The organism is Amphritea opalescens (genome assembly GCF_003957515.1).
GTDB classification, from domain to species: domain Bacteria; phylum Pseudomonadota; class Gammaproteobacteria; order Pseudomonadales; family Balneatricaceae; genus Amphritea; species Amphritea opalescens.
The window spans coordinates 1-230,686 of record NZ_RQXW01000005.1 but is presented as its reverse complement, the minus strand read 5'-3'; the positions used below and the strand labels follow the sequence as shown (position 1 = coordinate 230,686).

At 48.9% G+C, this 230,686-nt stretch carries 210 protein-coding genes, 1 tRNA gene and 1 other RNA gene (1 of these 212 cut by a window edge); 102 read left to right on the top strand and 110 right to left on the bottom strand.

Annotated elements, in window-relative coordinates; translation table 11 throughout:
- The 3 genes in view from wrbA to EH243_RS07650 are tightly spaced (at most 31 nt apart) and all read left to right on the top strand, a layout consistent with a single transcriptional unit that may run on beyond the window.
- Positions 1-596: the 3' portion of an NAD(P)H:quinone oxidoreductase gene (gene wrbA / locus EH243_RS07660; RefSeq protein ID WP_126158060.1), read on the top strand. Its footprint begins 1 nt before the window's first position; the window shows 596 of its 597 coding nt (coding positions 2-597); its start codon straddles the left edge of the window (only 2 of its three bases are visible, at positions 1-2); it ends in the stop codon at positions 594-596.
- A gap of 15 nt (positions 597-611) precedes the next feature.
- Positions 612-992 (top strand): DUF2069 domain-containing protein, encoded by a 381-nt coding sequence (locus EH243_RS07655; RefSeq protein WP_126158059.1) that lies wholly within the window; start codon positions 612-614, stop codon positions 990-992.
- Between the two features lie 31 nt (positions 993-1,023).
- Complete coding sequence (locus tag EH243_RS07650; RefSeq protein ID WP_241235018.1) at positions 1,024-2,724, top strand: SufS family cysteine desulfurase; 1,701 nt, start codon at positions 1,024-1,026, stop codon at positions 2,722-2,724.
- Between the two features lie 61 nt (positions 2,725-2,785).
- Here EH243_RS07650 and EH243_RS07645 read toward each other — a convergent pair whose 3' ends face one another.
- From EH243_RS07645 to EH243_RS07610, 8 genes are all read right to left on the bottom strand, one after another.
- Positions 2,786-4,102 carry a sensor domain-containing diguanylate cyclase gene (locus EH243_RS07645; RefSeq protein ID WP_126158058.1) on the bottom strand — a complete coding sequence of 439 codons (1,317 nt, stop codon included), beginning with the start codon at positions 4,100-4,102 and terminating at the stop codon, positions 2,786-2,788.
- Positions 4,103-4,189: 87 nt separating this feature from the next.
- The gene (gene tcdA / locus EH243_RS07640) at positions 4,190-4,990 is read right to left on the bottom strand and encodes a tRNA cyclic N6-threonylcarbamoyladenosine(37) synthase TcdA (protein ID WP_126158057.1); all 801 of its coding nucleotides are present in this window, start codon (positions 4,988-4,990) and stop codon (positions 4,190-4,192) included.
- Between the two features lie 14 nt (positions 4,991-5,004).
- The gene (locus EH243_RS07635) at positions 5,005-5,220 is read right to left on the bottom strand and encodes a hypothetical protein (RefSeq protein WP_126158056.1); all 216 of its coding nucleotides are present in this window, start codon (positions 5,218-5,220) and stop codon (positions 5,005-5,007) included.
- A gap of 56 nt (positions 5,221-5,276) precedes the next feature.
- Positions 5,277-5,969: a TIGR01621 family pseudouridine synthase gene (locus tag EH243_RS07630; protein ID WP_126158055.1), complete on the bottom strand. Its 693-nt coding sequence runs from the start codon at positions 5,967-5,969 to the stop codon at positions 5,277-5,279.
- Positions 5,970-5,985: 16 nt separating this feature from the next.
- Entirely contained in the window at positions 5,986-6,222 is a 237-nt protein-coding gene (locus EH243_RS07625; protein ID WP_126158054.1) for an RNA-binding protein, read from the bottom strand.
- Between the two features lie 17 nt (positions 6,223-6,239).
- The gene (hda, locus tag EH243_RS07620; RefSeq protein ID WP_126158053.1) at positions 6,240-6,944 is read right to left on the bottom strand and encodes a DnaA regulatory inactivator Hda; all 705 of its coding nucleotides are present in this window, start codon (positions 6,942-6,944) and stop codon (positions 6,240-6,242) included.
- Positions 6,945-7,126: 182 nt separating this feature from the next.
- Positions 7,127-8,179: an AI-2E family transporter gene (locus tag EH243_RS07615; protein WP_126158052.1), complete on the bottom strand. Its 1,053-nt coding sequence runs from the start codon at positions 8,177-8,179 to the stop codon at positions 7,127-7,129.
- A 67-nt stretch (positions 8,180-8,246) separates the two neighbouring features.
- A complete protein-coding gene (locus EH243_RS07610; protein ID WP_126158051.1) occupies positions 8,247-9,323 on the bottom strand; it encodes a DUF2066 domain-containing protein in 1,077 nt (358 codons plus the stop codon).
- 173 nt (positions 9,324-9,496) lie between these two features.
- Here EH243_RS07610 and purM point away from each other — a divergent pair, with 173 nt between their 5' ends.
- From purM to EH243_RS07585, 5 genes are read left to right on the top strand one after another with little or no spacing between them, the layout of a single operon-like run.
- Complete coding sequence (purM, locus tag EH243_RS07605; RefSeq protein WP_126158050.1) at positions 9,497-10,555, top strand: phosphoribosylformylglycinamidine cyclo-ligase; 1,059 nt, start codon at positions 9,497-9,499, stop codon at positions 10,553-10,555.
- Positions 10,556-10,557: 2 nt separating this feature from the next.
- Entirely contained in the window at positions 10,558-11,211 is a 654-nt protein-coding gene (purN, locus tag EH243_RS07600; RefSeq protein WP_126158049.1) for a phosphoribosylglycinamide formyltransferase, read from the top strand.
- Between the two features lie 3 nt (positions 11,212-11,214).
- The gene (locus EH243_RS07595; protein WP_126158048.1) at positions 11,215-11,919 is read left to right on the top strand and encodes a DUF3108 domain-containing protein; all 705 of its coding nucleotides are present in this window, start codon (positions 11,215-11,217) and stop codon (positions 11,917-11,919) included.
- Positions 11,919-12,185: a YfcL family protein gene (locus EH243_RS07590; RefSeq protein WP_126158047.1), complete on the top strand. Its 267-nt coding sequence runs from the start codon at positions 11,919-11,921 to the stop codon at positions 12,183-12,185. Before EH243_RS07595 ends, EH243_RS07590 begins: the two co-directional genes overlap by 1 nt.
- Positions 12,182-12,577, top strand: coding sequence for an immunity 22 family protein (locus EH243_RS07585; protein WP_126158046.1), 396 nt, complete (start codon positions 12,182-12,184; stop codon positions 12,575-12,577). The genes EH243_RS07590 and EH243_RS07585 overlap by 4 nt, the downstream gene beginning before the upstream one ends.
- Positions 12,578-12,682: 105 nt before the next feature.
- On the opposite strand, the gene EH243_RS07580 is transcribed toward EH243_RS07585, so the two are convergent.
- Entirely contained in the window at positions 12,683-12,988 is a 306-nt protein-coding gene (locus EH243_RS07580) for an MGMT family protein (protein WP_126158045.1), read from the bottom strand.
- A gap of 433 nt (positions 12,989-13,421) precedes the next feature.
- Here EH243_RS07580 and EH243_RS07575 point away from each other — a divergent pair, with 433 nt between their 5' ends.
- The 4 genes from EH243_RS07575 (at position 13,422) to nhaA (ending at position 18,225) form a co-directional block, all read left to right on the top strand.
- A complete protein-coding gene (locus tag EH243_RS07575) occupies positions 13,422-14,078 on the top strand; it encodes a DUF3047 domain-containing protein (protein ID WP_126158044.1) in 657 nt (218 codons plus the stop codon).
- 107 nt (positions 14,079-14,185) lie between these two features.
- Positions 14,186-15,937 (top strand): DEAD/DEAH box helicase, encoded by a 1,752-nt coding sequence (locus tag EH243_RS07570; protein ID WP_126158043.1) that lies wholly within the window; start codon positions 14,186-14,188, stop codon positions 15,935-15,937.
- Between the two features lie 417 nt (positions 15,938-16,354).
- On the top strand, positions 16,355-16,741 hold the full coding sequence (locus tag EH243_RS07565; protein WP_126158042.1) for a hypothetical protein: 387 nt from the start codon (positions 16,355-16,357) through the stop codon (positions 16,739-16,741).
- A 95-nt stretch (positions 16,742-16,836) separates the two neighbouring features.
- Complete coding sequence (gene nhaA / locus EH243_RS07560) at positions 16,837-18,225, top strand: Na+/H+ antiporter NhaA (protein WP_126158041.1); 1,389 nt, start codon at positions 16,837-16,839, stop codon at positions 18,223-18,225.
- A gap of 168 nt (positions 18,226-18,393) precedes the next feature.
- Here nhaA and EH243_RS07555 read toward each other — a convergent pair whose 3' ends face one another.
- From EH243_RS07555 to sdhC, 11 genes are all read right to left on the bottom strand, one after another.
- Positions 18,394-18,912, bottom strand: coding sequence for an MOSC domain-containing protein (locus EH243_RS07555; RefSeq protein ID WP_126158040.1), 519 nt, complete (start codon positions 18,910-18,912; stop codon positions 18,394-18,396).
- A gap of 5 nt (positions 18,913-18,917) precedes the next feature.
- Positions 18,918-19,196, bottom strand: coding sequence for an HlyU family transcriptional regulator (locus tag EH243_RS07550; protein WP_126158039.1), 279 nt, complete (start codon positions 19,194-19,196; stop codon positions 18,918-18,920).
- A 153-nt stretch (positions 19,197-19,349) separates the two neighbouring features.
- A complete protein-coding gene (sucD, locus tag EH243_RS07545) occupies positions 19,350-20,225 on the bottom strand; it encodes a succinate--CoA ligase subunit alpha (protein WP_126158038.1) in 876 nt (291 codons plus the stop codon).
- A gap of 2 nt (positions 20,226-20,227) precedes the next feature.
- Positions 20,228-21,394 carry an ADP-forming succinate--CoA ligase subunit beta gene (gene sucC / locus EH243_RS07540; protein ID WP_126158037.1) on the bottom strand — a complete coding sequence of 389 codons (1,167 nt, stop codon included), beginning with the start codon at positions 21,392-21,394 and terminating at the stop codon, positions 20,228-20,230.
- Between the two features lie 162 nt (positions 21,395-21,556).
- Complete coding sequence (lpdA, locus tag EH243_RS07535; protein ID WP_126158036.1) at positions 21,557-22,990, bottom strand: dihydrolipoyl dehydrogenase; 1,434 nt, start codon at positions 22,988-22,990, stop codon at positions 21,557-21,559.
- A gap of 40 nt (positions 22,991-23,030) precedes the next feature.
- Complete coding sequence (gene odhB, locus EH243_RS07530; protein WP_126158035.1) at positions 23,031-24,239, bottom strand: 2-oxoglutarate dehydrogenase complex dihydrolipoyllysine-residue succinyltransferase; 1,209 nt, start codon at positions 24,237-24,239, stop codon at positions 23,031-23,033.
- Positions 24,240-24,287: 48 nt separating this feature from the next.
- The gene (locus EH243_RS07525; RefSeq protein WP_126158034.1) at positions 24,288-27,119 is read right to left on the bottom strand and encodes a 2-oxoglutarate dehydrogenase E1 component; all 2,832 of its coding nucleotides are present in this window, start codon (positions 27,117-27,119) and stop codon (positions 24,288-24,290) included.
- 293 nt (positions 27,120-27,412) lie between these two features.
- Entirely contained in the window at positions 27,413-28,117 is a 705-nt protein-coding gene (locus tag EH243_RS07520) for a succinate dehydrogenase iron-sulfur subunit (protein WP_126158033.1), read from the bottom strand.
- A gap of 12 nt (positions 28,118-28,129) precedes the next feature.
- Complete coding sequence (gene sdhA / locus EH243_RS07515; RefSeq protein ID WP_126158032.1) at positions 28,130-29,905, bottom strand: succinate dehydrogenase flavoprotein subunit; 1,776 nt, start codon at positions 29,903-29,905, stop codon at positions 28,130-28,132.
- 1 nt (position 29,906) lies between these two features.
- Complete coding sequence (gene sdhD, locus EH243_RS07510; protein WP_126158031.1) at positions 29,907-30,254, bottom strand: succinate dehydrogenase, hydrophobic membrane anchor protein; 348 nt, start codon at positions 30,252-30,254, stop codon at positions 29,907-29,909.
- Positions 30,248-30,625, bottom strand: a complete 378-nt coding sequence (gene sdhC, locus EH243_RS07505; protein ID WP_126158030.1) for a succinate dehydrogenase, cytochrome b556 subunit — start codon at positions 30,623-30,625, stop codon at positions 30,248-30,250. The genes sdhD and sdhC overlap by 7 nt, the downstream gene beginning before the upstream one ends.
- Positions 30,626-31,140: 515 nt before the next feature.
- Between sdhC and gltA the strand changes: the two genes are divergently transcribed.
- On the top strand, positions 31,141-32,421 hold the full coding sequence (gltA, locus tag EH243_RS07500) for a citrate synthase (protein WP_126158029.1): 1,281 nt from the start codon (positions 31,141-31,143) through the stop codon (positions 32,419-32,421).
- 326 nt (positions 32,422-32,747) lie between these two features.
- On the opposite strand, the gene EH243_RS07495 is transcribed toward gltA, so the two are convergent.
- On the bottom strand, positions 32,748-33,956 hold the full coding sequence (locus EH243_RS07495) for an ammonium transporter (protein ID WP_126158028.1): 1,209 nt from the start codon (positions 33,954-33,956) through the stop codon (positions 32,748-32,750).
- A gap of 298 nt (positions 33,957-34,254) precedes the next feature.
- Positions 34,255-36,498, bottom strand: coding sequence for a bifunctional 23S rRNA (guanine(2069)-N(7))-methyltransferase RlmK/23S rRNA (guanine(2445)-N(2))-methyltransferase RlmL (gene rlmKL / locus EH243_RS07490; RefSeq protein ID WP_126158027.1), 2,244 nt, complete (start codon positions 36,496-36,498; stop codon positions 34,255-34,257).
- Between the two features lie 411 nt (positions 36,499-36,909).
- On the opposite strand from rlmKL, the gene rmf reads away from it, so the two are divergent.
- On the top strand, positions 36,910-37,116 hold the full coding sequence (rmf, locus tag EH243_RS07485; RefSeq protein ID WP_126158026.1) for a ribosome modulation factor: 207 nt from the start codon (positions 36,910-36,912) through the stop codon (positions 37,114-37,116).
- A 151-nt stretch (positions 37,117-37,267) separates the two neighbouring features.
- Here the strand turns inward: rmf and EH243_RS07480 are convergent, their stop codons facing one another.
- Entirely contained in the window at positions 37,268-38,299 is a 1,032-nt protein-coding gene (locus EH243_RS07480) for a quinone-dependent dihydroorotate dehydrogenase (protein ID WP_126158025.1), read from the bottom strand.
- 64 nt (positions 38,300-38,363) lie between these two features.
- Positions 38,364-38,582, bottom strand: coding sequence for a DUF2835 domain-containing protein (locus EH243_RS07475; RefSeq protein WP_126158024.1), 219 nt, complete (start codon positions 38,580-38,582; stop codon positions 38,364-38,366).
- Positions 38,583-38,946: 364 nt separating this feature from the next.
- Here EH243_RS07475 and EH243_RS07470 point away from each other — a divergent pair, with 364 nt between their 5' ends.
- The gene (locus EH243_RS07470; RefSeq protein ID WP_126158023.1) at positions 38,947-40,617 is read left to right on the top strand and encodes a BatD family protein; all 1,671 of its coding nucleotides are present in this window, start codon (positions 38,947-38,949) and stop codon (positions 40,615-40,617) included.
- Between the two features lie 32 nt (positions 40,618-40,649).
- On the opposite strand, the gene EH243_RS07465 is transcribed toward EH243_RS07470, so the two are convergent.
- Positions 40,650-41,555: a TIGR01777 family oxidoreductase gene (locus tag EH243_RS07465; RefSeq protein ID WP_126158022.1), complete on the bottom strand. Its 906-nt coding sequence runs from the start codon at positions 41,553-41,555 to the stop codon at positions 40,650-40,652.
- Positions 41,556-41,635: 80 nt separating this feature from the next.
- On the opposite strand from EH243_RS07465, the gene EH243_RS07460 reads away from it, so the two are divergent.
- The gene (locus tag EH243_RS07460; RefSeq protein ID WP_126158021.1) at positions 41,636-42,247 is read left to right on the top strand and encodes a riboflavin synthase subunit alpha; all 612 of its coding nucleotides are present in this window, start codon (positions 41,636-41,638) and stop codon (positions 42,245-42,247) included.
- Positions 42,248-42,464: 217 nt separating this feature from the next.
- A complete protein-coding gene (locus tag EH243_RS07455) occupies positions 42,465-43,367 on the top strand; it encodes a DMT family transporter (protein WP_126158020.1) in 903 nt (300 codons plus the stop codon).
- Positions 43,368-43,383: 16 nt separating this feature from the next.
- Here the strand turns inward: EH243_RS07455 and EH243_RS07450 are convergent, their stop codons facing one another.
- From EH243_RS07450 to EH243_RS07380, 15 genes are all read right to left on the bottom strand, one after another.
- Positions 43,384-44,688, bottom strand: coding sequence for a DUF58 domain-containing protein (locus tag EH243_RS07450; RefSeq protein ID WP_126158019.1), 1,305 nt, complete (start codon positions 44,686-44,688; stop codon positions 43,384-43,386).
- Positions 44,685-45,668, bottom strand: a complete 984-nt coding sequence (locus EH243_RS07445) for an AAA family ATPase (RefSeq protein ID WP_126158018.1) — start codon at positions 45,666-45,668, stop codon at positions 44,685-44,687. The genes EH243_RS07450 and EH243_RS07445 overlap by 4 nt, the downstream gene beginning before the upstream one ends.
- Positions 45,665-46,885, bottom strand: coding sequence for a DUF4350 domain-containing protein (locus EH243_RS07440; RefSeq protein ID WP_164549067.1), 1,221 nt, complete (start codon positions 46,883-46,885; stop codon positions 45,665-45,667). Before EH243_RS07440 ends, EH243_RS07445 begins: the two co-directional genes overlap by 4 nt.
- Positions 46,872-48,386 (bottom strand): DUF4129 domain-containing protein, encoded by a 1,515-nt coding sequence (locus EH243_RS07435; RefSeq protein ID WP_164549066.1) that lies wholly within the window; start codon positions 48,384-48,386, stop codon positions 46,872-46,874. Before EH243_RS07435 ends, EH243_RS07440 begins: the two co-directional genes overlap by 14 nt.
- Positions 48,373-49,356, bottom strand: coding sequence for a stage II sporulation protein M (locus EH243_RS07430; RefSeq protein WP_126158015.1), 984 nt, complete (start codon positions 49,354-49,356; stop codon positions 48,373-48,375). Before EH243_RS07430 ends, EH243_RS07435 begins: the two co-directional genes overlap by 14 nt.
- Positions 49,353-50,057 (bottom strand): RDD family protein, encoded by a 705-nt coding sequence (locus EH243_RS07425; protein ID WP_126158014.1) that lies wholly within the window; start codon positions 50,055-50,057, stop codon positions 49,353-49,355. The genes EH243_RS07430 and EH243_RS07425 overlap by 4 nt, the downstream gene beginning before the upstream one ends.
- Before the next feature lie 12 nt (positions 50,058-50,069).
- A complete protein-coding gene (locus tag EH243_RS18580; protein WP_206441547.1) occupies positions 50,070-51,335 on the bottom strand; it encodes a BPSS1780 family membrane protein in 1,266 nt (421 codons plus the stop codon).
- Between the two features lie 202 nt (positions 51,336-51,537).
- Positions 51,538-51,966: a hypothetical protein gene (locus tag EH243_RS07415; RefSeq protein ID WP_241235017.1), complete on the bottom strand. Its 429-nt coding sequence runs from the start codon at positions 51,964-51,966 to the stop codon at positions 51,538-51,540.
- Positions 51,953-52,552 carry a hypothetical protein gene (locus EH243_RS07410; RefSeq protein WP_126158013.1) on the bottom strand — a complete coding sequence of 200 codons (600 nt, stop codon included), beginning with the start codon at positions 52,550-52,552 and terminating at the stop codon, positions 51,953-51,955. Before EH243_RS07410 ends, EH243_RS07415 begins: the two co-directional genes overlap by 14 nt.
- Positions 52,553-52,928: 376 nt before the next feature.
- Entirely contained in the window at positions 52,929-54,110 is a 1,182-nt protein-coding gene (locus EH243_RS07405) for a thiolase family protein (RefSeq protein ID WP_126158012.1), read from the bottom strand.
- Between the two features lie 132 nt (positions 54,111-54,242).
- Positions 54,243-55,169, bottom strand: a complete 927-nt coding sequence (locus EH243_RS07400; protein WP_126158011.1) for a branched-chain amino acid ABC transporter permease — start codon at positions 55,167-55,169, stop codon at positions 54,243-54,245.
- 9 nt (positions 55,170-55,178) lie between these two features.
- On the bottom strand, positions 55,179-56,066 hold the full coding sequence (locus EH243_RS07395) for a branched-chain amino acid ABC transporter permease (protein ID WP_126158010.1): 888 nt from the start codon (positions 56,064-56,066) through the stop codon (positions 55,179-55,181).
- A gap of 151 nt (positions 56,067-56,217) precedes the next feature.
- Positions 56,218-57,420: an ABC transporter substrate-binding protein gene (locus tag EH243_RS07390; RefSeq protein WP_126158009.1), complete on the bottom strand. Its 1,203-nt coding sequence runs from the start codon at positions 57,418-57,420 to the stop codon at positions 56,218-56,220.
- 78 nt (positions 57,421-57,498) lie between these two features.
- On the bottom strand, positions 57,499-58,209 hold the full coding sequence (locus EH243_RS07385; RefSeq protein ID WP_126158008.1) for an ABC transporter ATP-binding protein: 711 nt from the start codon (positions 58,207-58,209) through the stop codon (positions 57,499-57,501).
- The gene (locus EH243_RS07380; protein ID WP_126158007.1) at positions 58,206-59,033 is read right to left on the bottom strand and encodes an ABC transporter ATP-binding protein; all 828 of its coding nucleotides are present in this window, start codon (positions 59,031-59,033) and stop codon (positions 58,206-58,208) included. The genes EH243_RS07385 and EH243_RS07380 overlap by 4 nt, the downstream gene beginning before the upstream one ends.
- 298 nt (positions 59,034-59,331) lie before the next feature.
- Here EH243_RS07380 and EH243_RS07375 point away from each other — a divergent pair, with 298 nt between their 5' ends.
- The 12 genes from EH243_RS07375 to EH243_RS07320 all read left to right on the top strand — a co-directional run bounded on the left by EH243_RS07375 (position 59,332) and on the right by EH243_RS07320 (position 72,901).
- Positions 59,332-59,751, top strand: a complete 420-nt coding sequence (locus EH243_RS07375; RefSeq protein ID WP_126158006.1) for a MerR family transcriptional regulator — start codon at positions 59,332-59,334, stop codon at positions 59,749-59,751.
- Positions 59,752-59,886: 135 nt separating this feature from the next.
- On the top strand, positions 59,887-61,053 hold the full coding sequence (locus tag EH243_RS07370) for an isovaleryl-CoA dehydrogenase (RefSeq protein WP_126158005.1): 1,167 nt from the start codon (positions 59,887-59,889) through the stop codon (positions 61,051-61,053).
- Between the two features lie 121 nt (positions 61,054-61,174).
- Complete coding sequence (locus tag EH243_RS07365; RefSeq protein WP_126158004.1) at positions 61,175-62,782, top strand: carboxyl transferase domain-containing protein; 1,608 nt, start codon at positions 61,175-61,177, stop codon at positions 62,780-62,782.
- A 13-nt stretch (positions 62,783-62,795) separates the two neighbouring features.
- Positions 62,796-63,599 (top strand): enoyl-CoA hydratase/isomerase family protein, encoded by an 804-nt coding sequence (locus tag EH243_RS07360; protein ID WP_126158003.1) that lies wholly within the window; start codon positions 62,796-62,798, stop codon positions 63,597-63,599.
- 5 nt (positions 63,600-63,604) lie between these two features.
- Positions 63,605-65,611 carry an acetyl/propionyl/methylcrotonyl-CoA carboxylase subunit alpha gene (locus EH243_RS07355; protein ID WP_126158002.1) on the top strand — a complete coding sequence of 669 codons (2,007 nt, stop codon included), beginning with the start codon at positions 63,605-63,607 and terminating at the stop codon, positions 65,609-65,611.
- A gap of 2 nt (positions 65,612-65,613) precedes the next feature.
- A complete protein-coding gene (locus EH243_RS07350) occupies positions 65,614-66,522 on the top strand; it encodes a hydroxymethylglutaryl-CoA lyase (protein WP_126158001.1) in 909 nt (302 codons plus the stop codon).
- Positions 66,523-66,677: 155 nt separating this feature from the next.
- Positions 66,678-67,256, top strand: a complete 579-nt coding sequence (locus tag EH243_RS07345) for a peroxidase-related enzyme (RefSeq protein WP_126158000.1) — start codon at positions 66,678-66,680, stop codon at positions 67,254-67,256.
- Positions 67,257-67,343: 87 nt separating this feature from the next.
- The gene (locus tag EH243_RS07340; protein WP_126157999.1) at positions 67,344-69,035 is read left to right on the top strand and encodes an AMP-binding protein; all 1,692 of its coding nucleotides are present in this window, start codon (positions 67,344-67,346) and stop codon (positions 69,033-69,035) included.
- A gap of 108 nt (positions 69,036-69,143) precedes the next feature.
- A complete protein-coding gene (locus EH243_RS07335; protein WP_126157998.1) occupies positions 69,144-69,965 on the top strand; it encodes a class I SAM-dependent methyltransferase in 822 nt (273 codons plus the stop codon).
- Positions 69,966-70,041: 76 nt separating this feature from the next.
- Complete coding sequence (locus EH243_RS07330; RefSeq protein ID WP_126157997.1) at positions 70,042-71,472, top strand: DEAD/DEAH box helicase; 1,431 nt, start codon at positions 70,042-70,044, stop codon at positions 71,470-71,472.
- A gap of 88 nt (positions 71,473-71,560) precedes the next feature.
- The gene (locus EH243_RS07325) at positions 71,561-72,499 is read left to right on the top strand and encodes a ketopantoate reductase family protein (RefSeq protein ID WP_126157996.1); all 939 of its coding nucleotides are present in this window, start codon (positions 71,561-71,563) and stop codon (positions 72,497-72,499) included.
- A gap of 48 nt (positions 72,500-72,547) precedes the next feature.
- Positions 72,548-72,901: a HopJ type III effector protein gene (locus EH243_RS07320; RefSeq protein WP_126157995.1), complete on the top strand. Its 354-nt coding sequence runs from the start codon at positions 72,548-72,550 to the stop codon at positions 72,899-72,901.
- Between the two features lie 904 nt (positions 72,902-73,805).
- Here the strand turns inward: EH243_RS07320 and EH243_RS07315 are convergent.
- From EH243_RS07315 to EH243_RS07295, 5 genes are all read right to left on the bottom strand, one after another.
- A complete protein-coding gene (locus EH243_RS07315) occupies positions 73,806-74,606 on the bottom strand; it encodes a sulfite exporter TauE/SafE family protein (protein ID WP_126157994.1) in 801 nt (266 codons plus the stop codon).
- 67 nt (positions 74,607-74,673) lie between these two features.
- Positions 74,674-76,236, bottom strand: a complete 1,563-nt coding sequence (locus EH243_RS07310) for a SulP family inorganic anion transporter (protein ID WP_126157993.1) — start codon at positions 76,234-76,236, stop codon at positions 74,674-74,676.
- A gap of 90 nt (positions 76,237-76,326) precedes the next feature.
- Positions 76,327-76,938 carry a nucleoside deaminase gene (locus tag EH243_RS07305; RefSeq protein ID WP_126157992.1) on the bottom strand — a complete coding sequence of 204 codons (612 nt, stop codon included), beginning with the start codon at positions 76,936-76,938 and terminating at the stop codon, positions 76,327-76,329.
- Positions 76,939-77,022: 84 nt separating this feature from the next.
- Positions 77,023-78,093: a DNA polymerase IV gene (gene dinB / locus EH243_RS07300; RefSeq protein ID WP_277600701.1), complete on the bottom strand. Its 1,071-nt coding sequence runs from the start codon at positions 78,091-78,093 to the stop codon at positions 77,023-77,025.
- A 74-nt stretch (positions 78,094-78,167) separates the two neighbouring features.
- On the bottom strand, positions 78,168-78,455 hold the full coding sequence (locus EH243_RS07295) for a helix-turn-helix domain-containing protein (RefSeq protein ID WP_126157991.1): 288 nt from the start codon (positions 78,453-78,455) through the stop codon (positions 78,168-78,170).
- Between the two features lie 574 nt (positions 78,456-79,029).
- Here EH243_RS07295 and olsF point away from each other — a divergent pair.
- From olsF to EH243_RS07280, 3 genes are all read left to right on the top strand, one after another.
- Complete coding sequence (gene olsF, locus EH243_RS07290) at positions 79,030-80,745, top strand: bifunctional ornithine lipid synthase OlsF (protein WP_126157990.1); 1,716 nt, start codon at positions 79,030-79,032, stop codon at positions 80,743-80,745.
- A gap of 106 nt (positions 80,746-80,851) precedes the next feature.
- A complete protein-coding gene (locus EH243_RS07285) occupies positions 80,852-81,550 on the top strand; it encodes a VWA domain-containing protein (RefSeq protein WP_126157989.1) in 699 nt (232 codons plus the stop codon).
- 11 nt (positions 81,551-81,561) lie between these two features.
- The gene (locus EH243_RS07280) at positions 81,562-82,269 is read left to right on the top strand and encodes a DnaJ domain-containing protein (RefSeq protein ID WP_126157988.1); all 708 of its coding nucleotides are present in this window, start codon (positions 81,562-81,564) and stop codon (positions 82,267-82,269) included.
- 13 nt (positions 82,270-82,282) lie between these two features.
- On the opposite strand, the gene EH243_RS07275 is transcribed toward EH243_RS07280, so the two are convergent.
- Entirely contained in the window at positions 82,283-83,608 is a 1,326-nt protein-coding gene (locus EH243_RS07275) for a hypothetical protein (RefSeq protein ID WP_126157987.1), read from the bottom strand.
- A gap of 143 nt (positions 83,609-83,751) precedes the next feature.
- Here EH243_RS07275 and EH243_RS07270 point away from each other — a divergent pair, with 143 nt between their 5' ends.
- The 5 genes from EH243_RS07270 (at position 83,752) to EH243_RS07250 (ending at position 88,572) form a co-directional block, all read left to right on the top strand.
- Positions 83,752-84,636: a fumarylacetoacetate hydrolase family protein gene (locus EH243_RS07270; protein ID WP_126157986.1), complete on the top strand. Its 885-nt coding sequence runs from the start codon at positions 83,752-83,754 to the stop codon at positions 84,634-84,636.
- A gap of 219 nt (positions 84,637-84,855) precedes the next feature.
- Positions 84,856-85,224 carry an EF-hand domain-containing protein gene (locus tag EH243_RS07265; protein WP_126158118.1) on the top strand — a complete coding sequence of 123 codons (369 nt, stop codon included), beginning with the start codon at positions 84,856-84,858 and terminating at the stop codon, positions 85,222-85,224.
- Positions 85,225-85,303: 79 nt separating this feature from the next.
- The gene (locus EH243_RS07260) at positions 85,304-86,683 is read left to right on the top strand and encodes a HAMP domain-containing sensor histidine kinase (RefSeq protein WP_126157985.1); all 1,380 of its coding nucleotides are present in this window, start codon (positions 85,304-85,306) and stop codon (positions 86,681-86,683) included.
- On the top strand, positions 86,676-87,176 hold the full coding sequence (locus EH243_RS07255; RefSeq protein WP_126157984.1) for a hypothetical protein: 501 nt from the start codon (positions 86,676-86,678) through the stop codon (positions 87,174-87,176). Before EH243_RS07260 ends, EH243_RS07255 begins: the two co-directional genes overlap by 8 nt.
- Positions 87,177-87,198: 22 nt before the next feature.
- Positions 87,199-88,572, top strand: a complete 1,374-nt coding sequence (locus EH243_RS07250) for a sigma 54-interacting transcriptional regulator (RefSeq protein ID WP_126157983.1) — start codon at positions 87,199-87,201, stop codon at positions 88,570-88,572.
- A gap of 128 nt (positions 88,573-88,700) precedes the next feature.
- On the opposite strand, the gene EH243_RS07245 is transcribed toward EH243_RS07250, so the two are convergent.
- The 3 genes from EH243_RS07245 to EH243_RS07235 form a co-directional block, all read right to left on the bottom strand.
- The gene (locus EH243_RS07245; RefSeq protein ID WP_126157982.1) at positions 88,701-89,054 is read right to left on the bottom strand and encodes a YkgJ family cysteine cluster protein; all 354 of its coding nucleotides are present in this window, start codon (positions 89,052-89,054) and stop codon (positions 88,701-88,703) included.
- 67 nt (positions 89,055-89,121) lie between these two features.
- On the bottom strand, positions 89,122-89,595 hold the full coding sequence (gene ybaK, locus EH243_RS07240) for a Cys-tRNA(Pro) deacylase (protein WP_126157981.1): 474 nt from the start codon (positions 89,593-89,595) through the stop codon (positions 89,122-89,124).
- A 90-nt stretch (positions 89,596-89,685) separates the two neighbouring features.
- A complete protein-coding gene (locus EH243_RS07235; RefSeq protein WP_126157980.1) occupies positions 89,686-89,907 on the bottom strand; it encodes a DUF3820 family protein in 222 nt (73 codons plus the stop codon).
- A gap of 195 nt (positions 89,908-90,102) precedes the next feature.
- On the opposite strand from EH243_RS07235, the gene EH243_RS07230 reads away from it, so the two are divergent.
- On the top strand, positions 90,103-90,933 hold the full coding sequence (locus tag EH243_RS07230; RefSeq protein ID WP_164549065.1) for an MOSC domain-containing protein: 831 nt from the start codon (positions 90,103-90,105) through the stop codon (positions 90,931-90,933).
- Between the two features lie 5 nt (positions 90,934-90,938).
- Here the strand turns inward: EH243_RS07230 and EH243_RS07225 are convergent, their stop codons facing one another.
- Positions 90,939-92,930 carry a tRNA(Met) cytidine acetyltransferase TmcA gene (locus EH243_RS07225; protein ID WP_126157978.1) on the bottom strand — a complete coding sequence of 664 codons (1,992 nt, stop codon included), beginning with the start codon at positions 92,928-92,930 and terminating at the stop codon, positions 90,939-90,941.
- 144 nt (positions 92,931-93,074) lie between these two features.
- On the opposite strand from EH243_RS07225, the gene EH243_RS07220 reads away from it, so the two are divergent.
- Positions 93,075-94,496: an FGGY family carbohydrate kinase gene (locus EH243_RS07220; RefSeq protein WP_126157977.1), complete on the top strand. Its 1,422-nt coding sequence runs from the start codon at positions 93,075-93,077 to the stop codon at positions 94,494-94,496.
- Positions 94,497-94,672: 176 nt separating this feature from the next.
- Here the strand turns inward: EH243_RS07220 and EH243_RS07215 are convergent, their stop codons facing one another.
- Together EH243_RS07215 and EH243_RS07210 are read right to left on the bottom strand one after the other, a co-directional pair.
- Positions 94,673-95,629 (bottom strand): GGDEF domain-containing protein, encoded by a 957-nt coding sequence (locus tag EH243_RS07215; RefSeq protein WP_126157976.1) that lies wholly within the window; start codon positions 95,627-95,629, stop codon positions 94,673-94,675.
- A 69-nt stretch (positions 95,630-95,698) separates the two neighbouring features.
- Positions 95,699-96,304: a DUF924 family protein gene (locus tag EH243_RS07210; protein WP_126157975.1), complete on the bottom strand. Its 606-nt coding sequence runs from the start codon at positions 96,302-96,304 to the stop codon at positions 95,699-95,701.
- A 404-nt stretch (positions 96,305-96,708) separates the two neighbouring features.
- On the opposite strand from EH243_RS07210, the gene EH243_RS07205 reads away from it, so the two are divergent.
- Both EH243_RS07205 and EH243_RS07200 read left to right on the top strand, forming a co-directional pair.
- A complete protein-coding gene (locus tag EH243_RS07205; protein ID WP_126157974.1) occupies positions 96,709-97,473 on the top strand; it encodes a hypothetical protein in 765 nt (254 codons plus the stop codon).
- A 12-nt stretch (positions 97,474-97,485) separates the two neighbouring features.
- Positions 97,486-98,103, top strand: coding sequence for a glutathione S-transferase family protein (locus EH243_RS07200; protein ID WP_126157973.1), 618 nt, complete (start codon positions 97,486-97,488; stop codon positions 98,101-98,103).
- 67 nt (positions 98,104-98,170) lie between these two features.
- Here EH243_RS07200 and EH243_RS07195 read toward each other — a convergent pair whose 3' ends face one another.
- Both EH243_RS07195 and EH243_RS07190 read right to left on the bottom strand, forming a co-directional pair.
- On the bottom strand, positions 98,171-99,010 hold the full coding sequence (locus tag EH243_RS07195; RefSeq protein ID WP_126157972.1) for a hypothetical protein: 840 nt from the start codon (positions 99,008-99,010) through the stop codon (positions 98,171-98,173).
- A 71-nt stretch (positions 99,011-99,081) separates the two neighbouring features.
- Positions 99,082-99,858, bottom strand: coding sequence for a TOBE domain-containing protein (locus EH243_RS07190; RefSeq protein WP_126157971.1), 777 nt, complete (start codon positions 99,856-99,858; stop codon positions 99,082-99,084).
- Between the two features lie 152 nt (positions 99,859-100,010).
- Here EH243_RS07190 and modA point away from each other — a divergent pair, with 152 nt between their 5' ends.
- From modA to hpf, 4 genes are all read left to right on the top strand, one after another.
- Positions 100,011-100,772 carry a molybdate ABC transporter substrate-binding protein gene (modA, locus tag EH243_RS07185; protein ID WP_126157970.1) on the top strand — a complete coding sequence of 254 codons (762 nt, stop codon included), beginning with the start codon at positions 100,011-100,013 and terminating at the stop codon, positions 100,770-100,772.
- On the top strand, positions 100,762-101,448 hold the full coding sequence (modB, locus tag EH243_RS07180) for a molybdate ABC transporter permease subunit (protein ID WP_126157969.1): 687 nt from the start codon (positions 100,762-100,764) through the stop codon (positions 101,446-101,448). The genes modA and modB overlap by 11 nt, the downstream gene beginning before the upstream one ends.
- On the top strand, positions 101,445-102,566 hold the full coding sequence (gene modC, locus EH243_RS07175) for a molybdenum ABC transporter ATP-binding protein ModC (protein ID WP_126157968.1): 1,122 nt from the start codon (positions 101,445-101,447) through the stop codon (positions 102,564-102,566). The genes modB and modC overlap by 4 nt, the downstream gene beginning before the upstream one ends.
- 211 nt (positions 102,567-102,777) lie before the next feature.
- A complete protein-coding gene (gene hpf, locus EH243_RS07170) occupies positions 102,778-103,125 on the top strand; it encodes a ribosome hibernation-promoting factor, HPF/YfiA family (RefSeq protein ID WP_126157967.1) in 348 nt (115 codons plus the stop codon).
- Positions 103,126-103,429: 304 nt separating this feature from the next.
- Here the strand turns inward: hpf and EH243_RS07165 are convergent, their stop codons facing one another.
- On the bottom strand, positions 103,430-103,948 hold the full coding sequence (locus EH243_RS07165; protein ID WP_126157966.1) for an SH3 domain-containing protein: 519 nt from the start codon (positions 103,946-103,948) through the stop codon (positions 103,430-103,432).
- 210 nt (positions 103,949-104,158) lie between these two features.
- Here EH243_RS07165 and EH243_RS07160 point away from each other — a divergent pair, with 210 nt between their 5' ends.
- The 8 genes from EH243_RS07160 (at position 104,159) to EH243_RS07125 (ending at position 110,687) form a co-directional block, all read left to right on the top strand.
- Positions 104,159-105,367, top strand: a complete 1,209-nt coding sequence (locus tag EH243_RS07160) for an EAL and HDOD domain-containing protein (RefSeq protein ID WP_126157965.1) — start codon at positions 104,159-104,161, stop codon at positions 105,365-105,367.
- A 133-nt stretch (positions 105,368-105,500) separates the two neighbouring features.
- A complete protein-coding gene (locus EH243_RS07155; RefSeq protein WP_126157964.1) occupies positions 105,501-105,698 on the top strand; it encodes a hypothetical protein in 198 nt (65 codons plus the stop codon).
- A gap of 285 nt (positions 105,699-105,983) precedes the next feature.
- Positions 105,984-106,772 carry a putative hydro-lyase gene (locus tag EH243_RS07150; protein WP_126157963.1) on the top strand — a complete coding sequence of 263 codons (789 nt, stop codon included), beginning with the start codon at positions 105,984-105,986 and terminating at the stop codon, positions 106,770-106,772.
- Positions 106,773-106,786: 14 nt separating this feature from the next.
- Complete coding sequence (locus EH243_RS07145) at positions 106,787-107,521, top strand: 5-oxoprolinase subunit PxpA (RefSeq protein ID WP_126157962.1); 735 nt, start codon at positions 106,787-106,789, stop codon at positions 107,519-107,521.
- Positions 107,522-107,538: 17 nt separating this feature from the next.
- A complete protein-coding gene (gene pxpB / locus EH243_RS07140; protein WP_126158117.1) occupies positions 107,539-108,228 on the top strand; it encodes a 5-oxoprolinase subunit PxpB in 690 nt (229 codons plus the stop codon).
- Positions 108,225-109,163 carry a 5-oxoprolinase subunit C family protein gene (locus EH243_RS07135; RefSeq protein WP_126157961.1) on the top strand — a complete coding sequence of 313 codons (939 nt, stop codon included), beginning with the start codon at positions 108,225-108,227 and terminating at the stop codon, positions 109,161-109,163. The genes pxpB and EH243_RS07135 overlap by 4 nt, the downstream gene beginning before the upstream one ends.
- 87 nt (positions 109,164-109,250) lie before the next feature.
- Complete coding sequence (locus EH243_RS07130; RefSeq protein WP_126157960.1) at positions 109,251-110,105, top strand: DUF4392 domain-containing protein; 855 nt, start codon at positions 109,251-109,253, stop codon at positions 110,103-110,105.
- 297 nt (positions 110,106-110,402) lie between these two features.
- Positions 110,403-110,687 (top strand): hypothetical protein, encoded by a 285-nt coding sequence (locus EH243_RS07125; RefSeq protein ID WP_126157959.1) that lies wholly within the window; start codon positions 110,403-110,405, stop codon positions 110,685-110,687.
- A 251-nt stretch (positions 110,688-110,938) separates the two neighbouring features.
- Here EH243_RS07125 and EH243_RS07120 read toward each other — a convergent pair whose 3' ends face one another.
- Entirely contained in the window at positions 110,939-111,994 is a 1,056-nt protein-coding gene (locus tag EH243_RS07120; RefSeq protein ID WP_126157958.1) for a PLP-dependent cysteine synthase family protein, read from the bottom strand.
- Positions 111,995-112,134: 140 nt separating this feature from the next.
- On the opposite strand from EH243_RS07120, the gene EH243_RS07115 reads away from it, so the two are divergent.
- From EH243_RS07115 to EH243_RS07100, 4 genes are all read left to right on the top strand, one after another.
- Positions 112,135-112,596, top strand: a complete 462-nt coding sequence (locus EH243_RS07115) for an Lrp/AsnC family transcriptional regulator (protein ID WP_126157957.1) — start codon at positions 112,135-112,137, stop codon at positions 112,594-112,596.
- Between the two features lie 72 nt (positions 112,597-112,668).
- Positions 112,669-113,553, top strand: coding sequence for a LysR family transcriptional regulator (locus EH243_RS07110; protein ID WP_126157956.1), 885 nt, complete (start codon positions 112,669-112,671; stop codon positions 113,551-113,553).
- A gap of 391 nt (positions 113,554-113,944) precedes the next feature.
- A complete protein-coding gene (locus EH243_RS07105; protein ID WP_126157955.1) occupies positions 113,945-114,808 on the top strand; it encodes an aminotransferase class IV in 864 nt (287 codons plus the stop codon).
- Between the two features lie 417 nt (positions 114,809-115,225).
- Positions 115,226-115,726: a YbhB/YbcL family Raf kinase inhibitor-like protein gene (locus EH243_RS07100; RefSeq protein ID WP_126157954.1), complete on the top strand. Its 501-nt coding sequence runs from the start codon at positions 115,226-115,228 to the stop codon at positions 115,724-115,726.
- A 221-nt stretch (positions 115,727-115,947) separates the two neighbouring features.
- Here the strand turns inward: EH243_RS07100 and EH243_RS07095 are convergent, their stop codons facing one another.
- The 7 genes from EH243_RS07095 to EH243_RS07065 all read right to left on the bottom strand — a co-directional run bounded on the left by EH243_RS07095 (position 115,948) and on the right by EH243_RS07065 (position 124,181).
- A complete protein-coding gene (locus EH243_RS07095; protein ID WP_126157953.1) occupies positions 115,948-117,654 on the bottom strand; it encodes a sensor domain-containing diguanylate cyclase in 1,707 nt (568 codons plus the stop codon).
- A 214-nt stretch (positions 117,655-117,868) separates the two neighbouring features.
- A complete protein-coding gene (locus tag EH243_RS07090) occupies positions 117,869-119,590 on the bottom strand; it encodes a sensor domain-containing diguanylate cyclase (RefSeq protein WP_126157952.1) in 1,722 nt (573 codons plus the stop codon).
- Between the two features lie 150 nt (positions 119,591-119,740).
- Positions 119,741-120,259, bottom strand: a complete 519-nt coding sequence (locus EH243_RS07085) for an AAA family ATPase (protein ID WP_126157951.1) — start codon at positions 120,257-120,259, stop codon at positions 119,741-119,743.
- Positions 120,260-120,261: 2 nt separating this feature from the next.
- Entirely contained in the window at positions 120,262-120,915 is a 654-nt protein-coding gene (gene pnuC / locus EH243_RS07080) for a nicotinamide riboside transporter PnuC (RefSeq protein ID WP_126157950.1), read from the bottom strand.
- Positions 120,916-121,168: 253 nt separating this feature from the next.
- A complete protein-coding gene (locus tag EH243_RS07075) occupies positions 121,169-122,221 on the bottom strand; it encodes an alkene reductase (protein ID WP_126157949.1) in 1,053 nt (350 codons plus the stop codon).
- Between the two features lie 24 nt (positions 122,222-122,245).
- Positions 122,246-122,551 carry an ArsR/SmtB family transcription factor gene (locus EH243_RS07070; RefSeq protein WP_126157948.1) on the bottom strand — a complete coding sequence of 102 codons (306 nt, stop codon included), beginning with the start codon at positions 122,549-122,551 and terminating at the stop codon, positions 122,246-122,248.
- Positions 122,552-123,230: 679 nt separating this feature from the next.
- A complete protein-coding gene (locus EH243_RS07065) occupies positions 123,231-124,181 on the bottom strand; it encodes a restriction endonuclease (RefSeq protein ID WP_126157947.1) in 951 nt (316 codons plus the stop codon).
- 749 nt (positions 124,182-124,930) lie between these two features.
- Between EH243_RS07065 and EH243_RS07060 the strand changes: the two genes are divergently transcribed.
- The 8 genes from EH243_RS07060 to EH243_RS07025 all read left to right on the top strand — a co-directional run bounded on the left by EH243_RS07060 (position 124,931) and on the right by EH243_RS07025 (position 131,650).
- A complete protein-coding gene (locus EH243_RS07060; RefSeq protein WP_126157946.1) occupies positions 124,931-125,950 on the top strand; it encodes an ABC transporter substrate-binding protein in 1,020 nt (339 codons plus the stop codon).
- A gap of 9 nt (positions 125,951-125,959) precedes the next feature.
- Positions 125,960-126,742, top strand: a complete 783-nt coding sequence (locus EH243_RS07055; protein ID WP_126157945.1) for an ABC transporter permease — start codon at positions 125,960-125,962, stop codon at positions 126,740-126,742.
- Complete coding sequence (locus EH243_RS07050) at positions 126,727-127,458, top strand: ABC transporter ATP-binding protein (RefSeq protein WP_126157944.1); 732 nt, start codon at positions 126,727-126,729, stop codon at positions 127,456-127,458. Before EH243_RS07055 ends, EH243_RS07050 begins: the two co-directional genes overlap by 16 nt.
- Positions 127,459-127,489: 31 nt before the next feature.
- Entirely contained in the window at positions 127,490-127,792 is a 303-nt protein-coding gene (locus EH243_RS07045; protein WP_126157943.1) for a DsrE family protein, read from the top strand.
- 275 nt (positions 127,793-128,067) lie between these two features.
- Entirely contained in the window at positions 128,068-128,772 is a 705-nt protein-coding gene (locus EH243_RS07040; protein WP_126157942.1) for a P-loop NTPase family protein, read from the top strand.
- Between the two features lie 195 nt (positions 128,773-128,967).
- Entirely contained in the window at positions 128,968-130,185 is a 1,218-nt protein-coding gene (locus EH243_RS07035) for a DEAD/DEAH box helicase (protein ID WP_126157941.1), read from the top strand.
- Between the two features lie 11 nt (positions 130,186-130,196).
- A complete protein-coding gene (locus EH243_RS07030; RefSeq protein ID WP_126157940.1) occupies positions 130,197-131,114 on the top strand; it encodes a glutaminase in 918 nt (305 codons plus the stop codon).
- Between the two features lie 23 nt (positions 131,115-131,137).
- The gene (locus EH243_RS07025; RefSeq protein WP_126157939.1) at positions 131,138-131,650 is read left to right on the top strand and encodes an RNA methyltransferase; all 513 of its coding nucleotides are present in this window, start codon (positions 131,138-131,140) and stop codon (positions 131,648-131,650) included.
- Between the two features lie 588 nt (positions 131,651-132,238).
- Here EH243_RS07025 and EH243_RS07020 read toward each other — a convergent pair.
- From EH243_RS07020 to tauA, 3 genes are all read right to left on the bottom strand, one after another.
- Complete coding sequence (locus EH243_RS07020) at positions 132,239-133,144, bottom strand: ABC transporter permease subunit (RefSeq protein ID WP_126157938.1); 906 nt, start codon at positions 133,142-133,144, stop codon at positions 132,239-132,241.
- Entirely contained in the window at positions 133,144-133,992 is an 849-nt protein-coding gene (locus tag EH243_RS07015; protein WP_126157937.1) for a taurine ABC transporter ATP-binding protein, read from the bottom strand. Before EH243_RS07015 ends, EH243_RS07020 begins: the two co-directional genes overlap by 1 nt.
- 100 nt (positions 133,993-134,092) lie before the next feature.
- Entirely contained in the window at positions 134,093-135,121 is a 1,029-nt protein-coding gene (gene tauA, locus EH243_RS07010; RefSeq protein WP_126157936.1) for a taurine ABC transporter substrate-binding protein, read from the bottom strand.
- Positions 135,122-135,286: 165 nt separating this feature from the next.
- Here tauA and pdxR point away from each other — a divergent pair, with 165 nt between their 5' ends.
- The 7 genes from pdxR to EH243_RS06975 all read left to right on the top strand — a co-directional run bounded on the left by pdxR (position 135,287) and on the right by EH243_RS06975 (position 142,778).
- Complete coding sequence (pdxR, locus tag EH243_RS07005; protein WP_126157935.1) at positions 135,287-136,756, top strand: MocR-like pyridoxine biosynthesis transcription factor PdxR; 1,470 nt, start codon at positions 135,287-135,289, stop codon at positions 136,754-136,756.
- A gap of 126 nt (positions 136,757-136,882) precedes the next feature.
- Positions 136,883-137,620: a sulfite exporter TauE/SafE family protein gene (locus EH243_RS07000; RefSeq protein ID WP_126157934.1), complete on the top strand. Its 738-nt coding sequence runs from the start codon at positions 136,883-136,885 to the stop codon at positions 137,618-137,620.
- Between the two features lie 10 nt (positions 137,621-137,630).
- Entirely contained in the window at positions 137,631-138,392 is a 762-nt protein-coding gene (locus tag EH243_RS06995; RefSeq protein ID WP_126157933.1) for an SDR family NAD(P)-dependent oxidoreductase, read from the top strand.
- Positions 138,393-138,418: 26 nt separating this feature from the next.
- On the top strand, positions 138,419-139,804 hold the full coding sequence (locus EH243_RS06990; protein WP_126157932.1) for an aminotransferase family protein: 1,386 nt from the start codon (positions 138,419-138,421) through the stop codon (positions 139,802-139,804).
- Positions 139,805-139,919: 115 nt separating this feature from the next.
- Positions 139,920-141,251 (top strand): tetratricopeptide repeat protein, encoded by a 1,332-nt coding sequence (locus EH243_RS06985; RefSeq protein WP_126157931.1) that lies wholly within the window; start codon positions 139,920-139,922, stop codon positions 141,249-141,251.
- Between the two features lie 321 nt (positions 141,252-141,572).
- Complete coding sequence (locus EH243_RS06980; protein ID WP_126157930.1) at positions 141,573-142,046, top strand: c-type cytochrome; 474 nt, start codon at positions 141,573-141,575, stop codon at positions 142,044-142,046.
- Between the two features lie 78 nt (positions 142,047-142,124).
- A complete protein-coding gene (locus EH243_RS06975) occupies positions 142,125-142,778 on the top strand; it encodes a cytochrome b/b6 domain-containing protein (RefSeq protein WP_126157929.1) in 654 nt (217 codons plus the stop codon).
- 98 nt (positions 142,779-142,876) lie between these two features.
- Here EH243_RS06975 and EH243_RS06970 read toward each other — a convergent pair whose 3' ends face one another.
- Complete coding sequence (locus tag EH243_RS06970) at positions 142,877-143,752, bottom strand: AEC family transporter (protein ID WP_126157928.1); 876 nt, start codon at positions 143,750-143,752, stop codon at positions 142,877-142,879.
- Positions 143,753-144,055: 303 nt separating this feature from the next.
- Here EH243_RS06970 and EH243_RS06960 point away from each other — a divergent pair, with 303 nt between their 5' ends.
- Positions 144,056-145,009 (top strand): DUF7450 family protein, encoded by a 954-nt coding sequence (locus EH243_RS06960; protein ID WP_126157926.1) that lies wholly within the window; start codon positions 144,056-144,058, stop codon positions 145,007-145,009.
- Positions 145,010-145,329: 320 nt separating this feature from the next.
- On the opposite strand, the gene EH243_RS06955 is transcribed toward EH243_RS06960, so the two are convergent.
- The 8 genes from EH243_RS06955 to EH243_RS06920 all read right to left on the bottom strand — a co-directional run bounded on the left by EH243_RS06955 (position 145,330) and on the right by EH243_RS06920 (position 153,770).
- Positions 145,330-145,983 carry a peroxiredoxin gene (locus tag EH243_RS06955; RefSeq protein WP_126157925.1) on the bottom strand — a complete coding sequence of 218 codons (654 nt, stop codon included), beginning with the start codon at positions 145,981-145,983 and terminating at the stop codon, positions 145,330-145,332.
- Positions 145,984-146,153: 170 nt separating this feature from the next.
- A complete protein-coding gene (locus tag EH243_RS06950; RefSeq protein WP_126157924.1) occupies positions 146,154-147,854 on the bottom strand; it encodes a SulP family inorganic anion transporter in 1,701 nt (566 codons plus the stop codon).
- Between the two features lie 103 nt (positions 147,855-147,957).
- The gene (locus EH243_RS06945) at positions 147,958-148,380 is read right to left on the bottom strand and encodes a protein tyrosine phosphatase family protein (RefSeq protein ID WP_126157923.1); all 423 of its coding nucleotides are present in this window, start codon (positions 148,378-148,380) and stop codon (positions 147,958-147,960) included.
- 13 nt (positions 148,381-148,393) lie between these two features.
- Positions 148,394-149,284, bottom strand: a complete 891-nt coding sequence (locus EH243_RS06940; protein ID WP_126157922.1) for an MBL fold metallo-hydrolase — start codon at positions 149,282-149,284, stop codon at positions 148,394-148,396.
- Between the two features lie 118 nt (positions 149,285-149,402).
- A complete protein-coding gene (locus tag EH243_RS06935; RefSeq protein WP_126157921.1) occupies positions 149,403-150,608 on the bottom strand; it encodes a TsoY family (seleno)protein in 1,206 nt (401 codons plus the stop codon).
- Positions 150,609-151,235: 627 nt separating this feature from the next.
- Complete coding sequence (locus EH243_RS06930; protein ID WP_126157920.1) at positions 151,236-151,862, bottom strand: LysE family translocator; 627 nt, start codon at positions 151,860-151,862, stop codon at positions 151,236-151,238.
- 125 nt (positions 151,863-151,987) lie between these two features.
- Entirely contained in the window at positions 151,988-152,797 is an 810-nt protein-coding gene (locus EH243_RS06925; protein ID WP_126157919.1) for an HNH endonuclease, read from the bottom strand.
- Between the two features lie 109 nt (positions 152,798-152,906).
- Complete coding sequence (locus EH243_RS06920) at positions 152,907-153,770, bottom strand: hypothetical protein (RefSeq protein WP_126157918.1); 864 nt, start codon at positions 153,768-153,770, stop codon at positions 152,907-152,909.
- A gap of 495 nt (positions 153,771-154,265) precedes the next feature.
- Here EH243_RS06920 and EH243_RS06915 point away from each other — a divergent pair, with 495 nt between their 5' ends.
- The gene (locus EH243_RS06915) at positions 154,266-154,607 is read left to right on the top strand and encodes a hypothetical protein (RefSeq protein ID WP_126157917.1); all 342 of its coding nucleotides are present in this window, start codon (positions 154,266-154,268) and stop codon (positions 154,605-154,607) included.
- Between the two features lie 431 nt (positions 154,608-155,038).
- Here EH243_RS06915 and EH243_RS06910 read toward each other — a convergent pair.
- The 9 genes from EH243_RS06910 to EH243_RS06870 all read right to left on the bottom strand — a co-directional run bounded on the left by EH243_RS06910 (position 155,039) and on the right by EH243_RS06870 (position 159,982).
- Positions 155,039-155,168: non-coding RNA, RtT sRNA (locus EH243_RS06910), on the bottom strand.
- A gap of 30 nt (positions 155,169-155,198) precedes the next feature.
- Positions 155,199-155,275, bottom strand: a tRNA-Val gene (locus tag EH243_RS06905).
- Between the two features lie 140 nt (positions 155,276-155,415).
- Positions 155,416-156,174, bottom strand: coding sequence for a heme ABC transporter ATP-binding protein (locus EH243_RS06900; protein ID WP_126157916.1), 759 nt, complete (start codon positions 156,172-156,174; stop codon positions 155,416-155,418).
- A 2-nt stretch (positions 156,175-156,176) separates the two neighbouring features.
- Positions 156,177-157,199: a FecCD family ABC transporter permease gene (locus EH243_RS06895; protein WP_126157915.1), complete on the bottom strand. Its 1,023-nt coding sequence runs from the start codon at positions 157,197-157,199 to the stop codon at positions 156,177-156,179.
- Positions 157,199-158,035, bottom strand: a complete 837-nt coding sequence (locus EH243_RS06890) for a heme/hemin ABC transporter substrate-binding protein (RefSeq protein ID WP_164549064.1) — start codon at positions 158,033-158,035, stop codon at positions 157,199-157,201. Before EH243_RS06890 ends, EH243_RS06895 begins: the two co-directional genes overlap by 1 nt.
- Before the next feature lie 59 nt (positions 158,036-158,094).
- Entirely contained in the window at positions 158,095-158,514 is a 420-nt protein-coding gene (locus EH243_RS06885) for an ExbD/TolR family protein (protein WP_126157913.1), read from the bottom strand.
- On the bottom strand, positions 158,511-159,062 hold the full coding sequence (locus tag EH243_RS06880; protein ID WP_126157912.1) for a MotA/TolQ/ExbB proton channel family protein: 552 nt from the start codon (positions 159,060-159,062) through the stop codon (positions 158,511-158,513). The genes EH243_RS06885 and EH243_RS06880 overlap by 4 nt, the downstream gene beginning before the upstream one ends.
- Before the next feature lie 27 nt (positions 159,063-159,089).
- Positions 159,090-159,236 (bottom strand): energy transducer TonB, encoded by a 147-nt coding sequence (locus tag EH243_RS18870; protein WP_420897531.1) that lies wholly within the window; start codon positions 159,234-159,236, stop codon positions 159,090-159,092.
- Complete coding sequence (locus tag EH243_RS06870) at positions 159,209-159,982, bottom strand: hypothetical protein (protein WP_126157911.1); 774 nt, start codon at positions 159,980-159,982, stop codon at positions 159,209-159,211. Before EH243_RS06870 ends, EH243_RS18870 begins: the two co-directional genes overlap by 28 nt.
- Before the next feature lie 293 nt (positions 159,983-160,275).
- On the opposite strand from EH243_RS06870, the gene EH243_RS06865 reads away from it, so the two are divergent.
- From EH243_RS06865 to EH243_RS06855, 3 genes are all read left to right on the top strand, one after another.
- Positions 160,276-162,240, top strand: a complete 1,965-nt coding sequence (locus EH243_RS06865; protein ID WP_126157910.1) for a TonB-dependent hemoglobin/transferrin/lactoferrin family receptor — start codon at positions 160,276-160,278, stop codon at positions 162,238-162,240.
- A gap of 74 nt (positions 162,241-162,314) precedes the next feature.
- Positions 162,315-162,722: a heme utilization cystosolic carrier protein HutX gene (hutX, locus tag EH243_RS06860; protein WP_126157909.1), complete on the top strand. Its 408-nt coding sequence runs from the start codon at positions 162,315-162,317 to the stop codon at positions 162,720-162,722.
- Positions 162,723-162,730: 8 nt separating this feature from the next.
- Positions 162,731-163,255 carry a HugZ family pyridoxamine 5'-phosphate oxidase gene (locus tag EH243_RS06855; RefSeq protein ID WP_126157908.1) on the top strand — a complete coding sequence of 175 codons (525 nt, stop codon included), beginning with the start codon at positions 162,731-162,733 and terminating at the stop codon, positions 163,253-163,255.
- Positions 163,256-163,333: 78 nt separating this feature from the next.
- Here the strand turns inward: EH243_RS06855 and EH243_RS06850 are convergent, their stop codons facing one another.
- Positions 163,334-163,663, bottom strand: a complete 330-nt coding sequence (locus tag EH243_RS06850) for a sensor histidine kinase (protein ID WP_126157907.1) — start codon at positions 163,661-163,663, stop codon at positions 163,334-163,336.
- Between the two features lie 63 nt (positions 163,664-163,726).
- Here EH243_RS06850 and EH243_RS06845 point away from each other — a divergent pair, with 63 nt between their 5' ends.
- Positions 163,727-164,278, top strand: coding sequence for a sensor histidine kinase (locus tag EH243_RS06845; protein WP_241235015.1), 552 nt, complete (start codon positions 163,727-163,729; stop codon positions 164,276-164,278).
- 235 nt (positions 164,279-164,513) lie between these two features.
- Positions 164,514-165,638, top strand: a complete 1,125-nt coding sequence (ald, locus tag EH243_RS06840) for an alanine dehydrogenase (RefSeq protein WP_126157905.1) — start codon at positions 164,514-164,516, stop codon at positions 165,636-165,638.
- Between the two features lie 680 nt (positions 165,639-166,318).
- Here ald and uvrB read toward each other — a convergent pair.
- Positions 166,319-168,331 (bottom strand): excinuclease ABC subunit UvrB, encoded by a 2,013-nt coding sequence (gene uvrB / locus EH243_RS06835; RefSeq protein WP_126157904.1) that lies wholly within the window; start codon positions 168,329-168,331, stop codon positions 166,319-166,321.
- A 261-nt stretch (positions 168,332-168,592) separates the two neighbouring features.
- Between uvrB and EH243_RS06830 the strand changes: the two genes are divergently transcribed.
- The 5 genes from EH243_RS06830 (at position 168,593) to EH243_RS06810 (ending at position 176,046) form a co-directional block, all read left to right on the top strand.
- Positions 168,593-169,774, top strand: a complete 1,182-nt coding sequence (locus EH243_RS06830) for a pyridoxal phosphate-dependent aminotransferase (RefSeq protein ID WP_126157903.1) — start codon at positions 168,593-168,595, stop codon at positions 169,772-169,774.
- A 203-nt stretch (positions 169,775-169,977) separates the two neighbouring features.
- Positions 169,978-170,592 (top strand): TetR/AcrR family transcriptional regulator, encoded by a 615-nt coding sequence (locus tag EH243_RS06825; RefSeq protein ID WP_126157902.1) that lies wholly within the window; start codon positions 169,978-169,980, stop codon positions 170,590-170,592.
- Positions 170,593-170,597: 5 nt separating this feature from the next.
- Positions 170,598-171,662: an efflux RND transporter periplasmic adaptor subunit gene (locus tag EH243_RS06820; protein WP_241235014.1), complete on the top strand. Its 1,065-nt coding sequence runs from the start codon at positions 170,598-170,600 to the stop codon at positions 171,660-171,662.
- Positions 171,663-171,664: 2 nt separating this feature from the next.
- Positions 171,665-174,739, top strand: a complete 3,075-nt coding sequence (locus EH243_RS06815) for an efflux RND transporter permease subunit (RefSeq protein WP_126157900.1) — start codon at positions 171,665-171,667, stop codon at positions 174,737-174,739.
- Positions 174,736-176,046: a TolC family outer membrane protein gene (locus EH243_RS06810; RefSeq protein ID WP_241235013.1), complete on the top strand. Its 1,311-nt coding sequence runs from the start codon at positions 174,736-174,738 to the stop codon at positions 176,044-176,046. Before EH243_RS06815 ends, EH243_RS06810 begins: the two co-directional genes overlap by 4 nt.
- Before the next feature lie 183 nt (positions 176,047-176,229).
- On the opposite strand, the gene EH243_RS06805 is transcribed toward EH243_RS06810, so the two are convergent.
- Positions 176,230-177,030, bottom strand: a complete 801-nt coding sequence (locus EH243_RS06805; RefSeq protein ID WP_126157899.1) for an ABC transporter substrate-binding protein — start codon at positions 177,028-177,030, stop codon at positions 176,230-176,232.
- 109 nt (positions 177,031-177,139) lie between these two features.
- Here EH243_RS06805 and EH243_RS06800 point away from each other — a divergent pair, with 109 nt between their 5' ends.
- Positions 177,140-180,166 carry an EAL domain-containing protein gene (locus EH243_RS06800; protein ID WP_126157898.1) on the top strand — a complete coding sequence of 1,009 codons (3,027 nt, stop codon included), beginning with the start codon at positions 177,140-177,142 and terminating at the stop codon, positions 180,164-180,166.
- 75 nt (positions 180,167-180,241) lie between these two features.
- On the opposite strand, the gene mgtE is transcribed toward EH243_RS06800, so the two are convergent.
- The 6 genes from mgtE to ectA all read right to left on the bottom strand — a co-directional run bounded on the left by mgtE (position 180,242) and on the right by ectA (position 186,625).
- Complete coding sequence (gene mgtE / locus EH243_RS06795; RefSeq protein ID WP_126157897.1) at positions 180,242-181,591, bottom strand: magnesium transporter; 1,350 nt, start codon at positions 181,589-181,591, stop codon at positions 180,242-180,244.
- Positions 181,592-181,751: 160 nt separating this feature from the next.
- Positions 181,752-183,209 (bottom strand): aspartate kinase, encoded by a 1,458-nt coding sequence (locus EH243_RS06790; RefSeq protein WP_126157896.1) that lies wholly within the window; start codon positions 183,207-183,209, stop codon positions 181,752-181,754.
- Positions 183,210-183,285: 76 nt separating this feature from the next.
- Complete coding sequence (gene thpD / locus EH243_RS06785; protein ID WP_126157895.1) at positions 183,286-184,209, bottom strand: ectoine hydroxylase; 924 nt, start codon at positions 184,207-184,209, stop codon at positions 183,286-183,288.
- Positions 184,206-184,610 (bottom strand): ectoine synthase, encoded by a 405-nt coding sequence (locus tag EH243_RS06780; protein ID WP_126157894.1) that lies wholly within the window; start codon positions 184,608-184,610, stop codon positions 184,206-184,208. The genes thpD and EH243_RS06780 overlap by 4 nt, the downstream gene beginning before the upstream one ends.
- A 145-nt stretch (positions 184,611-184,755) precedes the next feature.
- Positions 184,756-186,063 (bottom strand): diaminobutyrate--2-oxoglutarate transaminase, encoded by a 1,308-nt coding sequence (gene ectB / locus EH243_RS06775; protein WP_126157893.1) that lies wholly within the window; start codon positions 186,061-186,063, stop codon positions 184,756-184,758.
- Between the two features lie 67 nt (positions 186,064-186,130).
- Entirely contained in the window at positions 186,131-186,625 is a 495-nt protein-coding gene (gene ectA / locus EH243_RS06770; RefSeq protein WP_126157892.1) for a diaminobutyrate acetyltransferase, read from the bottom strand.
- A gap of 289 nt (positions 186,626-186,914) precedes the next feature.
- On the opposite strand from ectA, the gene EH243_RS06765 reads away from it, so the two are divergent.
- Positions 186,915-187,409: a MarR family winged helix-turn-helix transcriptional regulator gene (locus EH243_RS06765; protein WP_126157891.1), complete on the top strand. Its 495-nt coding sequence runs from the start codon at positions 186,915-186,917 to the stop codon at positions 187,407-187,409.
- A 42-nt stretch (positions 187,410-187,451) separates the two neighbouring features.
- Here the strand turns inward: EH243_RS06765 and EH243_RS06760 are convergent, their stop codons facing one another.
- From EH243_RS06760 to apbC, 4 genes are all read right to left on the bottom strand, one after another.
- Positions 187,452-188,252: a hypothetical protein gene (locus EH243_RS06760; protein ID WP_126157890.1), complete on the bottom strand. Its 801-nt coding sequence runs from the start codon at positions 188,250-188,252 to the stop codon at positions 187,452-187,454.
- A gap of 362 nt (positions 188,253-188,614) precedes the next feature.
- Complete coding sequence (locus tag EH243_RS06755; RefSeq protein WP_126157889.1) at positions 188,615-189,256, bottom strand: hypothetical protein; 642 nt, start codon at positions 189,254-189,256, stop codon at positions 188,615-188,617.
- Positions 189,253-189,819 carry a dCTP deaminase gene (dcd, locus tag EH243_RS06750; RefSeq protein ID WP_126157888.1) on the bottom strand — a complete coding sequence of 189 codons (567 nt, stop codon included), beginning with the start codon at positions 189,817-189,819 and terminating at the stop codon, positions 189,253-189,255. The genes EH243_RS06755 and dcd overlap by 4 nt, the downstream gene beginning before the upstream one ends.
- Before the next feature lie 131 nt (positions 189,820-189,950).
- On the bottom strand, positions 189,951-190,763 hold the full coding sequence (gene apbC, locus EH243_RS06745; protein ID WP_126157887.1) for an iron-sulfur cluster carrier protein ApbC: 813 nt from the start codon (positions 190,761-190,763) through the stop codon (positions 189,951-189,953).
- Positions 190,764-191,186: 423 nt separating this feature from the next.
- Between apbC and EH243_RS06740 the strand changes: the two genes are divergently transcribed.
- On the top strand, positions 191,187-192,971 hold the full coding sequence (locus tag EH243_RS06740; protein ID WP_241235012.1) for a sensor domain-containing diguanylate cyclase: 1,785 nt from the start codon (positions 191,187-191,189) through the stop codon (positions 192,969-192,971).
- Between the two features lie 174 nt (positions 192,972-193,145).
- Here EH243_RS06740 and EH243_RS06735 read toward each other — a convergent pair whose 3' ends face one another.
- From EH243_RS06735 to EH243_RS06725, 3 genes are all read right to left on the bottom strand, one after another.
- The gene (locus tag EH243_RS06735; RefSeq protein WP_126157885.1) at positions 193,146-196,604 is read right to left on the bottom strand and encodes an acyl-[ACP]--phospholipid O-acyltransferase; all 3,459 of its coding nucleotides are present in this window, start codon (positions 196,602-196,604) and stop codon (positions 193,146-193,148) included.
- A 212-nt stretch (positions 196,605-196,816) separates the two neighbouring features.
- Positions 196,817-197,911, bottom strand: a complete 1,095-nt coding sequence (trmA, locus tag EH243_RS06730) for a tRNA (uridine(54)-C5)-methyltransferase TrmA (protein ID WP_126157884.1) — start codon at positions 197,909-197,911, stop codon at positions 196,817-196,819.
- Between the two features lie 81 nt (positions 197,912-197,992).
- The gene (locus EH243_RS06725) at positions 197,993-199,243 is read right to left on the bottom strand and encodes an HDOD domain-containing protein (RefSeq protein ID WP_126157883.1); all 1,251 of its coding nucleotides are present in this window, start codon (positions 199,241-199,243) and stop codon (positions 197,993-197,995) included.
- A 305-nt stretch (positions 199,244-199,548) separates the two neighbouring features.
- On the opposite strand from EH243_RS06725, the gene metG reads away from it, so the two are divergent.
- From metG to EH243_RS06685, 8 genes are all read left to right on the top strand, one after another.
- Positions 199,549-201,594 (top strand): methionine--tRNA ligase, encoded by a 2,046-nt coding sequence (metG, locus tag EH243_RS06720; RefSeq protein WP_126157882.1) that lies wholly within the window; start codon positions 199,549-199,551, stop codon positions 201,592-201,594.
- Positions 201,595-201,672: 78 nt separating this feature from the next.
- Positions 201,673-202,137: a CYTH domain-containing protein gene (locus tag EH243_RS06715; protein ID WP_126157881.1), complete on the top strand. Its 465-nt coding sequence runs from the start codon at positions 201,673-201,675 to the stop codon at positions 202,135-202,137.
- An 18-nt stretch (positions 202,138-202,155) separates the two neighbouring features.
- Positions 202,156-203,139 carry a serine/threonine protein kinase gene (locus tag EH243_RS06710; RefSeq protein WP_126157880.1) on the top strand — a complete coding sequence of 328 codons (984 nt, stop codon included), beginning with the start codon at positions 202,156-202,158 and terminating at the stop codon, positions 203,137-203,139.
- 332 nt (positions 203,140-203,471) lie between these two features.
- A complete protein-coding gene (locus EH243_RS06705) occupies positions 203,472-203,828 on the top strand; it encodes a DMT family transporter (protein ID WP_126157879.1) in 357 nt (118 codons plus the stop codon).
- Entirely contained in the window at positions 203,809-204,756 is a 948-nt protein-coding gene (locus EH243_RS06700) for a 2-hydroxyacid dehydrogenase (protein ID WP_126157878.1), read from the top strand. The genes EH243_RS06705 and EH243_RS06700 overlap by 20 nt, the downstream gene beginning before the upstream one ends.
- 49 nt (positions 204,757-204,805) lie before the next feature.
- Positions 204,806-205,552, top strand: coding sequence for a class II aldolase/adducin family protein (locus tag EH243_RS06695; protein WP_126157877.1), 747 nt, complete (start codon positions 204,806-204,808; stop codon positions 205,550-205,552).
- 88 nt (positions 205,553-205,640) lie between these two features.
- Complete coding sequence (locus EH243_RS06690) at positions 205,641-206,534, top strand: NAD(P)-dependent oxidoreductase (RefSeq protein WP_126157876.1); 894 nt, start codon at positions 205,641-205,643, stop codon at positions 206,532-206,534.
- Between the two features lie 142 nt (positions 206,535-206,676).
- A complete protein-coding gene (locus EH243_RS06685) occupies positions 206,677-207,576 on the top strand; it encodes a LysR family transcriptional regulator (RefSeq protein ID WP_126157875.1) in 900 nt (299 codons plus the stop codon).
- Positions 207,577-207,597: 21 nt separating this feature from the next.
- On the opposite strand, the gene EH243_RS06680 is transcribed toward EH243_RS06685, so the two are convergent.
- The gene (locus EH243_RS06680) at positions 207,598-208,683 is read right to left on the bottom strand and encodes a mandelate racemase/muconate lactonizing enzyme family protein (protein WP_126157874.1); all 1,086 of its coding nucleotides are present in this window, start codon (positions 208,681-208,683) and stop codon (positions 207,598-207,600) included.
- 438 nt (positions 208,684-209,121) lie between these two features.
- Between EH243_RS06680 and EH243_RS06675 the strand changes: the two genes are divergently transcribed.
- From EH243_RS06675 to EH243_RS06665, 3 genes are all read left to right on the top strand, one after another.
- A complete protein-coding gene (locus EH243_RS06675) occupies positions 209,122-210,093 on the top strand; it encodes a glycine betaine ABC transporter substrate-binding protein (RefSeq protein ID WP_126157873.1) in 972 nt (323 codons plus the stop codon).
- Between the two features lie 152 nt (positions 210,094-210,245).
- Complete coding sequence (locus EH243_RS06670; RefSeq protein ID WP_126157872.1) at positions 210,246-211,283, top strand: ABC transporter permease; 1,038 nt, start codon at positions 210,246-210,248, stop codon at positions 211,281-211,283.
- An 11-nt stretch (positions 211,284-211,294) separates the two neighbouring features.
- Complete coding sequence (locus EH243_RS06665) at positions 211,295-212,350, top strand: quaternary amine ABC transporter ATP-binding protein (RefSeq protein WP_126157871.1); 1,056 nt, start codon at positions 211,295-211,297, stop codon at positions 212,348-212,350.
- 48 nt (positions 212,351-212,398) lie between these two features.
- Here the strand turns inward: EH243_RS06665 and EH243_RS06660 are convergent, their stop codons facing one another.
- Positions 212,399-213,265: a LysR family transcriptional regulator gene (locus EH243_RS06660; protein ID WP_126157870.1), complete on the bottom strand. Its 867-nt coding sequence runs from the start codon at positions 213,263-213,265 to the stop codon at positions 212,399-212,401.
- Between the two features lie 166 nt (positions 213,266-213,431).
- Positions 213,432-213,989 (bottom strand): DUF1285 domain-containing protein, encoded by a 558-nt coding sequence (locus EH243_RS06655; RefSeq protein ID WP_126157869.1) that lies wholly within the window; start codon positions 213,987-213,989, stop codon positions 213,432-213,434.
- A 242-nt stretch (positions 213,990-214,231) separates the two neighbouring features.
- Here EH243_RS06655 and EH243_RS06650 point away from each other — a divergent pair, with 242 nt between their 5' ends.
- Positions 214,232-215,188 carry a methylenetetrahydrofolate reductase gene (locus EH243_RS06650; RefSeq protein ID WP_126157868.1) on the top strand — a complete coding sequence of 319 codons (957 nt, stop codon included), beginning with the start codon at positions 214,232-214,234 and terminating at the stop codon, positions 215,186-215,188.
- 91 nt (positions 215,189-215,279) lie between these two features.
- Here EH243_RS06650 and EH243_RS06645 read toward each other — a convergent pair whose 3' ends face one another.
- The 3 genes from EH243_RS06645 to EH243_RS06635 form a co-directional block, all read right to left on the bottom strand.
- Complete coding sequence (locus EH243_RS06645; RefSeq protein ID WP_277600703.1) at positions 215,280-216,017, bottom strand: aspartyl protease family protein; 738 nt, start codon at positions 216,015-216,017, stop codon at positions 215,280-215,282.
- Positions 216,018-216,220: 203 nt separating this feature from the next.
- The gene (locus tag EH243_RS06640; RefSeq protein ID WP_126157866.1) at positions 216,221-216,586 is read right to left on the bottom strand and encodes a translation initiation factor Sui1; all 366 of its coding nucleotides are present in this window, start codon (positions 216,584-216,586) and stop codon (positions 216,221-216,223) included.
- A 39-nt stretch (positions 216,587-216,625) separates the two neighbouring features.
- On the bottom strand, positions 216,626-217,945 hold the full coding sequence (locus tag EH243_RS06635; RefSeq protein ID WP_126157865.1) for a deoxyguanosinetriphosphate triphosphohydrolase: 1,320 nt from the start codon (positions 217,943-217,945) through the stop codon (positions 216,626-216,628).
- A 504-nt stretch (positions 217,946-218,449) separates the two neighbouring features.
- On the opposite strand from EH243_RS06635, the gene EH243_RS06630 reads away from it, so the two are divergent.
- From EH243_RS06630 to EH243_RS06620, 3 genes are all read left to right on the top strand, one after another.
- Entirely contained in the window at positions 218,450-218,926 is a 477-nt protein-coding gene (locus EH243_RS06630; protein ID WP_126157864.1) for a hypothetical protein, read from the top strand.
- Positions 218,926-219,531 (top strand): SCO family protein, encoded by a 606-nt coding sequence (locus EH243_RS06625; protein ID WP_126157863.1) that lies wholly within the window; start codon positions 218,926-218,928, stop codon positions 219,529-219,531. The genes EH243_RS06630 and EH243_RS06625 overlap by 1 nt, the downstream gene beginning before the upstream one ends.
- Positions 219,532-219,622: 91 nt before the next feature.
- The gene (locus tag EH243_RS06620) at positions 219,623-220,099 is read left to right on the top strand and encodes a copper chaperone PCu(A)C (RefSeq protein ID WP_126157862.1); all 477 of its coding nucleotides are present in this window, start codon (positions 219,623-219,625) and stop codon (positions 220,097-220,099) included.
- A gap of 88 nt (positions 220,100-220,187) precedes the next feature.
- On the opposite strand, the gene EH243_RS06615 is transcribed toward EH243_RS06620, so the two are convergent.
- The 4 genes from EH243_RS06615 to EH243_RS06600 all read right to left on the bottom strand — a co-directional run.
- Positions 220,188-221,345, bottom strand: a complete 1,158-nt coding sequence (locus tag EH243_RS06615) for a beta-barrel domain-containing protein (RefSeq protein ID WP_126157861.1) — start codon at positions 221,343-221,345, stop codon at positions 220,188-220,190.
- A 1-nt stretch (position 221,346) separates the two neighbouring features.
- The gene (locus EH243_RS06610) at positions 221,347-223,512 is read right to left on the bottom strand and encodes a type I secretion system permease/ATPase (protein ID WP_126157860.1); all 2,166 of its coding nucleotides are present in this window, start codon (positions 223,510-223,512) and stop codon (positions 221,347-221,349) included.
- Positions 223,512-224,696 (bottom strand): TolC family protein, encoded by a 1,185-nt coding sequence (locus EH243_RS06605; protein WP_164549061.1) that lies wholly within the window; start codon positions 224,694-224,696, stop codon positions 223,512-223,514. Before EH243_RS06605 ends, EH243_RS06610 begins: the two co-directional genes overlap by 1 nt.
- 82 nt (positions 224,697-224,778) lie before the next feature.
- The coding region (locus tag EH243_RS06600) for an Ig-like domain-containing protein (RefSeq protein WP_241235011.1) at positions 224,779-230,686 on the bottom strand (5,908 nt) is incomplete at its 5' end.

The window sequence follows — 230,686 nt, the reverse complement described above, 5'->3', positions numbered from 1 at the left end:
TGTCTAACCCTTACGTTCTGGTACTCTACTACAGCCGCCAAGGTGCTACCCGCACCATGGCGGGCTTGATAGCGAAGGGCATCGAACAGAGCGGTATAGAAGCTCGCATACGTACCGTCCCAGCTATTTCAGCAAACTGTGAAGCAACCGAGGACAGCATCCCCGAGCATGGCGATCTGTATTGCACCGCCGAGGATCTAGCGTATTGCAGCGGCCTCGCACTCGGCAGCCCTACTCGCTTTGGCAATATGGCTGCACCGCTCAAGTACTTTATTGATTCCACCAGCAACCTCTGGCTCAACGGATCACTAATCGATAAGCCTGCGGCGGTTTTCAGCTCTAGCTCCAGCTTGCATGGCGGCCAAGAAACTACCCTACTGAGCATGATGTTACCCTTAATGCATCATGGCATGGTGATCTGCGGCTTACCCTACAGCGAAGCCGGACTCATCAGCACCACCAGCGGTGGCACCCCTTATGGCGTGACTCATCTGGCCGGACAGCAGAGTGATCGTCCGGTCGATGATACCGAGACCGCGCTCTGTCTGGCCCAGGGCAAACGGCTCGGGCGATTGGCGCTTCAGTTATCAGCTTAATATTCAGGATTAAAGATGCAGGAAACTCTCGTAAAAAAAGTGGCGATTAGCCGCGCCGTCACCCTTATCAGTTATTTTGGCTTGATTCTGCTGCTCACCGCTTGGCACCTGATCATCTCACCACCTGAAAATGCCAATCCCTACAGTATTTGGGCCTTCCAGACGGTACCGCTATTACTGTTTTATCCGGCTATTATTAAAAAGCATCTACGTGGCCATATCTGGCTATGTTTCTTCATCACTGTCTATTTTATGCATTCAGTGACCATCGCCATGTCGGCACATAGCAGCGCCATTCTCGGCCTAGCCGAAACACTGCTGGTCGCGGCACTGTTTATTGGCGCGATGATGTTTGCCCGCTGGCAGAGCCAGTTAAACAAACAGTTGAACGAATAATCCTGAAGAAAACCGTTAACGGGAAGTCCGCGTGGATCTCAAGTCAATCAGAAAGCAGTTTCCAGCCCTGCAACAGCAGATGAATAACCAGCCGCTGGTGTATCTGGATAATGCCGCCACCAGCCAAAAGCCGGAAACGGTGATCCGCGCGGTAGAACAGTTCTATCGTCAGCAAAATGCCAATGTTCACCGAGGGGCTTACCAACTCAGTGAGCAGGCAACCCGGGCATTCGAAACCGCTCGCACCACCGTCAAAGATTTTATCAATGCGGACAGCGAACAGGAGATCATCTGGACCCGCGGCACCACGGAGGGCATCAATCTTATCGCCCAAAGCTATGCTCGCCCCAGACTACAACCGGGTGATGAGATCCTGCTAACGGAACTTGAACATCACGCGAATATTGTTCCTTGGCAGATCGTTGCGGAACAAACCGGCGCACAGATCCGCGTAGTGCCGATCCTTGAAAATGGCGACCTTAACCTGCAACGTTTCGGCGAACTGCTCAATGACAATACCCGCATCCTCAGCTTAACCCATATCTCTAACGCCTTGGGCACCATCAATCCGGTCGCGGGGCTGATTCGCCAAGCCAAAGAGCAAGGCGCCATCGTGGTGATCGACGGCGCCCAAGCGGTATCCCACCTAGAGATCGATGTACAACGGCTCGGCTGTGATTTTTATCTATTTTCCGGTCACAAGCTGTTCGCCCCAACCGGCATCGGCGTACTCTATGGACGTAAAGCACTGTTAGAGGCCATGCCGCCTTGGCAAGCCGGTGGTGAGATGATCCGCAAGGTGTCTTTTTCAGGCACTGAATACAACGACCTGCCCTTCAAGTTTGAAGCGGGCACGCCCAATATTAGTGGCGCACTGGGGTTAGCGGAGGCGATTCGCTTTCTCAACAGCTTGGATCGCAAAGCCTTAGCCCGACATGAACGCGCCCTCATGAGCAAGGCAATTGAGCTATGCTCGGCGATTCCTGGCTTCACCCGCATCGGCCAACCCACCGCTGGTGCATCGATTCTATCCTTTCAGCTAACGAGCCATCATCAGCAGGATGTTGGCCTCATGTTAGATCAGCAAGGCATTGCGGTACGCACTGGACATCACTGCGCCATGCCGTTGATGGAAACACTAGGGCTTCCTGGCACCATCCGCGCCTCATTCGCGTTTTACAACAGTATCGAGGATGTTGAACGCTTTGCGGCCGCCTTGAGTGTTATTGCCCAAGGCGGCTCATTTTCGGCGGCTGACACCGTGCCGTCACAGTCAGTTTTTGATAGCTCCCCTTTTGGCCGAGAGATCAAAGACCGAGACATACTCACTCAACTGACGCCGCTGAAAAACTGGAACGATCGTTATCGCCAGATCATGCTATTAGGCAAACGCTTACCCTCATTCACCGCAGCGATGAAGGCCGATACACAGCGTATTAACGGCTGCGAAAGTGATGCTTGGCTCGTGGCCAAAGGTGATGATAACGGCGCCCTGTGGTTTGCCGCCGACTCGGATGCTCGGGTTATTCGCGGCTTGATCGCCCTAGTCCTCGCGGCACTCAACGGCCGCCAGCCACAACAGATTCTAGATTTTGATATGGATGGCTACTTTGAACAGCTACAACTGAGCCGACATCTGAGTCCGTCCAGAGGCAATGGTTTAAAGGCGATTATTGAGACGGTCAGAAAGAGTGCCAGTGAGGCGCTGCGTCACGCCGATCAACCCCGTTAGCAGATATAGCTGACAGGATAACAGCCTACTCTGTCAGCTAGGCAGCCAACAGAAGGCGGCTTTAGATATCCACTTCAGGGCTGATCATAATCAGATCACGACCGTCACCCTTCGCTTGATAGAGCGCATCGTCGGCACACTTAATCAAACCATCCAGTATGGACGAATGGGCCGGGTAACAAGAGATACCGGCACTAAAGGTGTAAGCAACCTCGCATACACCTTCCTCCAATACCGCAGGATAGCGTTTTAACTCTTTTTTCAACTGTGTGATCAAGCGTACCGCACTACTGATATCCGTATTCGGCAGCAACAAGAGAAACTCTTCACCACCCCAACGCATTAGGGAGTCTGAACGGCGCAGGGTGCCATTGAGCAGTGAAACAAAATGTTTCAGCACCGCATCACCCACCAAATGACCAAAGGTATCATTAATATTCTTAAAGTGATCAAGGTCGATCAGACAGATGGTCAATTCCTGATGATAACGTTCGGCATAACTCAGCTGTTTAGCAAAATGGATATAACCGGCACGCCGATTCAATAGGCCGGTCAGGTGATCATAACTGGCTTGCGATCTCAGCATCTCTTCTAACTGCTTACTGCGAGTAATATCGTGACACATGCCCACAACCCGCAAGGCTTGGCCATTTTCATCACGCTGACATACCCGCCCGCGATCCCTTACCCAGATATACCCACCATCCCGTTTTTTGAGCTGATATTCCGCCTCATAGTGATCGGTCTCACCAGCAACATGGGCCTTCAATACGCCTATCACCCGCTCCCGGTCGGTTTCATGCACCGCCTCTACCCAGGTTGAGACAACAGGCTCCATCTCTTCTGGCAGATAACCTAGCAGGTGTTTTAACTGAGGCGAGAAAAATACCTCATCAGTGACGGTATTCCAATCCCACATACCATCCGCCGCCTCATTCAAGGCGTAAGTTAAACGGGCATCTCGGGTACGAAACGCTTCCCGCTGGGACGAGGTACGATCGAGATTTCGAGCAACCGAAAGAAATAGCTTTTGGCCCTCAAATTCAATGACAGAGGTGTAAACTTCGACGGGGAAGTAAGTGCCATTATGATGATAATGACGACCGATAAAGGTAAAGGCTTGAGGGTGTGACGAAAAAATTAGCTCGGCGATCTGCGCCCAGTGCTCTTCATTTTCGACGCCTTGCTGTAGGGAGATAACGCTATGTTGTAGTAATTGCTCATGACTCATCCCCAAATCTTTAGAGGCACAGGCATTTGCATCGAGAATAGCTGAGCTGTGCGGATCTATCACATAGATAGCATCACTACAGCCTTCAAAAATAGCTTTATAGAATCCTTCCGGAAAGCATCGCGACATAATTAGCCAAATATCCATTTACGAGTCGATACAGTGTGACCTGCAATGCCGAAAGATCAACCAACAAAAGACACACCCATCGACATAAACAGCATAATAACACGATTACAGCACATTTTTTGCCCGCGCTGCTCTTTCAAGCATTTTTTTCAAGACCCGTGATACGGCCACAAAACCGAAGGTCGCGGTGACGCAGGTTGATGCACCAAAACCACCGCTACAATCTAAACGGGTATTGCCATCGGCCACTGTTTTCATTTGACACACACTACCGTCAGGCTGCGGATAGACCAGTTGCTCGGTAGAGTAGACACAGTCAACGGCAAACCGACGACCACTTTTACTGAAATTATAGTAACGCCGTAATAACGAACGAGTCTTCGCCGCCAACGGATCATGGTGGGTTTTACTTAAATCAGCAATATTGATCTGCGTTGGATCGGTTTGCCCTCCCGCGCCACCCACGGTGATCACCGGAATTTTACGGCGTTTACAGTGGGCAATCAGCGCCGCTTTCTCTTTTACGCTGTCGATACAGTCGATCACATAATCAAACTGCTCACCGATTAACTCAGGGATATTCTCTAACGTAATGAAATCATCCACGATCTCAACGCGGCACTCAGGGTTAATGAGCCGAATTCGCTCGGCCATCGCCTCGGTTTTAGGCTCACCGATAGTGGTGTTTAAGGTATGGATCTGACGATTCGTATTCGTGATACAGATATCATCTAGATCGATCAGCGTGATCTGCCCAATCGCTGAACGGGCCAAGGCTTCCGCCGCCCAGGAGCCCACACCACCGATACCGATGACGCAGATATTAGCCTTGCGAAATAACTCGACGCCGGCCACGCCATAGAGACGCTGAGTGCCGCCAAATCGTTGATTAAAGGTATCTGACATAAATAAAATCGTCCCTAAAAGTCATCTTCTGTCAATTCAGTCAGCACCGCATGGCCACACCCCAGACAATCTCCCTCAACAAACACAATGCCCTTAAGCAGATATTCGCGGGGATTGATCATACCCAGATTCACTTCCTGACAATGATCACACCAGGTTTGTTGCAGAAAGGCCTGCTGCTCTTCCTCGCTACGGACATTAAAATCCCGCTCAATTCGTTCATCTTGCATCTAATACTCTTAACTTAAAATAATGGTTACCATCGCTCACAAAGTCCGACGGCTTTTTATGATGTGCCTGGCCAGGCGAGATTGGCCGGTGGTTTCCATTGCGCTAGCTGCTGCTTTACCGATGTTTGCAGAAACAGCGAACCGATCGTTGGATCACACAGGTATTCACAACGCTCACCCTGCCAATCAAAGGCGATACCCCAAGCATGCAGATAGCCCCGATCGACGGCAGCGGCAGCAGCGCCGTGATAACGTTGATCACCCACAATTGCCGAACCGATACTTTTCAATGCCACGCGCAGCTGATGGGTTTTACCGGTTAAGGGTCGCAACAAAAACAACCGCAACCCAGGCTCCGGCGAACAACTAAAGAAACGGGTCACCGCAGGATTCTTCTGCCCCGTCGTCAATTTCCAACTGCCCCGACGGCTACGTTCCATATCTCCTTTAATCAGCCCCTGCTTTTTACGGGGCTTCTGATCAGAGAGGGCGATATAGTATTTTTCGACGGTTTTAGCCTGAAACTGGCGTGACAAAATCGAGGCGGCTTCAGCATGGCACGCTAGAATCAACAGCCCCGAGGTCATCTTATCTAATCGGTGAACCAGATAAAGCGGACCACACTTCAGATCTTCCGAAATCTGCTGCAACAACCCAGTCTCAGCCTGATCGCGATGCACAGAGACACCTGGGGCTTTATTAATAATCAGATAATCAGGGGTTTGTTCAAGCAGAGAGTAAGCAGACATTAGTGTGGTGTCCACATCAGAATAGTGACACAAAGGCCCGTAGCGAGTGACCATGCCAAAAGAGTCCGTTTAAGTGACGGGTAACCCAGTGGGCTTCGGCGTTCGTCCCCTCAACGGTCACTATGGCGACGGTCTGCTCAGGTAGATCACCTGGGATCAGATCCAATTCATCAACTTCGGTATAGTGCGCCAAAAGCGCTTGAAGCTCACTTTCAGTCACATCAGACGAAAAACCTGCCAGAATAATTTTCATAGTTACCCATCATAAGATCAGAGGCCAAGAACCTGCTTAACAAAGGGAATGGTCACTTTGCGTTTGGCGCTCAATGAAGCTGAATCAAGTCGATCTAACAGCTTAAACAGATCTGACATACTACGACTGGCCCGGTGGATAAGAAACCACGCAACCTCTTCACTGATCGTAAAACCACGCCCGCGGGCGCGTAATTGCAGGGCTTTCACCTTGCCATCATCATCAAGATTATGTACCTGAAACACCATCCCCCAGCTCAGGCGGGATGCTAGATCGGGAAGATTAAGATTTAACTGTCGCGGGGCGCGATCACCCGCCACCAGCAAACGATTGTTCTCAGCACGAATACGGTTGAAGAAGTGAAACACGCCCTCTTCCCAAGCTTTATTGCCCGCGATAATCTGAATATGGTCAATACAGACCAAATCTAGATGCTCCATCCCCTCAAGTATGCCCGGCCCCATATCCATTAACTCATCCAATGGCAGATACACCGCGGTGCGTCCAACGGGATCAGAGGCATGACAAACCGCCTGTAACAGGTGAGAGCAACCGCTATCGCTGTTACCCCAGATATAAAGATACTGCTCCCCTTCTCCTCGGGCAGCCTGATCTAGGGTACTGCAAAGCAATTCATTCCCCTGACAAAGGAAATTTTCAAATCGGGCATCATCCCTTAAGGTGATTCCTAGAGGGATCTGAAACGGCTCAGGACTACTCATCTATATCAATATTTATTGGCCGGCAGTTAGCTACAGGGCCTTTCTCACGTTTAAAATTGTGGGTTTCCCAAGCTGTATCGCAGCAACACATTTTATACCTATCATTGCTAGCAGCTTAGTATTCTGTGCTCATTAGGGCAGAGCGCTAAACCTCAAATCTCGTTGTTCAATCCATCAACCGCTCAACAGTCATAAAGTTTACTACTTTTATAACCTTGATGCAGGTGACGAAGGAGCACCATAATAACCGCCGCAACGGGAAGTGCAATCAAAATCCCAACAAAACCGAATAGCTGGCCGCCGGCCATAATGGCAAAAATAACAGCGACGGGATGTAAGCCAATACGATCGCCTACCAACAGGGGCGTCAGGACCATACCTTCCAATGCTTGACCGATGGCAAACACCACACCGACCCAAGCAAGCATAGTCAAATCATTAAACTGCAACATCGCCGCAACACCTGCGGCAACGATACCCACAATAAACCCCATATAAGGCACAATACTGGCCAAACCGGCCAACATGCCCACGAGCAAAGCCAGGTCTAATCCGACCGTCCAAAGCCCCAGCGAGTAGATAATCCCAAGCGCCAGCATGACTAACAACTGCCCTTTAATAAAAGCACCCAGCACTTCATCACACTCATTCGCCCAAAGCGTGACCTTTTTTTCTAAATTACGCGGTAATAGGTAGCCAATTTTACCCATCATGACATCCCAGTCACGCAGCAAATAAAACATAACCACGGGAATCAATACTAAATTCGCTACCCAAGCGGCCAGCGCCAAACCCGACTCACCGACGCTACTAAAGATATTTTTCACCAAACTACCGGTCTGCTGCCAGTGCCCGCTCATCAGTGCCTGCACACTCTGAAGATCGAAGCCCTCCAATGAAATACCCGTATTCGATTCCAACCAAGGTATCCAGACGGTCTGTATCATGGCGAAGACCTGCGGCACCAGCTTAATCATCACCTGCAACTGATAGCCCAACTTGGGCAGCAACCAGATCACCAATAACAGCAACACCGTGGTCATCACCAAAAACACAACAACCACCGATAACGTACGACTCAGCCCTCGTGCTTCGAGCCTATCAGCCATAGGGTCAGCTAAATAAGCTAACAAGGCCGCCACCACAAAGGGCGATAAGATAGGTTGCAATAAATAAAGTAGCAGGGCTACCACCACCGCAAGGATGAGAAAAAACCAACGTTGTGAATCACTCATATACAGTCCCTTTCAAACCCAACGAAGAATTGACACCCTATTGAGAGGCGAGCAACCCTATTGATCACTATTCCTGCCAGCGATAAGAATAAACCGTTTCAGCACCGCCGGCATTTAGCCTTGGCGCCGGTGACATCCGTGGATTCAAGCGAACCGCTTGATCCAACGCCTGCACACCGCCCTGAATTTCAACCCGCAATAATACTCGATCAGCCTCGATAGCACTGACTCGCACCGCATCAACCGGCTGCAACGTCGCTAGATAGTCTGACAATTGCAGATAATCGCTGACACCACCTATATTAGTGACCTCAAGCAGCAAACCCGTTTCTATATAATTAAACTGAGCCGTGCCTAGCGAGCCGAGAACCGTATCCGCCGACTCGTTAATAACCTGTTGCAGCTGCTCCGATAGCGCACCGCTAGGCTTCATTGCGTGAGCGTTTCCCTGCTGTAACAACAACCATTCGGTTTGCCAGCCACCGCTACTGCTTTGTATCAATCGACCAAGCAAAATCGCATCCGGTTGATAACGCTGTGACGCCTGCTGCACCGGCTCACGAAAAAAGCCCCACAAATCACTCACATCCAAAGCGGTTTGATCATTCAAATCCAGCAGGGGCACATCCAGAGGCACTCCACGCACTTGAGCTTGGGCGACCAACTCTGCATATATTTGACTTTCCGGCGCCACATAATCTCGAGCCGTATTACCGCGCTGTTGTGCTAACCACACCAGCAATGCTGGACGCGCATGACCAACCGCCTTTAGCCCCGCTTGTTGCAACAACCGTTTAATCAGCACCGGATCAAACTCCAGCAATAGCCGTTGCCCCAACACTTCACGCCCATCGCCAGCGGATATCGGCGTTTGAGTTGCCTGATAGCTAAATTGGTTCAACCAAGCCGAGGGTTGTTGCAAAGCCTTCATTACCGACGGCTTATTAATCACGTTGCTGCGCCCAGACACCTTAATCAATACCGCTTGCAAGCCCTGCGTCAGTTGCTCATTCGAGGGCTCGGGCAACTGTTCAGGCACTAACATTTCAGTGCTGTACAGCCCGTTCACCATAGCCGCCTGACTGAGAGAGCATAGGCTGACTAACATCATCACCAATAGGCTGTTATAAAGCTTGCGTATCATGATTGTGGTTAAACTCCGTTTTCCTGCCTAGCCGCCATGAATGGCAGCCTAAAAAAAGTGACTTTTTAAGCGGCATAAACTTTAACACACAATAGCCCCCTCACCATCAACCTGATAGAATACGCGTCAAATTTTTTCAATCAGTAATCAGCCCGAACAGGTTCATACAAACTATGTCTGCAACTGACCATAACACTCCTATCAGCTACAAAGACGCCGGTGTCGATATCGATGCCGGAAACGCACTGGTTGATCGTATCAAAGGCGTTGCAAAACGCACCGCCCGTCCCGAAGTTATGGGTGGCCTAGGCGGCTTCGGTGCCCTATGCGAAATCCCAGAAGGTTACAAAAAACCTGTTCTGGTATCCGGTACCGACGGTGTAGGCACTAAGTTGCGCCTAGCTATGGAGCTGAAAAAACACGATACCATCGGCATCGATCTCGTCGCCATGTGCGTCAACGATCTCATCGTTGCGGGTGCTGAACCTCTGTTCTTCCTTGATTACTATGCCACCGGCAAACTAAACATCGATATCGCAGCGGATGTTGTTACCGGTATTGGCGCAGGTTGTGAGTTAGCCGGTGCGGCGCTAGTCGGCGGCGAAACCGCTGAAATGCCCGGCATGTATGAGGGTGAAGATTACGACTTAGCCGGCTTCTGTGTTGGCGTTGTCGAAAAAGATGACATTATTGACGGCTCTAAGGTCAGTGTCGGCGACAAACTCATCGCCCTGCCTTCCTCCGGCCCACACTCTAACGGCTATTCGCTGATCCGCAAGATCATCGAAGTCCGAGGCGCTGATCTGAGCGGTACTGTCGATGGCAAACCATTGACCGAAGCGCTGCTAGAACCCACCCGCATCTATGTTAAACCCGTTCTAGAGCTGATCAAAAACAGCCAAGTGAATGCACTATCCCATATTACCGGTGGTGGCTTGCTGGAAAACATTCCACGTGTATTGCCAAAAAATGCTAAAGCGATCATTGATATCAATAGCTGGCAGATGCCTGAAGTCTTCCGTTGGATTCAAAAGCTAGGCAATGTTGATGCCCGTGAGATGTACCGCACCCTTAACTGCGGTATCGGCATGGTTATCTGCGTACCGGCTGACACCGCCGACAACGCGCTGAAAATCCTGACCGATGCCGGCGAAGCACCGTTTATCGTGGGTGAAATTGCCTCCGCTATCGACGGCGAAGAACAGGTAGATTTACAGGGCTTGGAGGCCTAATAATGGCTGAAAAAAGCATTGTTGTTTTGATCTCCGGCAGTGGTTCAAACCTGCAGGCGATCATCGATGCGATTGCGAGCGGCCAGATTAATGGCCGCATCGCTGCAGTACTCAGCAATAAAACAGGTGTCTTTGGCCTAGAGCGTGCCCGCGCAGCCGGTATTCCCCAAATCGTTATCAACCATAATGATTATGACAGCCGGGAACACTTCGATACAGCCATGATCGAGGCTATCGATACCTACACCCCAGACTTAATCGTACTGGCAGGCTTTATGCGCATCCTCTCCGCCGAGTTTGTGCGCCACTATCAAGGTCGGATGCTTAACATTCATCCCTCTTTACTGCCCAAGTACAAAGGACTTCATACACATCAGCGGGCACTCGATGCCGGTGATGCCCAGCACGGCTGTACGGTGCACTTTGTCACCGAAGAGCTCGATGGCGGCCCCTTAGCCATTCAAGCACCGCTGGATATCCTCCCAACGGATAATGCTGACAGCTTGCAACAGCGCATTCACCACGCTGAACACAACATTTATCCGCTAGCGGTTGAATGGTTTTGTGCAGATCGCCTAGCACTCTCGGTTTCAGGCTCGGTTCAGCTCGACGGCTCTATCCTGCAACCTGAAGGATATCAATTCATTCAGGAGTAACCGATGCGACTTAGCACCCTACTTATCTCGACACTTTTGCTAGCTTGTACATTACCAACACAGGCTTCTGAGATACTCAAACCCTACAAAGCGATTTATAAAGCACAGTGGGATGTAGGCATCTCATTTGGCGGCGATGCCATCAGTGAATTAACACGTACTGGCGATCGCTGGAAACGCTCCCTTCGCGCCACTGCACTGATCGCCAAAGTCGACGAATTCACCGAGTTTACGCTTCAGGGGCAAAACGTTCTGCCACAACATTATGAATATCATCGCAAGGTGATCGGTAATAATAAAAATGCAGTACTGCAATTCAACTGGAACACCGGCAGCGTACTCAACGACATCGCCAAAAAGCCCTGGACCATGGACATCCTCCCTGGCACACAGGACAAACTCAGCTATCAGATACAGATGCGCCTCGATCTTGCGGCTGGTAAAACAGAGCTGTCCTACCAAGTCGCCGACGGCGGAAAAACCAAAACCTATCCGTTTATTATTGTCGGCAAAGAAAACGTCACAACCGGCATCGGCTCCTTTGAGGCGATCAAAATTCAACGAGACCGAGGCCCCGACAGCAACCGCGAAACCTTCCTGTGGTGCGCGCCAGAGCTCGGCTATATGGTTGTAAAACTGCAACAGGTCGAAAAGAGCGGCAAAAAATACAGCTTACTCATCGACAAACTGGAATTTATGGAACCCTGATGACCGCATACGAACAACAGGCTGAATCAATGTACAACCAGCTGATCGCAATGGAAACCGACGCCGAACCCAATCAGCTGTTTCTTTGTAGCTATCTACTGGGGCACATCAGCCTCGTAAGTGCTGAGCAAGGCGACACCGCACTGCAGTTCAGACAACAACTGGAACACAGTTTAGAATCCGCTTTTAAAGTAGACCAACTCAGCGAGCAGGATATCAACGATATTCGCTCACTCTGGCAGCAACTCAGTGAGACAGCGGCATGAATTTTGAAAAAGAAGGCATTGTGTCAGTCTGGTATTCAACCACCGACTATTCCAGCATTCCTGACAGCTATTTCGAAGAGGATGAACAGGGGCTGGACCGCTGGGCGAAAAACTTTGAAATTACCGAATATAACCCTGAAAACATGGAAACCAACGGTTGCGAGCAAGGCTTAGCCCCAATCCGCGACATTGTCGCTCCCTGCTCTTGGTCATACTCCTATGGCGAAGCCATCATTAAAAAGATTGAGAAGCTCGGTGATAAACAGGCCAGCTGGTTAATACTGGTGTTTGATTTTGAGTATCGCGCCAAAAAGACCCACATCTTTGAAGATGAGTATGTCCATTTTGTCGGCTGCTTTCCCTATGATATGGAAGCAGGCAACCTAGAATAACTGCCGCCCCCATCAACAAAGAGCGACAAATCAAGGATCAGGGCGACCAGAAAGCGGGCCCCTGATCCTGACCTCAAGCACAAGTCCAAACCCAAGCCAATTCAGTCATAAACGAAACTTTGCCAGACTTATTCGGCCATTCATCACCGCAATGTCTTCCTCCTGTAACAACGCGACCTGCCTTAAATAGCCATCACTCCCAACAGGCAAAGAGATTCTCCCGCTGGCATTAACCACCCGAAACCAGGGTAACTTAGTGTCACGAGGCAACTGACTAAGACATCGACCAACCATTCGAGCCGCCCCAGGCAGCCCCGCCAGATGAGCCACCTGCCCATAGGTCGCCACCTTCCCTTGCGGAATCGAAGCAATGACCTGCCAAATCACTTCATAGGCTGGATTCTGTGTCACATTACCCCCTAAATTAAAGCTAAAATCATCGAAAAGACACACATAGAGTGATATTCGGCACCCACATACCGACACCCATATAACCGACAACCGCACAGGCAGAAGCCTGAGCCCAGCTGCTTATCATAAGATACCTGAAGGTGACACGCAGCAAAAAATCCGCAGAAAAGCCAGAAGAACAGCTAGAAGAAAAAAAGGAGCCTGGAATAACCCAGACTCCTTAAAGAGCAAAATAAAAACGATGATGAGTTGCCATCTAGGGGAATAGACCAACAACTCTTCTGCTCGTCGTGACAGACCAATGCAAACCTTCGACTGGATATGAATAGCAACCCGTCGTTAATTTTTCAGAGCCTAACCAGAAGGGGAAATAGGCACTAAACTCTGATACATTGGCCCTAAACACCTCTTTAGCATAGACGAAAGCCATACAATGAAACAGAAATTGTCCATTTTTTACTCAACAGTCTATGCATTTTGTCTATTACTACTACTATCAACAACCAGTCGAGCCTCAACATCACTCATTCCTGACGTTGATCAGCAAGGCATTAAGCAGTGGGAAAGCGAAAATTTTGTCGATGAAACCCAATACCGCATCATCAACGAAGCCAATAACGAGATATTAGAAGCACGCGCCGTTGGCTCAGCATCTGGGCTCTTTTACAAAAAGAAACTCCCCATCAACGCCGACACACGGCTCGGCTGGCGCTGGAAAGTCAGTACCATCTGGCCCGGGGCGATTGAAACCAGCAAAGCAGGCGATGACTTCCCCGTTCGCATATACATCGTTGTCTCTGACGGCCCTTTTTTCTGGCAAAAGCGCACCTTGGTATATGTCTGGTCAAACAATACAGCGATCGATACCCGCTGGGACAATCCCTTCACCAGCAGAGCGAAAATGTGGGCTGTCGATAGTGGCATCGATTTAATCGGCCAGTGGACCCAACACAACCGCACCATACAGGCCGACCTGAAAACCGCTTTTGGCACAACTTACTCAGAGATCGAAGCCGTTGCGATTATGACGGATAGCGATAATGGGGGCGCCAGCTTCCTCAGCTGGTACGACGACATACAACTTAACTGAGCAAACACAGCCACTCTGAACCCCCACAATAAAAAAACGGGCATTTATTTAACAACAAGCGTATAATACTGCGTTTTACAATTCCATTCCTTCCGGTACCTTCAAATATGTCAGACACACAAGTCGCATTCAGCGACCTTGATCTCCCCTCTTCCGTTCTTAAATCCATCACAGAGCTTGGCTATGAAACACCATCACCAATTCAAGCAGCTTGTATCCCGTTATTGTTGAACGGGCAGGATGTTCTGGGGATGGCACAAACAGGTACCGGTAAAACCGCTGCTTTTGCTTTACCTCTGTTGAGCCGTATCGACCTGAAACTGAACAAGCCTCAGGTTTTGGTACTCGCTCCGACGCGCGAACTCGCCGTTCAGGTAGCTGAAGCGTTTCAAGCTTATGCACGTCACGTACCCGGCTTTCACGTATTGCCAATCTACGGCGGCCAAAGCTATACCCTGCAGTTAAAACAACTGCGTCGTGGCCCACATGTCGTTGTAGGCACACCGGGTCGCGTCATGGACCACTTGAACCGTGGCACACTAAAGCTTGACGAACTCAAAGCAATGGTGCTTGACGAAGCCGACGAAATGCTACGTATGGGCTTCATCGATGATGTTGAAACCATCATGGCTAAAACGCCAGCCGAACGTCAGACTGCCCTGTTCTCTGCTACCATGCCTGAGCAGATCCGTCGGATCACTAAGCGTTATATGCGCGATCCGCAAGAGGTCAAGATTGCCTCTAAAACATCCACCATGGAAAACATCGACCAGCGCTGCTGGATCGTTTCTGGTGTAAACAAGCTTGACGCGTTGGTGCGTATTCTGGAAACAGAAGATTGTGGCGGCATCATCATCTTTGCCCGCACCAAAACGGCCACCACAGAAATTGCTGAAAAACTTGAAGCCCGTGGCTATTCTGCCGCAGCACTTAACGGCGACATGAACCAGCAACTACGTGAACGCACCGTACAACGCCTGAAAGACGCCAAACTTGATATTGTTGTTGCAACCGATGTTGCCGCACGGGGTCTTGATGTTGAGCGTGTCGGTATGGTTATCAACTATGATATCCCTTATGACACCGAAGCTTACGTTCACCGTATCGGCCGTACCGGTCGTGCAGGACGTGATGGCAAGGCGATTCTATTTGTTGCACCACGCGAACGTCGCCTGCTGAAACAGATCGAACAAGCAACACGCCAGCCAATCAAGCAGATGGACCTTCCTTCACGGGATATGGTACAGAGCAAACGTCTTGAATCTTTCCGCGAACAGATCACGACTATCTTCAATGACGAAGATATGAGCACTTACCGCGAACTGATTGACCAGCTAGCTACTGAAACTAAACTCGAAACCCTCGATTTAGCGTCAGCACTGCTATTTATGGCGCAGAAAGAGAAACCATTGATTCTGCCTCCTGAGCCAGAACCCCGTGCCCGCCGCGAACGCGATAACGATCGTGACCGCGATGGTGATAAAGGCGCTAAACGCGAACGCATTAACTATGCAGATCTCGACGTGTACCGCCTTGAAGTCGGCCGTAACGACGGCATCCAGGTTAAAAACATCGTCGGTGCTATCGCCAACGAAGCCGATATTAACAGCCGTCATATCGGTGATATCCGCTTATTTGATGATTACAGTACCGTACAACTGCCGAAAGGAATGCCTACTGAGGTTCTACAGCAGCTGAAGGGTGTCTTTATCTGTCGTAAGAAGATCGATATCAGCCTGATGGAAGGTGAAATTGCTCGCCCAGCCCCACGCAAACCTCGGGGTGAATTCAAAGGCAAAGGCCGCGGCACAAACGACCGTGGTGCGCCGCGCAAGCCGCGTCCAAGTCGTGATAGCTAAGCGCACTTAAGCAGCATCATAAGAGAGAGCCTTCCGGCTCTCTTTTTTTGTCTAAAATAAAGGCATTCAGCACCAATATGAGGCTGATCAGCACAACAACAAGACGTCACCAAGGTATTGAAGTGTAACCAATAACAATCAAGTCAAGCATCCGCCATCTAACGCATGATTCAGTTGCAACAGCGCGCCACCCTCTGCTAATCTCTAGCTTAATAAAGCACAATAATCGATTATCAATCATGCGACAGACACAGGAAATTCAACTATCCGTATCAACCAACAGGGCAACAAACGCGGTCATGTCATCTTCCCTACCACACATCTGTGCTCTAATGCTTTTTACACTCAAAAGCTGACGCACCAACTTTCACCCCTAGGCAATCCCGAACAGACAATTGTAATTTAAGGAAACCCATCATGAAAAAAACTATGACTTTCGTTTTCGCAATGACCTTTATGACTGTTCCCACTGCGTTTGCCGAGCAACATAACCACGACATCTCTGCAGAATACATTGCAGGCTTTCTCGCCGGCGCCAACTTAACCGATGGTGCGATTATTAAAAATATCAACTCAGGCAATGAAAGCGATTTTATACAGCGCGCCTACCGCACACGTTTGGGCAAGAAACACCCCGACTCGCAAGCGACCTATCTCGCAGGCTTTTGTCTCCCTAAAGACATCGATGACGAAACCGTCGTTAGCAATGTCAGCGAAGCCTTAGAAAGCAGAACCTATCCCGAAACGATGCAGCGCGACGCGATTGTCTATAACACCATTAAATCACTCTACCCTTGCGAGTAATCGCTTCACACCCATCCATAGATAGAACAACAGATTACTTATGTTTATGATAGCAACACGATTCAATAGCCGATTACAGAAATCAGGAGTCACCAATGAGACGTAAAAGTAAGGCTGCAGGTAAAGTGTATACCGCACCCTGGGAAAAAGCTTTCGCGACTATTCTGACCCCTCTCGAGGAGTTTATTCATCGCCAAACAACCAGTGGTATCTTGCTGATGCTGTTTGCGGTGGTCGCACTTATTATTGCCAACACACAACTCAATGAGAGTTACCATCACATACTGCAAACCCACTTCGTTATCGGCTTCGAAGGCTTCCAACTATCCAAAACACTGCACCACTGGATCAATGATGGTTTGATGGCCCTGTTCTTTCTCGTCGTGGGCCTCGAGCTTAAGCGGGAACTACTGGTGGGCGAACTGGCTAATGTTAAGCAAGCCTCCCTGCCCATCATTGCCGCCGTCGGCGGTATGCTCATGCCCGCGCTGATCTACGCGGCTATCAATCCTGAAGGTCATACCCTGGACGGCTGGGGCATCCCTATGGCGACCGATATCGCCTTCGCCCTTGGCGCGTTAGCACTGCTTGGCAACCGCATACCACAAAACCTGCTGATGTTTCTGGTGGCCCTAGCGATTGTCGATGACCTTGGTGCTGTGGTGGTGATTGCTGTCTTTTATACTGAGACAATCAACCTATCGGCACTACTGACCGCTGGTTTTACGATCTTGATCTTGATTGGCCTCAACCTCGGAGGCGTCAGGCGTATCATGCCTTACTCCCTGATTGGCGTTATTCTCTGGATCGCAATGCTAAAAAGCGGCGTACACGCGACGCTTGCCGGTGTCTTACTCGCCTTTACCATCCCGATGAAACCTAAGTATGATCCGAAACGCTTTCTCACTCTCGTCAACGAGAGTGCCGCTCATATTAAAAGCATCTTTGGACAAAACGATAACATCATCCTCAATGACGCATTAAGATCACGCGTTCGCGCGCTTGGCCAAGGGGTATACAAAGTTCAAGCACCCGCCCAGGTACTCGAACATAAGCTTCACCTACCCTCGGCTTACCTGATTATTCCTATCTTTGCCTTAGCCAATGCGGGCGTACCCATTAACTGGGCTGAATTTGGCGAAGTGATCTCACATCCGGTGACTGTCGGTATCGGCGCGGGTCTCATCTTTGGTAAATTGATCGGTATTGCGGGCTTTACTTGGCTGGCGGTTAAATTCGGTGTGAGTTCATTGCCTAAAGGTTTAAATTTCAACCATATTATCGGCGTCGCCTTTATGGGTGGTATCGGTTTTACCATGTCGATATTTATCGCAGAGCTAGGCTTTGCCCAATACCCATCCGATCTATTAATGGCAAAAACCGGCATCCTGTTTGCTTCACTGATCTCCGGCCTCATCGGCTTTGCCTGGCTTTACTTTAAAACCATAAAACCTGCAAAAACCGAGGATACTGAGCAACACTAAGGCGCTTTATCAACGAGCCTCAACAGGGCCAATACCTGCTTGAGGCTCATTATCTGCATGACCGCCAACTCGCTTATTACTGCCCCTTCACCTCATCAAAGCAAAGCTCTGCCCATCAACGATTATCGACTTAGTCGCTCTCTTGACGACTAAAGAGTAAGCCTTAAGTTAATACACCGACAAGCCGCTCTCAGTAACCTCTAACGGTATTAACGGATCACCTAGCTGCACAGGTCCTGATTGCAGAATGCGCGCACAGAGCCCGCCATAGCCTAACATCGCGGCTGCACCGCCCTGCCCTAGCGCTTGATTCATCCGCACACAGGGGTGACATAATGCCGTTGCTTCGAATATCGCACCACCAATACTAAATGTTTGATGCCGCAGCGCATTGAGATTGATACCACTGACAACCATATTACGTCGTAGCAAACTTGGATCTATCTGCCTGATACCCGTATAGGTTTCAATCAAACCGATGAACTCACTGGAGATCAGTGTGACCTGCCGCGCAGAACCTGGCGTTTTGGCACACCGATGATCACCTTCAAGACCTAAACCTGCAAGCGCCTGTGCAGCGTCAACCACAAGCATCGTCTGCTTACGCCCCGGCCGTAGGCCGATCCATTCAAGCCTGCCAGGTTTAAGATCTTTTCCATAGCGAGCAAACAGCTGTTTTTGCGTCATGGCGACTAAAAGATCCCATCACCCTGCTGATCAATCATCTGTTTCGCTTTACGCACCATCTCTGCAGCACAGCTATCACTCGAGGGCAGCATATCAGCCCGAATAAACCGATGGCTCTGCTCACCCTTACTGATTACCCCATTAACACGATAGCCGCCATCTTCCTGCACAGGCGCCGGCGTAATCGTGAAGCCTTGATACTCTTCTGATGGCAACTCTTGAGGCTCTTCCGGCTTTTTATCCGCCGCACCAAAAACCGATTTGATAGTAGAAAACAGACTCATAACAACTCCTTTAATAGATCAAACCAGAATACCTGCAGATAAGAATCAAACGCAATCAACAGGCACAAAAAAACCGCCAATAGGCGGTTTTTCTAACATCGAGTCGTTAACAAGTAGCCAAGCACTCATAACAACTCGAAAAACGCTGTGCGTTTATTTCCAGCCAGTTACTTCACGCAGACCGTCAGCGATCTGAGCAAGGGAACGAACGGTTTTAACACCAGCAGCTTCCAGAGCAGCAAACTTCTCGTCTGCTGTACCTTTACCACCAGAGATGATCGCGCCAGCATGACCCATACGCTTACCAGCAGGTGCAGTAACACCAGCGATGTAAGAAACAACAGGCTTAGTTACGTTAGCTTTGATGTAAGCTGCCGCTTCTTCTTCAGCAGAACCACCGATCTCACCGATCATAACAATCGCTTCAGTCTGTGGATCGTTCTGGAACAGTTCCAGAATATCGATGAAGTTAGAGCCTGGGATTGGGTCACCACCAATACCGACACAGGTAGACTGACCGAAGCCAGCATCTGTAGTCTGCTTAACCGCTTCATAAGTCAGGGTACCGGAACGTGAAACGATTCCGACCTTACCTGGCAGATGAATGTGGCCTGGCATGATACCAATCTTACACTCTCCCGGCGTGATAACACCCGGGCAGTTTGGTCCGATCAGACGAACACCTAGATTGTCACATACCACTTTACATTCCAGCATATCAAGAACTGGGATGTGCTCAGTGATACAAACGATCAGCTTGATGCCGCTGTTAGCCGCTTCAAGGATAGAATCCTTACAGAAAGCAGCAGGTACGTAGATAACAGACGCTTCAGCACCCGTTACTTCAACCGCTTCGGCAACCGTATTAAATACAGGCAGACCTAAATGCTCAGTACCGCCTTTACCCGGTGTAACACCACCGACCATTTTAGTACCGTAAGCAATCGCTTGTTCAGAGTGGAAGGTACCCTGACCACCAGTGAAACCTTGACAGATTACTTTGGTGTCTTTATTAATCAGAACGGACATTGTTATTTACCCTCCGCTGCTTTAACGGCTTGCTCAGCGGCATCTGTCAGGCTAGTCGCGGCAATGATAGCCAGACCAGACTCAGACAGTAGCTTAGAACCAAGCTCTGCATTGTTACCTTCCAGACGTACAACTACTGGTACTTTTACGCCTACTTCCTTCACTGCGCCGATAATACCTTCAGCAATCAGATCGCAACGTACGATACCGCCAAAGATGTTAACCAGAACGGCTTTAACCTTAGAATCTTCAAGAATAATCTTGAAAGCTTCGGTAACACGCTCTTTAGTTGCGCCGCCACCAACGTCCAGGAAGTTAGCCGGAAATCCGCCGAACAAAGAAACGATATCCATCGTACCCATTGCCAAGCCAGCACCGTTAACCATACAACCGATGGTACCATCCAGCGCTACGTAGTTAAGTTCCCACTGAGCCGCGCGTGCTTCACGCTCGTCTTCTTGTGAAGGATCTTGCATCGCTTGCAGATCTTTATGACGGTAAACAGAGTTACCATCAATCGCTACTTTAGCATCCAAGCAGTGCAGGTTGCCTTCGGTAGTAATAACCAGCGGGTTGATTTCAAGCAGAGCCAGATCTTTCTCTTTGAACATCTTAGCCAGGCCCAGGAAAATCTGGGTAAACTGCTTAATCTGAACACCTTCAAGACCCAGTTTGAATGCCAATTCACGCGCCTGGTATGGCTGTGCACCGGTCACTGGATCAATCGTGGCTTTAAGGATTTTATCTGGTGTTTCTTCCGCAACCTTCTCGATCTCAACACCACCTTCAGTTGAGGCCATGAAGACGATACGACGAGATGAACGATCAACAACCGCACCCAGATACAGCTCATTAGCAATATCAGTGCAGTCTTCAACCAGAATTTTGGAAACAGGCTGACCATTAGCGTCAGTTTGGTAGGTTACCAGGTTTTTACCCAGCCACTTAGCAGCGAATTCTTGTGCTTCAGCAGGAGAGTTGATCAGCTTTACGCCGCCAGCCTTACCGCGGCCACCTGCGTGAACCTGCGTTTTAACTACCCACTTATCACCGCCAATTTTCTCAGCAGCTGCCGCAGCAGCTTCTGGAGTATCTACCGCGATTCCTTTTGAAACCGGCAGACCATATTCGGCAAACAGCTGTTTACCTTGGTACTCATGAAGATTCATGCTCTAATCCGTCGTCTATTTCACACTTATCTAGGAACCTGCCAAAAGATAGGAGAGTGTATCTTTTCGCAGCCCAATTGTATCAGGTGATGAAAAACCCACCTTCGACAATAATCGGCCGGGAAGAACCCGGCCGAAATTTAAAATCTTATTGTACAGCTATTAACGCTTTTTGCGATTAGCCATATGGATAGCATGACCATCAACAGCCAAGGCTGCTTCATGAATCGCTTCCGATACCGTTGGGTGCGCAAAAACAGTTAACTGTAAGTCTTCAGCAGTTGAACCGAATTCCATCGCAATCGCCGCTTGGGCAATCAACTCAGACGCCATACCACCGACGATATGCACACCCAGAATACGATCGGTTGCTTCATCGGCAATCATCTTCACGAAACCATCGGTATCATCGGCAGCCATCGCACGACCAGAAGCAGCAAATGGGAATTTACCCACTTTAATGGCAACGCCAGCCGCTTTAAGTTCTTGCTCAGTCTTACCAACCCACGCCAGTTCAGGGTGAGTGTAGATGATGCTAGGAATAACATCGTAATTCATCTGCGCATGATGTCCGGCGATAATATCTGCCACCATGATGCCTTCTTCAGATGCTTTATGGGCCAACATAGGGCCACGTACAGAGTCACCAACCGCATATACACCCGGTGCTTCGGTACGGCACTGACCATCAACGAAAATAAAGCCGCGCTCATCCAGCTTAACGCCAGAATCATCTGCTAGCAGACCTTTAGTCAATGGACGACGGCCAACAGCAACGATCAGCTTATCAACAACCAGCTCTTTCTCGCCTTCAGCATCGGTATACTTCAGGGTAACTTCTTGGCCATTGACCTCAGTACCAGTACAGCGTGCGCCCAGCTTGATATCTAGATTCTGCTTCTTGAAGACTTTCGCGGCTTCTTTCGCAACGTCTTTATCAGCCATTCCCAGGAATTCATCCATCGCTTCGAGTACGGTCACTTCAGTACCCAGACGCGCCCAGACAGAACCCATCTCAAGACCGATAACACCCGCACCGATCACACCCAAACGCTTAGGTGTTTCGTCGATGTTCAACGCACCAACGTTATCCAGGATCAGACCTTCCGTCAGCGGTGCTGGCGGAATTTCTACAGGGACAGAACCGGATGCCAAAATAACGTTTTCAGCCGCATAAACGGTCTCAACGCCATCAGCTGCAGTTACCTGAACCTGTTTATTGGCTAGCAACTTACCCATACCCTGGATAACAGTCACACCGTTTGCCTTAAACAAACCGGAAACACCCATGGTCAGGTTGCTAACGATTTTATTCTTACGGGCAACCATTTTCTTAACATCCATGGTGATATCACCCGTTTGGATGCCATGCACGTCCGCGTGCTGAGTCTTATGGAACTGGTGTGTTGACTCAAGCAATGCTTTAGAAGGGATACAACCCACGTTGAGACAAGTACCTCCTAATACTGGAGCCCCTTTGTCATCAATCCATTTTTCAACACATGCAGTTTTCAAACCTAATTGTGCAGCACGGATAGCAGCTACATATCCGCCAGGGCCTGCACCAATAACAATTACGTCAAATTTATCAGACATCTCTTTCCTACCTATCGATTCGTTCTATTAATGGACTAGATTAAACTTCCAACAACATACGTGCTGGATCTTCTAGAAGGTCTTTAATAGTCACGAGAAATTGTACTGCTTCCTTACCATCAATCATACGATGGTCGTAAGACAGCGCCAGATACATCATAGGTAGAATTTCAACCTGTCCATTAACCGCCATTGGACGATCTTGGATTTTGTGCATACCCATGATAGCTGTTTGTGGTGGATTCAAGATTGGAGTCGACATAAGCGAACCAAATACACCACCATTAGTAATAGTGAATGTACCGCCCTGCATATCATCAAGACCCAACTTGCCATCACGACCACGTTTACCAAAATCGGCAATCGTTGATTCAACATCGGCCAGTGTCATCGCATCAGTATCACGCAGAACCGGTACCATCAAACCACGCTCAGTCGATACCGCAACACCGATATCTTGATAACCGTGATATACCATGTCGTTACCATCGATCGATGCGTTAACGGCAGGGAAACGTTTCAGCGCTTCAGTCGCAGCTTTAACGAAGAAAGACATAAAGCCTAAACGAGTACCGTTATGGGTCTTCTCGAACAGATCTTTGTACTGTTTACGCAGTTCCATGATCGGCTTCATGTTCACTTCGTTGTAAGTTGTCAGCATCGCAGCGCTTTGCTGCGCTTCAACCAAACGCTTGGCGATAGTCGCACGCAGACGTGTCATTGGAACACGCTTCTCGACTCGCTCACCGCTAACGATATTCAATGCGGCTGCATTATCAACTTTAACCGGTGCAGCAGGTGCGGCAGCAGGTTTAGTTTTCAGGAAGTTAACCACATCTTCCTTAGTGATACCGCCATTTTTGCCAGTACCTGGGATCTGGTTTGCATCCAGACCATTTTCTTCGATCAGTTTGCGTGCGGCTGGACCGACTTTTTCAGCATCCGTCGAAGCAGAAGCATCCGCAGAGGCTGCAGGTGCTTCAGCGGCCGCTGGTGCAGCAGACGCCGCAGCACCCGCTTCAAAAATAGCCAGTACTTCTTCACTCAGTACCGTATCGCCTTCACCTTTAAGGATCTCTTTAAGCACACCATCTGTTGGTGCGACGACTTCCAATACAACTTTATCGGTTTCAATATCAACGATCAGCTCATCGGTGGCACAAGCCTCACCTGGTTGTTTGTGCCAGGTCGCTACAGTACCGTCGGCTACGGATTCAGGGAAGGTCGGCGTTTTGATTTCGATTGACATGTCTTTTCCTTTCTCAGTGCTACATAACAGGCTTTTTTGTCTGGCCTGTTAGCCATTGATTGCTTCGTTAACCAGTTTTTCCTGCTGTTCAAGGTGTACAGAAATGTAACCTACGGCAGGAGCTGCGGCATGTGGACGACCCACACCTTCCATATTAATCTTGTCGTTGTGACGAGCCAGTGCATGGCGCATATGATGCTGCGAACAATACCATGCTCCCTGATTCATTGGCTCTTCCTGACACCAAACGGCAGATTCAAGGTTAGTGTACTGCTTGATCGCATCATACATCTGATCTTCTGGGAACGGATAAAGCTGCTCAATACGAATAATGGCAACATCATCTTTTTCCAGCTCAGCACGGCGATTATAGAGATCGTAATAGACCTTACCGCTACAGAGTACAAGGCGTTTAACCTTCTTAGGATCCATTGTGTCGGTTTCAGCAATAACCGGATAGAACGCCCCATCGGACAACTCTTCCAAGCTGGAAACCGCCTGTTTATGACGCAACAAACTCTTCGGCGTCATGACCACCAACGGCTTACGCAGCGGGCGAACAATCTGACGACGTAATAGATGGAACATCTGCGCCGGCGTCGTTGGAACACACACCTGAATATTGTGTTCTGCACACAACTGTAGGTAACGTTCCAAACGTGCTGACGAGTGCTCAGGGCCCTGCCCTTCGAAGCCATGAGGCAACAGCATGGTCAAACCACACAGGCGCGCCCACTTATGCTCACCACTAGTAATGAACTGATCGATAACAACCTGCGCACCGTTGGCAAAATCACCAAACTGAGCTTCCCAAATAACCAAGGCATTCGGCATGGTAGTTGAGTAACCATACTCAAAAGCCAGCACCGCTTCCTCAGAAAGGAATGAGTCGTGCAGAGTCAGTACCGGTTGATCAGCAGCAATGTTTTTCAGTGGTTCATACACGTCACCATTACGTTGATCATGCAATACCGCGTGACGGTGAGAGAAGGTACCACGTCCAACATCCTGACCGGTCAAACGAACAGGGAAGCCTTCAGCCAAGATAGTGGCATAAGCCAATGATTCAGCCATACCCCAGTTAAGTTGCATCGCACCGACCGCCATACGTTTGCGGTCATCATAGATTTTTTGCACTTGACGCTGAACCTGGAAGCCTTCAGGCACTTCACAGATTTTAGTACCCAGCTCTTGCAACAGTTTGTTATCAACGCGGGTATCGCAATCAAATGACCACTGGTGTCCTAAGTAAGGCGTCCAATCAACGAATAGCTCTTGGTTAGGTTCCAATACCAAGGAATGGGTTACATGCTTACCCTCTTCCAGATCTTTACGGTAATCTAGCTCTAGCTGTTTACTTTGTTCAGCAGTCAGCAGGCCTTCAGAGATCAACTGCTGCGCATAGAGCTCACGGGTCGATTTCTGCAATTTGATCTGTTTATACATCAATGGCTGCGTGCCTGACGGCTCATCCGCTTCGTTATGACCACGACGGCGATAACAGACCAGATCGATGACAACGTCTTTCTTAAACTCAGTCCGATAATCAACGGCTAGCTGCGTAACAAAACGTACGGCTTCAGGGTCATCACCATTTACATGGAAGATTGGTGCCTGAACCATTTTCGCGATATCAGTACAGTATTCAGTTGAACGGGAGTCTTCTTGTTTATTGGTGGTAAAACCAACTTGGTTATTTACCACGAGGTGAATCGTACCACCGGTTTTATAAGCACGGGTCTGAGACATTTGGAACGTCTCCATCACCACACCCTGACCCGCAAACGCTTGGTCACCGTGAATGTTCACCGGCACAACCGTAGTACCAACCGCATCTTCACGACGATCTTGACGGGCACGTACCGAGCCTTCAACTACCGGCGAAGAGATCTCTAGGTGGGATGGGTTAAACGCCATCGCTAGGTGAACTTCACCACCACCGGTCATCACATTCGATGAGAAGCCTTGGTGATACTTAACATCACCCGATGTTTCCAGCGTTTTCTTGCCTTCGAACTCACCGAACAACTCAGTTGGGCTCTTACCGAAAATATTCACTAGGGTATTCAAACGCCCCCGGTGAGCCATGCCGATCACAACTTCACGGGCACCCTGTTTTCCGGCACGCTGAATCAATGTATTCAGTGAAACGATCAGGGATTCACCACCTTCAAGACCGAAACGTTTAGCCCCCGCAAAGCGAGATCCTAAATATTTTTCGAGGCCTTCAGCGGCAGTGAGTCGTTCAAGCACCATCATCTTTCTATCGGCATCCACCGATGGATGAGAGCGAACAGGCTCTAAGCGTGATTGAATCCAGCGTTTTTCCTGAGTATCAACAATATGCATATACTCAGCACCCACTGTTGTACAGTAGGTCTTCTTGAGATCATCAAGGATCTCTTTAAGCGTCGCCTCTTCACCACCAAAAAACAGTGAACCTGTTTGGAAGGTCGTATCGAAATCAGCTTCAGACAGCTCATGAAAACGCGGATCAAGATCCGGCACCGGCTCGCGCTTGCTTAGGTCTAACGGATCGATATCCGCCGCCTGATGGCCACGCACCCGGTAAGCATTAATCATCCGCAATACACGGATCTGCTTCTGCTCATGATCAGAACTATTACCGCTACCATTGGCAGCCGCGCTATGACGCTGATGTTGAGATAAATAGAGGAAATGATCCCGAACCGGAGAATGAGGAACATCCTGGGTCAGGTTGTCGCCGACTTTGGGGAGTCGATCAAATTCGTCACGCCATTCCTGAGGAATCGCGTTGGGGTCCATCAGATAGGATTCATATAGCTGCTCAATGTAAGATAGGTTGCCACCGTATAGATGGGCATTCTTCCACATCAGCTCCATTATGCCTTCTTGCATTCTTGATCACCCTGGCTCAGGGGTACTTTGGAAGCACAGGTGCACCACGTCCTGTCCAACTGGCCTTTTAGGCCGTCCCCTGCTTAGTTACCGTTTATTATGTCTCACGTATATGCCCTGTTAAAGGTACAACGCATACCGGACGTGATTCTACGCTTTTTAACGCTTAGTTCATATATCAATGCAGAGGGAATTCTAAAAACTTTCCAACTAAACAGATATAAGCCTTTTGCCTTAGACTCAAAAAAACCTCAAAAAAAAGCGGCTCCCACTGGGAGCCGCCTTTTTGACAATCAGGTCGCTTGTGCAAGCAACATGTTACGGATCTTACCGATTGCCTTGGTCGGGTTGAGTCCCTTAGGACAAACCGCAACACAGTTCATGATGCTATGGCAGCGGAACACACTGAATGGGTCATCCAATTCAGCCAATCGTTGCTCCGTTGCCGTATCACGGCTATCTGCCAAGAAGCGATAAGCCTGGAGCAAACCAGACGGACCGATAAACTTGTCAGGGTTCCACCAGAAAGATGGACACGCCGTAGAACAGCAGGCACACAGAATACATTCATACAGACCATCTATCTCAGCACGCTCTTCTGGCGACTGAAGACGCTCGATAGCCGGCGGCGGCGTATCGTTGAGCAGGAATGGTTTGATCTTTTCGTATTGCGTGTAGAACTGAGTCATATCGACAACAAGGTCACGAATAACCGGAAGACCCGGCAACGGACGCAACACTAACTTGTCACTTTCAACAACATCAGATAAAGGCGTGATACATGCCAGACCATTAAGGCCGTTCATGTTCATACCATCTGAGCCACAAACACCTTCACGACATGAACGACGATATCCTAACGTCGGATCTTTGTCTTTCAGCAGTTGTAGCAGATCCAGTACCATGATGTCCTTACCACCTGGGATATCAATATGGATATCCTGCATGTAAGGCGCATCATCAATCTCAGGATTATAGCGATATACACTTACCAGCATCGTAACAACCCCTTAGTAAGTTCGAACTTTTGGTGGAAATGCATCCATGGTCTTCGGAGCAAAGTTTACATCACGCTTAGTGATCTCTTTGGTCTTCGGATCAAACATTGAGTGGCACAACCAGTTAACATCATCACGTTCAGTGTAATCGTTACGGGCGTGAGCACCGCGACTTTCTGTCCGTGTCAATGCAGCGATAGCCGTTGCTTCAGCAACTTCCATCAGGTTTTCCAACTCAAGCGCTTCGATGCGTGCAGTATTGAAAGACTGAGACTTATCTTCAAGGTGCAGATTAGCAACACGCTTACGAAGATCTTTCAACATCTCTAGACCTTTCTCCATGCTTTCGCCTTCGCGGAATACGCCGAAGTACAGCTGCATGGTTTTCTGAAGATCAGCACGAACCTCAGAAACACGCTCACCACCGGTAGAATTGTTCAGACGATTCAGACGAGCCATCGCTTGTTCAATATCAGACTCAGTCGCATCATCAACAGCATAGCCTTCAGCCATCTGCTTCTCGATCTGAATACCCGCAGCACGACCAAAGACAACCAGATCAAGCAGTGAGTTACCACCTAAGCGGTTAGCACCGTGAACCGATACACAAGCCACTTCACCACAAGCAAACAGGCCATCAATGATTTCATCATTACCATTGGCATCACGACCAATTGCCTGACCACCAACATTGGTAGCAACGCCACCCATCTGGTAGTGACAAGTCGGTACAACAGGCACAGGCTCTTTAACCGGATCTGCATGAGCAAAGGTTTTAGACAGCTCACAGATACCAGGTAGACGGGAGTGCAACACTTCCTCACCCAGATGATCCAATTTCAGGAATACATGATCGCCATTTTCACCACAACCACGGCCAGCCAAAATCTCTAGAACCATAGAACGTGCAACAACGTCACGGCCTGCTAGGTCTTTCGCGTTGGGCGCATAGCGCTCCATGAAGCGTTCACCGTCTTTATTGACTAAGTAACCACCTTCACCACGACAACCTTCAGTTACCAATACACCCGCACCAGCAATACCAGTTGGGTGGAACTGCCACATCTCCATATCCTGCGCAGGCACACCCGCACGCAGAGACATACCCATACCGTCACCGGTATTGATCAGAGCATTGGTAGTTGATTGGAAAATACGTCCAGCACCGCCGGTTGCAAGCACCGTCGCTTTTGCTTTCACGTAAACGGTTTCGCCCGTTTCGATACAGATAGCGATAACACCAACAACAGCGCCATCTTTATTCTTTACCAGATCGACCGCATACCATTCATTCAGAAAGGTAGTACCGGCTTTCATGTTCGCCTGATAAAGCGTGTGCAGCAATGCGTGACCGGTACGGTCAGCTGCAGCACAGGTACGAGCAGCCTGACCGCCCTCACCAAAGTTTTTAGACTGACCACCAAACGGACGTTGGTAGATGCGGCCTTCTTCAGTACGGGAGAATGGCATACCCATATGGTCTAGCTCATATACCGCCTGAGGGCCAACAGAACACATGTACTCAATAGCGTCTTGGTCACCGATATAATCGGAACCTTTAACGGTATCGTACATATGCCAGCGCCAGTCATCGTTCGGATCAACACTTGCAATCGCACAGGTGATACCACCCTGCGCCGATACAGTGTGCGAACGGGTTGGAAATACTTTTGTAATACATGCGGTATTTAAGCCACCTTGGGCCAATTGCAGTGCAGCGCGCATACCGGCGCCGCCACCACCAATCACAATACCGTCAAAAGTCAGCGTACGTATCTTGCTGCTCATCTTACACTCCCCACAGAATCTGAATGCCCCAAACGACGTATATAAACGTCAACAGACCGCAAAAGGCCTGAAATAAGAAGCGAATGCCGGTTGGCTTAATGTAGTCAGTCGAAATTGACCACATGCCAATCCAGGCGTGAGACGCCATAGACAGCAACGCTAGCAACGTAAAAATACGCATTGACGTACATTCGAACAACGCACTCCACTGCTGATAATCCAAATCTGGAGTCAACAGCATGTAGCCCATCATAAAGACTGTAAATGCAAGCAGCACGACAGCAGTTACACGCTGGATCATCCAGTCGTATAGCCCGCTTCGGCCAAAACTTGTAATTGAAGTTACCATATCCATACTCCTGCTAGCAGAATAGAAACAGCAGAGATTGCCAAAGTTGCTTTGGCAGCAATTCCCGCAGTGTCTAACTCTTCGCAATAACCAAAATCCATTACCAGATGTTTGATACCGGCAAAGAAGTGATACAGCAACGCTGAAACCAATCCCCACGCAATCAACTTCGCAAAGAAGCTCTCAGTCAACATCTGTGCAGCGGCTTCAAAGCCTTGCTCAGATTCAAGAGACATTCCAAGTGCATAGAGCATGAAGAAAGCGCCAAAAAACAACGCTAGCCCCGTCGCACGGTGCAGTATGGAAGTGATAGCCGGAAGTGGCTGTTTAATAGTTCGTAGATCTAAGTTTACGGGTCTTTTCTCGTTCACGGCTCTTGTTCACACTTATGTTAAGCCCAATTGCAGGGCCAGGTTGTTAAAGGTAGTGTACAAAGACAAAGATAAGTACCTCGGTCCGAGCCTGCACCCCATCCCGAAATGAGCAATGCAAGCTGGAAAAGGAGTATACCAGTAAATCGCCGCAATACAATTAACCAACACGGTTTCTACGTCTATTGTCTAGTATTCGAATGGTTGAATAAGTAGGTTTAACCACCTACAACCAAATGATTATTCAGCTAATTTAAATTTCCTGTTAGTACCTAATTACAACGGCTTAGGACATTGCTGCAATGCAATAAATGGGAGCGCAATTGAATTGACAAACAGATTCAACTCACTATAGTGTCAGGGTCCTGTAATGAGCTATGCACCTTTAGAGTTTAACTAACTCTATTAAGGGCTAAACGCTGACAGGATTAACTGCAAACCCTGCTGTGGCAATAAATACTCTTACTACAATTTATAAAGTCATTCAGATTAAACAGAAATGATAGGAGCCTATAATGGCTGACAAAAAAGCACGCTTAACAGTCGACGGCATCGACGAGGTTTTCGAATTACCAGTCTACACCGGTACCATGGGACCTGATGTTATTGATGTTCGCGCACTGACTGGTAAAGGCCTGTTCACTTACGACCCAGGCTTTGTTTCTACCGCGGCTTGTGATTCCGCTATTACCTATATCGATGGCGGCAAAGGCGTTCTACTGCACGGCGGTTACCCCATTGAACAATTAGCAGAGAACTCCGACTACCTAGAAGTATGCTTCCTGCTGTTGAATGGTGAATTACCAACTCCTGAACAAAAGCAAACATTTGTAGACACTGTTAAGAACCACACCATGGTTCACGAACAGATGCTTCATTTCTTTAACGGCTTCCGTCGCGATGCCCACCCAATGGCTATCATGGTCGGCGTTGTTGGCGCCCTGTCTGCTTTCTATCACGACTCTCTCGATATCGATGATGCCCATCACCGCGAAGTCTGCGCTTACCGCTTAATTGCGAAGATGCCAACGATTGCAGCGATGTGTTACAAATACAGCATCGGCCAACCTTTCCAGTATCCACGTAACGATCTGGATTATGCCGATAACTTCCTGCAGATGATGTTTGGCAACCCTTGCTCTGATTATGTAACCAATCCTACTCTGGCAAAAGCCATGGATAAGATCTTCCTGTTACATGCCGATCATGAGCAAAACGCTTCAACCTCTACTGTACGCCTAGCTGGCTCTTCAGGCGCTAACCCATTCGCCTGTATCTCTGCGGGTATTGCTGCACTTTGGGGCCCTGCTCACGGCGGTGCCAACGAAGCGGTACTCACCATGCTGAGTGAGATCGGTGATGAGTCCAATATCGAAGAATTCATTCAGCGCGCTAAAGACCCTGAAGATTCTTTCCGCCTAATGGGCTTTGGTCATCGGGTTTATCGCAACTTCGATCCTCGCGCTAAGGTCATGAAGCAGACCTGCGACGAAGTACTGGCAGAACTCGGTATCGAGAACGATCCACTACTAAGAATCGCCAAGCGCCTCGAACAGATTGCGCTAGAAGATCCTTATTTTGTAGAACGTAAACTGTACCCTAACGTTGATTTCTATTCAGGCATCATCCTGAAAGCGGTTGGTATTCCAACTAACATGTTCACCGTTATTTTCGCGTTGTCACGCACCATTGGCTGGATCTCCCACTGGAGTGAATTCCATAGCAGCCCGAACAAAATCGGACGTCCACGTCAGCTGTACACTGGACCTGTTAAGCGCGACTACCCTAAAAAGTAAATCGCCAGATCAAAAAAGCCGCTCACTGCGGCTTTTTTTATGCCTTCTCTAAACACCAACGCCATCGCACTATCATTGGAAACATCCTTAAGCACAACCTCCAACAACGATAAGCTGCCAGTAAATTTTCACTCTACGCCTAAGCGGCTAACAACTCCCTTCAATCATACCTTTAACACTCCCTCCCCTAGTAGCGCCGACAAAAAAGATAAGCCAGCAGACAATCCAACAGATAATAAAACAACACCACAAAACGCAAAAAACTAGGCAAGCCTAGTTTTTTGGGTGAAGCAATAGGACAGATCTTGCGATCTAACTACCTCAGGTTAATCTTCCGATATCGATTCAATTTTATGAATAGAAAGATCGGCACCATTAAATTCATCTTCTTCATCAAGCCGCAGCCCCATCACAATTTTCAAGCCGCCATAGACAACACCACCGCCAATCAACGCAACCGCAATCCCCATTCCTGTTCCGGCAATTTGTGACAGCAGGCTCACGCCACCCAAACCACCCAGCGACGCTGAGCCAAAGATACCCGCAGCAATACCACCCCAGGCACCACACAGGCCGTGCAAAGGCCACACACCTAGCACATCATCGATCTTCCAACGATTCTGCACGATGGTAAACATCCAAACAAACAACCCTCCAGCAACCCCACCAATCATTAACGCACCAATAGGATGGACAATATCCGAACCAGCACAGATCGCCACCAACCCTGCTAACGGGCCGTTATGTATAAACCCTGGGTCATTCTTACCGAGCAGCAATGACACAATAATACCGCCGACCATAGCCATCAAACTGTTCACCGCAACTAACCCAGAAATCCCCTCTAAGGTTTGCGCCGACATCACATTAAAACCAAACCAACCGATACATAGAATCCAGGCACCGAGCGCTAGAAAAGGAATGTTCGACGGTGGAAACGCCACTAACTTACCCGCACGATAGCGCCCTTTACGAATGCCTAACATTATCACCGCGACCAGCCCTAACCAGCCACCAACACCATGAACAACAACCGATCCGGCAAAGTCATGAAAAGGCGCTCCGAAAGTAGCCGCCAGCCAATCCTGCACGCCATAATTTCCGTTCCAAATAATCCCTTCAAAAAACGGATAGACAAAGGCCACGATCAAGGTAGAAGCAATCAAGAAAGGCCAAAAACGTGCACGCTCAGCGATCCCTCCCGACACAATGGCCGGAATCGCTGCTGCAAAGGTTAACAGAAAGAAAAACTTAACGAGCTCATAGCCATTTCTCTGCGCCAACGTCTCCGCATCTTGGAAAAACGTCACATCGTAAGCCACCCAATAACCAATAAAAAAATAAGCCACCGCCGAAAAACCAAAATCCGTCATGATTTTAACCAGCGCATTGACCTGGTTTTTCTGACGCACTGTGCCGACTTCAAGAAAGGCAAAGCCTGCATGCATGGCGAACACCATGATCGCCCCCATCAGAATAAACAACGTATTTGAACTCTGAACCAGTGTTTCTACAGCACTATTAACGCTTTCCACGGAGATCTCCTGCCGAATTACGCACCCATATAAAGCCAAAAATTATATAAGGCTCTTAAATGGTGCGTTATAGATTTATTAGAATAGTTTTGGATGCTGGCAATAACCCCTATACCCAGCACAGATACAGGACTTTATCGATAATAGCCAAAATCGCTCCAAAAATGCGCATTATATTAAGCAGAGTCCATGCCAACTTCTTAGACGCACCAACTATAAGCAGAACAGCGCCCCAAAAAAAACCACCTCGCGGTGGCTTTTAATATAACGTGATTTGAGAGCAACAAAAGACTCAACCCTATTCGGTCGGTGTTTTCGCCGATATCTCGAAGCACTGATGGATCTTACTGTTACGCTTAAAATCCAAATCAATGGTTTTACGGGTAATATCAACCACCTGATATTGCTCAGCCAGCGCCGGATCAATTTTAAAACGACGATAGTTATTGGAGAAAATCAGCTTACCCTCTGGACGCAGCAAACCCATCGCGAGATTAATCAAATCGGCATGATCACGCTGCACATCGAATACATCATGCATCCGCTTAGAGTTTGAGAATGTGGGCGGATCCATAAAGATCAGATCATAACCCTCGCCTCTCTGTGCCTTTAACCACTTGATGCAATCTTCTTGCAAAAAGTGGTTACGTGCTTCAGCAAAACCATTCAGCGCGAAGTTTTTCTTGGCCCAGTTCATATAGGTAGCTGACATGTCGATACTGGTAGTCGATCGTGCACCACCTTTGGCGGCGTGCAATGAAGCAGTGCCCGTATAACTAAACAAATTCAGAAAGTCTTTGCCTTTAGCCTCTTGCTGAATCTGCAGACGGATCGGCCGATGATCCAAAAACAGACCAGTATCGAGATAGTCATCGAGGTTCACCAGAATACGGCAGCCGCCTTCGGTGATATCAATAAAGCGTTCGGTTTGATCCTGCTTCTCATATTGATTAGTCCCCTGCTGCTTCCGACGCTGCTTGAGAATAATATTGTCCGCCGGGATATTCAGCACCGATGGCAGCACCGCAACGATTTCCTGCAAGCGCGCAAACGCCTTAACCACATCCACACTCTTAGGCGCCTGATACTCTTGCACATGCACCCAATCATTATAGATATCTATCGCCGCAGAATACTCAGGTAGATCGGCATCATAGAGTCGATAACAGTTGATATCTTGACGCTTAGCCCACTTCGCTAACTGCTTCAGATTTTTCTTTAAACGATTAGCCAGCATCTGCGCACCATCGCTCAATACGACAGGGGCAACTTCTGGTTCAACGACCGCCTCAACCTCAGGTTTAGCGATGGGGGTAGCGACAGGATTAGCAACAGGGCTAGAAACAGAAGGGGCGGCTACCGATTGACGGGGCGCGACCTCAGCTTCGGTTCGCGCACGAATATTAAAAATTTGCAGCTGGCTTGGGATAGCACCGTTATATAATTTATAGGTTTTATCCGCTGCCAGCTTCATCATCTTGCACAGCTCAGGATTACCGGTAAACACCGCCGCTTGCCAACCGGCAAACTCCGCTTTTAAGCGCTCACCTAAATGCTGATACAGGAAGAACAGTGTTGGTTCGTCCCCTAGACGCTCGCCATAGGGCGGATTCGTTAGCACTAAACCAGCACTATCGATAGCGGGATGTGACAAACGTGATAATTCACGGCGCTCCAAATGAATCAAACTCTCAACACCGGCACGGCGAGCATTATCCCGCGCGATACTCAGTACCTTAGCGTCCGCATCAAAACCTTCGAACCGGCTACTCACCTGCTTCAACCCCGCTTCACGCCGCGCTTGTGCTTCTGCCAACAGCTCCTGCCAAAGAACGTTATTGTGCTGCGTCCAATAGGTAAAGCCAAAATCACGCCGCAACAAGCCTGGCGCAATGTCCGCAGCCATCAGCACACCTTCAATCAACAAGGTGCCGGAGCCACACATAGGATCGAGCAACGCCTGCCCCTGAGCGGCCTTCTCCGGCCAGCCACAACGGTACAGCAGTGCTGCAGCAAGGTTTTCTTTCATCGGCGCTGCACCGGACTGCAGGCGGTAACCCCGTCGATGCAAACTATCACCGGAAATATCCACGGCAATCGTCGCCTCTCCTCGTTGCAGGTGAACATTCACCCGCAGATCAGGCTTCTGACGATCAACCGAGGGCCGACGCCCCGTTTCGTCCCGAATCTGGTCAACAATGGCATCCTTAACCTTCTGCGCGCCGAAGCGGCTATGGTTAATACCTTCAGACTGGCCGGTAAAGTCGATGATCAGCGTCCCCTCAGGGCGCATATGTTCCAACCACTTAACTTCCTGAACGCCGCGATAAAGAGCCTCGGCAGTTTCAGCCGGACAGCGGTGCAACTCAAATAGGACACGGTTAGCCACCCGCGACCATAAACAGGCACGATAAGCGGCTTCAAGACCGCCGGAAAAATACACACCCGCCAAGGTTTGCTTTGGCGCTTCAACATTCAGGGCCTTAAGTTCATCAAATAGAACAGGCTCCAGCCCCTTAGGGCAGGTAGCAAAGAATTTCATACTCAGGGAATACCTCTTTTAAGAACAGGCATATTAACGGCAAACGCTTTTAAGACCAATGACTAAGATGCCAATTCAAAGAAAACTACAATAAAGTGAATTTATTTCATTCAGCTTTGACTGTTTTAGACATCTAACGCAAGCCTTTGAACTCATGTTCTTTTTGCACATGCGTTGATGACAATTTAATTAAAAACTGATTTTTGATACTTTTTTTTAATTACACACAGGAAACCATTTCCGCCATTGTGAATCACAGTAGTTAACACCAACGACAGGAGATATATGTCACTGTAACCGGACCTACTGCGATGATTGCAGGTTGAAAGCTTAATATGAAGGCTTGAGACCTCGCCAAACAGCACAGTAATCCGCCCGAAAATATTAAGCACTATATAGAGGCATCTTTAAATGAAGAGACAAAAACGTGATCGTTCTTCAATACTTTTCAACCGCGGCTTTACAGCCGGACTCGTGGGTAAATCTAAAGACGAGTGCCCAGTTACTTTAGGCGAACTCAGGAACCACTGGTTAAGTGGTTGGCGTGAGGGTCGTGAAGCTCATTGGGATGGTCAGTCGGGTGTCTCGGCTATACACATCAATCCATCTTTACACTAATCAACATTGTCATAACCCCATAAAATAAAGCTTATGACTTAAACAAAGAAAGGCTCCCGAGGAGCCTTTCTGCTGTCTACACAGACGCTAACGCATAGAGCACAGAGCGATAGCTTTAAACCCTTTAATCAATGCGACGACAAATGTGTGCCTACAAACTGCGCTCAAGCTCTGCAATCGCCTTAACCGATTCAGCGATCAGTTCAGGGCCACGATAGATAAAGCCACTATAAACTTGCACCAATGAAGCACCCGCTTCGATCTTTTCCGCCGCATCAAAACCATTGGTAATGCCGCCTACGCCAATAATCGGCAGCGCACCACCTAGTTCGCGAGACAGTATACGAATCGCTTTGGTGGATGCATTACGGACCGGCACTCCACTTAAGCCACCCGCTTCTTGAGCGACTGAAGAATCCTCGACACCGGCCCGTGAAAGAGTGGTATTCGTGGCAATCACACCATCCATCTCATACGATTTAAGCGCTGCAGCCACCAGCCCAAACTCTTCTTCGTTCATATCCGGGGCGATCTTAACCGCCACGGGTACATACTTACCATGCAACAGGGCCAACCTAGCCTGTTCGGTTTTCAGTGCCGCTAACAGTTCGTTCAGTGAATCGCCAAACTGCAAAGAACGCAGCCCAGGCGTATTGGGCGAAGAGACATTGACGGTAATATAGGTTGCCTTGTCATACACTTTACGCATACAGATTAGATAGTCATCGGTCGCGTTTTCCACCGGGGTATCAAAGTTTTTACCGATATTAATCCCGAGAATACCGTCATAACGACTTTTCTCTATATTCTTTAATAGCGTATCAACCCCCTGATTATTAAACCCCATGCGGTTGATAATCGCCTGATGTTCAGGAATACGGAATAAACGCGGTTTCGGATTGCCCGGTTGAGGCCGCGGCGTAACGGTACCGACCTCCACAAAGCCAAACCCGAGCGCTGCCATACCATCAATTGCAATACCGTTCTTATCCAAACCTGCCGCCAACCCCACAGGATTAGGAAACTTAATGCCCATCACTTCAACTGGCTGGCTGATTGTCTTACAACGAATAAGTGAATCTAATCCGACACTGGCCATCAGGTTGAGACTGTTCAAAGACAGATCATGGGCTGTTTCAGGGTCGAGCTTAAACAACAACGATCGGGCAGCTTGATAGAGCATGAAATACCACAGGTCAATTTAAAGAGCGGGCATTATAAGCAATGTGACCGGCACTGTAAAAAAATCAAAGCCGTTCTATGGCGCTAAACTTACCAGACTGGGTAAAAGTAATGCGAAAACTCCCCTGAATGCCATCATGCAACAGATAAGGCTGGAGCAATGAGGATGGAAAACGCACGCGACGACCATCACGGCTTCTCGCGACAACATCCGTTACCTGCTGCCGATAGTGAGCTAAGTACTGTTCGGTGGTTAAACTAATATCAACGATAATAGACTGCATATATTCAGTCGCGGGAGCAACCCTGCGACCCATTCCATAAAATAACAACAATGTTTAGGTTAGTATGCTCGCTGCACGATCGCGGTTGCGACAAACGCATCAAAATCAATCACTCGCAGCACAACGCAATAGCACCATGACACAAGACAGTCGCCAAGCGTCGCAGCAACCCTAGCCACTAACCCACTAAGGAATCCGAATATAGCAAAAACAATAGCTTATAAAACCCCAAAAGATATCTTTTACGTCTAATTTTCAGTTATGCTACCGTATTAACAGCGGCATCGTCGCCGTCATCAGCGGACCACTAAAACCCGCCACATAACTTTTGGAGCCGGACAGACAACCGGAGTTAAAGCCACTTATGTCGCATTTGTTTCACCACACCCGTTTAATTGCTACCGCCATCATTGCTTTTCTCTCTTTTCCGGTATGCGCCCAATTAACTGTTTACCCGGATCGATTCTCGATCACCGAAGGCGAAACCATTCTGCTTACGGTGGAAGTCGATCAACGCACCGCCAGCCGGCCAGACTTCTCCCCACTGACGCAAGACTTTCATTTTCTCGGCAGTAAGCAGATGACCGTTTCGAGTTATGCCAACGGTGAAAACCAGAACACCACCCGCTGGAAAATACTGTTACGCCCACGCCGAGCCGGCGATCTGCATATTCCTGCATTACAGATGAACAACGAGGCTAGCCAGCCACAACTGATCAGTGTTGCCGGCACGAGCGGAGCCGCAGCGCTCGTCAGCCATGACGATTACCTCGAAAGCTCCGTCGATAGCAACGAGGTTTATCAAAACAGCCAGCTGCTTTATAGCACCCGCCTATTTCATCTGAACGACCTACCACCGATGTCGACCCTCTCCGAACCGGTGATTCCCAATATACAGATCATCCCGCTAGGGGAAACGCAGCACTATTCACGTCAGATGAAGGGGCAGACCTATCAAGTAACCGAGCAAAGTTATGCTCTGTTCCCTGAAAAAGCCGGCCAGCTCACCATACCCAGCGCTCATTTTAGCGCAGGACCCGGCACAACCGAGCTTAATACCGACCCAATACTCATCGATGTATTCCCACAGGTAGCACAACAGAAACGTGGCTATTGGCTGCCAACCAGCAAACTTATCCTTGAAGATCTGACCAGCGGCGCCAAGAATACACTCACCTTGGGCGACACCCAGATACGAACCTATAAAATCAGTGCTGAAGGCTTACTCGCTAAGCAGTTACCCGCCATTACGCCCCTGCGTAATGAACTCGCACAGATTAGCGTCGACGATGTCAGCCTAGAACAGAAGATCACCCCCAGCGGCATTAGCAGTAGCCGGACGGAAACCGTGCGCATCAAGCCAACCGAACGGGGTGAAGTCACGCTGCCTGAGATCAGTATTCCATGGTGGAATGTTAATCAGGACAGCAGTGCCACCGCCAGTCTGCCCCAGTTAGTCCTCAACGTTCAGCCAGTCTCAGCGACAACCAAGCCTGCAGTCGTCGCCCCCATTCAAGCGACAGAGGCCGCGGTCACCCCCGTCAGCGCAACGGGGGCCGACAAAGAGCAAACAGCACAGCTACTCATTTGGCTACTCGCCGCCATCGCCATGATCTCTTCACTGGGCTGGTTATATAGTTACGCCTCTCAACGACGCAAACAATTTGATATCGGCGAACCCGATCAGCCCACTATATCGCCACTGCAACCCTTACAGCCTCAAAGCAACTCGATAAGACCCAGCAACCGGGATAAACTCAACAAAATCATGCAGGAAGAGCAGCAAGCCTTTCGCTTAGCCATCGAAGCCTGCTACAACGACCAACCACTTGAAGCCCGATTACTAATACTCGATTGGGCCAGACTGTTTTGGCCCCATAACCGCTTTGAAGACAGCCTCGACCTGAGTGATCTAAAAAAGAGTAAAACCCTCGAACTCCTATTAATCGATATGGAAAGCTATATCAGTGGTTCTGAGTCGGGTCAGTGGTCCGGCGACTTATTGGCGAAGGCACTAGAACATATCCGTTCATAATCGAGACAATTCAACAGCCTATCAACCATCGACTAATCGCGAGTGTTAACAACCTGTTGCAAGGCATCCCTCAATTGCGGATAAACAAACTGATAACCGGCGTCTAACAACCGCAGAGGATAGACCCGCTGCCCTTTGACCAGTAGATCACTCCCCTCGCCCAACATCAGCTGTAGAACAAAAGCAGGCACCCTAAACCAAGCGGGACGGGAAAGCGCCTTTGCCAACTGATGGCTAAAGGTGGCACTCGTCACCGCCTCCGGTGCCGTCAGATTATAAGCTCCGCTAAACTGCTCATGGGTTAGCAGCATCGCAATAATCTCCAACTCATCCTGCAGATGTATCCAAGACATCCATTGCTGCCCATCCGCCACAGGGCCGCCAAGCCCTAAGCGAAAAGGCGGCAACATCTTCGCTAACGCACCTCCCTGACCCAATACAATACCGGTTCGGATCACACAGACTCTCACATGCTCCTCTTGCGCCTGTAACGCTTCGCTTTCCCAGCGCTGACACAGGGCATGTGTATAGTCATCGACCATTTCACCCTCTTCACTCAGTAACAGATCATCATCACGACAACCATAATAACCGATGGCTGAACCGCTGATCATCACCTCGGGCTTATGCTCCAGCCGTTTGATCAGCGAAACCAACCCACCGGTTATCTCGAGACGGCTATCGATCAAAACCTTTTTCCGTGCATCATTCCAGCGCTTATCAGCGATCCCTGCCCCCGCAAGATTGATGATGCCATCGAGCTGCTCATCACTCTGAATCTGATCCAGATGCGTGATTACGCGCACAGCAGAACCAAATTGCTGCTGAGCTTTCGCTTGAGAGCGGCTCATAACGATCAGCTCATGCCCATCCTCTAACAACCGCGGTACTAGATGGCCACCGATAAAACCCGTGGCACCGGTGATTAAAACCTTCATATAGATCTCCTTTAAGGCATTGCAATCAACGCAGTCTGTCTTTATAACCATAGACCCGTGATAATTTAACAGGAAAATTTATGTTCACCGGTATTGTTCAGGGCACGGCAACAGTTGTTACGACCACCCTTAAAGATCAGTTCATGCAGCTCACACTGGAATTTCCCCAAACCCATTGCGAGCACCTTCAATCCGGCGCCAGCATCGCTATCAACGGCACCTGCCTAACTATTACGGCGTTTAACGACAATCAGATCCAATTTGATCTGATTATGGAAACACTGCGGGTTACTAACCTAGGTAGATTGCAGCCCGGCGACCAGGTTAATTTTGAACGTGCTGCCCGTATTGGCGATGAGATCGGCGGCCACCTTCTCTCCGGTCATATCCACGGCCAAGCCAGCATTGTTAAGATAGAACAACCCGCAGACAACCGCATCATCTGGTTCGAGGCGCCCGCGCAGATCATCAAATATATTCTGCCCAAAGGCTTCGTTGCTCTTAATGGCTGCAGCCTAACCATTGGCGAAGTCGAGGCAAACCGTTTCAATGTCTATCTGATACCCGAAACCTTAACGGTCACCCTGTTTGGTCAAGCAGCCGTAGGAGACCTGATCAATATCGAGGTCGACAGCCAGACCCAGGCGGTCGTCGATACTGTCGAGCGCTATATGCAGCAATCCTCTCACTAAACCTATTAAATTGAGCCCCTCGATGGATAGTGCACAACACTGATAAGTGTTACTCCAGCGCCATCCATTGAGAGCCTAACTCTCGGTATTGATTGAACAAATCGTTAACTGATTAACCCGAGTTTGCACTTTTATTATAAAAAGACAGTTTCCGATTGCGTAAACACAACAGCTAACTACAATAGCCGCTTTGTTCCCGTTCTAAGAGGCTTCATTGATGGAAACCCGCAACCTCCGTGCTGATCTTACCCTCCTATTGGTCGCCGCCATCTGGGGACTCGCCTTTGTTGCTCAACGTCTGGGAATGGACCATCTTGGCCCTTTCAGTTTCAATGCCGCACGTTTTCTACTAGGTGCGGTGTCGCTACTGCCGCTGCTACTGATATTTCGTCCCAAAGCGGGATCAACATCGCCTAACGCGATGTTACGCGGCAGCATGACGGCCGGACTATTTCTCTTTCTCGGGGCTTCGTTGCAGCAGGTGGGTTTAATCTGGACATCCGCCGGTAATGCGGGCTTTATCACTGGACTCTATATTATCATCGTCCCCCTGATCGGGTTATTACTCGGGCATGTCACCCGTTTGAATACCTGGGTCGGCGGCTTGCTTGCACTGTTCGGGCTCTACTTTCTTACCGTGACCCAACAGCCGGGGGAAAGCTTCAACATTAATACCGGCGACCTACTGGTGCTTGGCAGTGCCTTTTTCTGGGCGGGGCATGTGGTGGTCATCGGCAGGCTCGCCAGCCAGCTCGATAACCTACGACTCGCCATTATTCAATTTTTTATCTGTGCGCTACTGAGCTTTATTGTCGCGATACTCTTCGAACAAGACACCCTTAGTCTGGCTAACATCGTTCTCGCTTGGCAGCCGATCGCCTACGCGGGATTACTCTCCGTGGGTGTTGCCTATACCTTACAGGTCGTGGCACAACGGGACGCTCCCGCTTCACATGCGGCCATTATCATGAGCCTAGAGTCAGTCTTCGCGGTGATCGGTGGATGGTGGTTACTCAATGAAGACTTTAGTCCGCGGGCGATGATCGGCTGCAGCCTGATGTTGCTGGGTATGATTATTTCGCAGATAAATCTGTTCCGCTCAAAACCTAGCACACGCTAAGATCGCTAAAGGTCGCTTATAAACGACCCGAGGCTTTAACGGTTAGATATTGATTGATCAGTGCAACCGGCAGCTGCTTGGCGAGCAGATCCATCGGCATTGCACCCTGATGGCGCAATAGTTCATGATTCTGGGCGCGGCTTTCAAGGAATTGCTGCACGCCATGAAAGCGCAGGGCTGAGTCGAGATCGGTCACCTTCGCCGCCTGAGCGCTGTCCAGCACCTTCTCACGCAGATCAGCAATGACCACTAAGTGACGACGGGACAGTAGGCGTACCGCCGTCACCAAATCATCACTGTCTTCATCACGGGTATTGGTCACCAACACGATTAGCGCCCGCCGCCGCTGAAGAGGCATCAATGCCCGCGCTGCTTCGAGATAATCTGCGGCTTCAATAGTCGCTTCGATATCATAGGTGGCGGCAATCATCTCACGTACCACACTGCCCCCTTTGACCGGTGGAAACCAACGTTTCACGCCACCAAAAGTGTGGAACCCCACCGCATCGCCCTGCTCGGCGGCCACATAAGATAGCAGCAACATCGCATTCAGCGCTTCATCAAGGTGACCACTCTCATCTTCTCGGTGACGCATACGCCGGCCACAGTCCAGCATAAACAGAATTTGTTGATCCCGCTCATCCTGATACTCTCGGGAGATCAGTTTGTGATAACGGGAGGTTGCTTTCCAATCGATCTGACGCAAGGAGTCACCCGCACGGTACTCCCGCAATTGCAGAAAATCATTACCTTCACCCCGTCGTAAGCGATGCTTAATACCCAACTGACTCAGCTGATGATCCGTCGCTAACAGGGTAAACTGACTCACGGCACGAAAGTTTGGGTAGACCTTCACTCGGTCCGACAATGGCAAACACTGCTTACGCTGCCACAACCCTAACGGTGAAACGCTGACTAAATCAATTCCTGTAAACTCACCATCCCCGCGCCGATCCGGTTTAAGACGATAAACCGTTTTTGCGGCGCGCTCAGCCGGCACTGTTATTTTGAGTGGCAAACCTTCGACGCCATAGTCCGCCGGATGGTGGTCGTGCAATGTCAATTGCTGAGTGCGACCACTGAGGTTGGTTACTCGCAATGTCACCTCACTCCAAACGCCCACCGGAATACTACCACGCAACTCACGGCTTACCTGAGCGGTCGGTTCCCGTCGATGCAGCAGTAAGTCGAGCAACAGCACAATAGCCGCCCCAGCGACGATCAGGTTGCGTAACCCTGCCAACCCGGGCCAGAACGCAACACCGATGGCCAGCGCTAAGATCAGCGCCGCCAGCATTACCGTCCGACGGGATGGAATCATACCCTTGGTGCCTGCACGTTACTGAGGATATCTTTTAACACATCATCAGCCTTATACCCTTCGATTTCGAGATCGGCACTGAGCTTAATCCGGTGACGCAATACCGCTGGCGCCACCGCTTTAATATCATCGGGGGTCACAAAGCGTCGGCCGGATAACACCGCATTGGCCCGCCCTGCACGGAGCAGCGCAATACTGCCACGGGGGCCGCTGCCTGAATCAATGCCACTCCAATCCCGAGTCGCACGGACAATATTCACCGCATAGCCAACAATCTGCTCATCGACATCGAGTTGCGCAGTGTAGCGCTGTAGGCTGATAATCTCCTCTGGCTTCAAGACCTCGACAATCTGCGATACATCGAGCTTATCGGCGACAGAGCCACCGGTAATCTGTTGCACCATCTGGAGTTCTTCATCCATCGTGGGATAGTCGATATACACCTTCAGCAGAAAACGGTCTAATTGCGCCTGAGGCAAGGGATAGGTACCCTCTTGCTCGATCGGGTTCTGTGTCGCCAGCGCCAAAAAGGGCAGCTGTAACTCATAGGTCTGCCCCTCAATGGTCACCTGTTGCTCCTGCATCACTTCCAGCAGAGCCGACTGTGTTTTTGCCGGCGCACGGTTGATCTCATCCGCGAGTAAAAAGTTACAGAAAACCGGCCCTTTGCGCACACGGAATGAATCGCTCTTACGATCAAACATGATATGACCGCTAATATCACTCGGCATCAAGTCGGGGGTAAACTGCACTCGATTGAACACCCCGCCAACCGCCGCCGCTAGGCTTCGTACGAGTAGCGTTTTCCCTAAGCCCGGCACACCTTCCACTAATACATGGCCGCCGGCTAGGAGTGCAATCGTGGTATCGCGAATCACCTGACGCTGGCCAATAACCGCTTTGCCGATCTCCTTCTCCAGCTGCCCGAGCTTGCGCAGCACCTTGTCTGACAGCTGATCCTGCCCCTGCAAATCGCTCATCTTAACTCCCGCTGTTTTAAACCACTGGCCAGCTGCTGCAATACCAGCGTTGCTTTAATAAAATCCTGATCTTTCGTTATCGGCTGATACAGGCTACGTTCAACCGCACGCCCCGCCATACCTGTTTTCTCACCAATCCACTCGGCACGCGCTGTGTTATCCATCATATTTAACCCTGGGTGGCGTTTTCGCCAAGCCTGCTCTAACGTTTTGCGGTTATGATCAAACAGGCTATAGCCCTTATCGAGACGCCAAGCATAGTCGGCGGTCGCATCGATATGCTCTAACAGGTTGCGCCGTTGCACCTTATCTAGATTAAGTCGCGGGCCGGTATATAAAAACAACCGCCACCCCATTAACAGTAACAGCGCCCCCAGCGACATCAGGATAAAGGGTATTTTCTGCCATAAGAACACCGGTAACGACGGTGTATCAATACCGTACTGCAACCACACTTTTTGACTGCCCGACACGAGATGACTCAGGAGAAAAGCGTGGTCTAGCTCGTTAATTCGCCCATTGGTAAACAGATCCAAATCACTAAGGACGTAAACTTTCCCGCGGCCTATGGCAAATTCCAGCAGTTGCGCCCCTTCACCGGAGCCAAACTGCGCTTCCGCCCACTGATCACGGTCTTGCAAAAAACGCCCCTGACGAAAACTGGCCTCTATTGGCTCTGGTTCGCCGGCCAATGTCATCGTCACCGTCCGGTAGCCAGAACCGGTGCTCTCTTCACCGGTGCTATCCGTCGATATGGGACAGTCTTCGCTCTCACACTCAGCGTCTTCCTCACCTTCCTGTGAAGCCCGCATCTGTACGCCGAGATCGGCGAGGAAAGCATTGCTAATCTCATCATTCTGATCAAAGGATGGCGGCGTAAGCATCAGCACACCACCGTCAGACACCCATCTCTTCAACATATTCCGTTGCTGATCGGTCAAATCCGGTGGCATCCGCCGTACCACGAGCGCATCATTTGATGACGGCAGCCGCGCCGTTAGATCTCGGGCGCGAAAACTCTCTACCTCATAGCCCAACTCACTCAAAAAGAGCTCGGCGGCAAACAAAGGGTTACGCTGAGCTTGCGGCGAGACATCAACCCGACGCTCGTCCGTCTGCCGCTCATAATGGGTAAAAAACCATTGGGCATACCAAGCAAGGCCCGCTATTAACAGCGCGCCCAGCCCCCAAAGCACCATTCGATTAGTCGCTGACATGGCCGTATGCCTCCTGCCAACGTTCACATAGCTGTAACACCGATGCTTCCTCGGGGGATATATGACCATAGGCCATGCGTAACCAGTGTGTTGTCAAATCGCTAAAGTAGTCAGCATTAGCCGCGCCCTGACTCGCCTTCACCAGTCTCTCACACTCGCCTTCGGTGGCACTGTCCGGTATCTCTAGATGTTGTTGCGTAACCAGATAAACCAGCGCACCTCGATAGAGCAGACTCAGCGCTTCGCGGAAAGCACCTTGACGGACAAGCTCTCTCGCCGCTGTCGCGGGATCGTTCGGCAACTGTTCAGGACGCAAATCGAGACCAAATAATTCCACAGTTGAGGCTTTAGCTGGCGCTTTCAAATCGCGCTTAAATCCCAGCAACCATTGGCGATGCTGAACCACCTGATACAACAGATAGGCGACGATTAAGACACCCACAATCCAGATCATGATTTTGAAAATAGCGGCGATGCCATCGAATGACCCCGCGGTCGCATCAAAAAAACCTTCTAAAAAATCCCAGAAATCACTATCTTCTATATCAGCATCGGGCTCGGGCTCATCCTCGCCGATATAGTTCCAATAATGGGTTTCTTCCATCCGACCAAAGGCGTCATCTTGTAACACTTTTTCGATCAGAGGTTTCGCCTCTCGGGCGTTAATCTGCTGCGCCGCATCGGCCTGAGGGCTGAACAGCGGCGATAGCAACACCGAACTCATCAGTAATAGCACCAGACTCTTACTTAAGCCTGCTGAAGCCTTCTTGATATGCTCGCCGGTGCGCCGAAAGCTGATCTCCACATCCCATGCTTCCAATTCACTACGACGATTAAGATAGAGCGCAAAGCCCGCCGCCACATAAAAGGGGGCGATCACCGACATACAGAGCAGACCACCGGCTAATTGCAGCCAGTCGCCAAAATGCCCCGGCGCCAACCACAAATCACTAAAACTAGCCCAACGTAAATCCTCCGGTATGAGCATAAAAACCGTACTCATAAAGGCGATTTCCAACACCGTTTCCAGATGGATACCCACAACACTCAACCAGGTGGCCGCATGCTGATTGCGCGACAACACCCGCAGACGATTACGCCTCGCTTTGCCCTGCAACCCCTCAAGTAACGCTACAGGCAGGGTAAAAGAACGGGATGGATTAAACCGACGTAGCGTTAAATTACGTAACAACTGCGGTTTAACAATCGGCCACCATTGACGTAATACCATTTTTACCGGCAACCGCTCACCAAATACTGCGCGACTTAACCAAAACATCAAAGGAGGTTCATAGAGGGGCTTGAACCACCAGACGATTAACATCAATAGCCAGAGTTCATCATAGGAAAACAGAAACACCACAATGCCGAGAGGCACCGCGCTACTGATCCAGAGTAACCAGAGCGGCATAAACCAACGACGCGCGAGTGCAAAGCCAAGATCTATCGCTTCCCAAGGAGTGCGACGACGCAGGGATATTTCGAGCTTATCGAGTTCCACTCGTCCCCCTGCCGGCATAGACAAAATAAAGAATCATGCTAATCCACAAAACCGCCGCCGCGATATATTTTATCGCATTAGGCATATTACTCGCGGACCAAAACGCCTCAATGAACGCGGCCGCCAGTAGCATCAACCCCGCCCCCATCACCAACGGAATTGCACTTCCCGCCTGTCGCTTAATCGCATCCAGACGACTATATTGTCCCGGACAGATCACCCCCCGCCCCACCATTAAGCCCGCGGTGCCGCTGATCACGATCGCCGTCAACTCCAGTGAAGAGTGCCCACTCACGAATGGCCAAAATGTTTCCGTATAACCTAAGCCGGTGAGATAACCCGCCACACCGCCAATAACCAGACCGTTATAGAACAGGGTAAATACGGTGCCAACACCGGCTAAAATACCCATCGCAAAGGTGCGAAAGCCGATACCAATATTGTTATAAATATAGAAACCAAACATCGCAAAATCAGAATCGGCACTGCGTTCAATGGTACGCCCCGGACGACTGTTATCAGGCCGGTACATCTCTTCCATATTACTGACTTCGGCATCACTCATCAGACTGTAGATAAAGCTATCATCATGCATACAATAGCCGCCCACTAGTAATCCAGGCAGTAAAAACAACGCCAGCGCCACCGCAAAATAACCCCGATTCATTCTCAAACTCACGGGAAAATCACGTCCAAGGAAGGTCAGTAAACGCCAAAGCCAAGCACCCCGACGGGTATATAGTTGTTGATGTCCACGCAGCACCAAGCGATGCAGGTATTCAACCAACTGAGGGCTATAACGACGGGATCTAGACAATGCGTAATGGTTACACAGTTGGCGATACAACTGCGGTAAGTCGGCGGGTAACTCAGCACTGCGGCGAAGTCGAAACGATTCTTGCTGTTTAAGCTGTTCATCTAAACGCTGCCACAATGGCTGATAGCGCGCTTCGAACTGTTCTTGCTTCATCGGTTCCCCCGGGTTAACCAAGCGGCATAACCGAGTATTTCCTGTACCGCCGCCGCCCCCCGTTTACCGGTTACTGGGAAGAGCAGTGTCGCTAACTCTATCTGTCGGTCACGACTCAACTGCGGACAACGTTCAGCAAAGCGGATCAACTCTCGCTGCTCATCAACACTAAGATCCACCGGAGGGCGGCGGCGTTCGGCTTCAGGCAATTGAACCCGCACCAGCGCCTGCTCCCGATAAACCACCAGGGTCCCCGCAGCGAGATCACCGAGCCGCTGGAAATTACGATTCAGCAGCATTGAGAGTAAACCCGTCGCATAAAGAAAGGGCAGAAAATCAGCCCCGCGTAATAGATTTCTGATCAATGAAGAGGAGAACGTAATCGGCGTGCCATTATCCTGAATCACCACCAATCCCATCGCCTTTTTACCCGGCGATGCGCCGTTATATAACTCAAACAGGACCGGATAAAACCACTCAATCAGGAAAAACATGATCAGCATTAAGGAGGTGCCGATACCGCCAAAGAAGGCAAAAATACCGGAGACACCGCCGTACAGGATCACCCGGATCAACATATCGATGCTCCAGGCGCAGGCCCGCACGACCGGCCCCGCCAAACGCAGTTCAAGCCGGATGCCCTCCGGCGTTTCATGCTCTCTGACGGTATCGATTAAGGGCGTCACCTGATTTACGCTCATCAATGTCGCCGTCTATTGGTAAAAAATATCTCGGTATGAGGTATACATAGAGGCGGCAATCATCGGTATGACGACCAGTAAGCCTAGACCGATAGGGATCATACCCAGCGTAAACAGGATGATAGCGATAATAGAGTACAGCAATCCCGGCAGCATGTTTTTCAAGCAGGCACTGAAACTCATTTTCATCGCAGTAATCGCGGAGAGTCCATTGAGTGCGACCAATGCAGGCGCAAACCAATAAGCCATCACCACCGGAACAATCAATAGAAGACCGATGAGCATAGGCAATACCATCACCGACATATCCTGTCCGAAACTACCCATATCACTGCCGACGGTTAAGAAGAACCCACCGATGACCAGCATCATGGCGACAAAGATAGCGACTAAATAGAGCAGCCCTACTAAGATCAACTGACCAACATTATTGCTGAAACCACTGAAAAGGTGGCCAACACGGAAGTCATCACCCTCTTCCTGTGCCTGACAACCCAACATGAAGCCCGCCGTAATCACCGGCGAAAGTAGCGTGATACCCACCGAACCGATTACCGGAATAATGCTCAATATCGTGGATAAAATCACCCAAACAATGATGGCCACTATCCATGCAACCGGATTCTGTTTAAAGTGATTAAAGCCGCTCGCTAACCAGCGCCAGCCATTACCCATCGGCACCGATGAAGGGCCGCTGAGCTCACTATCGTCATAGTCTGGGGTCAGTTCCGCTTCAGGCGCCTGGTAGGGGTTGGTATAGCCGCTGCTATTTGTACCATTATCAGTGTCGCTGTTGGCGCTATTATCTTCAGCGGGTGAGCTCTTGGGTGCGGCTGTATAATCGACCACCCCAGGCGCAACAGCGTTTGATTGCAGGGCTAAGTATTTAGAGATAATAACTTTACAGCTAAGGCAACGATCATCCGCGATTTCAGTCGAACCGCATTTAGGACAGGTCTTGACCGCAGAACCTGAAGAGGTCTGCTCAATTACACCAACCGGTTCATCACCTTCCAGCTCAAAGGTGACCCGCGGTTTAACGGGCTCGAGTGCCACCACCTCAGCATTAAGACCTATTCCGATTAACGCAGCCTGATACTTTTCAGCCTTAGCTTTATCTAAATCACTTTTAATAACGCTTTCTTTACCTGATGTAATCAGTGCGCGAGCTTTATCTTCACTACACCTGAATTTTTCGGCAAACACAGATATTACGCTTTCTGGCTCGCTACCATCGACAAGCGATCCGGTAAAAACGACTTTATATTGGTCTGACATTTGCAATAATCCCTGTGCGCTCCATTAGAATGGATTTCATTCTAACGTTAACAGGATTATTCACAAGGGTTCATATCAATAAAAAAAGCCATTTAACGGCATAAAAAAGCGTCTTAAATTAGGCAGTTACTCATGGTGTAGCGGGACGCTTTTAGGATTAAATAGAGGCTTAGAGTAATGAGCATCGCTGACCGAACAGGCTTCACTGCGGGACTAAATCAACCACTAATTCAGCACCACCATATTGATGCACTAGATCATGGGCCCGCACCCTCACCTGCGTTACTCCAGCGGGAATCTCAACACCGGACAAACTGCGTGTAAACGGCTGCTCACTCACATGAGGATGTAATAAAACGCGACTGGCAATGATCTTTCCGTCACCATCCAATATCTCCCAACGGTTGGCATAATGATCCCAGCCGCTGTCGGCATGATTCACTGTCACGCTAAAATCATAACGATGACCAGCCTGCGGCTGCACCTTCACCGCGATTACATCCGCCTCACCACTCATCGAAGGGCTAGAGAGCAGAGATAGACAGCTAAAAACAACTAAATATTTTATCTTCATAAAGCGAATATAGCGTAACCAGACGGATGAAAGCCAGCGATCTTTAGCCTGCGGCATTGGGCAGAAGAACCCGACGACGATACGCCACTATGATTAATAAACAGGTACAGGCGACAGCAATCGACAGCGGAAAAAGCACCGTGGTGACAGAGTATTGCTCCAGTGCCAAAATCACAAAGACACTACGCAGCATAAACGACAGAAAAAACAGCTGACTTTCTTCGTGCGGACGGTCATAAGCCTTACGCATCGTCGGCCCGAACCCCAGCAGATCGACAAAGGTCAGCAGCACCACGGTCCATAGCGGGTCGGAGGTCACATACCAAAACGGTAATGACGCCAAGGCCACCGTTAAGAAAAACCAGTCCGTGCGTGTAATACTGATGTCTCCGCGCTTAATAAAGGCCAGCACCGCCACACCCACCGTCACGACGCCCGACAATCCCATCGGCCAAGCACCGACACCACCTTCGGCCTCTATTTGCGCAAAGAAAACGATGACGGTGGTAATTCCCCAGATAAACCAAGAAAAAACATGAGGCCGTGTGCTGCCCGCTAAAATTGACCGAATATAGGGGACAAACGCCATGAATGTCAGCACGATGGCTAATCCGCTAAACATCAGCTTAAGACCGATATCCATTATCCGCTTACCCCAAATCTTTATGAATGAATAACCTATTCTTGATAACTCTCGTGAGTGGGTCAATGCTCATTTACGACAGCTTTATCGCTCATTACTCCTCAATTCAGCCAGCATCTACCCGCCTAGATTGATGCCCCCCTACCGAACCCCGTTGTTTCTACCGACGCCAAGATACTTTCGGCCAATGTACAGATAAACCACAATAGGTCTCTAAACGACACACCGCGATTCAATCAAGAACAAACTCGGTTAAAAAGCCTATCAGTCACCCCATACCGCCCTTCAAACCAATACTCCCAGACAAACAAAAAAGCCGATACATCGCTGCATCGGCCTTTTTACATACTCGGTACTCACTCAATGATTAAGCGGCTTAAATCATTTCAACCGCAACAGCTGTCGCTTCGCCACCACCGATACAAAGCGTCGCCACTCCGGTTTTCTTACCTTGGTTTTTCAGTGCATACAGCAGTGTCACCAGAATACGTGAACCGGATGAACCGATCGGATGACCTAAGGCACAGGCTCCGCCATTAACATTGACCTTACTGGCGTCCAGACCCAACTCACTAATCGCCAACATAGATACCACCGCAAAGGCTTCATTGATCTCAAACAGATCAACATCATCCTTGCTCCAACCCGCCCGCGCCAGCACTTTACTGATAGCACCAATCGGGGCGATAGAAAATTCAGCCGGCAACTGTGCATGAGTCGAATGCGCAACGATACGAGCCATCGGCTTAAGACCACGCTTTTGTGCTTCAGATTCACGCATCAACACCAACGCAGAACCGCCATCGGAGATTGAACTTGAGTTCGCAGCGGTAATCGTACCGTCTTTTTTAAAGGCGGGATTCAGCTTACGAATTTTTTCAACTTGGGCATTACCAGGCTGCTCATCGGTATCGATCACCGTATCCCCTTTACGGGACTTAACGGTTACCGCGGCGATCTCATCTTTGAAACGACCGGACTCAATCGCCTTCAATGCCTTTTCTAATGAACCGATAGCAAAGTCATCCATCGCTTCTCGGGTCACATTAAAATCATCGGCGCTTTGCTGAGCAAAACTGCCCATTAAGCCGCCATCATAAGCATCTTCAAGTCCATCAAAAAACATATGATCGATCGCTTGCTGGTGACCCATACGCATACCTGCACGCGCCTTGGGTAACAGGTAAGGCGCCTGACTCATATTCTCCATGCCGCCAGCGACCATAATATCAACCTGACCCGCTTTGAGCTGATCATGCGCCAGCATCACGGCTTTCATACCAGAGCCGCACATTTTATTAACCGTCGTCGCACCGGCACCATCATGGATACCTGCACCACGAGCCGCTTGACGTGCTGGCGCTTGGCCTAAGCCTGCGGGTAACACACAGCCCATAATGACTTCATCAACATCACTACCTTCAACTCCAGCGCGTTCCAGTGCCGCTTTAATCGCCGTGGCGCACAGATCAGGAGAGCGCACATCACTCAACGCGCCCATCATTCCGCCCATAGGTGTACGGGCCGCACTGACAATTACAATTGAATCCTGACTCATCTTACTCCACTCCTGACCTGATAGATTAAACCTTAACGGTAAACTTGACGGTAAAAAGGGACGCAGGCTTGCGTCCCTTTTATTATTTTATGCGTTTAACAGCAGCGCATTAAGACAATTAGCATTATTGCCTTAGTTGAAATTTTTCTTCATCAGCTTCTGGAACTCGCCCACCAGACCACTACGGAATGCCAGTACACAGATGATAAAGATAACGCCCATGATGATATTGATGTAGTTACCCAGTTCACCACCGGACAGCAGGTTCTGAATCGAGACCACCACACCGGCACCCACCAAGGGACCAAAGATAGTGCCCATTCCGCCTAACAGCGTCATCAATACGACTTCACCGGACATATGCCAATGCACATCGGTCAACGAGGCTAATTGGAATACCAACGTTTTAGTTGAACCGGCCAGTCCTGCTAAGGCTGACGAAATAATGAAGGCGACCCATTTATAATCGTTGACGTTATAACCTAGAGACACTGCACGCGGTTCATTTTCACGAATCGCTTTCAGAATTTGTCCAAAGGGAGAATGCACCGTCCGATGGATTAACCAGAACCCGAAGATAAAGATCGCTAAGACAAAGTAATACATAGCGAAGTTATCCGACAGATCAATCAAACCGAACAACGCCCCACGCGGCACCCCTTGTAATCCATCTTCACCACCGGTAAACGGTGCCTGTAGATAGAAGAAAAAGGCTAGCTGAGCCAGCGCTAGGGTCACCATCGCAAAGTAGATACCCTCACGCTTAACGGCTAACTTACCGTAAATGGCTCCTAGCAATCCAGCGCCGAGGGTCCCCGCCAGAATACCTAACTCAGGCGTAATACCGGTTTCCAGCATCAGATAACCGGTGATATAGCCACCGGTGCCAAGAAAAGCCGCATGTCCAAATGACAGCAAACCGACAAACCCTAACAACAGGTTAAAGGCACAAGCAAACAGGGCGAAGCACAGTAGCTTCATTAGAAAGACCGGATACACCAGACTCGGTGCAACCAGCGCAACAACAATCAGAAACAGGTAGAGTTTATTTATTTTCATGTTTACCGCCTACGCCTCTTTACCAAACAGACCGGCTGGCTTAACCAGCAGAACAATCACCATGAAGAGGAAGATCACCGTCGTGGAAGCCTCGGGATAGAAAAACTTCGTCAGTCCTTCAACCACTCCCATCATCAGACCGGTTAAAATCGCACCGCCGATCGACCCCATGCCGCCAATAACCACGATGGCAAACACCACAATCAGAATATTCGACCCCATATCTGGGCTGACTGAATAAACAGGTGCCGCCAGTACACCAGCAAAGCCTGCTAGCGCCACACCAAAGCCAAAGGTTAAGGTGGTAATCAAGGGCACATTGATACCAAAACCCTGCATTAACTGAGGATTTTCAGTACCCGCTCGCAAATAAGCGCCAAGTTTAGTTTTCTCTATCACCCACCAGGTACTAAAACAGACCACCAGCGAACTGACGATAATCCATGCACGATAATTAGGTAGATACATAAACGGAAGTTTAGTCCCGCCTTTAAGTTCAGCCGGAATCTGATAAGGCAGACCGGATGAGCCATAAATATGGGTAAATGCACCCTGTAATACCAAGGCGATACCAAAGGTTAGCAAGAGACTGTAGAGATGATCTTCATTAGCAATAGGACGCACCAAAAAGCGTTCCATCAGAATAGCTAACAAGCCGATCGCTATCGGCACCAGAATCAACGCCCACCAGTAATTGATGCCCATGTAATTAAGGGCCATCCAAGCGAAGAAAGCGCCGAGCATATACATCGCGCCCTGCGCGAAGTTTATAATTTTTAACAAACCAAAAATAATCGCAAGGCCAAGACTTAGTAGTGCATAGAATGATCCATTGATCAGCCCCACTAACAATTGTCCCGACAGCGCAAACAGATTAAGACCAAATATCGTCGCCATAACATCACCCAGAGAAGCAAAGGTCTGGCATGTCATCGACCTGTTGCCGATGACATGCATACCTTTCAAACTATCTTTTCAGATAAGACCGGGGTGGCGAAATCACCACACCCTTCGTTTCAAATAAACCTTTAAAGATTATTAACGAGCCTTATTTAAAGTCACACTCAGGCAACATAGGGTTAAAGGCAACATCACCTGGGATGACCGCTTCGATGTTATAAATATCATCTGAAGAAGCACGGCTTGCAGCATCTTTAATGCTTACCAGCAACATATCGTGAACCATTCGACCATCGTTACGCAGGGTTGCATTACGGGCAAAGAAGTCATCAGGCTTAGTCTCTTTCATCTTCTTCATGACCGCATCAGACTCATCGGTACCAGCCGCTTTGATCGCATTCAGATAGTGCATGGTCATTGAGTACTGACCTGCCTGTCCCATTGACGGGATAACACCATGGCGTGCTTTAAAGCGGGCAGACCATTCACGGGTTTGATCATCCATATCCCAATAGAAACCAGAGGTCGCTTTCATACCGGCGGCGATAGCAGGATCGAGTGCCAAGGCGTTATTGGTGAATACCAACAGACCAGCAACATCGGTCGTTTCAGTCAAACCAAACTCAGCGGCTGTTTTCAGTGAGTTAACAAAGTCGCCGCCAGCATTCGCTAGACCGACTACGTCAGCCCCTGATGCTTGAGCCTGGAGAACGTAAGATGAGAAATCGGTTGTACCGAAAGGTGCACGAACCGCACCGACGACTTCACCGCCACTCTCTTCGATTACCTTAGTCGCAATACCTTCTAGCGCATGACCAAAGGCATAATCCGCTGTAATAAAGAACCATTTCTTCTTACCTGCAGCCACCATCGGCTTAACAGTACCGTTGGCCAATGCCGCAACGTTATAGGTCCAATGAACATTATAAGGAGAGCAGGCTTTAGTGGTGAAAGCGTTACTTGCAGAGGTTGAGATTAGGGCGATTTTTTTCGCATCGGTCAGCACTTTAGTCGCCGCACCTGTTACTGATGACGCTACCAAGCCGGTAACCACATCAACATCTTCACTTTCGATCCACTGACGAACTTTAGCAGAGCCCACATCAGGCTTGTTTTGATCATCAGCGCTAACGATTTCGATAGGCTTACCTAAAACAGTACCACCAAAATCTTCAACCGCCATTTCGACAGCGGTTACACAACCCTGGCCACAGATATCGGCATAAACACCGCCCATATCGACCAATACACCTATTTTAACGACATCATCAGAGATACCGGCAGCTTGAACACCGGTGGTTGCAGCCACAGTCATTGCTACAGCCAGTAGGGTCTTCTTCATTGCTTTCATGTTGTCACTCCTGCTTGAGAACTTTTTATTTTTATCGAACTTCATTTTTAGAGCTTTTAATTACACGTTTTCTAAACCTTAAACACCCAAGTAGGTATTCAACAGTTCTGTTTTCTCGGCCAGTTCATTCTGATGAACTTCTTCAACGATATGTCCGTGTTCCATAACGTAGTGCCGATCCGCAATCGGTGCGGCGAAGCGAAAGTTCTGTTCAACGAGCAAGATCGTTAGACCCCGCTCTTTGAGCATAAGAAGCACCTCCGCCAGTTTTTGCACAATCACCGGCGCCAAGCCTTCGGTAATTTCATCCAGTAACAAGATATTTGCACCGGTTCTCAGAATACGAGCCATGGCTAACATCTGCTGCTCACCGCCCGAAAGACGAGTTCCCTGACTATAACGACGCTCAGCAAGATTAGGGAAAATGTCGTAGATCTCTTCAACGCTCATGCCATCGGAACGTACGTTCGGCGGTAGCATTAGGTTTTCTTCGACATTCAAACTCGAAAAAATACCCCGCTCTTCTGGACAGTAACCAACACCAAGGTGGGCAATTTTATGTGCCGCCATGTTGATCGTTTCAGTACCGTTGATATTGATCATACCGGTACGCCGACCGACCATATTCATCATCGCTTTCAGGGTGGTTGAGCGACCAGCACCGTTGCGACCTAGCAGAGTCACCAACTCACCCTGCATGATAGTCATATCGATACCATGCAGAATATGGGACTCACCATAATAAGCATGCAGATCATTAATGCGGATCTTTTCACCTGTGGAGCTCATTCCGTGCCTCCTTTGGCAGCATTCGCCTTTTCAGCAACGTTAGCCGCAGCAATCGCTTGAGCGACTTCGTCATCCGCCTCAACCCCCATATACGCTTCACGTACCTGTGGATCTTGAGACACGGTTTCGTAGTCGCCTTCGGTCAGGATGGCGCCCCGTTGCAGTACGGTGATGGTATCTGCTAGCTGGGCCACAACATGTAAGTTATGTTCAACCATTAAGATAGTGCGGTTTGCAGAAACCTTTTTAATCAGGTCGGCAACCACGCTAACATCTTCATGGCCCATCCCCTGCGTTGGCTCATCGAGCAATAGCATCTCTGGATCGAGCGCTAGCGTGGTGGCGATCTCAAGGGCTCGTTTGCGTCCATAAGGAAGATCGACAGTCAGCGCATTGGCATAGTCTTTCAGACCAACTTCATCCAATAGCTCATAAGCACGCTCATTGAGCTTATCCAACACCTTGACCGATTTCCAAAAATGAAAGCTATTACCCTCTTTACGTTGCAGGGCGATACGCACATTTTCCATCACCGATAGATGCGGAAAGACAGCGGAAATTTGGAACGAACGGACAATCCCTTTACGGGCAATTGCTGCAGACTTCATTGAGGTGATGTCTGCACCGTTATAGAGAATGGTACCCCGAGAGGGCGTGAGAAATTTTGTTAGCAGGTTAAATACAGTCGTCTTTCCGGCCCCATTAGGTCCGATCAGCGCATGTATTGTTCCCCGCTCAACTTTAAGATTTACATCATCAACGGCGGTAAAGCCCTTGAATTCCTTAACCAGATTCCTGGTTTCGAGAACATAGTCGGCACTCATGAAGAACCAGCCCCACTTATCTATTTATATTTGTTTTTATTATCAAATGGACAAAAAATTAATCTTGTCCATGTCAGCCTTGGCACCAAGTTAGCAATTTCCCCTACTGGATAACAAGTAATACTTTAGTCTAATACTAATCCATTGGTCTTACAGAAAATACACTATTTCTATATTTATCAATAAGTTAACCTAAATCATACCAAATGTAACAACCCAGAAAGCATCGCCCGCATACTTTACGTTTACGTAAACTTCCGCTACATTAGGGTGCATATAAGAGGTCAGCGAGGTCAGAATGAAAATTAACAATACCGGCACCTTTTCGATCAGTGAGCTGGCTAGCGAGTTTGATGTGACGACTCGCAGTATCCGCTTTTACGAAGACCAGCAGCTTTTATTCCCTACGCGCCGCGGGCAAACCCGCATCTACAGCGCGCAGGACAGAGTACGTTTAAAGCTGATTCTGCGGGGTAAGCGGTTGGGGTTTTCTCTCGCCGAAACCCGTGAACTGTTTGAACTTTGGGATGAGACGCCCACCGGCAGCATGAAGCAGCTACACTTACTCATGGCCAAGATCGAAGAAAAGAAAGCAGCACTCGAACAACAGTTGAACGATATCGCCATGCTACAGCTGGAACTGGATAGTGCAGAGACCCGCTGTCGCGAAGCGATGAATGAATTAACAGACAAAACAGATAATGAGAAGTCGGTATAGGCGCAGTAACACTGCAAACCTTTATCAAATAAGCTAGGTTAGTTACTTACTAACAACAATAAACGCAAACCGGAAACGGTCAGGACAGCCATTAACGACTAGCCCTACCAACTCCTAAAGCCAGGTGGATATAAAATGATTGCACAGTATAGCTCACTTAATTTTGGACTCGGCGAAACACTGGATATGCTGCGAGAGCACGTCAATAGTTTTGCTGCTCAGGAAATCGCGCCGCGCGCCGACCAGATCGACCGCGACAACGAGTTCCCCAACGATCTATGGCGCAAATTTGGTGATATGGGTCTGCTAGGCATTACCGTAAAAGAAGAATACGGCGGTGTTGGCATGGGCTATCTGGCACATATGATCGCGATGGAAGAGATTAGCCGTGCATCCGCCTCTGTTGGCCTATCTTACGGTGCCCACTCAAACCTCTGTATCAACCAGATTCACCGCAACGGTACCCATGAACAAAAATTAGCTTACCTACCTAAGTTAATTAGCGGCGAACATATCGGCGCGCTGGCCATGTCTGAGCCGAATGCCGGTTCCGATGTTGTTTCGATGAAATTGACCGCCCGCGATAATGGCGATCACTACCTGCTGAACGGCAACAAGATGTGGATCACCAATGGTCCAGATGCCAACACCTACGTTATTTATGCCAAAACCGATGTCGCTGCCGGCGCCAAAGGCATCACAGCCTTTATCGTTGAACGTGACTACCCTGGCTTCTCACGCCATCAGAAACTCGACAAACTGGGTATGCGCGGCTCCAACACCTGTGAACTGGTTTTCCAAGACTGCCCCGTGCCAAAAGAAAACATCCTTGGTGAGCTAAACGGCGGTGTTCGCGTACTGATGTCTGGTCTCGATTATGAGCGTCTGGTCCTCGCTGGCGGCCCACTGGGTATTATGCAAGCCGCGATGGATATCACCATTCCTTACACCCGTGACCGCGTACAGTTTGGCAAAGCGATCGGTGAGTTCGAAATGGTACAGGGCAAAGTCGCTGACATGTATACCCTGATGAACGCCTCTAAATCCTACGCTTACACCGTTGCCCAATCGGCAATGCGCGGCGAAACATCCCGTAAAGATTGCGCTGCCGTGATTCTCTACACCGCCGAGATGGCTACCAAGATTGCACTTGACGCCATTCAGTTACTGGGCGGCAACGGTTATATCAATGAGTTCCCAACCGGCCGACTACTGCGTGATGCCAAGCTTTATGAAATCGGTGCAGGCACCTCTGAGATTCGCCGGATGCTGATCGGTCGCGAACTATTCCTGAACAAATAGACCCATGATATCCGTGAATCCTTCGTAAGAAGATTTGAGGGGCGTTACCCGCCCCTTGTTACTCAGAAAACGATTCCAGATACCGATGCAACGCCCTTAGGCGAACATCAGAGGAACAACAATGGCTACCATTACAACAAAAATTAACCCTCGGGCTGAGGAGTTTCGTGCTAATTACGATGCAATGGCCACCGAGGTAAACGATCTACGCGAAAAAACAGCCAAGATTCATCAAGGCGGCGGCGCTAAATATCAAGAACGCCACCTATCCCGCGGCAAACTGTTACCCCGTGAACGTATCAATACGCTGCTGGACGATGGCTCCCCTTTATTGGAACTCTCTCAACTAGCGGCCTATAACGTCTACGATGACGATGTACCGGCAGCGGGCATTATTACCGGTATCGGCCGAGTAAGCGGTATCGAATGCATGATTATCGCCAACGATGCCACCGTTAAAGGCGGCACCTATTTCCCACTGACCGTGAAGAAACACCTTCGCGCTCAAGAGATTGCTGAACAGAACCATCTGCCCTGCATCTACTTAGTCGACTCCGGTGGCGCCAACCTGCCACAACAGGATGATGTTTTTCCCGATCGCGATCACTTCGGCCGTATTTTTTACAACCAAGCGCGCATGTCCGCTAAAGGTATTCCTCAAATTGCTGTGGTAATGGGTTTATGTACCGCAGGTGGCGCCTATGTGCCCGCGATGGCTGATGAATCGATTATCGTGCGCGATCAAGGCACCATCTTTCTAGCCGGTCCTCCGTTAGTCAAAGCAGCCACCGGCGAAGTCGTCAGTGCTGAAGATCTCGGCGGTGCCGATGTGCATTGTAAAGTGTCCGGTGTTGCGGATCATTATGCTGAGAACGATGCCCATGCGTTGGAAATTGCCCGCACCTGTGTCGCTAACCTCAACCGTCGCAAAGAGATCAATATCAAGACGCAGGCGACCAAAGAGCCTCTTTACCCAGCCGATGAACTTTACGGCATTGTCGGTACCGATCTGAGAAAACCTTACGATGTGCGTGAAGTCATCGCCCGCATCGTCGATGGTTCTGAGTTCGATGAATTTAAAAAACTATACGGCACCACTTTAATAACAGGTTTTGCCCATATTCACGGCTATCCCGTGGGTATTATTGCCAACAACGGCATTCTCTTTGGTGAATCGGCTCAGAAAGGCGCTCACTTTATCGAGCTCTGTTGTCAGCGCAAAATACCTCTGTTATTCCTGCAAAATATTACCGGCTTTATGGTTGGTCAAAAATATGAAGCGGAAGGTATCGCCAAACATGGTGCGAAAATGGTGATGGCCGTGGCCTGCGCCGATGTGCCTAAATTTACCGTACTGATCGGCGGCAGCTTTGGTGCCGGTAACTACGGCATGTGTGGCCGCGCCTACAGCCCTAATCTGATGTTCATGTGGCCCAATGCCCGTATCTCCGTCATGGGCGGCGAACAAGCCGCCGGCGTACTGGCAACCGTTAAGCGTGACAATATGGATCGCACCGGAGAAGCCTGGTCTAAAGAAGAGGAAGCCAGCTTCAAACAGCCCATCATCGATACCTATGAACACCAGGGGCATCCTTATTACGCTTCTGCCCGCCTTTGGGATGATGGTGTTATCGACCCAAAACAAACCCGGGATGTTATCGGCATGAGTCTATCTGCCGCGCTCAACAAGCCAGTGGCGGATACCCACTTCGGCGTATTCCGGATGTAATGGAGAGCTTCTGATGTCTATCAAACATAAACAATTTGTGCTGCTCGAAAAAAGCAGCAACGGTATTGCTGAGTTGATCATCAACCGCCCCGAAGTGCACAACGCCTTCGATGATGCGGTCATCGAACAGCTCATCCAACAACTAGAAGCGACACAGGAAGACCCAGATGTACGGGCTTTAGTATTGCGCTCTCGCGGTAAGAACTTTTCCGCCGGTGCCGATTTGGCCTGGATGAAGCGCATGGCCAATAACACCCACGAAGAAAACCGGGTGGACGCTGGTCAATTAGCAAAGCTGATGGAAAGGTTAAATAACCATAGCAAACCGACTATCGCCCTGATCCAAGGTGCAGCCTACGGTGGCGCGGTCGGACTTGCGGCCTGTTGCGACATTGTGATCGCCGCCGAAAGCAGTGCGTTTTGCTTGTCGGAAGTTAAGATCGGCTTGATTCCTGCTGTTATTAGCCCCTATGTCGTCCGGGCGATCGGCGAACGTCAGTCTCGCCGTTACTTCCTCACCGCCGAACCATTCTCGGCGCGTCAGGCACAGCAGTTCGGACTCGTACATGAAGTCGTCGACAGTGTTGAGCAACTAGACGAAGCCTGTGACCGCATGACAGCCACACTGCAAAAGAATAGTCCACAGGGCATGCAAGCCGCCAAACAGCTTATCTATGCCGTTAGTCAAAAAGAGATCACGACAGAAGTGATTGATGACACCGCCCGCCGTATCGCCGACATCCGTGTCAGCGATGAAGGCCAAGAAGGACTTAGCTCCTTTTTGCAAAAGCGTAAACCGAACTGGATTCAGGAGTAAACGGCATGTTTAATAAAATTCTAATCGCTAACCGTGGCGAAATTGCCTGCAGGGTTATCCAAACCGCTCACCGCATGGGCATCCGTTGTGTCGCCGTTTACTCTGAAGCCGACAAAAACGCCCGTCACGTCGCCATGGCCGATGAAGCCTTCCTGCTAGGCCCTGCGCCGAGTAGTGAAAGCTATCTACGCGGTGATAAAATTCTAGAGATTGCGATACAGTCCGGCGCTCAAGCGGTGCACCCGGGATATGGTTTTCTCTCAGAAAACGCTGCCTTCGCCAAATCCTGTTTCGATAATGGTATCGAGTTTATCGGCCCGCCAACGGCTGCTATCGAAGCGATGGGCTCAAAGTCTGCCGCTAAAGAGATTATGTCACATGCGTCCGTGCCTCTGGTGCCGGGCTATCATGGCGAAGATCAAACACCCGAAGTGCTGAAAACCGAATCCGTTCGCTGTGGCTTTCCGCAGCTGCTGAAAGCGGTTGCCGGTGGTGGTGGTAAAGGGATGCGGGTGGTCGAATCGATCGAAGAGTTCGATGAAGCACTGGTATCGGCCTGCCGCGAAGCGAAAAACGCCTTCGGTAACCCGGATATGCTGATCGAACGCTATCTGACCCAACCCCGCCACGTTGAGATCCAAGTGTTCTGTGATAAGCAGGGCAATGGGGTTTATTTAGCAGAACGGGATTGTTCAGTACAACGTCGCCATCAAAAAGTGATCGAGGAAGCTCCGGCCCCTAACCTACCTGATGCCACCCGTAAAGAGATGGGTGAAGCAGCTGTTCGCGCCGCTCAGGCGATCGACTATGTCGGCGCCGGCACCGTCGAGTTTCTCTACGATGTCGATGGTTCATTCTACTTTATGGAGATGAACACCCGCTTGCAGGTTGAACACCCGGTCACAGAGATGATTACCGGCCAAGATTTGGTGGAATGGCAACTCCGGATCGCCAGTGGCGAACCCCTACCACTGCAGCAAGATGAAATCCGTATTAACGGCCATGCGCTAGAAGCGCGGGTATATGCCGAAGATCCTGATAATGACTTCTTGCCAGCCACCGGTACGCTACGCTATTTGCGTACTCCAGAAGAAAACCTACATGTTCGGGTAGACACGGGGGTTGTCGAGGGTGATGAGGTGAGCGTGTTCTACGATCCGATGATCGCTAAATTGATCGTCTGGGATGATGATCGTGACCGAGCGATTGCACGGATGGAACAAGCCCTTGAGGAATATCGTATCAGTGGCCTAAAAACCAACTTACGTTTTCTGCGTAACCTTGCGGGTAGCGCACCTTTTAAAGCACTGGACCTCGATACCGGCTTTATTGATAAGCATGAGCAGTTATTGTTCCCGGCAAGCAACCTCAATACGGCTTTCTGTTTAGTCATGGCGGCGTGTTTCTTTAGCGAGAAAACCAAGCAGCAGGCTAATAATCCGGACGACCCTTATTCACCGTTTGGCTACCAGAATAACTGGCGTCTGAATTCTGAATATGCCCGCCCGTTAACCCTCATTCATGCCGAAACTGAGTATCAACTCAATGTGCTAGAACAGGGCGTCAACGATCAGGGTCAATATCAAATTCAAATTGATGATGCCAGCTATCAGGTTAGTGCGGTGCTGAATGATGATCAGCTAAAGGTTGTCATTAACGGCCATCAACTAAGCGTCCACCTCTATAACGATGGTGACCACCTCACCCTGTTCCACGACGGCGAGCAGTTTATTTGCGAGCAGCATCGGGAAACCTTTGGCACGGATGATCATGCGGCTGATAACAGCCTGACTGCACCAATGAACGGCGCTGTTGTGGCGGTACTAGTTGAATCAGGACAAAGCGTTAAAGCCGGTGAAACACTGGTAATCATGGAAGCGATGAAAATGGAGCACAGCCTTAAAGCGCCCCATGATGGCACCGTCGCAGAGATCTATTTTGCCGAGGGAGATCTGGTCGCCGACGGGGCCGAACTGATCTCGCTGAATGCACTCGAGACTACGGAGGCGTAATCATGGCGTTGCCAACAGCAGTTCGCTTGTTTGAGATGGGGGCCAGAGATGGCTTACAAAACGAGTCTGGTCCCGTTATTGACACGGCGATTAAGGTTGAGCTGATCAATCGGCTCAGCGAAACCGGCCTAAAGCATATTGAAGCCGCCAGTTTTGTATCCCCTAAATGGGTGCCGCAGATGGGCGATGCCTCTGAGGTTATGTCTGGCATTGACCGGAAGCCGGGCGTTATTTACTCGGCCCTAACCCCCAACCTTAAAGGGTTGGAGGCGGCTATCGCAGCAGGCGTTGATGAGGTAGCCGTGTTTGGCGCTGCCTCTGAAGCGTTCACGCAAAAGAACATAAACTGTTCTATCAAAGAGAGCCTAGAACGCTTCGCGCCGGTGATTGAACTAGCCAAAGCGAATCATATTCGTGTCCGAGGTTATGTCTCTACAGTGATGGGGTGCCCTTACGAAGGTGAGATAGCCCCCGCACAGGTAGCCGCCGTTAGCCGTGAACTCTTGGATATGGGCTGCTATGAAATCTCACTAGGCGATACGATCGGTGTTGGTACTCCGCTAAAAGCAAAACGAATGCTCGAAGCGGTCAGCCAACAGGTGCCAATTGACAAGCTCGCAGCACATTTTCACGATACTTACGGCCAAGCACTGGCCAACCTCTATGCTGTCATTGAAGAGGGAATAGCCGTGATTGATGCATCGGTAGCAGGATTGGGCGGCTGCCCTTATGCCAAAGGAGCATCGGGCAATGTAGCGACGGAAGACGTTTTGTATATGCTGAATGGACTCAGCATAGAAACCGGGGTCGACTTACATAAACTTGCCCTGACAGGCCATTGGATCAGCGCACAATTGGGACGCAGTAGTGGCTCAAAGGTGGCTCTAGCGATGGGTTGCCAAGGCAGCTAAGCACACCATGGAGCGTCATCAGACGTCTGAGCTGCTAACCTGAATTTTTACCTTGAATTAATATAAGGGTTTACCCTAGTATATAGCGTAAAAGGTATTTAGCATAAACGTCTAGCTATGCACTCTGAAGGACAAAAATAATACGGAGTAAGACAATGTCTCAACCTGATCATATTACCGCACTTGATCTTAAATACCCGTCACGGGATGAACTACCCGCCGACGTCAAAAAATACTTCGACGTCTGTGACGATAAGCTCGGCATGGTCCCCAATGTTCTGAAAGCTTACAGCCAGAATATGGCCCAGTTCGAAGTATTCTCTAAGTACTATAACGAGCTGATGTTCGGCGAGAGCAATCTAACCGCCCTTGAGCGTGAGATGATCGCCGTGGCCGTTTCCTCACAGAATCACTGCTTCTACTGCATCGTTGCCCATGGGGCCGCGGTGCGAAAGTATTCCGGCGACCCAGCCCTCGGCGAATTAATCGCCACCAACTATCGTGCTGCCGAACTCTCCGTACGCCACCGCGCTATGCTAGATTTTGCCGTTAAGATGACTGTTTCGCCGGATTGCATCATCGAGAGTGACCGTCAGGCGCTCAGAGATGCCGGATTTAACGATCAAGACATCTGGGATATCGCTAACGTGGCTGCTTTTTACAATATGACGAACCGGGTAGCCGGTGCGGTTGATATGCAGCCTAACCCGGAATATCACGCGTTAGATAGATAACAATGACACAGCAAAGGTGCGTCCTAGCAAGCTAACAGGACGCAAGATAAACCCTCGATTTATAAAAATAACGGTGGGAATAATTTAATGAGTATTACACAACCCAGCTATACCAGCGGCGCCAGCAACACTCCCTTGCTGGGCATGACCATAGGCGACAAGTTTGATGAAACCTGCGCCACCTACCCCGATAATGATGCACTCATTGTCCATTATCAGGATATCCATTGGAGCTACGCGCAGCTACAAGAAAAGGTAGAGCAATGCGCTCGCGCCCTACTCGCTGTCGGCATAGAGCCCGGTGACCGTATCGGCATCTGGTCGCCGAACACGGCGCAGTGGACCGTCACCCAGTTTGCTACCGCCAAAGTGGGCGCTATTCTGGTGAATATCAACCCCGCATACCGCCTGCATGAACTCGAATACGCCCTCAATCAGTCCGGCACACGCTTCCTCGTGACCGCTGATACATTCAAGAGCTCTAACTATACTCAGATGCTGTTAGAACTGGCGCCCGAGTTACATGAATGCGAAAAAGGCCACCTCAAATCGGCCAAGTTAAAAACGCTCGAGTGTATTATCAACCTGTCAGATACTCAGCACCCCGGCATGTGGCGTTGGGATGATTTTGTTGAAGAGGCCGATAAAGTCGATTTACAACAAGTCAAAGACATTCAGGTGACACTGCAGTTTGATGATCCTATCAATATCCAGTACACCTCAGGCACCACCGGTTTCCCGAAAGGCGCCACCCTGAGTCATCACAATATTCTCAATAACGGTTTTTTTGTGGCTGAAAGTCAAAACTTCACCCACAAAGACCGTGTGATCATTCCTGTACCGCTGTACCACTGCTTCGGCATGGTGATGGGTAATTTAGGCTGTGTCACCCATGGTTCTACCATGATCTATCCCACCGATGGTTTCGAGCCTAAAGCCGTGCTCGAAGCGGTGCAAAAAGAGAAAGCCACCGCTCTCTATGGTGTGCCCACCATGTTCATCGCCGAGTTAGAACATCCCGATTTCAGCAATTATGATCTATCGAGTCTACGGACCGGTATTATGGCAGGCTCTATCTGCCCTGCAGAAGTGATGAAAGCCGTTAACTCCAAGATGAACATGAAAGAGGTTCAGATCGCCTACGGGATGACCGAAACCAGCCCGGTATCGACCCAGACCGCCGCGGATGACCCGTTCGATAAGCAGGTCACCACCGTCGGCCGCACCCAGCCTCATCTGGAAAGCAAGATCATCGACCCCCTCACCGGACGGGTGTCACCCCGGGGTGAAATCGGAGAGCTTTGCACCCGTGGCTATAGTGTCATGATCAAATACTGGAACAATGAAGAAGGTACCAAAAAAGCCATTGATGATAATGGCTGGATGCATACCGAAGATCTCGCCACCATGGACGAAGAGGGCTATATTCAGATCGTAGGCCGCATCAAAGACATGGTGATCCGTGGGGGTGAAAACGTCTACCCGAAAGAGATCGAAGAGTTTCTTTATACTCACCCGAACATCACCGATGTTCAGGTGACCGGTGTGCCCGATAAGAAATATGGAGAGGAGCTGATCGCCTGGGTTAAACTCGGTGTCGATTCGGAAAGTGTGACCGAAAACCAGTTACGGGAGTTCTGTAAAGGTCAGATTACTCACTTTAAAATTCCTCGCTACTTTAAATTCGTTGAGGAGTTTCCAATGACCGTGACCGGGAAAATCCAAAAGTTTAAAATGCGAGAAATTTCCATCAAAGAGCTAGGCCTCGATGATATCTAATCTCACATAGTGATAATATTCGGGGTCTTATGACCCCGTTTTTTTTGGTTCAATCGCCGCAACAATCACTTAAATAACTTATAAATGACCAACAGTAAGGATACGCCGATGGATATTGATCAACATTACAGCCATCACACAGATGAAACCTTTCTGCTGCAACAACTACGTGAACGTTACCCTGACGGCCCCTCTCTCTATCAGCTCGCCCCCCTAGACCAACTGCATATTGGTGGCATCAAAGCGTCAGAAAAACTATTACTGCAACTCGAACAACTAAAACCGGCGCGCATTCTAGAAATCGGCTCGGGCATTGGCGGCTTGATGCGGATGCTCACCACCAACAAGAGTACTGAGGTTGTTGGTATCGATATCACCCATCGCTTTAATCGACTCAACCGTGCCATTAGCCAACTGACAGCCCCTGCGACATCGCCGGACGTCCTTACCTGTGATGCCCGACAACTGCCTTTTGTCGATAACAGCTTTGACTGCATTATTTTCCAACACAGTTTGCTCAACATTCCACATACCGATCTCTGCCTACAAGAATGTCGCCGAGTACTCAATAGCCAAGGATCACTGCTACTGCATGAGGTTCTGCAAGGGCCGAATCCGGATAGTATGCGTTACCCTGTCCCCTGGGCCAGCGGCGCAACCCAATCCCACCTCATCACCTTCGAAGCGATGAGAGACTTATTACAGCAGAATAATTTTCAGTTAGAGCGGGCTGAAAACTGGTCCGATGAAGCGTTACAATGGCGACAACGACAGGCGAAAAAAGAAGATTCCGTTAAAAGCACTTCCAACCTATCACCGGCAAAAATTTTGGGTAAAACATTCAGCCAGATGGGACCCAATGTGATCGCTAATCTAAATGCTGGTGCAGTCGAAGTCTGGCAACTCAGTTGTCACGGACAAAAGGGATAATCACTGCCATTTCAGTGGCCTTTCCTGTATCCTTCGCCCTCCTGTCATTTCGACAATGTAGTTATAGAGAGTATGCATGAAATTTACTGATCTGGGCCTATCGGCACCGATACTTGATGCCGTAATCGATAAAGGTTACGAGACCCCTTCGCCAATTCAGGCCCAAGCAATTCCGGCGGTACTGGAAGGCAAAGACCTGATGGCTGCGGCCCAGACTGGCACCGGCAAAACAGCGGGCTTCACCCTGCCGCTGCTTGAACGACTGAGCCAAGGCGAACGCGCCCAAGGCACCCAAATTCGAGCACTCATTCTTACCCCAACCCGAGAGCTAGCAGCACAGGTCGCTGAAAGCGTCGCGGATTACGGTAAGAATCTACCACTACGCTCGGCTGTCGTGTTCGGTGGCGTGAGTATCAACCCTCAGATGATGCAACTGCGTAAAGGGGTCGATATTCTCATCGCTACACCTGGCCGCTTGATGGATCTCCACAACCAGAACGCCGTTAAATTCAATAAAGTTGAAGTGCTAGTACTGGATGAAGCCGACCGTATGCTGGATATGGGCTTTATTCATGACATCAAGCGGATCATTAACCTGCTGCCTAAACAGCGCCAGAACCTAATGTTCTCTGCCACCTTCTCTGATTCGATTCGCACTCTGGCTAAAGGACTGGTGAACAATCCAGTCGAGATCTCTGTCGCCGCACGCAACACCACGGCCACTAACGTTAAGCAGTGGATCTGCCCGGTTGATAAAAAACAGAAATCCGCCCTTTTTAGTCATCTACTGGCAGAACACCAATGGCATCAGGTGTTAGTTTTCACCCGTACCAAACGCGGTGCGAATCAACTCTGTAAACACCTCGACTCGGAAAATGTTAAAGCCGCGGCTATTCACGGTAACAAGAGCCAATCAGCCCGCACCAAAGCATTGCTAGAGTTCAAACAGGGTAAGATTCAAGTCTTGGTCGCGACGGATATCGCCGCTCGCGGATTGGATATTGATCAACTCCCTCAGGTGGTTAACTTCGATCTACCCAATGTCGCCGAAGATTACGTACACCGTATTGGTCGTACCGGACGCGCCGGGGCCAGCGGTCAGGCAATCTCATTAGTCAGCGCCGATGAATTTGATCAGTTGTCTGATATTGAGCACCTCATCGGTCGGATACTGGAACGGGAAGAAGTACTTGGCTTCCAGCCATTACACAATCTGCCCGAATCGAGCTTAAGCAACCGTAAACGTAAGCCGAATAAGCCAAAAAGGGCCAAGCCACAAAATGGCCATCAGGATGGCCAGCGTTCGGGCGATGTTGCTCGCGGCAACAAACCCGCCAGCAAAAACAAGCGCCATCGTAGCGGTAGCGCCACTGGCAATCGTCAAGAGCAGGGCAATACAGCGGCTAAGCCCGCCGGTCGTAGCGGTCGTACTAACACAGGTAATGCACCAGCAAAGCCCGGCGCCCGTCGTCCAGCACGCAACACGCCTAGCACTAGCCGCGGTTGATCTTCAAGCTAATAAACAGACTGGAAATCATCTGCGCATAAGGTAAAGTGCTACTCTCATTCAAATAACTATATGAGTAGGAAACACAATGCGTTTTCTTGTTATCGGCGCAGGCGGCATCGGCTGCTACTACGGCGCTAGACTACAACTGCAGGGTCATCAGGTTGCTTATCTGGCACGTGGTGAACACCTGCAGGCATTGCAAAACAACGGCCTAAGCATTCACCACCCCCAACTCGACTTCAACCAACCGGTTGACGCGCTGGATATTGATCAGCTACAAAGCCGCTTTCAGTGTCAGGATTTCGATCTTATTCTTTTGACACTCAAAGCCGGCGCCACCGCCAGCATCCTGACGCAACTGGCTGACTGGCTGAATACCGCCGAAACACCGGTGTTATCTTTACAGAATGGCGTTGATAATGAGCCGGTCATCGAACAAGCGCTGGGGCGTCAGCGAACACTCGGCGGACTCGCCGTCCGTATCGGCGGCCATATCATCGCACCTGGTAAGATTGAAGCCACCGGCCCGGCCCAAATTGTCATGGGTAGCTGGCCTAACCAGAGCAGCGAGCAGATATTCCCCGCCGCCACACTCGCCACCTTTGCCGCAGCATTCAATGAAGCGGGTATACCCTCGCAACTGAGTGATGATATTCGCTATGAATTATGGCGTAAATTAATCATTAACAACGGCGTCAATCCACTGTCAGCCCTGACCCGCCTAGATACCCAAGCACTGACATCACACCCCACCTTTGGCAAAACCGTCTACCGCATGATGCAGGAAGTTGCCAAGGTGTCAGCTGCGGATGATGTCACGCTCAGCCAAGCCGATGTCGACGAGATGTTCGAGCTCATCTGCAACTTTGATGCAATTAAAACCTCCATGTTAGTCGACAAAGAAAAGGGCCGCCCTCTCGAACTCGGCGGCATCAGCGGCGCCGTTATCCAACGTGCGGCGCAATTAAAGGTCGAGGTTCCCAATACTGAGCTCGTTCACGCGCTGCTATTACAACAAGAATAACACTGCGCTATATCGTTATATTCCATCGCTTGCAAACAGGAGTCCCTAATGGACCTGCAACAATTCATCCAACAACTCGATCAACCCGCCAATATCGACTTTGAAGACACCATCGCCGTTATCACAGCCAACTATGATTACACCCCTACCCGCTTTATCAATGGGCAACTCATCAATGAAGCCGGCACTAATGAAGGTTCCTGTAAAATATTTGCCTTTGCCCAATTGAATAAGCTGTCTGAACAGCAAACCCTTAACTGCTTTGGCCGCTTCTATCACCAAGATGTGTTAGCCCATCCAAATGGCAACGACCACGGCAATATCCGTAATTTTATGGCACAAGGCTGGTCTGCCGTTACCTTTGACCAAGCCCCCTTGATAACCAAAAAAATAGATCGCTGAATGAGTACGGTCTATCCGAACTCATATCGGCTTGACGATAGACTGTCACGGAAAAAAGACACCTTAGTCGTCTAATAAAGACAGTTTTAGGACTTTTTCCTATATAAAGGTTATACCAATATCGCCATAATCACTTCCGTTGGATCGACACTCTTCAAGGATTGAAGAATACGCTGGGGAACAAGGATGTAGAACAGCGATAAGGAGATGACTTAGAGCAGGATGCTGAGAGGTCTGTCGCTAAAAGAACCCAAAGACGGGAAGCCTTTTCTAGGATGATGAAAAGGCTGCAGAAGGGATCTGCTACCACCTCAGTGGTAATGATTATCGAAGAAAGAGCTGCAGGCAACTGCAGCTCTTTTTTTTATGCCTATCCGTAGGGTGCCGATGAGCTTTGCGAATCGCACCACAATCCATGCACTGATGAGCTTGCGAACCGTACCAACATTAGCCCGATGGTTGGGGTGATAATGAATACTCATGGTGCGGTTCATTCTTCACCGCACCCTACTCATCTGCAGCTCTTTTTTATGCCTATCTGTAGGGTGCCGATGAGCTTTGCGAATCGCACCACAATCCATGCACCGATGAGCTTAAGAACCGCACCGGCATTAGCCCGATGGCTGTGGTGATAATGAATACCTATGGTGCGGTTCATTCTTCACCGCACCCTACGCATCTATCCGTAGGGTGCCGATGAGCTTTGCGAATCGCACCACAATCCATGCACAGATGAGCCTTCGAACCGCACCGATATTGGCACGATAGGCGTGGTGGATAATGAATACCCATGGTGCGGTTCATTCTTAACCGCACCCTACGCATCGACGATTATTTTGGTACCGGCGAGCCTGCGAATGCACCACAATCCATGCACTAGCAAGCTGACAAACCACACCGCGGCTTAAATCACCGAACTAATCATCTTAATTGCCAAACCTAACAACAATAAGGCAAATACTTTTTTCAACACGGGAATCGGTAACAGGTGCGCCACATGCGCGCCCACAGGGGCCATGATCGAACTCATCAATGAGATTAACACAACGCCAGGCAGGTAGATAAAACCAACCACATAATCGATCTGTAGATCCGCTGATAGGCCATTGACGATATAACCGATCGTCCCGGCAACTGAAATCGGTAAACCAATCGCCGCCGAGGTACCAATGGCTTTCTTAACATCAATATTGTGCCAGCTAAGATAAGGGACTGTCAGAGTACCACCACCGATTGATACTAGTGCCGAGATACTGCCGATAACACTACCCGCAGCAAACAGCGCAGGAGTACCAGGTAAGTCTCTACTTGGTTTCGGTTTAATATTGAGAAACATCTGAGTTGATGCATATACCAAAAAGCAGGAGAAAAAGATCCCCAAGAATGCCGAACTCAATACCGACGCTAGAAATGTTGCCAGAAACGCCCCGACGACAATCCCCGGTGCAAGCCGCTTAACCACCGACCAAATCACTCCGCCGCGTTTATGGTGAGCCCGCATACTTGAGATCGACGTAACAACAATCGATGCCATGGACGTGCCTAACGCCAGATGAACCACTTGGTCGACAGGAATCCCCTGCCAAATAAAGAGAGCCGTTAGGACCGGTACCATAACGAGACCGCCACCAATCCCCAGCAATCCGGCCAAAAACCCAACAACCGTTCCCAGTACCACAAAGGCAATTATCAGTTCAATTTCCATTCTTCATCTTCCTAATAGAGAAAAACCGCGATCATCGTCACGGTTTTACAGGTATAACAAGCCGTTATCAGCCTAGTTTGTCAGCGGCAACCTTATAATCAGGGTCTTCTTCCCGATTAATTTCAACGGCAGAGCCCGCTTTTTCCAGCAAACGGATACACTCATCACTCAGGTGACGAATATGAATATCGATATTGGCTTTCTCATATCGCTCGACCAAAGAGTCGATCACTTCAACACCGGAATGATCCATTACACGGCAGTTAGCGAAATCGATAATCACTTCCTGAGGATCAAACTTAGGCGTGAAATTATCACGGAAGGCCTGTACTGAACCAAAAAACAACGGGCCATGGGGCTTATAAACCTTCAAAAAACCATTGTTTTCGATACTGGTATCGATGCGCATATGTTTCGCATGTTTCCATGCAAACACCAATGCCGAGACAATCACGCCAACAATAACGGCAATCGCCAGATCCGTCGCCACTGTCACCACCGTTACAATCACCACGACTAACGCGTCAGAGGGTGGGATTTTGCGCATCAGGTTGAGACTGGCCCACTCGAAAGTACCGATTACGACAATAAACATCACCCCGACCAATGCCGCTACGGGAATGATCTCAATCCAGCTAGACCCAACTAAGATAAAGAGCAGTAAAAATAGCGCGGCTGATATGCCGGACGCTCGCCCAGTACCACCCGAGCCAATATTGATCATACTCTGACCAATCATTGCACAACCACCCATACCCCCGAAGAAGCCGGTCGTAACATTCGCCACGCCCTGACCCACACATTCTCGGTTACCCCGACCGCGGGTTTCAGTAATCTCATCGATTAACGTTAATGTCAGTAGCGATTCGATCAAACCAATGGCCGCTAGAATCAGCGCATAAGGGAAAATAATCCGTAGGGTCTCATAATTGAGATCTACCATCGGAATATGAAACTGCGGCAAACCGCCCGCAATACTGGCAGCAGGGTCGCCGGTCATGTCGACCAGAACATCCTGTACGCTACGAGCGGCATCAATATCTAAACCGACAACTAGACCGGTTACCACCAAAATAGCCACCAAGGTTGATGGTACAGCTTTAGTTAATTTAGGCAGAAAATGGATAATCGCCATGGTCAGAGCCACCAGACCCAACATAACGACTAACTGTGACCCTTGCATCCAGCCCAACACCCCATCTGCATCGGCGACTTGAAACTGCTTCATCTGCGCCAAAAAGATAACAATGGCAAGGCCGTTTACAAAGCCCAGCATCACTGGGTGAGGCACCATACGGATAAATTTACCCAGACGAAAGACCCCGGCTAATATCTGCAAAATACCCATAAGCACAACAGTGGCAAAGAGATATTCAACCCCATGTTGAGCTACAAGGCTCACCATGACCACGGCTAATGCGCCGGTAGCGCCGGAGATCATTCCTGGACGACCACCAATAGCGGCGGTAATCAGCCCCACCATGAAAGCCGCATAGAGGCCGACTAAAGGGTCGACACCCGCGACAAAGGCGAATGCCACCGCTTCTGGCACCAATGCCAAGGCAACGGTAAGACCGGACAATATATCCGATTTCATGCTTTGAGAGCGTTTATAGATCAACTGCAGCATAATAAAATACTTTTCCTGAATTGAAGTCTTAAAAGGGGACTGGCGGCAAAAAAGCGCAATTATAGCACTGTGCAACTGCACAAAACAGCGTCAAGGACGGATATACGTTAACAGCTTGCGGCGTAACCGCTCTTGGTGAGTCGTTGCAATATCGCCGGCCAATAACCTTACCGGCGTAGAGACATGCGCCTTATAATGGTGTTGTAACTGCATCAAATTACGCCATGCTGGAGGTAACTTATCGGCATGGGTTAACATCCCACCTTGTTGATCATCGGCCATATAACGCACCGAACCGATACCCGATAGCAGCAACCGAGCTAAACACATCGGACAGGGCTCCAGTGTCACTAGCAGTGTTAACTGTTCAGGGGGATAAGGGACAAGCCCCGCCTCAAGCTGATCCACTAAGAGCATCTCGGCATGGGCCTGACTATGATAACGCCCCTGCCCATCTTCACTAAACACTCTGTTTTCAGACTGGGCAACCACCTCACCCTGAGGATCAACCAGTAAAGCCGCTACGCCGTAGTTTCCCTGCTCCAGCGCATCCAACGCCAAACGACACGCATACAAACCCCGAATATCATCTCGATATTCACTATCTGGCTGTAGCTGATTCAGGCGTTTGATTAAACTCGTTATCGGTTTATCGTCTTGCGTTAACGCTGGTGATGCTGCTTCCTGTTGCATCTTGGCCATTGGAACCTCCTGTACTAAGAGCCGCTATCTAATAACCTGTATTTAATACTCTTTTATTTAAGACTCTTTCTCTAAAGGGTTAGTTTAGTCGATCAACGTTAACTGCACCGCCTGCTGACTATTTTTGGGCTGTAACCGATAACCTACGCCAATCAAACGCACCGCTTTTTTACCCCGAAACCACGCCTCCTGACAGAGATGTTGATACAGCGCCAACGGACACTCAGAAGCACTTTGCTCAACCGTGGTCTGGGTAAAGTCAGAGAATTTTAATTTAATCACTGCACCGGCGACTTCCCGCTGCTCGGCGTGTTTTTCAAATCGTTGCGCCAGCTCAGTCAACATAACCGGCAATTTTTCGAGACAACAGGCAAGGTCGGGGAGATCTGTCGCAAAGGTATGTTCCACACTGATCGATTTGCGTTCCCGGCTCGTTCTCACCGGCCGATCATCAATACCTCGACTCAGCTCATATAAGCGTTTGCCAAATCGACCAAAACGGTCCACCAGCTGCGCCATACTAAAGGTTCTCAAATCAGCACAGGTTTCAATCCCCATCTGCAGCAATTTAGCCGTTGTCACCTTACCCACGCCATAAATCTTTTTGACCGGCAACTGCAGAACAAACGCTTCTAATTGATTCGGCGTAATGACACACAGCCCATCGGGCTTATGCCAATCACTAGCAATTTTAGCAACAAACTTATTCGGCGCGACGCCCGCTGAGATAGTAATACCCACCTGCTCTACCACTCGCTGACGTATCTCTTGTGCAATCAGCGTGGCACTACCGTCTTTAAGGGTAGAGCCTGTCACATCGAGATAAGCCTCATCTAATGACAACGGCTCAATCTGATCCGTATAGTCGGCATAAATCGCCATAATCGCGGCCGATGCTTGTCGATATTTTTCCATATTACCAGGAATAACGGTCAGACTAGGGCACAGCTTCATCGCATGGGCGGTGGCCATGGCCGAATGAATACCAAACTTTCTGGCGGGGTAATTACAGGTAGAGATGACACCACGACGGTCAGATGAACCACCAATAGCGAGAGGGATATTACTCAGGGAGGGATCATCGCGCATCTCAACCGCAGCAAAAAAACAGTCGCAATCACAATGAATAATTTTTCGTACCAGCGTATCGGTCACTTCATGGCCCAGATTAATACAATCGCATTTTGTATTTATCCAAGCCTACTACGAAACACTGTATAAAAGAACAGTTATTTAGCCTCCAACGCTCGCTTTACACTATCAATATTATTTTTTAACCAAATAGGGTTAATGGCACCCCAGTTATCGATCACATAATAACCATCATTATTACGCCGTCCATCCTGCTTAAAATAGACATTAATCCCCATACCGGGAATCGCTTTAATCACATCTTGAATCGTACGCCGCGGCCAAGCGGTTATTTCCATTAAAACAGGCACACTAGGACGTTCCGTGGTTGCGATAAGATGTGAGATATACAACCGGCGCGCAAACGTCCTGTTGAGATTTTCCATGAGACTTATGTTCCTTTAAACAAACGAATTTCATGCAGAATTTAAGCTTAACCACTTAAAATTCGTAATTACTAATTTAGTAACTTACATTATAAGACGCCTGCATAATCAGGTGCAAATATTCACGGGTAAAACAGCGATAAAACCCTATAAAATGGGCGATAAACGCTGAAAAAACCATCAACTAACTCCCCTTTTAAACTAAAGTAGAATCAACCAATAGAGCCAGATAGTTAGCAAAGAGACCCGCAAGCTGAATAAGCGGGTTGATGTAAGCCGCTGACATCGACAAGATCGCATCCTAAGGCCAGGCTCGATTGATAAGCTCGATTACTAAGCCCTATTGATAAGCCCTATTCATAAGCCCTATTCATAAGCTCTACTCACAAGCTCTATTCATAAGCCCGCCCCTGCTAACTCCCCGATCAAGTATTGACTAACTTCTGCTCACGCCAGCCCTCTTTTACCCATCCCTGCCTAGCCCCTGTCATCAGATAGTCATTTTTCTGCCAACCTACTGTCACAAAAATCACATAAATTCCTCGGGTGAACAATAATAGGAAGGTCAGCGATCGTGATCAATGTTGAACAGGTTATCACCCACAAATACCCCTCTTTTTCCTCCAAGCCATCGGCTATACGAAACATGGCACTGTTTGTTTTACGCCGTCTATTTCATGAGCAGGAGGTCAACAGCTTTCTCGAGGAAAATCAGCGCTATCAAGGGTTCGACTTTATTGATCGGGTGTTAGATTACTTTAATTTCACCTACACCCTCAGCCATAAAGATCTGATGAATATTCCTTCCAGTGGCCGCGTGCTGATCATTGCCAACCATCCACTCGGTGCATTAGATGGCTTAGCTCTGTTAAAGATGATCGGCGAAATCCGCAAGGATGTCCGCATTGTCGCCAATGATATGCTGTCCTCGTTCACCCAATTAAGCCCTCTGTTGCTGCCGGTCGATAACCTCAATAAAGCTACCCGCAAACAGGATATGGCCAATATCCGTAACGCCCTGCATAACGAAGAAGCCGTTATTGTGTTTCCCGCGGGCGAAGTCTCCCGTGCAGGCCCGACAGGCATTAAAGACAGTCACTGGAATCAGGGCTTCCTTCATTTTGCTAAAAAAACTAATAGCCCTCTCTTGCCGATATTCATTGGCGGTAAAAACTCATCCCTGTTCTACACCGTCTCCGGTATCAATAAAGCCCTTGCCGCGGTGTTACTGCCACGGGAGATGTTCAATAAGCGCGCCATGAACCTATCCTTTAAAGTCGGAGAGCCCATCCCCTACAGCCAATTGGATAAGCTCCCTGTTACCGGCCAAGAAAAAAGCAAGATGGTGCGCAAACATCTCTACCGCCTCGCTAAAGGTCGCAAACCGATATTTAAGACGGAAAAAACCATTGCTCATCCTCAGGACCGCCAAGCCTTAAAAAAAGAACTCAAACAAGCGGAGCAACTCGGGGAAACCGCTGACGGGAAAAGAATCTACCTGTTCGATTATCACGCGGACTCCGCGGTCATGCGTGAAGTAGGCCGACTACGGGAGGTGTCATTCCGTTGTGTCGGCGAGGGTACCGGCGAAAAACTCGATATAGATCGTTATGATGCCCATTACCGCCACCTGATCCTTTGGGATGAAGAGGAGCTGGAGATTGTAGGTGCTTACCGTCTTGCAGAAGCCTGGAGAATGACTAACAGCGAAGATGACCAGCTGTACAGCTCAACACTGTTTAACTACACCCCCGCCATGCAGCAGTTTTTTGAACAGGGTATCGAGCTAGGCCGCAGCTTTGTTCAACCGAAATACTGGGGCAAACGCAGTCTCGATTATCTCTGGTATGGTATCGGCGCCTACCTGAAACGGCACCCCAATGTACGTTATATGTTTGGACCGGTTAGCCTCAGCAACCGTTATCCGCAGCATGCCAAAGATCTATTGGTACACTTTTATAGTCTTTATTTTCCCGATCCCGATAACCTCGGCAGATCATTTACCCCTTATATCCTCCAGTCAGATGCCCGCCAAGAGCTACAAACGCTCTTCGGTGGCAACAACTACAAGGAAGACTTCAAAATACTGAAGCAGCAGATGGATTTCCTAAACTGCGCCGTCCCCACACTGTATAAGCAATATGCGGATATCTGCGAAGCTGGCGGCGTACGCTTTCTCGATTTCGGTGTCGATGCTGACTTTAATTTCTGTGTTGATGGCTTGGTACTGGTCGATACGGATTACCTTAAAGCGAAAAAAAGAGCACGCTATATAGGCGAAATAAGCTAATATTCTCAGGATTAAAGTAACAAAGGGGCTGCAAGGCCTCTTTTTTTCTGCCAGACTTTCGGATAGACAATGATGTTCAATGACTCACTATTCAGGTCTGAATCCTATGAGCAATAAACGCGTCCTGAATCCGATATCCAGCGATCAGGAGATTGAAGCCTTCTTGCAGCAAGCCAAACAGCTTGCGGTCCCCCATAACGATGCTAGGTTAATCTTTGCATTGGATGCTACCGCTAGCCGCGAAAAGACTTGGGACCATGCCTGTCACCTGCAGAGCGAGATGTTTCTCGAAACCCAAGAACTGGGCAAACTAGCGGTACAACTCTGTCATTATGGTGGCTTGCAGCAGTTCAGTGCCAGCCGCTGGCTAAAAGACACCAACAGTCTGCTCAACCAGATGAATCAGGTACACTGCCTCGGTGGCCACACTCAGATAGCCCGCCTACTTCAGCATAGCTTAAAACAAACCCGCCAACAGGCGGTGCAAGCGATTATCTTCATTGGCGACAGTGTTGAAGAGCCGGTCGATTTTCTCTGCCAGCTAGCTGGCCAATTAGGCATCCACTCTACGCCACTATTCATCTTCCAAGAGGGCCGAGATATCACCGCGGCCCATGCCTTTAAGCAGATGGCTAAACTATCCGGCGGAGCATATTGTCGTTTTGATAACAGCAGCGCAGCCACATTGAAAGCCTTACTCGGTGCGGTTGCTGTCTATGCCACCGGCGGTCAGCGTGCGCTACTCGAATACGCCAAACAGGGACACCCCGACATTCTTCAACTCACCCACCAGCTTAAATCTTAAGGATTCAAACCTTGAACCCCATTGTGCTTATATTGCTCGGCTTACTCTTACTCGGTTGGTTTCTTTGGTTGCGCAGTAAGTCTCCCGCCGATCAACGCAAGGCGAATATCATGCTGTTGGTAGCCGTACTCGCCGCCGCGCTCTTTTATCTCACCTTCACCGGTAAACTAAACTGGATCGGCGCCGTATTCGCGCTGCTGCTCCCCTTCTCCCGCCGCCTTATTCCGATGATTCCGGTGCTGGGTAAGCTGTTTCAACATTACAAGAGTAACCAATCAACCTCAGACAACACCTCTCAGGTAAAAAGCCGGATTCTTAACATGCAACTCGATCACGACAGCGGCGCACTCGAGGGCGAGGTATTAGAAGGGCCGCTACAAGGGCGGCCACTCGCTAGCCTAAGTGAAGGTGAATTTATCGATTTACTCAACTACTGTCGCCAACATGATGAGCAATCCGCCCGTCTACTCGAGACCTATCTGGATAAGCGCTTTGGCGACAGTTGGCGTAAAGATGATAGTAGCACTGCAGAAGCTTCCGAGACCGACAAGGCCTACCAGATTCTCGGGCTTGAGCCCGGCGCATCAAAAGAGGAGATTATTGAAGCCCACCGTCGGTTAATGCAAAAACTCCACCCAGATCGCGGCGGCAGCGATTACCTAGCCGCAGAGATTAATCAGGCTAAAGACCTGCTGTTAAAAAGCCACTTCTCACACTAACCTTGATTAGCCTTTAATGATTGGCATCATCGACAATAATCTCATTGAGGAGTTCATCATCAATATCCGCCGCTTGCACCGGTAAATCATTGAACACAGCATCGGTTAGCAGCGATGAGGTCGAGGCAGCGGGCTGCGTGGATAAGGGCTTTTGTAAGCTCTTTTGTAAGGGCTTTTGTAAGGTCTCTTGCGCCGGGCTTGGCGTATCCGCGACCGAAGCGGGTCTGGTCATCGATCGCGGCTGAGGGGCCGGCTTAACGCTACCCGGCAGCGGCTGACCACCCGAGAGACCAGAAGGTTGCCACAGCTGAAAAGTCGCCCCTAACGCCGCCAAACGGTCGGAGCCGGTTTGCAACACCAACTGACCGCTGGATGCACGGCGAAATAACATCAGATACTCTTGCTGCTGTGCATCGCGCATACTAAAAATCAACTTACCCGATTGCAGATATTGCCACTGGCCATGCTCAGTGACGGCCTTGCCCGATGAGTCACGGCTCACCAACTGCACACGGTGATCCTTCGACAGTTTAAACATCACCTGATGCCCGTTCGCAGGTTGATACCAATAGAAGCCTGCTAGTTCGGTTATCGCTGGACGCCCTTGGCGGGCACACCCCTCATAGGACTTGCCAAAAAAAGTCATCTGAGCGGTTAATGGCAGTAAGGTTCCGCTTTCAGTATCGATACAACGCTTTTCGATAATGGTGATATCAAACGGCGCTTTCCGCGAGGATGATTGGAAATGCTGCCTATCACCTTCACGCCGCTCACGATAATGAGCAACCACTGTATCAGTAGAGTTAGCCTCGGCTTTATCCGCAAACATGATATCAACACTATCGGTATCTGCCGGCGTATCGGTGACTTTAAAATTAAAACGCCCCAATGGATTAATACTCTTTACCAGCACATGATCTGCAAAGATATCGGCCACCCAATGGGGCTCACTGCTGGCCGCTCGAAACAGAATATCATCTAGACGAAAGTGACAGGTGGCCGCCGTACCGCCGACGGTATCGACACGTTTAACCAACAAGGCATTGTCTAATGCGCTGTCCACCGCCCCTTGCAACTCAACGTACAGATCTTTATGACTGAATTGAGTGAAGCGCTGATAATATCCGGTTAGCTCCTGCTGTGGGGTGAAATCCTGTAATGGCCACCAGAGTTTCTCGTGACAGGGTTGAAACCAAAGCTGCTCCTGACGCTCAACGATCACGCCAGACAGCGCTTGAATTGGCGCCTGAGAAGGAAAAGGCTGTGGTTTGTCAACCGCACATCCTGTCACTATCAACGCCATGAATAGAGGTGAAATATGAATAGCCTTGCCGCTCATCCGTTTCCGTCATTCATCATGCTATAAATTCCTATTAGCATACCCTGCAATGCATTCGGCTTAAAGTCATCATCCAAGCAGAATTATCAATTTAAATTCTGCTAAAATTACTTTCACTTTCATATAATTAGGGATGGCTACTGATGAAACTTGCGCGGTTTATACATTCAGGAAAAGAACAGCTAGGCTGTGTCGTTGAACAACAGATCATTCCCATTCCAGCCTCTATTTTTTCAGGCGCTATGCCATTGCTACTCAGCCGTTTTTCGGCGCTCAAGCCTTTACTCGAGAGCTATATCGCCACCTCACCGGCGGCACTCAACCTCGATCAGGTGCAATTATTGGCACCCATTGCACAGCCGGAAAAATTTATCGGTGTTGGCCTTAACTACGCAGACCATATCGCCGAAACAGGTTTGGCCATACCCGAATTCCCAACCCTGTTTAATAAACAATCGAGCTGTGTCACCCATCCAGAAGCACCCATTTACCGTCCCAATATCTCCGACAAACTTGATTACGAAGGCGAATTAGCACTGGTCATCGGCCAGTATTGCCGCAATGTTAGCATCGAAGATGCCCCCCAAGTGATTGCGGGATACACCATCGTTAATGATGTATCCGTCAGAGATTGGCAGATCAAGTCACCCACCTGGACGCTGGGTAAATCCTTCGACAGTCACGGTCCAATGGGCCCTTGGATCGTCACGTCGGACAGCATCGAGCCACACAACCTAGAACTCAAAACTTGGCTCAACGATGAACTGCGACAACACTCCAACACCCGCCACCTTATTTTTGATTGCTACCAGTTGGTCGCCACACTCTCCTCGGTGTGCACCCTTAAACCCGGTGATGTGATCGCAACCGGAACCTGCAGCGGCGTTGGTGTCAAAATGAAACCTAGAGGCTATATGAAGCCCGGTGATCGCGTTACCATCGAGATAGAACATATTGGCCGCCTGAGTAACCCGGTGTTACAGGAACCTGAGCACAACAGCTTCATCAGCTCACAGCCTGTGTCTTAAAATAACAACACCTAAGCTATTGTTTTATATAACAATAGTAAACGCACACTGAATACCAGTCTCTTTTAAGAGACAGTTATCTAAAGTTAGTTCATACTAGCAGGGATGAAAGCACGGCAGAATTAAAGCTATCTTATTGTTTTAATGTGCTTTTTATAAACAAGGCCCAACAATTGCTTTACTACCCGTTAATACAACACTGATGACTGGATAATAGGCATGCGCACGGCAACTCTGCTACTAACACTGACATTGACGACAACACTCGCTCAGGCGGAAACTGACCATTTGTCATTAAAACGGCTATCCAATATAGAAGTGATTGAACATATTCGTTCTGAGATGCCTCAAGAGACCGCGCAGATCAACAGAACACGCTCTTTATCCATGTTTGAATCGCTCGATAGAAATCACGATAATGAAGTATCATTAACGGAAATGCGCCGTCACCCCTCCCTGGCAAGGCGTTTTCATCAATTGGATATCAACAATGACGGCGTGCTTAGTCAGCAAGAAATAGAGCCTCTACAGGCAGAAGTAAAGGGACTACGCAATATCCTTAACCTCTCAGCATTGAGGATTATATGATTATCGACCGCCCAGGAAAGGCCATACTATAAATAATTCAAAGACGGTGAATCGTTCCTCGCTGCAAACGCGATCATTAATGCAACTGGTGGTGCTGGCTTTTTTTCTGGTCGTCGCACCCCTGGGCGTATTAATCTATCAAGCAACCGATTCTATGGTGACACTGTCTCGCCAAGGGCGTGAGCACGCCAAAGAAGCCCTCGATTTTTTCAGTCGCAGCCAACACCTGCGGGAGCTTTCCGGTGATTTGGTGCGTTCTGCTCGACAATACGATGTTCTGAAAAAAGCCGATATTGAAGAGCGCTTTCGCTCCCAACTAGCCGAATACAAACAACTTCTTCAGTTACACAGTTTTCTCATTGATTCCAGCAATATCGAAACCATTTTCGCACTGATCGCCGAACTTGAAGCCACACCACTCAACAATGAAGCGGATGCAAAAGTCAGCGCCCTCGTGCCTCTTACCCAGACGCTCTATGCCGACACGCGCAAGAAATTAGACCAACGGTTAGAATCCCTCAATGCCAAAGCAGAAGAGCAGCAAAACCTACTCTGGCTTCAGGCGGGATTATTGATCACCCTGTCCACCATTCTTATCCTCTTTTTCAGTATCCGCATCACTCGGCCGGTGAAGCAACTGATGTTGCGCATCAAAGCCCTAGGTCATGGCCAACTCGATATGTCGAAGCCCTTCAAAGGGCCGAAAGAATTTCTTGCGCTCAACCAACAGCTAGAGTGGCTAGAAACCCACTTGCAGCTACTCGAACAGGAAAAACAGGCCTTCTTACGACACATGTCCCATGAGTTAAAAACACCGCTAACAACCCTGAGAGAAGGGACAGACCTACTGGCTGAAGAGCTTGCTGGGCCGCTGACTCACGACCAGAAAGAGATTATCACCCTGATGCAAGACAACAGCATCTCGCTACAATCACTCATTGAGCAATTGCTCGATTACAACCGGTTGCAGCACGCGGGTGAGCACGACCTACAAACCCAGCCGATTTTACCCATCATTCAAGAATCATTAGCGTCCCATCAATTATTACTCAAACAGAAGCAGATTCAGGTAACATTACCTAAACAGGATCACCCTTGGCTCATCGATAAAGAGTTACTCCAACGGACCCTCAGCAACCTGATCTCCAATGCCTCAGTCTATGGCAGCGAAAATGGGTTACTGAAAATATCCTTAACGGTTCAGGATAGCTGCTTAAGAATCGAGGTCGGCAACACCGGCCCAGAGATTCCTGATTCTGACCTAGCACAGCTGTTTGATCCCTTTTTTCAAGGCGTCAACAAACGGCAAGGCTCGGTTAAAGGCTCAGGGATCGGTTTAAGCATCGCCCGAGAATCGATCAAGGCCATGGGGGGGAATTTAGAACTTCATAGTAATCAGGATGGCTTTGTTAGCTTTATGATCAGCATTCCAAATCAAGGACAGACAACTCATGAGTAAAGCGCTGTTTCTCACATTGACCCTCTTCATGGTCAGCGGCTGCCAAACGATGAGCTCTCTATCATTTCCGTTCCTGTCATCACCCGCGAAAAGCACCAAGCCCTCGTGTCTGTCTGGCAATATCGACCTGTGGGTAGAGCAGGAACAACAGTATCAGCAAGCCCAAGGTTCAGCTAAAAACGAGATGCTAAAACAGGCGATTGAAAGTGAACAAAAAGCCACTTTAGCGATCCTACTTAGTCAGCCCGGCAATACAACCGCCCAATTAAAGAAATCGATTGCCCTGTTTGAACAGTTCGATCTGAATCAAAACCCTGAATGTGATGCTGAGCAATACTTACTAGTACGCTATCACTACACACAGGCGGTCATGACGTTACAGCAGGCTCTGAATAACGCAGACCTTGAACGCAAGGCACTATCTGCCGAACGAGATAAGCTCAAACAGCAAATAGAAGCATTAACTCGCATTGAGAATGAACTGTCTCGCTAGAAAGACAGATTAGGAGTAAAAAATGAAATCGACTCAACAACTGATTCTTATCGTTGATGACGACCCAGGTATCCTTAAAGTTTTGAGCTTACGCCTGAGCGCTTCAGGTTTTCGCATAGACACCGCCAATTCGGGTGTTGAAGCACTGCAGCGGATAAAACATGAAACACCCGATCTGGTCCTCAGCGACCTACGCATGGATGGCATGGACGGTATGGCGCTGTTTTCGGCGATACAGGAAGACCATCCCGCGATTCCCGTGGTGATTATCACGGCCCACGGTTCGATTCCCGACGCCGTCGAAGCGACTCAAAAAGGGGTCTTCGGATTTCTCACCAAACCGATCGATAAAGATCAGCTGCTCAGCACCATTAACTCGGCCCTAGATTCTGCCCACCCAAAGGATGATAGCTGGCGTAGTGCCATCGTCACCCATAGCCCGCTGATGAATGAACGTCTCAGTCAAGCGGAACGTGTGGCGAAATCCAATGTCAGCGTCCTGATCACCGGCCCTAGCGGAACCGGAAAAGAGTTGATGGCAAAAGCGATCCATCTTGCCAGTGATCGACGCGCTAAACCCTTTGTCGCCATTAACTGTGGAGCCCTACCCGAGCAGCTACTCGAATCAGAACTCTTTGGCCATGCCAAAGGCGCCTTTACCGGTGCTGTTACCCAGCACGAAGGCCTGTTTCAGTCCGCTCAGGGTGGCACGCTGTTCCTCGATGAAATTGGCGATATGCCGACCAGCCTGCAGGTGAAACTGCTGCGGGCTATTCAGGAGCGTACTATCCGTCCTGTGGGTTCGACCCGCTCCATCGATATCGATGTCCGCGTTATCTCTGCTACCCACCGTAACCTAGAGTTGGCGATGGAAGATGGTGAATTCCGTGAAGACCTTTATTACCGCCTAAACGTGGTCAATCTTGAACTGCCGCCCCTGCGCGAGCGCCCCGAAGATATCCCTCTGCTGGCACGCTACTTTGTCGAACAATCGGCTAAACGGCATAACCCTAAGGTTAAAGGCATCTCGCCAGGCGCGTTGCATATCTTGGCGCAGGCCGCTTGGCCGGGCAATGTCCGGCAACTGGAAAATGTCGTTGAACAAACGGTTGCCCTGTCTAGCGCGCCGATTATTAGCGAGGGTTTAGTCAATCAAGCGATTGCGAATCAGGACCGTGTGATCCCATCATTCAACGAGGCGCGCTCAAGTTTTGAAAGAAGCTACCTTACCAAAGTGATGCATATCACCGCCGGCAATGTGACTCAGGCGGCGAAGATCGCACAACGTAACCGTACCGACTTTTATAAATTGCTGAATAAGCATGACTTAGAAGCGTCTCAGTTTAAGCTAGGGCGCAAAACGAATGAGTACATAGAAGAGAAAAAAGTAGGCTGACCCCTACTTTCTTCTCTCAAAAACAACTAAGGCCGATACTCAACAGATCGGCCTTTTTTTCGTTGAATCAACAGCAGATCGCTCAAGATCACATTAACCCGATGCTCGAGAGCTATCTCCCTTATCAGTTACACCAGTACTTGCCGAGTATTCGCAATCAACTGATGAATCTTCTCCTCAACCTCGGGCTCAATCATCTCCGTTGGGCGACAACCGTTGGGGCAGGCCATGTTCGCGGTGGTGCCAAACAAGCGACAGATCAGCGGGCGCTCGCCATACACAGTACAACCCTGAGGCCCTAGATGTACGCAGTTGAACTCCTCGAGTGCAGCCTCATGTTCCGCATCAGACTTCACCGGCAAGCGCGACATCTCTTCAGACGATGCGGTAACCGGGCCACAGCAATCGTGACAGCCCGGGGTACATTCAAACGACGGAATACGCTCACGTAGTCGCACGATAATATCTTGATTGTTTTTCATCCCGTCTCTTCCTAATAGCTCAAAATAATTCAAGAGAGTGACCTTATATCGATCAGCGCAATGCTTCTTAGCGACCGATATCCGCCATCATGCCATTGGTCAACTGCAACAGATCGGCAGGACTGAGCTCCACTTCCAAGCCTCGTTTTCCCGCGCTCACGAAAATAGTCTCAAACTGCTTCGCCGACTCATCTAGCAGCGTCGCTAAACGCTTTTTCTGGCCTAATGGACTGATACCACCCACCAGATAACCGCTACTTCGTTGCGCCTGCTGAGGCTCGGCCATTGTCACCTTCTTAGCCTTGAGTGCACTGGCGGCTGCTTTCAGGTTCAACTGCCCGACAACAGGTACAATCGCCACCGCTAACTGACGATTATCGCCGTTAAGCGCCACCATCAATGTTTTATAGACACGCTGGGGCGAGACATTCAGCGCGTCCGCCGCTTCATTGCCATAGGATTCACAATCGACGTCATGAACATATTCATGCAGGGTGAAATTAATTTTTGCTCGTTTTGCTAATTTAATCGCAGGGGTCATCGTTACACTTACTCGACTATACCGGCCTTTCAATGAGATCCAATATGGACTTCTCAGCCTTCTCTTGGGTTTAACTTAATATCGCTTATCTTAGTATCGCTGCGTTAATGGTCTAAGCACATCCTCTAGCCCATTGAGCTTCACTTCGTAGAGAATCTGCAGCAAGATACCAATCTCTCCCTCAGGAAAGCCTTTCCCAGCAAACCACACGAGATAAGGCTCCGGCAACTCTAGCAAGAGTCGGCCTTTGTATTTACCAAACGGCATCGGCATATTGGCCAATTTTTGTAGCCTTTCAGGGGTTATCTCCATGCCTGCCTCATACTCAATAGGTTGATCGTCGAATCGATTTAAAGCCAGCACTATACATTAAAACCCTTCCCCTTAATGGCCCAATCACGGTGGAATGAGCACAACGGGCGAACAGGACAATTGCATTTTAAGGCAATCAAAGCGAGGATAACGGCTCGTCATTATGCCCCTCATCGGGTTAAGAGAGTATCCGCTATGCCAGCCCATCTTTGTGCCATTACGATCTACCCCATCAAATCGACCGCCCCTATCAACCTTAGCCGCAGCGCAGTCACCGCGACAGGGTTAGCCTTTGACCGCCAGCTGGTACTCTGCAATGATCAGGGTAAATTTCTAACGGCACGCACTCACCCCGCATTGCTGGCGGTGAAATCCGCCCTGCTACCCAATGGTTTGCTGATCTCGGCGCCAGGTGTTGAGCCGCTGCGACTCGACTATTCACAACTGGGTTCGCAATACGATGAGATCAATGTCTGGAAGGACCAAATCCATGCACGCAACGGTGGCGCGCAAGCACAACAGTGGTTTACAGACTATCTACAACAACCCTGCAAACTTTACCTGTTCGATCAACAATCCGACCGCCCTGTCAGCGGCCACCCCGATCATCAAGTGGCCTTTGCCGATGGTTATCCACTGCTGCTCATCTCCCAAGCATCATTAGCGGATCTGAATCAACGCTGCCAAAGCACTGTATTGATGGAACAGATGCGCCCTAACCTCGTGATCGACCAGTGTGATACCTATGCTGAGGACAGCTGGAAGCGTATCCGTCTGGGCGATGTGGAATTTGAAGTGGTCAAACCCTGTGGGCGCTGCATTCTCACCACCACCGACCCAACCACACTGACGCGCAACCCTGGCCGGGAACCCCTCAGTGTATTAAAGAGATACCGCAAAGGAAGCGATGGTGAGGCTCACTTCGGCCAAAACCTAATTGCACTCAACAGCGGCATTGTTAGTCTGAATGATCCTCTCGAGATATTGGAAACCAGAGAGCCCGAACATTACCAAAGTGCACCCTGAAATGTCTAATCATCCAACAGGGCTAACAGATCGGTGCCGATAAGCGCCCGCTGAGATGTACTCAACTGCCGCAACTGCTCGGCGGCTTTAGCCGCCCCCTGACGCTGCAACTCAACCCCTGCGGGAGAGATTCCGCGTAACATCACCGCCGCGTAGGTACCGCTGACCTTATCGCGGCCATGCCCTAGCCGCTGTAACTGCAAGCCAAACTGCTGCCAAAAACGACATAATCCCGAGGTTGCCCCAAAACTCGTGCCTAACCAATCGAGACCTTGGCTGCCATCTTCAACCGCTTGCAACAACGCACTACCGATCCCATGTCGTTGCAACTGAGGGTGTACGGCAATCCGCATTACCCGAAGCCCTCGACAGCGCGCCGCCATCGCTATCTGACAGTGCGCTAGCAACGTTTGCGGTATCAACTGTCCTTTAGGCCGCCGAGTGCCCTGCATAATTGCCTCAGCTAGCGCGGTATCGATTGGGCCTTCATACGCCAGCAGTACCGCTGCCACCCACTGCGTCTCCCCCTGATACTCAATCGATGCGCCCCATATTTCGACATTCGGACTGTCCAATAGAATCCGCAAATCCCCTGGTGTCGTCCGATAATGAGCCAACATCAACAGCCCAAATAGCTGTTTCAAGCGACGAGTATCGGCCACCAGCGCATCCCGGTCTAACTTTTGGCAGCGCAGATCTTGGGGTTCAGCGCCATAACCCACTAAATCAGCCGGCTCAGCATCCAACAGCAGGGCCTGATAGCTAAAACGCTCTAATGGATCACCATCGGCCCAACGTACCGGCTGATGCATCTGCAACAGCTGTCGCTGCGGTACCCGACGATCAAGGTAAGGCATAAAGCGTACCGCAAACCCCTGTCCGGTGCCCTCATAGCCATGTAGGGTCGAGGCAAAAATAACCCGCGGATAATCCAGCAGGCTCAGCAATAGAGGCGCGGGTATCGCCGCGGCCTCATCCACCAGCAGCAGATCGGCTGCCGGTCGCTGCTGTAACAGCTGATCGGGCAATATAAAGCGCAGCCGACTGCCAGCATAACGCCAGCAATCCCGCTCATAGGCTAATTGATCGATGGGTAATAACGCCTGCAACAGCATCACCACCGCCTGTATGGCTCCCCGTGATGGCGCCGTGATCAACAGATCTAACGAGGGTTTATCCTCGGCGGACACTCCAGTAGCTTGATGTTGTTGCATCAACCGCGCCGCTAAAATACCCAGTGCCGCACTTTTGCCCCGGCCTCGGTCGGCAGTGATCACCGTCACTGCCCGTGCATGATTAAGGATATCGGCACAGTGTTGTACAGTGTCTTGCTGATCCTGAGTTTTAAATGGCGCGGGCAACGGGGATCGATTCTGCCGAGGATGCCGCTGTGCTATACGTCCAACATCCGCTGATGTCAGAGAAGGCTGGGACACTAAACCCTGTTCACCTTCCCAAAAGTGAAGCAAATCACTGTCCGCCGCGATGGTATTTTGTAAATGCCGAATAAAGCGACGCCCCACATCGGCAGCAGTAAATGGCGGCACGGCGATATGTTGGTACTCAGGATCATCATAATCCTGCCACCTATCGATACACCCATCGACACACCCATCGATAGCAGGAGTGACAAGGATAAACACCCCGCCGGCGACCAGCGTACCGACCACCTGACCAAACCCATTAGGGTTAAAACCACTCCAAGCATCATAAATAATACCCTGACACTCTTGGCCTAACAGCTGATGCGCTTGTTTTGCACTGATAGGCGGCAGCGCGGTAGGCGGTGTTAAGCCCGTCTGCGCGTCACCAATCCAGCGCCACTGAGCCTTAGCCGAGCGTTCGTCTAAAGCAGAGCTAAGATATGTAAAGCCGTCCAGTTGCGCCTGACACCACGACTGACTGCCGCTTAGCACCACTAATAACCGGTGTGAACGGCGCTGCGCATCCTCTAACCACCTATCAAGATTATTCAGTACCGATTCCCGACTTGCCACAACACTACCTTTTACTTGATCAATAATTGAATTTTACACGCTCCCCGCTGTCAGGATATAGGTAATCAGGACGAAAATGTTATGGAGAGACGACAGCGATCATGGCTATCAACAATACAATCTTACTGGCTGGGGATATGAGCGATGCGCGCTGATTTATGCCTAGTCATGGACCAAGGAAGTCACTATTGCCGAGCAAAGGTTTATGACCGTCTCGGCACCTGCCTAAGCTGGGGCAAAGTACCGGTCAAAACCCAGCTAACACCGCCCAACCGTGCAGAACAGCACCCCCAATCGGTATTGATTGCACTCAAGCAAGCCTCGCTTGAAGCGATCAGTAAACTCACCCGTGATCAGAGACGCCACCTAAGAACCTCCGCGCTCGTCACGCAACGGGCTAGCACGCTCTGCTGGGATGCCGATAACGGCAAAGCCTTAACCCCCATACTCTGCTGGCAAGATCAACGCGGCTTAGCCTACATCGAAGAGCTCATGCCCTTGGCGAGCATGATCAGGCAGTTAACGGGGCTTTACCCGAATGTTCACCTAGCGGCCTCCAAGTTACGCTGGTGTATGGAGCATATGACCGCCAACAACCCTAAACATCGCATTCGAGGAGGGCCGATCTCCGCATGGCTGATCAAACAACTCGTGCATGAACAACCCGACCTTATCGATGGCGTCACCGCAGCGAGAACCATGCTGTACTCCCTGAAAGATCGTAATTGGCACCCCGAATTGGTAGAACTACTCCAACTGCCCGATTCGCTGCTACCGAAAGTGCGCTTTAGCCAGTTCCATTTTGGCACCTTAAAGCTGCCCGGTTTGAGCCTACCCCTCGACTTTGTCAGCAGCGATCAGGCCGCTGCACTTTTCGCCTTTGGCGAGCCGTCACAGGATAATCTACATATCCACCTAGGCAGTGGCGGCTTTATGAATAGGGCCCTGACAGAACGTGGACTGCATCCACAAGAGCGACTACTCCACCACCTCATTCTTGCCGCTAAGCAGCCACTGTATAGCGCCGAAGCGATCATCAGCGGTGCATCCAATGCATTGGACTGGGCGTTCAATCACTGTCGCCCCGGTTCACAGCAGATCGACGAATGGGCCGCTCACTATACCGATCCACCGCTATTTATGAATATGGTCGCAGGGGTGGGCTCACCTTACTGGCAACCGCTGGAACGTTCATGTTGGCTGAACGATGCGGGTGACCCAAAAGCGCAGATGGTCGCGGTGATGGAAAGTATTGTTTTCCTGATCTGTCGCAACTTAAAAGCGATGTCGGCACTGCCTCCCGCTAAACAGATTATTATTGATGGTCAGGCAAGCCAGTATGATTCTCTCTGCCAGAGAGTAGCGGATCTGAGTGGCTTACCGGTGCTACGTTATGAGCAACATGATATCACCGGGTTAGGCGCCGCTTGGCAAACACTGCCTAATAGTCTTAGACAGATGCAAGCGGACACTACCTTTCAGCCGACAACCAATCCCGCCCTGCAGCAGCGTTACGGCGTTTGGTTAGAGAGCTTTGATCAACATCTCAAATCACTTAATGAATAGACCTATGAAACGAGTAACTCCTATCACCGGACTTAACTTACGAACTTAATTTACGAGCTTAACTTACGAGCTTAATAACAGGATTTAGAGCCATAAAAAAGCCAGCATATCGCTGGCTTTTTAATAGAATCAATCCAAGAGAAGCTACCTTTGCAAAGGTGCTTGATCGCTACCGGTTAATGATCGAATGTTACCGGCATTTCCTTCGCGCCCTCCGTGTGCGCTTTCACTTGCCCATCACCACACTGGATCGCCTCAGCGAGTGCCAACTCGGTTTTTGCCATAATACTCTCTGCCGTCAGCTGCGCTGATGGCTGCAACGTACTGGTCCCAATGCTGACACGCAAGCGATGTGCCGGTTCGATCTGACTGATATCCTCACACAACCGCTGCGCTAACATCGGTGACTGCTCATTGGTAGAGGGCAGCAATAAGGCAAACTGCTTAGCCGCTATTCTGGCAACCCGATCCCCCGGCCGAGAGATCGCTCCTTTCAGAACCCCCGCGACTTGGCATAACTGTTGATCGGTAATCGCTTCGGCTGATTCATCATCGGGCTTATCGACCGCAATAATCATGAGCGTTAACGGACTAAACTCCCTCACGGCTCGACGGCACTCCGTCGATAATACTCGATTAAAATGACGACTATTGATCAGGCCGGTTAACTCATCGAGCACCGTCACCGATGCCAGCTTATCTTGGCTCTGCTGCAACGAGGCCTCCTTAGCGGCAAGAAGGCTATCGAAACGCCGTGTACAGGCCCTCATTTTCAGCATCATACCAAGCGTCGCGAAGGTTAATCCCGCTACCACCAGTGCGATAAAGAGCGGCAGATAACTTTGATGACTCGCCATAATAGGATCGGCCAGTTGCCGAAATTCACTTTCAGTGAAGGAGGCTTGCGGACCATAAACAGACCACAACTGATCAAGGTCTGTCGCTTTACTGACAGCTACGGGATCAACTCCATCGACCTCATGCGCCATCGCTAGATGCACATGCTGAACCGCAACACGCTCTTCATACGCCTGACCCCCAACATACAGCACAGCGAACACTATTACTGAAACCACCAGAATGACAATGGTCTGAAGCCGGTCGTTGGTTTCAGTCTGTCTGGTATCTATCACCGTTGAATTCCTTAAATAACGCCTACATTTAGGTTGAGTAAATACTTTTTTACTAGGTGATGCAAATACCTACTGCCCATAACGTTTATGGGGCTGATTAAGATAGGCGAGTTCTTCGGGGGTTGATGAACGATCTAGGATTTTATTGCGGTAGGGAAAACGGCCAAAGCGCACAATAAGATCGCGGTGTTCATGGGCAAAATCAAGGGCATTATCGATATGATGACGGTACTCTTGGGGCGTTTCACAGAGCAGGTTTTCCAACTGGGAAACACACAGATCCTGCGCACTGATATCTTCGGCATGCTCTAACGGCATTAAGAAAAATAGTTTCTCGCTCCCTTCCAATGCCGCGTCATGGCCTTTTTTCAACCCTTCACGACACAGTTGCTCTGCGCGGGCATCGCCCGAAAAAGCATCCGCCGACCCCCGATAGATACTGCGGGTGAACTGATCGAGAAGAATAATAAGCGCCAAACGTCCACGGGGTTGCCCAGCCCAATCATCGAGTTGCCCCCAAAGCGCCTGCCTTACCTGATGACCAAACGACTCCTCAAGCTGTCGATCCATCGCCTCATCACCAAACCACCACAGTGATTTACGATTAGTCACAGGAAACCCCTGTTTTAGTTCGCCAAACCAGAATTGTAAAATTTGCTCAATCTGTTCTGTCATCTCAACACCTACTTAACGCTCGGTAAAGATATGAAAATAAGGCTGATGCCTGTTTTCAGAGCTATCTCTCGATACTGTTTTTTTATGTGCGTCTATGTACGTTCTATGTTCGATCTCTCGGTACGGCTTCTATGTGCTATCGGCATGATTAAACATAGAGGGGATTCGAAACAGATCATCGATTCCCCATAAGCGCTACCTTCAAAGGCATAAACACTGCTCAATATCTTACTGAGTATAGAAGAGTTGCGTAAAGCCTGTGCAATCAAACCGCCATAGAAACATCCACGGTGACATAATTTACCTTTTATCTACAGGAAATCTGTTTTAGTCTGAACCTTATAAGGATAAACCACTCTTTATTACTTGAGTACAGTCGAGACATAATTTCTAACGAGGGAACGATGCGGAACTTACTGATTTTAATCATTCTAGCGGCAGTAGGTGTGGGTTATCTCTATCTTAACCAACCCCAGCCAACCCCAGTGGCGACGCCAACCGTAGAACCGGATGAGCTATCCAAAATGGCGGCTAAACGCCATATAGAAAGCCTTACCTCAAAACCCGATCAGGTCATCGAGATCGGCCAAGCCAATAATTTTGTTACCCAAGACCAGCTATTGAAACTACCGACGGATCAAACCACCGCCTCTGCCGGTACCCAAGCGGTGAGCGATGGTAACGCCATCACGTTCGGCGTCCAACTCGATACCATCGGTAACTCGCAACAGCATCAAAACGCCATCATCTTAGCCAGCCAACTGCCCATGGCGGACCAGATCAGACTCAAAGAGCTACTCAATAACCCCGATAACAGTGCCGATACCCTGTTCTATATCCACGGAGTCAATGCTTCCGACAATCAGGGTTTATGGGGCATCATCCAACAGGGCTTGATTGACACCTTTGCCAGTGGCATTCAACTAGAACAACAAACGATCAGTGCGGCCATCCCCGTCGAAGCCGATGAACGACTCGATAATAAAAATAGCTCTTTCCTGGGCACCATCCTCGATGAGAAGGTAAAAGATACCTATGTGTACAACTATCACAAGGGTGTTCTAGGACAAAATCCAGATCTAATTACTCCGGGGCAAGAACTCATTATCGTCACCTTCACGCAAGATGAACTGATCGATATCTACAACCACTTTAACCAGCAACAGTGACAGGAGTCACCGATGATCGATCTATACACTTGGGGCACACCCAACGGCCGCAAAGTTTCAATTATGCTGGAAGCGACCGGTTTACCCTACATCGTGCACCCCGTTAACATTCTGACCGATGATCAGTTCAAACCCGATTTTCTGAGCATCAGCCCCAATAGCAAAATCCCTGCAATCACCGATGAAAATGGCCCCGATGGCCAACAGGTTAAACTCTTTGAAAGCGGCGCCATTCTGCTCTACTTAGCGGAAAAAACCGGTCATTTCCTGCCGACAGACCCAATGAAAAGAATTGAGTGCCTACAGTGGTTGATGTGGCAGATGGGCGGCTTTGGCCCAATGTTAGGCCAAGCCCACCACTTTAATCGCTTTGCGAAAGAAAGCGTCCCTTACGCTAAAAAACGTTACGGCGATGAAACCCGCCGATTATGGGGCGTGTTGGATAAACACTTAACGGGCCGCACCTTTATACTGGATCAAGACCTCAGCATCGCCGACTTTGCCATCTATCCTTGGGCCTGCCGTTATGAATGGCAGGAGATTCAACTCGAGGATTTTCCCCATGTCAAAGCGTGGATGGACACCATGGGCGATATCGAATTCGTGCAACGGGGGATGGCAGTGCCTTAGCCTTAGCCAAACGATAGTCGAGAGCCAAATCGTCTCTAGCCTTCTTTAATAAGCTCAACAGGCCCCTTCAGCACGCCAACCCAAACCGGCGTAGCTGTCGGGGAAGCAACTCTTCAAGCTGTGCCAAATCACTCTCCTGAAATTCGATTACCGCTAGGCCATACTGTTCATACAGTGCCTTCTTGCGCATCTTCTCAGCAAGGTAAGAGGGGTCGTTTTCGCTGCCCCAAAACTCGATATACAACCCAATCTGCGGCAGATAGAAATCCGCATGAGCCGACTCTTTTAACGGTAAAGGTTTATGACAAGCGTGGGAGATACCCGCCAGATACAACCAATTATCAATTTTTACCTCGGCATCCGAGCGCAGCAGATGACCATCCATCGCCCGGCAACCCGTCACCGTTTCTACCGCCGCGGCTTCTTTAAACTGCTCGAGGCTGCGTTTAAATAAAGCATTCTCGGTGAGTTTTTTCGGCCAACTAACATAAGGGATCGCGGTACTGGCATCCTCTTTTTGTATTCCCCCTTGCGCGGTACCAAATGACGTCAGCTGCCACCCCTTTAACCAGGGTGTTACCCAACCAAGATCGGCCAATAGTTGATTAATACGCGCCGCCGGCAAGCCGGTTTTCAGCCCCAAACCTTTGGCCGTGGTGAACTGATCTTCCGTATTAACCAGTGCCCGATGCTCCACCACGCTGTCCGGCCAAACAATATAACGACCGTAACGCTCACTATCACGATAGCGGCCCTGCTCAAATTCACCTTTACTGGTCAGCTGCCACTGATTATCAACCCGCTTAATCCAGCCCAGCGCTTCCAGCTCAGTAAACATCTGCCGACTACTTTTACCCAGCGCTTTAGCCAGAGCGGAGGTTGATATTCTTTGCTGATCTTGGGTCATCGATGCTATTCCATTCATTCCTAGTCATTCATACCTAGCGGCTATATCTAACTTAAGCCTAGCCTTACAAATTACTCACTGAGCGCGGCCAATACAATCTGTTTTGGATCAATGCTCGCATATACCGTTTGCCCAACCTGCCACACCGCAGAACCCTGAGTATCAACCGCACAGAGTTCTGTCTCGTCAATCCTTAACATCACTTCCTGTTCATGTTCCGTGCCAGTGACACTGACCACCGTGGCGGCCAAGGCGTTGCCCCCAGCCTGCGCCTGCAAGCCAATCGCCGGTGCTTTAATCAGCGCCAATACTTCGCTACCGTCATGCAAGCCTAAACGCATCCGACTACGGTGGGTAATCTCAGCAACTAAACAAATACCGCTCTCCTCCAGCCCGACGTCAATGGTTACCAGATCATTAATTTGATCTGTGGCTATATCACTGATTCGCCCCAACAACTGATTCCGAGCACTACTCTGGGGGGAGAACAGGGACACCGCCGCCAAGAGACTATCCAGCGACACCGACTCATCCTGCAACGCCTTCAGCGCACGGTTCTGAATATCGGTTAACATCTGATATAGCTTAACTAATCGCTCGCCGAAGGGGGTCAACTGTGCACCGCCGCCGCCCTTGCCACCGACCGCCAGTGTTAACACCGCTTGATCTGCACGGCTATTCATATCATTAACCGCATCCCAAGCCGCTTTATAACTCATACCGGCGCGTTTCGCCCCGCGACTCAAAGATCCGGTCTCAACAATGCAGGCCAACAAATGCATCCGCCGAGGATTGGCATAAAGCTGCTCTTCCAACGAAAGCGTCAGTTGCGCCGTTAATTCCATCATCTGTCACCCCACGCAGGATCGTTTGACGTTATATAAAAAAATATATAACGTATCGCTATACAAATTATTATATAGCGAAATCTACGTTAAAAAACGCTATTTAGCCGATCATGATACAAACCAAGCGTGAGAATGAACAATGAGGGTTCATAATGTCTAAAGTATTGCTGTTTTTCTGCCTGTTAACCTTGTCAATATCACTGCAGGCTCGCCCCCTTACGCTTTATGCCGCCTCATCTATGACTAACGCCATCGAAGAGATCGCTCGACAATATGAAGCCCGTTATGGTCAAAAGGTCATTACCTCATTTGCAGCATCATCATCTCTCGCCCGACAGATCGCTGCTGGCGCCCCTGCCGATCTATTTATCTCCGCCAATACCCGTTGGATGCAATTTCTTGCCGATAAAAAAGCGATTCAACCGAACACCAATAAACCACTGTTAAAAAACCGTCTGGCATTGATTCGCAGTGAATATGCCAAGCAACCCGTCAGCCTCGCAACCTTGGCTGATCAACTAGGCGATGAACGCCTCGCCCTCGCTAACCCCGATCATGTTCCGGCCGGCATCTACGCCCGTCAGGCTCTAGAGAATAGCGGTCAATGGCCATCACTGGCACCCCATCTAGCACTGGGCCAGAACGTCCGAGCAACCCTGCTACTGGTTGAACGGGGAGAGGCCCCTTATGGCATTGTCTATAACACCGATGCGCGACAAAGCACCAAGCTCAGTCAAATTGAGCTGATTCCTGACACCCTGCATGAACCCATTGTCTACCCCGTCGCACTACTGCTACAGCCATTGCCGGAGGCGATGCAGCTGTATCAATTTCTCTTTTCTAGCGAGGCCAGTGCGATCTTTAACCGCTACGGCTTCCAGCCCATCAAAGCAAACCCTAGCCATGCTGAGTGAATATGAAATTAGCGCCCTACTGCTGAGTCTCAAAGTCTCCGGTAGCGCCGTGCTATTCAGCTTACCGTTGGCCATATTGGTCGCCTGGGTGCTCGCCCGATACCATTTCCCGGGAAAAGCATTGCTCGACAGCCTGATTCACCTTCCCTTAGTCTTGCCGCCTGTGGTCATCGGTTATTTACTGTTAATCAGCATGGGACGGCAGGGCGTTATCGGTAGCCGATTATATGAATGGTTTGGTGTCTCTTTCAGTTTCAGTTGGCAAGGCGCCGCCTTAGCCGCAGCTATCGTCGCCTTTCCACTGATGGTCAGAGCCATTCGTCTGTCACTGCAAGCCGTCGATATCAAATTGGAACAAGCCGCGCGCACCCTAGGCGCCTCGCCACTAAAAGTTTTTTTCACCATCACCCTGCCCCTTACCGTCCCCGGTCTGCTGGCCGGTACGATCCTCGCATTTGCCCGCAGCTTGGGCGAGTTTGGCGCCACCATCACCTTTGTGTCGAATATCCCTGGGGAAACCCGCACTCTCCCCCTCGCTATGTTCAGTTTTATTGAAACCCCTGGCGCCGAAGCGGAGGCGGCACGACTGTGCCTTATTTCAATCGTTGTAGCACTGGCCGCGCTACTGATATCTGAAGGGTTGACCCGCATGGCACAGAAGAGACTCGCCCTATGACCTTGCAGATTACGTTAGAAAAACAGTTGGGTGAGATCAATCTCGATATTGACCTAAACCTACAAGAAACCGGCATTACCGCCCTATTTGGCCGCTCCGGGGCGGGCAAAACCTCGATTATCAATCTCATAGCAGGGCTAGAAAAACCCGATGCGGGTAAAATCCTGATCGGTGACCGGGTCGTGTTTGACGCGGCACGCAACATTAATTTACCGCCGCAAAAACGCCAGATTGGCTATGTATTTCAAGGCTCCCGACTCTTCCCCCACTACACAGTTAAAGGTAATCTTAATTACGGCCGACGCCATAAAGACCCAGAATCACTCAATACCATTGCCGAATTGTTGGGTATCGAGCAGTTACTACACCGCTACCCCGCCGCACTCTCTGGGGGCGAACAGCAACGGGTGGCCATTGGCCGTGCATTACTCAGCAATCCCGCGATGCTACTGATGGATGAACCCTTAGCCTCTCTGGATGAGCCGCGTAAGAAAGAGTTGTTCCCCTATATCGAGCAACTGGCTAAAGAGATCAACATCCCCATTATCTATGTCAGTCATAGTTTGGATGAACTCCTAAGGCTGGCCGACCAGATGGTTCTGATCGATCAAGGCCGCGTTATTCGCCACGGTGAGGTGGCCGATATCTGGAACTCGGAGGCGATGCTACCCTGGCAGCCCGAGCAAGATATTAGCGTTATTCTGGAAGCCTGTATTAGAGAACATAGCAGCCGTTATTCGATGAGTTGTCTCGCGTTGGGAGATCGTTTGTCATTGTGGACCCCCTTTATCGATGCGCCGGTGGCTAGTCGAGTTAGAATGCGTATTCATGCTCGGGATATATCACTCGTACGTCAACCAGCGGAACAGAGCAGTATCCGTAATGTGATTCCCGTGTCCGTCGTGGATATGACATCAACCGACAATACCTCAGCCTGTCTCATCACGCTGCGCGCAGGCCAACACATCCTCAAATCCTCGATCAGCCGCTGGGCCGCCGAGGAGTTAGCGATTCACCCCGGCGAACAGCTGTTTGCTCAGATAAAGGGTGGCAGCATCTCACGCAATGACCAGGTGGCGAACCTCCAACCATCGAACGCTTTTCTGATAGCCCGTTGATAACTTAGAAGAAAACTTTTAAACAAACGAGCCGCTCACCACTTTTTTATCATTAAGCTTCAAAATTGATGACATTTTAACCAACCCAAATTGACCTAAAACAATTAACACAAAATGGTTATTTTTTTATGACATATTCGCTTGCAATAAAATCTAAAAAGGGCATTCTGTAGATGTGACATCAAGCATAGTTTGCAGTAAGGGTTACATCATGAATATCAATATTACCAACCGCAATGACAAAGTTTCTCCTGCATTACGAGAAAAAATTGAAGCCTGGTTAGAGGAGAGTCAAAGACGTTATAACAATATCACCAGCGCCCAGGTCACTATTGAAAAGAGCAATGGTAAAGTAGAAGTTGTTGAGGCGACAGTCCACGCCACTGGTAAGGATCTGTTTGCAAAAGCCAGCGAAGAAAATCTATTTGCTGCCTTAGATTCTATGGCGCAAAAAATCGATAAACAGTTGGCGAAAATACGTGATATTCAAACCAACAAAAAAGGTGCAGCTGTTCCTGTACTGGATGAAGCTGAAGAGATTCTCGACGAAGAGGAATAACTTCTCGTTAGAACCCAAAAAAGGCTGAACACTGTTCAGCCTTTTTTTGTTGTCTAAGCAAGTCAATCACATGCAAAATCATCCATGCAGTCAAGCTTTGGGTTACGACGTTCTTAACTCTGCCCTTAACTCTGCTCTTAACCCCTGACGATATGATTTAAACATCTATACGCCCAACACAGGCTCTCAGCGCAACGGTTCTAAACAGGGTTCCAAACAGGCCAACAACGAGCGCTTAAAATTCCCCGCTACCCTGCTAATCACGATCCGATCAACCTGGCTCAAAAAAAAAGATCCCGCTTTTTTAGGGTTGCGCCCGCAGGTAACGTCCAGCAGTCCAAGCTTCAACCCTTTTGCCTGCTGCATTACGATAGGCGACTTTTACCCAATCGCCTTCTCGCGCCTGTTCTGCGACCTGTTGATTTTGTTTTAGGCTACCCACGACCGCATATTGAGTCCCAGGCCCCTGCCGCAATCTCAGGCTGTTAGCCGAGACAATTAATGCCTTACCATCCAACGGCTGATTCGGTTTTGCCTGTGCTTGAGACTGCTGATGTTGCGCCGTGAGTCGATTACTCGGCAACCAGCCCTTCAGAGGTTGTCGGTCGGTTGAGAGAAAAAATACTTTAGACCACGCACCCTGTTTCTCAATCTGCAGCAGCACGTTGCCCTGGCTAAGATGAGTCAGAGGTTTACCGCCGCTGTCTGGCGCTGAATAGATCGGCGAGTCCGCATTGACGATAAAATAATCAAACGCCAACGACATTGTAGAGAAGAGACTAACCAATACGAATACTAGCGATCTTAAAATGATAATTTTCACCTAACTCAACCCTTCATTATCAACTACATAGCGAGCCATCATATCAACTGTCTCACGGCGAGCAAACCATACTCAGCCAATCACTTGTTTTGAAGCATGACTTTAGTCATATAGATAGGTTTTGTCAGTGCAAAAGGCGCTATACTAAACCCATCAGTCATAAACATTCTATTTTAGTAAAGGTTGATTCGGCCACTCTAAGGAGCAATCATGGCGCAGGATATCTTAATGGCTCGCCAGCCAATTTACGATGCCAAGCTTAATGTCGTCGCCTATGAGCTGTTGTACCGAGACACCAACAACCGGGCGCCCTGCCTGCTAACCGATGGTAACAGTGCAACATCGCAGGTGCTACTCAACAACTACACCAGCATCTGTCATTCCAGCAAAATGACGACCGTGCCTGCCTTTATCAATATGACCAAAGAGATGCTCGAAGCGTCACATATTCCCGAACTCTCTCGTAAACATATTGTGCTTGAAATTCTTGAAGACATTGAGGTCGATGACCTTTTGATTGTATCGGTGAAGAACTATATCGATGCAGGGTACCGGATGGCGTTGGATGATTTCATCTATAGCCCCGAATACGATCCGATTCTCGAGATGGTACATATCGTCAAGCTTGACCTACTCGCGCTAACCGATGAAGAACTAGAGCAGCACGTTAAATTGCTTCAGAAGTTTAATGTGACGCTCTTAGCCGAAAAAATCGAAACCTTAGAGGAGTTTAATCGCTGCAAAGAGCTAGGGTTTAAGCTGTTTCAGGGATATTTCCTCTGCAAACCCCAACTGGTCGAAGGCCGAAAACTGAATTCAAATGAAGCGGTGATGTTAGAGTTAATGGCGCTGTTAACCAACCCGCTCGCCACCACTGCGGCCATTGGCAAGATCATTAAACGAGACCCTCAATTAACATTGAAAATCGTTCGTATCGTTAACTCGCCACTCTTTAACCTGATCCGAAAAATAGACAGCATTGAAGAGGCTGTCACCCTACTGGGAATCGTCGAAATAAAACGTTGGTGCGCCCTGATGGCGGTCTCCGGCGAACATGGTAAGCCTGACGAATTAACACGACATACACTGCTACGCGCCAGAATGTGTGAATTACTGGCTCAAAATCAGCCAAATTTATCAGATTCTAGCGCCTTTATGATGGGCATCTTTGCGGGATTGGACACTCTCCTAGATACACCTAAAGACGATATTCTAAAACAGGTCGTCCTCAACGAAGACATTGAACGAGCCATCCGGGAAGGCCACGGCCCCTATGGCGAGCTATTAACTACCGTTGATAACTTTATTCTCAGCAAGTGGGATGAATTGTCCTCAACTTACAAACCTGAACAGCTCAATCAAACCTATCAGGACAGTTTAGGCTGGGTACTGGAAACCATGACGAGAATATCGGCATAACGGCTAAACACCCTGATAAAGAATTGTTATCAGATCTATAAGCGATTATTCATTAGACAGCTCACCGCAGCACCGCCACAATAATGACTTATTGATAATAGTGATGATTAAAATCAGGAGCACGACAAATACCATGAGCACAATGATACCGCTGAACCAATTTCAGCAGCTACGTCACGTCGACGAAATCATTGAGAAAGCAGCCGATAGCTGGTGGGTTTATCGTCGTTCGATCGGACATAACGGCACACTTAATACCACTGCTCGGGTCGTCTTTTTCGGTCGCACTAAAACTCAGGTTGATCAGTGGGTGGCCGCACAGGCGCAGTAGCCGCTAACAGGTTTATTAACTGCTCTCTCAACATACGTAGATAGTCAGTTAACCGACTGACCAGCGATCCTGGTCAGTCATCCCCAGCCATTCAGGCACTCTCGTCAGCGTCCTGCATCCGTTTATCACGCAGGGTTAAGCTACGCCCCTGCAGTACAGATATTATCAACTGCGCTTCGCCGTTGATCATGCTCCAATACCGTTTCCTTATATGAAGCGATAGCACTAAAGGTTAAGATAATTCAAGAATCGCCGCTCAGCGGCCCGCAGAATAAGGTTTAACTGATGAACAAAGAAATGACACCTTTTGAGATCCGTCAACAGATTCGTCGTGGCGAATTTACCGGCAACACCTCGGGTTACGGCCAGGGTTTTGTCCAGGGTAACTTAGCCATCTTGCCAAAAGAGTGGGCCAATGACTTTCTCCAGTTCTGTCAAAAAAATCCAAGACCTTGCCCGATCGTCGGCATGTCCAATCTGCCCGGTGAGTTTATGTTGCCGGATCTTGGCCAAGATATCGATATCCGCAGTGATGTACCGAAATACCGCATCTATGAAAAAGGGGTTCTAACCCAAGAAGTGGCCGATCTAACGTCCTTCTGGCGCGATGACCTTGTCACCTTCGTGCTAGGCTGCTCTTTCTCCTTTGAAGAAGCACTGATTGCCGATGGCCTTGAGGTCCGTAATATTACCGAAGGCGTTAACGTGCCGATGTATCGCACCAATATTCCTTGTAAGAGTGCCGGCCGTTTCAGTGGCACCACTGTGGTCAGTATGCGTCCGATGAAAGCAGCCGATGCCATCCGCGCCGTACAGATCTGCACCCGTTTCCCATCGGTTCATGGCGCGCCACTGCACCTCGGTGATCCCGATCAAATCGGCATTAACGATATCAACAAACCCGATTTCGGCGACGCCGTCACCATTAAAGAGGGTGAATTACCCGTATTTTGGGCCTGCGGCGTTACCCCTCAGGTAGCGATTGAGCAAGCTAAACCAGACTTCTGTATCACGCACAGCCCTGGCCACATGCTGATTACCGATCTGCCTAATAGCCGTCTAGCAATCTTGTAAAAGGAGCTCAACCGATGTCTTTACGACTCAATTGTGATCTAGGCGAAAGTTTTGGTTCTTGGAAGATGGGCCTCGATGAAGCCGTCATGCCCTATATCGATCAGGCGAACATCGCTTGCGGTTTTCATGCTGGTGATCCACTGGTACTTCAAAAAACCCTCGCGCTAGCGAAGCAAAACGATGTCACCATTGGCGCTCACCCCGGCTATCCCGATTTAGTCGGCTTTGGTCGCCGCAGCATAAAGGCCAGCGAAGCAGAGCTTAAAGCCATGGTGCTTTACCAAATAGCCGCCATCGACGGCATGGCCAGCACCCAAGGCCAAACGCTGACCTATGTGAAGCCCCACGGTGCCATGTATAACGATATGATGGCGGATGCGACTATCCGTGCCACCATTATGCAGGCGGTCTCAGAATATCACCGCCCCCTCGTGTTGATGCTGCAAAGCACCCCACAAGCGGAACGTCATCAGCAGGAAGCCGATAGTATTGGCCTCGAACTTTGGTTTGAAATCTTTGCCGACCGTTGTTACGACGACGATGGTAAGTTACTGTCCCGCACCCAACCGGGCGCGGTGCATAACAAAGAGAAGATGATGGCGCAGGTGAAGCAACTGAAAGAACAGGGCACCGTCACCACCGTTAGCGGTCAAACACTGACCCTGCGCGCCGACACCCTCTGTGTCCATGGCGATAATATGGATGGTGTTAACGCGATCCAAGATATTCGCGAGCTGATTCGCCAATGATGACTTCAACCAACCCTATGCGCATCGAGATCGCCGGGGAAAACGCCCTGATTATCTATTTCGGTGAGAAAACCGACCCTCGGGTGTCTGCCCAAGTACAGCAAGCCGTGACCATTCTCGAATCAGAGCTGAGCGGCAAGCTGATCGACATGGTGCCCTCCTATGCGTCTCTGCTGGTCATCTATGATCAATTGGCGACCGATCACTTTGAAGTCCGCCGCTGTATACGCAAGGTCTTAGGCCAACTCAGTGATAGTGACAGTAGCGAAGGCAACTTAGTTATTCTGCCCGCTTACTACAGCCCCGAATCCGGCCCCGATCTTGAAGCTTTGGCGCAGCGCGCTGACCTCAGTATCGACGAAGTGATCAAGCTTCATAGCGAGATGGAATATCGGGTGTATGCTATCGGTTTTGCTCCCGGCTTTGCCTACTTGGGCGAAGTGGATGAGCGCATCGCCGCGCCGCGTCTCTCGACACCACGCATGAAAGTACCCCGTGGCGCGATCGCCATTGCCGACCGTCAGACCGCTGTTTATCCTGCGGTATCCCCTGGCGGCTGGAATCTTATCGGCCTCTGCCCTACCCGCATGTTCGATCCAAAAGCAACACCGACTATGCCTGTACAGGTAGGTGACCGCATTAAATTCAACCCTATCAGTCGAGAAGAGTTTTTCGCTCAAGGCGGCGAACTGGGAGAGATTAAATGAGTGGCTTTAACGTTATCCAACCCGGCCTGCTCACCCTGATTCAAGATGCTGGCCGCTTTGGTCATCACCGAATCGGCTTAACCACCGGCGGCCCGCTCGATTCACAGGCCTTTAAATGGGCCAACCGTTTGGTCGACAACCCACTGAACACCACCGCCTTAGAGATCAGCTTTGGCGGACTAGTACTGCAAGCGGACACCGATGCCCAGATTGTACTAACTGGCGGTGAAATGCCGTTGAAAATTAACGGCGTCGAGCAAGACCGCTGGCATGCTCACAAGATCAAAGCCGGCGATAAGATCGAGGTGGGCTTTTCGGCTCAGGGCGCTCGGGCATACTTGGCCGTCAGCGGTGGCTTTCAGGTGGAACACAGCTTTTCAAGCAGCGCCACCGTGACCCGCGAAGGTATTGGCGGCCTGAGCGGTGAAAAACTTCAACAGGGCGACTTTTTAAGCTGCCAGCCGGCGGTTGAGCATCGCGGCTTCCGTTTAGCCGACGCGCATCGGCCTGACTATGCCGATAACATTAACCTGCGGGTGATTACCGGCTATCAACAAGATGCCTTTAGTGATTACCAAAAACGGCTGTTTTTCAGTAGCGAATACAAGGTAACCGATCGCGCCGATCGCATGGGATATCGTTTACAGGGGCCGGAAGTCAAACCGACCATCGATGGTATCTTATCGGAAGGGATCTGCCATGGTGCAATTCAGATCCCTGCGGACGGCCAACCGATTGTGTTACTCAATGACCGTCAAACCATCGGCGGCTACCCCAAAATCGGCTCCATGATCGCAATGGATACCGCTCGCATGGCACAGCTAATGCCCGGCTCACGGATCTCATTTGACGAGATCAGTATTGATGAAGCTCACAACTTGCACTGCCTAGCCCATGTTCGCTTTAACAACACCGAGCCGGAACAGGTGAATTAAATCCGTTACTAACAATAATACCGTCACTCACCGCCGGCATCGTTTCTCACCGGCTTTATAACGAAATGGTTAACAGAGTACTCACTAATGTCACAGAATCAGATTAACGAAGCAGCACTGAGTAAACAGGTAGAAGACCTGCTGGTTGCACGTAATTTACGCGGTATGAAAACCGTTCAGCCTGCCCTATCGACCGGTTACTACCTACGCGCTGCCCGCACCCTGTATAAATGCCGAGGTCATGTGCTCATCGGCACCGGTTTCCCCGTCGTAGACACCTTTGAAACCGACGGCCCATTGGGTGCTATTGCACTGTACAACGCCCTCGAAAAGCTCGGTGCAACCCCCGTGCTGGTCTGTGGACCACCCGTCTCACAAGCTCTTATGGATAAATACCGTGTCCATGAGATCCGTGTTGGTGAACACCAAGAACGCACCCTCGAAGCCTTCCAAGCGCTTTACAACTACAACCCGGATGCGGTTTTGTCGATTGAACGCCCAGGACAAGCGGAAGACGGTGATTACTACAACATGCGTGGCGAAAGTATCAGCGCCCGCACCGCCTGCTTTGACACCTTTGTCAATAACGCGAAATGTCCTACCATCGGCATTGGTGATGGCGGTAATGAGATCGGTATGGGAAATATTACCGAAGCGATCAAAGAACTGGATATCATGCCCGCCGCCACCTGCGTGGATGAATTGCTGATTGCGGATGTGTCTAACTGGGGCGCATACGGCCTGATCAGCTTCTTCAGTTTGTGGAGTGGTCGCGACCTGCTGGGCGAAACAGACCCGCTCGCCATTATCGAATACCTATCAAAGCTGGGCAGTGTTGATGGCGTCACCCGCATCAATCAGCTTACCGAAGACGGCCTGCCGTTAGAAGAAGGCGATAGTGTCATTGCCGGATTACGGGCGTTGATCGGTTATACCGACTAAAACCTCAAAACCGCTTCGTAGACGACTGTCATACTTAGCTGTTTTTGCGATACTCAATAAAGGCTGATACTTCATCAGCCTTTTTTAATGACTCGCGATCTAACCTCACCTCGCAACATGCTCAATCGATAGACCCTGTCTTAAGCATGCTGAAAAGAACCTATCAGTCCTCAATTAGCCAAATCACAAGCACCTATACCGGTTTTATGCCCTGATATCACCATTGTGCCAAGCGCTATGATTACTACGATATTCATGCTCAAATAAGATCAAACAACCAACGCATGAGTATTTTCAATGAATATCATACCCAAAAAATATATAGCCGTTTTTTTCTTCCCCTGTATGGCGGCTATTAGCCTTCCGGCATCTGCCGATATCTGGTGTGGCTCCAGTGGTTGTGTAACCGTGGATGACTGCAGCGATAGACATCCATCGACGGGCACCTGCACCGCCACCGCAAGTAATAATAAGAGATTAAATCCAGCCGTCACTTCTGGGGGCACGCTTGAGAAAGCCCCTAACAATAAGACAAAGATGCAAGCGCTACCCAAAGCGAAAGCGTTGAAAATACAGGAATAATCAAAGGGCAGCTTAACAGGGTAAACACTGCGTCTGCTCAGCGGCATCGATCACTTAACAGATCGCTCTGCCGCCTCTCTGTTCTTGCAGACTGTTCTTACAGACTGTTCTTACGGACATAGGCTCAGCCCCTGTCGACAATTCACCCTACAATTTAACCAGCCATCATCACTATCAGCTCAACTTAAGCGCTCAATCTAAGAGTTCAACTTAAGAGCTCAATTTATAAAAATTCGATCTAAGCATTAAAGCTAGGAACAGCCGCCATCCAACAGTGTGGCTAATGACTGCTGATAAACCGCAACATCACCGATATTTTCCGCAACCCATTCCGCATCATAGTAACTATCGAGATACCGCTCACCACTGTCACAAATAAGGGTTACCAGAGAGCCCTGCTCTGAACGCTCTCGCATCTCAGCCGCGAGGGTTAACATCCCCCATAGGTTCGTCCCCGTTGACGCGCCCACTTTTCGCCCCATCAACTGTTCCAACCAATACATCGCAGCCACCGACGCAGCATCGGGTACCTGCAACATACGATCGATCACACTCGGCTGAAAAGATTCCTCCGCTTTCGGGCGACCAATCCCTTCTATCCGCCCACCCTGATTGATCTCAATCGACCGGTCACCGGTTTGCCACACGTCATAAAACACCGAATTCTCGGGGTCGACCGCCAGCAGTGTCGTATCAAACCCTTTATAACGAATATACCGCCCAAGCGTCGCCGTGGTGCCTCCCGTACCGGCACTCATAATAATCGAAGCCGGTACCGGATGGCGCTCAAGACGCATCTGCCTAAAGATACTTTCGGCGATATTACTGTTACCCCGCCAATCGGTCGCCCGTTCAGCATAACGAAACTGGTCCATAAAATGCCCGTGACAATCACGGGCTAAGGTGGCTGCCGCATCATGCATCTGCGTGGCGCACTCAACGAAATGACAGCGTCCACCATAGAATTCAACCTGCTTGATCTTGGCCTTGGCGGTTTTACGCGGCATCACTGCAATAAAAGGCACCCCAATCATGCGCGCAAAATAGGCTTCCGACACCGCGGTGCTGCCTGATGACGCCTCAATTACCGTAGTGCCCTGTCGAATCTGGCCATTACATAAAGCATAGAGAAACAGCGAACGGGCCAAACGGTGTTTCAAACTACCGGTCGGATGACTGCTCTCATCTTTCAGATAGAGGTCGATTCCCGTCAACGACGGCACGGCCAATTTAATCAAATGGGTATCCGCCGAGCGCTGTGCATCCGCCTTAATCAACGCTACCGCCTGCTGTATCCAAGCATTCATCTCTATTATTCCTCTAGCTATCATTCAACAGCCAAAAGTATAGAGCCGAACGAATAGATATTTTTTGCTTTCTACTGGCAATAACCGGTCATTTATAGAATAATTTTTCTCATATCAAACTAATAAAAGATAAAAATGTCATGGATAGCATAGATAAGCAGATACTTAATCTTTTACAGCAAGACATAACGCTCTCTGTTGCCGAGATTGCTGAGCAGGTCAACCTATCCACAACACCCTGCTGGAAGCGGATCAAGCGATTAGAAAACGCCGGTATCATCAAAGCCCGTGTTGCCCTGCTAGATAGCAAAAAAATTGGCGTAGGCGTATCGGTATTCGTGCAGATCAAAACACAGCAACATGAAGAACAATGGCTAAAGCAGTTTGCCGCTGCGGTCTTAAGCTTCGAAGAAGTGATGGAGTGCTACCGTATGGCCGGGGAGTGGGATTACCTGCTGCGGGTGGTCACCAACGATATCGATTCCTTCGACCGTTTCTATAAAAAACTCATCACCGACGTGAAGGGGCTCACCGATGTTACCTCTAGTTTTGCGATGGAAGAGATTAAGTTCTCAACCCGATTACCCCTCAGTCACTGCTGAGACTTTACCCCGAAGCTTTGCAGCGCCAACAAGCTTCTATATAGTGACAACATCATCTGCCGAGCCTGACCTATGCGCCTGAGAAATTTAAACACCTTTGTAAAAGTAGCCCGACTGGGTAGTTTTCATGCTGCCGCCCAACAGTTGCATGCAACCCAGCCAGCCATCTCAGCCAGAATCAATGCCTTAGAAGAAGAGCTTGGGGCACAACTGTTTATTCGTGATAAGAGCGGCACCCGCATCTCATCCCGCGGAATGCAGCTGCTCCCCTATGCCGAAAAACTGCTGGCGATTAGCCAAGAGATGAAACAGCAGATTACCGATCAAAACCCACAAAAAGGCACCCTTAGAATCGGCATTACCGATACTTTAGGGCACCTATACCTATCGCCCTTGTTACAACAATGGCAACAGCAACACCCACTGATGTCCTTCGAGCTCATCAGCGATGTCACCCCGACACTCACCCGCCAACTGCAAGAGAATCAATTAGATCTCGCCCTGATGGTTGCGGGGGATAACAATCAGCCGGGGCTGGTGACAGAACCATTGTGTAGTTTTCCACAATCTTGGTGTACCACGCCTCAACGCCTACAGGACAACCCCGTTAACAGTGTCGAAACCCTATGTCAGTCGCCTATTCTTAGCTTTCCAAGGGATACCCGCCCTTGGGACTACCTACAGTCACTGTTTCGGCCACTGGAAGAGACACCCATATTTCACACCTGTAGCTCCGTTGCCAACCTACTCACCCTGACCCTCGAAGGTGCCGGCATGGCACTGCTGCCAGCACCGGTGATTCGCCCCTACCTAGAACAGGGACGGCTGGTGCTGGTCAACCCCGGACCAAAGCCACCGGAACTGGCCTTTTGCGCCTGCTGGTGTTTGGACGATGACCGCATACTGCCCCAACTATTGGTAAAAAGCGGTCGAGAGATCATTGTTAATACCGCCTGAACAACCTAGCCATCGGCCTTCAAGTCGAAAAACAACAGTATTTTCATCCCGATTCGGATGATTTTTAAAAAAATTCAGCTAAATAACCAATATAAACAGATTATTTTTCTTATCTTTTTCCAGCTATTGCAACTATTCCTCTTTTCTAAGAAACTGGGTGCAACCCAAAAAGTCAGTTTGCAGTTTATCTTTCGCTCAACGCCACAAGCAGAGCGTGATTGACTGTACAGTCACGAGACCCAGAAGCTGTTCTCCGATCGCTTTAACGATCAAAATTACTCAGCAACTCAGTGTCAAATAACTCTGGAACATGCAATATGGTTATAGCGCCCGAGTATCATCTCTGGCTGCCTGTTACGCATGGTCCCTAATACGTTTAAGGAAGGTTAATATGAGCATTGCTTACCTGAATGGCGAATACTTGCCGCTAGAAGAAGCCCGCATCTCTCCACTCGACCGCGGTTTCCTATTTGGCGACGGTATCTACGAAGTTATTCCATACTACAACGGTAAATCTGTAGGCCTGATGCCTCATATCAACCGTATGATCAACGGCTTATCTATCATCGAGATCAAAAACAGCCATACTGCTGACGAGTGGAAAACACTGCTTGATGATCTGATCGCTAAAAACAGCGACCTCGGTGAAAATCTGGGTGTTTACGTACACATTTCCCGTGGTACTGATACCAAGCGTAACCACGCTTACCCAGAAAATGTTGAACCAACTATTTTCTGTTTTGCCTTCGGTATCAAGTCACCTGAACCTGCTGATCGCACTAAAGTGCATCAGTACAGCTTGATCAGCACTGAAGACCTGCGCTGGCAGCGTTGCCACATCAAGTCTACCGCACTGCTGGGTAACGTTATTCACTATCAGGAAGGCCACTCAAGCGGCAATGACGAAGCACTGCTTTACAATGCCAAAGGCGAACTGACTGAAGGTAGTTCATGTAACGCATTCATCGTTAAAGATGGCGTTATTAGCACCCCTATTCAGGACAACCAGATCCTACCGGGTATTACCCGTCGCATCATCATCGACAGCATCAAAGCGGACGGTTCTCTGAAACTAGAAGAACGTACCGTTACCATGGATGAAGTCCGTAATGCTGACGAAGTTTGGGTAACCAGCTCATCTAAAGAGATCGCTCCGGTCACTAAACTAGACGGCAAGCCTGTCGGTAATGGTGAAGTTGGCGAAATCTGGGAAAAAGCTTTCAACATCTACACCGCTGCTAAGTTCGACTACTAAGCTCGGCTAGCGCTGCTAGTCGATCTGTTAGTAAGCGCTATTAGTAAGCGCTATTAGTAAGTTTTCTTAGTAAGCCCAGCACCCAATCCACCATGTGGTTTGAGTGCTGAATAAAAAAACCTGACCTCGGCATCCGACGTCAGGTTTTTTTTATCTATGCCCACCACCCGTTTCAAGACAACGCTAGCATTAGCGTCATTCGCCCATCTCGACACCCTCATTGTTTACCACTCTTTCTCTTCCCCATCCCCAACCGAATCCAACGCTGAATCGATATCTAGCCAGCCATTCCTCATCCGATTACTTTTCGAGAAATTACCTTAACAGCATTGATCGGGACGACAAAAATAGTTTCATGGCATAGTATTCACTTCAGTTATGCACTAAAAATCACAGGCTATAGGAAGGATTATCATGATGAAAAGTACGCTTTTTATACCACTGATCGTGGCGACCGTCGTTAGTACTCATGCATTTGCCCTTGATGCAAAGTTTGCTGATACGGCGTGGGACGGCAACCAAGTACCGACCGGACAGCAATGTCAGAAATTTGGTGGGCATAACCCCGCAACACCAGCACTGATCGTCAGTGATCTTCCATCAGGCACCCATGCCATCGTGCTGGAATACAGCGACCGTGATTCTAAAAAAATGGATAACGGTGGACATGGGCGAATGCAGTTTATGTTTAATGGCAGCGAGCGCGAAGTGACTATCCCCTCCGTCGCGGGGCATTCATTTGACCTGCCTGAAGGATTTAAAAGCATTGAAGCACATCGCAGCCCTGGCTGGGATAAAGCCGGAGCCTACATGCCGCCCTGCTCTGGCGGTAAGGGTCATGCGTATTACGTCACGGTCAAAGCGATGCAGGATGATAAAGTCACCGCAACAACGGTATTAGAAATGGGCAAATACTAAGCGGATGGATTGTAACACACGGGGAGCTGGGGCGATCTCAGCGCCCCTTATCGACTAACCGCTCGGCGCCTATGCTCCTATATAAATGCTCCTATATAAATGCCTCTATATAAATGCCTTTATAAAAAACAGCTTTATAAAACCAGCCTACATAAGAAGAAGCTTCCGCTTATTGAGCAGTCAGGACGATAATCAGCCCATTAAAGCGCCAACGAGCGGTCTTACTCAGTAAACAACTGCGACTGATTACGACCATTATTCTTCGCTTGATAGAGCGCTTTGTCGGCTCGACTAATGGCCTCTTGGACATCCCGTCGATTTTCTTCAACCTCCGTAATACCAATGCTAATGGTCATGTAAACCGATTCACCGGGGTCCACCTTAATAGCCGTATGCTCCAAAGTCTGTCGTATACGTTCAGCGACGATATACCCCTCTTTTTGCAAGGTATTCGGCATCAAAATCACCAATTCATCACCGCCATATCGCGCTAGCACATCTTCGCAACGACAGTGCGATCTAATCACATCGGTGAGCTGTTTAATCGCTTTATCACCCACAGCATGACCGTAGCTATCATTAATCCGTTTAAAGTCATCGATATCGATAATCACCACAGACGTCGGCTGCCCTGTTTGGACGGCTTGCTCTAACAGTTTGCTCGCAGCCGTATTAAAGGAGCGACGGTTAAGCAGCTGTGTTAAGGGATCGGTTGAGGCCAACAGTTGCAGGTCGAGTTGGGTTGCTTTCATACTTTCAAGCGAGCGAATACGGTAGGCGATAATCAGTGAAAGCATCAAGGCCTCCAGCATAATACCGATACCAACACCGTGGGTATTAATATAGTTAAATTCCACTTCACCTTTATAAAACAACACCGCTAGCACGCTAAAAATAACAAAGAGTCCATGGCCTAATAAAAAGTACAAGGCAACAGGATGTTTACGAATCAGCATCGATACAGAGACCGACAAGGTGACTACCATCATGAGGGCAGCAAAGGTGGTTGAATCCTGCAGCGCACTGACAATATCAAATAAACCGTAGAGAGTATCACCCACCAATATAATAAGGGTCCAGAGTAGCGCCTTGTGCTCTATAGGGTACTTTCGCTTCGTCTCGAACGTTGTCATCATGAATAACAATAGAAAGATCGGTATGCCGCCTAAGGCCAAGTGGCCATGAAAAGCGGTAGCGCCATATACCTCAAAAACATCGGCGATCAAACCATATGAGAGCGCGATCCAATACCCGCCACAAATTAGGTAACAGGCGTAATAAAGGTGCTCTTTTAAACGGGATGATAAAAACAACAAGAGGTTATAAATAATCAGAGCAAGCAACATACCGACAAGCAATGAAATATCGGTACTTTGGCTCAATAAGACTCTTTTGGATTGGTCGGCATCATACAGATTAAGCGCGAACCATTGATGCGAATAGGCGATGCTTTTGACTAGCAATGTTTTGCGCTGATGGGGCTGTAACGCGATATCAAACACGGCGCTACCGCGATACATCCACTGCAGCGTATTTTTATCATCCGTATCCAGCACCCGTTCGCGGGTCAACCTACCATCGACGACTTCATAAAGTTCGATCGCACGGTTGTGGTAGGCATAAGGGTGGTGGAGGTAAAGTTCAAAGGGGGTAGCGTTGCTGTTTTCTACTTCGATTTTCACCCAAGTGGTTTTCGCATGGGTACCTAATGAAATACTGTTTTTTGATATCTTAAAGGTCTGCTGCAAAACTTCATCAAAGGTCATCTGCTGTGTTTCGTCAACAAAATACCCCATCTGAAACTGTTCAAGCTTAACGCCACTTCCCTGAATCACCTGCACAGGTACCGCAGCCCAACTCACCGCAGAAAATAACCCGCTTAGCGATAACAACACAAGCATCAATAAATAGGGGCGAATACAGGTCATTAGCCATCTTCTATGACGGATGAATAGAACATACTTGATAATATGTTATCTATCCTAACCGATTGCTCAATAAAAGAGTATAACAATGGCTCCGCATGGCTTTAGAACCATTAACCTAAGAGATGCTCAGCCTTGAACACTCACTTAGCTGACATCATAAGCCGGACCCACGTATTCAACAGCAATCCAGTCGTTGAAGCACCAACGACCCACCTTACTCCGTAAACAACTGCGACTGATTACGACCGTTATTCTTCGCTTGATAGAGCGCTTTATCCGCTCGGTTAATGGCGTCGTGTAGATCCGGGTCTGCAGCGTCAACTTCGGCAATACCCACACTGATGGTAAAGCTGACCGACTGCTCGCGACCTATTTTCAAGGTCATGGTTTCGATTGTCTGGCGGATGCGTTCAGATAGTGAAAAGCCCTCTTGCCCAAAGGTATCTGGCATCATAATCACAAACTCTTCGCCACCATAACGAGCCAGTAGATCTTCGTGGCGACACTGGGAGCGAATAACATCGGCAACCTGTTTAATGGATTTATCACCGAGTGCATGCCCATAGGTATCATTAATAACCTTAAAATGGTCGATATCAATCATAGCGATGGAGACTGGCTGCTGTGCTTGTGCCGCCTGCTCTAATAGTTGGTTCGCGGCAAGACTAAAATGACGACGGTTAAACAGCTGTGTTAAGGGGTCTGTTGAAGCTAATAGCTGAAGGTCCGCTTGGCTCGCTTTTAAACTTTCCAAGGAGCGAATACGGTAGGCAATGATCAGCGCCAACACCAATGCTTCAAGCACGATGCCAATACCTACCCCGTGGCTATTAACATAATTAAAGGGGACTTTACCCTTATAAAACAAAACGGCTAAGCCACTAAAACCGATAAATAGGCCATGTCCCAACAGAAAGAATAAAGCGATAGATTGCTTACGCACTAGCATCGACAGGGTCACACATAGCGTCACGAGCATCATGATCGCGGCGAGTGTACTGGAATACTTTAGTGCGGTGACAATATCAAATAAACCATAGATAAACTCACCGATTAACAATGTCAGAATGGAGAGCAACGCCCAATGTTCAACGGGGTATTTTTTCTTGGTTTCAAAAATATTGATCATAAACAGCAAGATAAAAATCGGCATAGACACTAACGATAGATGCCACTTCAGCGTAATACTGCCATAGACATCAAACAGATCGGCCAGCAAGCCATAAGAAAGGGCTATCCAAAAGCCGCCTGAAACCAGATAACAGGCATAGAAAAAGTGTTCTCTTAACCGCGAAGAGAAGAACAGCAAAAAGTTATAGATAATGAGCGCCAGTATCATCCCAACTAGGAGCGCAATATCAGTATACAGACCTAGCAGCGCCCGTTTGGATTGATTTTCATCGTAAAGGTTCAGCTTAAACCATTGATGAGAAAACGCTTGGCTTTTGACAAACAGCGTCTTATGTTGCCACCCCTGCAGCTCAATATCAAACACCGCGCTACCACGATACATCCACTGCAACGTTGTTTTATCATCCATATCCAGCAAACGGGCCCGCGTTAACTGGCCATCGACCACTTCATAAAGCTCAACCTTACTGTTGTGATAGGCATACGGGTGGTGAAGGTAAACCTTAATCGGCGAGGTATTAGCATTTTCTAGTTCGATCTTTACCCAAGTCACCTTCGACGTCGTGCCTAAAGATAACCCATTGGCCGAGGGTATAAAGGTTTGCGGTTGCACATCTGCAAACGTCATGGCTTCCGTTTTATCAACAAAATAGCCCATTCTGAACGACTCAAGTTTGACCGTATCGTTGCTAATAATCTGGGTGGGGATTTGAGCTTGGTTCGTGGCGAAAGACGCGCGAGAAAACAGACAAACACACAAAATCAACAGGAATGAAATAACGGCATGGGAGCGGATGCAGATCATTAATCGCCTTCTATTAACGCGGTCGAGAGTGAGTACTTCAGAATAGATTTTCCATCCTAACCGATTTGTGGCCGAAAGAGTACAACACGAATATTTCGTTGTACAGCAAGCTATCTTTATGGCGCTTACTGAGCAGGATTAACAGCCCGGCTAACCCAAAAGCAGCTGTTCAAATGCCGCCTGTGCATTGATCAAACGCTGCTCACCCACTCCCTCAACAACCTCATAACGTCGATTGAGTCGCTGTATTTCACTCAAATGACGCTGGTAAAGCCACTCGCGCTCATCCGCACGGGGGTTTTCTCGCAGAGGGTCTGGCTCCCAGGGAAGGTCGGGGTTGCACAGTAGGTACACATGATCTGATTCCTGCGCCGCCGCTTCCCTAATCTGCCTAGGGCAAACGCCAAACACCACCTCGGCCCAGATTTTATAATTGATCAAATCGGTATCGTAAATACCCAGCGGCGCTTCGAGCGGCACCTGAGTTTGTTGATAAGCCTGATGTAACACACTCAAATGAGTTAACTGCGCTAGATCGTAATCCGGACCATTTTGCTCAAGATAAATCCGCGCATACTCGGGAGCAAAGGGGATATTCAACACCAAGCTAAGCTGCTCGGCTAGGGTACTTTTACCCGACGATTCCGCACCGGTCAGCACAATACGCATGATCACTGACTCTTCGCATCTGCGTTCTGTTTAATCGATCGCTGCCACTGAAACCAACCATAGAGTCCCAACAGGAGGAAGATGGCATATTGCACGGAGTAGATCGGCGCATCTTTAAGCCAGTAAATATAGATACCCAACACATTCACGATCACCCAACCTAACCAATTTTCCATCCGTTTGCGGGCCTGTAAAAACTGCGCAAAAAAACTTAATACAGTAGTAATGGAATCAAGCCATAACAATGAAGGCTGCGGAATCCAGCTGACATTTGCTGCCAACGCCCTGATGCCCTGCCCCCATGCAGCAATACAGATAACGACCGCCAGCACCAATAACAGTTGCCGTTGCTGCGACAACCACTGTGGCACAAAAGGCTGTGATTGAATGGCGCCGCCCTTTAGCCAAACCCACCAGCAGTAGAGTTGAATCGGTATATAAGACAGATAGAGAATACCGTCCGATACTAACTGCCACTCGGTGATCGCTAGCCAAGCGGAAATTGACGCCCATAGAATGCCTAACGGCCAACCGAGAATATTTTGCCGAGCGATCAGCAGCACCCCCAGAATCGCGCTGACAGTAGCCAGTATTTCCAGCGGCGTACTACCCAACAACTGCAACCACTCGATCGTCATTAAAATATTCGTATCCATATTATCTTGTCAGCTTTACTCTTGAATTCACGATGGCACACCCTTTACGCCTAACCGTATCGGGAATGACTGCGGGCGCATATTGTATCCCCATCAACGATCTTTTTCAGACCCATTCAGCCCGATATAACCGAAAACCTCTGCGAAACTAGACAACTTAAAACAGGCTACTCGCAGAGCCCATTGCCAGAAAGCAAAAAGCCTGCATAAGCAGGCTTTAGTAGAGATTCATCAGCAGTCGTTATCGCTGTCGTTAACTCAAGCGGGGGTAATCGGTATACCCCTCTGCCCCATGAGCGTAAAACAGTTCCTGACGGGCGGGATTAAGCTCGGCATCCAGCTCTAACCGTTTTGGCAGATCGGGATTAGCAATAAAGGGGATACCGAAAGCCACGGCATCAGCCTTACCCTCGGCTAGCCACTGATTAGCTAAGGCCTTAGTAAACTTCTCATTGGCGATCACAGGGCCACCAAAACACTCTTTTAGCATCGGCGTTAAGCTGTCATCGGCGGCGCGCTCTCGGGTAGAGATAAAGGCGATACCGCGCTTACCCAACTCGGTCGCCACATAGCTAAAGGTCTCTTTGGGTTGGGAATCACCCATACTATGGGCATCCATTCGTGGTGCTAGATGCATCGCCACCCGATCTTTACCCCAAACATCGATACAGGCATCGGTGACCTCCAGCATTAAGCGGGCACGGTTTTCTAATGAACCGCCATACTGATCATCACGCAGGTTGGTGCTGTCCTGCAAAAACTCGTCCAACAGATAACCATTCGCACCATGGATATGCACACCATCAAAACCAGCGGCTTTAGCATTCACCGCGCCTTGACGGAAATCGCCGATAACCCCTTCGATCTCTGCTAATGTCATCGCTCGGGGCTCAACATAATCTTTTACCGGCCGAACTAAGCTGACATGGCCCGCAGGCTTAACCGCACTCGGGGCCACCGGCCGCTCACCATCAAGATACAGTGGGTCGGAGATACGCCCCACATGCCACAACTGCAGGAATATACGCCCACCCGCCTGATGAACCGCATCGGTGACAAGCTGCCAACCCGCTACCTGCTCATCGGACCAGATTCCCGGAGTATCGGGGTAACCCACCCCCATCGGCGTGACTGACGTCGCTTCCGACAAAATCAAACCAGCACTACTGCGTTGGCGGTAATATTCAGCCATCAACGCATTCGGCACGCGACCTTCATCGGCGCGGCAACGGGTTAATGGTGACATAAGAATACGGTTTTTAAGGGTTAGATCACCCAAGGTGATCGGGTCAAAAAGAGTAGGCATTAACGTCTCCTATCGGTACGTTTATTAAAGCTGTTCGTTTAGACGCGCAATAAACTGCTGAATCACAGCCTCATTACGCATAAAGAAATTCCACTGCCCCAGTTTTTTACTGCTGATAAATCCAGCCCGCAGTAACGTTGCCAGATGAGCCGACACTGTTGACTGGGATACACCCGCTTGTCGGTCAATCATCCCAGCACACACACCAAAACTCAGCGGGTGTTCCTGATCAGCAAAAAACAGTTCAGGTTGTTTTAGCCAATGTAAAATATCTCGGCGTAACGGATGCGATAACGCCTTTATCATCTCATCGAGTTCAGCGGCGCTCATAACCTTCCTCTTGCTATTCTCGGGCTGTCATTTTTACAACTTGGCTTCATCACATAGAACTAACTTGGCGATGAATGCAGGTTTTCACAAGATTTCGCTTCTGCATAACAAACTCAACACCCCGCACTATCGAGCGCCATGGGCGTGAATTCATCAATACTTACAATATCGCTAAAACACGATATAACGAAATATATATCGTTACAACACGATATGCTAATTTAATAAATATTTAGCATGATAATTGTGATGATGTAAGTTGAGATTGAGATTTGATCTCATGCTTAGTTACATTGCTGAAGAGCACGTACTACTAAGGATACAACGAATATTGGAGGGTAGCGTGAAATTGTAGTTTTAGAATTTAAAGTGAGATCATTGAAAACCTCGCTATTGAGGGGAAGCTTGAGCAACTCTATTAAAGCCTTGATTGATAAAGCTATTATTGAAAGATTTAGCTTCTCAATAATATGTCTTCTTTATGCGTGGATTCAGTGGATCGCTGCAACACATTCATTAAACTTGTCAGCATAGTCTAGCGTCCTTCATAGCTATAAATTGTATGTCGCTGATGTTTAAGGTTGATACTCTTATTTGGTGGGCACTTATAGCCTTGAAAGCTTCGTAAAATATCTTTTCGTGGTTAGAATGTCACAAAACAACGTATCGCGACCTCGCTCTAGCCGACCTTTGAGTCGTTCTGCATTCCATCCCAGAAATCAGAATCCATCTCTTTGATTTCGATATGCTGCTTGGTCTGCATTCCGAGGCTGTAGTCATACATATACTTAGCCAATTGTTCACCATTGATCAAAACCAAATTGGTGGTACCGTTTAAACTCTCAGCGTAAGCCGTTGCACCAGCACTGTATGATGAAGTGGTAATGAACACACCTTTATTCGATTGAGCCACCGCCAGAGCGCCAACAAACTTCTGAACTTCTTCGCGGCCTACAGTATTGCTCTTTGCATAACGCTTAGCTTGAATATGTATTTTCCCGAGACCAAGGACATCTTCTCTAATAATCCCATCAATGCCGCCATCATTTGAGGCTTGTGTGACCGTTCCAGCGTTTTTTACCTGCCCTCCATAGCCCATACGCTCCATCAGCTTAACAACAAGGCCTTCGAACTCTGTTGCCGTTTTACTGAGTACGGTATCTATAATCTGGTCATATGTGGACTGGCGGATGCTCTCATGCGCTGTATTCAGCATTTCTTGAGGAGTTTGATTATTTTCCATTAGAAGATCAGAAGACTCATCAAGCTGCCCTTCTTCTGCTTTCTCTGCTTTCTGCTTCGCTGTCCTCAAGGCCATTTGTTGTTTAACAAATATCTGAATCTCTTCTGTAGGTTTATCTAAGAACGCCTGTGCTAACTCTGTATTCTTATATACGCCTCTGCGCGGCCTTTCCGTCAGTCCACTATTGGTTAAATAGCTCAATGCCCAGCTGATTCTATCCAGAAATACAGTGCCATTACCCGAATCGTATTCCTGAATAATTTCGGCATCAGATAAACCAAACTCAATAGCCAGAGGCTGCTCCAGATCCCTGAATTTCTGCTCACCATTCGTATTCAAGTAGCGCAGAATATTCGGCATGATTTCGTTGTATTTTGGGATAGACATAACTTTTCCGTAAGCTCTGTTATTATTGAGTGGACTTAATATAAACCTTAAAACTATTGATATTTATAACATTTTTAATTTACCAGCATGATTTTTTAAAAGCGTCACAACTATAAATCACGCACTAATAAAAAGGGCTTGCGGCACCTAAAGTGCCGCCAGGCTCTAGTCTAGTGTCCACCCCAACCCAATTAAGTACCCCAGTTTTCGTTAACTCGCTTCGTTAGAAGCAAATTAACTATCCCCATAAGGGGAAATGAAAGCACTACCTGAAATGACTTGAAGCGCCAAGAGAGCAATCACTGATGGCTTGTCCTTGGGGCCCATAAATAACCTCATTACGATTTCTCGCATAAATTGAGCTTTAAAGCGCTCGGTAAGCTATGGGTGTACTTATAAGTATCATGCTGAAGGAAGGTCTACAACACCTTCCACAGGACTGTCTGCATTGAGCAATAATTTTCAGATTAGAAAAAGTAAAATGATACTTTCATGAAATTTTTCTTTTTCGACGCTGAGGAAATGCTGCCTACCATCTCGAGCAGCTCTTTATACGTAATCTTTTTACCGACTGACGAGACCCAGATTGCTTATTCATCAGCACATTCAATAGTCGCACTTATTATATGAACCCCCGGCCCATAAAATATGCTTATTTATTTAGTTCTAAATGATCTTAAAATAAGCTTTGATATTCTTTTAGTTTATATATAATTCACGCTCAAATTTTAATTCTCTGGAGTACTCTGATGTCCCGATTCGTGGCCCTGATGACCTTGTTCTTGTGTGGTTGGAGTAGTTTAGTGACTGCGGCCGACAAAAACCTTGAAATTGGCTATATGCCCATTATTCCGATCTCCCAAGCATTTATTGTTTTGGAAGGCGACACCTTGGAAAAGGCCGGCGTTAGCGATCCTAAGTTGTTTCAATTTCAAAATGGCCCCGCTATTGTGCAAGCGCTCCTAGCCGGTCAATTAGATGTTGCCTATCTTGGTATTGGACCTGCCATGGTTGCCCGTGCCAAAGGCGCTGACATTAAAGTGGTTGCCTCTAACATTGTTGAGCAAATCAGCATGGTCGCCTTGGGCGAACTGTCTCCTTACTTTGATAATGGTGATGCAAAAACAGCGTTTGCCCGTTTTAAAGCGGATAAAGGCCGTAAAGCCGTTATCTCCACCTTCCCTAGAGGTTCAGTGCCAGAAACAGTGTTGCAGTACTGGTTACAAAAACAACTGGGTATGAGCAGCGATGAGATCAAACAAAACATCGACATCATTTACCAAGGCGCGGCTCAGGTACAGCAAGCACTGATGACCGAAGCGGTCGATGGCGCCGCTATTTTAGAGCCGGTTGTTAGTATTATTCGTGATAAAAAATCCGATGCAACCGTCGTGGCCTCAGGTTCAGGTATGTTCCCTCATCAACCAGGTGCGGTATTAGCCGTGCGTGAATCATTGATCAATGAGCATCCTGAATTGGTAAAAGCGCTAGTGAAAGCCCATATCGCAGCCACCCATGAACTGCGTGATGCCCCAGAAAAAGCGGTCAAAGCCGTGGGTAAATACGTCGGTGGTGGTCGTTTACCCAGCAAGATTGTTTTGAATGCGCTGCACAACTCACACGATCAGTTTGAAGCAGATCCTAATGCGATCATAGATGGCACTCGTACCATGCGTGATTTTCAATCCAGCCAAGGTACGCTTAAAGCAAGCGTTGACCTAGACGCACTGTTTGATGTTCGTTTTTATAACGAACTCATTAGGGAGTAATTCCACCTCATGGAATCACACACTCACCCTTTAACACGCTCACAATGGGGGCGTGCTTTACTGGGAATATTAGGCGTAGCAGCATTTGTACTGTTGTGGAAATACGCGCAAGCGGCAGGCTGGGCGGCAGCTGGCACCATTCCCGATCCCTTTAAACTGCCACAAGCACTGGTTGATGAGTGGACATCCGAGCGTTTAATGCCAGCCGTCCTCTCAAGTTTAGTGCATTACGCTTGGGGCTTGGCGATTGGTACTTTTCTTGGCTTCTTAGTGGGTACATTAGCGGCGTCTTCATCGCTGCTAGACGCCTTACACGCTTTGCTAGCGCGGATTCTACGTCCGATTCCGCCATTGGCGTGGGTGGTTTTTGCCATCGCTTGGTTTAAAGTAAGCCATGCGGGCGCCGCCTTCGTGATTGCCATAGGCGTATTCTGGGTAAACTACTTTGCAACCTATTCTGCGGTACGCAATGTGGATTCTCGTTTTTATGACCTAGCCCGTGCGTTTGGTCAAAATGGCTATTTTCGTCAAGCCTTTCAAGTAACCTTACCGGGAGCGGCAACGGGAATTTTCTCGGGTATTCGTACCGGTATCGGACAAGCGTGGATGACCTTGATCGCCGCTGAATTGTTGGGTGTTCCCGGCATGGGACAAGAGATGAATTCCGCCGCCGGCGTCGGTGCTTATGAAGTGGTTGTGGTTTACATGCTGATTATTTCTCTGGTTTACACCTTGAGTGATACCCTATTTGGTTTGATTGAAAAGCGAGTGTTAACATGGCGCCCATCCTAAAGATTGAAGATCTGAGTTATCACTACGGGAACAATCCTGACCCCGTTTTTGCTCATTTGAATCTTCAAATAGAAGATGGCGAGTTTATTGCCGTCGTTGGTGGTTCAGGCGTTGGTAAATCGACACTGTTACGTTGTGTCGCTGGCCTGACCTCAGCCAGTCATGGCACTATTTCACTAAACGTCGAGGAAGACGAAACCCGCCGCTCTCGCAGCGTGGTGTTTCAAGATGGTCGTCTCATGCCTTGGCGTCGATTGCGCAGCAATATAGCGTATGGGCTGACAGGGCTCAAACTGACAGCCGAAGAAAAACACAACCGCATAGACGAAGTATTAAAACTGACTCGCCTTGACGAGCTGGCTGAGCGTTGGCCACACCAGTTGTCCGGTGGCCAAGTACAACGGGGCGGTATTGCCCGAGCATTGGCGGTCAAGCCTCACTTATTGTTGATGGATGAGCCTTTTAGTGCGGTCGATGCCATCACGCGCCAACATTTGCAAGATCAGTTACTGGCGATCTGGGAACAGACGCGCAAAGCGGTAATGTTTATCACCCACGATATTGAAGAAGCGGTGTATTTAGCCGATCGAGTCATTGTATTATCGGGTTCACCGGCGAACGTCGTGTTAGATAAACCCATTGATCTGCCTCGCCCAAGAGATCGTGGCACAGACAAGTTGCAAAAAATGGCTCAAGAGATCGCAAACGCACTTTAATTTTCAGAAGAATTGTTAGAAGGATACCCTCATGGCCGTTACACGATTATTGATCCACGCACCCACAGTAGATGCATTGAAACGAGCACAAAACAATGCCCGCAATTTACTTAAATTAGAACCGGATGCCCAGGTAGAAATCGTCGTCAATGGCCCCGCGATGGCAGTGGCGGTCACCTTGACAGACTCCGATATTCTAAGTCGACTGGTGATGTGTCGTAATAGCTTACAAGCGCAATCCCTGACCGCTCAGGCAGACGTTAAGCTGGTTGACGCCGCCGTTCAGTATCTTGCTCATCAACAAGCCGCTGGTTGGTCTTATCTTCGCGCTTAAGATTTGCCCGTCAGCGAGTCTATACGCGCCCCTATCTATACACGCCTCTATCTATACACGCTCCTATTAGATGGGTAGGAATCCTTTAATCTAAAGATTCAAAGCATTCTCTTCGCTTGGCTGAATTGGCCCTCTAACTCGCCCCGCTTTAGTGCGTTTAGCCGGATTTACCTCCTCAGACCAATGATTAACACAATAGGCTTGAAATACCTTATTCATTAGCGCACTTTATACTTCAGTATTTACACTAAACGATTATTACGGGTATTAAATTCATGAGCACGATTCATTTTGTCGGTGGTGAAAAAGGTGGGGTAGGTAAATCGGTATTATCCCGTCTGCTATCACAGTATTTTCTGGATAAATCACAACCCTATGTCGGCTTGGATGCCGATCAGTCACACCCGACACTGAGCCGCTATTACCTCGATTACACCCGAACCATCAATCTGGATCACTTTGAAAGCATCGATCAGATTATGGAGTTGGCGTTAGAAGATGATTGCAATGTGCTGATAGATCTTCCCGCACAAAGCGAACGTTTTCTCGACCGCTGGATCGAAGAGAACGGCGTTATCGAGATGTGCCAAGAGATGGGCATTAAACTCGTTTATTGGTATGCCGTCGATAGCGGCCCTGATTCAGTAAATCTACTGGACAACTTCCTCAACAAATACAGCCATCAGCTATCGGTGATTGTGGCCAAAAACCAAGGCCGGGGCACCGACTTTAGCAATATTGAAGCCTTAGCACCGTTACAGGGGTTTGATACAAACCAAAAACCGGTGGCGCAGTTTTATATCCCCGCACTACACACCCCTACCATGCAGAAGATCGAGAAACTGGGTCTGAGCTTTTGGGCCGCGGCAAACCTGAAAGATAATGAAGCCCCTCATCTGGGCTTAATGGAAAGACAACGCAGTCGAGTATGGGTCAACAAAGTTCATCATACCCTCGAAGGCTTAATGAACGATCTATAAGCTGATGCGGGGCCACACATAGCGTTTCGGCCCCGCTATCATTTTGCGCTAAAAGACTCTCTCCTCATTTTTACCCTCTTGCGCCTAACACGAATACTTTAGCGATGCCTCAGTATCATTTTTAGTCACTTTTGAGCCGCAAACATACCGCTTATCTGCTAAACTCGCGCCAATTAAAACGTTAAGGTTTCGGTTATGAGTTTTTCATCTTTTGGTTTACACCCTTCACTGCTGCAAGCCATTGAAGAAAAGGGTTATAACCAACCAACCCCTGTACAACAGGAAGCGATCCCCGCTATTTTCAAACAGCAGGATCTCATGGCTGGCGCGCAAACAGGTACCGGTAAAACCGCGGCCTTTGCCCTGCCTATTCTGCATACCTTAGCCGATCAGCAAACCCCCGCTAATATCGTTAGCGCACTGGTTTTAACCCCTACGCGGGAGCTGGCGCAACAGGTCGCACAAAGCTTTCAGGGTTATGGCAAACACCTTTCACTGCGCACAGTGGTGGCCTATGGCGGTGTCAGCGTTAATCCACAGTTAGATGCCATTGCCCAAGGTGTCGATATTCTGGTGGCCACACCGGGCCGTTTGATGGATCTATTGTCCCGTGGGGCGATCGATCTCAGCCAACTGGCGTTCTTCGTATTAGACGAAGCAGATCGCATGCTCGATATGGGCTTTATTGATGATATTAAGCGGATTCTTCGCGCCGTGCCCAAAAACCGCCAGACACTTCTCTTCTCCGCCACCTTTGATGATGCGGTTTTTAAACTCAGCCAACAGCTACTCAATAATCCGCAGCTGATTGAGGTCGATCAGCGCAATGCCGCCGCCACTCAGGTTGAACAGATCGCCTATGAAGTGGATAAGCACCGTAAACGGGAGATCACTTCCTACCTGATCGGTTCGAAAAATTGGCAGCAGGTACTGGTATTTACCCGCACTAAAAAAGGTGCCGACGATCTTGCCAAAGAGATGTGTAAAGACGGCTTAAAAACCGTTGCCATTCATGGGGATAAATCCCAAGGTGCCCGAGAACGAGCGCTAGAAGGGTTTAAAGAGGGTTCGATTCGTGTCTTGGTTGCCACCGATGTCGCCTCCCGTGGCCTCGATATTCAGCAACTCAAATATGTAATCAACTATGAGTTGCCCCACAACGCCGAAGATTATATCCACCGGATTGGTCGTACCGGCCGCGCAGGTGAAACCGGTGTGGCGATTACGCTGCTAAGTGCCGATGAGAAATGGCTACTGGATGAAGTGCATAAAATTCTCGATGGCCACCTCATGCAGCAGTGGCTTCCCGGCTATGAGCCGAGCCTCGAGCAGAATTTCGGCCAAACGAAAAAAAAGGGGCGCGGCGGCAATAGCCGACATAGCAAACCAGCCGGCCGCTCACGCAGACGATAAGGAGCGCAATGATGCAGGATATCTTAGATCAGATCGTTGCCACCATCGGTGCCAGTGAAGAACGGGGCAAAGTTGCAGACTATATTCCTCAACTGGCCTGTATCGATCCTAATCAGTTTGCCATCACTGTGGCGATGGCGGATGGTCGTGTCTTTAGCGCCGGCGATAGCCAACAGCTGTTCTCGATACAGAGTATCTCAAAAGCCTTTACCCTCACTATCGCGCTGGGCAAACTCGGCGATGCCCTCTGGGCACGGGTGGGCAGAGAACCCTCGGGAGATCCGTTTAACTCTATCGTGCAGTTAGAGCATGAACATGGAAAACCCCGCAACCCCTTTATAAATGCCGGTGCCATCGCCGTCGCTGATGCCATCCTGATGGGCCACCAGCCAAAAGAAACCCTGGCGGAGATCTTACAGTTTGTGCGTTTTATCGCCGATGACGACAGCATCAGTATCGATGAAAAAGTGGCGCGCTCAGAACAGAGCAAAGGGGACCGTAACGCTTCCCTTGCCCACTTTATGGCGTCATTCGGACGCATAGACAACCCCGTCGACTGCGTACTGGGCACCTACTTCCATCACTGCTCAATCGCCATGAATACCCAACAACTGGCAAAGGCCGGTCTGTTTTTGGTCGATAACGGCCGTAACCCCGTTACCGGTACACGGGTAGTCTCCACCCAACGTGCCCGTCGGATTAACTCCCTGATGCTAATGTGTGGTCATTATGACGGCTCAGGAGAGTTCGCTTTCCGTGTTGGTTTGCCGGGCAAAAGTGGCGTTGGTGGTGGGATTTTAGCGATTGCCCCCGGCAAGGCTTCAATCGCTGTCTGGTCGCCGGGGCTCGATAACGTCGGTAATAGCAAACTGGGCACCGAAGCCTTGGAAAAGCTGGTGCAGCACACCGGTTGGTCGATTTTTGGATAACCTGATTGGATAAGGATTGTATTGTGGAAAACCTAGGTTCAGCAGCCATTGCACTGTGTAACCCTAAAAGCCCCTCCAATGTTGGGGCGGTCATGCGAGCCGCGGGTTGCTATGGTGCCTGTGCGATCTTCTATAACGGCACCCGCTTTGAAAGAGCGGCTAAGTATCATACCGACACCCGTGACGCTCACTTAAAGGTGCCACTGACCGCTGTTGAATCCTTTGTTGGCCTAGCGAAGGCACCGCAGAAGCTGGTCTGTATCGAACTCGTCGAAGGTGCCACCCCTCTGCCCGACTTCGTCCACCCAGAGCATGCCCTCTATGTCTTTGGTCCGGAGGATAGCTCGATTGATCAAGCCACCGTTAATGCCGCCGATGCGGTGGTCTATATCCCCACCAACGGTTGTATGAACTTAGCGGCAACGGTTAATGTGCTACTTTATGATCGCATGGCCAAGCAGAACCGTCAGATAGACCCCGATCTGATTAAACAGAGCCGCGATGCTAACAACCGGCTCGTGCTTAATAAGTCATAAATCAGCTTCACCCGCAGACAAACAACAACTTCATGAAACCGGCCGGATAAGTATGACCACTTACCGGCGCTTTCTATACGTCCTCATCTATACGCCTCTTTTATACGTCCCCCTATACGACACTGCCTATACGGTTCTTTCTATACCGTTCTTTCTATCAGGCCTTTCTGCACGACGCTCGCTGTACAGCAATGATGTTGTCTCAACCCCTATTGCTCATTCCATTAACATTTCCGTTTAATTATTCCGTTCAGACAACCATCGACCTCGACCTCAATATCTATTACCGAAAAGCCACGCATACAGGCTTTTAAAGCACGATTAACCTTGTGATGCGTGAAGACTGAGAAAGGTATGCTAGACAGGCTTAGGTGTTCTTAGGAAGGCTTAGCTACGTGATGTTAACTGCGTTATGAAAGCCTATGCGAAAAGACCTACGGCCTGATCAATAAACCTAAGCGAGCTGAATATAGAAAGGTTATAGAACAAAAAAAAGACAGATAAACACGGCGAGCGGTTTATCTGTCTTTATAGGTTGTGATCATCGTTGATGAATGATTATTCTTAACGATGAAGCTTAATGGTTGATCAGCGCCCTTTCCAAGGGACCAGTTTTTTCTCGAGGTAACGCATCAACATATCAAACAGATAGGCGATAATACCAATCACGATAATGCCCATGATAACGATATCAGTGACTAAGAACTCGGCCGCGTTGAGAACCATAAAGCCTAAACCCGCCTGAGCTGCTACCATTTCAGCGGCCACCAAGGTGGTCCAGCCAAAGCCAATACCGATTCGCATACCAGTCAGAATCTCAGGCAGTGCGTTGATCAGAATAATATGACGAATCACCTGCCAGCGGCTTCCACCCATCGAATAAGCTGCATGAATCTGCTCCATGGCGACGGATTTAACACCGGCCCGAGCACTCAAAGCCATCGGTGCGAAGATCGCTAGATAGATCAGTACGATTTTAGATACTTCACCGATACCTAACCAGATAATAACCAGTGGTAAATAGGCCAATGGCGGCAGTGGACGGTAGAACTCAATAATCGGATCAAAGATACCCCGAGCGATACGGTTAACCCCCATAAAGATACCGATCGGCACGGCGGTTACCAAGGCTAACAAGAAGGCAGAGAACACCCGCATCATACTCCAGCCGGTATGTTCTAGCAGCGTGGCGTTAGCAAACCCTTCGGTCGCCACCTCCCAAAAGCGCATCACAACAGCGCCGGGAGAGGGTAGAAATAGCGGTTTAACCCACTGAAAATAGGTAGCGATATACCATATACCGATCAGCATCGCCGTCGTAAATAGGCTGATCGCCAAGCTTTTACCCTGCCCCGGCGCACCGTAAGACTCACCCGGTTTAACTGGCCCAGCAGCAAATATGGATAAACAGCGTTTTAGAATCGTTGGTTTAACGACTGTGTTGAATGACGCCTCTGTATTAACCGGCGTCGTAGCGGCTGTTGTCTGGTTCATTAGTGTAATCCTCCACCAGCGACTTCATCACCATGAATAATACCCAACACTTTCTCACGCATCGCAATAAACTCAGGCATCGATTTCACTTTCCGAGCATCTCGGTTTTCCAAGAAAATCTTATTAAACTCCAGCGGGAATTCATGGGTAATACGGCCAGGACGCGGTGACATAATGATCAACCGTGACGCCATAAACAATGCCTCTTCAACACTGTGGGTAATAAAGAACATCATCTTTTGAGTTTCCTGCCAAACATCCAGCAGTAGTTCCTGTAGCACTTCACGGGTCAGTGCATCCAGTGCGCCCAGTGGCTCATCCAGTAATAGCATATGTGGATCATTGGTCAGTGCACGGGCAATACCTACCCGCTGTTGCATCCCGCCAGATAGTTGATAAACGGGATGGTTATGAAAATCTTCTAAGCCAACAAGTTTAAGGTAATCCGCGGCGCGCGCCTTGCGCTCTTTCTCGCCAACCCCTTGCAGCTTCAAACCAAACGCGGCATTTTCTAACACATTTAACCAAGGCAGTAGCGCATGCTTCTGAAACACGACCCCACGATCTTTGCCCGGCCCTGAAATCTGATCTTTCAGATCCAAGCCACAAGCAACCCGAGGTAAACCCGCAATAGAGCTATCCCCCAGTGTTAAATATCCATCAGAGGGCTGGATAAAACCCGCCATCAGATTGAGTAGGGTTGTTTTACCACACCCGGAAGCCCCCAATGCAACCACAAACTCCCCCGGTTCGATATTAATATTAATACCTGAAAGTGCGGTGACGGCTTCACCACCATTCACACCCGGATAAAGAACGGATACATCACGAATTTGTAATCGGCTCATACCTAAATCTCCTGTAAACAGCCTTGATAACTCAAGCTATCTCACTCAGTTTGTATCAAACATTTGACCGTCAAACTGAGCGAAACAGCTCTCGGTTAGATCAAAGCTTGGCAGCGGCTTCAGCGAAGGATGGGTTAACAAACACGCTATAATCTTCAGCCAGTGCACGTACTTTGCCCTGCTGCTTTAAAAACTCTGAAGTAAACTGCAACGCTTTAGATGCGCCACCTTCAGCCCCACAACCCAACCAAGTGCAACTGGTTTGTTCAGTCAAACTTGGGAAGTCATACAGTGCCAATACACCCGGCACTTCGGTGGCAGCACCACCGGTCATCTTCGCAATAGACTGTACTAATGGCGCATCGGCCGTCAGACCATCTTTCTGCTCTTTATAAGACGCATCGGCATCCGCAATCAGCTTAATCATCTGAGCGACAAACGCTGGCTTCTCTTCACCTAAAGACTTGTTAATGACGACGCCATCAAAGGTCGCTTTACCCCAACGGCTTAGATCGCCAGAACTAAACAGAACATGACCCGATTGTTTAATACGTCCTAGCGCTGGATCCCAGATAAAGGCCGCATCGATATCACCGCGTTCCCATGCCGCATTAATCGCATTGGGTTGCATGTTGATCAACTTAACGTCTTTCTCAGTTAAGCCAAACTGCTCCATAGCGAACAACATGTGAAAGTGAGTCGTTGATACAAAAGGCACACCGATGGTTTTGCCTCTTAAATCCTGCGGTGCAGAGATACCAGAACCATCGCGCACAACTAATGCTTCGGCGTTATTAATGTTCTCTAAAACCCAGACCAGTTCGATATCCAGTCCGCGATTGACCGCCGCCGCAATGGGGCTAGAACCAGCAGTGGCAATATCAATATCGCCGGATGCCATAGCGGTAATCACCTTGGCACCTGAATCGAAGCGACGCCATTCAATATCCATGCCGGTTGCTTTTTCTAACTGTTTCTCTGCAATCACCGATTTCCAAGGGTTCATGATTCCTTGATAGCCAATGGTGACCGTATCGGCACTGGCTAGGCTGGAAAATACAAATCCGCTTGCAAGAACCGATAGCGTGGCTGCTTTTTTAACAAACTGGGTAATCTTTCTTGCTCTCATGTTAATACTCCTAGAGGTGTGAAGTCGGTTGATCTGTATTCACATTAGGAGCAGACGTGTTGCAAACGATAGATCCAAGCATTCAAAAGAATAGGTCCAGAGAGAGTGAATGGACTATAATTTGCATCAGATTGGAGCAAAGCCATTTCATAACACGGGCAAAACATGCTTGAACAACATTTTCTTATCGAATTTGACCCTGAACGGACCCTTCAGGAGCAAACCCGCGAGCATTTGGTTAACCTTATTCTCTCAGGCAAGCTGCCATTCAATCAGCCACTGCCCTCATCCCGCCGATTAGCCCAGCTACTGGGGGTTTCACGTAATACTATCGTGCTCATTTATGAGAGTTTAGTCGACAGCGGTTTTATCGAAGCTCGCGCCAGAAAAGGCTACTTTGTGGCCCACGGTTTTAAGAACCCAGAGGTCATTAGCACCAACATGGTGCAAGAAGCAGATGACCACTCGCCTGACTGGTCTCAACGATTTCAAAAAAAGCCCAGTACTCGACGCAATATCATCAAACCCAACGATTGGCAGAGTTTTGAATATCCATTTATCTATGGTCAGATCCAGCATGAGTTCTTTCCCTTAGAGCAGTGGCGCGACGTGGTCCGAAAAAGTATGAGCGGGCGGGGAAATAAATATTGGATCAATGATATGGTCGATACCGATGATCCAATTCTGATTGAACAGATACGTACCCGCCTACTACCACGACGGGGCATCTACGTAGAGCCTAACGAAATCATCATTACCATCGGTACGCAGAACTCGCTCTACCTTCTCGCTAACCTGTTATGTAACAGCCGCACCCGCATGGCGGTTGAGACGCCTGGTTTTCGCGATGCCTTTAATATTTTCTCGCTGTTTGACAGCCAAGTGCATCAACAACCCATAGATGAAGATGGCATCATTCTCGATGAGCGGCTAAACGATTGTGATTATGTCTTTGTCACCCCTAGCAATCAGGTACCGACGGGGGTGGAACTCAGCGCCGAACGTCGGCAGCAACTGATGGCGATGGCGGTCAACCAAGACTGGATTGTGATCGAAGATGATTACGATGCCGAAATCAATATGAAGCAGAATCCCAAACCTGCGCTGAAGGCAAATGATCCACATAACCGCGTCATCTATATCGGCAGTATGTCAAAATCGATCTCACCCGGCCTCAGAATCGGCTATATGGTGGCGGATGAAGAACTCATCTCGGAGGTACGCGCACTGCGTCGTTTAATGTATCGCCACCCCCCCGTTAATAATCAACGACACCTCGCACTGTTTCTATCACTCGGCTACTACGATACTTATTTACGCAAAATTCGTGAGATCAACTCCTCTAAACTGCAACGTATCGTGCAATCGGTTAACCGCCACTTTCCCGAGATGCGCACCGCTCAAGATATCAATCAGGGCGTTTCCTCTGTGTGGTTAAAGGCACCCGAAGGCGTCAACACCGAAGAAGTATCTTGGGCCGCCACCCGTAAGAGTATCCTGATGGAGCCGGGCGCGATCCACTTTGTCTATGAAAATCCGCCGGAGAACTACTTTCGGCTGGGCTTTTCCTCCATTGCTAACCATAAAATCGAACCGGGCATTGCGGCACTCAAAAAGGTTTTTGCCCAATTTTAGAACGCTGGTACTAAACTCTCTTTGAGCTGGACCTATAGCAGATCACCCTTTCCCATCTACCTTATATCTAGCGACCCAATCAGCATGCTGAGTGTTTGATGGGTCCTTGATATCGGAGATCTGCTCATGCCCCACCTGGAACTGGCCATACTATTAGTCTTTGTCGCTGCCCTTGTGCGTGGCTATACAGGCTTTGGGTTTGCCGCCATTGCGATCTCTGGGTTAAGCCTTATCTGGCCAGCACAGGTGAGTGTGCCGGTGATTCTTATTATCGATGCCGCCGGTGCTATCGGCATGTTGGCCAGCGCTTGGAAGTCGGCCGACCGAACACTACTGAAACACCTGAGTATCGGCGCCATTATCGGCATGCCCCTTGGGCTGACCATACTCATTCAAGTACCGGACCCCATTCTTAAATTCGTTATCAGCATCGCTATTTTAGGCATGGCCTTATGGATTTTGTGTGTCCGTAATCTCAAGATAAAAACGAATCACTGGCAGACCAGCGGTATCGGTGGAATCTCCGGTGCCTTTACCGCCGCCGCATCCGTCGGCGGGCTACCGATTGTCTGCTATCTACTGATGACCGCCCATGTCGCTCAGGTGCAACGAGCCACCATGGTGATCTTTCTGAGTGCGACCGGCCTTATTTCCATCGGCTTGATGGCTGGTAGTGGCGTCGTGACTCACGCGCTGTTGCAACCCACTCTATGGCTATTATTACCGGTCATCATCGGCGTGCAGTTAGGACAGTGGTTTTTCCATCGAAAACCACCTCAATCATTTCGACCTATTGCTTTACCCATTCTTATGTTGCTGTCCACCACCAGCCTCTACTTCAGCAGTCTAGCGATCTTTGGTTAAGGAGCTCAGGATGAACAAAACCGTTGTTATTACAGGTGCTACTTCAGGCTTTGGTTTAGCTGCCGCCCATCGCTTTGCCGATGCCGGCTGGAATCTGATCCTCACCGGTCGTCGCGAAGCGCGGCTGACCGACATCGTCGCCGAGCTCTCGGTTAAATGCAGTGTGTTAGCGATCACCTTGGATGTCTGTGACAGTGATGCGGTACGCCAAGCATTTGAGCAGCTACCCGCCCCTTTTGATCATATTGACGTGTTGATTAACAACGCGGGATTAGCGCTAGGCACCGAACCGGCCAGCTCAGCTAACCTGTCTGATTGGCACACCATGATTGATACCAACATCAAGGGGTTAACCACCGTCACGCATACCCTATTACCAGCATTAATCGCCTCCGGCCGGGGCAGCAGCGTCATCAACATTGGCTCCATTGCCGCGAATTGGCCCTACCCCGGCGGCAATGTTTACTGCGGCACCAAAGCCTTTGTTGAGCAATTTTCGTTGGCACTCCGCTGTGATCTCGCTGGCACCGGCGTGCGTGTCAGCTGCCTAGCGCCAGGCTTATCCGAAAGTGAATTTACACTGGTCAGAACCGGCGGTAATCAACAAGCCTACGATGCCCTTTATAAAGGTACCGAAGCCATTCAACCAAACGATATCGCCGATACGCTGCTGTGGATTGCGCAGCTACCGGCTCATCTGAATATCAATACGTTAGAAATCATGCCCGTCAGTCAAAGCTGGGCACCTTTTTCAATTAACCGCGATGCCTGAATAACGCGTACAACAGGAGTCACCCGATGTCACAGTACAGTGAATATAATACTGAACAAATACGATCCCATGACAAAGAGCATGTCTGGCACCATCTCACCCCCGGTGCTGCCGCCGAAAAAGGGATGCCTCTGTTTGTTAAAGGAGAGGGTTTAAACCTATGGGATATCGAAGGCAACCAATACCTCGATGCCTCCGCAGGCGGAGTTTGGGTCACCAATGTGGGCTACGGCCGAAAAGAGATTGTCGATGCGATCAGCGAACAACTGATGCAGCTCAACTTCTTTGCCAGCTCAATGGCCAGTAAACCCGCCGCTATCTTTGCCAAAAAACTGATCGAAAAAATGCCTGGTATGCAGCGGGTTTTCTACTCTAGTTCAGGTTCTGAAGCCAACGAAAAAGCCTTTAAAATGGTGCGCCAGATCTCACACAAAAAATACGCGGGTAAAAAGAACAAAATTCTCTACCGTGAACGGGATTATCACGGCACCACCATTGCTGCTTTGAGTGCCACAGGCCAGTCACAACGTAAGGAGCAATTTGGCCCCTTCGTGCCCGATTTTGTCGAGTTCCCGCACTGTTTCGAATATCGCAGCCAGTTTGATGAAACCGACAATTACGGCCTAAAAGCCGCACAGCTGATGGAAGATGTCATCCTACGGGAAGGCCCCGATACGGTTGGCGCAGTGATTATCGAGCCGATCACCGCCGGCGGTGGCGTGATTCTTCCGCCTGAAGGTTATTTAAAAGCGGTCGAACAGATCTGTAAAAAACACGATGTGCTGCTTATCATCGATGAAGTGGTCTGTGGTCTAGGTCGCACCGGTAAATGGTTCGGTTATCAGCATTACGATATCCAGCCCGATATCGTCACCATGGCTAAGGGCGTCGCCTCGGGTTATGCGGCGATCTCCTGTACCGTCACCACAGAAGCCGTTTATCAGAGCCTACAGGAGGATTCGTCAGAGGATAAAATGGGCTATTTCCGAGACATTTCAACCTATGGTGGCTGTTTGGCAGGCCCTGCCGCCGCGGCCGCTAATATGAAGATTCTCGAAGATGAAAATCTACTGGAAAACTGTGCGACCTTAGGCGAAAAACTCCTGACAGGCTTAAAAGCCTTGCAAGACAAGTACCCTATTATCGGTGATGTCCGCTGTCTCGGTTTGTTCTGCGGTATCGAACTGGTCAAAGATCGAACCACCAAAGAACCGGTCGACGAATCGGTGGCCATTCACGTTGCCAACGCCTGTAAACAAGCGGGACTGCTGATTGGTCGTACCAACCGCAGCTTCGAGCAATACAACAACATACTCAACATGAGTCCGGCGCTCTGTATCACCGAGGCCCAACTTGAGCGTATATTGACCATACTTGGCGAGGTCTTTGCATCACTCCCTGAAACAAAATAATCAGGGTACTTGACCGCTCGGCGCCTGCCGGGCGGTCATTTCAGGGTTAAAAAGGATAATTTATCTTAATGACAGCCTAAACGTCATTACCTGAGGAGCCTAAGGAGAGTGTATTGTGAAGGATTTAACCGGTTTAGATATCACCGTTCATAACCAATCAACCCTAGACCTCTATAACACCGTCGTTGCCGATCTTTGTCGCTTTAAAAACCCTGTCCCCCTCACCATGAAGGTGCTTGAAGCGGAACCCTGCTTCGTCATGGGGCAGGTCTTTAATGGGCATATTAATCTTTGGACCACCGACCGTGATGACCTGCAATGGTCGTTAGAAAGCTTAGCCACCATCTCCCGCATTGATCCCGCGGGTCTTAATAGACGTGAGCGGATGCACGTTGCCGCCCTGCAAACCTGGGCGACAGGTAACCTCGTCAAAGCATCCGCACTACTGGATGAAATCCTGATCGAATACCCGCTGGATATATTAGCCCTACTCAGTGGTCACCAACTGGATTTCTTCCTCGGTGATGCAGCCAACCTGCGGGGGCGTGTCTACCGCGTTTTACCCTCTTGGGACAAAGAGCATCCACTGTATGGTTATCTGCTCGGCATGCTCAGTTTTGGTCAAGAGGAAGCAGGCCATTATGAACAAGCAGAAATATCCGCCATGGAAGCGGTGGAGCGTAACCCTCAGGATGTCTGGGGTATCCATGCCGTGGCCCATGCTCTGGAGATGCAAAATAAGTATGAACAGGGTGCTCGTTTCATGCAGGATTACGCACAAAACTGGCAGAACGATAATGTGATGGTGTCACATAATGCGATTCACCATGATCTGTTCCTGCTAGAAACCGGCGAGATGGACAAAGCGATTGAGATCTACGACAACTTTGTTCATTGGGACGGCATCGACCCTATTCCGATGGCACTGGTGGATGCCTCTTCTGTCCTATGGCGGCTATACCTTGAAGATGAAGCCCTAGGTGATCGTGCACAAACCCTCACCGATTCGTGGAAACAGAAAAGCGATCAGCTGTTTTATACCTTTAACGATGCCCATGCGATCATCGCCTTTGCCATCAATCATGATGAGCAGGCCGCTAAAAACCTACTCTCTGATCTAACCCGTTATATCGCCTCCGGTGACTCCGATGTCACCAACCATGCCATGTCATTACAGACAGGTTTACCCATCTGTGAAGCAATCTTTGCCTTTTCAAAAGGTGACTACAACACCACCGTTGAAAAACTGATGCCCATTCGTAACACCACCGCCCAATTCGGGGGCAGCCACGCTCAACGGGATATCTTTGCCCGTACCTTGCTAGAAGCGGCGATTCGGGCAGGTAAGAAAAACCTCTCCACCGCACTGGTCAATGAACGATTAATGGCTCGTCCTCAAAGCCCATATAACCAGAAGAAGCAACAGCAGGCGTTAGCGCTACAATAAGCTTGTGCTCTACTCTTGAGAAGCACTGATTCCTGAGCGCTATTTACCCCTGAGCAGCCTCTCACAACAAGAGGCTGCTGCTCTCCTCACCCGTTAACGGCTAACCCGCGCGAAAGCCATAAGATGCGCTGATATAAAACCGACAATTCAAGCAAAAATAATCACTTAGCGGTATTTCCACATTATTCATGTGCAAATAGAGGACGGCCCATGAATCTTTACACTACTTCACAAATTTACCCCTTATATGGGACTCGTCTCATATAGCGAGGAGTGCTATTATTATGCCTGTTTTTTCAATCAGACTAGGAGTGTCGATCAATGAAAATGTTTGTTAAAGCCGTATTGTGCGCAACCGCGTTAACCGCTGCCGCAGCACCTGCCGTGGCTGAAGATTTCGCATTTAAAGACCAAATTGAAGCCCGTCAGGGGTATTTTCAAATGGTTAAATTCAACATGGGCGTGCTCGGCGAAATGGCTAAAGGCAAACGCGATTATGATGCTGACCTAGCTCAAGCGATTGCTAATAACCTGAAGAATGCTGGCGCGATGGACAATAGTCTGATGTGGCCAAAAGGTTCCGATATGGATGCCGACGGTCTCTCTGGCCACACCAAAGCGAAAGCTGATATTTGGCAAGCAGACTCTGAAGTGGGTGCTAAATTTGAAGACTTCGCCGCCGCCACTGAAACCATGGCTGCCAATGCCGGACAAGGTCTTGATGCCCTTCGTGGTGCAATCGGTCCTTTAGGCAAGTCATGTAAATCTTGTCACACCGACTACCGCGCTAAGTAAAACCACAACGGTAGTTTTATAGGCTGCTATAAAGCTACCGCTTCCCCAATCCTCAATAGCATAAGGAGTATCGAATTGATGGTTAAAATTTGGGACCTGCCGACTCGAATTTTTCACTGGGTACTTGTTGCTCTCTTCACCTTTCTAATTTATAGCGGTCGCTGGGATGACAGCCTAATGCAGTGGCACTTTTATAGTGGCTATGCACTGTCGGGGTTGATTCTTTTTCGTGTGTTATGGGGCATTTTCGGTACACATTATGCTCGGTTCTGCTCCTTCATTACCTCGCCTATTCAGGGTATCAGCTATCTAAAAGCCACTTTCACCGGTAAGGCAAAGCATTTCTACGGCCACAATCCGGCCGGTGCCATGATGGTGATCATGCTGATCCTCTTACTGATGCTACAAGTTGCTTCGGGTTTAATTACCTCGGATGAAATATTGTGGGAAGGGCCATTTTACGCCAGTGTCAGTGATGAACTCGCCAGTCTAGGCGCTGAAACTCATCACCTCGTTCAATCGATACTGGTTTATCTGGTGGGCTTTCATATTCTTGGCGTCATCCTGCACAGCATTCTGTTTAAAGAAAAACTGGTATCAGCGATGGTAACGGGTAAGAAAAAAGATTTAGGCAATGCCACACCAAGGGGTGCAATTAACCCTATTGCACTGACGCTATGTATCGCCATCAGTGCCGGTTGGGTGTACTACCTATTTAGCTTGCCAGTTTAACTGGCATAACGTCAGACACAGCTTAAAGAAACGTCTAATCGGCCATTATCACTGAACTTAAATAATGGTCGATCAGGCTTACGCACTTCTCAATAGAACTAAAGCACATACCAAAGCAACGCGGGCAGTGTCACAAAGCCCATAAAGGTTGAGACGATCACAAATCCTGCCACTTCCTCAGGCCGCTGATCATACAGCTGGGCAAATAGATAACAGAACACCGCCGCGGGCATAGAACATTGTAAAATAATGACCCCCGCCGCTGGACCCGTCAGCCCCATCATCCAGACAATCCCCAAACCCACGCCAAACCCCATCAATAATCGTAATACCGATAAACCAAAGGCAACTTTCAAGCTGCCGATTTTCAGGCTGGCGAGTGATACGCCAAGGGTAAACAGCATCAGCGGTATTGTTAGATCGCCAATCAGCTTAGTGGTATTAAATAACCAATCAGGCACGCTCAGATCGCTAAATAGAAACACCGCGGCGAACGCTGTCGCTGGAATAATTGGCATCTTTAATAATGATTTAAGCGAGAAACTACCGGAGACAAATGCCACCCCTAGGGTCATCTGCACCACCACATAGACGGTAAAAAAAGTCACCGCCAACGCCAGCCCCTCTTCCCCAAACGCCAGCATACATAGAGGCAGACCAATATTGCCGACATTCGGCCAAGTGAGTGCTTGCAAAAATGCCCGCTGCGGCAGCTTAAACAGCGCCAACACCCCCGCGCCTATCAGCGAAAAAGCGGTAATCGCTGTTATCGCCGCCAACCCCATATCCGATAAATAGGAGGGTTGGAGCTCAACCTTCGCCAAGGCATAAAAAACTAAACAGGGGGTCGCGAAATAGGTAACGATGGCTGTCACCAACGAGGTATCAAAATCTTTTCCGCTTTTAGACCAGCCATAGCCGATCCCGACACAAACAAAAACAGGCATCAAAATAGAAAAGATCACTGAAAACATACAAGAACCTTAGGTTAGGGTTATCAAATCAACGCTCACCCAAGGGATGACGCAGCCTATCGGCCACATAATTTACCCTATAACGCCCACAAGGTCACAGTAGCACGTCATATTTTCTTACTGGTTAACTCCCAAACCATCGGCCAATAGCGCTGACAACCGCCCGAATACCCTATTGAGGGACTCAAAACGGTTGTTTGAATAAAACCGGCCCTAACCTGTCGTTCACGACAGTTACCCCACTGCGAGAACTTTTGTAGATTAATAGACATACCGCCAATAAACGAAAAATGGAATTTAATCATGAAAAAATATCTACTTGTCCTAGGCATCACAACAATGGGAATTGCCAGCCCTACATTAGTGAATGCTCAAAGCGTCTCCTATACTTCAACGCAGAACTCAGGCCCACTCAGCATTACACCTAGCGAGTTCCCTCCCGGTGTTTATGATTATCCAACTCAGATAAGTGATCGCTGGCCTGCCACGTTTAACGAGACCAGCCTTAATAGAATGTTTATGCACACCTTTAATATTAAGGTCGGCAAAGGATGTAGCGTATCGGCAGCAACCTTAAACATGAAAGTGACAGCACTGGGGAGATCTGAGGTACCGGTTAATGATAAATTAGGTTTTTTGAATAATGCCCAAGGCATTTTTAGCACCTCTATCTGGAATCAAAATGATCCCAGTGGCGCGTCAAAAAATCTGTCCTACAACTTGGCATCCGTGCCGGGAGTGGGTTCTATCTTGAATACACTCAATGACGGCACCTTCAGCATATACCTGCAAGATGATACCGCCGTTAATAGCGTAACATTACGCACCACGGTTACCTGTCCCGATCCTAACCCCTACGGCGGCCCAGTCGATGTGAAAGGTGAGCATTTCCAATGTTACGACGTGAAACCTGCAGAAAAATCAAAGCCGGTTGAAATTACCATTCAGGACCAGTTTGGTCGCGATAAAGTGGTATTAGGGCAACCCGTTATGTTGTGTAACCCGTCAGCTAAAATTCACGGTAAAAAAAGCTACCGCATACAAAATAAAGAGCGTCACCTGGTTTGCTATAACATCCTTAAACAGAGCTCGCCTAAAAGCCTGAAAGTACAGATTAACAATCAGTTTGAAGGTAACGGATTACAAACCGGAGAGCGTCAAATCTTCTGTGCTCCATCATTGAAAAAGCACATCACCGATGCCCGTCCGCAAACCCATCAAGGCTCGATGCAACCGATGAAAAAAACGCTTAATTAACCAGCCTTTATTCGCCTGAGGATCAAAAATCAGGTCTCGCCAAACCAAAAGCCTGGGCTTCGACCTAGGCTTTTCTGTTTCTGCTACAAGCCTATTAGCTATTTAAAACGTCAGCGACGAACAGTAGCGAGGCGCTCTGCTGATTCGGCTTATCCTTCAACAATAAGATCTTTAAAAAAAGATCCCTTTAACAATAGCCCTTTCAAGAATAGCGGCATGCTGCACTTCAACCGGCAAGCGCACCCATAAAAAAACGCCCTGCCTGCAAGCCGAAGCTGCAGACAGAGCGTGTTGGTCTTACCCTGCGAACTAATGAGCCATTAAGAAGGCTGTTTAGTTGTACGTAGGTAAGGCAGTTTTACGTCGATAGTACCGAACTTAGCCTTCGCTTCTTCATCATTCAGCGACAGACCCACGATAACATCTTCGCCTGATTGCCAGTTAGCGGGTGTCGCAATAGGTCCTTTAGCGGTTGCTTGCAGTGCATCCAGCGCACGCAGGACTTCAGCAAAGTTACGGCCAACAGACATTGGGTAGGTCATGGACAGTTGCAGTTTTTTGTCTGGGCTGAAGATAAAGACCACACGCACACTTGCAGAGTCAGCAGCCGTGCGGCCATCGGGTAGGTAAGCATCAGCTGGTAACATATCCAGCGCCTTAGCAACGGCCATATCGTCATCAGCAATGATCGGGAACTTAGCCGGTGCGCCGGAGTATTTCTCAATATCGGCTTTCCACTTAACATGCTCATCAACACCGTCTACAGACAGGCCGATAACTTTAGTGCCACGCTTTTCCCATTCAGCTGCTAGCTGAGCCACTGCACCAAACTCAGTGGTACAAACAGGCGTGAAGTCTTTCGGGTGGCTGAACAAAATAGCCCAGCTATCACCGATAAAATCATGCAATTTGAAGTCGCCTAGATCGGTTTTCAAATCCAGGTTAGGTACGATGTCATTGATTCGAAGTGCCATCTTTCATTTCTCCATTGTGTTTCTTGCTGGGCATCATTGCCCTTGATTAATTACATATTAATATAAGCTTATAACTATAGGAAATTAACCCTAACAATATGCTTAATAGTAGAAACTTATAATATAACCCTCATGCACCCTAAGTGCATGCGCAGCCCTATTCTTAGCGGTCAGTTTTTCAGCTGTTGCCAAGCGTCAAAGGTGCTCATAAATATTTCACCACTGAGCCTTCGAGGAAAATCGACCCGTGCTAATCGATCCATAACCGGCCCCTTCACTTCAGCTAGGTGAAGTTTCACTCCGGTATCTTTCAAGCGTGCATTGATCGATTCCAAACTATCCAGTGCCGACGCATCGATCAGATTAACCGCCTGACAACTGATCACTAAATGCTTCAATTCTGGGCTTTCGCTGACAAGCGTCTGTACCTGATCCTCTAGATAACGGGCGTTGGCAAAATACAGGCTTTCGTCAACCCGGATGATCATCAGGTTCGCGCTTGTTTCCACCTTATGTCTCTCGATATTACGAAAGTGCTCAGTGCCCATCACCCGCCCCACAACGGCGGTATGTGGCCGACTGGTACGATAAATGTGTAACGCCAATGACAAACCAACACCGGCGAGAATACCCGCTTCGACCCCTTGCAACAGCGTAATCACAACCGTTAACAACATGGCCGAAAAATCAGCCTTGGAATAACGCCAAGTATGCTTAATCGCATGGGTGTCGATTAGCGAAAGCACAGCGATAATAATCGTCGCCGCCAATGTTGCGATAGGCAGTGTCTGCAACAGGGGCGTAAACCAAAGAATCACCACCAAAATACCCAAGGCGGTCAATGCACCGGCGGCGGGAGTACGTGCGCCGGCATCAAAATTCACCACCGAGCGAGAAAAGCCACCCGTTACCGGCATCCCCGTACTCACCGCTGCACCAAGGTTAGCACAGCCAAGGGCAATCAATTCCTGATCCGGATCAATACGTTCGCGACGTTTCGCCGCTAATGTTTGCCCCACCGATACCGATTCGACGAAGCCGACAATACTGATCAATAAAGCCCCCACCCACAACTGCTGCCAAAGGCTGACATCGGTAGACGGCATCACTAAAGGCGGCAAGCCCGCGGGTACATCCCCCACAACCGCAACCCCCTGCTCAATCAACGAAAATTGTGCAGCCAACCATGTGGTCACAACGACAGCCAAAATCGGCGCCAAGCGTCCCACGCCACTGGCGACACCATGACTGAAACCCAGTTGCGCTAACAGCGGCCACCGCCGACTGGCATAGAGAAACAACAAAGCGCCACTACCCATCAATAAAGTTGCCAGATTCAATTCTGGCAGCGCTTTAACCAAAGCCAACAGCAGTTCAGGAAGGTTATGCCCACTCACCGAGACACCCAGCAGATGTTTGAGCTGACTGACGGCGATAATGATGGCAGAGGCCGTGATGAAACCAGAAATCACCGGATGGCTGAGAAAGTTGGCAAGAAACCCCAGACGAAACAGCCCCATCAATGTCAGCATGATACCGGAGATAAAGGTCAGTAAAATGACGGTAGTAAGATATGCGTCACCCTCTGTAGATACGATATTGCCCGCCGTGGTGAGCGTCATCAAAGCAATCACCGCCACAGGCCCAACCGACAAAGCACTACTGGTGCCAAACAACGCATAGATCAATAAAGGGGCAATGCTGGCATAAAGCCCCACCTCAGGTGGCAGGCCCGCCAGCATGGCATAGGCCAATGATTGAGGCACTAACATCACCGTCACAATCATGGCTGCCATCAGATCTTGATTGAAAATTGCCAAACGGTAATTCGGCAACCATCTCAGGATCGGGAGATATTTTTTAATACTCACTTAGCCCCCTATTAACCTAAATCGCTACTAACCCAAGACCTTATTTAACCTAAGCCTCTTTTACCTGAACGCCCTTTTTAACTGAACGCCCGAGCCCTCAGAGTCAGTTCTTAATAAAGCTATCTTTCTCGGCATGCAAATCATGGCCAGCCGCATGGGCCGCCTGCAATAGTTGCCCTATATCACAGCTTTGCTGCTTCGCTTGGTTATGAACCCAAAGGGACACCGCGCGGCGACCGCTTCGACAGAATCCCAAAATAGGCGTCGGCAACCTTTCAATCGCGGCACCAAAAGCTTCTATCGCTTCGGTGGTGTATTCGCCCGGCGTCACCGGAATCTCAACCCACTCAATACCCTCTGCTGCTGCCGCTTGGCGCAGTTCGGAATCATCGATATGATCCTCCGCTTCACCCGGTTGGCGATGACAAATAATTGAACGAAATCCCTGGGCTTTAAGCTCTGCCATATCACGTGGATAGATCGCATGGCAGATGGAAAAGCCCGGTTCAAGTACTTTAATATCCATAGATTCCTCGGCGTTATTTGAATAAATTAATTGGTATTTTTAGATACACTTGACCGTTGTCTTCCGCCGGCGGCATCTCGCCCGCCCGCATATTGACCTGTACCGATGGCAAGATCAGTGTCGGCATCGCCAACGTCGCATCACGCTCAGTACGCATACGCACAAACTCGGCTTCCGTAATACCTTCATGTACATGCACATTCTCTTGCCGCTGAGCTGCCACCGTTGTTTCGTGGCAGTACTCCTCCCGGCCCGGTGCTTTGTAGTCATGGCAGAGGAAGATACGCGTTTCACTCGGCAAACTAAGTACCTTTTTAATCGAACGAAACAGCGTACGCGCATCACCACCGGGGAAGTCACAACGAGCCGTGCCATAATCAGGCATAAACAGCGTATCGCCCACAAAGGCCGCATCACCGATCACATAGGTTAGACAGGCGGGCGTATGCCCCGGCGTATGCAATATATAGCCTTCAAGATTGCCGATACGGAAGGTGTCACCCTCTTCGAACAGATGATCAAACTGGCTGCCATCATGCGCAAAGTCAGTACCGGCATTGAATGCCTTACCAAAGGTGTCCTGCACCACGGTAATCATCGCGCCTATACCGGTTTTGCCTCCCAAGGCGTGATGCAGATAGGGAGCGGCCGACAGGTGATCCGCATGGACATGGGTTTCCAGAACCCACTCAACACTGAGATCGTTATCCCGTACATAGGCAATGATCTCATCAGCCGAGCGCACATCGGTACTGCCACTGGGATAATCAAAGTCCAACACCGAATCGATAATAGCGCACGCTTGGGAGTTAGGATCTTGCACCACATAACTGAACGTGTTCGTCGGCTCATCGAAAAAGGTTTTTACCTGAGGCACACAGGGGGAAACTTGAACGTTACTCATGGTATATCTCCTGCCTCTTAATATTAGACTTATCTAATATTAAAAGAAATGTCAGCGGTTGTCCGCTTTACCCTGTTTAAATTTAACTATCACACCGATAGTCACAGGATATCTACTGTCATACTGCAGCCGCTACCGGCTTGTGCCTCAATAAACGGTGACTCAGGCGGAGCAACACTCCCAGCGTGATAAACTGCACCGTTGCTAATCCACCGATACCCAACCAGTAGACTAAGCTGAATGGCGTCACAATACCGCCCTGCACCCATACCAAGTGCCACCAAAACATCCCCATCACAAACAGCGCCACACCGGGACAGATAAGCCCGAAGCTAATAGGGTTACGCTGATCTCCCAAAAGATGCCCAGCCAAGTACCCATTGAGACGCATCACCTGATAACCCAAGAGCATAACGCCCAGTTGAAGCATAAAAATGGCCGTCAAAACAACAAACAACTTCCCCTGCTCAACCGGCATCGCAAAGTGATGGCTCAAGCCATGTTGCAAGCGCACCCATTCGATCCCAAGCAACGTCATAATCGGCACCAGCATCCAAATACTGGGCGTGGCTTGTGACTGTAAACCATATTGCAGCATCGCTTGCAGACCGGATATCAAAATCAATGCGCCGGTAACAACCGCGATAACCAAAAACAAAATAGAGAGTGTTGCAGCCAACGCGGCCACAAAGACCGAATGCGATATCGCCGCCGGCGCAGCAAAGCCCACGGACAGCATTGAAAAGGTAAACACCGCCATCAGCGGCGATAGATGATTATGTTCTTCGTGGCGATAACCACCGCTCACCAACATCCGACTCAGATAGCGACCATAGAGTTTGAGCGACCAGATACCGATAGCCGTAAAGGCCAATAATGCAACGGGAAATAAGTATTCAACAATGGACCATAAACCGGGCACACACAGCGCTCCGAGGGCAAAACAGACATTGACCGTCATCGCCAGAGTCAACGGCTGCGCCATCAACTGCACCTCATTCGGCGAACCAAGCAAACGCTGATAAGCTTCCGTCATACGCGCGGCACGAAACTCACGAAAATTCCAAATCACCAGCACAAAATGCAATACAGCCATCAACAGCATAAACAGGGTCGCCAGCATCGCTACCGAACGCACTCCTGTCGGCAATACCGTGGTACCGGCTAATAATGCTTCAAGGTGTTGCCAAGTCGGCATCGAAAACCCCTGATGAGGTACCAGCCACATCAGATACATGAAAAATGAAATTGACAGTCCACCGGCGCCAAGCGCCGCCAACCAATAGCTAGGATGCCAGGGTTGACTAGGGTCTCGTCTTAACATCAACAATCTCCTTATTCTTGATCGTTATCTCAGGCTAGTAGCAAAACGTTGCCCCTGCCATTTTCTCCATCAAACACACATAGGACAGGGTGCAACTCGACCAAGCCAACCGCTCGAGACCTATGCCCCACCAAGTAGCGCCTCAATCACCCAACGACCGTATGATGAAAGAGACCTTACCTGCGCTATATCTCCCACACATAAAACCCACATCAAAGCCTTCAACTAGTTGGCTCAAAGGCTATCGAGATATTGTTATAAAGCATCTTATATTAGATCCAACTAATACAAAACCACTATCTGACGTAACATTGATATTGGTGTTTGATCATTTGAATGAAGGTTGAGATTCGATCTCACGCTGGCTTGAATCGCTACAGCCCTTATAGAAAAAGGCCTTGACGCATAACCGCATCATCAATCGAGAAAGCCGCCTATCCTTAACCATGACGGCCTCGATAATGACGCAATGCTATGTAGAGGGTTTACTAACGTTCGTATAAACGAACCAAAATAGTTGACTAAAATTTGTTGTGGGACGAAACATAGCCAACTGTTTTTGTTCCGATTTAATGCACTTGTTTGGTTAATTGTCCCCAGCTATGAAGTAATCATCAATTAACGGTTTCAAGTCTGAGAAGAGCGACTGCTAAACATTAAGAAAACAGAGGCACTCATCAGTGCTGAGCCACCTACGCGATTTAAAACCATTGGATGGGTGTTCATGAATCCTAAAAACTTTTTAGTTGATAGCGCATAAATCATAACCCATGAAAAATCTAAGATAGCCATTGTTGGGCACATAATGGCCATTTGTTGAAATAAAGGCTGGCTTGGGTCTATAAATTGAGGGAAAAAGGCTGTGAAAAAGACAATGGCTTTTGGGTTTCCGGCGGCGACAAGAAAGCCACTGAGAAAAAGTTTATGCATAGGTATAGCCTCTTCTTCCCTTACTTTATTAATTTCGGGTGGTTTGCCAAAAATCATCTTCAGTCCCATGTATATTAAAGTAGCAATACCAAACCATTTAATGACTAAAAAAGCCGACTCAGAGCTTGCGATAACGGCACCCAAACCGATTGCAACGAGCATCATTTGTAAAAAATTAGCCGATATATCCCCTAAAGCGGTGACGACCGTTTTACGTGCTCCATACTTCATTGCGTGTACCACGCCCAATAAAATACTAGGTCCTGGCGTCATCGTGAGTACGAATGATGCGGCAACAAATGCTAACCAAGTTTCAATATCCATATGAATCTCACCTATGTTTAATGTTATGAACTGAAGCAAAAATACTATTATTTAAAGGCAATTAACGCCTTGCCCAGCGGTAAAATGCCAGCGTAATTAAGTAGCTCTTCCGATGCTGCAACTTGTTAGCTTTTTTTCTCGTAAATTCCTACAAGGAGGCTGTAGTTTTTCTCTACCTCAGAGTTTGAGTGAACTGTCCTGTGACAATTTGCACACAATACCGCTAGATCATTCAGAAGAGTTTGCACAGGTTTTTCGGCATCAGCCAATGGCTTTTTGTGATGAACTTCGAATGCACGGTCCGTAAAGGGGGCCGGAAACTGAGCCGATTTGCTGAACCCGCAAACTTCGCAATGTAACCCCCCATGCTTCTGACGAAACGCCTGGAGTTTATCATGGCGTAAGCGTGATGAGCGTTCTCGAACGTAGTGCGAGCGAAGCTGCCGTTGCCCTTCTATTGCACTCGCGTGCGGTACAGTCCCTACAGGTAAACCCCACAGGTTCGTCAATGCAGTGAATTCTTCATTCTCTAAACGAAATACCGTGCCGTTCGGGATGCGAATGATGGTTGAAGAGCGGAGAACGGAATCAGCTTTTGTTTGTGTCCTTGAAACCATACCTTCATCTACAGTGAGGCGAATGTCGGTAAGCTCAATACCCGTCTTGAGGCCATCAGCGGCTTCTTCATCTGTTTTCCACAAGTCACTTCCAAGTGCCTCTGGAAACTTTACTGACTGAACGGGTGTCGGTAGCTCGACGACATGGCCAATAGCAACAGCTCCAGCATCAGATCCCGCACGCCAGATAAAAGCAACATCGCCGATAGATATGTCATGGATGTATCTATTCGTATACCAGTAGATACGTTGGGGGTAGCGGGATAAATAACCATCGATATCATATCGAGCCGGATTTCCTTGAAATATCCATGCCATAAACTTAATTTCCTAATGAAAGATGAAGCCAACATAAGGGGTGCGAGCGGAGCATCCCAGCAAGCACAGCGAACGACTTAATGTTTTTCTTGGCGTACTCACCAACAGCTCATACACTCTCCATCGCCATACTCAATGGTGACTGATCAACTGCGTGTCGATACCACTGGTACTGCGGCTTATCGCCAGCATTATCGACATTTGGTGCGCCACGGCCAACTTCCAAATCGGTTAGATTAAGGGTACGCATTTCAACGCTAAAACGTGCTAACTGGGTCGTGTTAGGCACACTCGCATGTAAATGAGCACTGGAAAAACATAGAATATCACCTGGTTCTATCACTATTTTTACCGCTTTGCTTTCATCCACTGGCCGCAATAACTGAGGTGCAGGAGAGTAGCTTACCGCGACACCTTCAGGCGTTTCGCGGCGCGCAGCAAGATATTCTTTAAAGCTCCACTCCGCGGTATCGTTAATGGTTGGATGCTCCCAATGGTCTGGGTAAAAGGCAATACTCCGTTCTTCTTCTATCTTATAAATAGGTGCCCACCAATTGGTCTGCGCTTGTATATTGCTTCCCCATGTATCACGATGATGCCCAACGACGGTACGCAAACCATCCGTAAAGGCCTTTTCGGCCGATACTACTCGCATAGCAAAATAATCATAATAGGTCGAATCTAGCGCTAAACCGGCTTCCTGCAACGCATGAAAAAACATCGCCTTAGCTTTATCGTCAGCTTGAATTCTTTTCTGTGTATCGGCAACAAATCTTCGATAATCCTGCTCACTTAAATGGTACTGAGCTTGCTCTGGATGCAGGCCATTCAAGGCTTCTGATAATAGCTGATCGGTGTATTGGCATAATTCCAACATTGCGGGTAGTTGTTGAAAAACAATCAAATCACCTGCAAAGATGACCTTTGATCTTTGCTCATCTGTCATTCCGCTATCGGTTTGAATAATATTCATAACGTTGCCTGTAAATATATAATGTCATTTCATCACCCACGCCCTTTGCGCCGCAGAAACATAACAGCCAAGTATAGTGCTGTTTGGCACTATACCTCCCAAGCTCTATGACTCTGGAAATATGGCAAGGCAAAGGCGAACTTCATATCAGCAGATAAACGATCATTAAGTAGGCACCTTATAGAACGATGGTGCCGGTCGAGACTGCTTCCATGCCATAAAATTGCCTCAATCATAATAGCCAGATGCCATTAAATCAAAATGACGGTTCGATACTTTGTTGGCTCACTGCTCAGCAAATATGGATTCAATCGTGACGAGGTGCCCAGAGGGCATGCTAGCGTCACTCGCTACGCTAGACTGGGTGACATATCACACCATAGTGCGGTGCATGCTTCATCGGTGCCTTTGTTTGCAGGAGGGAACTCGGGGTGGGAGTGATGTGGGAGCCGAGTCATCGCGGCGGTTGGCCGATATTGCACCGTAGGGTGCTTGGTGAGCTTTGCGAACCGCACCATCGACATCAGCGCCAACTGCATCATTGGCACCATCGGTGCGGTTCGTTCCTCACCGCCACCCTACGGGAAATCCGCTGGAGGTGTGGGAGCTGCCTCTGGCGGCGATGGCTGTTGTGGTGCGTTGGTGAGCTTTGCGAACCGCACCATCGACATCATCGCCAACTGCATCATTGGCACCATCGGTGCGGTTCGTTCCTCACCGCCACCCTACGGAAAATCCGCCGGAGTTGTGGGAGCTGCCTCCGGCGGCGATGGCTGTTGGGGTGTGTTGGTGCGCTCGCAAGATTATTCACGGCGGTTGGCCGATATTGCACCGTAGGGTGCTTGGTGAGCTTTGCGAACCGCACCATCGACATCAGCGCCAACTGCATCATTGGCACCATCGGTGCGGTTCGTTAATTACCGGCCTCCGATGGGAAGTCCGCTGGAGGTATGGGGGCACCATCGGTGCGGTTCGTTCCTCACCAGCACCCTACCACCAGCTGTCTGATCGGCGTATCGCCCCTAAAAATACCGACCTGCAACATCATGTCATACGGTTTTAAACCTAGCGAAATACGAAGCGGTTTAACTTGATTTAATAGCGTTTACATAAAGAAATAGATGAATTGCTTTAGTGTTACCTAGATTTTAAGTCAAAAAACAATCGCGATACTGCTATTGAACGGCACAATTTGGGCACATGGCCAAAAACAAAAAAGCCGAATCACAAGATTCGGCTTCTAAGCTACTGAACAGTCTGTATAAATTTGGTAGGACTAGGCAGATGATTCACAGCTTCGCTGTTCACCCTTCGGGCCATCGTCGCAGGCGCCGATGTTGTCTCGCTCCGCTCGGCTCGAACTGGGCAGTTCTACATCTGCCTGAACAGATAGCAAAAAGCCCCGCATTCGCGAGGCTTTTCTGTATTTGGTAGGACTACCCAGATTCGAACTGGGGACCTCTACCATGTCAAGGTAGCGCTCTAACCAACTGAGCTATAGTCCTAAAGTGGTTGAGTCACGCTGTGAAACAACGCTGGCTATTATACGCAGCCATTAAACGGGTTCAAGCCCTAATTTACATTTTTGTAACGATTTTAATGATCTAGCCATAAAAATGATAAAGCATCCTGGATCGATCATCCCTCAGACCAAAACAACCTGCCCACTTTCTAATACCACTCGCTGGGATTGGTATTGCCAATGCTGCTTGATGCGCTCATCCGAAAGCACCTCCATTGGACTATCGATCGCGCACACCTGCCCCCGGTCCAATAAGCAACAGCGATCACAGTAACGTAGCACTTGGTTAAGATCATGTAGGATCGCCACCACCGCAAAACCTTCGCTCTTAGCCAACTGCTGCACGAGGGTTAACAGGTTATGCTGATGACCTAAATCCTGCGCCGACGTAGGCTCATCGAGTAACAGTAGCGGTGGATGACTAGCCTGACTCAGCTGTAACAATACCCGCGCCAATTGCACCCGTTGTCGCTCACCACCGGATAGTGACGGGTAAGCGTGATCGGCAAATCCGTGGCAGTCGGTGGCGTGCATCTTTTCATCAATCAGCGCCTTTGCCTGCTCACGTGAGAGCGTCAGAGGGGTTAACCCTAACGCGACCACCTCTCGCGCACTAAAAGGAAATGCTAACTGACTAGCCTGTGGTAACACCGCCAGATGCTTGGCCAACTCACGTCGATCCCAAGCGGCTAGTTCTTTACCATAAAGCTGAATCGAACCACTGGCTTTAATATCGCCACTGATCGCCTTTAACAAGGTGGTTTTACCCGCCCCGTTTGGGCCAAGCAGACCATACATCTCCCCAGCGTTAACCGAGAGCGATACCTCGTCTAATAATGTTTTTCCCTGCGGCGTAAAGCTCACCCTATCAAGCTGCAACATCATCAACTCCAGTTTTTGCGCTGCTGTACCAATAAAATCAAAAAGAAAGGCGCACCTAACAGCACCGTTACCAACCCCACAGGAAGTTCTGCTGGCTGTACGACGATACGGGCCAATAGGTCAGAACACATCAGCAGTACCGCACCGAGCAAGGCCGATAACGGCAGCAGGTAATGATGATTCGGTCCAGTCGCCAAACGTACTAGATGGGGTACCACTAATCCCACAAAACCAATAATGCCCGCGCAGGAAACCGCCACCCCCACACCAATAGCCGTAAGGATGATCATCTGCAACTTGAGCTGTTCAACATTGATGCCCAGATGACGCGCTTCAGGCTCGCCTAACAACAATGCATTTAACGCTTGAGCCCGGCGCTGAAAGGCGATCATCAACAGCACCATGGTGGTGAAGGCTAACCATAGATTCGCGGTACTCGCGGAGGTTAATGAGCCCATCTGCCATACGCTAAGTTCGCGTAAACTCGCATCGTCGGCAAAGTAACTTAAAAAGCCGATGGCGGCGCCCGCAAACGAGGAAATGGCCACCCCAGCTAATAACAACACCAACACCGAGGTGCCGTTTTTTGATTGGGCAAAGCCATACACCAATAAGGTGGTAAGTAACCCGCCAATAAAGGCATTGGTGGGTATCGTCCAACTTCCCCATGCCGCTGGAAATAAAACGATCGCCACGATTGCCCCTACCGCCGCACCGGAGGACACACCAATGATCCCCGGATCAGCCAAGGGGTTACGGAAGAGCCCCTGAATCACTGCACCGCACTGCGCTAATATCGCCCCCACAAAAATGGCCAATAGTAAACGAGGCAATCGCAGTTCGAGTACCACCACTTCTTGATACTCTTGTAGCTGGCTAAAATTTGCGCCGAAGGTTTTATCGACCACCAGCAATAGACTATCGAGTATCGGTACATTCATCGCCCCCACTACCAGCGATAACAGACCACTGATAACCAACAAACAGACTAAGGCGAAAGCCCAGAGAGAAACCGAGCGCTGCATCAATGGTTATCCTGTTGCGCTAAGGCGGGGCTGCCCGACAGTTGCTGCGTTAGACGAATCGCTTCATCAAGCGCCGATACACTCAAACCTGCCACCAAGGTTGCACCATTCACCGCCACTATTCGTCGCTGTTTGCCTGCCGGCGTATGGGCTAGCACGGGGTTCGCAGCCAGTAGATTATCCACCGCATCGGCCACTTCTCGGCCCGCGACAATAATGACGCTTGGCTGCATCTGTAGCAGAGACTCCGCGGATACATTGCGATAGTTATCGAATGCCGCGATATTCTCTCCCTTCATCAAGCTGACAAAGGCATCGCCGCTGGTCCTTTTTCCGGCTAAGCGTAACTTGCTATCATCCATCGATAGCAAAAAGGCGACGCGCTCCCCCGCTAAATTAGCCTGTGCGATTTGCGCCAACTTTTGTTCGATCGATTGCACTAACGCCTGACCTTTATCCCCTTGATTTAACGCCGTCGATAACCTGGTCACATTCTCTGCAAGTTGTTGGCTATTATTAGCACTATTGAGTTGAACAAACTTCACCTTCGCCTGTTGCAGAGCCGTCATCACCGATGCTGGGCCGGTATGTTCACTACCGATCACCACCGAAGGGTTCAGGCTCAACAATCCTTCCGCCGATAACGTCCGGTGATAACCAATATTGGGTAACTTAGGATAATCTGCAGGCAGTTGACTGGTCACATCCACCGCAATCAAATGCTCTTGCATACCCAGCGCAAAGAGCAGTTCGGTCACCCCCGCATCGGTACTGATCACCCGCGGTGTATCTGCATAAACCGAGGTCGGCATGGCGATCAATAGGATCACTTTCATCCAGGCTAAAACAGCCAATGATCTTGTTATTCGGGTCAACGATTGGAACGGCGATGAATTCATGGCTGTGCATCTTCCATTAAAATGTGAGTATTGGTGATCTGCTGTTCATTCAGTAATGCCAGCAGCTTTAATAGAGGTTCGACGTCAGCATCGTGGGCGGCGGCGATCGATAACGGACGCTCTTTATCGTCCGCAATATTGATCAGTAACGCCGATTTAAAGGCTGACCACTCATCAAACCGCTGTTCGCCTATGGCATAAGCGGGTGATTCGTTCAGTAAACTGATGGTTAAAGGCGTGATCGGGCTTTCGTCTTGACTGATCTCGCTATCGCTATCCGGGATATCCACCGGTAGCGATAACAGACGGGTATTGGCGGTTAACAATAAAAACACCACCACGATAAAAATAATATCGATTAACGGTGTGAGTTCTAAACTGGTGCTCATCGCCGCTTTTTGTGGCATGCGGATCATTTGAGCGCCTCAATAGACACGCCCTCTATTCTTAGGTTACCAACATTCAATACTTGTTCGGCCATACTTACCAGCTTATCCACCCAGAGCTGAAAGCCGTGGGCACCGACCACCGCCGGTATAGCGATAATCAAGCCCGCGGCGGTGGTTTTCATCGCCACCCCTAAGCCCTCGGCCATCATCGAAGGATCAATCGGTCCTTTATGGCCGCCGAGTGAATCAAATACCTGAATCAACCCGATAACGGTGCCGAGTAATCCCAGCAGCGGCGCCACCAGCGCAATGATTTGTAATAACCGAATACCGTGACTCAACCGCCGTTGCCGGTGATGCAACCAGATCGCCGCGATATCCGTGCGCATATTGTGCGGCTGATCGGCATGTTGGTTTAGCAGTGTCATACCGCCGGTCGGCAGGCTCCGTTGCATACTGTGATAACAAAGCACCGCGATCCGTTCGAGCAAAATCAATAATGTCAGTACACAGCAGATTAATAATGGGATGCCTAGGGGGCCAAGGTATTGCTGAGCTAAAGCAAAAATATTCATAGTGTGAGTTAAAACCTGTAACAAAGATCAATTAAGCGAAAAAACAACAGGGATACGCACGCGGGAGGCGATACGGATGCCGTTCTTTTCATAGGGTTTAAATTGCCATCCCGAGACGGCTTTTAAAGCTGATTTATCCAGCAGGGTTAAGCCTGAGCTCTGGGTGATTTCCAACTTAGATTTATTACCTTTTTCATCGAGCCAGATATCCAGCCATACCGTCCTTCTTGGCCCCGTTTACGCGCCACCGTGGGATAACGTGGCGGCTTCGGTTGGGCAGCAAACACCGGTTCAGTGATAATGGGATCTCGCTTACCGGCAGCAGGATGACTCGTCGGTTGCGATTGGCGTGCAGCGGTTAATTCGGCAGAATGCGAGGCTCTGGACACGGGCGTTTCAGCCTGAGGGCGGGTTGCCACATCGCTCGACCTGGGCTTATCGCTAGACAGGGGTTTCGCCTGGGCAGCAACAACAGGCTTCGGCTTAGCCACCTTTTTTACAGGCGTAACCGATGTTACTGACGGCTGTTTAGGTACGATTTTAGTAGCGGTTAACTCTGGCTTAGGTTTTAAAACGGCTGGCGCTTGCTCAACTTCCGCTTTCGCCGACTTCGGGGTCGGTTTTAACGCCGGCACGGGTAACGTCTGAGTGGCTGCGGAGATCTCCGTGGACGGCATCGCGCTGTTTTTATTTGCCTCACGACTTTCATTAACTGCATGGGCTTCACTCACCGCTAAGGGTGCAGGAGATTTAAAAGAGATCGCCAGCGAGATATTGCCTGTCTTCTCCGCAGTATTACCCTGAATTAAGCCCGACTCACCTAATGCAGCAAACGCCCAATCCTGTAACAGAAAAAGTACAACGACAAACGTCGTTCGCCAACCGAATAAACCCCATTTTGTTGTCATCGTCTGAGTCATGAATTTCAGCCATCCTGCGTCTAACGTTAACCTTAACGAACATCAAACTCGCCTCTACTTTGCGAGAAAGAAGCCATCATAGAACAGCCAATTATTGAACGCAAATACAAATCATTATCATTTACATTCGCTTTTCTGACAGGTAACATCCCCTCATTCTCGATCAACGCTGACGCAAAATGGCTGACACCATCCCGCTAAGCATGAGGAGAAACAGACGTTTTCAGTACGCAACTCTCTGCTGACAAACATATTTTTATTAACTTACGCCTCATCAACGAACAGGGGAATTCATGAAACCTAATCCTTTAGCGGTGCTGATCAGTAGCATCATCTCGATTCCAGCGGTGGCCGCATCCTCGACCGACAGTCCCGTTTTTAACGTCGGCAAAGTGGTTGTTAACGCAACCCGAATGGAACAAGACGCTGACGACGTTTCACGCGAGGTGATCGTCATTGATAAAGAGGCTATCGATTCGATGCAGCCCCAGTCGGTCGCTGAGGTATTAGCTAATGAGCCCAACATTCTGATTGAAGGCGGTTCTCGTCCGGGCTATCAAAGCGTCAATATTCGCGGCCTTGGTGGTAATCAGATATTACAAACCGTCGACGGCGTACGACAAGATTTTGAATCCGGTCACCGCCCTAGCTACTTTTTAGACCCTATCCTATTAAAATCCGTTGAGGTGATTAAAGGGCCTGCGAGTAGTCTCTGGGGATCAGGTGCTTTAGGTGGCGTAGTGGCGCAATCCACCATTGGCGCGGCGGATATTTTAGAGCCGGGTGATGATTTCGGCGGGCTGATTAAAAGCGGCTTTAACTTTAATAACAATCAGAGCACCACCACCGCGGTGCTCGCCGGTCGTACCGATTCTGTCGACTGGTTATTCAGTGGTTACTATCGCGATTCTGACGACCTTGAAATGGGGAATGGGGATGCACTGGAAAACTCATCCTCACAAGATCAAGGCGCGTTAGCAAAGCTGGACTGGCAGATCGATGAAGATCAGTCCCTCGCCTTCAACCTACGTCACGCCACCGTCGAAGGCGGTGTTCCGTCGAATGGTACGTCTGAAGTCAATGGCAGCAGTGTTTTTCTGTTAGACAAAGATCAAGTCAATGATGGCGCCTCAGTCGACTATAAGATCAATACCCAATCGCCACTGGTGAATGCACAGTTTATGGCTTATTGGGACAGTATCGACATCGATGAAACCCGGGTGAGCGATGATCGTGCAGACAGTACCGAAAAAGAAACTTTCGGCTTAAATATCAATAACCTTTCTCAGTTTGGTAACATCACCCTACTGTATGGTGTTGATGGTTCACACAGCACCTTTACAACAGAACGTGGCGGCACTGATCGTCCGACACCACCGGATGCCGATATGGATATGTGGGGCGCATTTACCCAAGCCAATATCCCGCTATCTTCTACTTGGTCGGTAGAATTGGGCGCACGTTATGATGATTTCTCCGTCGATGCGAAAAATCTCAGCGAAAGCCGTTCAGATAGCGCTTTATCCCCCTCTGCCGCACTGATCTGGCAAACCACTGAAAACCTACAACTCACGCTGCGCCATGACAGAGCCTTTAGAGCCCCGACAGCGGAAGAACTCTACAGTACCGGCACTCACTTTTGCATGGGACCGGGGATGTGTAACACCTTCCTGCCCAACCCTGATTTAGACGCCGAGAAAGCAGAAAACACCGAGTTTATTGCTAAATGGAATGTTAATCCGGCCTGGTCGATCACAACATCGGTGTTTGAAAACCGTGTCGATAACTTTATTGAACAAACCGTTTCACTCTCACCTTTCCCGGGGAATACCTATTGGGAAAATGTTGATGATGCCAAACTCTATGGTTTTGAAGTCAGCGCGCTCTACAGCCAAGACAATCTGAATTTAGCCCTAGGTTATGGCCAAACCCGCGGTAAAGACCAATCAACCGGTGACCCGCTCAACAATATTCCCGCCGATACCTGGACGGCAGACCTCAACCGCGCGTTCTTTAACCAAGAGCTAAAAGCCGGTATTCGCCTGCTACATGCGGAAGAACAGTCGCTATCAACCGGTGATACCTATGATGATTACACCCTCACCGACATCTATGCCGAATGGCAACCGCCTGCCATTCGCAACTTAACCCTCAACCTGACGGTCAACAATGTCACCGACGAATACTACCGTCGCGCATGGTCTGAACTCTACGAGGCTGGGCGAGAAGTATCCTTAGCAGCTACTTACAAGTTCTAAATAATAACACCCCATTAACAGGCGACTCTCCCCTTCGAGTCGTACTGTTAATGGTTAGCGGAGAAATATTCTTAATGAACGCAGACAATAATCTCAGTAAGAGCCTTGCGGGCGACCAAGCTGAAGCGCTACTGAGAGAACTGGCAAACTGGGGACATACCACCACCATTATTTTACATGGTGGCTGTGTATTTGAGTTTAAGGGCTGCTTTCCCGAAGGCAGCATCGGCCATGGTTATTACAACCTAGATGGACCGATTCCCGGCTTGCATGGGCATATCGACTTAGCCGCCATCCATCACATCGATTTTCAGGATAAACCCCATCGAGGCCGCCAAAGTTATGCCTTTAATTTTCAGGATCAAAACAACCAAAATATTTTCAAAGTGTTTTTAGGCCGCCAAGAAGATGGTGAACTGATCGCGGAACAGGTCACTCGCTTTAAAGCTATCCAACAACAGCTTCGTTTAAATTTAGATTAGGAAATCCCATGAGCAAAGAGTCATTGCAAGCCAAAATACAAGAAGAAGTATCCACCTTTATCAATAGTCGTTACAGCTTGCAGCTGGCGACGGTAGGGGAACACAACGAGCCCTATGCGTCTTACTCCCCTTTTGCCATCGGGGATGACTGCCTCTATGTGTTGTTGAGCGAGATGGCGGTACACGCCAATAACTTGCAACAAAACCCAACCGCAGCGGTGATGGTGATCGCGGACGAAGATACATCCAAAGAACTGTTTGCCCGCCAACGGGTTAACTATTCGATACAGGCGGACTTATTAACCCACGCAACCGAAGCGTGGGCTGAGGGTATTAATGCGCTGGCTAACCGTCATGGCGACAGAATCAATAAACTAAGCCAACTCGATGACTTTAAACTGTTTAAGTTAAAACCCACCGGTGGCCGTTATGTCAAAGGATTTGGCAGAGCCTATACCCTTGCGGGTAATGGCCTGACGGGCAACGAAATACAACATATCACCGGTGGGCACACCAAAAGAACAGCCGCATAAATAGATGCCCAAGTCGCCATTAAGTGAGCCGCTACTGGCTCGCTTAATGGTGACTCTTTTAGCAGCGCCGCAACCCCGTCACAAGTCCTTACTCATATTATTATCATTGCTCTCATCAAGCGGCAGAATCACGGTAAAGCAACTACCCTGTCCTGGCTCACTCACCACCTGAATATCACCACCGTGCTTCTGCACAATACCATGACTGATCGACAACCCCAGCCCCGTCCCTTGGTCAACACTTTTGGTGGTAAAAAACGGATCAAACAGCTGATTAACCACCTCGGCCGACATGCCACAACCCGTATCCCGTATCTCAATCTGCACCGTCGCATCAATACAGCGGGTTTTAATATAGATATCCCCCTGCCCTTCAATTGCATGGGATGCATTGACCAGTAAATTCATCACCACCTGATACAATTACAAGCACTCATCACGCAACAAGATCTCGATTTTATCTGTGAAGATGTGGCCGAACTGCTAAGCGATACCGATCAAGGTTTGATTCGGCTGCGAGATATCGTCCAAGGATTGCGTAATTTCTCCCATGACGGCAATACCGAACGCACCCAATACAATCTTAATGAGGGTATCGACAGTACCCTGACAGTACTGCAAAGCGAGCTAAAAAATAATATTAAGGTTCGCTGTCAGCTAGCAACCCTTCCTACCACGAAATGCAATCCTGGAGAGCTAAATCAGGTCTTTCTAAATCTGATTATGAATGCCTGCCATGCACTGTCCGAAACCCGAGATGCACAGATAGACATCGCCACGGACACTGAAGACGACAACATTGTCATTCGGATAAAAGATAACGGCAGTGGCATACCCGAAACGGTTTTAAAATCTATTTTCGATCCGTTTTTTACCACAAAGCCCGTCGGCCAAGGTACCGGTATGGGCTTATCCATCGTCTATGGCATTATTCAAGATCACCAAGGCAGTATTAATGTGACCAGCACCGAGGGCCAAGGCACCTGCTTTGAGATTCGTCTCCCTGTTGTCGTGACACAATAAATTTTAGCCCTTGTTAAGCGGATGATACCCACAGCCGCTTTTAACCGCTCGCCATAGCACCCATTGGGGAAATTTCACCCTTTGTTATAACTGTATTTCGGCAATCGATGCCGATATATTTCTTCTAACAAATGATTTACAGAGTATAAATCTATTAAAGCAGTGCTAATTTAAAGACAGCTACCTAAAAATAATCATAATAAAGATGTTACATCCCCGAAGAGGAGTGTTCTGTATGCTGATCGGTATCCCCAAAGAGATTAAGAATAACGAGTATCGGATAGGCATGACGCCAGCCGGCGTGCGTGAGCTCGTCAGCCACGGTCATCAGGTGATGGTGCAGCGTGATGGCGGTACGGCTATCGGTTTATTGAATGAACAATATACCGCCGCGGGAGCCACCCTGATTGATACCGCCGCCGGGATATTCAAAAGCGCCGACATGATCATCAAGGTAAAGGAGCCACAACCGGACGAATGTAAGATGTTGCGACCGGGGCAACTGTTATTTACCTATCTTCACCTAGCACCCGATCCGGAACAAACCCGCTTACTAATAGCCTCCGATGCCATCGCCATCGCCTATGAAACCGTCACCGACCCACAAGGCGGCCTGCCGCTGTTAGCCCCCATGAGTGAAGTCGCTGGACGAATGTCGATTCAAGCCGGCGCCCATGCCTTAGAAAAAGCGCAGGGTGGTATGGGTATTTTGCTCGGTGGCGTACCCGGTGTAGCACCCGCGAAAGTCACCGTTATTGGTGGTGGCGTTGTGGGTATTAACGCCGCCCGCATGGCGATGGGACTGGGAGCGGACGTGACCATTCTCGACCGATCGATTCCCCGCTTAAAAACCCTCGATGAGCAGTACGGCCCGCAACTCAAAACCCTCTACTCCAGCGTGGAAACCATTGAACATGAAGTCGCCCATGCCGACTTAGTGATTGGTGCCGTGCTGATACCCGGTGCTGCGGCCCCTAAACTGGTCACTCGGGAGATGCTAAAAACGATGAAGAATGGTGCGGTATTGGTGGATGTAGCTATTGATCAGGGCGGTTGTTTTGAAACGTCCCATGCCACCACCCATGAGGAGCCAACCTATGAAATCGACGGTGTGATCCACTACTGCGTTGCGAATATGCCCGGAGGTGTGGCTCGCACCTCAACCTTTGCTCTGACGAATGCCACACTCCCCTTTGCCTTGGCTCTGGCGGATAAAGGTTATCAACAAGCACTGCAGGATGATCCTCATCTTATGAATGGGCTGAATGTGCACCGAGGCAACATCACCTGCAAAGCGGTTGCCCAAGCACTCAACTATGACTATTTAGATCCCATGGAAGCGATAGCCCCTGCACAATGAAACCGCACCGATATTGAAACGAATGGGGTGGTGAATAATCGGCACCGATGGTGCGGTTCATGCTTCACCGCACCCTACCTATCGGCGGTTATTTGGAGGCTCGTGTGATGGCGAACCACACCAAAACACCCATCGCAACCAGAGGCAGCTCCCACACACCAAGCCTGTTTCGCGTAGGGTGCGGTGAGCTGTGCGAACCGCACCATTGTTCCAAAGTTCGAGGCTATATCAGCGGTGCGGTTCATGCTTCACCGCACCCTACCTATCGGTGGTTATTTGGAGGCTCGTGCGCTGGCGAACCACACCAAAACATCCATCGCAGCCAAAGGCAGCTCCCACACACCCCTGCCAATTTCGCGTAGGGTGCGGTGAGCTGTGCGAACCGCACCATTATGCCACGGTTCGAGGCTATATCAGCGGTGCGGTTCATGCTTCACCGCACCCTACCTATCGGCGGTTATTTGGAGGCTCGTGCGCTTGCGAATACACAGCCATCGCAGCCAGAGGCAGCTCCCACACACAAGCCCATTTCACGTAGGGTGCGGTGAGCTGTGCGAACCGCACCATTGTGCCACGACTCGAGGCTATATCAGCGGTGCGGTTCATGCTTCACCACACCCTACCTATCCGCGGTTATTTGGAGGCTCGTGCGCTGGCGAACCGCACCATTATGCCTCGCATCATAGCCCACTATGTTTGAGTTTTTCCAATTGATCACGATACTGAGCTGCTTTTTCAAACTCTAGGTTTTTGGCTGACTCATACATTTTATCTTCCAAGCGACTCATCGCTTTAGCCAACTCTTTAGTGCTCAGTTTCTTCGGATCAATCTGATATTCGGCTTCTGGCTCTGCCGCTTTACGGCCGGTTTGAGTTTTACGTCCCGGAATCGCCGAAGCCCCTTCCATAATGTCGGCCACGGATTTTTGAATCCCCACGGGGGTAATATTATGTTCTTTATTATAGGCAATCTGTTTGTTACGCCGGCGCTCGGTTTCATCCATCGCCCGTTGCATCGAACCGGTCACCCGATCGGCGTAAAGAATCGCACGGCCATTGATATTTCGCGCGGCCCGGCCAATGGTCTGGATCATCGACGTTTCTGAACGCAAAAAGCCCTCTTTGTCGGCATCCAAAATCGCCACCAGCGACACTTCAGGCATATCGATACCTTCCCGCAGCAGGTTAATCCCCACCAGCACATCAAACTCACCGATCCGTAGATCGCGGATAATCTCAACCCGCTCCACCGTATCGATATCCGAATGCAGATAGCGCACCCGCACCCCGTGCTCATCTAAGTATTCGGTCAAATCCTCGGCCATACGTTTCGTCAGCACGGTCACCACAATACGTTGATCCAAAGCCGCCACTTTATTTATTTCCCCCAAGAGGTCATCCACCTGGGTGACCGCAGGGCGAATTTCAACGATGGGATCCAGCAAACCGGTGGGACGCACCACCTGCTCGACGACCTGCCCCGCATTCGCGGCTTCATATTTACTCGGCGTGGCAGACACCATAATCATCTGCGGCGCTTGACGCTCCCACTCCTCAAACTTCATCGGCCGGTTATCCAACGCCGATGGCAAACGAAAGCCATACTCCACTAGGGTTTCTTTGCGCGACCGGTCACCTTTATACATCGCGCCTAATTGTGGAATGGTCACGTGGGACTCATCCATCACCAACAGAGCATCGTCGGGTAGATAGTCAAACAGTGTCGGCGGCGGGTCGCCAGGATCTCGTCCGGAGAGATAACGGGAATAGTTTTCGATTCCTGAACAATAGCCCAGCTCTTTGATCATCTCGACGTCATACATCACCCGCTGCTCAAGGCGTTGCACCTCCACCAACTTATCGTTACTGCGCAACTGTTCTAAGCGGGGATGCAATTCGGCGAGGATTTTATCCACCGCGGCTAACAGGGTTTCCCTTGGGGTAACATAGTGAGATTTTGGATAGATAGTCGCCCGCGGTACCCGACGCAACACGGCACCGGTAAGAGGATCAAAATAGCTAAGATTCTCAACCTCATCATCGAATAGTTCGATCCTAACCGCTTCTTTTTCCGATTCCGCCGGAAACACATCGATGACATCGCCACGCACCCGATAGGTGCCTCGGTGCAGTTCAATATCGTTGCGGGTGTATTGCAGTTCAGCCAAACGCCGCAAAATAGTGCGCTGATCCGCCTGATCGCCGCGATCCAGATGCAGCATCATACCTAAATAAGATTTTGGATCCCCCAAACCGTAGATGGCTGATACCGTGGCCACGATAATGGCATCATCCCGCTCGAGCAGCGCCTTGGTGGCCGATAACCGCATCTGCTCAATATGTTCATTGATGGATGCATCCTTCTCGATAAAGGTATCGGATGAAGGCACATAGGCTTCCGGCTGATAATAATCGTAATAAGAAACAAAATACTCAACCGCATTGTTCGGGAAAAACTCGCGGAACTCACCATACAGCTGCGCCGCCAAGGTTTTGTTGTGCGCCATAATAATGGTGGGCCGTTGCAACTCAGCAATCACATTGGCAATGGTAAAGGTTTTACCCGAGCCGGTTACGCCCAGTAATGTCTGCGCGGCAAGACCGGCATGAATCCCATCAACCAAGCCTTTTATCGCGGCAGGCTGATCACCGGCGGGCTGAAATTTGGATTGTAACTGGAAGCGCTGTTTCATATTCGATGTTCTTCGTTGATAACAGGAAAAAACTGAGCGGGACATTATACGCTTATGGAAAATTTTCTGCTGATAGATCGAGCAATGAAAGAAAAAACACCTGAAATTGTTCCTATGCGACACTTAATTGCAATAAAGTTTATTTTTCGCCATTTTCGACTGAGAAAGTGATTTTTCCGGCCACAAGATTCCGGTATTATTTATCGGTTGAACACACCGTGGTACAGAACCACTTTTTTTTCAGAGGATATGGCTAGGACAATGCAACTTTCCGATCGCGTTAACAGCATCAAACCTTCTCCCACTCTGGCAGTGACTAACCGCGCTGCTGAATTACGTGCTGAAGGTAAAAACATTATTGGCCTGGGCGCCGGCGAACCTGATTTTGACACCCCGGATCATATTAAAAATGCTGCAATTGAAGCCCTCAACAATGGCTTCACGAAATACACAGCGGTTGATGGCACGCCTGGTCTGAAAAAAGCGATTATTGCAAAGTTCAAACGGGATAACGGCTTTGTCTATGAAGCCAATCAGATTCTGGTGTCTTGTGGCGGTAAGCAAAGTTTCTTCAATCTATCGCTCGCACTATTAAACCCCGGCGATGAAGTGATCATCCCTGCGCCTTACTGGGTGTCCTATCCCGATATGGTGTTGATGGGTGAAGGCGTGCCGGTCATTGTGACTACCACCCAGCAAGCCCGCTTCAAGATCACCCCCGCACAGCTAGAAGCGGCCATTACCCCCAAGACTCGTCTAGTGGTGCTAAACAGCCCATCCAACCCGACAGGTGTTGCCTATACCGAGGCTGAGCTACGTGCCTTGGCCGATGTATTAGCTAAACACCCTGATGTGCTCGTCGCCACTGATGATATGTATGAACACATCCTGTATACCGATGCCCCGTTCATCAACATCCTCAACGTCGCCCCCGAGCTTTATGACCGCACCATTGTGCTAAACGGTGTATCTAAGGCTTACTCTATGACCGGCTGGCGTATCGGTTATGCCGCAGGCCCTGCTAAGTTGATCGGCGCGATGAAGAAGATTCAATCGCAAAGCACCTCTAACCCGACCTCTATTTCACAGGTTGCTGCCCAAGCGGCCCTAGATGGTGATCAGAGCTGTGTTGCAGGGATGGTTCAAGCCTTTAAACAGCGGCGCGATTTCGTCATTGAAAAGCTCAATGAGATCGACGGTGTTGAGTGCATCCCCGCTGATGGCACCTTCTATGCGTTCCCAAGCTTTCAGCAGGTCATCGATAATGATGACCGGTTTGCCAATGATATCGACCTAGCTGAATTCCTATTAATGGAAGCCGGTGTTGCACTGGTGCCGGGTTCAGCCTTTGGCGCACCGGGCAATATGCGCTTATCCTTTGCGACCTCGCTGGATATTCTTGAAGACGCGATTAGCCGTATCAAGGCAGCACTGCAGAAGTAATGCTCCCTTTCTCTATGAAAGCCGGGCTTGCCCGGTTTTTTTTCGCCCGATAACTGTGCAACCGGTTTAACACAATGCCTCTTGCGCACCATCGTTGACGGTTTACAGGCGGTTAAAAATTATCTTAAAATCTTCGTTTGCTTTTACCTAAACGACACTTATAATCGTGCCCTTATAATTTCAAGACGACCGGTCTAATCAGAATGACTCGACCCAAGAGAAATGAACACAATAAGGAAAGGATCCTGCAGACCGGCATGGAGCTGTTTAACCGTAAAGGTTATCACGGCACCGGACTGAAAGAGATTCTGGATGCTTGTCAGGTGCCTAAAGGTTCTTTCTATAATTATTTTGCCAGTAAAGAACAGTTCGCCGTGGCCGTATTAGAATATAGCCACCAACTGGACGATGAAAAATGGGAGTCATGGAACGCGCATTCAACCGGTGATATACGCACCCAGTTCCGCGCGTCACTCAACCTTTTCATCGAGGAATATAAAGAGGACCCGATCACCACCGGTAGCTTGCTCACCAATCTCATGGGCGAGATCGGTAATGCGAGTGATTCATTTCGCCAGATTATCGATTCATCCTGCAGCCGCGTTATCGACTGTATTGAAATACATTTCCAAAACGCACAACAGGAAGGAAGCTTTCGTGACGACCTTCCCGCACGGGCATTAGCTCAGTTATTCTGGGATTGCTGGCAAGGCGCGCTACTACGCACTAAAGTAGAAGCCTCGACCCAACCCTTAAGTGACGCCGCCGATATGCTATATACACTCTTTGCACCACTTAACCCCGAGCAACAGGGATGACTCCAATGATAAAAATTAATCACCTTTTAGCCCCCGTCATTATCGGTGTGGCACTGACCATCACGGCGCCTATACAGGCGGCGGGCCTTCCGGCGGAAGTTGTTCATGTCAAAAGTGCACCACTGGTGCATCGGATCGAGGCGGTTGGAACACTCAATGCCAATGAGTCAATCATCCTGCGTCCCGAACAAAGCGGCGCCATCGAAAAAGTGCTGTTCACCGAAGGCAGTGCGGTTAAAGCGGGCGATAAACTGATCGTGCTCGAATCGTCACTCTATAAAGCCCAGCTGCAAGAAAGCAAAGCCCGCGTCAATCTGAGCCGTATCGACTATCAACGTGCCGATAGCTTAGTCAAAAAACGGGTGGGCTCTCAGCAAGATAAAGACTCCTCTCTAGCTCAACTACAGGTTAACCAAGCCCAACAGGCCGTGGCACAAACCAAACTGAATAAAATGACCATCAGTGCCCCCTTTGACGGCGTTATCGGTTTACGTAAATTCAGCCCCGGTGACTATGTCAATATTGGCCAAGACCTAGTGCAACTGACCGATATCAGCATTATGAAGGTCGATTTCAAAGTACCGGAAAACCAACTGCCTAATATCCATATCGGACAGCAGGTGAAGGTCCTCGTTGATGCACTACCGGGAGAAAGTTTCACGGGTGAGGTCTACGCCATATCGCCCAACATCGATGCCCGTAACCATAACATCGCTATCCGCGCCAAAATTGAAAACAGAGATCAGTTGCTACGCGCCGGTCTATTTGCCCGGATACAGATTATTACCCATATCGATGATCACGCGATCATGGTGCCAGAAGAGGCTATCATCCCTAAAAACGATCAGTTCTTTGTTATGACCGTCACCGACGAGAAGATTGATATGGTGCCGGTTAAGCTCGGTATTCGCCGTGACGGCGCCGTCAACATTCTCTCTGGCCTATCGGTCGATCAGGTGATTGTCACCGCCGGTCAGCTGAAACTATTCCCTGGTTCCCCCGTTACTCCGGTTTTCGTTGATGGGACCCAACCACCTTCCGCCCCAGCGGCTGAACAGCCTGGAGCCTGAGCATGATTCTTTCTGAAATCAGTATCAAGCGACCGGTACTCGCGATCGTCATGAGTCTGTTGATATTACTCGTGGGGGCGGTTTCCTATGATCGCCTGACCGTCCGAGAATATCCTAAAATCGACGTACCGGTAGTCACGGTTGAAACCAGCTACCCCGGTGCGAGTGCATCGATTATCGAAACTCAGGTGACCCAGATTATTGAGGATTCCTTATCGGGTATCGAAGGCATTGACTATATCACCTCGGTGAGTCGGTCCGAATCGAGCCAGATCACCGTGACCTTCAAACTCAGTCGCGATCCCGACGATGCCGCCAGTGATGTCCGCGACCGTGTAGGTCGAGTGCGCGGCAACCTGCCGGATGATGTCGAAGAACCCATCACGGCGAAAACCGAAGCCGATGCCCAGCCGGTGTTCTGGCTGGCGCTATCCTCCGATAACCACTCCATGATGGAGATCTCTGAGATCGCCGACCGGATGGTTAAAGACCCGCTGCAAACCGTCGATGGTGTGGCCAATGTGATGCTGTTTGGTGATCGTCGTTTCGCCATGCGTATCTGGCTAGACCCGTCTCGAATGGCGGCCTATCAAATTATTCCACGGGATATCGAGGCGGCCCTAAGTAGCCAGAACATCGAAATTCCTGCCGGCCGTATCGAGAGTAATCAGCGTGAATTTAGCGTGCTCGCTCGTACCGATCTGAATACCGTGGAACAGTTCGAAAATATCATTATTCGGAATGAAAACAGCTACCCGGTACGCATTAAAGATGTCGCTCGCGTGGAAATTGCCCCTGAGGATGAACGGAAAAAATCACGTTTCAGGGGTAAGCCTGCCGTCGCACTGGGGGTGGTCAAACAATCCACCTCGAACCCTCTGGATGTTTCCAGCGGGATTCAAGAACGCCTACCGCAGATTAAAGCCGCCCTGCCTGAAGGGGTGAATATTGATATTGCCTATGACTCATCGATCTTTATCTCTGAGTCCATCAAATCGGTATTTCAGACTATTTTTGAAGCCAGCCTGCTGGTTGTCGCGGTTATCTTTTTCTTCCTGCGTAATATTCGCGCCACATTAATTCCGATTGTCACCATTCCTTTATCACTGATCGGTGGCTTTGCACTGATGCTGATGATGGGTTTCAGTATTAACACCCTAACGCTGCTCGCGATGGTGTTGGCGATCGGATTGGTGGTCGATGATGCGATCGTGATGCTAGAAAACATCTACCGTCACGTCGAAGAAGGCTTATCACCGATACAGGCCGCCTTTAAAGGCAGTAAAGAGATCGGTTTTGCCATTGTCGCCACAACCCTAACCTTGGTAGCGGTATTTGCACCGGTAGCCTTTACACCGGGCCGGACAGGTAAACTCTTTACCGAATTCGCCCTCACACTGGCAGGCGCCGTGCTGGTTTCCGGCTTTATCGCCCTGTCGCTCTCTCCGATGATGTGCTCTCGTTTGTTGCACCATGAAAAACGTCACAGCTACATCTTCAATCTGATCGAAGGCTGGATCAACAGCTTAACCAACGGCTATCAGTCACTCTTGAAAAAAGTGCTGCGTTCACGTCTGTTGGCGGTGGTGATGATGGTGGGGAGTCTCGCCGGTGCTGGTTTCCTCTTTAACCAACTGCCACAGGAACTCGCCCCCGTCGAAGACCGCGGTACGATTCTGGCGATGTCTATCTCCCCTGATGGCGCCTCTGTCGATTATGTCGACCGTTATGCCAAACAGGTTGAGGGGATGTTAGCGAAACAGCCTTCCGCTGATCGCTTTTTCACCATCGTGGGTTTCCCCACCGAGACCAACTCAATGTCATTCCTCGGCCTCAAGCCTTGGGATGAACGGTCGCAAAAACAACAAAGCATCGTCGCTGAACTGACGCCTCAACTCTTCGGTGGTGTCATCGGCACTATGTCATTTGCAATGAACCCACCATCCCTCGGACAGAGCTTTATCTCCCGTCCAATAGAGTTCATTGTTAAATCCAATACCGATTTTGCTGAGCTGAAAACCATCGCTGATCAGTTGATGGCGCGTATCTTGAAAAATCCAGGCTTTATTCAACCGGATATCGACCTCAAGCTGAACAAACCGGAACTGACTCTCAACGTCAATCGGGATAAAGCTTCGGAAATGGGCTTGGATATCAACCTGATCGGTCGCAGTATCGAAACCTATATGGCGAGCCGTAATGTCACCCGCTTTAAAAAGGATGGTGATCAGTACGACGTTATTCTGCAGGTAGAGCCCTCGCTTCGTCGCAGCCCAAGCGACCTAAGCAATCTCTATTTGCGCACTAATGATGGCCATATGGTTCAGCTGAGCTCAGTGGTCGATATTAAGGAGAGTGTGGCGCCGAAAGAACTCAATCACTTTGATAAAATGAAAGCGGTTAAGTTTCAAGCGATTCTGGCGCCCGGTTACAGTGTCGGCGATGCGCTGGATTTCATTGAACAGCAAATGGCTGAGATCAGCCCAGAAACGCTATACGATTTCGGCGGGCAATCTCGTGAGTTTAAGAAGTCCGGTAGTGGCCTGATGTTGACCGCCGCCTTAGCACTCATCTTCACCTTTTTGGTGTTAGCAGCGCAGTTTGAAAGCTTCCGTAACCCGATGATTATCATGCTATCCGTGCCACCGGCATTGTTTGGTGGTCTGTCGGCCCTGTACTTTACCGGCGGCAGTCTGAACATCTATAGCCAGATAGGTTTGATTACCTTGATAGGTTTGATTACCAAGCATGGTATTCTCATAGTAGAATTTGCGAATCAACTTCAGGATCAGGGACGCGATCTCCAGGAGGCCATTATTGAGTCGGCCACCATGCGATTACGCCCTATTCTGATGACCACCGGCGCGATGGTACTCGGTACGGTACCTTTGGCTATCGCCTTTGGCGCCGGTGCCGAGAGCCGCCAGCAAATAGGCTGGGTTATCGTCGGTGGCTTAACATTCGGCACCGTATTAACCTTATTTATCGTACCGACCGTTTACAGTTATTTAGGCCGGCGTCTGTTCAAGAAAGTAGAGCCGGACATTCATCTTATGGAACAAGGATCAGAGAAGTGAAAGTCATTCAACGTACCCTTCATCGTACTCTGATGGCGACAGCCATCAGCTGTGCCCTGATTGCTCCGCAAGTCAGTGCCGGTGCACTGGCTAATATTTATCAACAAGCCCTCGCCCAAGACCCACAGCTGAAAGCGGCAGAAGCGGCATCGAAAGCAGGCCAAGAAGCCCTGCCCCAAGGCCGTGCCGGATTATTACCCACGCTTTCTCTGACGGGTAACACCACTTGGGTCAATTACGATTCCATCGACTATAACAATAATGGCTATACCGTCAGCCTGAGCCAGCCGCTGTTTTCAGCGTCGGCATGGTTTACCTACAAGCAGGGTATCGCCCAATCTGAAGCGGCATCACTGCAGTTTGATCAGGCACAGCAAAACTTAATTCTGCGCGTCGTCAGCAGCTATCTCGACGTCTTGCGGGCACAAACCGCACTCGAGACATCACAAGCCCAAGAACGAGCGATCAAGCGTCGTCTCGATCAGGTAAATGCACAGTTCGAAGTAGGCCTTATCGCGATTACCGATGTTCAGGAGGCTCAGGCTACCTATGATAATGCCAAGGTCACCCGTATTCTCGCTGAAGGCGATCTGGATAACAGCTTTCAAGCACTGGAACGACTGACCGGACAGCCCGTTGGTAACGTTGACCCGCTAGCGGCAAACTACCCGGTAGAAAACATCAGTCCGGTAGAACCAGAGGCATGGATAGAAAAAGCCCAAGCCGGTAACCTCGCGCTAAAAGTAGCCGAAGCGACCACCGAAGCGGCCCGTCGTCAATCGCAAGCCGCCGGCAGTGGCCACCTACCGACCCTGTCACTTACCGCTAGCCATGATAAGGACAGCAGCTCAGCTAGCTACCCCGATGGTGACTGGGAAACCAATCAGATCGGCTTAACATTATCGCTGCCCATCTATTCCGGCGGCTCCATCAACTCCCTTAGCCGCCAAGCGAAATACGGTTTTAGCGAAGCCAAATATAATCAGGATGATGCCCTTCGAGGGGTAATTCTGGAAACCCGCAACCTGCTACGCAACCTTCAGACCGGTGTATTGAGTGTGGCGGCCCGTAAGCAGAGTATTAAGTCCAGTGAAACCGCGTTAAGAGCGACCGAAGAAGGCTTTAATGTGGGTACTCGTAACGTGGTCGATGTATTACAAGCAGAGCAGCAGCTGTATACGGCGCAGCGCGACTATGCCGATGCCCGTTTCGAATATATCCAGAACCTGTTTAACTTTAAGCAGCAGATCGGCACCCTCAGCCCTGACGATGTGATCGGCCTCGATCAGTGGATGAAACAAGACTAAGGTTATTTGTTCCCACAAACAGAAATAACCATTAAAAAAGGCGGATATCACTGATATCCGCCTTTTTTATTTCGGGCAACCGCATACTCAACATCGCAACCACTTAGACAATAACTTAGCTCATTAGCTTAGCTCATCTCATTAGCTTAGCAGCCCTACGACAACATCGGCATCACTGAAAGATCAATCCTGCACCAGGATTTCAGTGAGGCCGTTCTTCTCGGCATATTCGGCTAACTTACCATTGGCCTTCATTTTCAGCAGAAAAGCATCTACCTCTTTTAGCCAGTCGGTTTCACCTTTAGGCACCGCATAGGCATAGTTCGTTTTTGCAAAAGGTTGATCCGGTGCCAGCAAAACGGCCCAATTCGTCAATGTGACCATCCGCTTTGCATAGGGGTAGTCGCCCATAAACACATCGGCGCGACCACTAAGCACTTCCTGCTCACGCGCTTTAAAGCTATCCACCACGGAGACCTCTGCATGCTTAAAGCGTGCCTTAACCACGGGTTCCATATAGGTGCCCTTTTGCACCACAACGACCACGCCCTCTCGGTCAATCTTATCCCAACGGTCTAACTCAATATTATTTTTTGTACCCACCCCATAGATACCGCTGGCAAGATAGGGCTGTGAAAACTCCATGTAGGGTTTGCGATCATCACGAACACCAATAGCATGCATCGCAATATCACAGGCATTATTCTGCATATTTTCAACCAACAGCGAGAACGAGCTGTCCACAAAGGTCAACTTGACGTTCATGCTTTTGGCCAGCTCACGGGCCATATCGATATCAATACCTTCTAAGCGATGGGTACGGGGGTTACGGTAACTGATCGCGAAATAATCTGGCCAGATACAGACCTTAATCTCTCCCGCCATCTTGATCTTCTCTGCCCGCTCACTCGCTAGCACCGACTCAACGGAAATGGCCATAACAGTGGCAAACAATAATGAAGGGATGCGATACTTATTCTTCATAAACATAACTTCCTGAAGGGTGGCTGGTATCAAATAGTTTCTAAGGTACAATATCTTATGTGAGCTATGGCCGCGTTTGTAGCGTTTCTTTGAGTTAAGTTGTAAATATATGCGCAAATATGATGTAAAAAAGCCCCCTTCTTTCACAAAATGGCTCTACGGAGGACTGATTTGTGCGATTAGTCTTATCGGTATAACGCTGTGGCTCAGCTTTCTTCAGAGTGTTGATGAGAGAAACGAGCGTTCAGCACTGCATGCTCGCATGATTCAAAGCACCATCACGCGGACATTTGAAGCCCTAGAGATCACCCTTATCTCGCTCTCAGATGATCTGCGCGCGGGTAACCTGAGCCCTGAGCATATTAATGATATGCATAACCGCGCACTCAAAACGCTTAAATTCGCGCCTCAGCTTCGACAAATTACGGTTGTTAAAGGCAGTAACACCATTATTGATACCCACAACGACGCCAACGACAACATCAACCTGAATATACTCGGATTAAACGATAGTTACCCAAACCCATTTTCTTTAGGGCTGATGATCGGCACGCCGCTCAAGGGACGTTTTCTCCCCAAAGAGGGTTACTTCCCCGAAGAAGGCAGCATCCGCAGCTTAATCCCGATCGGTTTTGAAACCCGCGCGGCTGACGGTGACAAACTATTAATTATCGCCACCTTTAACCCAAGCTATTTCAAACGTTATATCAATGATCTAAACCTTGAAAAAGCGGATAGCGTTTACCTCACCGACTTTAACGGTAACGTCGTACTGCAGAAAGGCCTTTACGGCCCTAACCGTCCCCGAGTGATCAGCAATATTAAAGCCGCGTTAGCCGAGAACGCCGATGTTGGCAATGCCGATAGCTCACTTAGCCCGATTCAATTTTCGACGATCAGTACAGAACTACTATCCAAATATCCGCTGGCCGTCTCGGTGGTCACGGATCATAAACACTCATTAATCCTGTGGTTGAAGCAGAAAAACGGGCTCATTTTTATTCTCTTCATCGCGATAGCCGCACTCAGTTTCGGTACCTTTTTCCTCGTGCGCACCAGTAAAAGCGCACTCAAAATGAAAGACGAGGTTCACCTGCTATCCCAAGTCGTCGAACACAGCCCAACCATTATTGCGATTACCGACCCCGATGGCGCAATAGAATATGTCAACGCAAGTTTCGAAAACATTACCGGTTATAGCCGCGACGAAGTCATTGGCCAAAACCCTCGCGTACTCAAATCGGGCGACACCCCTGACAATGAATATGAGGCTATGTGGGAGATATTGGTCGATGGTGGCACCTGGACCGGTGAGTTTCACAATAAGCATAAAGATGGCACGCTGTACTGGGAATATGCCTCCATCAGCCCTCTCATTAATGAAGATGGGGCTATTACACACTTTATCGCCCTCAAACGCCCGATCACCGATGAAAAAGCAGCCCAAGAAAAACTCCGACTCGCGTCAGATGTCTTTAGTTCCGCGGCTGAAGCGATCATGGTCACGGATAGAAACTCCCGTATTCAGATGGTAAATCCCTCGTTTGAACAGATCACCGGTTATCAACAGTCGGAAGTGTTAGGCAGAACCCCCGCCATTCTAAAATCAGGCAAACACAGCGAACATTTTTATAAAACCGTCTTTGAAGAACTCGAAGCGAAATGTTTCTGGGAAGGCGAGATCTGGAATCGACGTAAAAACGGTGAGCTCTACCCTCAGTGGGTGGTCATCTCTTCTCGTTTTGACCCTCAAGGTGACCTTGAAGGTTATGTTGCCCTATTCAGCGATATTACTAAGCGTAAACATAATGAAGCGGTGATCATTCATCAGGCCAACTACGATGCACTGACCGGACTTCCCAACAGGAATCTCTTCGAGGACCGCTTGAATCAAGCCATTGCGTTCTCAGAACGCAGCCAGACCAAAGCCGCGCTGCTATACCTCGACCTCGACCGCTTTAAATATGTCAACGACACCTTTGGCCACTACACCGGCGATTTACTACTGCAGCAGGTCGCTGAACGGTTGCAGGCCTGCGTCCGTAAAAGTGATACCGTTGCTCGACTCGGCGGTGATGAGTTCGCCATTATCGTGCCCGAACTCGAGAAGCTGTCAACCATCGATAATATCGCAGACAAAGCACTCCATGCGCTATCCCTTCCCTACCAGCTTGATGGCCATGAGGCCTATATCTCCTGCAGTATCGGTATCGCTATCTACCCTGACAATGGCGCCATCAGCGAAAAATTGGTGATCAATGCCGATAACGCCATGTACAAGGCGAAAGAAGCCGGACGTAATACCCGAGATTACTTCAATGAGGATATGAATGAAGACTCAAGAAAACGTAGTTTACTTGAGCAGAACATGTATAAAGCGCTGGAACGGGGTGAGTTTTACTTGGTCTACCAGCCTATCTGGTCAACGGATGGGCAGAATATAGAATCGGTAGAAGCCCTTATCCGCTGGCTACACCCGGAAAGAGGCACGATTTCACCGCTGGAATTTATTCCGCTGGCCGAAGAGTCAGCTTTGATTCATAGTCTCGGGGAATGGATTATCCAAGAGTCTTGTCGGTTTGTTAAACAACTACGTACCTGCTTCGGTGAAGCGCCAGTAGAAATACCGAAGGTCAGCATTAACATCTCGAGTGCTCAGTTCCTTCGAGGTAACGTCGCCGATATATTAAACCGAGAGCTCGCAGCCTTGTCACTGAATGGGACAGATATTTTAGTCGAGATCACTGAAAGCGCGTTAATGATGGATCAAAAAAGGATCTACAGCCAACTCGACAACATCGTCTCCCAAGGCATCGATATCGCTATCGATGACTTTGGTACCGGCTATTCTTCCCTTAGCTATCTCAAAAAATATCCCGTCAAACGGTTAAAAATTGATAAATCCTTTATCGATGATCTCGTCACCGATAAGGATGATCAGGCGCTGGTATCAGGGATTATCTCACTGGCCAACTCTCTCTCCTTAAAAACCATCGTCGAGGGCGTGGAGACACAGGAACAGCTCGATATACTGCGGCAGTATGGTTCACCGATGATACAGGGTTACTTATTAGCTAAACCGATGACCGATGATCTCTTGTTGGATCTACTCAAGAGCCGTCTAGCTCAGGTTTAAATAGGCCGGCCCCAGTGCTTAAAGGATTAAGCGCTGGGGCGGTAAACGTTTTGGCCCTCTACGCGAAACGGCCAATCAGATCAAAATCTTAGCTAAGCCGAGAAAAGAGAAAAAACCAATCGCGTCGGTGAAGGTGGTGAGCACCACACTGCCGGCCACCGCTGGATCGATCGACATCCGCTGCAGAATTAACGGAATAAAAATCCCCGCCACCACGCCGGTGATCAAGACGATCATCAGCGCGATACCAAATACGGCGCCCAGCATCGGGTCGCCAAACCAATAGAGCGCTATCGCCGCCACCGTTAACGCCCAAACGATACCATTCAGAAACACCACAGAGGCTTCATGGATAATTAACTGGGTAATATTGGTCCGGCCTATTTGATTTAATGCCAACCCTCGGGTGACGATGGTCAGTGTTTGCGAGCCGGCCACCCCGCCCATACTCGCCACCACGGGCATTAAGACCGCCAGTGCGATCAGTTGCTCGATAACCGCTTCAAACAGCCCGATCACCCACGCCGCCACAAAGGCGGTTACGAGATTGATCCCTAGCCAGTAGCCACGCTTATAGGCGCTGCTCAAGATAGGCGAGAACATATCGGTATGATTTTTCAAACCGGCAGAGCTCAACACTTTCGCATCGGCCTGCGCCTGAATCACATCGACCACATCATCGATGGTGATACGCCCCAACAAACGGTAATTACCATCGACAACAGGGGCAGAGAGCAGATCGCAATCCTGGAATATCCGCGCTACTTTTTCTTGGCTGGCATCGACCGGAATAGCCTGAAAGGTATGATCAAGAATATCGGCGACTAAGGTATCGGTAGGCAGGGAGACAATATCGCTGAGCGGCAACACCCCTAACAGTTTATTGGTGCGATCGACCACCATTAAACTATCTAACTGCTCGGGCATATCCCCCTCTTTGTTTCGCAGCAACCGCAAGTAACGTAACACGGAGAGAATCGACACATCGGCCCTAACGGCGGTGGTATCAGTATCCATCAAACCACCGGCGGTATTATCAGGATAATGCTTGACGCTGTTATAGCGACGTTTACGCAACTCATCCATCGCAGCGATCATGGCGTTGATCACCGTGCCGGGCAGATCCTCATCAATATCCGCCAGTTCATCGGGCTGCAGCAGAAACAAACTTTCTAACAGTTCATCGTGGGAGGTGTTATCAATCAGATACTGACGTACATCCCCACTAACACTCTTGAGCACACCGGCGCGTTTTTGGACATCCAACACATCCCAGATAATGATCCGCTTTTCGGGGGCCGAGCCCTCAATCAACCGAGCCGTTTCACTGGCGCTGACCTCGGCCAGCAGATTATTGAGTGTGACCTCGTCTTCTCGCTCGATCGCCTTATGGATCTGATCAATACGTAGATTTACCTGGGACATGCATACCGCTCCTGATTGCCTAACTGACTGAACATCATTACCGCTGTTGCGTTAACCGCTATCCGTTAGCGCGTCACCGCCTGATATAACAACCTGATTTAACGACGGAATAACATTCGTTCTGCTAACTTATCAGTTTCTGACAAAATCGAACATAGTCTCAGTTTAACCGGTGCTCAGAATAACTCGATAAACAGATCGCACGGCCATGATGATGGACCTCGACCAATGCTTTATGCAGGCTTTTAATCGTCGCCTCATAGTCCGTTTCTTGGATCACAAACTGCATATCCACCTGGCGCATCGACTGATGAATAGCCAACACACTGATATCACCCTCGGCAATCGCACACACCGCTTTTGCCAAAATACCGGGGACTTCCATATCACTACCAATCGCCGACACGATAGCGACCTTTTTATGATCTAATTCAGCATCGGCAAAACGTTCAGCTAAGGCCGCCCGTATACGCTTAACGGTTTTCAGATTCGTCGCCAGATAGTGCGTAATCGTATTGGCATTCACATCCTTCGAGACGATATGCGCCCTGAAACGTTTGATCAACGCGAGAATCTCCCGATCATACTCACCTAAACTACCGGCCATATCCTGATCAAAAAGCTCTAACGCATACACTCCACGGCAGCCGGCAATGATCTCTACCCGCGGCGTATCACTCACATAGTCACCGGTAATCAACGTACCGGTATGCTCAGGCTCGAACGTATTTTTTACCCGTAGCGGTACATTGTGCTGGCGCAGGCCTTTGGCGGCTTTCGGGTGAATCGCTTCCATCCCTAGATTAGCTAACTGATCCGCTACGTCGTAGTTGGTCCGGCCAATCGGCACCGCATTATCTTCCCCCACTAGCCGCGGATCCGCACTGCTAAGATGAAACTCTTTATGAATAATCGCTTCACGGGCCTGAGTAAGCACCGCCAAACGACTAAAGGTCATCTCGCTATAACCCCGATCAAAGGAGGACATCAGACCATCCTGGCTATGGGCATAACCGGTCACAACCGGTAACTGCGTATGCAGGTCTACATGCTTAAAAGCAGAGCAGATACGCTCATCTAAGGACATATGCCGATCGGTGTCCCAACCAGTCAAATCCACATAACAGGCGTTGACACCATCCCGCTTTAACAGCTCAACCATATTCCACGCACTGTGCGCTTCACCAATACTCGCGAGCATCTCCCGCACGGTGGTTAGGTGAGCATCCAAGGCGAAATGCCCATGCATACACAAGCTATGAAGATCCGTCAGACACTTCTGCGCATCCTGCAGCCGCTCATCGATAAAGTTATTCGCCCGAATCAGCGCCTCGCCTTTACCAAACAACAGCAGGTTATGATCGTACATTTCACATTTAAGTTGCTCTAACGCCACCAGCCAGCTGCGATCTTCAATACTGCTGGCAAATAGACCATAAACACCCGGCTGACCGCTACGCTTATGCTCCAGCAGTTTATCGGTAATACCGCCGTAGGCTGAGACAACAAATACCCGCTGATAAAGGCTTTCTGGGTTCGATGGTTTAAAAATAATATTATCGCGTACCGACACATAATCAGACATCGATGTGCCGCCGATTTTTTCTATAGTATGCATAACTCTCAGAACTTTTAGATAATCATAATATCGCCCTAAGGCGCATCTAACATGCACCGTTTAGGCGATTCGTCGATCAATCAGACAGCGGAACAATATGTTCACGGCTACAGATATATTCCGGTCGCGGTCGCCGACAGCAAAAAGGCTCTACGACTCGGTTACTCAAGGCGTTATAAACGAAAAAGACATTAGCGCGGGGCGCTGGGGTAATATTGCCGTTTGAGCCGTGAATCAGGTTGCAATCAAAGAGTATCACGCTGCCCGGCTTACACTTGGCCGTCACGATTGAACCTCGATCGATCAACCGCTTTAACTGGTCATCAGAGGGGATACCATATTCCTGCTGCTTCAATGACGCTTTGTAATGGTTTTCTGGCGTCTCTCCCTGACAAGCAACAAACTGACGATGCGATCCCGGCACTAACATCAAGGGGCCGTTGGTATCGACGTTTTCGGTCAGTGTGATCGACATACTCAGCGCCCGCATTCGCGGCATGCCATCCTCGACATGCCAGGTCTCAAAATCGGAGTGCCAATAAAATGCTTTACCCCGAAATCCCGGCTTATAGTTCAGCCGAGATTGATGAAGATACACCTCATCATCGAGAATATAACGTGCCAACTCGGCTAACCGAGGATCAGTCGCTAACTTCTTGAATAAGGCGCTGCGTTGATGCACGCGAAAGATCGAGCGCACATCACCATGACCCGGCTCCGTTATCGTCTCTCCCGAGGCTCTAACCTCAGGATCACCACTTAAACGCTCCATCTCTTGTTGAAACATCCGCACTTCAACATCCGAAAACAGATCTTCCAAGACAAGAAAACCATGTTCAGCATAAGCCTCAAGCTGCGATTGATCTATCGGCATAGGACGATCGACGGGGGCATATACCACAGGATCCCGTCGCTCAGAACATTGACTCACCCCCTGCCGAGAAGGATATAGATCCTCACTCAGCGGTGGTGCTACAAACAGATTCTCATTCGGTTTCATGCCGAAACAGTATCCGCATTCAGTTCGTAGGCTCCCTCTGCGTTATGTACTTCTTTACCATTCAATGGCGGATTAAACACACAGGCCAACTTCAGCTCTTCGAAAGCCCGTAACACGTGCTTATCATGCTTATCTAACACATAGAGTGTACCCGCTTTAATCGGATAAACTTTGCCATCGGCTAGGGTTTCGATCTCCCCTTCTCCCGAGACGCAATACACAGATTCCAGATGGTTCTGATAATGCATTCCGAAATCGGCGCCTTTATAAATAGTGGTCATATGAAATGAAAACCCCATATTGTCGTCTTTCAATAGCATCCGAGTACTTTCCCAGTTGCCATCCGGCGATACAATGCGACGGTTACTCTGCTCGGCGGTAGCTAAATCACGTACGATCATGTTATTTCCTTTAAGTTTAATTATCAGTAACGGCTGTGGGCTATAAGAACGGGCACTATTCAGCACCCTCAATCATCCCTTAAACCCCACAACGAACGGCGCTTCGATAAGCCGCGCCGATGGAATCAATCCATCAACAGTTTGCTCAACTGGCTAATGAGATAGGGTCAAAATACTTTTTATGTTTTGGAATACGGTCTTCTGTCGCACAAACATCACGAATCGCGCTTTCGAGAATATCGATACCGGCAGCTAGGTTTTCCATAGTGATAATCAACGGGCAAAGCAACTTCACCACCTGACCATCTGCACCACTGGTTTCAATCATCAAACCATTCTGGAATGCAATGGTGGTAATTTTGTCCGCTAACTCACCATTAACACAGCTGATACCCTGAAACATACCGCGGCCTCGGGTGGTAAAGTTACCGTTACCATACTCTTCGACAATACTTTCCAGTCGCTGAGAGATATAACGTCCCTTTTCTTTCACCTCTTTTGAAAAGCTATCATCCGACCAATAACTATTGATCGCAGCCGTCGCGGTGATGAAGGCGAAGTTATTGCCTCGGAACGTACCGTTATGCTCACCGGGCTTCCACAGGTCAAGTTCGGGACGGAATAGCACCACCGCAAAAGGTAAACCGTAGCCGCCTAAGGATTTAGACAAGGTAACGATATCCGGTTTAATACCCGCTTCCTCAAAACTGAAATAGGTACCCGTACGGCCACAGCCCGCCTGTATATCATCGACAATCAGCAAGACATCATGTTTTTTACACACCTTATCCAGGTTTTGTAGCCACTCGAAGCTCGCTGCGTTAATCCCGCCTTCACCCTGTACCGTTTCGACGATCACCGCCGCAGGCTTATCAATACCGCTACTGGAATCGCTCAATACCTTATCGAGATACACCGTGGTATCGATATCATCACCAAGGTAGCCATCGTATGGCATCCGGCTGACGCCACTCAGACTTACACCCGCCGCGCCACGATGGTGGGAGTTACCAGTGGCTGCGAGTGCCCCCATCGTTACACCATGAAAGCCATTGGTGAAGCTGATGACATTTTCTCGGCCGGTCAGGTTACGTGCCAGCTTTAAGGCCGCTTCCACCGCATTAGTACCGGTCGGCCCGGTGAACTGCATCACATAATCAAGGTTCCGTGGTTTAAGGATCTTCTCATTGAAGGCTTCCAAAAACTCTCCCTTCGCTTTGGTATGTAGATCCAAGCCATGGGTAATACCGTCACTATGGATATACTCCAATAGTTTTTCTTTAAATACGGGGTTGTTGTGACCGTAGTTAAGCGTTCCGGCACCCGCCAAGAAATCAAGATAGCGATTACCATCTTCATCATAGAGATGCTCTCCCTGCGCCTTGTTAAATACACGGGGAAATGAGCGAGCATAGGACTGAACTTCAGATTCAATCTGTTCAAAAATTTTCATAACAGTACTCTTAGTTAGTTAAAACCGAATGATTTAAAAAAGATGAATTACATAGCTATTCGAAGTATTACGGCAGAAAGGGACCAATACGTGCCAGAAACTCAGAATCATGCTGTTCGTTGAAATGATCGCATCGATCAAAGATCAACGAACGCACTAGCGTGGCATTCGCGTCTCTCGCCAGACGATTAAACAGCGCCCAAGAGGCCTCGTTGTCGTCGGTGATCGTGGTTTCAATATGGGATACAGGAGAAGGTACTTTTCGCTGAAGCAACTGCTGAAGCATTTTACTAGCAAGCCCCATTCCACGGGCTTTTTGTGCTACTGCCACCTGCCAAACAAAGAGTACATCACTGTCGTTAGGCTTACGATAGCCACTGATAAAACCGACCACTTCGCCCTCTATTTCCGCTAATACCGAGGTATCGGAAAAATGGCTACACTGCAGTAGATTGCAATAACAGGAGTTACTATCTAATTCGGGAATTTCACTAATGAGTTTGTTAACGAAGAAGCCATCTTCAGCTTCAGGTTTGCGTAAGACTACGCTTGCGATATCCATCGACCCTCAAATACTTAGATTTACATTTATTTAGCTTTACAATTTACTTATCTATTATAAAACACACTAAAAACAGATAAACAACGTCGTTTTGATGAAAATTTCACCAACAAAAGCCACAAAACAGGCTGTTTTCGTAAAACTTGCGTCAATATAACACACAAATAGACAATAAATTAGTTAGCTATTCAAAATATATTGAAAACCAGAGCATCGTCCCGTTCAATCCCATAGATTAAAGGGACGGATATCCGTAGAATAATCAGCCAAAATTGATACAGGATTAACCATGGAAAACAGCCAGAAAGCACTGGTGTTGCTACGTCAAATTATCCGCTCAACCGATATGCAGGATAAAGAGATCAGCCGCGGTACGGGGGTCACTCCACCACAATTGATGGTGATGCAAACCCTACGCGAGCACACTCAGCTCACTAGCGGAGAACTGGCCAAAGAGATGGTGCTCACCCAAGCCACCATTACGAGCATTCTTGACCGGTTAGAAAAAAAGGAATTGGTTGCCCGCGAACGGGGCAAAGAGGATAAACGAAAAGTGTGGGTCAGCCTGACCGACAAAGGCACCGAACTCATGAAAGGCGCACCGACCACACAACAAGATATTTTTGTTAGAAGCTTTGAGGATATGCAAAATTGGGAGCAATCAATGGTGGTATCGAGCCTAGAGCGAATCGCTTTTATGCTCAACGCACAACACCTCGATGCCGCACCACTATTGGATATCGGGGAACTCGATCGAAATCAGCAGGAATATGCTAAAAAATAACGATGCCGCTTGAGTTGCTCAATAGGCATCGTCATCAGTCACTCAGTGAATCACCGGCTCATCGCTATCATTGCCCGGCAACAACGGGTGACCACTACTGTCCGTGCCTAATACGCCCTGCTCGACGGCAACTTCCAGCAGTTGAGACACAACCATCTGCGTCAGGTGAGCACTGATAATCATCCCCGCTGGCGGATCACCCTCGAACAACGCTTCATCGACCATACCATCACCGCGCAACCCCAACAGCAATGGATTTTCTTCCACCAATGGCGCGATATCATCGGGCGCAAAGAGTGAGTATTCAGAAGCCACTTCAAGCGCCAGCATATAGGGGTTTTGCTGCGCACCTTTCAGCCGTTCCAGATAAGCCGACTCTGCACGGTTCATCACCTCGGTCAGCAGACTGTTGCCCGGACGAACTAGGTTATCTCGGGCGGTCTGCGAATGACTATAATCAACATCGGTCACCGCCAACTCAGGCAGCGCTAGTTCTTCAGCATCTAGCTGTAAACGGCCATCGTCACCGAGACTCAGCCAACCGCTTTCCAAGGCGATATCGATCAACCCTTCCATCATCGCCGCCGCGATATTGGCACTGATAATCATGCCAACACTGGGATTTTCCTGCTCACTTTCGCTGACAACCAGCACTCCACGACGGGCGGCCAACAGTGTTGGATCTTCTGCAACAAACTGCGCTAACGCATCCGCCTCAAGATAAAGCTGATCATTACACAGCTTCTCGGCAGTGGTGTAGGGATAACGTCCACCGCCGGTTTCCATCAAATCAAGATAATCGGCTCGCACCTGCGCGATCAGCGTTGTTAATAACTGGCTCATATCACTCTCCGTTATGCCGCAGCCCACAGCATTAACCTATTAATATTTGTCGATTAGCGAAACAAAATGCTCCATTGCGCATCGCCGTGTAACCGTTAAGTCTGGCTACTCAGATGCCTCAGATATCGACTGCTAAAGCGTTTTTTCCCATCTAGCCTAATGTTTCGCCGCCGCCTGCCGAAGCCATAAAAAGAGGTAGGAATCCTAATAGGCGTCGCGGGCTCCAGACCTCGATAGAATAAAGACAATAAGAGGATGAATTATGTCGAGCAAAATACTCTGGAGCAGCACAACGGGCGAAGATGACGAAGAGGGAAACATCTACATACTATCGGATAACTAACGTCACCGAATGCTTGAATTTAATGATAGGTTAGCCCGATCGGGCTAATCTGATGACGTCGCTGGTCAAAACAACTGCGCAACACCGATAACGGCTGCAACGCATAATCAACGGGATCGACAGGCAGATTATACCAATCCAGAGTCGATACCCGGGTCATCAGGTCGTACTCACCAATCAAAGCATCTAGATAGATCATCACCGCTTCGATACGCGGCTCCATATCCAGCGACGCTGGCAGATCCTGCATATAAATATCCAGATGGTAGCGGCCGGACTCTACCCGATAACCAAACCAGAACTCATCCAACTGAAACTGTTCATCGCCAAAATTAACCGTGGCCGGCACTGGGTCGTAGCGATTATTAAACGCCACAAAGCTCACCCCACCGATATCCGGCGCAGCGCCCACCAGCGTCAGCACCGAACTGATCGACTCGGGATAACCATCACAACCAAAGACCATCTCAACATTACCCTCCCCCTCTTCACGCTCGAAATGAAAGGTCAGGTTAGCATCGATATTTCTTAGGCTCTTGCTGTATTCCAGCAACAATGATTCATTTTCAAACTGACTTTCTGTCTCGCTGATTAACAAACGTTCGATCGTCTGCTCGACCTGCTGCCAGAAACTCTGAATTTTTTTACTTGCTTCAATCATGTACGAGGTACAACCACTCCGGTTTGACCCTGATATTTACCATCACGATCTTTATATGAGGTTTCACACACTTCATCGGCACCTAAAAACAGCATCTGAGCCACGCCTTCGTTAGCATAGATGCGAGCAGGCAACGGTGTTGTATTGGAAAATTCTAGGGTCACATGCCCTTCCCATTCGGGTTCCAACGGGGTGACATTCACAATAATGCCACAACGAGCATAGGTGCTTTTGCCTAGACAGATGGTCAGCACATCCCGCGGAATACGAAAATACTCAACCGTACGCGCTAACGCAAAGGAGTTTGGCGGGATAATACACACATCCGATTTCACATCAACGAAGCTACCATCATCGAAATTTTTCGGGTCAACGATAGAGGAGTTGATGTTAGTGAAGATTTTAAATTCATCCGCACAACGCACATCATAACCATAACTGGATGTACCATAAGAGATAAGACGTTCTTCTCCACGACGACGTACCTGACCCGGCTCAAAAGGCTCAATCATGCGCTCTTCTAAAGACCTACGACGAATCCAGCTGTCAGATTTGATACCCATCTTTTCAGTTCCAGTTTTATGTTGATTGTGCGGCCGCACATAATATCGTTTTTGCCAAAAAAAAGCCGCATTTTTACTAAAAAAAATGCGGCGAGCCGATCGCTAGCTAATGGCGGTGAAAGATCGGCGACTTAGTCCTGATTAATCGAGATATTGGGCATCGCCTGTTGTGCACCACTGCGCGCCTTTAATGCCTCAACCACCTGACGGGCCGTGGAACGATAGATTTCCGACTCAGCACCGCTAGGGTCGGATACCAACGTTGGCTGGCCACCATCAACCGCCTCGCGAATCGACATTTTAAGCGGCAACTGGCCCAACAACGGTGCACCATAAGTCTGTGCTAGGTTCTCACCACCACCACTACCAAAAATCGCTTCGGCATGGCCGCATTGGCTACAAATATGCACACTCATATTTTCCACAATACCCAACACGGGAATCTCTACCTTGCGGAACATCTCAATCCCTTTGCGGGCATCCAACAAAGCAATATCCTGCGGCGTCGTCACAATCACAGCGCCACTCACGGGCACCTTCTGAGACAAGGTCAATTGAATATCACCGGTACCGGGTGGCATATCAACAAATAGATAATCTAAATCGCCCCACTGGGTTTGTGTCAGTAACTGCTGCAAAGCACCACTAGCCATCGGCCCGCGCCACACCATCGGTTGAGTCTCATCGATCAAAAACGCAATCGACATCACTTCTAAACCGTGGGCCATCAGCGGTTTCATACCGTTTTCGCCGACAGGCTCTGGTTGAGTACCTGGGGCAACGCCGAGCATTGTGCCCATACTCGGGCCATAGATATCGGCATCCAATACACCCACACGATACCCTTCAGCGGCCATCGCCAAGGCTAAATTAACCGTTGTTGTCGATTTACCGACACCACCCTTACCGGACGCAACCGCCACAATATTCTTAATATTTTGCATCAGAAACACCTCAAACTACGGCCATCACTATTGCCGTCTATAATAACCAACCAATTTAGTCGGAATTATGCACCAAAGCATCACACAACACCACTTTTACACAACGGATACCATGACGAAAAAAATCACTATAATAACGAAAACAACAACACCCTGACCCATGATTTCGAAAAACGGCCAGCAACCGAAGTAACCCCATCCTTACTCAACCTTTTCTATACGCAAAAGACTAAAGTCCTGCCTGCGATCAGAGAGTTTGATAACCCAGACATAAAAATAATGCTGACTCAACGCATGAATATAGGTAAAAAGATCAATTTTTTCATAAAATTACACACCGACAAAAGATAAATCATCGATTAATAGCTATAGTAACGCTTACCACTTAAAAGTTGCAGTTCCGGTTAAATCGATACCCATAGAATGAGTACACCGTTGATGAAGTCTGTTCCATTACGTTGGTTAATCGTTACCCCCTTTATCGTGCTGACACTGATCTCCGGTATAACCCTGTATTTCGTATCCACCATCACTATCTCCAATATCGCCAATACGGTCGGCATACAATATATCAAAGAGGTTGAGGGGCGCATTTATGACCGCGTACAAAACTTCATGGAGCCGTTAAGCAATATTGTCGACACGAACCTCCACGCCTTTTCTCACCGCCCAGCACTACTCGATGATTTAACCCCGATTGCAGGCCGCTTTTACGAACAAGCAACGCCCTATAACCAGATGACCTTTATCTCCACGGCGACGGTGGATGGCCGCTATGTTTCTTCAGCACAGGATCCCATCAACAGAGGCAAACACAATATTGCAGCCAACTTCGTTCACCAACCACTTACAATGGAAGGTTTTGAATACGACCCCGTGAACTTTATTGGCCCGAAAATACTGTCCGATGCCACCTTTAGCTATGACCCAAGAACAAGGCCTTTTTATCTCGACGCCATAAAAGAGAATAAAATGACCTGGAGTGCTATCCACCCCTATTACGGCTACCCAACCCTCGGCATCGGACTTTCCGCCCCCATTTATGATCAAAAAGGTACTCTGCTAGGCGTAACAGCCACCAGCATCGCGTTACGTGAATTAGATAAATACCTTGAATCACTAGAACTGGTTGAGGGGGCTTATATCTTTTTAGCCGAAGAGAATGGCGCATTGATCGCTACCTCTGAGGGTGGCGAACTGTATCGCACCACCGAAGGCTTAACGACTCGCGTCAACCTTAATAGCCACCCCAATAAAGTGTTGCAATTAGCCAGTGGCCAGTTAGCCACAGGCACCCACCAATTGAACGTGGACGGGCAGGAATATTTATATTTTGTCCGCGCTATCTCGTTAAACTATGGAAAAAAATGGCTCATCGGTATTCTCATCCCTAGCGCTTACCACAAGAGTATTTTAGCCGAGTACACCCAGAGCACCATTCTGATTACGCTGGCACTGTTTCTTTGTACCGGTTTGATGGGTTCATTAATCGCTTGGTATATCGGCAAACCCATACACCGTCTTAACGAAGCCGCTAACAACAAAAATATCACCAGTATTCAACAGCTACCTCACCCGTTGAGTAATATCCGAGAGATCAACTCCCTCAGCCAAGGGCTTCGTTCTATGGCCGATAATCTTTTCGATATCATGCAGAATTTGGAGAAAAAGGTCGCCGAAAGAACATCGGTTTTACAAGGCGAGAATGACTCCCTGCTCGAAAACTCGCTCACCGATGAGTTAACGCAGCTATATAACAGGCGGGGGTTAAAGCAGGTATTAGAACAATCCCTAGGCAAGGCTCAACAACATCACCAGAAAATCACCTTAGTGCTATGTGATATTGATCATTTTAAGCAGATTAACGATGAGTACGGACATACCGCCGGCGATCTTGCTTTAACGGCAGTGGCCGCCAACCTTAAAAACCACACCCGCCTTGCTGAAGATATTGTTGCCCGTTATGGCGGTGAAGAGTTTGTCTTGGTCTTTATTAATACCGAGGTGACGCAAGTGATGCAGAGGCTTAACAGCATCCGTGATCACTTCAAAAGCAACCCAGTGGTTCATCATCAACATATCACCATGAGTTTTGGCGTTGTCCATGCGAATGCGGATTCGGCCATTTCAGCCAAAGAACTGATTGAACAAGCCGATAAAAAACTCTATGAAGCCAAAAATAGTGGCCGAGATAAAATCGTTGTTTGATCAGTGATGCGGATCTAACACGCGCTACAGGATAGCGTTTGGCTATACCTAACGCCCTATGAGGCTGCGAATAAACGCATACCAGAGATTTTTACTCATAGCGGCAGACATAAAAATGACCCACAGCTATCTAAGCCTGTGGGCCAGTTTATGGGACGCCATTACCTTTCAAAACTAACTCGCTGCCATCAACGCCTCAACCTGTTGACGTGCCGCCGGATAGTCCACCTTACCGCTGCCTAATAGGGGTATCTGATCAACATGAAACACCTTCGCCGGTAACATCAACGGGGCAACGCCCTCACGGGTCAACATCTGTCGAAAGTTATCCACATCAACCTCGGCATCAATCAACAACACAACCTGCTCGCCTTTACGTGCATCCGGCATATTAATAGCCACCAGCCCTACATCTTCTTGCTGAAGGCGCTTTCTAACCTCGAGCTCGACCGCGCCGAGACTAACCATCTCCCCGCCGAGCTTGGCAAACCGTGAATAACGGTCCACGATCGTGAGAAAGCCATCTTCATCCTGATGCCCTTTATCGCCGCTTTTATACCAGCGCAAGCCATCTATCTCGACGATAGCATCAGCGGTTTTCTCTGGATCATTAAGGTAGCCTTGCATAATCTGTGTGCCACCGATCAGAATCAAACCATCCTCGCCGGTTGGGAGCTCTTCCAAGGTATCGGGATCGACAATACGGAACGTCGAACCGGGCAAAGCAAGCCCTACAGTACCCGCACGGCTGCCCACCTGCACAAACCAGCCATCCACAGAGAGATGATCCGGCAAATTAACACTGGCCACCGGCGTCGTCTCTGTCGAGCCATAGCCTTCAATGATCGGCACCCGAAAGCGCGCTTCAAATGCTTGTTTTACTGCAGGATCAAGCCTTTCAGCCCCCGCCACCGCCACTCGAATTGTTTGCAACATCAACGGATGCAGCTTCTTAGTCCGGGTATATAACCGAAGAAAGGTCGACGTCGCACAGATAACCGTCGCACGATATTTCGCCACACCCTTACCGATATTGTAGCCATCGGTAGGATCGGGATGGCACACCACAGGAATCCCCTCAATCAATGGCATAAAGGTTGTCACCGTCAAACCAAAGGCGTGGAACAGCGGCAGCGTTGCCATGATGCAGTCATCTTCTCTAACGTTCAGCACATCCGCGATCTGACGCAGGTTAGCCAGTATATTCCGATGACTGAGCATCACCCCTTTCGGCGCCCCTTCACTGCCGGAGGAAAACATAATCGCTGCCGTGTCTTCCACTCGATGTCCGGCAACTAACCAGCCCTGCAGAAAGGTGGCGGGCAATAGGCTCACTAATCCCATCGTGATCAACGCTTCCGCTTTACCGATATCCGCTTTTAGATCCTCCATATACAGCACCTGCCGCCCTGCAAATAATGGCTCAGGATCAATACCACGGCTTTTCAACTTGGCGACAAATTTATGCGCCGTCAGAATTGTACGTACCTCAGCTTGTTCCAACGCGGCCAACTGTGCGGTTTCACTGGCGGTAAAGTTAAGATTGACCAATGCCCGCCCTGCAAACAGGCCAGCCAAATTAGCAATCGCCCCAGCACTGGAGGTCGGCAGTAACAAGCCTAAACGCTGTCCCGGTGTCTTTTTCAAACGGCGACTAAAGAGCACCACCGCCGTGAGCAAACGACGATAACTCAGTGGTTCACCCTGCACATCGGCAATCGCCATATCAGACAGTTGCGATTTTGCCGTATGGATAAAGCTCTGGGGTATCGGCTTTAAGGTTCGGGTGTATCGCTCCCACGTATGGATCGATAACTCAGACACCTTCTTTTTAACCTCTGAAGCCTCACTACTAATCGGCATTGGCTGGCCGTAAGCCACAATGACGTCACGTTTCAAACCACCACGACGAATCGTTTTCATCTTATCGGTCGAGCGTGAAAAACGGCTGCCCCACAATCCGCGCAGATAAAACGGTACAATCACACCGTTCGCACCTTCGCAGGCATGCTCGAAACCACGCTTAAACTCCCCGATCTGACCAGTATGGCTAATCGCCCCTTCTGGGAATAAACAGACCACATGACCGGCACTAATCAAGGCTCTCACGGTATCTAGCGCTTCACGACTTTTGCCCTTTGAGATAGGCACTACGCGATACATCGATAAAAACCACTTCAGATACCAGCGTTCGTAAATTGAGCGTTCCATCACAAAGTGGATATGACGTGGGCAGGCCATCTGGATCATCGCCCAGTCCAACCAACTGATATGATTCCCTAACAACAGAACACCCTGACCGGCACGCGGCAGGTTTTCAAAGCCCAACACCTGCAAGTTGTATTTACGCTTAATCAGTCCCGCCACCAGCACCCGCACCAAGGCCTGGGGTAACATCCGAATCGCACACAACGCCCCAACGACCGCCAGAAAGGCCAGCAACCACAGCAGCCATAAACCATCGATACCCGCCCAAGCAACCAGCACCGTGAGGCAGAGAAAACCGAGCATGGCAATATTTTGAATGAAGTTACTACCCGCTAAAATCTTACCTGTTTCTTGACGGCCAGCATTAAATTGAATCAAAGACTGCAGCGGCACATTGAGCAACGCGCCGCTCAAGCCGATCAGAAAAAAGACACTCCCTTGAGACAATACCGAAGCCGCTTGAGGCAGCAAAACCAACCCAGTCGCAACGCCCACCGCACCCAAAGGAATCAAACCAATATTGATATAGTGAGGTGACCAGCGTCCCGCCAATAGGGAGCCCACCATGATGCCAACGCCTGCTAAGGCCATCGTGCCCTGAATAACAAAGGTGTTATGCATACCGTGATGGGATTCAGCCACCGCAGGGAAAACCGCCAACATCACCTGACTGACCGACCAAAACAGAGAGACACCGATAATCGACAACCAGATCGTACGATTATGATAGATCGCTGATACATTTCGGCTCAGCGTTTTGCCGGTGCGGTAAGCTTTCCAGTCGTAATGCAGCTGCTGATCGGTCTCCCGTGTGGTCGGTAAGCGATAAGCCATCACTAACTCCAGCAACGAACCCGCGACCAAAAACCAACCTAGCGGGGCGATCTTTTGCAGACTCTCTTCGGGGGTTAGCTGAAAAGCCCCCTCAACCCGTATCTCAAACAGCAACGAAAACACGGCAATACCGGACAGAATCGCCACCATGGTAACCGCCTGAACCCAGCCATTACCTTCGGTGATATTCTCTTCGCCCACCAGCTCGCGGATAAAGCCATACTTAGCCGGCGAGTAAAAAGCACTTTGCAGCGCCAACACAAAGGTCAGCGCAAAGGCGGCTAAAAACCAACCCTGAAAATAACAGAGCGTTATCAGCAAGGTTGAAGCGACCGCCGCCCAAGCGGACAACTTCATCACGCGGTTTTTCGGATATTTATCGGCGAGAAACCCAGCCGGGGTAAACAGCATAATAAAAGGTAGCAAAATCAAACCGTTGACCACCGCGGTCAAGACAATCTGTAGATCACCGTCATACGCTTTAAACAACGTATTCTGAATAATAATCTTATGTCCAAGATCGACGAATGCGTTGATAAACGCGATAGCAATAAAGGCGAGAAAACCATTGATACGAAGAAGTGCTGACATCCTACTCTCCCTGACAGAATGAAGCAGTGACGAATACCGATGCCATGACAACCGGCGCTGAAGTTAAACTGAGCATAACACGACCTCCCAATAAAATGATTCGAGAAGTATCTTTTTATCGTGCTATGAATACGACCAATGCGACAAAGGTATTGCTAGACAATACCCTAGGGTGAGTAAACACCCTAGAGGCCGTTTAATCCAATACGGTATTATTTCCGTGTCAGGTAAACACCACACTCAAGGTGGTGGGTATAGGGGAATTGATCAAAGATGGCAAAACGCTGCAGTTCATGGGTCTGCGTCAGCTGCTGTAGGTTGGAATGCAGAGTTTCAGGATTACAGGAGACATAGACAATATTGTCATACTCGGCCACCTGCTTAACGGTCTCATCATCCAGCCCGCTGCGGGGTGGATCGACTAATACCGTACTAAAATTATAGGTACTCAGATCAACCTTACTCTGCTTCAGGCGACGGAATTCACGCACCCCTTGCAGGGCTTGGGAAAACTCCTCGCTGGACATCCGCAGAATTTTAACATTCTCCACCTGATTGGCAGCGATATTATATTGCGCCGCTTCAACCGACACTTTGGCAATCTCAGTGGCAATCACCTGATCAAAGTTTTGCGCCAACGCCATGGTAAAATTGCCATTACCACAATACAGTTCAACGAGGTCACCACCCGCATCACGGGTCACATCCTGTGCCCATTCCAGCATTTGGATACAGACACCACCATTGGGTTGGGTAAAGCTATTTTCGACCTGTTTGTAGATCAGCTCGCGTCCACCAACAGGCATATGCTCAACGGCATAATCCTGATCCAGAATAATCTTGGTTTTGCGACTGCGGCCAATAAAGTGAATGCCAAAATGCTGTTTAAGTTTTTTCGCCTCCTCGGTCCAAGCCTCATCTAAAGGTTTGTGATAGAGCAAACTGATAATCACTTCACCGGATAGGGTACTGAGAAAATCCACCTGAAATAGGCGACGGCGCAGTACTTCATTCGGCCGCAGATAATCCAACAACTTAAACATCACCTGCTGAATCGGCTCAGACACCATCGGGCAACTTTCTAAGCGGCTATGCTTATGCTTATCACCGGGCTCAAACATCACATAGTAAAGATCGTCGCCTTCATGCCAGAGACGAAACTCGGCCCGTAAGCGATAGGCGGTTTTCTGTGATTCAAACAGTTCGATATCAGGCAGACAAAAATCGCTAAACTGCTGTTCGATTTCAGCTTTCTTTTCGCTCAGCTGAGCATCATAGCGGGACGGATCAACAACAGGCAGCGCCATCTAAACCTCGAAAATATGTAAGGGGAAATAGGTCGCGCATTCTACCAGCCCACCCCCACCACTCCAAGCGTTCTATCGGGTTTAAAACCCATGACCAGCCCCCGAATAGAGCTGCGAGGCAAACTCTTCAGACATCTGCTGCCAAAGAGGCAACTTATTCTGCAACCCCAAGCGGGTTAGGTATTTCATACTGACTTGGCTACAGATACGACAATCATTGATATTCACCACATCGGGCAAAATCGAATCCGCTAAATGCACCGCGGTGAGCGGCGTGAATTTTTCACTCGTCGTGGCATTTGGGAAGGAGTGGTACAACACCGCCTCAACGATCTCCGGTGGTAGATTCCACAGCCCTAACATATAAGCCCCCACCTCCATATGCGTCACCCCCAAACGGAGCTTTTCAACCGCATAGAGAGGTTGATTCAATAATGCGGCTTCGCGCAACACCTCAGCATAATGTTCAGCTTCGCGGGTCGCGATCACCAGCATACCGATATCTTGCAACAACGCGGCTAAGAAGGCTTTATCGGCAATATCAGCACCGACTCGCTGTTCACGGCAAATGGCCCGCGCAAAACGCCCCACGACCATCGAACGGTCGAACAGGTTCTCAAATGAGAAAGCCGACCAGCTTTGTGTCTGCGGAAAATGCTCAAATAGACGGGACACTAAAAACAGATCACGAATCTGTCGCACCCCCAGCATCACCACCGCATCCTTAATCTTAAACACCTTGCGACTCAGGGCAAAAAAGGCAGAATTCACCAATTGCAGGATCTTCGCACTCATCGCGGGATCCCGTTCAATAATCGCCGCTATATCTGCGGCCTCCGACATATCCGATGCTAAGGCATCATTTAAGGCGACATAAACGCCCGGCAAAGAGGGCAACCGCTCGATCGCCCCGACATACTCCCTTACAACCGGCTTATTAGATGATTGAATCAGGTGAAAACTCTCACTCACCTCATTAAACAACTCGGTCACACCGGCAGTCATTAAGAGCGAGCGGTGACAGAGTTCCGACGCTTTGGCCACCTGATAGGGCTGCAACCCATCATTCAACATAATGCGTATAACACCGGGGTGCTTTGCCACAACCTGACGCAACCAGTGGTAACGTAACTCAAAATCCCCCACGCCTAACTGGATAACCATCACCTGATAGTGCTGTTTGTCGAGCATCTCCATCGCCTGTTCAGGCGCGGTTACCAGATCGATGCTAATCTTACCCTCTAATTCGGCGGGGATAATGCTCAGATCAACCAGCGGTTTACCGAGCCACAGCACGGCAACCTGATCTTCCTTAAGAATATATTCGAACATAATCGTCTCCACCTATTCATAGCGCGATCTCCTGTATTCAACCCCACAGCCATCCGCCATCAGTTACTGCTGAAACAGAAAAGGTATTGAGATAGGCACCTACAACTCAGAAGCATTATTCTGATACTCATTAAGTTGTAGTCTTATTTACCCGACTTGCCAATGATGACTGCCCACTATAGTGAGAATATTCGCTGCACTTGGATTCCTCTGGCGAGCAAAAAAGATCCCCTTTATGGCTGTATTCTCAATCATTTAAGAGTAAAATTGCGCGCTTATCTCTGAACCTAGACCTGCTCTGAATCATGACTGACAAACAACGTAAGATTCTTGTTACCAGCGCTCTGCCTTATGCCAACGGCCCTATCCATCTGGGACATCTGGTAGAGTATATCCAGACTGACATCTGGACTCGCTTCCAAAACCAGCGCGGCAACCACTGCACCTATGTGTGCGCCGATGATGCCCATGGCACCCCCATTATGCTCAAAGCAGATCAAATGGGTACCACGCCAGAAGCACTGATTAATCAGGTAAGCCAAGAACATCAGCGTGATTTCGCAGGGTTTATGGTGGGTTTTGATAACTACTATTCCACCCATTCAGAAGAGAACAAACACTTCTCATCGTTGATTTATAGCCGCCTACGTGATGCTGGTCATATCGACCGTAAAACCATCACACAAGCCTACGACCCTGAAAAAGAGATGTTCCTGCCAGACCGTTTCGTCAAGGGTGACTGCCCTAAATGCGGCGCGCAGGATCAATACGGCGATTCCTGTGAAGTCTGTGGCGCAACGTACAGCCCGGTCGATATGAAGAACGCTTATTCCGCGGTCTCGGGTGCTAAACCGATTGAAAAAGAATCTGAACACTACTTTTTCAAACTAGGTGATTTCGAAAAGTTCCTGCGCAACTGGGTCGATACCTGCGTTCAAGAACAGATGATCCACAAGCTCAACGAGTGGTTTGAATCCGGTTTACAAAACTGGGATATCTCCCGTGATGCGCCATATTGGGGTTTTGAAATCCCCGATGCGCCGGGTAAATATTTCTATGTGTGGCTGGATGCCCCGATCGGTTATATCGCCAGCTTTAAAAACTGGTGCGATAAAAACGGTGCCGACTTCGATGAGTATTGGAATAAAGATTCCGACACCGAGCTATATCACTTCATCGGTAAAGATATCGCTTACTTCCACACCCTCTTTTGGCCAGCCATGTTGGAAGGTGCGGGTTTCCGCATCCCCACCAAAGTATTCTGCCACGGCTTCCTGACGGTTAACGGTCAGAAGATGTCCAAGTCACGCGGCACCTTTATTATGGCGGAGACCTATCTTAAACATCTGCGCCCTGAATACCTGCGCTATTACTTCGCCGCCAAGTTAGGCTCCGGTATCGATGATATCGATTTGAGTCTGGACGATTTCCGTATGCGGGTAAACGCCGACCTCGTTAATAAGGTGGTGAACATCGCTTCCCGCTGTGCCGGCTTTATCTACAAAAAGTTTGATGGCCAGCTAGGCAGCACATTAAGCGAACCGGCGTTGTACGACGAAGCGATCGCCTCCGGTGAACTGATCGCCAATGCCTATGAAGCCCGCGAATACGGTAAAGCGATGCGTGAAATCATGCATCTGGCCGATAAAGCAAACCAATATATCGATGCCGCCGAGCCTTGGGTCTTAGCGAAGCAGGAAGATAAACAGCAACAGGTTCAAGATTGTTGCACCATGGGCATTAACCTGTTCCGGGTCATTATCTCCTATCTGGCACCCGTACTGCCTCAGGTGGCAGAGGATACCGCCGCCTTCCTGAACATCGATGGATTTGCATGGGATGCGATTAAAACACCGCTGCTAGATCATCAGATCAACAAATTTAAGCCGCTGATGCAGCGGGTTGAAGAGAGCAGCATTGAAGCGATGATCGAAGATAGTAAAGCCACACTGGCGGCTATCGCTGCCACAACGCCAGCCGCCCCGACCGCCGTCAAAAGCGAGTTGGAGAAAGCCCCTATCGCCGATGAGATCAACTTTGATGATTTCGCCAAGGTCGATCTACGGGTTGCGCTGATCGCGAAAGCGGAACACGTTAAAGGTGCCGATAAACTGCTTCAGTTAACCCTAGATCTTGGCGGTGAAACCCGCAATGTATTCGCGGGCATTAAATCGGCATACAACCCAGAAGATCTGCAAGGCAAACTAACGGTGGTCGTCGCAAACTTAGCGCCACGTAAGATGAAGTTCGGCATGTCTGAAGGGATGGTGTTAGCCGCAGGCCCCGGTGGAAAAGATCTTTGGATCCTCGAACCCCATGATGGCGCTCAGCCTGGCATGCGTATCATGTAACCCACATCCGGTTAATGTTTGATATGTTATCGTTATAAGGCACTGCAGAGTGCCTTTTTTATTGATTGAGGAAACGGTATGGCACAGGAAATTGAACGGAAATTTCTGGTAGATATTGATAAGGTCGAACTACCCGAACAGGGACTCACCATCTGCCAGGGCTATATTCAAACGGCCGATAAAACCACCGTGCGTGTGCGTATCATGGGCGACAAAGCCTTCCTCACCCTCAAGGGCGCCACCCACGGCTTTTCTCGCAGTGAGTTTGAATATGAGATCCCCTTGAGCGATGCCCGTCAGATGCTCGATGAGCTTTGCACAGGGCCGGTGGTCGATAAAGTACGCTACCTGATCCAGCATCAACAGCACCTCTGGGAACTGGATATCTTTAGCGGTGACAATCAGGGACTGATCGTGGCCGAAGTCGAACTGGATAGCGAAAGCGAACAACCCGCACTGCCGGAATGGATCACCCAAGAAGTCACCGGCGACAAACGCTATTACAACTCCAACCTACTGACCCATCCTTTCAAAAACTGGTAACCCATGAGCGCAGTCCCGATGAGCACAGCCCACCCGTTTGAACATTTGACCCCCAGTTTTATTCAGGATGCTATCGAAAGCCTCGGTTATCTCTGTGATGGACGGGTGTTTGGTCTAAACAGTTATGAAAACCGCGTCTATCAGGTTGGCATTGATGACAGTGAACCTTTAATCGCTAAGTTTTATCGTCCCGCCCGCTGGAGCCGAGAGCAGATACTCGAAGAGCATCAGTTCTGCTTTGAACTTCTAGAGCAGGAGCTTCCCGTCGTGGCGCCGCTCAAGCGTGACGGCGTTAGCCTGTTCGATTATGAAGGTTTCATGTTTGCCCTATTTCCTCGTAAAGGCGGGCACGCCCCCGAACTGGATAATATGGACAACCTGTTCACCCTTGGACGTATGCTCGGCCGCATCCACACCATCGGTGCCAGTCGCCCTTTTATCCACCGGCCCGCCATTGATATCGCCAGCTACGGACATCAAAGCGCCCAATTGATCAGCGAACAGTTCATTCCCGCTGAACTGAAAACCTCTTACGATACACTCACCGCCGATCTTCTTAAGCTGATGGAAAATCACTGGCAGCTTTGCGAACCCATCAACCATATTAGAGTGCACGGTGACTGCCATATCGGCAATATGCTCTGGCGCGATAATGCCCCGCACTTTGTTGATTTCGACGATGCACGTATGGCCCCCGCTATTCAGGACATCTGGATGCTTCTCTCCGGCGAACGTGAGAGTCAGCAGGCTCAGCTGTTAGAAATTATCGAGGGTTACCGCGAATTTTGTGACTTTAACCCAGCCCAACTACGACTCACCGAAACCCTCCGCACGCTGCGCATTATGAATTATGCCGCTTGGGTCGCTAGACGCTGGGAAGATCCCGCGTTTCCGCATAACTTCCCATGGTTTAATACGGTGCGCTATTGGAGCGAACATATTCTCGAATTGAGAGAGCAACTGTTTGCCCTGCAAGAACCCTCACTGCAACTGTATAACTAAGCACTTAGATACCGTTAGCTTCAAAGCCCGGCATTCACTCCAGCGAATGTCGGCTTAACCACCACGGTTATATCGCACCCTATCCTTTATTAAACACTTAACCTTTACCACTAAAAGGCCAAGCACCCTCACGTCTTTAGTCTTCACCAGTCACCTTCTCGCCCGCATGTCACTCTCACACCGACAGGCCTCATGTTCAGGGCACAATATCTTGTTAATGCCATCTCCTTGAGAGCCTCAAATTTTATCGATACCCCTGAACACTATTTTCCGTTTTACAGATAGCCTGAATAAGCTGATATTACGATTAAATTATTTGTGAGTACGATGGGATGAATGGCTGGGTATTGTTACTTTTAGGCATCGTTTTTGAAACGGCAGGTACAACCTGTATCAAGCTATCTGACGGGTTCAGTCACCTATTGCCGTCGGTGCTAACCTTTGCCTTTTTCAGCATCGCGCTCACTTTAATCACACTCAGTGCAAAAACGATTGATGTCAGTGTGGTTTATGCGGTCTGGTCTGGGGTCGGCATCATGCTCATCAGCCTAATCGGAACTTTCTACTTTGCTGAACCAACCACTCTGCCCAAACTATTCTTTATTGCCTTAATTCTTATTGGCGTTATCGGCCTGCACCAGGTCAGTCATCAATCAGTGGAGACCGACAATGTCCATTCTGCTCAATAACAACGGCTATGACAATCAAAGCTGGTATCAAGCACTAACAACCGCGCTGCCTGAGCAAACCCTGTATATCTATCCTGAAACAGACAACCTAGATGAGGTTGCCCACGAGATAGAATATGCCGTTATTTGGAATCACCCTCCTGGCGATTTGCAGCGTTACCCCAACCTTAAAGGCATTCTGCTACTCGGTGCGGGGACTGAGCATATAGATGCTGATAAAGAGGTACCAAATGTCCCTATCGTTCGTTTGATCGACCCTGAAGTCATCAAAGATATGGGGCTGTATGTACTTTATTGGGTGATGGATCAACACCGTTTATATGACACTTACCGAACACAGCAACAACAAGCAACCTGGTGTCGTCATAACATATGTCAGCCCGCGGCTTTCAATATAACGATTCTGGGGTTAGGCGCCGTCGGTAAAGCCGTTGCTAACTGCCTTAATGTGAACGGATTTTCAGTCACCGGCTGGGATGCCTACCCTCAACAGTTAGATGATATTCGCTGCTTTAACTCAACGGATCAACTACCTACAGCGCTTGAGCAGGCGGATGTGCTGGTCAACTGTCTCCCCTTGAATGACTCGACACAGCACTTCATCAACAACGATCTGATCAACCAGTTGCCGGCTGGCGCCATGTTGATCAATATCAGCCGTGGAGACATCGTCAATGATGAAGCCCTACTCAGCGCCCTAGACAACGGACAACTTAGCCGGGCCGTACTCGACACCTTCAAAATAGAACCACTGCCACAGTCATCATGCTATTGGCAGCATCCTAAGGTGACAGTCACCCCGCACATGTCAGGTGCAACCTATGCCCGCTCTGCGGTAAAGCTGATTGCCGACAATATTCGACGCATTGAAAACGGCGAACAACCCTTTCCTATGCATCAACACCCCAAAACTGACTCCCTTCGTTAAGCGAGTCGTGACGGATAACGTTTAACCATAACAATTAGAGACTTCCAGCATGACCACAAACAGTGAACTAACGCTCGAACAGCAACAGGAACAGGTTCGTATTGACCTAGCCGCCATGTTTCGCTTAACCAATATGTTTGGTTGGGACGATACTATCTGGAATCATATTACTGCCCGAGTACCCGGCTCTGAGCACCACTTCTATATGCACTGCTTTGGTCTTAACTATGAAGAGGTAACAGCCTCTAACCTGATTAAGGTTGACGAAGAAGGTAATGTATTAGAAGGCCCTAGCGATGTGAACACCGCGGGTTTTATCATCCATGGCGCTATTCACCTGAGCGAACAGCATCGAAACAATAAGTTCGTGTTTCACGCTCATCCAAAATCTTGTACCGCGGCCACCGCCTTTAAAGAGCTACCCTTTCTAATTCAGGATTCTTCCATGCTCTATGGGAAAGTGGGCTTTCATGATTGGGAAGGCTTATCAGTCGATCCTGACGAGCGCCATCGCATCGCTGAAAACATGGGTAGCAACAGCTGTCTGATTATGCGTAATCACGGCTTTTTGACCGTTGGTGAAACCGCAGGCGAATGTTTCATGAACATGTACTACCTCATTCGCACCTGTGAAGTCGCACTGCAAGCAACGGCTTCTGGTTTCGAACTTGAATATGGTGATCCTGCCTTGTGGGCTCTCGCATCGAAGCAATATGAAGCGTTTTCGCCAGGTAAGTATGAATGGCCAGCTCTACTGCGCAAGTGCGACCGGGCAGATCCATCATACAAGTTCTGAGTCATCTTCCATGACACAGCATGATGTTTTACGGGCAGATGAAAACAGCCGTCTGCCCTTAAATAGCTAAATTCACAGGCATAGAACAATGAAAATAGGCTTTATCGGACTGGGCAACATGGGCTCAGGCATGGCAGCTAATCTGCTGAAGTATTGTCAATCTAATGCGTTTGAGCTATTCGTATTGGACCTTAACCCAACAGTGGTGGATCACTTTGTTGGCAAGGGGGCTTCTGCGGGCGAAACGGTCAAAAAGATTGCCCAACAATGCGATCTGATTTTTACCTCGCTACCAAGCTCAGTACAGGTGAATCAAATCGCCTTCGGTAGCGAAGGCATTCTCGAAAATGCACTACCCGGCGCTACCTGGATTGAAACCAGCACTAATGAATTAGCAGAATGGGAAAAGGTACGTAATGCCGCGCCTGCCGATCTAACTCTTATTGATGGCCCCGTGACCGGCGGATCAGAAGGTGCCGCCGCAGGCACCCTGACCATGTTGCTGGGTATTGATGAGCCGGTGTTAGAACAATGGGCACCACTACTTCACGCCTTCACTAAGAAAGCTGTTCGCATGGGGCCTGCCGGTGCCGGTTATGTAACAAAGTTAGCCCAGTTACACCTGAATTATCTGGTCGCACAAGGGATCGGCGAAGCATTGATGATGGGCGCGAAAGCCCAGCTTGATCTGGCAGTACTGCATAATGTTTTACAAAGCAGCTGTGCACAAAGCTACGTCGTCGATAATTATATTCCTAAAGTGCTGGATGGTAGTTATGACCAATCCTTCGCCTTGGGCCTAGCAACTAAAGACATGCGTCTCATCACCGAACTGGGAAGCCACCTCGGTATTGAGATGACCTTGGCCGATAAGGTCTATGCCACCTATCAAATAGCCACCGAAAAGTATGGCCCAGAAGTACCCCACCTGAGCGTTCTCAAATTAATTGAGGAACAATCGGCTCAACCGCTACGCAGCTAGCTTATCCAGCTGGCAGTCACCTGCCAGCTTCTTCTTCCTGAAAGCAAACTGGACTTATTCACACCTTCCTAAGATACTGACCTGACACTAACTTAGTTAATCTCAAAGCTAGATCAGTTGCCAAAAGACATTCAAGGCTGGTATGAATATAGAAAATCTCCGTGCATTTTTAGAAGTCACCATCACCGGTAGCTTTCAAAAAGCATCAGAAAACCTCCACATCACTCAGTCATCTGTGAGTGCGCGAATTAAAGCATTAGAATCTCACTTGAATAGGGAACTGTTCACCCGTAAACGCGATGGCGTCGCACTCAACAATGGCGGCAAAGTGTTTTACCCCTATGCCCTTTCAGTCATCAAAACTTGGCAACAGGCGCAACAAGAGGTTGCCCTGCCACCCAATATCGACGGTATTGTCAGCCTAGGGATTCCCGTTCACTACTGGAGCAAGCTTTATTCAGACTGGTTAGACTGGATGAATCTCAATGCAGCCGGTGTCGCGACTCGGATTCAATCAGACTATTCATCGTTTCTATTGCATGAATTGCGGGAGGGGCTATTAGATCTAGCACTGGTATTTGAACCACAACAGATACCCAATGTGCATTATGAAACACTGTTTTCTGAACCGTTGATTCTGGTTTCATCAGAACCTAGAGAGGTCGGTACTGGACAGGCCGACGGTTATATCTATGTTAACTGGGGGCATCAATTTCAAGAACAACATAACCGAGAGTACCCCGATGTCCCACACCACCGGATTACGCTGGCACTAGAATCACAGGCGCTGGAACAGATCCTCCAGCGTGGAGGCTCTGCCTACCTCGCCTTTTCAACCGTGCAGCCGCTTCTGCAACAAGGCCGGTTATATCAGGTAAAGGGCGCAACTGAGTTTAGCCTCACTATCAGCTTAGCCGTGGCGAACAATCGCCAAAACGAGGCGATTGTTCGCCAAGCCATCGAGGGACTGAAAGCAACGCCTTTTATCCAACAGTATGGGGCTGATCAACAGACTAACAACAGATCCAAAAACGGAGCTTAATCGCTCCGTTTTACGCTATTCTTAGGTCCACAAGTGGCTATTAATATAATCGTAATCGAAATTAAAACCGAGTCCCGGTGACTGCGGTATCGCAATATATCCGTCGTTTATCTGTATTTTCTCCTGATAGATCGGCGCAAACCAATCAACATGCTCAACGGAAATACAATTTGCACAGGAACCCGCAATACTGAGACTTTGTTCAGTAAATATATGGGTAGAAATAGGAATGTTGTAAGCAGATGCTAAAGCAGCCGTTTTACGATACTCACTCAAGCCACCGATGCGTTGTAAATCCGGCATCAGCACATCGACTGCTCCACTATCGAGGATATTCTTCATACCAAACCGTGTGTAATCAGTTTCGCCACTCGCCACGGGAATATTGATCGCATCTAAAACCCTCGCATGGCCTGTAAGATCATGGGCGGGTACCGGCTCTTCCAGCCAACCGATATTTAGGCTTTCCAACTGCCTTGCTAGCGAAATAGCCTTACGGGGGGTCAGTGACTGGTTTGCATCGGTGAGAATCTCGATATCATCACCAATAGCATCACGTAATGCGCTCGCCCTAGCTACATCCTCTTTAGGATTTTCTTTACCCAAACGCAACTTCATCGACCGGAATCCCTGATCGATAAAACCGTGCGCCTCTTCGATTAACTCATCAATACTCGCGGATAACCATAAACCACTGCTGGCATAGGTTTTCACCTTATCGCGACAGGCACCAAAGAGTTGATAAAGCGGCATGTTAGCCTGCTTACCTAACAGATCCCATAATGCGGTATCCAATGCAGAGATCGCCGAGATAGAAATGCCTTTTTGGCCTACAGGATTACAGTCATTCCACATGTCGCTCCAGATTTTTTCAACATACACTGGGTTCTGACCGATGAGAAATGGACTCAAACTACGAATCATCGCTTCAAATACGACCAAACGATCCTTGTTAAGTGTGAAAACATAGTTTTCCCCGACAAGCCCGGTATCTGTTTCGATCCTGACAACCACCACACCAACCGTTTCGGTTTTATGAATGGCCGTAATCAACGGCTTTTGCAGCGGAATCTCAACCTTCAATGTTTCAATATTCGTTATTTTCACATGCACTCCTGTCCTGTCAGCAACAGATTTATAGCTTTACTCAACTTTATTCCGGACAAAAATGACAAATACATACCCATCTGATCCTATAAACCGTAACCTTCAGGCCTGCCATTCCGGTAACATTGAAGCCATCCTAGAGCACCCCAGAACCCAACTGAAATTTATTCAATTTAACAACTTATTAAATAAATTTTATACCCACTGACTGAATAAAATAATTACTATAAAAATCAAACAGTTACGAATACCTCCTCATTGCTCATAAATTCTATTTAAAATCTTTGAAAGAATTATAAATTTAACAAGCACCTCGCTATCGCTCTAGTATCAGTATCAGAGGTTTTCGGATCCATCGAATACATATCTCTTATGTTAGTGAACCCTTGGCACACTCACTGAACCTAGATAAAAATAATCCAAGTAAGGGTATATAGAATGAAAAAATCGTTTATAGCTGCCGCAGCACTTATGGCTAGTACTTCTATTATGTCTTCATCTGTCTATGCCCAATGCGGTGAAGTCAGTATTAGTGAGATGAACTGGTCATCTTCCCAGTTAGTAACGTCCGTCTCTAAGTTTCTGATGGAACAAGGTTATGGTTGCACCGTACAAACCGTACCGACGTCAACAGTGCCGTCGGTTACCTCCATTGCTGAAACCGGCAAACCGGACATAGTCACCGAGCTGTGGCTCAATTCAGTGCCTCTGTATACCGAACTTGAACAACAAGGCAAAGTGCTCACCGCCACAGAGGTCATCTCTGACGGCGGCAAAGATGCTTGGTGGGTACCTCAATACTTAGTGGACCAGTATCCACAGCTATCAACCATCGATGGCGTTCTCGCTAATCCAGAACTCGTTGGCGGCAAGTTTCACAACGCCCCCGATGGCTGGGGACTTCGCATCATTAACGATAATTTGATTAAGGCCTTCGATTTTGCCGGCCACGGTATGGAGGTATTTAATCATGGTTCAGGGGAAACATTGGCAGCAGCTATCGCATCCGCGAACGAAGCCAAAGAACCTATCTTCGTCTACTACTGGGCACCCACCGCTGTACTAGGAAAATACCCCATGGTCGCTGTGGATTTGGGACCGTTCGACGCCGACGCATACAAATGCGCTGAATCAAAAGATTGTGCAACCCCTCAAAAAACGTCTATTAAGGCGGGAACCGTTATCACGGGGGTAACGACTGATTTCGCCACCCGAGAGCCGGATATTTATGAACTAATGAAACATATTAGTTTTACTGGGGATGAAATGAATCAACTGCTCGCATGGCAAGAAGAGAACAAATCCTCAGTAGAAGAAGCGGCTGTCTATTTCATTACTACACAGCAAGATAAATGGTCTTCTTGGATCAATGATGATGCTCGCGCAAAACTCACTGCGCTGCTGAATTAAAGTATTCTATTCATGGAATCCGCTACAGCAAGGGATTCCATTTTCTGACGACATGGGTAATTCATTGTGCATTACATTGCATGCTTTATAGATGAGCATAGCCAAGCACAATAGATGTTACCGAGTATTAAAAATAAAACAGGAATAACGTTATGGCATTTTATGACTCGATGTTTAGCACATTGGGGTTGCAGGACTGGTGCGGCACCACCAAGCAAGACGGTCCCATGACCATGGCCCAATTACTGGCTAAAAGTAACAAGACCAGTGAGGCAGATACTTCGTTATGGGATATGCCTTTTCCTTCATTAGATAATTTGCATGCAGCCTGTAGTGCGATTCCCCGCACCCGCGATATGACTAACGGTGTAGAGCAGTTTTTTCTGAGCATCAAAAGCAGCCTACAGTTTGTGTTAGACCCCTTAACGCAGCCTCTTAGCTGGCTTCTCGATGGCACCCTCTGGCTTTTTGTTGCGACACCATGGTGGTTATTGATCAGCCTAACCATCTTAGCCGTTTATTTTACAACACGCTCAAAGGGCGCCCCTTTACTCGTCGCTATTACCTGGTTATTTCTCGCCTTTATCGATCACTACACCTATGCGGTACAAACGATGGCGATCATCTTTATCTGTACCGGTTTGAGCGTGCTCATAGGCGTGCCCATAGGGATCGCAATGTCAAAGTATGATCGACTACAGAAGTCAGCAATTCCTGTATTAGATATGCTGCAAACACTACCTACTTTCGTTTATCTGATCCCCTTAATCTTTCTCTTTAGCGTGACCGAATCCAAACTCTACGGTATTGCGATTATTCTCTATGCCATCGTCCCTGTGGTTCGTCTAACGGATTTAGGCATCCGCTTGGTCGATCAAGATATTATCGAAGCGGCCAATGCCTTCGGCATGACAGCACGGCAGAAACTATTAAATGTTGAGCTGCCCCTCGCGTTGCCCACCATTATGGCCGGCGTCAATCAAACCATCATGATGTCATTAGCGATGGTGGTTATCGCCTCATTAGTCTCTGCACCTGGCTTAGGCGTCCTCGTATTGCGTGGTATTAACAATCTAGAATTAGGCGTTGGGTTGGTATCTGGCTTCTGTATTGTCATTCTTGCCATTCTCTTAGATCGCGTCAGCAAAGCAGCACTGGCTCGCGTTAACGTTTCTCACAATAGCCACTGAGGCAAACCAAAATGACTAAGATGATTAAAGTATCGATTAAAAATCTATACAAAATTTTTGGCCCTGCCCCCCAAACAGCACTTGAGTTTGCGAAACAGGGCGTTGAAAAAAATGAATTAATGGAAAAACACGGCCATGTCATGGGCCTTAAAGATATCAACGTCGATATGAAAGACGGTGATATTACGGTAATTATGGGATTATCAGGCTCTGGCAAGTCGACCCTGATCCGTCACTTCAATCGATTGATTGAACCAACGGACGGACAGATTCTGATTGATGGTGTTGATGTGATGACACTGTCTGACGATGATCTCCGCAAAATGAGACAAACGGATATGTCGATGGTGTTCCAGAAGTTCGCCTTACTGCCTCATAAAACGGTGCTCGAAAATGCGGGCACCGCCTTAAGAATCCGCGGTATTAGCGCCAATGAAGCGGATGTTGAAGCGATAAAATGGCTTGACCGCGTTGGTTTATCCGGATTTGAAAATCACTATCCAAGCCAACTCTCGGGGGGCATGCAACAACGTGTTGGTATTGCGCGAGCGTTGACCTCCAATGCAGCGGTGATGCTGATGGATGAGGCCTTCTCGGCACTGGATCCCCTGATTCGTACTGATATGCAAGATTTGTTACTCGAATTACAGAAGGAGCTACATAAAACCATTATCTTTATCAGTCATGATTTGGATGAAGCGTTAAAGCTTGCTGACCATCTGGTCATTTTGAAAGATGGTGAAGTGATACAACAAGGAGAGCCACAGGCGATTCTGCTCAACCCCGCAGACCCTTACATTGAAAATTTCGTCAGTGATATCAACCGAGCTAGAGTGCTGCGGGTTCGTTCAGTTATGCACCCGCTAGCTGAACCATCCATTAAAACCGTAGGCCAAGTTGATTACAATGACACACTGGAAAGCGTTATCTCTCACTCAGATGGCGATACAAACAAAGTGTATCAGGTAATGAAAGACGAACAGGCCATCGGGACTATCTGCATGAAAGACCTCGTTAGAGCACTGGTGCCTCGAACACCTTCAGATGAAGGCACTCAGGCAGCCTAAACAAAGGTTAGGATAAGCTCTGATGCAAGGAAGACTCAGGGCTTACTTTTATCCATCCATATGAATATTGCTGATTTGACGTGTTAGCTCATCGGCAAAACAGCGAATCGCTTCACTTCCTTCACCGGGTATGCGGTGTAACTCAACTTCGATATTACCCAGATCCGGCAAACCCTCATTGGGTTTAATAATGCGCCACTCTTCTTTTACCAATGATTCCGATGCGGCCGAGATAGCAAGGCCATTAGAAATAGCGATATCAAACCCAGTAACGCCCTGGCACTCAAACGAAACAAACCAATCCTTACCCGCTTGATTAAGCTTATCCACAATATTTTTGCGATAAGTACAGCCCTGTTCATAGAGTGCAAGCGGGAGGGGACGATTCATATCGAGTTGGTAATCTTTAGCGGCCACCCAGCAAATTTTTTCTCTACGGATCAGCTCACCACCCGACTCATCTAGATGCCGAGTAACAAGAATAAGATCGAGGTCACCAAGGTGTAAGCTATTGTATAAATTATGGCTGTCATCATTTTTAATCTGTATGCGAATCTTAGGGAATCGATGGATAAACTGTCGCAGTACATTCTGTATAAACGCCCGAGCATAGCCATCTGGAATACCAAATCGAACTACCCCAGTGATCTCTTCATCACTGACAGCATTAAACGCTTCCTCAGATAACTTAAGAATTCGACGGGCATAAGAGAGAAGAATTTCACCTTCGCGCGTCAAGGTAAATTGGTTATAGCTGCGGTTGAGCAGTTGCTTGCCCATCCCCTCTTCCAGTTTCTTCAACTGAATACTGATCGCCGCCTGAGTTCGGTGCAATGAGGCGGCCGCTTTGGTAATACTTCTCGCATCTACAATCGCGACAAAGGTCGCTAACTGATTAAAATCTAGCCGTTTCATATACCAACCTTTCGTTATGTTACATGCAGCCAACAATGTAACATTTGACTAACTCATTATTATTTTAAAGCGTCGATAACTGTAGATTATTCGATCGTATTTATCGTCCATTGTCGCTGCTTTATAACTAGCGTTGGTTTGCACCTAGTAAGCCGATCTACAGGCACTACTCAAGCACAAACCACTGACCACAGCTCTGTACGGCGAAGACCCCATTATGTTCCTCTGCCAAATCTGCCAGCTGATAGAAAACATTACGATTGAGTCGTCCCTCCATCCCGTAACGCACCATCAGATAGGGAGCCGGCTCATCATCCGTGCCGGGCACCGTTTCCACCCGCAAAGGGTGTTCCGCTGAGGCGATCACCTCATCATCCGTGGATGAGGTAAACACTAACTCCTGCCCTTGCGGCCCCTGACGGACATCCAGCCGAGTAAAAAAGAACGGCACATCTTCAACCTGTATACCCACTTTCTCCACCGGCGTGACTAAAAAATAACGATCTCCTTCGCGCCATAAAATCGTCGAGAATAGCTTAACCATGGCTGGACGTTTAATCTCACCGCCTTCATGAATCCAACGTCCATCGCGGGTGATCTGTATATCTAGATCACCTGAAAACTCAGGCTTCCAAAGATGTACCGGTGGCAAAGAACGCTTTTCTTGAGGTTCATTTCCCAACTGTTGCTGAAGGGATGCCAGATCCAGTTTTTTTTCGCTCACGAGGGCTCCTTGACTATCTGAAACAGGGTTATCGGTATTGTATTTCAGTTGACATTAAATCGGCTCATATTGACTGTATTAAATTTCACCTTATAACTTAAACATATGAACATCATTCATTGTTAGAATAGATGGTACTTAAAAAGCAAAGATTCAACCAGTCCAATAACACGTCACTGATAAGACGGTTTGGGCTTAAGCCCCTGATACATGCACTAGTGTAAACACTAACGGATACCCACATGAGCGACTCAAAACTGAAACAGAAATTCGCCGACCCATCTCGCGGCGTCTATTTTATTGGCACCACCCCGCCGAAGTCTTCTGTTTCTATGGCACAGGTATCCGATATAGGCGACAAACTACTCGAACGTCTAGGCAAGATCGATTTTGACGGGCTCATTGTGTATGACATTCAGGATGAGAGCAGCCGCATCGATAAACCCCGCCCGTTCCCCTTTATGAATACCCATGACCCACGGGACTATTCTGCCATCCTGCGGGAAAAATCTGGTCGCCCAGTCATCACCTACAAAAGTGTTTCCCAGCGTAGCCGCGAAGAGTTTGATGAATGGCTCGATCGGGCCTGGTGTCCCCATGGTGTCCGGGATTTGGTACTGGTCGGCAGTCCCTCATCAGAGGGTGAGATCAAACTCCCCTTGTCGCAAGCCTACGCGACAATGAAAGAACATAGCCTCAACTTTAATTTAGGCGGGGTAACCATCGCAGAGCGTCATGCGAGCAAAGGCGACGAACATCTTCGACTCTTAGAGAAAAGCGCCCAAGGCTGCGAGTTTTTCGTTTCACAAGCGGTATACAACCCACAGGCAACCATTGATCTGCTCAGCTCCTATGCCCGTGAATGCAAAGAGCGTGGCCTAACACCAAAACGCATCATTCTTACCTTTACGCCCTGCGGTAGCGCAAAAACACTGGAATTTATGGAATGGCTCGGCATCTCAGTCCCCCAAGCAACCTGCCATCGCATTCTCGATGCGCATAACCCACTGGGAGAATCGATCCGTATCTGCCGCAACAATCTCGATCAGATTCTTGAAGCCTGTGGCGGCCTAGGTATTCCTCTGGGGCTGAACATCGAAAGTTTGACCAACCGAAAAGAAGAGATCGACGCGGCGATCCGGCTTTATAAACTACTCAAAGCCACATTGGATTTGAAACTCGCTGAATTAGAGCTTTGATCGTGTCTCCTCCTACGCCACAACCGTAGGAGGTACGCCCTGTGCTGATATCGCTTTCAGCTATTAAGCCAACCGCTATCACCACTTAGAATCACAGCGCCTTCGCCCCCTCTGGCGCCCCTGCAGATTCTGTCGCAACCTCGGCCTTACCGACTTTCAACTGTTCTAGCACCTCTTGCATCTGCTGGTATTTCTCCGGCGACCAGATGATTTTACGTTGCTGAAAGTCGATTTTATATTGGCCACCACCGAGGATATCCATACCTAAAAGGCCATCAAAGGCTTGCTGACCGGTCGTTTCAATCACCGCGGTGGATTTATTTTCAATACGATAGGGACCGAGTTCTAACCGGTCAAACACCACTCGTTCGGTTTTAATAATGCCGCCACCGGCCACCTGTGCATAACTGGAGTTGCGGCTGGCGATATTCAGTGAACTGACCCCTTCACGGTGTAGCACGGTCATGCTGGCGCCGGTATCGAGCAGTAGATGCAGACTGGCTTTACGTCCGCCCCATACAACATCGACCGGCACCAATACTTGGTTGCCGATAATTCTCACTGGGGTTGTCATTTTCTCGATGGTTTGTTCTAACTTACGAATCTGTTGTTTACGCTGAAACGCATTACTGGTCTGTTGCCGACTTTCCTGACTGGCCTGTTTTTCCGCGTCGGTACGCTGTTCTGTGGTAATTGTCTGACTTTTTTGACGATACTGAGGGGGGATTTTATGTGGGCTATCAACATAGACTTTGCGGCCATTGCCATCGGTATAATGAAAAATTTCCGCAACAGCCATGGATGAAAACGGTGTAATCAAGCAAAGCATACAAGATAAGGCATAGAAGGATCTGCGCATCGAACCGACTCTCTGTTATTGCATCACCGGCACCTTGCCGTTATATGATGGCTCAATTCCAAAACTGATAAATCCCATTTAACAGGAAAACCGCAACAATCGCTAGAAACAGCAACATGAAGCGCATCATCATGCAGAATCTACACACTCTCTTTCGTTTTGGCTTGCTCATCTTACCCGCCCGCCAACTTCACGGTATAGCCCTGCTTTTCGAGTAGCTGTTTTAGTTTTTCCCGATGATCACCCTGTATTTCGATGATACCATCCTTTAGCGAGCCACCCGTGCCACACTGCTGTTTGAGTGTTTTTGCCAGCGCCTTGAGTGCTTTTTCAGCCAGCGGAATACCACTAATCGTGGTGACCCCCTTACCTTTACGACCAGAGGTTTCTCGACGGATGCGAATAACACCATCGAGGCCTTCCAGACGCTGCTGATCAGCCAGCTGATCGCAGATACATTGATCGACCGCTTCTTTACATCCCGGACACAATTGACCTTTTTCAGTCGAAAAGACGAGGCCACTTAACTGATCACGCATTGACACAACGCTATCCCTTTTTCATTTACTGAGTGTAGCTTAGTTAACAGACATACCACCGATCTGGCGAGCCAGATAAGCCGCGTAATTATCAGTCATCCCGCCGATAAAATCGAGTACCCGCATATAAGAGGGATAAAGAGGCCATTCCGGTTCTGGGCTATGTATACCCATCAGACTAATGATCTTTTCACTGCGATAGCTCAGTTGCTCAGCGCTCTGGGTATGTTGCTCATAGGCCGCGGCACAAAAAGCATCTAATAGCCCACCGAGGGTACTGTAAGCACCGACTTCAAGTTCAGCTTTACGGTTATCGGGAAAGACCCGTTCACGGGCGATCGTTTTCGCCCTTTCCAACCCTTCGCGCACGCCGGGATCGCCATCCGCCAGTAGCTCGCCGGTATATTCACCCGCCATAATCGCAGAAAGATTTGCCATAAAGGCTGATACCGTCGATTCGACCATATTTTCCATCGCCATCCCCCGCAAAGCCGATATCTTTCGGCGGGCTGAGGCTTGGGTAAAAAAGATCTGATCTTCATAGTTAAGATCACCGCAAATTTGCAGCATGATCGGTTTAATATCATCAAAGCCGAGAATATTCAGCTCGATGGCATCTTCAAGGTCGAGTATGGCATAGCAAATATCATCGGCGGCCTCCACCAAGAAAGCCAGTGGATGGCGACACCAAAAATCTTCACCTAATTTAACTAAGCCTAGTTCACGCCCCAGAGAGTTTAGAATCTCACGTTCAGTGCCAAAGCAGCTAAACTTGCCTTTCTTACCCGCCCTTTCAACAGTCCAAGGGTATTTCAACAGGGTACCGAGGGTGGGATAGGTGAGTCTAAGGCCGCCATCAAACAGATGATTTTCGATGCGTGTCACCACGCGAAAACCCTGCGCGTTACCTTCAAAGGTTTGCAGGTCTAATAGCTCTGTGGCAGAGAGACCTTCGAGGTAGTGTTTAGGCGCTTTATGCTTAAACCAATCACGAATCGCGTACTCACCGGCATGACCAAAAGGCGGGTTACCAATATCGTGTGCTAAACAGGCCGACTGCACAATGGTGCCAAGATCATGGGGGCTGATCCACTCAGGTAGTTGATCCTGCAACAACTCCCCTACGCGAATACCGAGACTCCGCCCAAGGCTGCCCACCTCAATACTATGGGTTAGGCGGGTATGAATATGATCATTAAGGGATAAAGGATGCACCTGCGTTTTACGCCCTAAACGGCGAAACGCGCTGGAGAAAACAATACGGTCATGATCTTTATGGAAATGACTCCTACCCACCTCTTTCGGGGTTAGATATTCATGACCATAACGCTTGGTTGTCAGTAACTTATCCCACTCCATCTTTTCGACCCATCCATTAATGTTAGTGCCAGTGTGCGATATCACCCCGCGCAAATCAATCGATACTGAAGGCTTGCACAACTCTACACTCTAGACCACTTTTGCTGATCCTCGCCTAGGCATCAAAATATGTATTCCATCTGATCTGTTATACCCTGTGAAAAGTACTGTCATGTCATATAAGCACCGGTGCATAAAGGTCTCAGCGATGCCTAAAGAGCATCATTCAGCTTAATCGATGCTCGGTCAGCTGAACGTTTTTACAGGCCTATCATGATGCTCGATGCCTTCCGCCTGAAACCGTCCAACTCAGCCTTAAATCCCCCGAAACCATCAGCGAATCTTAATAGCAACTCAGATCACCGACTATCCGCGCCATCTCACCCTTAGCCAACTGAATTTAACCGAATAGCATTCCACTACATCATCGATAATGCGACAATTTGCCACATTCAGATCCCCGTCCGGATCGGTGACAATTCACCCCAGAGGAAAGCCCCATCAATGGCGTATACAGACAGTGTAAAAAGCACACCAAATTACCTTTACCTAATACTACTGGTGGGATTTATTGTCGCGGTTTGGTTAGGAACATCCATTTTCAGTCTACCCGCGAAGGATAAGGATGCGGTGGCGAGTCAGTGCGACCTAAACCTGCAGCGTTGTACGGTACAGATAGGCGAGGCGACGTTATCACTGGATATTATGCCGCGGCCCATCAAATCGATGACACCGCTCAGCTATCAAGTACATATCTACGGCGTTGAGACCAGCAGCGTATTGATCAACCTACAGGGTAGCGAGATGTTTATGGGGATTAATCAAACAGCGTTGACCGCGGTAGAAGGTCAGCCAGGCAGCTTTACAGGAGCAGGCCAATTAGCCGTTTGCACCACCGGTGAGATGCTATGGCGCTTAACCGTTTCAGCAGACACCACCGCTGGGCCACTCAACACATTGTTTGAATTTAGAGCGAAATAATGGCAAATAACCTGACGACACTACGTAACCTATTACTTCTGACACTCGTGCTACTGGCCGGTATTGTCACTGCTTATCTGTTAACCCCACAACCAAACAACGCCGCGGGCACTGCCCTACTGAAAAAGCTCGGTGGGGACTTCACTCTGCAAAGCGAAGAGGGTGACATTTCACTGCATGACTTTAAAGGCAAAGTGGTGATGCTCTACATAGGTTATACCCACTGTCCAGATGTTTGCCCAACCTCCCTCGCTATCATCGCCCAAACGATGAAAAACCTAGATAGCGATCAACAAAAACAGGTTCAGCCTATCTTTATGAGTGTCGATCCAGAACGTGATACGCCAAAGCATCTAGCGGAATATAGCCACTTCTTTCACCCTTCAATTATCGGCGCCACAAGCGATCGGGATAACATTGATAATATCGTTGCTCAGTATGGTGCTTTCTACCGTATCGTCGATATGCAAGATTCCGCTATGGGCTATGCCATCGATCACTCATCACGAATTTATATGATCAATAAACAAGGTGAATTAGCCAAGGCTCTTCCCCACGGCACACCTCCCGATCAAGTTATCGCTGAAATTCAAACCTTACTTTGACAGGCAGCGCGGGACATTGATCCAACGATTACCTTAAACCTCGACTGACAAATACAGTTGTACAGAAAACCGTAATGAACATAGGACTGTTATGAAAAAACTATTGACGCTAGTTGCTGCACTGACGTTATCTGCTTCGGCTTTTGCCGAGGTAACGGTGGATCAACCTTATGCCCGCTTGGTACCGCCTGGGCAACCGAATAGCGCCGCCTTTATGACACTAAAAAACAACAGTAACGAAGAGGTGTCCTTGGTATCGGCCGCCTCCTCAGTCGCGAAGGTGGTAGAGCTCCATACCCACATCCATGATAACGGGGTGATGAAAATGCGTCAGGTGCCGAAAATCACCTTACAGCCTAATGGCGAAGTCGCATTAAAACCGGGTGGCTTACACATCATGCTGATCGGCCTTGAACATAACCTTGCGAAAGACGAGATGATCGACCTGACGCTTAACTTCAGTGATGGCAGCTCTGAACAACTCGACATTCCGGTGATGGACGTTATGGCCGGCATGAGCAATATGAAGATGCATCACGATATGAAAAAAGATATGCCTGATCAGTAAACCTCTGATCAGCAAAAAAGGCCTGTGGGTAACTTATCCGCAGGCCTTTTTTATTTGGCAAACATTAATGGGTAAAACTAATAACTCATTAATTCAATCGAGCCTTTAATAGTGGATTGAGAATGTAGTTTAATATTGTTCGCTTCCCACCTAAGATATCAACCTGAGCAATCATTCCAGGACGAATAGGTAACATAACGCCTTCTTTTTCTAAATAATTTTTAGTGGTATGCACTAATATTTGATAATAAAACTCTTTACCTTGCGCGGTTTCTTCTTCTATCGTATCCGGACTGATCTGCACGACCTCTCCTTCTAAGTCTCCATAAATAGTGTAATCATAAGCCGTTATTTTAATTTTTGCAGGCATACCCGGAGCTAAAAAAGCGATATCTTTTGGTTTAATTTTGGCTTCGATAACCAGTTGTTCATCAATAGGGAGCACCTTCATAATGGCCTCGCCCGGTTGAACAATCCCTCCCTTGGTAGTGACTAAAATATCATTCACCATGCCTCTTACCGGTGATTTAATGACTGTACGTAAAAGCTGATCCTTTTTCTGTACCAGTTTTTCAGTCAATGCATTTAGTTCAGCTTTTTTCTGGGTCAGTTCGGCATAAGCATCTTGCATATAACCTTTATTGGTTCCTACTATCTGGCCATTAAGATCTTCGACCTCTTTATCGAGACGAAGTTGTTCCATCTGACTCACCGCACCATCGGCCACCAAGGGGCGTATAATTTTTAACTCATCCCTAACAAGCGACATTTTATGTCTTAAGGAAGCAATCGTTTGTTGTTTCTTTTCTCTTCTGGCCTCAAAAAACGATGTTTCGACAGCAATATCCTTACTATCAATCAATTGATCTTCTGGAAAAGTGACCTGGCTATGATTCTGCACCTCGGCTTCTAATCGTGCGATAGAGGCTCTTAATGATGAAGATTGGCTCTCCCCTTCCCTATAAGCGGAAAAGAAACGTGTTTTATCCAGCTCGATTAGCGGCTGGCCAGCCTCAACCATCTCGCCTTCATGCACCAGAAGCTTATCAATAATCCCACCCTCTAAGCTTTGAATCAGCTGTAACCGGCTGGATGGAATAATACGCCCATCTCCTCGAGTCACTTCATCGATCTTTGCAAAAGCAGCCCAAACAATAAAGATAATAACGACGAAGCAGCATAACCAGAGTGCCGGACGTACCTTAGAAGCACCTTTTGCGCCTTTTAGTCTATCGAGTTCCAACATATCAAGACGCCTTATTAACAACCTGCTGTTTCATTAAATCTTCAAACGTACCATCCATGTGGATTTTACCATTCGCTAATACAATGCCTCTATCGCCTAAGACCAGCATTTTTCGTTTGTGGGTTGCCATAATTAATGTACGGCCTTTTAACCAGGTCTGTAAAAATCGGATAACGTTTTCTTCGGTCGACTGATCAAACGCGGCGGTCGGCTCATCGAGTAGAACAATTTTGGGGTCTTGCAAAATAAGGCGTGCCAAGCCAACGGCCTGCCGTTGCCCACCCGACAAACTACGGTTACTTAAAATAGGCAGGTCTAACCCTTGGGGATGAGCCCGAACAGCCACGCCTAGACCAATCGCATCGAGTACTTCATAAAGAACGTCATCGTCATAAATATTACCGCTCAACAATAAGTTATCACGGAGCGAGCCATGAAAAAGGGCAACATCTTGTGGTAAATAACCAATATTTTTCTGTCGATCTGCTGGGTCCAACTGAGACATCGCAATATGATCGAGTAGAAAGGTGCCTTCTTGGATATCTTCCAACCCCGACAACACCCGCAAAAGAGTCGATTTACCAGCCCCATTACTACCCAACAAGATAACTCGGCTACCCGCCGTAATATTTAATTTGGCGATATTCAGTGCCGGCGGTGCATCAGGATTGTAATGTAGTTTAACGCCCTCTAGCTGGTAATCACCCACAAGTGTTTCTTTACGTGCAAACTGACGCCCCAAAGGTCTTTCAATCGGGGCTTTCATCAGGTCGTTCAAGCCCTCCAACGCAACCTTGACATGTTGCCAACGCACTAACACCCCAGTCATCTGATTGACTGGTGCGATAGTCCGTGAAGCGAGCATCGTACAAGCAATGAGTCCACCAATGGTTAACTCCCCACTACTGATTAAATAAACACCAACCACCACAACCGCAACATAACAGAGCTGCTGAACCATTGATGCGCCCTGATTCAAAAAGGAGGATAGTCGTCTCAGTTTAATATTATCGCTGGCCAGCTTGTTGGATAAGTTATCCCATAACCTTAGATTTCTGCCTTCGGCCTTAATCGCCTTAACACTTTCTAAGTTCTCAATAACCTCAAGCATTAGTCCATATTTAACCGCCCCTTCACGGATATTTTCACGTGACAATGCCGCTAATTTACCCTGCATTAATAGACTCGGTAATAACATCAAAACGATGGCGACTAAGGGCACCCAAACAATAGGGCCACCCAAATAACCAATCAGTAATAGAAATAAAAATATAAAGGGAAAATCACTAATCGTACTTGCCGTGGACGAGGTAAAAAATTCACGCACGCTTTCAAACTCTCGAAGCTGACTAGAAAAAGCGCCTGTAGATCGAGGTTTAGCAGATAAACGAATCTGCAACACCCGATTAAACAGTGCCGATGACAGTTCAAGGTCTAATTTTTTACCGGTCATATCTAACAGATGTGTTCGCAATAAGCGTAAGACAAAATCCAGCACAATCGCCAGTACTACCCCTGATGCCAAGACAAATAGCGTATCAAACGCATCATTTGGTACCACGCGGTCATACACTTGCAATGCGAATAATGAGGTAGCCACCGTCAAACAGTTAGCCACCAATGATGCGGCACCGACTTCTAGATAGGTTGGCCAACAGGCTTTTAAGCTATCTTTTAACCAATGCTTCTGTTTCGCTTGAGCAAAATTTTCAGCCCGATTATCAGCGACATACTCAGGCTTCCCTATGATCAAAACGCCACTATAAAGTGCTTCTAATTGATCAATACTGAGTTCTACTTTTCCGCCGCTCTCATTCTCTAACACCGTCGCCATCGCTTGTTTCAGCTCAAGCAGAATGAGGCCATCATGATCATGAGTAATTAAGATAACAGGGAAATGTATTTCGCTGAGGTCATTCAGATCCATTGCCGTGACTTTCGCACTCAGACCGACCCGCTTAAGCGCACGACTGATATGCTCGATGGGCAATCGCCCTTCTTCAAGCGGAAAGCCATCGGCTAATTCGGATTCTGTCGTACTACGGCCAAACAACGCACTGTAGCGAACTAAACTCTGTCTTAACTTATCCTGTTTAACTTTTTTAAAAGCAAAGCGACGAGCGGTCCCCGGTGAACCTTGCGACTCACTCACCTTGTTAGTATCCATTAATTTAAAGCCGTATTTTTTTGCTCAATCAATAACTCAGGAAGAATGCCCAACGCTGAAGCGCTCCGATAAGGCAATCGATAAGATTCAATAATATTATTGACCAGCTGACTGATTAACTCGTAATTTTCCCTCTCTACACTCAGCAACTCTTCAATGGTACGCAGACCTGCATTAAATTGAGCTTGATAGGTATGTATGAGTATTTTTGTTTGTTGCAGCTGCTCTTTAATGGCATTTTGCTGATGATATAACGCGGTAACACTCTCTTTATTTGAGTAGATATCACGTTCCATTTCTAAAGCAACCGAATCTAGATTCCATTGGGCCGCCTCAACTTGAATACGCTGCATATCGGTGCGTTTAAAGTTAGAAAGCCCCTGTCCAAGCTCCATTTGAAACCTGACCGCGACCGAGGAATCATCCGTTAATTCACCATCGATTTCCCGCCGCTGTGCCTGCGCCTGCAACACCAAGTTAGGCCGTTCTGCCGCTTGTGCTGTTTGTACATTCGCCACTGCAATATACAAATCCTCTCTGGCTTCCATATATTTCGGAGATGCATCAATAAGTTTTTTAATACTCTCCTCATTGGGAAGCTTATCAATCAGACGGTCGTTCATCTCGGTTAACAGAGGCAGATCGGTCGGCTGACGATGAAGCAGATTCATATAACGCCACTCTGCATCTTTGAGTTCACCCGTCAGAAATGCTTGTTGTTGCCCAGCATAACTAATCGCCTGTCTCACTCGGCTTAACTCGGCTCGATCACTAAAATTACCTCGCATTCGTTTTTCAGCAAGAGATAATATTTTTTTTAATCGTTCCGTATAATCACCGACGAGTGTTAATTGTTTATTGGCGAGCGCTATGTCTAAAGAGGCTTCAATAACCTCTAAAGACACATCGGAACGCACCATTAACAGCGAGTAGATTTTCTGTTTCATCTGAGCAGTTGCAACATCAACCTTACTGTCAGTTTCACCCCAGTCATAGAGCATTTGCGTTAAAGCAAGGTCATAACCAAGCTCGCTTAAGCCATTTTCAGGCCCCGCTGAAATGCTAAGGGAAGGCCAATAGCCGCCTTCTTCAACTTCAATATTGACCTTTGCACTATTGAGTTCCGCCACCGCTGCATGCACTCTAGGGTTTAGGCTTAACCCCAGATTGACAAGATCAGCCAATGCGGTCTTCTCCTCTTGTTCAGAAAAAGCAGGAGAAGACAAACATGCACTTGCCAATATTAACGCAACACTAGAAAAGCGTTTAAACGCTGACATTGACGTCATCATCGATATAAAGCGTTGTTGAACCTAATGAATACTCTGAATAGATAACACTATCGAGTGTCACACTTCCCTCTAAAGCACCACCCAAGATTTGAACCGTATCTGTATCGTTACCATTAATGATCAGTTCGTCATCAACATCCGTTAGCTCTTTGACCGCTTGCTCTGTCAACGTAAGCGTATTGGCAGTCTCGTCTTCCGTAAATGCCAGCTTCTCAATATTGGTGACTGATCCCAATGTATTAGAACTGAAATCAAGGTTAAGATTTGTTGGCAGAACAAGCGTATCTGTCCCATCACCACCATCTATTGATGTAAAACCAGCACCTAGTAGGTAGATCGAGTCATCGCCCTCACCAGCATTAATCGTATCGGCACCAACACCGTCAATAATGACATCATCACCCGCACCAGCATCAATAATGTCATCACCAGACCCTCCCCTAATGAGGTCATCTCCGGAGCCGCCACTAATAACATCATTATCACCGTAGCCATAAATATGGAGATCATCGGTTTCAGATGAATAATCGAGTAGATCTTGATTATCGGTTCCTTCAACCACTGAAGCGTCATTATCAAACAGTAGCCCCTCAGCTACATTAATATCAACCAAATTACCCAGCGATTCAGAACTACTTTCGCCCAAGCTATCGGTCGCGGTAAGGGTGATATTATTAAGCACCTCGGCTCGCAAATCTAAAGACAACACACCCGCGAGTAAGCTTAGATTATCGTACATATTTAATGTTGATAACAGTTCATTAATCGCTTCGTTATCAATATCACCACCATCGATTGCGGTTATCGTTAATGTCGATGAAGCACCCAGAAGTCCCAGTACACCCGTGTCATTAACAACCTCAACCTTAAGTCCCAGTTCTGATGCTAACCGGTCTGACACCGCTAAGTTCAGTGGCGCTAAATTAATACTAATCGGTGCTTGATAATCAATTTCAACACTTTGTAAGTTTCCTTCCAAATCAAACACCGTGACATCCTGACCACTAAAGTCCAGTACGCCCAAAGCACTCACACCCGCGATACCGCCTAAAGCACTAGAGTCTGCTTGAATAGTGGGTGCGGTATTGTTAGCCACCGTATCGGAATCAGGGGCTGCACTGGAGCTTTCAAAATCCACCCGAGTGGTATCTGTATCCCCATCACCATCGACTAATTCAACATCAACGGTAGTGGTTCCACCCAGCAGATCACTATCGACATCGGCATCATCAACTAAAAGGTTACCCTGCGCTAGCAGTGACTCAATAACATCCTGATCACTCGTTAAACTACCGACTAGATCAACGCCCTGAATGACAATACTTTGTTGTGCATCAAGCTCATTAAAACCATCCCGGAAGCCACCGGTTGTGTGTAGATAAACAATGGTATCCGCACCGTTATAAACAAAGTGTAAGTAGTTGGCTAAATTACCCGCGTTAGAGGTGCCAATTTTACCTTCGCCCTCAAGCACACCGCTGAAGTCCAACAGATCACCACCGGAACTGACGGGGCTATTATCAAAATCGGTGATCACATCTGTAAACGCATCGACTGCACTGCCGGTATCACCCTCTTCCCAGCGGAAAACGTCAGAACCCGAGCCTCCCGTTAGCGTATCACTCCCTAAGCCGCCAACTAGAATATCATTCCCAGTACCGCCATTTAACACATCATCGCCGCGACCACCACGCAGAATATCAGCACCTTGACCGCCATTAAGCGTGTCATCACCGTCATAACCGTATAGGCGATCTGATTCGGTGGTTCCATCGATGGAATTCCCGGTGCTATCACCCTCAAAAAGATCACTCGAAGCTGCATCAACATTTAGTACCGATAAATCGAGTAGGTCTCCTGACGTCTCTATTACCGTCTTATTTAAAGAATCAGTTACCTCGATACTCAATGAGGATATAGCGTCCAAATCCAATAGCGTTTGGTTATTACGATACACTGTCCCTAAAAACTCATTAATAATCTGATTATCGATAGTGCCGCCATCCAAAGCCTCAATGGTAATAGAAGCCCCTGCACCAAGGCTCAGTAGATTAATGTCCTTGGTCGTAACGGATAAACCAAACTCAGTAGCAAGCGCTTGTGAATATTCGAAACTAATTGAACCTAATGCGACAGTTATCCCCGACGTTTCTATAGCTACCTTAGTAATATCGTTATTAACATCGTTAACAGAAAAAGCCTGTGAACCACTTAGATTGATGAGGTTTAGTGCATCAGCACCAACGAGTCCGAGTAGTGCACTTTTGTCGCCAAGAGCCGCCGTCGGTGCTTCTTGAACCTCAGGGTCAACAACAGCCACACCCGTCGTGGTATAGCTATAATCTCCTGCCGCAAGATCAACCGTTATGCTCTCGCCTTTAATCGTATTAATAACTAATGTTTGCGTAGCCGCATCAAAATCACTCGCATTGAAATTGAGTACCAAGTCGGATCCACCATAAGTACTCACGCTATTTGTGTCTACGTCGTACTCAAATGTATAGCCATCAATGGTAATGCTCGATACGCTCGTACCATCGACACTAGCCTCCTCCACAAAACTACCGGATACCGGCGTGTTAATATTCGTGATTGTAAACTGTGTATAGGCTTTAGCGACGGGTACATCATCCACCACATCGATAATGATACGACCATCAGAACTGCTATTTCCGGCTTGATCGTCCACTTGAATAGCAAACTCCAGCGCTAACGAATCACTTCCTAACTGCGAATGATCTAAAGGCTGCTGCAGATTAAACTGATAGCTTCCATCTGTATTTACTTCTAAGGTTGCAACAACACCCGTTGCTGTCGATCCAGTATAGATATTCTGACCGGTGGCTTGATCAACGTTCAATACCCAACTGACCGGCTCGCCACCTGATGTAACAGCATCGCCTGTCAGGCTAACCGATACAGAATCTAAAGACTCATTGATAACCAGTTGGCCATTAACAGCGCTGTTAAGTTCAGAACCCTCATCAACCGGCTTTATCTGATCAACGATGACGGGGGCGGTGGCATCAAGGGTGCTGGTATCCGTTAAGTTGCCCGTGTTACCCGCGAGATCCGTCACCGCCATCGTGACGGTAATGTCACCATCGCTCAGGCTGGTGATGTCTTGACCACTGATGGTCAACACACCACTAGCATCCACACTCACATCGGCACTATCAACTAACAGGGTAGTTGTCCCATCACTTAAGGTGACGTTACCTACCACACCGCCGGTTTCAATTTGACCACTCAGTGTTACAGACAGTGCTTCAGCGGCATTAATCAAGTCATCATCAAAGGCAATACTGTTGAGCCCGTCGCCATTCGTTGGCGCGCTGGCATCAATAACTTCGGTGCCTGGCGCCCCGGTATTACCCGCTTCATCGGTTGCGGTGGCGCTCACTTCAACACCATTGGCTATCGGTGTCGTCGGCGTCGCACTCCAGTCTCCACTCGCATCGGCATTCGCAGTCAGGTCCGTCAGGCCATCGCCATCAAGATCAATATTGACCGTGCTATTCGCTTCGGCGGTACCCGTTAATACCGTCCCATTACTCGGATCAATGATCGGCGCGGCAGGTGCCGTGGCATCAAGGGTACTAGTCGCGGTTAAGTCACCCACATTACCGTCAGAATCAGTCACGACAATCGTTGCAGTAATTTTACCATCGCTCAGGCTGGTGATGTCTTGACCACTGATGCTCAACACACCACTGGCATCCACACTCACATCGGCACTATCAACCAACAGAGTATTTGTCCCATCACTTAAGGTGACATTACCTACCATAGCGCCGGTTTCAATCTGGCCACTCAGGGTGACACTCAAGGCTTCCGCCGCATTAATCAAGTCATCATCAAAGATAATGCTATTGAGTCCATCGCCATTATCTGGCGCGCTGGCATCAATAATTTCGGTGCCTGGCGCTCCCGTATTACCCGCCTCATCGGTCGCGGTAGCACTCACTTCAACACCATTGGCAATCGGCGTAGACGGAGTGACACTCCAATCACCATCAGCATCCGCATGGGTTGTTAGATCAGTATGACCATCACCATCAATATCGATATTAACCGTGCTATTTGCTTCGGCGGTACCGCTAAGCTCAAAACCCGCACTCGGGTCAATAATTGGCGCCGCTGGTGCAGTCGCATCGAGAACACTGGTGTTAGTTAGGCTCCCGCTATTGCCAACAGCATCGGTAACCTTCATGGTGACGATAATTTCACCATCGCTCAGGCTGGTGATGTCTTGTCCACTGATGGTCAACACACCACTAGCATCCACACTCACATCGGCACTATCAACCAATAGCGTGGTGGTGCCATCAGTCAAGCTAATCGCCCCTAACACACCGCCAGCTTCAACCTGGCCACTCAGGGTAACGCTTGAGGCTTCCGCCGCATTAATCAAGTCATCATCAAAGACAATACTGTTGCTACCGTCGCCATTCGTTGGCGCGCTGGCATCAATAATTTTGGTGCCTGGCGCTCCGGTATTACCCGCTTCATCGGTTGCGGTAGCACTCACTTCAACACCATTGGCAATCGGTGTCGTCGGCGTCGCACTCCAGTCACCGCTCGCATCGGCATTCGCGGTCAGATCCGTGAGGCCATCGCCATCAAGATCAATATTGACCGTGCTATTCGCTTCGGCAGTACCGGTTAATACCGTCCCATTACTCGGATCAATGATCGGCGCAGCCGGTGCAGTCGCATCCAGAGTGCTGGTATCCGTTAAGTTGCCCGTGTTACCGGCGAGATCCGTCACCGCCATCGTGACGGTAATGTCACCATCGCTCAGGCTTGTTATATCTTGTCCACTGATGGTCAGTACACCATTCGCAGCCACACTCACATCGGCACTATCAACCAATAGCGTGGTGGTGCCATCAGTCAAGCTAATAGCCCCTAACACACCGTCGGCTTCAATCTGGCCACTCAGGGTAACGCTTGAGGCCTCCGCCGCATTAATCAAGTCATCATCAAAGACAATACTGTTACTACCGTCGCCATTCGTTGGGGCGATCGCATCGATAATCACAGTACCTGGGCCACTAGTATTACCGGCCTCATCGGTCGCGGTAGCACTCACCTCAACACCATCAGCAATCGGTGTCGTCGGCGTCGCACTCCAGTCTCCACTCGCATCGGCAGTCGTTGTCAGATCGGTCTGGCCATCGCCGTCGATATCAATATTGACCGTGCTATTCGCTTCGGCGGTACCGGTTAATTCCGTCCCATTACTCGGATCGATGATCGGCGCAGCCGGTGCAGTCGCATCCAGAGTACTGGTATCCGTTAAGTTACCCGTGTTACCGGCAAGATCCGTCACTGCCATCGTGACGGTAATGTCACCATCGCTCAGGCTGGTGATGTCTTGACCACTGACGGTCAACACACCACTGGCATCCACACTCACATCGGCACTATCAACCAATAGCGTGGTGGTGCCATCCGTCAAGCTAATCGCCCCTAACACACCGCCGGCTTCAACCTGGCCACTCAGAGTAACGCTTGAGGCTTCCGCTGCATTAATCAAGTCATCATCAAAGACGATACTGTTGCTACCGTCGCCATTCATTGGGGCGATCGCATCGATAATCACAGTACCTGGGCCACTAGTATTACCTGCCTCATCGGTCGCGGTAGCACTCACCTCAACACCATCAGCAATCGGTGTCGTCGGCGTCGCACTCCAGTCACCGCTCGCATCGGCGTTCGCAGTCAGGTCCGTCAGGCCATCACCATCGAGATCAATATTGACCGTGCTATTCGCTTCGGCGGTACCGGTTAATTCCGTCCCATTACTCGGATCGATGATCGGCGCCGCCGGTGCAGTCGCATCCAGAGTACTGGTATCCGTTAAGTTGCCCGTGTTA

Bases quoted from the DNA above. Each gene is read 5' to 3' on its own strand.
- tauA (WP_126157936.1), bottom strand. From the start codon at position 135,121: ATGAGAGCAAGAAAGATTACCCAGTTTGTTAAAAAAGCAGCCACGCTA.
- EH243_RS07585 (WP_126158046.1), top strand. From the start codon at position 12,182: ATGAATTTTGAAAAAGAAGGCATTGTGTCAGTCTGGTATTCAACCACC.
- EH243_RS07615 (WP_126158052.1), bottom strand. From the start codon at position 8,179: ATGAGTGATTCACAACGTTGGTTTTTTCTCATCCTTGCGGTGGTGGTA.
- EH243_RS07275 (WP_126157987.1), bottom strand. From the start codon at position 83,608: ATGAGCGGCAAGGCTATTCATATTTCACCTCTATTCATGGCGTTGATA.
- EH243_RS06970 (WP_126157928.1), bottom strand. From the start codon at position 143,752: ATGTTTTCAGTGATCTTTTCTATTTTGATGCCTGTTTTTGTTTGTGTC.
- EH243_RS07315 (WP_126157994.1), bottom strand. From the start codon at position 74,606: ATGGAAATTGAACTGATAATTGCCTTTGTGGTACTGGGAACGGTTGTT.
- EH243_RS07000 (WP_126157934.1), top strand. From the start codon at position 136,883: ATGCCCCACCTGGAACTGGCCATACTATTAGTCTTTGTCGCTGCCCTT.
- EH243_RS06900 (WP_126157916.1), bottom strand. From the start codon at position 156,174: ATGTTGCAGCTTGATAGGGTGAGCTTTACGCCGCAGGGAAAAACATTA.
- EH243_RS06940 (WP_126157922.1), bottom strand. From the start codon at position 149,284: ATGAGTAACGTTCAAGTTTCCCCCTGTGTGCCTCAGGTAAAAACCTTT.
- EH243_RS07230 (WP_164549065.1), top strand. From the start codon at position 90,103: ATGCCAGCCCATCTTTGTGCCATTACGATCTACCCCATCAAATCGACC.
- EH243_RS07110 (WP_126157956.1), top strand. From the start codon at position 112,669: ATGCGCCTGAGAAATTTAAACACCTTTGTAAAAGTAGCCCGACTGGGT.
- EH243_RS06790 (WP_126157896.1), bottom strand. From the start codon at position 183,209: ATGCATACTATAGAAAAAATCGGCGGCACATCGATGTCTGATTATGTG.
- EH243_RS06615 (WP_126157861.1), bottom strand. From the start codon at position 221,345: ATGTTGGAACTCGATAGACTAAAAGGCGCAAAAGGTGCTTCTAAGGTA.
- EH243_RS07295 (WP_126157991.1), bottom strand. From the start codon at position 78,455: ATGGAAAATCTCAACAGGACGTTTGCGCGCCGGTTGTATATCTCACAT.
- EH243_RS06880 (WP_126157912.1), bottom strand. From the start codon at position 159,062: ATGAATATTTTTGCTTTAGCTCAGCAATACCTTGGCCCCCTAGGCATC.
- EH243_RS07075 (WP_126157949.1), bottom strand. From the start codon at position 122,221: ATGCCTACTCTTTTTGACCCGATCACCTTGGGTGATCTAACCCTTAAA.
- modB (WP_126157969.1), top strand. From the start codon at position 100,762: ATGCTGAGTGAATATGAAATTAGCGCCCTACTGCTGAGTCTCAAAGTC.
- ald (WP_126157905.1), top strand. From the start codon at position 164,514: ATGCTGATCGGTATCCCCAAAGAGATTAAGAATAACGAGTATCGGATA.
- sdhD (WP_126158031.1), bottom strand. From the start codon at position 30,254: ATGGTAACTTCAATTACAAGTTTTGGCCGAAGCGGGCTATACGACTGG.
- EH243_RS07440 (WP_164549067.1), bottom strand. From the start codon at position 46,885: ATGTCAGCGACTAATCGAATGGTGCTTTGGGGGCTGGGCGCGCTGTTA.
- EH243_RS06635 (WP_126157865.1), bottom strand. From the start codon at position 217,945: ATGGAGTGGGATAAGTTACTGACAACCAAGCGTTATGGTCATGAATAT.
- EH243_RS07105 (WP_126157955.1), top strand. From the start codon at position 113,945: ATGAGCATTGCTTACCTGAATGGCGAATACTTGCCGCTAGAAGAAGCC.
- rmf (WP_126158026.1), top strand. From the start codon at position 36,910: ATGAAGAGACAAAAACGTGATCGTTCTTCAATACTTTTCAACCGCGGC.
- EH243_RS07270 (WP_126157986.1), top strand. From the start codon at position 83,752: ATGAAACTTGCGCGGTTTATACATTCAGGAAAAGAACAGCTAGGCTGT.
- EH243_RS07115 (WP_126157957.1), top strand. From the start codon at position 112,135: ATGGATAGCATAGATAAGCAGATACTTAATCTTTTACAGCAAGACATA.
- EH243_RS07145 (WP_126157962.1), top strand. From the start codon at position 106,787: ATGTCTTTACGACTCAATTGTGATCTAGGCGAAAGTTTTGGTTCTTGG.
- metG (WP_126157882.1), top strand. From the start codon at position 199,549: ATGACTGACAAACAACGTAAGATTCTTGTTACCAGCGCTCTGCCTTAT.
- EH243_RS06975 (WP_126157929.1), top strand. From the start codon at position 142,125: ATGGTTAAAATTTGGGACCTGCCGACTCGAATTTTTCACTGGGTACTT.
- EH243_RS07625 (WP_126158054.1), bottom strand. From the start codon at position 6,222: ATGAAAATTATTCTGGCAGGTTTTTCGTCTGATGTGACTGAAAGTGAG.
- EH243_RS07155 (WP_126157964.1), top strand. From the start codon at position 105,501: ATGAGCACAATGATACCGCTGAACCAATTTCAGCAGCTACGTCACGTC.
- apbC (WP_126157887.1), bottom strand. From the start codon at position 190,763: ATGCAAAATATTAAGAATATTGTGGCGGTTGCGTCCGGTAAGGGTGGT.
- uvrB (WP_126157904.1), bottom strand. From the start codon at position 168,331: ATGAAACAGCGCTTCCAGTTACAATCCAAATTTCAGCCCGCCGGTGAT.
- EH243_RS07655 (WP_126158059.1), top strand. From the start codon at position 612: ATGCAGGAAACTCTCGTAAAAAAAGTGGCGATTAGCCGCGCCGTCACC.
- EH243_RS07135 (WP_126157961.1), top strand. From the start codon at position 108,225: ATGAGTGGCTTTAACGTTATCCAACCCGGCCTGCTCACCCTGATTCAA.
- EH243_RS07255 (WP_126157984.1), top strand. From the start codon at position 86,676: ATGAGTAAAGCGCTGTTTCTCACATTGACCCTCTTCATGGTCAGCGGC.
- EH243_RS07095 (WP_126157953.1), bottom strand. From the start codon at position 117,654: ATGACCTGTATTCGCCCCTATTTATTGATGCTTGTGTTGTTATCGCTA.
- EH243_RS07365 (WP_126158004.1), top strand. From the start codon at position 61,175: ATGGCTACCATTACAACAAAAATTAACCCTCGGGCTGAGGAGTTTCGT.
- sucD (WP_126158038.1), bottom strand. From the start codon at position 20,225: ATGTCCGTTCTGATTAATAAAGACACCAAAGTAATCTGTCAAGGTTTC.
- EH243_RS06760 (WP_126157890.1), bottom strand. From the start codon at position 188,252: ATGAGCCAGTTATTAACAACGCTGATCGCGCAGGTGCGAGCCGATTAT.
- EH243_RS07450 (WP_126158019.1), bottom strand. From the start codon at position 44,688: ATGATTCCATCCCGTCGGACGGTAATGCTGGCGGCGCTGATCTTAGCG.
- EH243_RS07525 (WP_126158034.1), bottom strand. From the start codon at position 27,119: ATGCAAGAAGGCATAATGGAGCTGATGTGGAAGAATGCCCATCTATAC.
- modC (WP_126157968.1), top strand. From the start codon at position 101,445: ATGACCTTGCAGATTACGTTAGAAAAACAGTTGGGTGAGATCAATCTC.
- EH243_RS07190 (WP_126157971.1), bottom strand. From the start codon at position 99,858: ATGATGGAATTAACGGCGCAACTGACGCTTTCGTTGGAAGAGCAGCTT.
- EH243_RS06930 (WP_126157920.1), bottom strand. From the start codon at position 151,862: ATGGATATTGAAACTTGGTTAGCATTTGTTGCCGCATCATTCGTACTC.
- EH243_RS06925 (WP_126157919.1), bottom strand. From the start codon at position 152,797: ATGGCATGGATATTTCAAGGAAATCCGGCTCGATATGATATCGATGGT.
- hda (WP_126158053.1), bottom strand. From the start codon at position 6,944: ATGAGTAGTCCTGAGCCGTTTCAGATCCCTCTAGGAATCACCTTAAGG.
- EH243_RS06670 (WP_126157872.1), top strand. From the start codon at position 210,246: ATGGCATTTTATGACTCGATGTTTAGCACATTGGGGTTGCAGGACTGG.
- EH243_RS07235 (WP_126157980.1), bottom strand. From the start codon at position 89,907: ATGGAGATAACCCCTGAAAGGCTACAAAAATTGGCCAATATGCCGATG.
- EH243_RS07360 (WP_126158003.1), top strand. From the start codon at position 62,796: ATGTCTATCAAACATAAACAATTTGTGCTGCTCGAAAAAAGCAGCAAC.
- EH243_RS06855 (WP_126157908.1), top strand. From the start codon at position 162,731: ATGAGCAAAGAGTCATTGCAAGCCAAAATACAAGAAGAAGTATCCACC.
- EH243_RS07460 (WP_126158021.1), top strand. From the start codon at position 41,636: ATGTTCACCGGTATTGTTCAGGGCACGGCAACAGTTGTTACGACCACC.
- ybaK (WP_126157981.1), bottom strand. From the start codon at position 89,595: ATGACCCCTGCGATTAAATTAGCAAAACGAGCAAAAATTAATTTCACC.
- EH243_RS06800 (WP_126157898.1), top strand. From the start codon at position 177,140: ATGCGCAAATATGATGTAAAAAAGCCCCCTTCTTTCACAAAATGGCTC.
- EH243_RS07040 (WP_126157942.1), top strand. From the start codon at position 128,068: ATGAGCACGATTCATTTTGTCGGTGGTGAAAAAGGTGGGGTAGGTAAA.
- EH243_RS06805 (WP_126157899.1), bottom strand. From the start codon at position 177,030: ATGAAGAATAAGTATCGCATCCCTTCATTATTGTTTGCCACTGTTATG.
- EH243_RS07390 (WP_126158009.1), bottom strand. From the start codon at position 57,420: ATGAAAGCAATGAAGAAGACCCTACTGGCTGTAGCAATGACTGTGGCT.
- EH243_RS06780 (WP_126157894.1), bottom strand. From the start codon at position 184,610: ATGATCGTACGTGATTTAGCTACCGCCGAGCAGAGTAACCGTCGCATT.
- EH243_RS07330 (WP_126157997.1), top strand. From the start codon at position 70,042: ATGAAATTTACTGATCTGGGCCTATCGGCACCGATACTTGATGCCGTA.
- EH243_RS07245 (WP_126157982.1), bottom strand. From the start codon at position 89,054: ATGAAAAACAATCAAGATATTATCGTGCGACTACGTGAGCGTATTCCG.
- EH243_RS07120 (WP_126157958.1), bottom strand. From the start codon at position 111,994: ATGAATGCTTGGATACAGCAGGCGGTAGCGTTGATTAAGGCGGATGCA.
- EH243_RS06830 (WP_126157903.1), top strand. From the start codon at position 168,593: ATGCAACTTTCCGATCGCGTTAACAGCATCAAACCTTCTCCCACTCTG.
- EH243_RS07030 (WP_126157940.1), top strand. From the start codon at position 130,197: ATGCAGGATATCTTAGATCAGATCGTTGCCACCATCGGTGCCAGTGAA.
- EH243_RS07550 (WP_126158039.1), bottom strand. From the start codon at position 19,196: ATGAGTCTGTTTTCTACTATCAAATCGGTTTTTGGTGCGGCGGATAAA.
- sdhA (WP_126158032.1), bottom strand. From the start codon at position 29,905: ATGAGCAGCAAGATACGTACGCTGACTTTTGACGGTATTGTGATTGGT.
- EH243_RS07085 (WP_126157951.1), bottom strand. From the start codon at position 120,259: ATGCGTATTGTGCTGACCGGTGCGGAATCGTCGGGTAAAAGTACCCTA.
- EH243_RS07015 (WP_126157937.1), bottom strand. From the start codon at position 133,992: ATGAGCCGATTACAAATTCGTGATGTATCCGTTCTTTATCCGGGTGTG.
- purN (WP_126158049.1), top strand. From the start codon at position 10,558: ATGGCTGAAAAAAGCATTGTTGTTTTGATCTCCGGCAGTGGTTCAAAC.
- EH243_RS06700 (WP_126157878.1), top strand. From the start codon at position 203,809: ATGTCCATTCTGCTCAATAACAACGGCTATGACAATCAAAGCTGGTAT.
- EH243_RS07415 (WP_241235017.1), bottom strand. From the start codon at position 51,966: ATGCCGCAGGCTAAAGATCGCTGGCTTTCATCCGTCTGGTTACGCTAT.
- EH243_RS07555 (WP_126158040.1), bottom strand. From the start codon at position 18,912: ATGACGCAAAAACAGCTGTTTGCTCGCTATGGAAAAGATCTTAAACCT.
- thpD (WP_126157895.1), bottom strand. From the start codon at position 184,209: ATGAAACCGAATGAGAATCTGTTTGTAGCACCACCGCTGAGTGAGGAT.
- EH243_RS06825 (WP_126157902.1), top strand. From the start codon at position 169,978: ATGACTCGACCCAAGAGAAATGAACACAATAAGGAAAGGATCCTGCAG.
- EH243_RS07430 (WP_126158015.1), bottom strand. From the start codon at position 49,356: ATGAAGCAAGAACAGTTCGAAGCGCGCTATCAGCCATTGTGGCAGCGT.
- EH243_RS06735 (WP_126157885.1), bottom strand. From the start codon at position 196,604: ATGTCAGCACTTCTTCGTATCAATGGTTTTCTCGCCTTTATTGCTATC.
- EH243_RS06650 (WP_126157868.1), top strand. From the start codon at position 214,232: ATGAGCGACTCAAAACTGAAACAGAAATTCGCCGACCCATCTCGCGGC.
- EH243_RS07090 (WP_126157952.1), bottom strand. From the start codon at position 119,590: ATGATCTGCATCCGCTCCCATGCCGTTATTTCATTCCTGTTGATTTTG.
- EH243_RS07470 (WP_126158023.1), top strand. From the start codon at position 38,947: ATGTCGCATTTGTTTCACCACACCCGTTTAATTGCTACCGCCATCATT.
- pnuC (WP_126157950.1), bottom strand. From the start codon at position 120,915: ATGGATACGAATATTTTAATGACGATCGAGTGGTTGCAGTTGTTGGGT.
- EH243_RS06885 (WP_126157913.1), bottom strand. From the start codon at position 158,514: ATGATCCGCATGCCACAAAAAGCGGCGATGAGCACCAGTTTAGAACTC.
- gltA (WP_126158029.1), top strand. From the start codon at position 31,141: ATGGCTGACAAAAAAGCACGCTTAACAGTCGACGGCATCGACGAGGTT.
- EH243_RS07200 (WP_126157973.1), top strand. From the start codon at position 97,486: ATGATCGATCTATACACTTGGGGCACACCCAACGGCCGCAAAGTTTCA.
- EH243_RS06820 (WP_241235014.1), top strand. From the start codon at position 170,598: ATGATAAAAATTAATCACCTTTTAGCCCCCGTCATTATCGGTGTGGCA.
- EH243_RS07610 (WP_126158051.1), bottom strand. From the start codon at position 9,323: ATGATACGCAAGCTTTATAACAGCCTATTGGTGATGATGTTAGTCAGC.
- EH243_RS07465 (WP_126158022.1), bottom strand. From the start codon at position 41,555: ATGAAGGTTTTAATCACCGGTGCCACGGGTTTTATCGGTGGCCATCTA.
- EH243_RS07405 (WP_126158012.1), bottom strand. From the start codon at position 54,110: ATGAGTCAGGATTCAATTGTAATTGTCAGTGCGGCCCGTACACCTATG.
- hpf (WP_126157967.1), top strand. From the start codon at position 102,778: ATGAATATCAATATTACCAACCGCAATGACAAAGTTTCTCCTGCATTA.
- EH243_RS07150 (WP_126157963.1), top strand. From the start codon at position 105,984: ATGAACAAAGAAATGACACCTTTTGAGATCCGTCAACAGATTCGTCGT.
- EH243_RS07340 (WP_126157999.1), top strand. From the start codon at position 67,344: ATGAGTATTACACAACCCAGCTATACCAGCGGCGCCAGCAACACTCCC.
- EH243_RS07285 (WP_126157989.1), top strand. From the start codon at position 80,852: ATGAGCAATAAACGCGTCCTGAATCCGATATCCAGCGATCAGGAGATT.
- EH243_RS06755 (WP_126157889.1), bottom strand. From the start codon at position 189,256: ATGATTGAAGCAAGTAAAAAAATTCAGAGTTTCTGGCAGCAGGTCGAG.
- EH243_RS06665 (WP_126157871.1), top strand. From the start codon at position 211,295: ATGACTAAGATGATTAAAGTATCGATTAAAAATCTATACAAAATTTTT.
- EH243_RS06640 (WP_126157866.1), bottom strand. From the start codon at position 216,586: ATGCGTGATCAGTTAAGTGGCCTCGTCTTTTCGACTGAAAAAGGTCAA.
- EH243_RS07020 (WP_126157938.1), bottom strand. From the start codon at position 133,144: ATGAACCAGACAACAGCCGCTACGACGCCGGTTAATACAGAGGCGTCA.
- trmA (WP_126157884.1), bottom strand. From the start codon at position 197,911: ATGGCGCTGCCTGTTGTTGATCCGTCCCGCTATGATGCTCAGCTGAGC.
- lpdA (WP_126158036.1), bottom strand. From the start codon at position 22,990: ATGTCTGATAAATTTGACGTAATTGTTATTGGTGCAGGCCCTGGCGGA.
- EH243_RS07260 (WP_126157985.1), top strand. From the start codon at position 85,304: ATGCAACTGGTGGTGCTGGCTTTTTTTCTGGTCGTCGCACCCCTGGGC.
- EH243_RS07590 (WP_126158047.1), top strand. From the start codon at position 11,919: ATGACCGCATACGAACAACAGGCTGAATCAATGTACAACCAGCTGATC.
- EH243_RS07345 (WP_126158000.1), top strand. From the start codon at position 66,678: ATGTCTCAACCTGATCATATTACCGCACTTGATCTTAAATACCCGTCA.
- EH243_RS07035 (WP_126157941.1), top strand. From the start codon at position 128,968: ATGAGTTTTTCATCTTTTGGTTTACACCCTTCACTGCTGCAAGCCATT.
- EH243_RS06865 (WP_126157910.1), top strand. From the start codon at position 160,276: ATGAAACCTAATCCTTTAGCGGTGCTGATCAGTAGCATCATCTCGATT.
- EH243_RS07355 (WP_126158002.1), top strand. From the start codon at position 63,605: ATGTTTAATAAAATTCTAATCGCTAACCGTGGCGAAATTGCCTGCAGG.
- sucC (WP_126158037.1), bottom strand. From the start codon at position 21,394: ATGAATCTTCATGAGTACCAAGGTAAACAGCTGTTTGCCGAATATGGT.
- EH243_RS06625 (WP_126157863.1), top strand. From the start codon at position 218,926: ATGGCAAATAACCTGACGACACTACGTAACCTATTACTTCTGACACTC.
- EH243_RS07375 (WP_126158006.1), top strand. From the start codon at position 59,332: ATGAAAATTAACAATACCGGCACCTTTTCGATCAGTGAGCTGGCTAGC.
- pdxR (WP_126157935.1), top strand. From the start codon at position 135,287: ATGCTTGAACAACATTTTCTTATCGAATTTGACCCTGAACGGACCCTT.
- EH243_RS06920 (WP_126157918.1), bottom strand. From the start codon at position 153,770: ATGAATATTATTCAAACCGATAGCGGAATGACAGATGAGCAAAGATCA.
- EH243_RS06980 (WP_126157930.1), top strand. From the start codon at position 141,573: ATGAAAATGTTTGTTAAAGCCGTATTGTGCGCAACCGCGTTAACCGCT.
- EH243_RS07205 (WP_126157974.1), top strand. From the start codon at position 96,709: ATGCGGAACTTACTGATTTTAATCATTCTAGCGGCAGTAGGTGTGGGT.
- EH243_RS07635 (WP_126158056.1), bottom strand. From the start codon at position 5,220: ATGCAAGATGAACGAATTGAGCGGGATTTTAATGTCCGTAGCGAGGAA.
- EH243_RS06850 (WP_126157907.1), bottom strand. From the start codon at position 163,663: ATGAATTTACTGGTCAATGCATCCCATGCAATTGAAGGGCAGGGGGAT.
- EH243_RS07210 (WP_126157975.1), bottom strand. From the start codon at position 96,304: ATGACAGAACAGATTGAGCAAATTTTACAATTCTGGTTTGGCGAACTA.
- odhB (WP_126158035.1), bottom strand. From the start codon at position 24,239: ATGTCAATCGAAATCAAAACGCCGACCTTCCCTGAATCCGTAGCCGAC.
- EH243_RS06715 (WP_126157881.1), top strand. From the start codon at position 201,673: ATGGCACAGGAAATTGAACGGAAATTTCTGGTAGATATTGATAAGGTC.
- EH243_RS07395 (WP_126158010.1), bottom strand. From the start codon at position 56,066: ATGGCGACGATATTTGGTCTTAATCTGTTTGCGCTGTCGGGACAATTG.
- EH243_RS07320 (WP_126157995.1), top strand. From the start codon at position 72,548: ATGGACCTGCAACAATTCATCCAACAACTCGATCAACCCGCCAATATC.
- EH243_RS07445 (WP_126158018.1), bottom strand. From the start codon at position 45,668: ATGAGCGATTTGCAGGGGCAGGATCAGCTGTCAGACAAGGTGCTGCGC.
- EH243_RS06645 (WP_277600703.1), bottom strand. From the start codon at position 216,017: ATGCTTTGCTTGATTACACCGTTTTCATCCATGGCTGTTGCGGAAATT.
- EH243_RS07250 (WP_126157983.1), top strand. From the start codon at position 87,199: ATGAAATCGACTCAACAACTGATTCTTATCGTTGATGACGACCCAGGT.
- EH243_RS06660 (WP_126157870.1), bottom strand. From the start codon at position 213,265: ATGAAACGGCTAGATTTTAATCAGTTAGCGACCTTTGTCGCGATTGTA.
- EH243_RS07520 (WP_126158033.1), bottom strand. From the start codon at position 28,117: ATGCTGGTAAGTGTATATCGCTATAATCCTGAGATTGATGATGCGCCT.
- nhaA (WP_126158041.1), top strand. From the start codon at position 16,837: ATGAGACGTAAAAGTAAGGCTGCAGGTAAAGTGTATACCGCACCCTGG.
- EH243_RS06960 (WP_126157926.1), top strand. From the start codon at position 144,056: ATGAAAAAATATCTACTTGTCCTAGGCATCACAACAATGGGAATTGCC.
- tcdA (WP_126158057.1), bottom strand. From the start codon at position 4,990: ATGTCAGATACCTTTAATCAACGATTTGGCGGCACTCAGCGTCTCTAT.
- EH243_RS06695 (WP_126157877.1), top strand. From the start codon at position 204,806: ATGACCACAAACAGTGAACTAACGCTCGAACAGCAACAGGAACAGGTT.
- EH243_RS06895 (WP_126157915.1), bottom strand. From the start codon at position 157,199: ATGCAGCGCTCGGTTTCTCTCTGGGCTTTCGCCTTAGTCTGTTTGTTG.
- EH243_RS07565 (WP_126158042.1), top strand. From the start codon at position 16,355: ATGAAAAAAACTATGACTTTCGTTTTCGCAATGACCTTTATGACTGTT.
- EH243_RS06945 (WP_126157923.1), bottom strand. From the start codon at position 148,380: ATGGATATTAAAGTACTTGAACCGGGCTTTTCCATCTGCCATGCGATC.
- EH243_RS07125 (WP_126157959.1), top strand. From the start codon at position 110,403: ATGAATATCATACCCAAAAAATATATAGCCGTTTTTTTCTTCCCCTGT.
- EH243_RS06685 (WP_126157875.1), top strand. From the start codon at position 206,677: ATGAATATAGAAAATCTCCGTGCATTTTTAGAAGTCACCATCACCGGT.
- EH243_RS07305 (WP_126157992.1), bottom strand. From the start codon at position 76,938: ATGGCCAAGATGCAACAGGAAGCAGCATCACCAGCGTTAACGCAAGAC.
- EH243_RS06870 (WP_126157911.1), bottom strand. From the start codon at position 159,982: ATGACTCAGACGATGACAACAAAATGGGGTTTATTCGGTTGGCGAACG.
- EH243_RS07220 (WP_126157977.1), top strand. From the start codon at position 93,075: ATGCGCGCTGATTTATGCCTAGTCATGGACCAAGGAAGTCACTATTGC.
- EH243_RS07480 (WP_126158025.1), bottom strand. From the start codon at position 38,299: ATGCTCTATCAAGCTGCCCGATCGTTGTTGTTTAAGCTCGACCCTGAA.
- EH243_RS06620 (WP_126157862.1), top strand. From the start codon at position 219,623: ATGAAAAAACTATTGACGCTAGTTGCTGCACTGACGTTATCTGCTTCG.
- EH243_RS07310 (WP_126157993.1), bottom strand. From the start codon at position 76,236: ATGCTGCAGTTGATCTATAAACGCTCTCAAAGCATGAAATCGGATATA.
- pxpB (WP_126158117.1), top strand. From the start codon at position 107,539: ATGCGCATCGAGATCGCCGGGGAAAACGCCCTGATTATCTATTTCGGT.
- ectB (WP_126157893.1), bottom strand. From the start codon at position 186,063: ATGAAAATTTTTGAACAGATTGAATCTGAAGTTCAGTCCTATGCTCGC.
- EH243_RS06765 (WP_126157891.1), top strand. From the start codon at position 186,915: ATGGAAAACAGCCAGAAAGCACTGGTGTTGCTACGTCAAATTATCCGC.
- ectA (WP_126157892.1), bottom strand. From the start codon at position 186,625: ATGGATATCGCAAGCGTAGTCTTACGCAAACCTGAAGCTGAAGATGGC.
- EH243_RS07160 (WP_126157965.1), top strand. From the start codon at position 104,159: ATGGCGCAGGATATCTTAATGGCTCGCCAGCCAATTTACGATGCCAAG.
- EH243_RS06955 (WP_126157925.1), bottom strand. From the start codon at position 145,983: ATGGCACTTCGAATCAATGACATCGTACCTAACCTGGATTTGAAAACC.
- EH243_RS07570 (WP_126158043.1), top strand. From the start codon at position 14,186: ATGTCAGACACACAAGTCGCATTCAGCGACCTTGATCTCCCCTCTTCC.
- dcd (WP_126157888.1), bottom strand. From the start codon at position 189,819: ATGGGTATCAAATCTGACAGCTGGATTCGTCGTAGGTCTTTAGAAGAG.
- mgtE (WP_126157897.1), bottom strand. From the start codon at position 181,591: ATGTCCCAGGTAAATCTACGTATTGATCAGATCCATAAGGCGATCGAG.
- EH243_RS07055 (WP_126157945.1), top strand. From the start codon at position 125,960: ATGGAATCACACACTCACCCTTTAACACGCTCACAATGGGGGCGTGCT.
- EH243_RS07325 (WP_126157996.1), top strand. From the start codon at position 71,561: ATGCGTTTTCTTGTTATCGGCGCAGGCGGCATCGGCTGCTACTACGGC.
- EH243_RS07400 (WP_126158011.1), bottom strand. From the start codon at position 55,169: ATGAAAATAAATAAACTCTACCTGTTTCTGATTGTTGTTGCGCTGGTT.
- hutX (WP_126157909.1), top strand. From the start codon at position 162,315: ATGAACGCAGACAATAATCTCAGTAAGAGCCTTGCGGGCGACCAAGCT.
- EH243_RS07455 (WP_126158020.1), top strand. From the start codon at position 42,465: ATGGAAACCCGCAACCTCCGTGCTGATCTTACCCTCCTATTGGTCGCC.
- EH243_RS07100 (WP_126157954.1), top strand. From the start codon at position 115,226: ATGAAAAGTACGCTTTTTATACCACTGATCGTGGCGACCGTCGTTAGT.
- EH243_RS07050 (WP_126157944.1), top strand. From the start codon at position 126,727: ATGGCGCCCATCCTAAAGATTGAAGATCTGAGTTATCACTACGGGAAC.
- modA (WP_126157970.1), top strand. From the start codon at position 100,011: ATGTCTAAAGTATTGCTGTTTTTCTGCCTGTTAACCTTGTCAATATCA.
- EH243_RS07385 (WP_126158008.1), bottom strand. From the start codon at position 58,209: ATGAGCTCCACAGGTGAAAAGATCCGCATTAATGATCTGCATGCTTAT.
- EH243_RS07350 (WP_126158001.1), top strand. From the start codon at position 65,614: ATGGCGTTGCCAACAGCAGTTCGCTTGTTTGAGATGGGGGCCAGAGAT.
- EH243_RS06935 (WP_126157921.1), bottom strand. From the start codon at position 150,608: ATGTTAAGACGAGACCCTAGTCAACCCTGGCATCCTAGCTATTGGTTG.
- EH243_RS06725 (WP_126157883.1), bottom strand. From the start codon at position 199,243: ATGTTCGAATATATTCTTAAGGAAGATCAGGTTGCCGTGCTGTGGCTC.
- EH243_RS06690 (WP_126157876.1), top strand. From the start codon at position 205,641: ATGAAAATAGGCTTTATCGGACTGGGCAACATGGGCTCAGGCATGGCA.
- EH243_RS06995 (WP_126157933.1), top strand. From the start codon at position 137,631: ATGAACAAAACCGTTGTTATTACAGGTGCTACTTCAGGCTTTGGTTTA.
- purM (WP_126158050.1), top strand. From the start codon at position 9,497: ATGTCTGCAACTGACCATAACACTCCTATCAGCTACAAAGACGCCGGT.
- EH243_RS07575 (WP_126158044.1), top strand. From the start codon at position 13,422: ATGAAACAGAAATTGTCCATTTTTTACTCAACAGTCTATGCATTTTGT.
- EH243_RS07265 (WP_126158118.1), top strand. From the start codon at position 84,856: ATGCGCACGGCAACTCTGCTACTAACACTGACATTGACGACAACACTC.
- EH243_RS06990 (WP_126157932.1), top strand. From the start codon at position 138,419: ATGTCACAGTACAGTGAATATAATACTGAACAAATACGATCCCATGAC.
- EH243_RS07335 (WP_126157998.1), top strand. From the start codon at position 69,144: ATGGATATTGATCAACATTACAGCCATCACACAGATGAAACCTTTCTG.
- EH243_RS07370 (WP_126158005.1), top strand. From the start codon at position 59,887: ATGATTGCACAGTATAGCTCACTTAATTTTGGACTCGGCGAAACACTG.
- EH243_RS06890 (WP_164549064.1), bottom strand. From the start codon at position 158,035: ATGAAAGTGATCCTATTGATCGCCATGCCGACCTCGGTTTATGCAGAT.
- EH243_RS07630 (WP_126158055.1), bottom strand. From the start codon at position 5,969: ATGTCTGCTTACTCTCTGCTTGAACAAACCCCTGATTATCTGATTATT.
- EH243_RS06710 (WP_126157880.1), top strand. From the start codon at position 202,156: ATGAGCACAGCCCACCCGTTTGAACATTTGACCCCCAGTTTTATTCAG.
- EH243_RS07130 (WP_126157960.1), top strand. From the start codon at position 109,251: ATGTCACAGAATCAGATTAACGAAGCAGCACTGAGTAAACAGGTAGAA.
- EH243_RS07645 (WP_126158058.1), bottom strand. From the start codon at position 4,102: ATGGATATTTGGCTAATTATGTCGCGATGCTTTCCGGAAGGATTCTAT.
- EH243_RS07425 (WP_126158014.1), bottom strand. From the start codon at position 50,057: ATGAGCGTAAATCAGGTGACGCCCTTAATCGATACCGTCAGAGAGCAT.
- EH243_RS07195 (WP_126157972.1), bottom strand. From the start codon at position 99,010: ATGACCCAAGATCAGCAAAGAATATCAACCTCCGCTCTGGCTAAAGCG.
- EH243_RS07065 (WP_126157947.1), bottom strand. From the start codon at position 124,181: ATGTCTATCCCAAAATACAACGAAATCATGCCGAATATTCTGCGCTAC.
- EH243_RS07475 (WP_126158024.1), bottom strand. From the start codon at position 38,582: ATGCAGTCTATTATCGTTGATATTAGTTTAACCACCGAACAGTACTTA.
- EH243_RS07060 (WP_126157946.1), top strand. From the start codon at position 124,931: ATGTCCCGATTCGTGGCCCTGATGACCTTGTTCTTGTGTGGTTGGAGT.
- EH243_RS06630 (WP_126157864.1), top strand. From the start codon at position 218,450: ATGGCGTATACAGACAGTGTAAAAAGCACACCAAATTACCTTTACCTA.
- EH243_RS07380 (WP_126158007.1), bottom strand. From the start codon at position 59,033: ATGAGTGCCGACTATGTTCTCGAAACCAGGAATCTGGTTAAGGAATTC.
- EH243_RS06675 (WP_126157873.1), top strand. From the start codon at position 209,122: ATGAAAAAATCGTTTATAGCTGCCGCAGCACTTATGGCTAGTACTTCT.
- EH243_RS07070 (WP_126157948.1), bottom strand. From the start codon at position 122,551: ATGAGCGCCGCTGAACTCGATGAGATGATAAAGGCGTTATCGCATCCG.
- EH243_RS06705 (WP_126157879.1), top strand. From the start codon at position 203,472: ATGAATGGCTGGGTATTGTTACTTTTAGGCATCGTTTTTGAAACGGCA.
- EH243_RS07595 (WP_126158048.1), top strand. From the start codon at position 11,215: ATGCGACTTAGCACCCTACTTATCTCGACACTTTTGCTAGCTTGTACA.
- rlmKL (WP_126158027.1), bottom strand. From the start codon at position 36,498: ATGAAATTCTTTGCTACCTGCCCTAAGGGGCTGGAGCCTGTTCTATTT.
- EH243_RS06740 (WP_241235012.1), top strand. From the start codon at position 191,187: ATGAGTACACCGTTGATGAAGTCTGTTCCATTACGTTGGTTAATCGTT.
- EH243_RS06610 (WP_126157860.1), bottom strand. From the start codon at position 223,512: ATGGATACTAACAAGGTGAGTGAGTCGCAAGGTTCACCGGGGACCGCT.
- EH243_RS07045 (WP_126157943.1), top strand. From the start codon at position 127,490: ATGGCCGTTACACGATTATTGATCCACGCACCCACAGTAGATGCATTG.
- EH243_RS07410 (WP_126158013.1), bottom strand. From the start codon at position 52,552: ATGGATATCGGTCTTAAGCTGATGTTTAGCGGATTAGCCATCGTGCTG.
- EH243_RS18580 (WP_206441547.1), bottom strand. From the start codon at position 51,335: ATGTCAGACCAATATAAAGTCGTTTTTACCGGATCGCTTGTCGATGGT.
- EH243_RS06815 (WP_126157900.1), top strand. From the start codon at position 171,665: ATGATTCTTTCTGAAATCAGTATCAAGCGACCGGTACTCGCGATCGTC.